This is a genomic window from Streptomyces sp. NPDC007983, assembly GCF_042958345.1.
In the GTDB taxonomy this organism is placed as follows: Bacteria; Actinomycetota; Actinomycetes; order Streptomycetales; family Streptomycetaceae; genus Streptomyces.
The window spans coordinates 363491-590540 of the sequence record NZ_JBIBJI010000006.1 but is presented as its reverse complement, the minus strand read 5'-3'; the positions used below and the strand labels follow the sequence as shown (position 1 = coordinate 590540).

General features: G+C 71.6%; 202 protein-coding genes, 7 tRNA genes, 12 pseudogenes and 1 riboswitch (1 of these 222 only partly in view). Of the genes and pseudogenes, 83 read left to right on the top strand and 138 right to left on the bottom strand.

Features of this window, described 5'->3' with window-relative positions; genetic code table 11:
* The 6 genes from desII to ACFZCY_RS22510 form a co-directional block, all read left to right on the top strand.
* Positions 1-77, top strand: partial view of a dTDP-4-amino-4,6-dideoxy-D-glucose ammonia-lyase gene (desII, locus tag ACFZCY_RS22535; protein ID WP_391175848.1) — the final stretch only. 1378 nt of this gene lie to the left of the window's left edge; only the last 77 of its 1455 coding nucleotides appear in the window; its start codon lies off the left edge, out of view; it ends in the stop codon at positions 75-77.
* Between the two features lie 46 nt (positions 78-123).
* The gene (locus ACFZCY_RS22530; RefSeq protein ID WP_391175845.1) at positions 124-1089 is read left to right on the top strand and encodes a thiamine pyrophosphate-dependent enzyme; all 966 of its coding nucleotides are present in this window, start codon (positions 124-126) and stop codon (positions 1087-1089) included.
* A 15-nt stretch (positions 1090-1104) separates the two neighbouring features.
* Complete coding sequence (locus ACFZCY_RS22525) at positions 1105-2139, top strand: transketolase C-terminal domain-containing protein (protein ID WP_391175843.1); 1035 nt, start codon at positions 1105-1107, stop codon at positions 2137-2139.
* Between the two features lie 365 nt (positions 2140-2504).
* Positions 2505-3953, top strand: a complete 1449-nt coding sequence (hflX, locus tag ACFZCY_RS22520; RefSeq protein WP_391175841.1) for a GTPase HflX — start codon at positions 2505-2507, stop codon at positions 3951-3953.
* Between the two features lie 117 nt (positions 3954-4070).
* Positions 4071-5729: an ABC-F type ribosomal protection protein Car(A) gene (gene car(A) / locus ACFZCY_RS22515; RefSeq protein WP_391175838.1), complete on the top strand. Its 1659-nt coding sequence runs from the start codon at positions 4071-4073 to the stop codon at positions 5727-5729.
* 23 nt (positions 5730-5752) lie between these two features.
* Complete coding sequence (locus tag ACFZCY_RS22510; RefSeq protein ID WP_391175836.1) at positions 5753-6115, top strand: DUF779 domain-containing protein; 363 nt, start codon at positions 5753-5755, stop codon at positions 6113-6115.
* A 54-nt stretch (positions 6116-6169) separates the two neighbouring features.
* Here ACFZCY_RS22510 and ACFZCY_RS22505 read toward each other — a convergent pair whose 3' ends face one another.
* The 3 genes from ACFZCY_RS22505 to ACFZCY_RS22495 form a co-directional block, all read right to left on the bottom strand.
* Positions 6170-8359, bottom strand: coding sequence for an EAL domain-containing protein (locus ACFZCY_RS22505; protein WP_391175833.1), 2190 nt, complete (start codon positions 8357-8359; stop codon positions 6170-6172).
* A gap of 375 nt (positions 8360-8734) precedes the next feature.
* A complete protein-coding gene (locus ACFZCY_RS22500) occupies positions 8735-9457 on the bottom strand; it encodes an Hsp20 family protein (protein WP_391175830.1) in 723 nt (240 codons plus the stop codon).
* 41 nt (positions 9458-9498) lie between these two features.
* Complete coding sequence (locus ACFZCY_RS22495) at positions 9499-9762, bottom strand: UBP-type zinc finger domain-containing protein (RefSeq protein ID WP_361475547.1); 264 nt, start codon at positions 9760-9762, stop codon at positions 9499-9501.
* 233 nt (positions 9763-9995) lie between these two features.
* Between ACFZCY_RS22495 and ACFZCY_RS22490 the strand changes: the two genes are divergently transcribed.
* Together ACFZCY_RS22490 and ACFZCY_RS22485 are read left to right on the top strand one after the other, a co-directional pair.
* Complete coding sequence (locus tag ACFZCY_RS22490) at positions 9996-11744, top strand: helix-turn-helix domain-containing protein (protein ID WP_391175827.1); 1749 nt, start codon at positions 9996-9998, stop codon at positions 11742-11744.
* Between the two features lie 57 nt (positions 11745-11801).
* Entirely contained in the window at positions 11802-12449 is a 648-nt protein-coding gene (locus ACFZCY_RS22485; RefSeq protein ID WP_391175825.1) for an endonuclease, read from the top strand.
* Positions 12450-12529: 80 nt separating this feature from the next.
* Here the strand turns inward: ACFZCY_RS22485 and ACFZCY_RS22480 are convergent, their stop codons facing one another.
* From ACFZCY_RS22480 to mtnA, 6 genes and pseudogenes are all read right to left on the bottom strand, one after another.
* The gene (locus ACFZCY_RS22480; protein WP_391175823.1) at positions 12530-13255 is read right to left on the bottom strand and encodes a type II CAAX prenyl endopeptidase Rce1 family protein; all 726 of its coding nucleotides are present in this window, start codon (positions 13253-13255) and stop codon (positions 12530-12532) included.
* Positions 13256-13309: 54 nt separating this feature from the next.
* A pseudogene (locus tag ACFZCY_RS22475) lies at positions 13310-14129 on the bottom strand (S-methyl-5'-thioadenosine phosphorylase).
* A 5-nt stretch (positions 14130-14134) separates the two neighbouring features.
* A complete protein-coding gene (gene mtnC, locus ACFZCY_RS22470) occupies positions 14135-14845 on the bottom strand; it encodes an acireductone synthase (RefSeq protein WP_391175820.1) in 711 nt (236 codons plus the stop codon).
* Positions 14842-15420, bottom strand: coding sequence for an acireductone dioxygenase (locus tag ACFZCY_RS22465; protein ID WP_391175816.1), 579 nt, complete (start codon positions 15418-15420; stop codon positions 14842-14844). The genes mtnC and ACFZCY_RS22465 overlap by 4 nt, the downstream gene beginning before the upstream one ends.
* Entirely contained in the window at positions 15417-16091 is a 675-nt protein-coding gene (gene mtnB / locus ACFZCY_RS22460) for a methylthioribulose 1-phosphate dehydratase (RefSeq protein WP_391175814.1), read from the bottom strand. The genes ACFZCY_RS22465 and mtnB overlap by 4 nt, the downstream gene beginning before the upstream one ends.
* The gene (gene mtnA, locus ACFZCY_RS22455; RefSeq protein WP_391175811.1) at positions 16088-17683 is read right to left on the bottom strand and encodes an S-methyl-5-thioribose-1-phosphate isomerase; all 1596 of its coding nucleotides are present in this window, start codon (positions 17681-17683) and stop codon (positions 16088-16090) included. The genes mtnB and mtnA overlap by 4 nt, the downstream gene beginning before the upstream one ends.
* 593 nt (positions 17684-18276) lie before the next feature.
* On the opposite strand from mtnA, the pseudogene ACFZCY_RS22450 reads away from it, so the two are divergent.
* A pseudogene (locus ACFZCY_RS22450) lies at positions 18277-18708 on the top strand (DUF993 family protein); the annotation flags it as partial.
* A gap of 1 nt (position 18709) precedes the next feature.
* Positions 18710-18842 (top strand): annotated as a pseudogene (locus ACFZCY_RS22445) (IS481 family transposase); the annotation flags it as partial.
* A gap of 98 nt (positions 18843-18940) precedes the next feature.
* Here ACFZCY_RS22445 and ACFZCY_RS22440 read toward each other — a convergent pair.
* Positions 18941-19543 carry a TetR family transcriptional regulator gene (locus ACFZCY_RS22440; protein ID WP_391175808.1) on the bottom strand — a complete coding sequence of 201 codons (603 nt, stop codon included), beginning with the start codon at positions 19541-19543 and terminating at the stop codon, positions 18941-18943.
* Between the two features lie 81 nt (positions 19544-19624).
* Here ACFZCY_RS22440 and ACFZCY_RS22435 point away from each other — a divergent pair, with 81 nt between their 5' ends.
* From ACFZCY_RS22435 to ACFZCY_RS22425, 3 genes and pseudogenes are all read left to right on the top strand, one after another.
* Positions 19625-20455, top strand: coding sequence for an SDR family NAD(P)-dependent oxidoreductase (locus tag ACFZCY_RS22435; RefSeq protein ID WP_391175805.1), 831 nt, complete (start codon positions 19625-19627; stop codon positions 20453-20455).
* Positions 20456-20473: 18 nt separating this feature from the next.
* Positions 20474-21090: pseudogene (locus tag ACFZCY_RS22430) on the top strand (transposase).
* A 146-nt stretch (positions 21091-21236) separates the two neighbouring features.
* On the top strand, positions 21237-21983 hold the full coding sequence (locus ACFZCY_RS22425) for a phosphotransferase (protein ID WP_391175802.1): 747 nt from the start codon (positions 21237-21239) through the stop codon (positions 21981-21983).
* Positions 21984-22327: 344 nt separating this feature from the next.
* Here the strand turns inward: ACFZCY_RS22425 and ACFZCY_RS22420 are convergent, their stop codons facing one another.
* Together ACFZCY_RS22420 and ACFZCY_RS22415 are read right to left on the bottom strand one after the other, a co-directional pair.
* Complete coding sequence (locus ACFZCY_RS22420; protein ID WP_391175800.1) at positions 22328-22612, bottom strand: hypothetical protein; 285 nt, start codon at positions 22610-22612, stop codon at positions 22328-22330.
* 94 nt (positions 22613-22706) lie between these two features.
* The gene (locus ACFZCY_RS22415) at positions 22707-23450 is read right to left on the bottom strand and encodes a hypothetical protein (RefSeq protein ID WP_391175796.1); all 744 of its coding nucleotides are present in this window, start codon (positions 23448-23450) and stop codon (positions 22707-22709) included.
* Positions 23451-23496: 46 nt separating this feature from the next.
* On the opposite strand from ACFZCY_RS22415, the gene ACFZCY_RS22410 reads away from it, so the two are divergent.
* From ACFZCY_RS22410 to ACFZCY_RS22400, 3 genes and pseudogenes are all read left to right on the top strand, one after another.
* Entirely contained in the window at positions 23497-24417 is a 921-nt protein-coding gene (locus tag ACFZCY_RS22410; RefSeq protein ID WP_391175793.1) for a LysR family transcriptional regulator, read from the top strand.
* A gap of 147 nt (positions 24418-24564) precedes the next feature.
* Positions 24565-24921, top strand: a pseudogene (locus ACFZCY_RS22405) (ATP-binding protein); the annotation flags it as partial.
* Between the two features lie 111 nt (positions 24922-25032).
* Positions 25033-25278 (top strand): hypothetical protein, encoded by a 246-nt coding sequence (locus ACFZCY_RS22400; protein WP_391175791.1) that lies wholly within the window; start codon positions 25033-25035, stop codon positions 25276-25278.
* Positions 25279-25293: 15 nt separating this feature from the next.
* Here ACFZCY_RS22400 and ACFZCY_RS22395 read toward each other — a convergent pair whose 3' ends face one another.
* Positions 25294-25899: a dihydrofolate reductase family protein gene (locus ACFZCY_RS22395; protein ID WP_391175788.1), complete on the bottom strand. Its 606-nt coding sequence runs from the start codon at positions 25897-25899 to the stop codon at positions 25294-25296.
* Positions 25900-26291: 392 nt separating this feature from the next.
* On the opposite strand from ACFZCY_RS22395, the pseudogene ACFZCY_RS22390 reads away from it, so the two are divergent.
* Positions 26292-26963: pseudogene (locus tag ACFZCY_RS22390) on the top strand (tyrosine-type recombinase/integrase); the annotation flags it as partial.
* Positions 26964-27057: 94 nt separating this feature from the next.
* On the opposite strand, the pseudogene ACFZCY_RS22385 reads toward ACFZCY_RS22390, so the two are convergent.
* Positions 27058-27204: pseudogene (locus ACFZCY_RS22385) on the bottom strand (peptidase C39 family protein); the annotation flags it as partial.
* A 1247-nt stretch (positions 27205-28451) separates the two neighbouring features.
* Between ACFZCY_RS22385 and ACFZCY_RS22380 the strand changes: the two are divergent.
* From ACFZCY_RS22380 to ACFZCY_RS22365, 4 genes and pseudogenes are all read left to right on the top strand, one after another.
* A complete protein-coding gene (locus tag ACFZCY_RS22380) occupies positions 28452-28694 on the top strand; it encodes a hypothetical protein (protein WP_391175785.1) in 243 nt (80 codons plus the stop codon).
* Positions 28695-29033: 339 nt separating this feature from the next.
* Positions 29034-29882 carry a DUF5134 domain-containing protein gene (locus ACFZCY_RS22375; RefSeq protein ID WP_391175781.1) on the top strand — a complete coding sequence of 283 codons (849 nt, stop codon included), beginning with the start codon at positions 29034-29036 and terminating at the stop codon, positions 29880-29882.
* Between the two features lie 487 nt (positions 29883-30369).
* Positions 30370-30666, top strand: coding sequence for a cation transporter (locus tag ACFZCY_RS22370; protein WP_391175778.1), 297 nt, complete (start codon positions 30370-30372; stop codon positions 30664-30666).
* Between the two features lie 106 nt (positions 30667-30772).
* Positions 30773-32386 (top strand): annotated as a pseudogene (locus ACFZCY_RS22365) (heavy metal translocating P-type ATPase).
* A gap of 68 nt (positions 32387-32454) precedes the next feature.
* Here the strand turns inward: ACFZCY_RS22365 and ACFZCY_RS22360 are convergent.
* Positions 32455-32676: pseudogene (locus ACFZCY_RS22360) on the bottom strand (helix-turn-helix transcriptional regulator); the annotation flags it as partial.
* On the opposite strand from ACFZCY_RS22360, the gene ACFZCY_RS22355 reads away from it, so the two are divergent.
* Positions 32663-34048 carry an MFS transporter gene (locus tag ACFZCY_RS22355; protein WP_391175775.1) on the top strand — a complete coding sequence of 462 codons (1386 nt, stop codon included), beginning with the start codon at positions 32663-32665 and terminating at the stop codon, positions 34046-34048. The pseudogene ACFZCY_RS22360 and the gene ACFZCY_RS22355 sit on opposite strands and share 14 nt — an antisense overlap.
* Before the next feature lie 29 nt (positions 34049-34077).
* Here the strand turns inward: ACFZCY_RS22355 and ACFZCY_RS22350 are convergent, their stop codons facing one another.
* Genes ACFZCY_RS22350 through ACFZCY_RS22340 form a run of 3 tightly spaced genes read right to left on the bottom strand, consistent with a single transcriptional unit; the run spans position 34078 to position 35733 of the window.
* Positions 34078-34986, bottom strand: coding sequence for a M48 family metalloprotease (locus ACFZCY_RS22350; protein ID WP_391175772.1), 909 nt, complete (start codon positions 34984-34986; stop codon positions 34078-34080).
* The gene (locus ACFZCY_RS22345) at positions 34983-35351 is read right to left on the bottom strand and encodes a BlaI/MecI/CopY family transcriptional regulator (RefSeq protein WP_361476600.1); all 369 of its coding nucleotides are present in this window, start codon (positions 35349-35351) and stop codon (positions 34983-34985) included. The genes ACFZCY_RS22350 and ACFZCY_RS22345 overlap by 4 nt, the downstream gene beginning before the upstream one ends.
* Positions 35335-35733, bottom strand: coding sequence for a hypothetical protein (locus ACFZCY_RS22340; protein ID WP_391175767.1), 399 nt, complete (start codon positions 35731-35733; stop codon positions 35335-35337). Before ACFZCY_RS22340 ends, ACFZCY_RS22345 begins: the two co-directional genes overlap by 17 nt.
* Before the next feature lie 327 nt (positions 35734-36060).
* Between ACFZCY_RS22340 and ACFZCY_RS22335 the strand changes: the two genes are divergently transcribed.
* The 3 genes from ACFZCY_RS22335 to ACFZCY_RS22325 all read left to right on the top strand — a co-directional run bounded on the left by ACFZCY_RS22335 (position 36061) and on the right by ACFZCY_RS22325 (position 38308).
* The gene (locus tag ACFZCY_RS22335; RefSeq protein ID WP_391175764.1) at positions 36061-36513 is read left to right on the top strand and encodes a DUF6153 family protein; all 453 of its coding nucleotides are present in this window, start codon (positions 36061-36063) and stop codon (positions 36511-36513) included.
* A gap of 85 nt (positions 36514-36598) precedes the next feature.
* Complete coding sequence (locus ACFZCY_RS22330; RefSeq protein WP_391175762.1) at positions 36599-37309, top strand: DUF305 domain-containing protein; 711 nt, start codon at positions 36599-36601, stop codon at positions 37307-37309.
* A gap of 129 nt (positions 37310-37438) precedes the next feature.
* Positions 37439-38308 carry a F510_1955 family glycosylhydrolase gene (locus tag ACFZCY_RS22325; RefSeq protein WP_391175759.1) on the top strand — a complete coding sequence of 290 codons (870 nt, stop codon included), beginning with the start codon at positions 37439-37441 and terminating at the stop codon, positions 38306-38308.
* Here ACFZCY_RS22325 and ACFZCY_RS22320 read toward each other — a convergent pair.
* Positions 38268-38831, bottom strand: a pseudogene (locus ACFZCY_RS22320) (sensor histidine kinase); the annotation flags it as partial. The gene ACFZCY_RS22325 and the pseudogene ACFZCY_RS22320 overlap by 41 nt on opposite strands.
* 76 nt (positions 38832-38907) lie before the next feature.
* On the opposite strand from ACFZCY_RS22320, the gene ACFZCY_RS22315 reads away from it, so the two are divergent.
* Positions 38908-39132, top strand: a complete 225-nt coding sequence (locus tag ACFZCY_RS22315; RefSeq protein ID WP_391175755.1) for an FMN-binding protein — start codon at positions 38908-38910, stop codon at positions 39130-39132.
* Between the two features lie 43 nt (positions 39133-39175).
* On the top strand, positions 39176-39970 hold the full coding sequence (locus ACFZCY_RS22310) for an FAD:protein FMN transferase (protein ID WP_391175990.1): 795 nt from the start codon (positions 39176-39178) through the stop codon (positions 39968-39970).
* On the opposite strand, the gene ACFZCY_RS22305 is transcribed toward ACFZCY_RS22310, so the two are convergent.
* From ACFZCY_RS22305 to ACFZCY_RS22295, 3 genes are read right to left on the bottom strand one after another with little or no spacing between them, the layout of a single operon-like run.
* Positions 39894-42473 (bottom strand): HAD-IC family P-type ATPase, encoded by a 2580-nt coding sequence (locus ACFZCY_RS22305; protein WP_391175753.1) that lies wholly within the window; start codon positions 42471-42473, stop codon positions 39894-39896. The genes ACFZCY_RS22310 and ACFZCY_RS22305 overlap by 77 nt on opposite strands.
* Complete coding sequence (fdhF, locus tag ACFZCY_RS22300) at positions 42470-45172, bottom strand: formate dehydrogenase subunit alpha (RefSeq protein ID WP_391175750.1); 2703 nt, start codon at positions 45170-45172, stop codon at positions 42470-42472. Before fdhF ends, ACFZCY_RS22305 begins: the two co-directional genes overlap by 4 nt.
* The gene (locus ACFZCY_RS22295) at positions 45169-46857 is read right to left on the bottom strand and encodes an NAD(P)H-dependent oxidoreductase subunit E (protein ID WP_391175747.1); all 1689 of its coding nucleotides are present in this window, start codon (positions 46855-46857) and stop codon (positions 45169-45171) included. The genes fdhF and ACFZCY_RS22295 overlap by 4 nt, the downstream gene beginning before the upstream one ends.
* Positions 46858-47027: 170 nt before the next feature.
* Here ACFZCY_RS22295 and ACFZCY_RS22290 point away from each other — a divergent pair, with 170 nt between their 5' ends.
* Positions 47028-47909: a universal stress protein gene (locus tag ACFZCY_RS22290; protein ID WP_391175987.1), complete on the top strand. Its 882-nt coding sequence runs from the start codon at positions 47028-47030 to the stop codon at positions 47907-47909.
* Between the two features lie 15 nt (positions 47910-47924).
* On the opposite strand, the gene ACFZCY_RS22285 is transcribed toward ACFZCY_RS22290, so the two are convergent.
* Both ACFZCY_RS22285 and ACFZCY_RS22280 read right to left on the bottom strand, forming a co-directional pair.
* On the bottom strand, positions 47925-50654 hold the full coding sequence (locus ACFZCY_RS22285) for a GNAT family N-acetyltransferase (RefSeq protein ID WP_391175744.1): 2730 nt from the start codon (positions 50652-50654) through the stop codon (positions 47925-47927).
* 38 nt (positions 50655-50692) lie between these two features.
* Positions 50693-51589: a universal stress protein gene (locus ACFZCY_RS22280; protein ID WP_391175741.1), complete on the bottom strand. Its 897-nt coding sequence runs from the start codon at positions 51587-51589 to the stop codon at positions 50693-50695.
* A 233-nt stretch (positions 51590-51822) separates the two neighbouring features.
* Between ACFZCY_RS22280 and ACFZCY_RS22275 the strand changes: the two genes are divergently transcribed.
* From ACFZCY_RS22275 to ACFZCY_RS22230, 10 genes are all read left to right on the top strand, one after another.
* Positions 51823-52302 carry a hypothetical protein gene (locus ACFZCY_RS22275; protein ID WP_391175738.1) on the top strand — a complete coding sequence of 160 codons (480 nt, stop codon included), beginning with the start codon at positions 51823-51825 and terminating at the stop codon, positions 52300-52302.
* Positions 52302-53228, top strand: coding sequence for a hypothetical protein (locus tag ACFZCY_RS22270; protein WP_391175735.1), 927 nt, complete (start codon positions 52302-52304; stop codon positions 53226-53228). Before ACFZCY_RS22275 ends, ACFZCY_RS22270 begins: the two co-directional genes overlap by 1 nt.
* A gap of 194 nt (positions 53229-53422) precedes the next feature.
* A complete protein-coding gene (locus tag ACFZCY_RS22265) occupies positions 53423-54667 on the top strand; it encodes a V-type ATPase 116kDa subunit family protein (protein ID WP_391175731.1) in 1245 nt (414 codons plus the stop codon).
* A complete protein-coding gene (locus tag ACFZCY_RS22260; RefSeq protein ID WP_391175728.1) occupies positions 54664-55083 on the top strand; it encodes an ATP synthase subunit C in 420 nt (139 codons plus the stop codon). Before ACFZCY_RS22265 ends, ACFZCY_RS22260 begins: the two co-directional genes overlap by 4 nt.
* A 2-nt stretch (positions 55084-55085) precedes the next feature.
* Positions 55086-55304, top strand: coding sequence for a hypothetical protein (locus ACFZCY_RS22255; protein ID WP_391175725.1), 219 nt, complete (start codon positions 55086-55088; stop codon positions 55302-55304).
* The gene (locus ACFZCY_RS22250) at positions 55304-55831 is read left to right on the top strand and encodes a hypothetical protein (RefSeq protein ID WP_391175722.1); all 528 of its coding nucleotides are present in this window, start codon (positions 55304-55306) and stop codon (positions 55829-55831) included. The genes ACFZCY_RS22255 and ACFZCY_RS22250 overlap by 1 nt, the downstream gene beginning before the upstream one ends.
* On the top strand, positions 55828-57570 hold the full coding sequence (locus ACFZCY_RS22245; RefSeq protein ID WP_391175719.1) for a V-type ATP synthase subunit A: 1743 nt from the start codon (positions 55828-55830) through the stop codon (positions 57568-57570). Before ACFZCY_RS22250 ends, ACFZCY_RS22245 begins: the two co-directional genes overlap by 4 nt.
* A 46-nt stretch (positions 57571-57616) precedes the next feature.
* Positions 57617-59032, top strand: a complete 1416-nt coding sequence (locus tag ACFZCY_RS22240; RefSeq protein ID WP_391175715.1) for a V-type ATP synthase subunit B — start codon at positions 57617-57619, stop codon at positions 59030-59032.
* Positions 59029-59646: a V-type ATP synthase subunit D gene (locus ACFZCY_RS22235; protein WP_391175712.1), complete on the top strand. Its 618-nt coding sequence runs from the start codon at positions 59029-59031 to the stop codon at positions 59644-59646. The genes ACFZCY_RS22240 and ACFZCY_RS22235 overlap by 4 nt, the downstream gene beginning before the upstream one ends.
* Before the next feature lie 110 nt (positions 59647-59756).
* Entirely contained in the window at positions 59757-60356 is a 600-nt protein-coding gene (locus tag ACFZCY_RS22230) for a hypothetical protein (protein ID WP_391175709.1), read from the top strand.
* A 64-nt stretch (positions 60357-60420) separates the two neighbouring features.
* Here ACFZCY_RS22230 and ACFZCY_RS22225 read toward each other — a convergent pair whose 3' ends face one another.
* A complete protein-coding gene (locus ACFZCY_RS22225) occupies positions 60421-61095 on the bottom strand; it encodes a CBS domain-containing protein (protein WP_391175706.1) in 675 nt (224 codons plus the stop codon).
* 185 nt (positions 61096-61280) lie between these two features.
* On the opposite strand from ACFZCY_RS22225, the gene ACFZCY_RS22220 reads away from it, so the two are divergent.
* Complete coding sequence (locus ACFZCY_RS22220) at positions 61281-61514, top strand: DUF1918 domain-containing protein (protein WP_391175703.1); 234 nt, start codon at positions 61281-61283, stop codon at positions 61512-61514.
* Positions 61511-62503 carry an Acg family FMN-binding oxidoreductase gene (locus ACFZCY_RS22215; protein ID WP_391175700.1) on the top strand — a complete coding sequence of 331 codons (993 nt, stop codon included), beginning with the start codon at positions 61511-61513 and terminating at the stop codon, positions 62501-62503. The genes ACFZCY_RS22220 and ACFZCY_RS22215 overlap by 4 nt, the downstream gene beginning before the upstream one ends.
* 30 nt (positions 62504-62533) lie before the next feature.
* On the opposite strand, the gene ACFZCY_RS22210 is transcribed toward ACFZCY_RS22215, so the two are convergent.
* Entirely contained in the window at positions 62534-63205 is a 672-nt protein-coding gene (locus ACFZCY_RS22210; RefSeq protein ID WP_391175697.1) for a CBS domain-containing protein, read from the bottom strand.
* 99 nt (positions 63206-63304) lie between these two features.
* Entirely contained in the window at positions 63305-64162 is an 858-nt protein-coding gene (locus ACFZCY_RS22205; RefSeq protein WP_391175984.1) for a universal stress protein, read from the bottom strand.
* Positions 64163-64312: 150 nt separating this feature from the next.
* Between ACFZCY_RS22205 and ACFZCY_RS22200 the strand changes: the two genes are divergently transcribed.
* Positions 64313-65515: an MFS transporter gene (locus tag ACFZCY_RS22200; RefSeq protein ID WP_391175694.1), complete on the top strand. Its 1203-nt coding sequence runs from the start codon at positions 64313-64315 to the stop codon at positions 65513-65515.
* A 56-nt stretch (positions 65516-65571) separates the two neighbouring features.
* On the opposite strand, the gene ACFZCY_RS22195 is transcribed toward ACFZCY_RS22200, so the two are convergent.
* The gene (locus ACFZCY_RS22195) at positions 65572-67971 is read right to left on the bottom strand and encodes a glycosyl hydrolase family 65 protein (protein ID WP_391175692.1); all 2400 of its coding nucleotides are present in this window, start codon (positions 67969-67971) and stop codon (positions 65572-65574) included.
* A 153-nt stretch (positions 67972-68124) separates the two neighbouring features.
* Here ACFZCY_RS22195 and ACFZCY_RS22190 point away from each other — a divergent pair, with 153 nt between their 5' ends.
* The 3 genes from ACFZCY_RS22190 to ACFZCY_RS22180 all read left to right on the top strand — a co-directional run bounded on the left by ACFZCY_RS22190 (position 68125) and on the right by ACFZCY_RS22180 (position 72216).
* Positions 68125-69540: a nicotinate phosphoribosyltransferase gene (locus ACFZCY_RS22190; protein WP_391175981.1), complete on the top strand. Its 1416-nt coding sequence runs from the start codon at positions 68125-68127 to the stop codon at positions 69538-69540.
* 131 nt (positions 69541-69671) lie between these two features.
* A complete protein-coding gene (locus ACFZCY_RS22185) occupies positions 69672-70550 on the top strand; it encodes an ion channel (protein WP_391175690.1) in 879 nt (292 codons plus the stop codon).
* Positions 70551-71460: 910 nt separating this feature from the next.
* The gene (locus ACFZCY_RS22180; RefSeq protein WP_391175687.1) at positions 71461-72216 is read left to right on the top strand and encodes a tyrosine-type recombinase/integrase; all 756 of its coding nucleotides are present in this window, start codon (positions 71461-71463) and stop codon (positions 72214-72216) included.
* Between the two features lie 133 nt (positions 72217-72349).
* On the opposite strand, the gene ACFZCY_RS22175 is transcribed toward ACFZCY_RS22180, so the two are convergent.
* Positions 72350-73720 (bottom strand): C39 family peptidase, encoded by a 1371-nt coding sequence (locus ACFZCY_RS22175; protein WP_391175684.1) that lies wholly within the window; start codon positions 73718-73720, stop codon positions 72350-72352.
* Between the two features lie 165 nt (positions 73721-73885).
* On the opposite strand from ACFZCY_RS22175, the gene ACFZCY_RS22170 reads away from it, so the two are divergent.
* Together ACFZCY_RS22170 and ACFZCY_RS22165 are read left to right on the top strand one after the other, a co-directional pair.
* Positions 73886-74518, top strand: a complete 633-nt coding sequence (locus tag ACFZCY_RS22170) for a uridine kinase (protein WP_391175682.1) — start codon at positions 73886-73888, stop codon at positions 74516-74518.
* A 409-nt stretch (positions 74519-74927) separates the two neighbouring features.
* Positions 74928-76826, top strand: a complete 1899-nt coding sequence (locus ACFZCY_RS22165) for an AAA family ATPase (protein WP_391175678.1) — start codon at positions 74928-74930, stop codon at positions 76824-76826.
* A gap of 2 nt (positions 76827-76828) precedes the next feature.
* On the opposite strand, the gene ACFZCY_RS22160 is transcribed toward ACFZCY_RS22165, so the two are convergent.
* The 11 genes from ACFZCY_RS22160 to ACFZCY_RS22110 all read right to left on the bottom strand — a co-directional run bounded on the left by ACFZCY_RS22160 (position 76829) and on the right by ACFZCY_RS22110 (position 87689).
* Positions 76829-78007 carry a CNNM domain-containing protein gene (locus ACFZCY_RS22160; RefSeq protein WP_391175675.1) on the bottom strand — a complete coding sequence of 393 codons (1179 nt, stop codon included), beginning with the start codon at positions 78005-78007 and terminating at the stop codon, positions 76829-76831.
* The gene (locus tag ACFZCY_RS22155) at positions 78004-79434 is read right to left on the bottom strand and encodes a CNNM domain-containing protein (protein ID WP_391175672.1); all 1431 of its coding nucleotides are present in this window, start codon (positions 79432-79434) and stop codon (positions 78004-78006) included. Before ACFZCY_RS22155 ends, ACFZCY_RS22160 begins: the two co-directional genes overlap by 4 nt.
* Before the next feature lie 198 nt (positions 79435-79632).
* Complete coding sequence (locus tag ACFZCY_RS22150; protein ID WP_391175669.1) at positions 79633-80088, bottom strand: PH domain-containing protein; 456 nt, start codon at positions 80086-80088, stop codon at positions 79633-79635.
* A gap of 59 nt (positions 80089-80147) precedes the next feature.
* Positions 80148-80996: an ATP phosphoribosyltransferase gene (gene hisG, locus ACFZCY_RS22145; protein ID WP_391175666.1), complete on the bottom strand. Its 849-nt coding sequence runs from the start codon at positions 80994-80996 to the stop codon at positions 80148-80150.
* Between the two features lie 47 nt (positions 80997-81043).
* Positions 81044-81328, bottom strand: a complete 285-nt coding sequence (locus tag ACFZCY_RS22140) for a phosphoribosyl-ATP diphosphatase (RefSeq protein ID WP_009713585.1) — start codon at positions 81326-81328, stop codon at positions 81044-81046.
* Between the two features lie 43 nt (positions 81329-81371).
* Entirely contained in the window at positions 81372-81851 is a 480-nt protein-coding gene (gene ribH, locus ACFZCY_RS22135; RefSeq protein ID WP_391175662.1) for a 6,7-dimethyl-8-ribityllumazine synthase, read from the bottom strand.
* A gap of 45 nt (positions 81852-81896) precedes the next feature.
* Positions 81897-83243: a bifunctional 3,4-dihydroxy-2-butanone-4-phosphate synthase/GTP cyclohydrolase II gene (locus tag ACFZCY_RS22130; RefSeq protein ID WP_391175659.1), complete on the bottom strand. Its 1347-nt coding sequence runs from the start codon at positions 83241-83243 to the stop codon at positions 81897-81899.
* Entirely contained in the window at positions 83240-83917 is a 678-nt protein-coding gene (locus ACFZCY_RS22125) for a nicotinamide mononucleotide transporter (protein ID WP_391175656.1), read from the bottom strand. Before ACFZCY_RS22125 ends, ACFZCY_RS22130 begins: the two co-directional genes overlap by 4 nt.
* Positions 83914-84552, bottom strand: coding sequence for a riboflavin synthase (locus ACFZCY_RS22120; protein WP_391175653.1), 639 nt, complete (start codon positions 84550-84552; stop codon positions 83914-83916). Before ACFZCY_RS22120 ends, ACFZCY_RS22125 begins: the two co-directional genes overlap by 4 nt.
* A gap of 1 nt (position 84553) precedes the next feature.
* Positions 84554-85660 carry a bifunctional diaminohydroxyphosphoribosylaminopyrimidine deaminase/5-amino-6-(5-phosphoribosylamino)uracil reductase RibD gene (gene ribD / locus ACFZCY_RS22115; protein WP_391175978.1) on the bottom strand — a complete coding sequence of 369 codons (1107 nt, stop codon included), beginning with the start codon at positions 85658-85660 and terminating at the stop codon, positions 84554-84556.
* Between the two features lie 203 nt (positions 85661-85863).
* A riboswitch (FMN riboswitch) is annotated at positions 85864-85994 on the bottom strand.
* A gap of 390 nt (positions 85995-86384) precedes the next feature.
* Entirely contained in the window at positions 86385-87689 is a 1305-nt protein-coding gene (locus ACFZCY_RS22110) for an alginate lyase family protein (protein WP_391175650.1), read from the bottom strand.
* A gap of 157 nt (positions 87690-87846) precedes the next feature.
* Here ACFZCY_RS22110 and ACFZCY_RS22105 point away from each other — a divergent pair, with 157 nt between their 5' ends.
* The gene (locus ACFZCY_RS22105; RefSeq protein ID WP_391175648.1) at positions 87847-89073 is read left to right on the top strand and encodes an MFS transporter; all 1227 of its coding nucleotides are present in this window, start codon (positions 87847-87849) and stop codon (positions 89071-89073) included.
* Here the strand turns inward: ACFZCY_RS22105 and ACFZCY_RS22100 are convergent.
* Entirely contained in the window at positions 89070-90545 is a 1476-nt protein-coding gene (locus ACFZCY_RS22100) for an FG-GAP repeat domain-containing protein (protein ID WP_391175645.1), read from the bottom strand. The genes ACFZCY_RS22105 and ACFZCY_RS22100 overlap by 4 nt on opposite strands.
* Positions 90546-90733: 188 nt before the next feature.
* Here ACFZCY_RS22100 and ACFZCY_RS22095 point away from each other — a divergent pair, with 188 nt between their 5' ends.
* Positions 90734-92119, top strand: a complete 1386-nt coding sequence (locus tag ACFZCY_RS22095) for a solute carrier family 23 protein (protein WP_391175641.1) — start codon at positions 90734-90736, stop codon at positions 92117-92119.
* A gap of 50 nt (positions 92120-92169) precedes the next feature.
* Here ACFZCY_RS22095 and ACFZCY_RS22090 read toward each other — a convergent pair whose 3' ends face one another.
* The gene (locus tag ACFZCY_RS22090) at positions 92170-93015 is read right to left on the bottom strand and encodes a helix-turn-helix domain-containing protein (RefSeq protein ID WP_391175638.1); all 846 of its coding nucleotides are present in this window, start codon (positions 93013-93015) and stop codon (positions 92170-92172) included.
* 134 nt (positions 93016-93149) lie between these two features.
* On the opposite strand from ACFZCY_RS22090, the gene ACFZCY_RS22085 reads away from it, so the two are divergent.
* Together ACFZCY_RS22085 and ACFZCY_RS22080 are read left to right on the top strand one after the other, a co-directional pair.
* Positions 93150-94034, top strand: a complete 885-nt coding sequence (locus ACFZCY_RS22085; protein WP_391175636.1) for an NAD-dependent epimerase/dehydratase family protein — start codon at positions 93150-93152, stop codon at positions 94032-94034.
* Positions 94035-94107: 73 nt separating this feature from the next.
* Positions 94108-94809, top strand: a complete 702-nt coding sequence (locus tag ACFZCY_RS22080; RefSeq protein ID WP_391175633.1) for a DUF5995 family protein — start codon at positions 94108-94110, stop codon at positions 94807-94809.
* A 6-nt stretch (positions 94810-94815) separates the two neighbouring features.
* On the opposite strand, the gene ACFZCY_RS22075 is transcribed toward ACFZCY_RS22080, so the two are convergent.
* From ACFZCY_RS22075 to ACFZCY_RS22060, 4 genes are all read right to left on the bottom strand, one after another.
* Entirely contained in the window at positions 94816-96525 is a 1710-nt protein-coding gene (locus ACFZCY_RS22075) for an FAD-dependent oxidoreductase (protein WP_391175629.1), read from the bottom strand.
* A gap of 66 nt (positions 96526-96591) precedes the next feature.
* Complete coding sequence (locus tag ACFZCY_RS22070) at positions 96592-97389, bottom strand: nitrilase-related carbon-nitrogen hydrolase (protein ID WP_391175625.1); 798 nt, start codon at positions 97387-97389, stop codon at positions 96592-96594.
* 231 nt (positions 97390-97620) lie between these two features.
* On the bottom strand, positions 97621-98076 hold the full coding sequence (locus ACFZCY_RS22065; RefSeq protein WP_009713600.1) for an Lrp/AsnC family transcriptional regulator: 456 nt from the start codon (positions 98074-98076) through the stop codon (positions 97621-97623).
* A 10-nt stretch (positions 98077-98086) separates the two neighbouring features.
* On the bottom strand, positions 98087-99559 hold the full coding sequence (locus tag ACFZCY_RS22060; protein ID WP_391175621.1) for an amino acid transporter: 1473 nt from the start codon (positions 99557-99559) through the stop codon (positions 98087-98089).
* 391 nt (positions 99560-99950) lie between these two features.
* On the opposite strand from ACFZCY_RS22060, the gene ACFZCY_RS22055 reads away from it, so the two are divergent.
* Together ACFZCY_RS22055 and ACFZCY_RS22050 are read left to right on the top strand one after the other, a co-directional pair.
* A complete protein-coding gene (locus ACFZCY_RS22055; RefSeq protein WP_391175618.1) occupies positions 99951-100103 on the top strand; it encodes a hypothetical protein in 153 nt (50 codons plus the stop codon).
* Positions 100100-100915: a DUF2637 domain-containing protein gene (locus tag ACFZCY_RS22050; RefSeq protein WP_391175616.1), complete on the top strand. Its 816-nt coding sequence runs from the start codon at positions 100100-100102 to the stop codon at positions 100913-100915. Before ACFZCY_RS22055 ends, ACFZCY_RS22050 begins: the two co-directional genes overlap by 4 nt.
* A gap of 68 nt (positions 100916-100983) precedes the next feature.
* On the opposite strand, the gene ACFZCY_RS22045 is transcribed toward ACFZCY_RS22050, so the two are convergent.
* The 4 genes and pseudogenes from ACFZCY_RS22045 to ACFZCY_RS22030 form a co-directional block, all read right to left on the bottom strand.
* Positions 100984-102444, bottom strand: a complete 1461-nt coding sequence (locus ACFZCY_RS22045) for a GuaB1 family IMP dehydrogenase-related protein (RefSeq protein WP_391175611.1) — start codon at positions 102442-102444, stop codon at positions 100984-100986.
* A 198-nt stretch (positions 102445-102642) separates the two neighbouring features.
* Positions 102643-103050 (bottom strand): annotated as a pseudogene (locus tag ACFZCY_RS22040) (transposase); the annotation flags it as partial.
* Positions 103051-103095: 45 nt separating this feature from the next.
* Positions 103096-104121: a tyrosine-type recombinase/integrase gene (locus tag ACFZCY_RS22035; RefSeq protein ID WP_391175609.1), complete on the bottom strand. Its 1026-nt coding sequence runs from the start codon at positions 104119-104121 to the stop codon at positions 103096-103098.
* A gap of 279 nt (positions 104122-104400) precedes the next feature.
* Complete coding sequence (locus ACFZCY_RS22030; RefSeq protein ID WP_391175606.1) at positions 104401-105138, bottom strand: TetR/AcrR family transcriptional regulator C-terminal domain-containing protein; 738 nt, start codon at positions 105136-105138, stop codon at positions 104401-104403.
* Positions 105139-105254: 116 nt separating this feature from the next.
* On the opposite strand from ACFZCY_RS22030, the gene ACFZCY_RS22025 reads away from it, so the two are divergent.
* Entirely contained in the window at positions 105255-105854 is a 600-nt protein-coding gene (locus ACFZCY_RS22025; protein ID WP_391175603.1) for an NAD(P)H-dependent oxidoreductase, read from the top strand.
* Positions 105855-105887: 33 nt separating this feature from the next.
* Positions 105888-107462: a DHA2 family efflux MFS transporter permease subunit gene (locus ACFZCY_RS22020; RefSeq protein ID WP_391175600.1), complete on the top strand. Its 1575-nt coding sequence runs from the start codon at positions 105888-105890 to the stop codon at positions 107460-107462.
* A gap of 195 nt (positions 107463-107657) precedes the next feature.
* On the opposite strand, the gene ACFZCY_RS22015 is transcribed toward ACFZCY_RS22020, so the two are convergent.
* Both ACFZCY_RS22015 and ACFZCY_RS22010 read right to left on the bottom strand, forming a co-directional pair.
* Positions 107658-107981 (bottom strand): Tn3 family transposase, encoded by a 324-nt coding sequence (locus ACFZCY_RS22015; RefSeq protein WP_391175597.1) that lies wholly within the window; start codon positions 107979-107981, stop codon positions 107658-107660.
* Positions 107978-108166 carry a Tn3 family transposase gene (locus ACFZCY_RS22010; protein ID WP_391175594.1) on the bottom strand — a complete coding sequence of 63 codons (189 nt, stop codon included), beginning with the start codon at positions 108164-108166 and terminating at the stop codon, positions 107978-107980. Before ACFZCY_RS22010 ends, ACFZCY_RS22015 begins: the two co-directional genes overlap by 4 nt.
* Before the next feature lie 14 nt (positions 108167-108180).
* Between ACFZCY_RS22010 and ACFZCY_RS22005 the strand changes: the two are divergent.
* Positions 108181-108453 (top strand): annotated as a pseudogene (locus tag ACFZCY_RS22005) (IS481 family transposase); the annotation flags it as partial.
* Positions 108454-108637: 184 nt separating this feature from the next.
* On the opposite strand, the gene ACFZCY_RS22000 reads toward ACFZCY_RS22005, so the two are convergent.
* Positions 108638-108802 (bottom strand): hypothetical protein, encoded by a 165-nt coding sequence (locus tag ACFZCY_RS22000; protein ID WP_391175591.1) that lies wholly within the window; start codon positions 108800-108802, stop codon positions 108638-108640.
* Between the two features lie 225 nt (positions 108803-109027).
* Here ACFZCY_RS22000 and ACFZCY_RS21995 point away from each other — a divergent pair, with 225 nt between their 5' ends.
* Positions 109028-109405 carry an ATP-binding protein gene (locus ACFZCY_RS21995; protein WP_391175588.1) on the top strand — a complete coding sequence of 126 codons (378 nt, stop codon included), beginning with the start codon at positions 109028-109030 and terminating at the stop codon, positions 109403-109405.
* Positions 109402-110058, top strand: a complete 657-nt coding sequence (locus tag ACFZCY_RS21990; RefSeq protein ID WP_391175585.1) for a response regulator — start codon at positions 109402-109404, stop codon at positions 110056-110058. The genes ACFZCY_RS21995 and ACFZCY_RS21990 overlap by 4 nt, the downstream gene beginning before the upstream one ends.
* Before the next feature lie 107 nt (positions 110059-110165).
* On the opposite strand, the gene ACFZCY_RS21985 is transcribed toward ACFZCY_RS21990, so the two are convergent.
* A complete protein-coding gene (locus ACFZCY_RS21985) occupies positions 110166-111155 on the bottom strand; it encodes a sugar-binding domain-containing protein (protein ID WP_391175975.1) in 990 nt (329 codons plus the stop codon).
* A gap of 112 nt (positions 111156-111267) precedes the next feature.
* On the bottom strand, positions 111268-111966 hold the full coding sequence (rpe, locus tag ACFZCY_RS21980) for a ribulose-phosphate 3-epimerase (RefSeq protein WP_391175582.1): 699 nt from the start codon (positions 111964-111966) through the stop codon (positions 111268-111270).
* Positions 111967-112161: 195 nt separating this feature from the next.
* On the opposite strand from rpe, the gene ACFZCY_RS21975 reads away from it, so the two are divergent.
* Entirely contained in the window at positions 112162-113091 is a 930-nt protein-coding gene (locus ACFZCY_RS21975; RefSeq protein WP_391175579.1) for a serine hydrolase, read from the top strand.
* 98 nt (positions 113092-113189) lie between these two features.
* Here the strand turns inward: ACFZCY_RS21975 and ACFZCY_RS21970 are convergent, their stop codons facing one another.
* Complete coding sequence (locus ACFZCY_RS21970; RefSeq protein ID WP_391175577.1) at positions 113190-115409, bottom strand: NADP-dependent isocitrate dehydrogenase; 2220 nt, start codon at positions 115407-115409, stop codon at positions 113190-113192.
* A 313-nt stretch (positions 115410-115722) separates the two neighbouring features.
* Between ACFZCY_RS21970 and ACFZCY_RS21965 the strand changes: the two genes are divergently transcribed.
* Both ACFZCY_RS21965 and ACFZCY_RS21960 read left to right on the top strand, forming a co-directional pair.
* On the top strand, positions 115723-116877 hold the full coding sequence (locus ACFZCY_RS21965; protein WP_391175574.1) for a hypothetical protein: 1155 nt from the start codon (positions 115723-115725) through the stop codon (positions 116875-116877).
* 27 nt (positions 116878-116904) lie between these two features.
* Complete coding sequence (locus ACFZCY_RS21960; RefSeq protein WP_391175571.1) at positions 116905-117672, top strand: hypothetical protein; 768 nt, start codon at positions 116905-116907, stop codon at positions 117670-117672.
* A 13-nt stretch (positions 117673-117685) separates the two neighbouring features.
* On the opposite strand, the gene ACFZCY_RS21955 is transcribed toward ACFZCY_RS21960, so the two are convergent.
* From ACFZCY_RS21955 to fmt, 3 genes are all read right to left on the bottom strand, one after another.
* Positions 117686-119134 (bottom strand): transcription antitermination factor NusB, encoded by a 1449-nt coding sequence (locus tag ACFZCY_RS21955; protein ID WP_391175568.1) that lies wholly within the window; start codon positions 119132-119134, stop codon positions 117686-117688.
* Positions 119135-119186: 52 nt separating this feature from the next.
* Complete coding sequence (locus tag ACFZCY_RS21950; RefSeq protein ID WP_391175565.1) at positions 119187-121115, bottom strand: ABC transporter transmembrane domain-containing protein; 1929 nt, start codon at positions 121113-121115, stop codon at positions 119187-119189.
* Between the two features lie 142 nt (positions 121116-121257).
* Positions 121258-122187: a methionyl-tRNA formyltransferase gene (fmt, locus tag ACFZCY_RS21945; RefSeq protein ID WP_391175561.1), complete on the bottom strand. Its 930-nt coding sequence runs from the start codon at positions 122185-122187 to the stop codon at positions 121258-121260.
* A 235-nt stretch (positions 122188-122422) separates the two neighbouring features.
* Between fmt and ACFZCY_RS21940 the strand changes: the two genes are divergently transcribed.
* On the top strand, positions 122423-122944 hold the full coding sequence (locus tag ACFZCY_RS21940) for a hypothetical protein (RefSeq protein ID WP_391175557.1): 522 nt from the start codon (positions 122423-122425) through the stop codon (positions 122942-122944).
* A 9-nt stretch (positions 122945-122953) separates the two neighbouring features.
* On the opposite strand, the gene ACFZCY_RS21935 is transcribed toward ACFZCY_RS21940, so the two are convergent.
* The 14 genes from ACFZCY_RS21935 to pyrR form a co-directional block, all read right to left on the bottom strand.
* Positions 122954-125104: a primosomal protein N' gene (locus ACFZCY_RS21935; protein WP_391175555.1), complete on the bottom strand. Its 2151-nt coding sequence runs from the start codon at positions 125102-125104 to the stop codon at positions 122954-122956.
* Between the two features lie 102 nt (positions 125105-125206).
* Positions 125207-126415, bottom strand: a complete 1209-nt coding sequence (metK, locus tag ACFZCY_RS21930; protein ID WP_361475033.1) for a methionine adenosyltransferase — start codon at positions 126413-126415, stop codon at positions 125207-125209.
* A gap of 320 nt (positions 126416-126735) precedes the next feature.
* Positions 126736-127953, bottom strand: a complete 1218-nt coding sequence (gene coaBC / locus ACFZCY_RS21925; RefSeq protein WP_391175552.1) for a bifunctional phosphopantothenoylcysteine decarboxylase/phosphopantothenate--cysteine ligase CoaBC — start codon at positions 127951-127953, stop codon at positions 126736-126738.
* Between the two features lie 101 nt (positions 127954-128054).
* The gene (gene rpoZ / locus ACFZCY_RS21920; RefSeq protein WP_020867048.1) at positions 128055-128315 is read right to left on the bottom strand and encodes a DNA-directed RNA polymerase subunit omega; all 261 of its coding nucleotides are present in this window, start codon (positions 128313-128315) and stop codon (positions 128055-128057) included.
* A 58-nt stretch (positions 128316-128373) separates the two neighbouring features.
* The gene (gmk, locus tag ACFZCY_RS21915; protein WP_391175548.1) at positions 128374-128940 is read right to left on the bottom strand and encodes a guanylate kinase; all 567 of its coding nucleotides are present in this window, start codon (positions 128938-128940) and stop codon (positions 128374-128376) included.
* Between the two features lie 39 nt (positions 128941-128979).
* Positions 128980-129303: an integration host factor gene (locus tag ACFZCY_RS21910; RefSeq protein ID WP_009713618.1), complete on the bottom strand. Its 324-nt coding sequence runs from the start codon at positions 129301-129303 to the stop codon at positions 128980-128982.
* Between the two features lie 204 nt (positions 129304-129507).
* On the bottom strand, positions 129508-130365 hold the full coding sequence (gene pyrF / locus ACFZCY_RS21905) for an orotidine-5'-phosphate decarboxylase (RefSeq protein ID WP_391175545.1): 858 nt from the start codon (positions 130363-130365) through the stop codon (positions 129508-129510).
* 203 nt (positions 130366-130568) lie between these two features.
* A complete protein-coding gene (locus tag ACFZCY_RS21900; RefSeq protein ID WP_391175542.1) occupies positions 130569-131672 on the bottom strand; it encodes a quinone-dependent dihydroorotate dehydrogenase in 1104 nt (367 codons plus the stop codon).
* Positions 131673-131755: 83 nt separating this feature from the next.
* Complete coding sequence (gene carB, locus ACFZCY_RS21895) at positions 131756-135067, bottom strand: carbamoyl-phosphate synthase large subunit (protein WP_391175539.1); 3312 nt, start codon at positions 135065-135067, stop codon at positions 131756-131758.
* A complete protein-coding gene (carA, locus tag ACFZCY_RS21890) occupies positions 135060-136199 on the bottom strand; it encodes a glutamine-hydrolyzing carbamoyl-phosphate synthase small subunit (protein ID WP_391175536.1) in 1140 nt (379 codons plus the stop codon). The genes carB and carA overlap by 8 nt, the downstream gene beginning before the upstream one ends.
* Positions 136196-136798 (bottom strand): hypothetical protein, encoded by a 603-nt coding sequence (locus ACFZCY_RS21885; protein WP_391175533.1) that lies wholly within the window; start codon positions 136796-136798, stop codon positions 136196-136198. Before ACFZCY_RS21885 ends, carA begins: the two co-directional genes overlap by 4 nt.
* A complete protein-coding gene (locus ACFZCY_RS21880; protein ID WP_391175530.1) occupies positions 136795-138090 on the bottom strand; it encodes a dihydroorotase in 1296 nt (431 codons plus the stop codon). The genes ACFZCY_RS21885 and ACFZCY_RS21880 overlap by 4 nt, the downstream gene beginning before the upstream one ends.
* A 2-nt stretch (positions 138091-138092) precedes the next feature.
* Complete coding sequence (locus ACFZCY_RS21875; RefSeq protein ID WP_391175527.1) at positions 138093-139073, bottom strand: aspartate carbamoyltransferase catalytic subunit; 981 nt, start codon at positions 139071-139073, stop codon at positions 138093-138095.
* A gap of 146 nt (positions 139074-139219) precedes the next feature.
* On the bottom strand, positions 139220-139804 hold the full coding sequence (gene pyrR / locus ACFZCY_RS21870; RefSeq protein ID WP_391175525.1) for a bifunctional pyr operon transcriptional regulator/uracil phosphoribosyltransferase PyrR: 585 nt from the start codon (positions 139802-139804) through the stop codon (positions 139220-139222).
* A 222-nt stretch (positions 139805-140026) separates the two neighbouring features.
* Between pyrR and bldD the strand changes: the two genes are divergently transcribed.
* Positions 140027-140527 (top strand): transcriptional regulator BldD, encoded by a 501-nt coding sequence (gene bldD, locus ACFZCY_RS21865; RefSeq protein ID WP_014056259.1) that lies wholly within the window; start codon positions 140027-140029, stop codon positions 140525-140527.
* A gap of 112 nt (positions 140528-140639) precedes the next feature.
* Here the strand turns inward: bldD and nusB are convergent, their stop codons facing one another.
* The 14 genes from nusB to rpsD all read right to left on the bottom strand — a co-directional run bounded on the left by nusB (position 140640) and on the right by rpsD (position 154720).
* Complete coding sequence (nusB, locus tag ACFZCY_RS21860; RefSeq protein WP_391175521.1) at positions 140640-141104, bottom strand: transcription antitermination factor NusB; 465 nt, start codon at positions 141102-141104, stop codon at positions 140640-140642.
* Between the two features lie 2 nt (positions 141105-141106).
* On the bottom strand, positions 141107-141673 hold the full coding sequence (gene efp / locus ACFZCY_RS21855) for an elongation factor P (RefSeq protein ID WP_179937780.1): 567 nt from the start codon (positions 141671-141673) through the stop codon (positions 141107-141109).
* Between the two features lie 97 nt (positions 141674-141770).
* On the bottom strand, positions 141771-142883 hold the full coding sequence (locus ACFZCY_RS21850; RefSeq protein WP_391175516.1) for a M24 family metallopeptidase: 1113 nt from the start codon (positions 142881-142883) through the stop codon (positions 141771-141773).
* A 92-nt stretch (positions 142884-142975) separates the two neighbouring features.
* Complete coding sequence (locus tag ACFZCY_RS21845) at positions 142976-143917, bottom strand: AAA family ATPase (protein WP_391175513.1); 942 nt, start codon at positions 143915-143917, stop codon at positions 142976-142978.
* A 268-nt stretch (positions 143918-144185) separates the two neighbouring features.
* A complete protein-coding gene (aroB, locus tag ACFZCY_RS21840) occupies positions 144186-145292 on the bottom strand; it encodes a 3-dehydroquinate synthase (protein ID WP_391175512.1) in 1107 nt (368 codons plus the stop codon).
* Positions 145289-145771, bottom strand: coding sequence for a shikimate kinase (locus tag ACFZCY_RS21835; RefSeq protein WP_391175969.1), 483 nt, complete (start codon positions 145769-145771; stop codon positions 145289-145291). Before ACFZCY_RS21835 ends, aroB begins: the two co-directional genes overlap by 4 nt.
* A 47-nt stretch (positions 145772-145818) precedes the next feature.
* Positions 145819-147003, bottom strand: coding sequence for a chorismate synthase (aroC, locus tag ACFZCY_RS21830; protein WP_391175508.1), 1185 nt, complete (start codon positions 147001-147003; stop codon positions 145819-145821).
* A gap of 178 nt (positions 147004-147181) precedes the next feature.
* Positions 147182-148027 carry a shikimate dehydrogenase gene (locus ACFZCY_RS21825; protein WP_391175505.1) on the bottom strand — a complete coding sequence of 282 codons (846 nt, stop codon included), beginning with the start codon at positions 148025-148027 and terminating at the stop codon, positions 147182-147184.
* A 6-nt stretch (positions 148028-148033) separates the two neighbouring features.
* Positions 148034-149839, bottom strand: coding sequence for an endolytic transglycosylase MltG (mltG, locus tag ACFZCY_RS21820; RefSeq protein WP_391175503.1), 1806 nt, complete (start codon positions 149837-149839; stop codon positions 148034-148036).
* Positions 149840-149930: 91 nt separating this feature from the next.
* Positions 149931-150395 (bottom strand): Holliday junction resolvase RuvX, encoded by a 465-nt coding sequence (gene ruvX, locus ACFZCY_RS21815; protein ID WP_055557549.1) that lies wholly within the window; start codon positions 150393-150395, stop codon positions 149931-149933.
* Positions 150396-150397: 2 nt separating this feature from the next.
* Positions 150398-153085 carry an alanine--tRNA ligase gene (gene alaS, locus ACFZCY_RS21810; protein ID WP_391175498.1) on the bottom strand — a complete coding sequence of 896 codons (2688 nt, stop codon included), beginning with the start codon at positions 153083-153085 and terminating at the stop codon, positions 150398-150400.
* Positions 153085-153414 (bottom strand): DUF6167 family protein, encoded by a 330-nt coding sequence (locus ACFZCY_RS21805; RefSeq protein WP_391175495.1) that lies wholly within the window; start codon positions 153412-153414, stop codon positions 153085-153087. Before ACFZCY_RS21805 ends, alaS begins: the two co-directional genes overlap by 1 nt.
* Positions 153415-153422: 8 nt before the next feature.
* Positions 153423-153863 (bottom strand): DUF948 domain-containing protein, encoded by a 441-nt coding sequence (locus ACFZCY_RS21800; RefSeq protein WP_361474995.1) that lies wholly within the window; start codon positions 153861-153863, stop codon positions 153423-153425.
* Between the two features lie 245 nt (positions 153864-154108).
* Positions 154109-154720 carry a 30S ribosomal protein S4 gene (gene rpsD / locus ACFZCY_RS21795; RefSeq protein ID WP_361474993.1) on the bottom strand — a complete coding sequence of 204 codons (612 nt, stop codon included), beginning with the start codon at positions 154718-154720 and terminating at the stop codon, positions 154109-154111.
* Between the two features lie 193 nt (positions 154721-154913).
* Here rpsD and ACFZCY_RS21790 point away from each other — a divergent pair, with 193 nt between their 5' ends.
* On the top strand, positions 154914-155660 hold the full coding sequence (locus ACFZCY_RS21790; protein ID WP_391175489.1) for a DUF2470 domain-containing protein: 747 nt from the start codon (positions 154914-154916) through the stop codon (positions 155658-155660).
* Between the two features lie 21 nt (positions 155661-155681).
* Here the strand turns inward: ACFZCY_RS21790 and ACFZCY_RS21785 are convergent, their stop codons facing one another.
* The 4 genes from ACFZCY_RS21785 to ACFZCY_RS21770 all read right to left on the bottom strand — a co-directional run bounded on the left by ACFZCY_RS21785 (position 155682) and on the right by ACFZCY_RS21770 (position 159992).
* Positions 155682-157049 (bottom strand): AAA family ATPase, encoded by a 1368-nt coding sequence (locus ACFZCY_RS21785; RefSeq protein ID WP_391175486.1) that lies wholly within the window; start codon positions 157047-157049, stop codon positions 155682-155684.
* A gap of 51 nt (positions 157050-157100) precedes the next feature.
* Complete coding sequence (locus tag ACFZCY_RS21780) at positions 157101-157748, bottom strand: vitamin K epoxide reductase family protein (protein ID WP_391175483.1); 648 nt, start codon at positions 157746-157748, stop codon at positions 157101-157103.
* 244 nt (positions 157749-157992) lie between these two features.
* Positions 157993-159255, bottom strand: a complete 1263-nt coding sequence (gene hisS / locus ACFZCY_RS21775; RefSeq protein WP_391175479.1) for a histidine--tRNA ligase — start codon at positions 159253-159255, stop codon at positions 157993-157995.
* 14 nt (positions 159256-159269) lie between these two features.
* Positions 159270-159992, bottom strand: coding sequence for an MBL fold metallo-hydrolase (locus ACFZCY_RS21770; RefSeq protein ID WP_391175477.1), 723 nt, complete (start codon positions 159990-159992; stop codon positions 159270-159272).
* A gap of 157 nt (positions 159993-160149) precedes the next feature.
* Between ACFZCY_RS21770 and ACFZCY_RS21765 the strand changes: the two genes are divergently transcribed.
* Both ACFZCY_RS21765 and ACFZCY_RS21760 read left to right on the top strand, forming a co-directional pair.
* Complete coding sequence (locus tag ACFZCY_RS21765; RefSeq protein WP_391175475.1) at positions 160150-161013, top strand: peptidylprolyl isomerase; 864 nt, start codon at positions 160150-160152, stop codon at positions 161011-161013.
* A gap of 214 nt (positions 161014-161227) precedes the next feature.
* On the top strand, positions 161228-162457 hold the full coding sequence (locus ACFZCY_RS21760) for a DUF349 domain-containing protein (protein WP_391175472.1): 1230 nt from the start codon (positions 161228-161230) through the stop codon (positions 162455-162457).
* Between the two features lie 76 nt (positions 162458-162533).
* Here ACFZCY_RS21760 and ACFZCY_RS21755 read toward each other — a convergent pair whose 3' ends face one another.
* From ACFZCY_RS21755 to pgsA, 15 genes are all read right to left on the bottom strand, one after another.
* A complete protein-coding gene (locus ACFZCY_RS21755; protein ID WP_391175469.1) occupies positions 162534-165062 on the bottom strand; it encodes a RelA/SpoT family protein in 2529 nt (842 codons plus the stop codon).
* 167 nt (positions 165063-165229) lie between these two features.
* Entirely contained in the window at positions 165230-165802 is a 573-nt protein-coding gene (locus tag ACFZCY_RS21750) for an adenine phosphoribosyltransferase (RefSeq protein ID WP_391175465.1), read from the bottom strand.
* Positions 165799-166926, bottom strand: a complete 1128-nt coding sequence (secF, locus tag ACFZCY_RS21745; protein WP_391175462.1) for a protein translocase subunit SecF — start codon at positions 166924-166926, stop codon at positions 165799-165801. The genes ACFZCY_RS21750 and secF overlap by 4 nt, the downstream gene beginning before the upstream one ends.
* Position 166927: 1 nt before the next feature.
* Positions 166928-168676, bottom strand: a complete 1749-nt coding sequence (gene secD / locus ACFZCY_RS21740; RefSeq protein ID WP_391175459.1) for a protein translocase subunit SecD — start codon at positions 168674-168676, stop codon at positions 166928-166930.
* A 148-nt stretch (positions 168677-168824) separates the two neighbouring features.
* The gene (gene yajC, locus ACFZCY_RS21735) at positions 168825-169349 is read right to left on the bottom strand and encodes a preprotein translocase subunit YajC (RefSeq protein ID WP_391175456.1); all 525 of its coding nucleotides are present in this window, start codon (positions 169347-169349) and stop codon (positions 168825-168827) included.
* 205 nt (positions 169350-169554) lie between these two features.
* Positions 169555-170658 (bottom strand): Holliday junction branch migration DNA helicase RuvB, encoded by a 1104-nt coding sequence (ruvB, locus tag ACFZCY_RS21730; protein ID WP_391175453.1) that lies wholly within the window; start codon positions 170656-170658, stop codon positions 169555-169557.
* A 68-nt stretch (positions 170659-170726) separates the two neighbouring features.
* Complete coding sequence (gene ruvA, locus ACFZCY_RS21725) at positions 170727-171347, bottom strand: Holliday junction branch migration protein RuvA (protein ID WP_391175450.1); 621 nt, start codon at positions 171345-171347, stop codon at positions 170727-170729.
* The gene (gene ruvC / locus ACFZCY_RS21720; protein WP_391175447.1) at positions 171344-171922 is read right to left on the bottom strand and encodes a crossover junction endodeoxyribonuclease RuvC; all 579 of its coding nucleotides are present in this window, start codon (positions 171920-171922) and stop codon (positions 171344-171346) included. Before ruvC ends, ruvA begins: the two co-directional genes overlap by 4 nt.
* A 164-nt stretch (positions 171923-172086) precedes the next feature.
* Positions 172087-172839 carry a YebC/PmpR family DNA-binding transcriptional regulator gene (locus ACFZCY_RS21715; protein WP_361488393.1) on the bottom strand — a complete coding sequence of 251 codons (753 nt, stop codon included), beginning with the start codon at positions 172837-172839 and terminating at the stop codon, positions 172087-172089.
* 116 nt (positions 172840-172955) lie between these two features.
* Positions 172956-173558 (bottom strand): pyridoxal 5'-phosphate synthase glutaminase subunit PdxT, encoded by a 603-nt coding sequence (gene pdxT, locus ACFZCY_RS21710; protein WP_391175442.1) that lies wholly within the window; start codon positions 173556-173558, stop codon positions 172956-172958.
* 105 nt (positions 173559-173663) lie between these two features.
* Positions 173664-174596 carry a pyridoxal 5'-phosphate synthase lyase subunit PdxS gene (pdxS, locus tag ACFZCY_RS21705; RefSeq protein ID WP_009713658.1) on the bottom strand — a complete coding sequence of 311 codons (933 nt, stop codon included), beginning with the start codon at positions 174594-174596 and terminating at the stop codon, positions 173664-173666.
* Positions 174597-174792: 196 nt separating this feature from the next.
* A complete protein-coding gene (locus tag ACFZCY_RS21700) occupies positions 174793-175335 on the bottom strand; it encodes a hypothetical protein (protein ID WP_391175439.1) in 543 nt (180 codons plus the stop codon).
* Between the two features lie 39 nt (positions 175336-175374).
* Positions 175375-176535 (bottom strand): glycosyltransferase, encoded by a 1161-nt coding sequence (locus ACFZCY_RS21695; protein WP_391175436.1) that lies wholly within the window; start codon positions 176533-176535, stop codon positions 175375-175377.
* A complete protein-coding gene (locus ACFZCY_RS21690) occupies positions 176532-177440 on the bottom strand; it encodes a phosphatidylinositol mannoside acyltransferase (protein ID WP_391175432.1) in 909 nt (302 codons plus the stop codon). Before ACFZCY_RS21690 ends, ACFZCY_RS21695 begins: the two co-directional genes overlap by 4 nt.
* Positions 177437-178162 (bottom strand): phosphatidylinositol phosphate synthase, encoded by a 726-nt coding sequence (gene pgsA, locus ACFZCY_RS21685; RefSeq protein WP_391175428.1) that lies wholly within the window; start codon positions 178160-178162, stop codon positions 177437-177439. Before pgsA ends, ACFZCY_RS21690 begins: the two co-directional genes overlap by 4 nt.
* A gap of 149 nt (positions 178163-178311) precedes the next feature.
* Here pgsA and ACFZCY_RS21680 point away from each other — a divergent pair, with 149 nt between their 5' ends.
* Positions 178312-180522: an elongation factor G-like protein EF-G2 gene (locus ACFZCY_RS21680; RefSeq protein ID WP_391175426.1), complete on the top strand. Its 2211-nt coding sequence runs from the start codon at positions 178312-178314 to the stop codon at positions 180520-180522.
* A gap of 171 nt (positions 180523-180693) precedes the next feature.
* On the top strand, positions 180694-182346 hold the full coding sequence (locus tag ACFZCY_RS21675) for a hypothetical protein (RefSeq protein ID WP_391175422.1): 1653 nt from the start codon (positions 180694-180696) through the stop codon (positions 182344-182346).
* Between the two features lie 88 nt (positions 182347-182434).
* Here ACFZCY_RS21675 and ACFZCY_RS21670 read toward each other — a convergent pair whose 3' ends face one another.
* The 4 genes from ACFZCY_RS21670 to ACFZCY_RS21655 all read right to left on the bottom strand — a co-directional run bounded on the left by ACFZCY_RS21670 (position 182435) and on the right by ACFZCY_RS21655 (position 186968).
* Positions 182435-182995: an HIT domain-containing protein gene (locus ACFZCY_RS21670; RefSeq protein WP_055557575.1), complete on the bottom strand. Its 561-nt coding sequence runs from the start codon at positions 182993-182995 to the stop codon at positions 182435-182437.
* Positions 182996-183080: 85 nt separating this feature from the next.
* Positions 183081-185060 (bottom strand): threonine--tRNA ligase, encoded by a 1980-nt coding sequence (gene thrS, locus ACFZCY_RS21665; protein ID WP_391175418.1) that lies wholly within the window; start codon positions 185058-185060, stop codon positions 183081-183083.
* A gap of 130 nt (positions 185061-185190) precedes the next feature.
* Entirely contained in the window at positions 185191-186390 is a 1200-nt protein-coding gene (locus tag ACFZCY_RS21660) for a hypothetical protein (RefSeq protein WP_391175415.1), read from the bottom strand.
* Positions 186390-186968, bottom strand: a complete 579-nt coding sequence (locus tag ACFZCY_RS21655; protein ID WP_391175412.1) for a DUF4365 domain-containing protein — start codon at positions 186966-186968, stop codon at positions 186390-186392. Before ACFZCY_RS21655 ends, ACFZCY_RS21660 begins: the two co-directional genes overlap by 1 nt.
* Positions 186969-187130: 162 nt before the next feature.
* Between ACFZCY_RS21655 and ACFZCY_RS21650 the strand changes: the two genes are divergently transcribed.
* Entirely contained in the window at positions 187131-187856 is a 726-nt protein-coding gene (locus ACFZCY_RS21650; RefSeq protein ID WP_391175409.1) for an exonuclease domain-containing protein, read from the top strand.
* 32 nt (positions 187857-187888) lie between these two features.
* Here ACFZCY_RS21650 and ACFZCY_RS21645 read toward each other — a convergent pair whose 3' ends face one another.
* The 10 genes from ACFZCY_RS21645 to ACFZCY_RS21600 form a co-directional block, all read right to left on the bottom strand.
* The gene (locus ACFZCY_RS21645; protein WP_391175406.1) at positions 187889-188290 is read right to left on the bottom strand and encodes a VOC family protein; all 402 of its coding nucleotides are present in this window, start codon (positions 188288-188290) and stop codon (positions 187889-187891) included.
* Positions 188291-188402: 112 nt separating this feature from the next.
* A tRNA-Val gene (locus ACFZCY_RS21640) sits at positions 188403-188474 on the bottom strand.
* Positions 188475-188540: 66 nt separating this feature from the next.
* Positions 188541-189008, bottom strand: a complete 468-nt coding sequence (locus tag ACFZCY_RS21635) for an SRPBCC family protein (RefSeq protein ID WP_391175403.1) — start codon at positions 189006-189008, stop codon at positions 188541-188543.
* A gap of 40 nt (positions 189009-189048) precedes the next feature.
* The gene (locus tag ACFZCY_RS21630; protein WP_391175400.1) at positions 189049-191805 is read right to left on the bottom strand and encodes a Tat pathway signal sequence domain protein; all 2757 of its coding nucleotides are present in this window, start codon (positions 191803-191805) and stop codon (positions 189049-189051) included.
* 94 nt (positions 191806-191899) lie between these two features.
* On the bottom strand, positions 191900-192514 hold the full coding sequence (locus ACFZCY_RS21625) for a hypothetical protein (RefSeq protein WP_391175397.1): 615 nt from the start codon (positions 192512-192514) through the stop codon (positions 191900-191902).
* A 5-nt stretch (positions 192515-192519) separates the two neighbouring features.
* Positions 192520-193386 carry an ABC transporter permease subunit gene (locus tag ACFZCY_RS21620; RefSeq protein ID WP_391175967.1) on the bottom strand — a complete coding sequence of 289 codons (867 nt, stop codon included), beginning with the start codon at positions 193384-193386 and terminating at the stop codon, positions 192520-192522.
* A gap of 17 nt (positions 193387-193403) precedes the next feature.
* Positions 193404-194417 carry a sugar ABC transporter permease gene (locus ACFZCY_RS21615; protein WP_361488440.1) on the bottom strand — a complete coding sequence of 338 codons (1014 nt, stop codon included), beginning with the start codon at positions 194415-194417 and terminating at the stop codon, positions 193404-193406.
* An 11-nt stretch (positions 194418-194428) separates the two neighbouring features.
* Positions 194429-195712: an extracellular solute-binding protein gene (locus ACFZCY_RS21610; RefSeq protein WP_391175392.1), complete on the bottom strand. Its 1284-nt coding sequence runs from the start codon at positions 195710-195712 to the stop codon at positions 194429-194431.
* A gap of 200 nt (positions 195713-195912) precedes the next feature.
* Positions 195913-195984 (bottom strand) — tRNA-Val (locus ACFZCY_RS21605).
* Between the two features lie 52 nt (positions 195985-196036).
* Positions 196037-196492 (bottom strand): TIGR02611 family protein, encoded by a 456-nt coding sequence (locus ACFZCY_RS21600; RefSeq protein ID WP_391175389.1) that lies wholly within the window; start codon positions 196490-196492, stop codon positions 196037-196039.
* 190 nt (positions 196493-196682) lie between these two features.
* Between ACFZCY_RS21600 and ACFZCY_RS21595 the strand changes: the two genes are divergently transcribed.
* Both ACFZCY_RS21595 and ACFZCY_RS21590 read left to right on the top strand, forming a co-directional pair.
* On the top strand, positions 196683-197096 hold the full coding sequence (locus tag ACFZCY_RS21595; protein ID WP_003959770.1) for an SsgA family sporulation/cell division regulator: 414 nt from the start codon (positions 196683-196685) through the stop codon (positions 197094-197096).
* 292 nt (positions 197097-197388) lie between these two features.
* Positions 197389-197952 carry a CGNR zinc finger domain-containing protein gene (locus ACFZCY_RS21590; protein WP_391175386.1) on the top strand — a complete coding sequence of 188 codons (564 nt, stop codon included), beginning with the start codon at positions 197389-197391 and terminating at the stop codon, positions 197950-197952.
* 263 nt (positions 197953-198215) lie between these two features.
* Here the strand turns inward: ACFZCY_RS21590 and ACFZCY_RS21585 are convergent, their stop codons facing one another.
* Positions 198216-198722, bottom strand: coding sequence for a hypothetical protein (locus ACFZCY_RS21585; protein WP_391175383.1), 507 nt, complete (start codon positions 198720-198722; stop codon positions 198216-198218).
* 135 nt (positions 198723-198857) lie between these two features.
* Here ACFZCY_RS21585 and ACFZCY_RS21580 point away from each other — a divergent pair, with 135 nt between their 5' ends.
* Complete coding sequence (locus ACFZCY_RS21580; protein WP_391175380.1) at positions 198858-199370, top strand: DsbA family protein; 513 nt, start codon at positions 198858-198860, stop codon at positions 199368-199370.
* Between the two features lie 54 nt (positions 199371-199424).
* Here ACFZCY_RS21580 and ACFZCY_RS21575 read toward each other — a convergent pair whose 3' ends face one another.
* The 3 genes from ACFZCY_RS21575 to ACFZCY_RS21565 all read right to left on the bottom strand — a co-directional run bounded on the left by ACFZCY_RS21575 (position 199425) and on the right by ACFZCY_RS21565 (position 202231).
* Positions 199425-200270, bottom strand: a complete 846-nt coding sequence (locus ACFZCY_RS21575) for a GNAT family N-acetyltransferase (RefSeq protein WP_391175377.1) — start codon at positions 200268-200270, stop codon at positions 199425-199427.
* Positions 200271-200354: 84 nt separating this feature from the next.
* Positions 200355-201176, bottom strand: a complete 822-nt coding sequence (locus ACFZCY_RS21570; RefSeq protein ID WP_391175374.1) for an aminotransferase class IV — start codon at positions 201174-201176, stop codon at positions 200355-200357.
* Positions 201173-202231: a chorismate-binding protein gene (locus tag ACFZCY_RS21565; RefSeq protein ID WP_391175371.1), complete on the bottom strand. Its 1059-nt coding sequence runs from the start codon at positions 202229-202231 to the stop codon at positions 201173-201175. The genes ACFZCY_RS21570 and ACFZCY_RS21565 overlap by 4 nt, the downstream gene beginning before the upstream one ends.
* Positions 202232-202389: 158 nt before the next feature.
* Between ACFZCY_RS21565 and ACFZCY_RS21560 the strand changes: the two genes are divergently transcribed.
* The 5 genes from ACFZCY_RS21560 (at position 202390) to ACFZCY_RS21540 (ending at position 202839) form a co-directional block, all read left to right on the top strand.
* A tRNA-Gly gene (locus ACFZCY_RS21560) sits at positions 202390-202462 on the top strand.
* Positions 202463-202490: 28 nt separating this feature from the next.
* Positions 202491-202561, top strand: a tRNA-Cys gene (locus tag ACFZCY_RS21555).
* A gap of 1 nt (position 202562) precedes the next feature.
* Positions 202563-202634: transfer RNA gene (locus ACFZCY_RS21550), tRNA-Val, on the top strand.
* 50 nt (positions 202635-202684) lie between these two features.
* Positions 202685-202756 (top strand) — tRNA-Val (locus tag ACFZCY_RS21545).
* A gap of 11 nt (positions 202757-202767) precedes the next feature.
* A tRNA-Val gene (locus ACFZCY_RS21540) sits at positions 202768-202839 on the top strand.
* Positions 202840-203035: 196 nt separating this feature from the next.
* On the opposite strand, the gene ACFZCY_RS21535 is transcribed toward ACFZCY_RS21540, so the two are convergent.
* The gene (locus ACFZCY_RS21535) at positions 203036-203242 is read right to left on the bottom strand and encodes a hypothetical protein (RefSeq protein ID WP_391175368.1); all 207 of its coding nucleotides are present in this window, start codon (positions 203240-203242) and stop codon (positions 203036-203038) included.
* A 274-nt stretch (positions 203243-203516) separates the two neighbouring features.
* Positions 203517-203753 (bottom strand): hypothetical protein, encoded by a 237-nt coding sequence (locus tag ACFZCY_RS21530; protein ID WP_055557600.1) that lies wholly within the window; start codon positions 203751-203753, stop codon positions 203517-203519.
* Between the two features lie 272 nt (positions 203754-204025).
* Between ACFZCY_RS21530 and ACFZCY_RS21525 the strand changes: the two genes are divergently transcribed.
* Positions 204026-205378 carry a protein kinase gene (locus ACFZCY_RS21525; protein WP_391175364.1) on the top strand — a complete coding sequence of 451 codons (1353 nt, stop codon included), beginning with the start codon at positions 204026-204028 and terminating at the stop codon, positions 205376-205378.
* A 775-nt stretch (positions 205379-206153) separates the two neighbouring features.
* Here the strand turns inward: ACFZCY_RS21525 and ACFZCY_RS21520 are convergent.
* The 9 genes from ACFZCY_RS21520 to ACFZCY_RS21480 form a co-directional block, all read right to left on the bottom strand.
* A complete protein-coding gene (locus tag ACFZCY_RS21520) occupies positions 206154-206972 on the bottom strand; it encodes an RNA methyltransferase (RefSeq protein WP_055557886.1) in 819 nt (272 codons plus the stop codon).
* A gap of 64 nt (positions 206973-207036) precedes the next feature.
* A complete protein-coding gene (gene cobA / locus ACFZCY_RS21515; protein WP_391175359.1) occupies positions 207037-208254 on the bottom strand; it encodes a uroporphyrinogen-III C-methyltransferase in 1218 nt (405 codons plus the stop codon).
* A gap of 108 nt (positions 208255-208362) precedes the next feature.
* A complete protein-coding gene (cobT, locus tag ACFZCY_RS21510) occupies positions 208363-213051 on the bottom strand; it encodes a nicotinate-nucleotide--dimethylbenzimidazole phosphoribosyltransferase (protein WP_391175356.1) in 4689 nt (1562 codons plus the stop codon).
* 278 nt (positions 213052-213329) lie between these two features.
* The gene (cbiE, locus tag ACFZCY_RS21505) at positions 213330-214583 is read right to left on the bottom strand and encodes a precorrin-6y C5,15-methyltransferase (decarboxylating) subunit CbiE (protein ID WP_391175352.1); all 1254 of its coding nucleotides are present in this window, start codon (positions 214581-214583) and stop codon (positions 213330-213332) included.
* Between the two features lie 315 nt (positions 214584-214898).
* On the bottom strand, positions 214899-215564 hold the full coding sequence (locus ACFZCY_RS21500; protein WP_361479323.1) for a GNAT family N-acetyltransferase: 666 nt from the start codon (positions 215562-215564) through the stop codon (positions 214899-214901).
* Positions 215565-215733: 169 nt separating this feature from the next.
* Positions 215734-216561, bottom strand: coding sequence for a MetQ/NlpA family ABC transporter substrate-binding protein (locus ACFZCY_RS21495; protein WP_391175349.1), 828 nt, complete (start codon positions 216559-216561; stop codon positions 215734-215736).
* 27 nt (positions 216562-216588) lie between these two features.
* On the bottom strand, positions 216589-217389 hold the full coding sequence (locus ACFZCY_RS21490) for a methionine ABC transporter permease MetI (RefSeq protein WP_391175345.1): 801 nt from the start codon (positions 217387-217389) through the stop codon (positions 216589-216591).
* Complete coding sequence (locus ACFZCY_RS21485; protein WP_391175342.1) at positions 217386-218489, bottom strand: ATP-binding cassette domain-containing protein; 1104 nt, start codon at positions 218487-218489, stop codon at positions 217386-217388. The genes ACFZCY_RS21490 and ACFZCY_RS21485 overlap by 4 nt, the downstream gene beginning before the upstream one ends.
* A gap of 461 nt (positions 218490-218950) precedes the next feature.
* A complete protein-coding gene (locus ACFZCY_RS21480) occupies positions 218951-219595 on the bottom strand; it encodes an HAD-IA family hydrolase (RefSeq protein WP_391175339.1) in 645 nt (214 codons plus the stop codon).
* A 130-nt stretch (positions 219596-219725) separates the two neighbouring features.
* Here ACFZCY_RS21480 and ACFZCY_RS21475 point away from each other — a divergent pair, with 130 nt between their 5' ends.
* Together ACFZCY_RS21475 and ACFZCY_RS21470 are read left to right on the top strand one after the other, a co-directional pair.
* Positions 219726-220094 carry a hypothetical protein gene (locus tag ACFZCY_RS21475; protein ID WP_391175335.1) on the top strand — a complete coding sequence of 123 codons (369 nt, stop codon included), beginning with the start codon at positions 219726-219728 and terminating at the stop codon, positions 220092-220094.
* A 46-nt stretch (positions 220095-220140) separates the two neighbouring features.
* Positions 220141-220494: a hypothetical protein gene (locus tag ACFZCY_RS21470; protein WP_391175963.1), complete on the top strand. Its 354-nt coding sequence runs from the start codon at positions 220141-220143 to the stop codon at positions 220492-220494.
* A 228-nt stretch (positions 220495-220722) separates the two neighbouring features.
* Here the strand turns inward: ACFZCY_RS21470 and ACFZCY_RS21465 are convergent, their stop codons facing one another.
* The 3 genes from ACFZCY_RS21465 to ACFZCY_RS21455 all read right to left on the bottom strand — a co-directional run bounded on the left by ACFZCY_RS21465 (position 220723) and on the right by ACFZCY_RS21455 (position 223148).
* The gene (locus ACFZCY_RS21465; protein ID WP_055557875.1) at positions 220723-221226 is read right to left on the bottom strand and encodes a GNAT family N-acetyltransferase; all 504 of its coding nucleotides are present in this window, start codon (positions 221224-221226) and stop codon (positions 220723-220725) included.
* 118 nt (positions 221227-221344) lie between these two features.
* Complete coding sequence (locus ACFZCY_RS21460) at positions 221345-221875, bottom strand: sigma-70 family RNA polymerase sigma factor (RefSeq protein ID WP_391175331.1); 531 nt, start codon at positions 221873-221875, stop codon at positions 221345-221347.
* A 112-nt stretch (positions 221876-221987) separates the two neighbouring features.
* Positions 221988-223148, bottom strand: coding sequence for a glycerophosphodiester phosphodiesterase family protein (locus tag ACFZCY_RS21455; protein ID WP_391175328.1), 1161 nt, complete (start codon positions 223146-223148; stop codon positions 221988-221990).
* Positions 223149-223408: 260 nt separating this feature from the next.
* Here ACFZCY_RS21455 and ACFZCY_RS21450 point away from each other — a divergent pair, with 260 nt between their 5' ends.
* The 4 genes from ACFZCY_RS21450 (at position 223409) to ACFZCY_RS21435 (ending at position 226811) form a co-directional block, all read left to right on the top strand.
* Positions 223409-224098, top strand: a complete 690-nt coding sequence (locus tag ACFZCY_RS21450) for a 1-acyl-sn-glycerol-3-phosphate acyltransferase (RefSeq protein ID WP_391175325.1) — start codon at positions 223409-223411, stop codon at positions 224096-224098.
* Between the two features lie 181 nt (positions 224099-224279).
* Positions 224280-225098: an alpha/beta fold hydrolase gene (locus ACFZCY_RS21445; protein WP_391175960.1), complete on the top strand. Its 819-nt coding sequence runs from the start codon at positions 224280-224282 to the stop codon at positions 225096-225098.
* 151 nt (positions 225099-225249) lie between these two features.
* Entirely contained in the window at positions 225250-225657 is a 408-nt protein-coding gene (locus tag ACFZCY_RS21440; RefSeq protein WP_391175322.1) for a YciI family protein, read from the top strand.
* An 8-nt stretch (positions 225658-225665) separates the two neighbouring features.
* A complete protein-coding gene (locus ACFZCY_RS21435; RefSeq protein ID WP_391175956.1) occupies positions 225666-226811 on the top strand; it encodes a DUF6596 domain-containing protein in 1146 nt (381 codons plus the stop codon).
* Positions 226812-227050: the final 239 nt, after the last annotated feature.

Below are 227050 nucleotides of genomic sequence, written 5' to 3'. Positions count from 1 at the left end.
TGGTCACCGCGCGGCTGAACCAACTCGAAACCGATACGGCCGACGGGTGGGCGGACCGCCGCGGCTTTCTTCGCTAGCCGTGCCTCGGCAATCCTTTGTCCCTTCTGGTTGCTCGGAGGAGAAATGACGCAACGGCGCCTGCTGCTGCGCGACATGGTGCGCATTCGGTGTGTGGAGGAGGAACTGGCCGACGTCTACCGCGACGAACAGGAAATGCGGACGCCCGTCCACTTCTCCATCGGCCAGGAGGCGACGGCGGTCGGCGTGTGCGCCGCCCTGCGACGCGTGGACGTGGTCTACGGCGGACACCGGTGCCACGCCCAGTACCTCGCGAAGGGCGGTGACCTCACCGCCATGGTCGCGGAGCTCTACGGGAAGCAGAGCGGCAGCGCGGCCGGCCGTGGCGGATCCGTCCACCTCACCGACCGGGCCGCCGGATTCGGCGCCTCGTCCGCCATCCTCGGAGAGATGATCTCCGTCGCCGTCGGGGCGGCCTGGTCTTTCGCCCTGCGCGGTGAATCACGGGTCGCCGCCACCTTCTTCGGCGACGGCGCCTCCGAGGAGGGCGTCTTCCACGAGTCGCTGAACTTCGCCGCTCTGCACCGCCTCCCCGTCGTCTTCGTATGCGAGAACAACCAGTACTCCCTGTCCTCGCCGCTGCCCGCGCGCCAGCCGCCGGGCACCAGCATCAGCGGGCGCGCCCGCGCCTACGGGATACCCGCGCGACGCGTCGACGGCAACGACGTGTTCGCCGTCTCCGAGGCCGCACAGGACGCCGTGCGGCGATGCCGCCGGGGAGACGGGCCCGCTTTCCTGGAACTCGACACCTACCGCTGGCGCGAGCATGTGGGCCCTCATTGGGACTACGACGTCAGCGGCCGCCCGAAGTCCGACGTCGACTCCTGGGTCGCGCGCTGTCCCATCCGCCGGGCGGCGGAGACCCTCAGCGCGTCCGATCCCGGCATCACGGACGAACTCGCCGCCTGGACACGGGAGTTCCGCGCCGAGGTGCACGAGGCCGTGGCCGCGGCCAAGGCGAGTCCGTTCCCCGCCGTGGCGGACCTGCTCGCGGGCACATACGAGAGCTGACGGGAGAGACCGGCGATGCGGAAGATCACATACTGCCAGGCGATCAGTGAAGCCACGGTGCAGCGCATGGAGGCCGACCCCGAGATCATCCTCGTGGGGCAGGGCGTCGACGACTACAAGGGCGTGTACGGGACCACCAAAGACGCCTTCCAGAAGTTCGGTCCCTCGCGCGTCATGGATATTCCCAACGGTGAGAACGCGTTCGCGGGCATAGCCGTCGGCGCCGCTTCCATGGGCATACGGCCGATCGTCGTCCACACCCGGGACGACTTCATGTTCCTGGCCATGGACGCGATCTTCAACCTGGCTGCCAAGTGGCGTTACATGTACGGCGGCCAGGGCGGTGTACCGGTCGTCATGCGCGGCATCGTGGGCCGCGGCTGGGGGCAGGGCGCCACCCACTCGCAGAGCCTCCAGTCACTGTTCGGGCACTTCCCCGGGCTCCACGTCGCGACCCCGGCCTCGCCCGCCGACGCGAAGGGCCTCCTCGTCAGCGCCCTACAGGCTGAAACGCCCGTTGTGCTGTTGGAGAACCGGGGCCTGTACGGCGTCGAAGGAGAGGTTCCCGAGCAGCCTCTCGCGGTCCCGTTCGGCGTCGGCAGGATCGCGCGCACCGGCGACGACGTCACCGTCGTCGCCGCTTCCCTCATGGTCCACGAGGCGGAGCGCGCCGCCGACGCCCTGCGAGAACAGCACATCGGCGTCGAGGTGATCGACGTACGGAGCATCCGCCCCTTGGACGACGCCCTGATCTGCGCATCGGTGGCGAAGACCGGGCGCCTGGTCGTCGCCGACACGAGCTGGGCCCGTTACGGATTCGCGGCGGAGGTCGCCGCCGTGGTGGCCGAGAACATCCACGACGCGCTCCGGGCACCGGTCCGCAGAGTCACCCCGCCCGACTGCCCGGCCCCCGTGTCATGGCCACTGGAGGAGGCGTTCAACCCGAAGGCGGAGACGATCGCCCGGGCCTGCCTGGAGACCCTGCGCAGCGATCGTCGTTCCGTACCGAAGCTACGGGACGTCATGTCGGGGTTCACCGGACCGTACTGAGGGCGCGATCCGGGAAGTCGAGTGTGCTCCGCCGGAGAATCGTCTATGGTGGGAAGCGTGTGAGATTCGACAGTGACCTCTGCGACGCGGCGCTGGGCGTAACGCCCCTAGCGGCCTCTTGTTGGGCTGCCCGGCGGGATGACTCCCCGGGAAGGGCTCGGCAGCGCTGTTCGTGTGCCCCTCAGTCGTCGCGGACGAGAATCCCCGGCCTTGGCTCTGTCCTTGCCCTCGGTCTTTCCCCCCGTTGCGCCGCATTCGTCTCTTCGGCGGGTTTCCCGTGGCGTCGGCCGTGTTCCTTACCGCCCGTGTGCGCCCGGGCCCCCTGTCGGCGCCCCGCCCACGGCCCCTCCCGTGAAAGGATCCACATGACTCATTCCGAAGGTTCCACCGCCCAGCAGCAGCGCGCCCAGGCCCTGATGGACGAACGCCTCGCGCCGGTGGGCACCGACGGTTTCGACGGCGAGCAGTACGACCGTGAGGAGCGGGCCGCGCTGCGCCGGGTCGCCGGTCTCTCCACCGAGCTCTCCGACGTCACCGAGGTGGAATACCGGAAACTCCGCCTGGAGCGGGCCGTGCTCGTCGGGGTCTGGACATCGGGCACCGCGGACGAGGCCGAGAGTTCGCTCGCCGAGCTGGCCGCGCTGGCGGAGACGGCCGGCGCCATGGTGTGCGACGGGGTCATCCAGCGGCGGCAGAAGCCCGACCCGGCGACCTACATCGGATCGGGCAAGGCCGTCGAGCTGCGGGAGATCGTGACGGAGGCCGGCGCCGACACCGTGGTCTGCGACGGGGAACTCAGCCCCGGCCAGCTGGTCCACCTGGAGGACGTCGTGGGCGTCAAGGTGGTGGACCGTACGGCGCTGATCCTGGACATCTTCGCCCAGCACGCCAAGTCCCGTGAGGGCAAGTCCCAAGTGGCGCTGGCCCAGATGCAGTACATGCTCCCGAGGCTGCGCGGCTGGGGCCAGTCGTTGTCCCGGCAGATGGGCGGCGGGGGCGGGGGCGGCATGGCGACCCGCGGCCCCGGCGAGACGAAGATCGAAACCGACCGGCGGCAGATTCACGAGCGGATGGCCAAACTGCGGCGGGAGATCGCCCAGTTGAAGACGGGACGTGAGATCAAGCGCGAGGAGCGGCGGCGCAACCGGGTGCTGTCGCTTGCCCTCGCGGGCTACACCAACGCCGGTAAGTCCTCCCTGCTGAACCGGCTCACAGGGGCCGGAGTGCTGGTGGAGAACGCGCTGTTCGCGACCCTGGACACGACCGTGCGCCGGGCGGAGACACCGACCGGCCGCACGTACACCATCGCCGACACCGTGGGGTTCGTACGGCACCTTCCGCACCACCTCGTGGAGGCGTTCCGCTCCACCATCGACGAGGTCGCGGACGCGCACCTGGTGCTCCACGTGGTGGATGCGTCGCATCCCGAGCCGGAGGCACAACTCGCCTCCGTCCGGGAGGTCCTGCGCGAGGTCGGCGCGGGCGAGATCAAGGAGGTCGTGGTCCTCAACAAGGCGGACGCCGCCGACCCCGACGTCGTGACCCGCCTGCTGGAGGCGGAACCGGGCTCGATCGCCGTCTCCGCGCGCTCCGGACAGGGCATCGAGGAACTGCGGGACCTCATCGACGCCCTGCTGCCGCACCCCGAGGTGGAGGTCGAGGTCCTGCTCCCCTATACCTCGGGCGATCTGCTCTCGCGAGCCCACGAGGAAGGCGAAGTGCTGTCCGCCGAGCACACCGAGCGGGGCACCCTGCTCAAGGCGCGGGTGAGCCCCGAGCTGGCGTCCGCGCTACGGGCGTACCCGCAGCCGTGAGCCGGGGACGGGAGGGCCGGTCCACCGCCGGGCCCTCCCGCTCGCTTCCGCCGCTCCCGCACAGTGACGGTGCGGGGCAGACCTCACTCAACCCGCGACGATCAGAAGGACTCCTGAGTGCCGACAGCGCAACTCTCTCTGCAGGACATCACCAAGCGTTATCAGGACCAGGTCGTACTCGACCGGGTCGGTTTCACGATCAAGCCAGGCGAGAAGGTCGGTGTCATCGGGGACAACGGATCCGGCAAATCCACCTTGATCAAGATCCTCGCCGGGGTCGAGCAGCCCGACAACGGCCTGCGGAACGTGTTCGCGCCCGGAGGCGTCGGCTATCTCGCCCAGACGCTGGAACTACCGCTGGACGCCACGGTGCAGGACGCCGTCGATATGGCCCTGGCCGACCTGCGGGAACTGGAAGAGGGGATGCGGCGGACCGAGGCAGAGCTGGCCGAGCGGCCCGCTCAGGCAGGACACGATGCCGAACTGACCGCCCTGTTGGAGCGCTACGCGGCCCTGGTCGACCGGTACCAGGCCCGTGGCGGCTACGAGGCCGACTCCCGCGTGGAGATCGCGTTGCACGGGCTCGGGCTGCCGGGGCTGGCACGCGACCGGCAACTGGGCACCCTGTCCGGCGGTATGCGCTCACGTCTGGCCCTCGCCGCGACACTGGCCTCGGAGCCCGAACTGCTGCTGTTGGACGAGCCGACCAACGACCTCGACGACCGGGGCGTGGGCTGGCTGGAGGAGCACCTCCGCAAGCACCGGGGCACCGTCGTCGCGGTCACCCATGACCGGTTGTTCCTCGACCGGCTGACCACCACGATCCTGGAGGTCGACGCCGGCAAAGTGGCGCGCTACGGCAACGGCTACGAGGGCTATCTCACGGCGAAGGCCGCGGAACGGCAGCGCCGGCTGCAGGAGTACGAGGAGTGGCGCGCCGAGCTCGACCGCAACCGGGAGCTGATCGAGTCGAACGTGGCGCGGCTGGACAACATTCCCCGCAAGCTGCCGTTCGCCATCTTCGGCCATGGCGCCTTCCGGTCGCGGGGCCGTGGGCACGGCGCGATGGTCCGCATCCGCAACGCCAAGGAACGCGTCACCCGGCTGACCGAGAACCCCGTCGCGCCTCCCCCCGAGCCGCTGACATTCTCCGCCGACATCACCACCGAGGCCACGCAGCCGCAGGAGACGGTGGCCGAACTGACCGACGTGCGGGTGGGCGGCAGGCTGAGCGTCGACTCCCTGCGCCTCGCACCCGGAGAAAGACTGCTGATCACCGGCCCCAACGGAGCCGGCAAGACGACACTGCTGCGCGTGCTGTCGGGGGAGCTGACACCGGACTCCGGAACCGTGCGGGTGACGGGCAGGGTGGGGCACCTGCGGCAGGAGCAGACGCCCTGGGCACCCGGCCTGACGGTCATCGAGGCATTCAGCAGCGGGCGGGTCGGCACCCGCGACGAGCACAGCGAGGCGCTGTTGTCGCTCGGCCTGTTCAGCCCCGACGATCTGCGGCAGCGGGTGGAGGAGCTGTCGTACGGCCAGCGGCGCCGCGTCGAGCTCGCCCGCCTGGTGACCGAGCCGGTGGACCTGCTGCTGCTGGACGAGCCCACCAACCATCTGTCGCCTGCCCTTGTCGAAGAACTGGAAGAGGCCTTGACGGACTACCAGGGCGCTGTGGTCATCGTCACCCACGACCGCCGCATGCGATCCCGCTTCGACGGCTCCCACCTGACGCTCGACGGCGGGCGCGTCACCGAGTTCATCACCTCAGGATAGAAACCACGCGAGGTGCTTTTCACATGACGGAGATCTCACGCATCGCCCTGACGGAGTCGGCGGCCGACCTGATCCGCCGGCTGCGGGCGGAACACGGGCCGTTGATGTTCCATCAGTCGGGCGGCTGCTGCGACGGCAGCGCGCCCATGTGCTATCCGCTGGGCGAGTTCCGTACGGGCGCGTCCGATGTGCTGCTCGGCGAGCTGGAGGTGGACGGGGTCCAGGAGCCGGTGGGCTTCTGGATGTCCGCCTCGCAGTTCGAGCGGTGGCGGCATACGCATCTGACGGTGGACGTGGTGCCGGGGCGCGGCAGCGGATTCTCGCTGGAGGCGCCGGAGGGCGTCCGCTTCCTGATCCGCTCCCGGCTGCTGGACGCGCCGGAGTAGGGCACGCGGGCGGGCCGGTCGACCGGCCCGCCCGTACCTCCGTACGTACGGGGCTCAGCTGGCGTCGGCCAGCGCCAGGGTGTGCAGCCGCTCCGGGGGGCCGGGGCGGGCGTAGTACCAGCCCTGGGCGGTGTCGCAGCCCAGCATCCGCAGGTGCTCGGCCTGCACCGCCGTCTCGACGCCCTCCACCGTGACCGCCAGGTCGAGCGTGTGGGCCAGCGAGATGATGCCCTCCACGATCTTGACGTCGACGGGGTCGGCCGGGGCGCGCTGCATGCCGCGGGTGAAGGAGCGGTCCAGCTTGAGGGTGCTGACCGGGAGGCGGCGCAGATACGAGAGGTTGGAGTAGCCGGTGCCGAAGTCGTCCAGGGCGATGTCCACGCCCAGGTCGGCGAGTTGCCGCAGCGGCCGCAGGGCGTCCTCGTCGGCGCCGATGAGGTCGTTCTCGGTGACCTCCAGGCACAGGGCGCTCGGGCTCAGTCCGGCGTTCTCCAGGACCGCCACCGTGTCGGACACCAGCGTGGGGTGACCGAGCTGGCAGGGCGACAGGTTGACGTTGACCCGCAGTCGCTCGGCGTCGCACTCGGCGGCGTCCTGCCAGGCGCGGGCCTGCCGGGCGGCCTGCTCCAGCACCCAGCGGCCGAGCGGCACGATGAGGCCGGTGTCCTCGGCGAGCGGGATGAACTGGTCGGGGCCGAGCACCCCGTGCACCGGGTGGAGCCAGCGCACCAGCGCCTCCGCGCCGCGTACGGTGCCGTCGGCGAGCCGTACCAGCGGCTGGTACTCGATGAAGAACTCGCCGTTCTCCAGGGCCGACGGCAGCCCGTTGCTGAGGCTGTGACGGGCGATCACCCGGGCGCTCTCGTCGGCGTCGGCGAGTTCGTAGCGGTTGCCGCCCGCGGCCTTGGCCCGGTACATGGTGATGTCGGCGCTGCGCAGCACCTCGGCCCGGCAGATCTCACCGGCCCGCCCGTCGACGACGCCGATGCTGGCCCGTACCCGCAGCTCCCGTCCCTCGACCTGGACGGGGTCGGCGAGCGCGGCGAGCATCCGGCGGGCCATCGCGGTGCCGTCCGCCTGCGCGGCGGGCCCGGTGACCAGGGCCAGGAACTCGTCGCCGCCGACCCGGGCGATCAGCTCGTGCGGGGAGGTCACGCACCCCTGGAGCCGTTCGGCGACGGCCCGCAGCATCCGGTCCCCCGCCACGTGCCCGAGGCTGTCGTTGACGGCCTTGAAGCCGTCGAGGTCCAGGTAGCACACGCCGAAGCGCTGGGCGTCGGCCGCGGCGGCGAGCACCTGGTCGAGGCGTTCCAGGAGCAGCGTGCGGTTGGGCAGCCCGGTCAGCTCGTCATGGGTGGCCTCGTAGCGCAGCCGTTCGCGCAGCAGCCGGTGCTCGGTGATGTCCTCGGCGAGCGCCAGCTGGTACTGGGGAGCGCCATTGGAGTCGCGGAGCAGGGTGACGGTGAGATTGGTCCACAGCACGCTGCCGTCGTCGCGGTAGTGCGGCTTCTCGATGCGGAAGTGGTCGCGTTCGCCCGTGACCAGCTCGCGGTACAGCTCGTGGACGCCCGGCGCGTCGTCGGGGTGGACGAACTCGGTGACGTTGCGGCCGGGCCGGAAGAAGGAGGCTCCGCCGAACATCCTGGCCATCGCGTCGTTGACGACGAGGACTTCGCCGTCGAGCCCGGCGATCCCCACACCGATCGCCGCGCCCTCGAACACGGCCTGGAACTTGGCCTCGCTCGCGTGCAGCGCCTTCTCGGCCTCGATACGGGCGGTCAGCGCGGCGTGGGAGAGGGCCTTCCGCTCGTCGCGCTCGCGCTCGCGCAGCTCCCGCACGAAGCCGGCGGCGAGCGCGTGTTGCAGCCGGGCGCAGCGGGCCCGTACGTCCTCGTCGCCGGTCGTCCGGTCCGGCGAGGAGTAGAGCACCAGATAGGCGTCGATGACGCCCAGGATCGCGGGCAGTGCCTCGGGTTCGGCGCACTGGGCGTCCACCAGCGCGGCGCCCACCTCGTAGGCGTCGGCCGTGTCGAAGGGGGCGGTGCGCAGGGCCTCGCTCAGCCGGCGGGCCAGCGGCAGCAGATAGTCCTCGAACTCGTCAAGGGTCATGGCGGTGGCCGCCATCGGGTGGACGGCCCGGCTCCAGATCGCCGCGAACCGCCGCAGCCTGCCGTTGTCCGCCTCGGCGTCCTCGACGTCCTCGGCGCCGTCCCGACGTCTCGGCCCGCCCGGCGTCGAGGTCATATCGCACGCCTCGCCGGAGGGACGCCACCTGGGGCAGGTTCGTTTTCGCCTGTGGCGTCGATGTCCGCGCCTGTGGCGTAGATGCCCGCCGGCCGCCAGGTGGCTTTCAAGTCCCGCACTTCCTTCGCCCTCTTCCGGCTTTCGGGGCCGCCCTCGGGGTCGTCCGCGTCCTCGGGGCAGTGGAGCACGACGAAGAGCGGCAGGGCAACCCGCTGCTGAGGCGAGATTACTGATCAACCGTTGGCTGAGGAAAGGAAAAATGGACATTGGCCATCCGGATGTACGCGCGAAGAGGGGAGAAGCCGGGAGAAGCCGGGCATCGGTCGGCGGCGCCCGGGTGGGGCGCCGCCGTGGGGAGGGTGGGTTCGGTGGGGTTCAGCGGTTGCGGCTGCGGAACCCCCAGCCGGATGTGCGGGTCTCACCGGTCTCTTGGGACTCTTCGGCCCCTTGGGACTCTCGCATCTCCTGGGACTCCTGAATCCCTCGGGTATCTTGCTCCCCTTGTGCCCCTTGGGGCTCCTGGGCCTCTTGGTAGCCCCGGGTTTCCTGGGCTGCCTGGGCTCCCTGGGCCTCGGTGCCCCTGGCGGTGGGCTCGCCGGTCATGCGCGTCCCCGCGTTCTCGATCTCCCCTCTCTCGGTGATCTCCACATGACGGGGTTTCACGGCCTCCGCCTTCGGGACGGTGATGGTGAGCACACCATCGGCCATCCCGGCCCTGACGGCCTCGGTGTTGACCTCGGCGGGCAGCAGCATCCGGTACTCGAAGCGCCCGGTGCGGCGGGTGCTCCGGCGCAGCACGCCCTCGCGCTCGCGTTCCCCGATCTCGCCGGAGACGGTCAGCTCCTGGCCGCTCACCTCCACGTCCACGTCCTCGCGCCGGACGCCGGGGAGGTCCACCTCGACCCGGTAGGCGTCGTCGGCCTCGCTGACGTCGGCGGCGGGCGCCCAGGCGGTGAGGGCTGGCGGGGTGGCGCCGACGGTGGATTCGAGGAGTCCGCCCATCTGGCTGAGCAGTTCGTCGAATTCCGCCAGGGGGTTGCGGCTCCAGCCCCGGGGGCGTTCGAGGGGGCCTGCGCCCCGGTGTCGTCGGACGGGCATGCTCATCGTCCTTCACCTCCGTGGTGATGGTTCTCGGCAGGTCAGACCAGGGCCTCGTGGACGTAGCACCACCGCCATTCCTCGCCCGCCTCCAGGGGCTCGACGATGGGATGGCTCGCCGCGGCGGCATGGGCGCGGGCGTGCTTGAGCGGGGAGGAGTCGCAGCAGCCGACATGTCCGCAGGTCAGGCAGAGCCGCAGATGCACCCAGGGCGATCCCAGGCGCAGGCACTCCTCGCACCCCTGCGGGGTGTTCGGGGCGACCGGGCGCACCATGGACAGATGCGGGTCGGACTCGATGGCCATGGCGTCGCCCTCCTCGCCGTAGCGGATGCTCGCGTCGCCGCCAGTGGCCGGACCATTGACCGGACCACGTGCGGGACGGAGGCCCACGCCGTCAGGGTGACAAGGCGGGACGAGGGTGTGCCTGCGCCCCCGAGGTCGAAAATACGACCCTGAATTCACCCTCTTGTGGTGATTCGCCGGGATATGGGTATTCCGGTAGGGAGGGACGCGCCGAGGACGCCCGGAGTGACCGCATGGCCCCATCAGGTGTCGCCGATGAGCTGATGCTGCGCTGTCTGACGATGTTCGACAGCCAGGACGAGACGGAGATCTTGCGCCGGGCGATGGCCCAGGTCAGCACGGTCGGCCCGGGCCGCGCCGAGGCGGGCTATCTGCTGCTCGGCGGCGGCTTGGTGCGCTGCCCGGACGACGGCCACGGCCACCGGGCGACCTCGGCCCTGGACGCGCGGGTCAGGGAGCTGGCGGGCCGGGACGGGCCGGTGCGCTTCCCCCGGCGGGCCTGGGGGTGGGCGTTCGCCCTGCGCGAGCCGGACGGACTGCGTGAACCGGAGAGGCCGCGCGAGCCGGACGGCCTCCCGGCACCGGACAGGCCTGTACCGGGCGGGCCCGCACCGGGCGGGCTCCGGGGCGCGCTGGTGGTCAGCTCCCGGGACCGCCCCGGCGAGGAGGAGCGGTTCCTGCTCTCCCTCCTGGTGCACCAGACCTCCGCGGCGCTGTCCATCGCCGCCGCCCACCGCCGGGAGCGGGCCCAGGCCGCCGAGCTGCGCCGGGCCCGGGGCGAGCGGGAGGCGATGCGGCGGCGGCTGGACCGCGCCCTCTCCGACCTGGGACATCTGCGCGAGGTGCACGACGCCCTCGCCCGGGCCGCCGCCCGTGGCGACGGCGAGGCGGGGATCGCCCGGGCGCTGCACCGCGTCACCGGGCTGCCCGCCGCGGTCGAGGACCGGTTCGGCAACCTACGGGCCTGGGCGGGCCCCGGGCGCCCCGATCCGTATCCCAAGCCCGATCCGGCGCAGCGCGAGGAGCTGCTGCGCGACGCCGCCCGCCGGTCCCTCCCGGCCCGGCTGCGGGACCGGCTGGTCGCGGTCGCCGCGCCGCGGGGCGAGCTGCTGGGCGCGCTGTGCCTGGTGGATCCCGAGGCCCGGGCCGACGAGCGGGCCGTACGCGCCCTGGACCACGCCACGGCCGCGCTCGCCCTGGAGCTGGCGCACCGGCGTCAGCTGGCCGAGCTGGAGCTGCGGCTGCGCCGGGAGCTGGTGGACGATCTGCTCACGGGCGCGGACGACACCAGCGCATACGCCCGCGCCGAGGCGGTCGGCCACGATCTGCACGGTCCGCACCATGTGGTCGCGGCGCGCTGGGCGGACGGACCGGCGGACGACGGGTTCCTGCGGGCCGTCGGCCGGGCGGCCTCGGGGCTGGGGCTGCGGGTGCTGCCGACCCGCCGCTCCGGGACGGCGGTGCTGGTGGTGCGGGGCGGTCCGGCCGAGCGCGCGCTGCACACGGCGCTCAGCCGGGAGCTGGGCTCCCCGGCCGGGGCGGTCGGGGTCGGCGGCCGCTGCGACACCCCGCAGGAGGTGCCCCGTTCGTACCAGGAGGCGCTGCGCGCGCTGGAGGTACGGCAGGGCTCGCACAGCGCGTACGGCATCACCTTCTTCGACGATCTGGGCCTGTACCGCATCCTGCGCACCGGAAAGGATCAGCGGGAGGTCGAGCAGTTCGTACGGGAGTGGCTGGGCCCGCTGCTCGACTACGACGCGAAGCACCACACGGCCCTGGTGGAGACCCTGACCGCGTACTTCGACCGCGGCGGCAAGTACAGCGAGACGGCCGCCGCCCTGGTCGTCCACCGCTCCACGCTGCGCTACCGGCTGCAGCGGATCCGCGAGATCAGCGGCAGCGATCTGACGGACGTGGACAGCAGGCTCAACCTCCAGGTGGCCACCCGCGTCTGGAAGATCATGCGGAGCGGGCCCGAGTGAACCGCTCCTCGGCGGGCACTCGCACGGACGGTCCTCAGCGAGGAGGTGGGCTCCGAGATGAGCGAGAAGCACACGAGCGACAAGAACACGAGCGTGGTGCGCAGCCTGCTGGACCGGCAGGGCACGACGTACGCGGCCGAGGCCGGTATCACCCTGCGGAACACCCCCGGCTCCCTCTACCAGCTGCTGGTGCTGGCCCATCTGCTGTCCGCCCGGATCAAGGCGGACATCGCGGTGGCCTCCGCCCGCGCCCTCTTCGACGCCGGAATGCGCGATCCGCGGAAGATGGCCGACGCCACCTGGCAGCAGCGCGTCGACGCGCTGGGCGAGGGCGGCTACCGCCGTTACGACGAGCGGACCGCGACCCAGCTCGGCGAGGCGGCCGAGCTGGTGCTGCGCGAGTACGACGGGGATCTGCGGCGGATGCGCGAGGCCGGGGACCCGAAAAAGCTGCTGCGGGAGATCACCGGCATCGGTCCTTCCGGGGTCGACATCTTCCTGCGGGAGGCGCAGGGCGTCTGGCCGGAGTTCGCGCCGTACTTCGACCGCAAGGCGCAGGAGGGCGCCGAGCGCGTCGGCCTGCCGAAGAGCGCCGCGTCCCTGGAGAAGCTGGTGTCCGCCAAGGACCTCCCCCGGCTCGCCGCTGCCCTGGTCCGGGTGGCGCTCCACGCCGACGCCGCCCAGGAGGTGCGCGCCGCCGCGTAACCCGCCGGTCAGTAGCCGACCCGCCACTGCGGCGCCGGCCCCGGGGACTTCCGCCGCGGCCAGCGGACGGGCGGCGGACGTCAGCCGAGCGTGCCGTAGCGCCGCAGCAGCCACACCCCGAACGCGATGGAGAAGACGTACACGATCGCGTCCCACCAGTCCGAGGCCGAGCCCGGCGAGCGGATCTGGAAGAAGTCGTCCAGGGTGTGGACGACGACCAGGGGCCAGATCGAGCCGATCGCGTGACGCAGCCCGGCGCAGGCGAAGCCGAAGAGCCCGGCGGACAGCATCTGCCACAGCGTGTCGTCCAACGCGGCGCCGAAGAACAGGTAGTTCTGGACATGGCCCACGCCGAACAGGACACCGACGACGACCGCCGCCCGCATCGCCCCCAGCGGACCGAGCACCTGCTGCACCAGACCCCGGCTGTACGCCTCCTCGTTGACGGCCACCCACAGCAACGACACCAGCGAGCTGACGATCACGCGCGCGCCGCCGTCAAGGCCCGCGACGGCGTAGGAACACGCGACGACGAGCATGGGCACGCCCAGCCACCAGCGCCGCACCCGGCCGGGCGTCGCGACCCCGGACGCCCGCAGCCACCCCCACCGCCACAGCACGCACCAGACGCCCGCGAAGCAGACCGCGTTGACCACGACAGCGCCGAGGTCGGGAAACCAGGACGGAGCCAGCGGAGGCAGAATCACCTTGGCGAACAACACCAGCACCACGTGCCACGCGAGCGTCAACGCGACGGCGCCCCACAGCGGATGGCACGTGACATGGCCTTTCCACCGGCTCCCCACGGTCCGAGGATAGCGGCAGCCCGCTTGTGTGCGGCGCCTACGACCGCTGGGGCCTCAGGGAAGGTCGATCGGCAAGCTCATGCCGTCCAGTACACGGGCACACGGGCAGTCCCGCCGCTCCGGAAGCAGCTTCACGGCCTCCAGGATCACTCCGCGCAGCCGCTCGGTGTTCTCGGCGAAGACCTTGAAGACTTCCTCCTGGGAGACGCTGTCGTCGGCGTCGATGCCCGCGTCGAAGTCGGTCACCAGGGCGATGGAGGTGTAACAGAGCCCCAGCTCCCGGGCGAGTACGGCCTCCGGGTGCCCGGTCATGTTCACCAGGCTCCACCCGGCCGCTGCGAACCACTGCGATTCGGCGCGGGTGGAGAATCGCGGTCCTTCGACCACGACCATCGTGCCGCCGTCATGGGCCTCGACCCCCGCTCCCGCGGCGGCCTTCAGCACGGCCGTACGCCCGTGTCCGCAGTACGGGTCGGCGAACGACACGTGGACGGCGCCCCGGTCGTAGAAGGTCTGCACCCGGCCGCTGGTCCGGTCGACGAGCTGGTCGGGGACGGCGAGCTGTCCCGGGGCCCAGGTCCCGTCGCAGCGAGCCCACGGCGCAAGGGGCGAGGATCCTGCGTACGCCCAGGGAGCGCAGGGCCCATATGTTCGCCCGGTAGTTGATGGTGTGCGGCGCGAACGTGTGCCGTCTGCCGTGCCGCGGCAGGAAGGCCACGCGCCGGCCGCCGACATCGCCGGTGGAGATCGCGTCGGAGGGGGCACCGTACGGTGTCTGGACCGTCACCTCCTCCGCGTTCCGCAGCAGCTCGTAGAAGCCGCTGCCGCCGATGACGCCGATCTCCGCGACGTGTCGGTTCTCTGCCTCGGTCACGCTCGTTACGTTCCCTTCATCAGGTCGTCCAGGTCCCGTTCGTCCAGCGAACGGATCGTTGTGTGCCCCGGGACAGCCCGGGGGCGCGGATCGTCCGCCCGCCGTACGCCGGCCGTGCGCCAGCCGGCGCCGGCCGCGGCATCGAGCTCCTCGGCGGAATCGCTGAGGAACAGCGTCGTGCCGGCCGGCACACCGATCGTTTCCGTGATGTGCCGGTAGGAGTCGGTGGACTTCTTGCTCCCGGCCGTGTCCAGGTCGAAGTAGCCGTGCAGCAGCGGGGTGAGATCGCCGTACGGGGTGTGCGCGAACCAGTTCACCTGCGCCGCGACGGAACCGGAGGAGTAGATGTAGAGCGCCGCGCCCGACTTCTTCCAGCGGCGCAGTGCGTCGGGGACCTCGGCGTACACATGCCCGGAGAGGGAACCGTCGGCGTAACCCGCCGCCCAGATCCAGCCCTGGATCGTCTTCAGCGGAGGCGCCTTGACGTCCTGGTCGGTCCAGGCCGTGAGCGCCGCGACGGCCCCGGCTTCGTCCAGTGTCCCGGTCCGCAGGTGGTCCCGGATCTCCGCGAGGAGCTCCGCCGCCCGAGTCGTGCCGCGGTGCTCGGCGAACCACTGGGGAAGCCGCTCCCGCGCGTACGGGAAGAGCACGTCGTGGACGTGCGCCGCGGAGCCGACCGTGCCCTCGATGTCGAGGACGACCGCGGGTCCGGTCATCGGTCCCCCGCCAGCAGCTCGTCGAGGCGGGGGAAGTCCTGGGCGATCGGATCGCGGGTGAAGTCGCCCACCCAGCCTTCCTCTTCCTTGAAGAAGCGGATGGCGGCGAACTCCGGCCGCGGGCCCATGTCGAACCAGTGACGCGTGCCGGCCGGTACGGACAACAGGTCGCCCGCCTCGCACACGACCGCGTACACCGATCCCTCGATATGAAGGTAGAAGCAGCCGGTGCCGTGGGCGAAGAACCGTACCTCGTCCTCGGCGTGCCGGTGCTCCTCCAGGAAGGCGGAGCGGGCCTTGGCGGCGCGCTCCGCCCACTCCGGTCCGGAGGCGGGATGGAGCTGCGCCACGTCGACCAGGACGAGGCCGTCGCGGGCGCAGAGCGCGTCGACCTCGGTCCGGTAGGAGGCCAGCAGCTCTTCCTGAGTGGTGTTCGCGGTCACCGTGGCGCGCAGCTCCCAGTGGCCGTACTCCACGCCGAACTCTTTCAGTACGGCGCCGATCCGGGCCTCATCCCGTGTGCGCAGCACCACCTCGTCGGGCGCGTCCTGCGGCATTACCTGGAGCAGGGTCATCGGTTCACGGACTCCTTCACATCGGTGCGTTCGTCCCGGGCGCCGAGGACCAGCAGCTGGCAGATGGCTTCCAGGCACTCCAGCCGATTGCGGGCCTGGGCGAGGTCCTTGCCCCAGGTGGTGATGCCGTGGTCGGCGATCAGCAGGCCCGGGGGCGCATCGGGGTGGGCGGCGAGGTATTCCGCCGCCTCGTCCGCGATCCTCCGTACATCGGGCCAGTTGCGGAAGACCGGGAGCTCGGTCCGGGCGGGGTCGTCGAGGCCCAGGCCTTTGAGCAGTTCGAACCGGTCGAGCGGGAGTACGGCCGTACGGTCCCGCTCGCCGGTGCGGCACGCCACCACCGTGGCATAGGGCGAGTGCACATGGATGACCGCGCGGGCGTCGGTCGCACCGTAGACCGCCGCGTGGATCGAGGTCTCCGCCGAGGCCTTGAGCCGCCCCGGGACCAGTACGTCGCCGGTCGTGGCGTGCACGGCGACCATGTCTTCCGCGGTCAGGTCGCCCTTGTCGCGACCGCTGGCCGTGATCAGTGCCGTGGGTCCGCCGTCGTCCGGGAGGCGCACGGAGAGGTTGCCCGACGTGCCGGGCATCCAGCCGCGTGCGTACAGGTCGCGGGAGTACTCGGCGATCGATGTGCCGAAGGCGGTGTGCCGATCCTCGAGCGCCGTCATGCCGCCACCTCGCACAGGGACAGAAGTTCATAGGGCTTCAGCCGCTGGGCTCCGGGCAGGCCGGTGAGTTCGACGAGGACCACCGCTCCGGCGACCTTGGCCTGCGAGGCCTCGATGAGTTCGGCCGCCGCGAGGAGAGTGCCGCCGGTGGCGAGCACATCGTCCACGCACAGCACCCGCTCGCCCGGCGCGACGGCGCCCTGCCGGACCTCGAGGCGGTCCTCCCCGTACTCCAGCGCGTACCCGACGGAGTGCACCTGGCCGGGCAGCTTGCCGGGTTTCCGGACGAGGGTCAGCGGGACCCCGGAGCGCGCCGCCAGGACGGCTCCCAGGAGGAAGCCGCGGGACTCCACGGCGACGACACGGTCGAACTCGCCCGAGAAGTGCTCGCGCACATGGTCGGCGGCGTCCCGCAGCAGGCCGGGTTCGGCGTAGAGCGCGGAGAGGTCCTGATAGACCACGCCGGGCCTGGGGTGGCCGGGGAACGCTTCCAGGAGTCCGGCGATACGGGTACGGAGGCTCCCGGCGCGCTGTTCGCGGTGAGCGTGGCGTGGCCGGGCGACACGGTCCTCGGTGACGATCGCGGTGATCAGCTCTCCGGCGGTCACGTCGAACGCGGGGTTGAAGACCCGGGCATCCGCCGGAGCCACGGCCGCCCCCGCGGAACCCGTGACCTCTGCCGGATCACGTTCTTCGACCACGATCCCGCTGCCGTCGGGCAGACCGTGGTCCCACGTCGACTCCGGCGCCACGACGATGAAGGGGATGCCGTGCCGGGCGGCCGCGACCGCGAGCCCGTACGTGCCGATCTTGTTGGCCGTGTCGCCATTGGCGGCGATCCGGTCCGCACCGACCAGGACGCAGTCGACCAGCCCCCGCGCCATCGCGGCGGCGGCTGCCGAGTCCACGCAGATCCGGTACGGCACCCCGGCCTCGCTGAGCTCCCAGGCGGTGAGCCGAGAGCCTTGGAGGAGCGGTCTCGTCTCGTCGACCAGGACCTCCGCCACCCTTCCACGACGAGCGAGTTCCAGGATGCCGCCGAGGGCCGTCCCTACGGCGGCCGTGGCCAGCCGGCCCGTGTTGCAGTGGGTCAGGAGCCGCAGCGGACGGTCCGGTATGAGTGACTCGACCAGCTCGGCGGCGCGGGCTGCCGCTGCGGAGTTGGTCGCCGCGTCCTCGGCGACCATCTTCATGGCTTCGTCGAGCACTGCCCGGGGACCGTGCGGCAGCCGCGCGAGAGCGCGGCGTACGCCCCAGGCGAGATTGACGGCCGTGGGCCGGGCGGCGGCGATGCGCTCGGCGTCGGCTCTTACCGCGTCCTCGGCCACCACGCCCGTGTGCTCGTCCTGGTGTGCCCGAGCGGAGAGAGCGACACCGAAGGCGCCCGCGAGGCCGATGGCAGGGGCGCCCCGAACGGCCAGGGACTGCACGGCGGCGATCAGCGCGTCGACGTCCGCCAGGCGCAACAGCTCGTACGTGTGCGGGAGGGCGCGTTGATCCACGGCTATGACGGCGTTGTCCTCCCAGTACAGGGATAAGTCCGAGTGATCTGCGGAGGTCTCGTCGGGGCTGCCGCGCTTCGCTACGCCCATGGCGCGTCCTCACCTTCTTCGCGTTGTTTCGGCGCCCGCCGGAGCGGCGGGCACAGCAGAGCGGTCAACGGCCGTTCAGAAGCGCTCACGGAGCCAGCATCGAAGGATCTTACCGATGGGATGGCGTCGCGCCTGGTCAGCGAAGTCTCAACTGGTGGAGACCCTAGAGTTCGCCAGCTGGTCGCGAAGACGGGCAGGGAAGGGCCCGGTCACAGGACTCCCAGCTCCCGCAGAACACGGTACTGAGTCGGCGCCGGCTTGGCCGGGAAGTAGAGGTAACACACGCCGCCGGTGCCGGAGACCACCTTGCCCTGGGCGTTGAACCGGTCAACGGTTTGGGCTCACTCACTCCGAGTGAGCCCAAACCGAGCCGCGCTGACTTCGTGCTGAGTCCCGCTGCCGCCCGTTCCGGACGCTTCGGGTCCGTCGAGCTGGATCCGTGCTGATCCGGGGGCTGCCGGTGCGCCCACCCACCAGGCCGGACATACGCGTCACTCATAGTTACAGCAGTACCTGCTTCCCTCCCCTTGGAGGTCATCGCCCGGCAGGAAGAATACTCGTCATGGCATGCGGACTCGTTTGGTCCCGCCGCCATTCATCCATACCTTGTGTCGCGCTCCGAAACCTACGGACCGCACTCCCCCTTGACCAGCCGCATCGCGTACGCCGCGGCCCACGGCGTCGCCGACGCGCATGTGGACCAATCTCCCGGCTCACCCGCCGCACTGGACTGGGACCGCACCCTGGCCTTCCGGCACGAGCTGTGGCGGTGGGGTTTCGGTGTCGCCGAGGCCATGGACACCTCCCAGCGCGGCATGGGCCTGGACTGGTCCACCGCCGCCGAGCTGATCCGCCGCTCCGCCGCCGAAGCTCGCTCGGTCGGCGGCCGGATCGTGGCCGGTGCGAGCACCGACCAGCTCACCGTTCCGCGACCGTCCCTCGACGACATCACCACGGCCTACCTCGAACAGCTCGCCGTCGCCGAGGAGGCCGGAGCCACCGCGGTGGTGATGGCCAGCCGCGCACGACCGCTCCAGCCGCCCCCACCACTCACCCCACCGGACACCCGCCGACGTGGGGGAACAGGTGCTGCGAATGCGCCGTGAACACCACATCGGCCCGCTGCGGCCGGGCCGCCCGCACCGGCATCGCCACCTCTCACGGCGAAGCCTGGCTGAATGCTCTGTGCCGTAGCCGGGCACGGATCTTGTGGTTGCTGTACGCCTTGCCGACTCCGACGCTGTCCGGCGCGAGGTCTTATCCGCGTACCGCGGCAACCGCCTCGTCGAAGACCTGATCCATGTCGACCGTGCCGTTGCTGCGAACCCAGGTTTCCGTCGCGACCTCGGAGCAGGCCAGGGCGCAGGCGACGAGTGCGCGGGCCCGCACCTCAGCCATGGGGTCCGTCGAGGCGCCCAAGCGTTTGGCGATGTCCGGCACCAGCAGTTCCGTCCACTGCTGCCGCTTCTCCAACTGGCGCGCCCTGAGGGATGGGGACGCGTGGAGCATGCTCGTGATCCTGAGGAAGTCCTGTGGTGAGTACGGGAGGGATTCGACGAGTGCCTTGAGGGCCGCCCGGAGTGCTTGCCACGGGGGTTCGCTTGCCGGACGGGCTTCCAGCGCGGCCCGCAGGACCGTGCCGTGTGCCGCGTGGTCGCCCAGCACGATGTCTTCCTTGGTGCCGAAGTAGCGAAACAGCGAGCGCCGCGAGATGCCGATCTCACCCGCGATCTGCTCCATGGTGGTGGCCTCGAATCCGCGCTCGAGGAACAGCCGCATCGCGGTGGCGACGATCTCGGCCTGCACTGCTCGCCGGGTGCGCTCTCGCAGCCCCGCTGGGCCGCCCTCGCGATCGTTCATGGGCCTTAGCCTACTGCGTCCCGCACTCTGTACCTCATTGGCACTGAGTGACAACTTAGGCGTACAGTGCCAATGTTGATCGTGTCCACCGTCTCCTGGGAGCAGCCCATGCGCGCCGTCGACTACCGCGGCCAGACCACCCTGATCACCGGTGCCAGCGCGGGTATCGGCGCTGAGTTCGCCCGCCAGCTCGCTGAGCGCGGCTCGCACCTCATCCTCGTCGCCCGGCGCCAGGAACGACTTGAGCAATTAGCCGCCGAACTGACCGCGGCCCACGGCGTCCGGGCCACGGCCATCCCGCTCGACCTGAGCCTGCCCGCCGCGGGGCAGACACTCGCCGAGCAGGTGGCACAGCGGGGCCTGACCGTGACAAGCATCGTGAACAACGCCGGGTTCGGCACCTTCGGCCCGTTCCACACCGAGGACCCTCGACGGCTGCGGGAGGAGATCTACGTCGACATCACGAACGTCGTCGACATCACCCGGGCGTTCATCGAGCCGCTGCGTACCGCCGGCACCGGAGTACTGATCAACGTCGCGAGCATGGCCGCGTACTTTCCCGTCCCGAACATGGCCGTGTACGCGGCGGCCAAGGCGTTCGTGCTGAGCTTCACCGAGGCCCTGTGGCAGGAATCCCTCGGCACCGGGCTGCGCGTGCTCGCGCTGTCTCCTGGCGCGACCAGCACCGAGTTTTTCGACGTCATCGGCACCGATGCTGCGGACGGCGGCACCAAACGCCAGTCCCCGCAGGAGGTCGTGGCGACGGCACTGCGGACCCTGGACCGCCGCACACCAACACCGAGTGTCATCTCCGGCCGCCTCAATCGTGTGATGGCAAGCCTGGGCAGGGGGTTGAGCAGACGGCGCGCGGTGCTGCTCATGGGATCCACGACCACCGCCCACCAGGGTTAAGTCTGACTGGCCGACCAGATAGCTCGCCGATCTGACCATGCTCAGCAGGGGGAACTGACCGATGATGAGTGGGCGGTGCTGGAGCCACTGCTGCCGGTGAGCAACAACCGGTGCGGCCGGTGGCGGGACCACCGACAGGTGATAAACGGGATCATTCACCGGCTCAGCACCGGGGTGCAGTGGCGTGAGCTCCCCGAACGCTTCGGTCCGTGGAAAACCGTCCACAAGCGGCACCTTGCTGTGGTCGGCCGACGGCACCTGGAAGATGCTGCTTCAGCACGTCCAGGCCCTCGCCGACGCCGCAGCGGACGCGGCCGTCCACGCCGCACCCCGGACAGCGTCGGCGCGGACAAGGCGTACACAGCAAACAGCAATACCTGCGCAGACGCGGCATCCGGCGTGTGATCCCGGAAAAGAAGGGTCACAAGGCCGCCCGACTGCACCGGGGTTCCCGCGGCGGATGGCCCCCGGACTTTGACAAAGACCGGTACAAGCAGCGCAACACCGTCGAACGGGCGATCAACAAGTTACCGCGGCCTCACTCCTCATCTGGCTCCGGTCGTGATCGAAGAGACAGAACCCAGAGCGCTCCGACCCCGCCAGGTGAACTGCTCGCTCGCCAGATGAAGCGCTGAGGACTCCTGACAAAAGTGGTGGGCTCGACCTGGTCAGAGATCGGTGTCGTGCACGAGGCCGCCGGGTAGCGGGGCGCGGTCAGCCGCGTCATCGCACGTGAGAAACCCGGCGACGTCGGCGATCATCCTCGGGATACTGGTCGGCCATGGATGAGGTCAAAGTCGTCGTCGCCCATTCCGAGCGCGCGACCCTGCGCGTCGGCGATGTGTTTCTGAAGGTGGACGCCGATCAGGCACGCATCGACGTCGAGGTAGAGGCGATGTCCCTCGCGCCGGTCCCGACCCCGGAGGTCCTGTGGCGCAAGCCGCCCGTGCTCGCGATCGCCGCGCTCCCGGGGACGACGCTTGGGCGCCTCGGCGAGCCGTCGACCGGGTCGCCGACGGCTTGGGCCGCGGCGGGCGCCGCCATCCGGAAGCTGCACAATGCGCCCCTGCCGCCCCGGCCCGGCCGGGCCGGGCGAAGCATCATCGCACTGGCGGCGGAACTCGACGACGAGTGCGAGTGGCTCGTGACGAACGGCGTCCTGCCCGCGGACCTGGTCACCCGCAACCGCCAGGTCGCCGAGGCCGCGCTCCGGCCGTGGACTCCGGCGTTCACGCACGGCGACCTGCAGATCGCGCACGTCTTCGTCGACGGCGACGAGGTCACGGGCATCATCGACTGGTCCGAGGCGGGCCAGGGTGATGCCCTGTACGACCTCGCCACCTTCACGCTCGGCCACGAGGAGCACCTCGACGACGTCATCGCCGGCTACGGCACCGACATCGACCTCGACGTGATCCACGCGTGGTGGTCATTGCGAAGCCTGCTGGCGGTTCGCTGGCTGGTCGAGCACGGTTTCGACCCGTTCGCGCCGGGTTGCGAGGTCGACGTGCTGAGATCCCGCATGTGAGGGCTGCGCAAGCCCGGTACTGCTACGAATGCGTTCTGACGCATCGAGCAGGCCATCCCCTTGGCGACCGCCTGCCCATACTCTCAACAGAGTGCGGTGCGCAGATGTCGCCGGCAGATGACGGCGCAACCGAGCGGCCGGGGGCGCCGGGCGGCGCTGCCGCCGACGGACTGCCGCAAGGCGCCGGTGCTGGACGCGGACGGCCTGGTCATCCGCCCGGTCAGCGGCGCCGGGAAGCCGCTGGGCGTGTGGGATTTCCGGGACAGCCCCGCCCCCGTCGACTTCCGGCGGGCGCTGGTGACCGCGCTGGCCGCGCAGGGCCGGGGCTGGGGCAGCCAGGACACCTACCAGACGAACGCCGGCACGCTGAAGCTGCTGTTCAGGGACGCCGCCGCGACCCGCCGCGGCAAGGCCAAGATCAGCACCCCCGACGACGTCCCCTGGCTGTTCCCAGGAAGAGCCCCGAGCATCCCCTCGGCGACGATCGGATCGGCCAGCCCCTCCACAAGATCGGGATCCGGCCCAAGCAAGACCGCTCCACCGCGCTGTTCACCCTCGCCACCGAAGTGCCCGCCGCGATCCTCGCCCGGATGCTCGGGGTCCACATCAAAGTGGCCGTCCAGTGGCAACAGGCATCAGGCGGGGACTGGGCCGCCTACGCCGCAGACGTCAGTCGGCGCAGAGACGGCACCATGTCCACGCACGAGCCGTAACCGGCTCGGCTCAGGTGAGCGACGGCGCAGAGCCCTTGGCGGCATGGCCGACCGCTGCTGCGGCCAGCGCCCGGATGATTGGATGGGGCCGGGTGCCGTCTCCCGCAAGCTCCGGCTGGAACAAGGTGGCGAGGAAGAACGGGTGGCCCGGCAGCTCGGCAATACGCACGTCACCCGTCTCGTCAACGCCGCTGAAGCGCAGTCCGTGCGCACGCAGCACATCCAGATAGACCGGCCTGAGGCCATACGAGCAGTGGTACCGCTCGAGGGTCCTCTCAGCTCCCAGGACACGCTCAGCCAGCGATCCTGCCTCTACCTTGACCGCGCCTTCGTGACCGACCAGGGAACACGCCAGCGGGACGATCAGCAGATCATCCGCCTCCGGCTGGTTCTCCGCATGGTCAACGCCGGAGAGCCCGCACACGTCGCGCGCGAACTCCAGGACCGCATGCTGGAAGCCACCGCAGGTGCCCAGAAACGGGATCCCCTGCTCACGCGCGGTGCGGGCCGCCGCGATCGCCCCGACTTCGCTGCGATACGGGCTGCCGGGCACCAACCAGATGGCATCGAACCCGGTAAGGGCGCCGGCGGATTCTGCGTCCTGGGTCGGGACCCAGTACGCGTCCAGAACCAGCTGGTCGCGCTGGGCGAGTGCCTCGAGAAGACCGGGGATACGGGCATGGGCCCGCACGCTGGGCGAGCGGTCACCCACCAGCGCGACACGCGCTGTCGAAGTGTTCAAAGGCTCAGGCATGCGGACATCCTGACCCAGCAACCGAGTCCAGCACCAACGATGATCCATGACCCTTCCATTAGCGATGCCGATGGATATGGATTCGCACCTTCTCCGCACGTTCGTGGCCGTGGCGCGCTGCGGTTCTTTTTCCGAGGCGGCCCGCGAACTGGGCTACACCCAGTCGGCGGTGTCCCAGCACATCGCCGCGCTTGAGAGTGACCTCGGAGCAGTCCTGCTGCAGCGGCGTCCGGTCTCTCCCACGGGCATCGGCGTCCGGCTGCTGGAGCACGCCGGGCCGCTGTTGTTGCGACTGGACGCCGCCCGCGCGGACATCGCGCGCCTGACCGCGGCACCCGCCACCCGCATCGTCATCGGCGTCTCACCGCTGGCCATGACGTCGCAGCTCACCAAGACGCTTGCCGACATGCGCCAGACGCAGCCCCTTTGGGAGGTGACGGTGCGTGTCCTTGGTCGCGAGGCCATCACTCGCGACGTCGCGACCGCAGCCCTGGACCTCGGCCTGGTCGACGGCATGGCCGCTCCCAACGACCCACTCCACCTCCCCGACGTCGGCCCACTCACTGCGATGGCCGTCACCGAGCAACCGCTGGCCGTCGCGCTGCCCGCTCAGCACCCGCTGGCCGGCCGGACCAGCCTCCGCTTGGTCGACCTCGCCGACGCCCGATGGATCGACGCACCCGATATCGCCATCCCACTCGCACAGTTGAGCACCGCCAGCGGAACCGACGGCTACCGCGCATCCTTGCGCTACGAAGGAACCGACGTGCGCGGACTCCTCGCCCTCACCGCTGCAGGACACGGACTCGCTCTGCTGCCCCAGTCAACGATCGACGGCATACCCGGCATCAACGCGGTCCTCATCTCCGCACCACGACTGGTACACCGCACCGGGGTCCTGCACGGCAACGCGGTGGATGGCCCTCCTGCGCTCCTCGCATCAGCCCTCATGGCGGCCACCGAATGACCGAGACGAAGTCCCTTACCACGGCCGGACCGCTCTCGCGGTCAGGCATTCGGACAGTTCCAATACCCGACTCCACCATGAGCTATCTACCCGCACGATGCGATCGAAGCCCATCGAGCCTTCATCGCCCGCCGTCGGGCCCGCCGGCCTGCGGAGGAATACCGGGCGCCCACCGCCGAAGAGTGGGACCAGTTCCTCGGGCACTTCGAGAAGCGGAAGCTCTCGATCGGCATCTGCGGACGCGAACTGATCACCAACGCGATCCGCTACGCCACCGGCCCGATCCGGGTGCGGCTGCTGTGCGACCGCAGCCTGATCTGCGAGGTGTCCGACACCAGCAGCACCTCACCGCATCTGCGGTACGCGGCGACGACGGACGAGGGCGGCCGCGGGCTGTTCCTGGTCTCGCAGTTCGCCGACCGCTGGGGAACCCGCTACACGACGGAGGGCAAAGTCATCTGGACCGAGCAGGGCCTACCCAGTGAAAGAGGCACGCCCCGCTGACGGACCAGGCTCCAAAGCATGGCCGACCGGTTACCGCCTGCTCGTTCAGCCCTGCGGCTCTGCCGCCAGATGCGCTCGCGTAGCTCGACCACTCATTCGCCAACAGGGGATATGGTCAGCGGCCTGGCGGCAAGTCCGGTCGCGGCCGACCAGCGGGGCCGCCGGCTGCGTCGAGGCAGCCGGAGCGGCAGACCACTGGCTTCTGACCGCGAGACGTACAAGCAGCGCAACACCGTCGAGCGGTGCATCAACCGCTTGAAGCAGTGGTGCGGCATCGCCACCCGCTACGAGACGACCGCGACCACCTGCCTGGCCGGACTCCACGTAGCGGGCATCTTCCTGAGGTCTGCCCGGTGATCCAAACGATGCCGCCTAATAGCTGTCGTAGCTCGGCTTACCGTTCGGCCGGTACACGCCGACGATGGTGCCGCCCTTCGTCGTCGAGACGCTGACCGGCTCCAGCGCAGTGGGGATCGCTCCGTCGGCGAACAGCCGCTTGCCGGTGCCGATGATCACCGGATGGATGGTCAGCCGGTACTCGTCGACGAGGCCGTGCTGCATGAGAGTCTGGGCAAGGTCGCCACTGCCCACGACGTTGATGTTGCCGCCGTCGGACGCTTGCAGCTTGCGTACGGCATCGACGATGCCGCCCTCCAGCAGCGTGGAGTTCTGCCACTCGACGGATGTCAGGGTCCGAGACGCCACATACTTGTGCATGCTGTTCATCCGATGGGTGAACGGATTGTCGGGATCGGCGGTCGGCCAGTACGACGCGAAGATCTCGTACGTCTTACGGCCGAGCAGCATCGCGTCGGAGTGCTCGTACCAACCGGCGATGGCCGTGCCGACCTCATCGTCGGCCACCGGCTTCTGCCAGCCGCCGTGCTCGAAGCCGCTCTCAGCGTCCTCGTCCGGACCGCCCGGCGCCTGCATGACGCCGTCCAGCGTCAGGAACGTGCAAACGATGATCTTGCGCATGGTGCGCTCCCTTCGTCGACGGGTAGACCGCACAACCGCCGGAAACTCATCGGCGGAACTTCCGCGGCGCAGCACCAGGGCCGTCGTCTGGATCACCCCGGCTGTGAAGTGCGGTACCTCGTGGCCGACCCGAGGGGGTCTGGTCCGCAGATGTGCGCACCAGAGACCCCGCGCCGCCGGAAAATCGAGCTACAACATCACTCCCGGCGGGCAAAGCCGTTCGGGATGCACGAGTGAGGCGTCGTTGGAACTTGGCGCAGATCATCGACAAGGGTGCTGCCGCAGCTGGCAAGCGGTGGCTCGTTCGGTATCGGGAACCGGGCGGGCGTGGCGCCCGGCAGAGGGAGAAGTCCTTCGACCGCAAGAGGGATGCGGTGGACTTCGCCACCAAGATGGAGAACGACAAGAGGGAGAACACTTATATCGACCCGGCCGCCGGCAAGGTCTCGCTTCGCCGGTACGTAGACGACTGGCTCACCGGATCGGTAGTGGGGGCCATCTCCCAGGTCACGGCGGCCGACGTGGATGCGCTGTACTCCCGCTGGACGAGGGATGGCGCCAAGCCGAACACCGTCGAGTCACGCAGCATCGTGTTGTCGGCGCTGTTCTCTCACGCCGTACGGCACAAGCGCATATCCAGCAATCCCGTCAAGGAAGCGGAGAAGCCGGACAACAAGGTCATCCCCGTTGATGAACGAAACCCTCCCAGCCTTGAGGAGATCCAAGCGATCGCCAGTTCGATCGGGCCTCGATTGGAACCGGCCGTATGGCTCACGGCTTGCTGCGGGCTTCGTATTGGCGTCACTTGGCGTCTTCCCGGAGGACTTCGGAGAAGGCGTTTTACTGCGCGGCTTCCCATCCTCAATCATGTCGGTGGGACGACGTATCCGGGGCTTGTGCGCAATTCATGGGACCGTGCGATCAAGCGGCTCGGGCTCCCCGCTTACACGCCGCACGATCTTCGGCATGAATGGGCGACCGTGACCTTGACGAAGGGGGTGTCCATCCACGAGGTGTCCCGATGGCTCGGACACCGGTCGATCAAGGTCACAGTCGGCCGTTACGGTCACCTCACCACGGACGGGCGGGAACGCTGCCGTCAGGCGGTGGAGTCGGCCTTCGGCGGCTACCTGCCGCCGGAGCGGGTGGCGGGCCCGGTCACAGGACTCCCAGCTCCCGCAGAACACGGTACTGAGTCGGCGCCGGCTTGGCCGGGAAGTAGAGGTAACACACGCCGCCGGTGCCGGAGACCACCTTGCCCTGGGCGTTGAACCGCTTGGTGCGCAGCCAGATGTTCTCCCACTGTGCTGCGCACCCCCAGCAGACGTCGAACTCGATGACAAACGTCAACGGCTTGGGCTCACTCACTCCGAGTGAGCCCAAGCCGAGCCGTGCTGACGTCGTGCTGAGTTCCACTGCCGCCCGTTCCGGACCGTTCGGGTTCGTCGTGCTGGATCCGTACTGACCCGCGGGCTGCTGGTGCGCGCCCACCCACCAGGTCGGACATACGCATCACTCATAGTTACAGGAGTACCTGCTCCTTCTCCCCTTGGAGGTCATCGCCCGGCAGGAAGAATACTCGGCATGGCATGCGGACTCGTTTGGTCCCGCCGCCATCCATCCATACCTTGTATCGCGCTCCGAAACCTACGGAAGTGGACTCCGATGAACCAACCGATGTGGACGGTCTCAGCCCTCGCTGATTATCTCGGATAGCCGGTCTCGTGGGTCTATGACAACCACGCGAAGGAGGCCATACCCAGCTTCCCCGTGGGCCAACAGCTGCGCTTCTCTCCCACTGAGATCGAGACTTGACTGGAAAGCAAATGCCGCGAGAGTGCGACCGCGTGAAGAGGCACGACCCCCTTTACCAAGAGGCCACTCCCCCGAAGGCGATACAGGGCCGTTCCCGGCGATAACCGACCAGGCCTCTCACCATCCAGGACCTTCCCGCTGGACCCAAGCACAAACCTGCACAACGCCGAGGAGTTGCCCCTCGAACCCACGGCCCCTGGCCTGAGGAAAAACAGCAAGGGGAGCCAGAGGAAGCCACCACGCCGCTTTCGCCGGACGATGCAGCCCACCCGTGGTGTGAGCCCGCACTCGCCGCCTGGTGCCTCTGGGCAGGACCTGCGGGACTCTTTATATATTCGAGGATGCGCTTGGCACACTATTTTTTGTACGGTCACCCCCTCAAGGGGTCCGGCGAGGCGAGCCCAAATGGAGCAGTGGGATCTTGGAGGCGTATGAGCTGGGTCCCTGGACACCGGTACAGCCGTTGACACTGAGACCGATCATGCTCCAAAGGGGTGTGCTTACGGTTCCTTAGATCGAGGAGCCCCGGTTGCGGTTGGCGACGAAGCGACGGGAGGGTTCAGCGGCCCTGGCCCGCAGGATAACCTCCCCCTCCAACTCGGCCCCGTTCGGAGGGCGACCAGCAATCCTGGCGGCCATTGAAGCCGCCGGTTGGCTGGGCACGGTGGTGGCCCTGCGGCTGGGGCGGCGGACGAGGGACCCTCAGGGTGATGTGGCCAGTGCGCCCGGACCCTGGTGTGCTCGCCCGCACGGTGAAGGCGATGCGCACGGTCGGCCGTTTCACTTCGCACGAGCAGGTGGCCAGCGACACTGCCCGCACCACCATCGCTCCTACCCAACTCGACATAACCGGCAAGCGATTCCTCGCCTCCGAGCCTTACGGCAAGGGACTGGCGCCACTCCACTCCCGTTACACCGACGCCGAGGGCACACCGTGTTCGCCCTCGGATACCCCGGCGAGCGTCTCACTCTCGAACTGACCCTGGACAAGCGGGATCGCATCACGCGGGAGACGTTGGCCGCCCCCAACTACATGATCCGCCGCACCTTCACCTACCCCGGAGCCCAGCGGCCGGTAAGGGGAATCACCGCCCGGACAGCGCCCGCCACCAAGTACGGGTGGCGAGTCTGCTCTGCTGTCGCCGCCTCGTGCCGTGAACGCCCTCCCCCATCGAAACGTACTAAGGGCCATAGCAGTTGACGGCGCAAAAAGCACGTCGATAGCACGCTGTGCGGAGAGCCGGTGTACGACCACACCGTCCCGTCGCACTCGGACGATCGGGAAGGTGAACATGGGAATTCTTACTCTCAGTTGGTCCGTGGCAGTGGTATCCGCCCTCGTAGCCGCCGTCAGCGCGGTCCGGGTAGCGACCAGCAGTGGTGAAACCCGGTTCGCGGCGGTGGGTGATGGGCTCATGGGCCTGTGTATGGCCGTCATGGCGTTGCCCGCTACCGTCGCCTGGTACGCGAGCTACGGCATGTGGTGGGCAACGGTGTTCGCCCTGCTCGGACTCGGCGGCGTCGCCATGGCGGTCAAGCACACACGCGAGGGCGGCTGGAAACACGGCCGCCACTGGGTACACCTCATCGTTGGCAGCGTCGGCATGATGATCATGACGCTCGCCATGACGAGCACGTCGTCCGGTCCGGTGCTCGCGCTGGGCGGCTCCTCAATGGCACACATGCCGGGAATGGAGAATATGGACGATACAGCCAGTATGGGCCACATGGAAGGTATGGACGGTATGGGGTCCATGCCGGGCATGGAGTCCATGCCCGGCATGGGCACCGCCGCAGTCGGCGGCGAGGCGTCCACGGGGTCGACTTCCGCGTGGCGCCTCGCAGTCGCAGCACTAGCCATCTACTTCCTGCTGTCAATCGGTGCATCCGTGTGGGCGCGGGTTCGGGGCACCGGCAAGGGCGACTTGGCCACGAGCCCGGAAGGCGGCCGAGGCCGGAGCTGGGGTCGCTGGTTGCTCTCCATGCCGGACACGGTGGTTGTCTTCCTGGCGTCCTTGACGATCTCCGTGTGGGACAGGGCCCGGGCCGGGGAGCGGGCAGGCCAGGGCCGCCGCCGCAAGCTCGGCGCCGCACCGGACGCGGCGCTGGCAGCCCACATCGGCATGGGTGCAGCAATGTCCACGATGCTTCTGATGATGGTCGCCTGACGACGTCCCCCCGCGCGAGAGCCAGCACTGAAGCCCAGCGCCAACGCCATACGTGCGCACTCATCTCGACCGTCCCCGGGCAGTCGGTCCGGGGGCGCGGGCAGCAGACGAGCGGCAGTGGCCCGGAGCCGCCTGCGCCCCCCTTCAGGGAGCGCCGCCCGATTCCGGCAGCCGCAGCGACGGAGGTCGCCGCCTTGCCATTGACCGCCCTATTCCGCACCCCGGACCACGCCGATTTCGCGGCCAGGGATCCGAATCTCCTGCCGACGAGACCGAGCTTCGCCTGCGAGGGCTGAGTCCCGAGTCACCCCCGTCATGGCGGCGGCGCCCTGGACCCTCAGCGGGCAGACTCTCGGTTGAACAGATTCGCGTGGGCAGCACCACGGTTCATGAATACCCCCTAGGGGTATATAGTCGCAGTCGTCGAGGGATGGGAACACGCCCTCCGACAGACGACCGCATGCAACGACACCCCGAGGAAGAAACCATGACCTCACAGACGAACTCCGGCTCCTGCTGCAGCTCAGACGGTTCATGCGGCTCCGCCGCCGCGGCTGATGGCCAGGGCGTCGGCGTCACCACGGTGTACAAGGTCTCCGGGATGACCTGCGGCCACTGCGAGGGCGCGGTGTCCAAGGAGATATCCGCGCTGGACGGCGTCACGGCGGTCAAGGCCGTCGCCGCCTCCGGCGAGGTAACCGTCACCTCCGGCGCACCACTCGACGAGGCGGCCGTTCGTGCCGCCGTCGACGAGGCCGGTTACGAGCTCGTCGGCACGGTCTGACTCCCTCTGCGCCGCTCCTTTCAGGAGCGCGAATTGCTCCCCGCCGGGACGTACCGCTCCGCTGATACGGACCGCCGTGCGTCCCGGCCCTCCCTAGGAGATTTCCATGACCAGCACGGCTCTCGAAGAGACGTTGACACCCGGCGCCGAAGTCGAGCTTTCCATCGGCGGTATGACCTGTGCCTCGTGCGCGGCCCGCATCGAGAAGAAGCTCAACCGCATGGATGGTGTTACGGCGACCGTCAACTTCGCCACGGAGAAGGCGAAGGTCTCGTATGCGGACGGCATGGCGGTCGCCGACCTCATCGCCACCGTCGAGAAGACTGGCTACACCGCCGAGGAGCCGCCGCCTCCAGCGCCCCCGAACGGCGAAGAAGCGGAATCCATGCCGGCCGCGGCCGAAGGTGAGCCGGCGTCGCTGCGACAGCGCCTGCTCGTGTCACTGGGGCTCTCCGTGCCCGTCGTCCTGATGGCGATGGTTCCTGCCCTGCAGTTCGACAACTGGCAGTGGCTCTCGTTGCCGAGGTGCAACGCCTCGCCGACCGGATCTCCGGCGTGTTCGTCCCCGTGGTGCTCCTCATCGCCTTGGGTACCCTGCTGACCTGGCTGTTCGTCACTGGCGATGCCGCGGCCGCTTTCACCGCAGCCGTCGCGGTGCTCATCATCGCCTGCCCCTGCGCACTCGGGCTCGCGACACCGACGGCCCTCATGGTCGGCACCGGACGTGGCGCACAGCTCGGCATCCTGATCAAGGGGCCTGAGGTGCTTGAGTCCACCCGCCGCGTGGACACCGTCGTCCTCGACAAGACCGGGACCGTGACCACGGGCCGGATGCAGCTTCAGGAAGTCTTCCCTGCCCCGGACGTGAACGAGGAGGAACTGCTGCGGCTGGCAGGCTCGCTGGAGCACGCTTCCGAGCACCCGATCGCCCAGGCGATCGCGGCCGGAGCCATCGAGCGAGCCGGGGGCCCTCCCCGTGCCGGAGAATTTCGAGAACGTCGCGGGTCTCGGCGTCCAGGGCGTCGTCGACGGGCACGCGGTGCTCGTCGGCCGCGAAAAGCTCCTGCGGGAGTGGGCGATCGAACTCCCCCAGGAGCTGGCCAAGGCCAAGGCTGCCGCGGAGGCCGAGGGGCGTACGGCGGTCGCCGTCGCCTGGGACGGGGAGGCGCGCGGTGTGCTCACCGTCGCCGACGCGGTCAAGGAGACCAGCGCCGAAGCGGTGGCCGAGCTGCGGAGGCTGGGCCTGAGGCCCGTCCTTCTGACCGGTGACAACCAGGCCGTCGCCGAATCCGTCGCCAAGGCTGTCGGCATCGACGAGGTGATCGCCGAGGCCCTGCCGCAGGACAAGGTGGACGTGATCAAGCGCCTGCGGGACGAAGGCCGTACGGTCGCGATGGTGGGCGACGGTGTCAACGACGCGGCCGCCCTCGCCACCGCGGATCTGGGCCTGGCCATGGGAACGGGCACGGACGCGGCGATCGAAGCGGGCGACCTCACCCTCGTACGCGGTGACCTCCGGGTGGCAGCCGACGCGATCCGGCTCTCCCGGAAAGCCCTGGGCACCATCAAGGGAAACCTCTTCTGGGCCTTCGGCTACAACGTCGCCGCCCTGCCGCTGGCCGCCGCCGGCATGCTCAATCCGATGATCGCGGGTGCCGCGATGGCGTTCTCGTCGGTCTTCGTGGTGACCAACAGCATGCGGCTGCGGTCCTTCAAGTGATGCGCGGACACAGCACATAACGAAAGGTGCCCGGCCGGTCGGCCGGCGTCGGACGCCCCGAGTGCGGCGTCGCCGTCAAGGTAGCGCCTGGGGGAGGTGCCGACGGTTCGGCGGAAGGCCGCGAGGAACGCGCTCGGTGTCGCGCATCCCACGGTATGTGCGACTTGGGACACGGGTCGGCCTTCGGCGAGAAGTGGCAGGGCGGCCCGCAGCCGCACATGGGTGCGCCAGCGGTCGAAGCTCATTCCCGTGTCGTGAACGAACAGCCGGGTAAGGGTGCGTCGGCTGGACGACAACGTGGTGAGCGTCGCTCTCCCCAGCATTCGAGACGATCTCGGCTTCAGTACCGCGGGCCTCGCCTGGGTCGTCAACGCCTACTTCCTCGCCTTCGGCGGGCTGCTGTTGCTGTCCGGCCGCGCGGCCGACCTGCTGGGCCGCCGACGCGTTTTCCTCAGCGGCGTGGCACTGTTCGGTACTGCGAGCCTCGCCTGCGGCCTTGCCCAGCAACCCTGGCAACTCGTGACCGGGCGGTTCGTCCAGGGGGCGGGCGCGGCCATGGCCAGCCCGGCCTCGTTGTCACTGATCACACTTCTGTTCCCCGGTACCGAGGAGCGCGCCAAGGCATTCAGCGTCTGGGGCGGCATTGCTGGTCTGGGCGGCACGATGGGTCTGGTGATCTCCGGTGCACTGACCGGCCTCAACTTGTGGCGCTGGATCTTCCTGATCAACCTGCCCGTGGTCGTTGCGGCCCTCGCGCTGCTTCCGCGTCTGGTCGACGAGAGCCGGGCCACAGACCAGGCGCGCCTGGACGTACCTGGTGCGGTGGTGGGCACCGGTGCGGTCTCGTCTCTGGTTTACGGTCTGCTCCAGGCCGGGGAGTCGGGTTGGGGTGATGTGTCCTGTGTCGGGCCTCTGTTCCTCGCCGTCGTCTTGGCCGTCTCGTTCGTCGCGATCGAGTCACGCACGGCCGAGCCACTGGTGCCGCCCGCGTTCCTGGCCTTCCGGACCCGCGCCGTCGCCAACGTCACGACCCTGCTGTTCTCCGCCGCTTTCTACGCCATGGCCTTCCTGCTGATGATCCATGTGCAAACCGTGCTCGGCTACGGCCCGCTCAAGGCAGGCGTTGCCTACCTGCCCTACTGCGCCGGAATGCTCGCAGGTATGTGGCTCTCCTCCCGCGCGGTGATCAGGCTCGGACTGCGCCGGGCCCTCGTCATGTCATTCCTGATCAGCTCAGCCGGGCTCCTCCTCCTGTCCGGCGTGGAGCCGAGCGACGGCTACGCGTCCGGTGTGCTTCCCGGCATGCTCGTCACCAGCCTGGGATGTGGCCTGAGCTTGCCTGCCCTGACGGTCGCCGCGCTCACGGGCACCACCGAGGCGAACGCCGGCCTCGGCTCAGCCGTCCTCAGCTCCGTTCAACAGGTGGGCGGCGCCGTGGGAGTGGCCGTACTGGTCACCCTGGCCGCACGTCGCAGCGACGCCTTGGCCGGCTCGACCGGACAGCTGCACGCCGCGACGGAAGGCTTCTCGCTCGCGCTCACCGTGACTGCCGCCCTCATCGCGGTAGGCGCCGTCCTCATCGCCACGCTGCTCGGGAGCCGCAGCTCACGGTCCGCCGTCTACACCCGCGAAGCTCGGCAACGGTGTAGCGAGCGCAGGTAACGGCTGGCTATGGGCGGCGGCTGGTGTGATCAGGGCCCGCAGGCCAGGAGCAGCGGCAGCAGCGGAGCTGCGGCGCTGACCGCCACGACACCCAGCCACGTCACACGATGCGGCCGGGGCTGCGGCGTGAGGACGCGGCGCAGCCGGATGAGGGCCCCCGGCCCACCGGCGCCTAGGGTCCCCTGCGGCGCCCGCCCCGCGGCCACCTCACACATAGCGGTCGCCAGCGCGTCCCTGGAGTGGTGACGCAGGGCCCTGTCATCCGCGATCATCTCCACCAGCAGCGCTATCTGCTCCTGGGCGTACCGGGCGAGCGGCAGGCGGGGGAAGGCACGGGAGAACGCGTCCACGAGTAGGTGGAGAAGGTGGTGCCTGCCCTCGATGTGAGCACGTTCATGCTCCAGTACGGCCCGCGTCTGCGCGTCGGACAGGACGTCGAGTGCGGCCTGGGTGATGACGACACGATGGCGACGCCCAGGAAGGCAGTACACGGCGGGTGCGCCATAGTCCACGACCGTGGCGTCGTGCCCAGGGGCCGGCTCACCGATCAGGGCGAGCATGTTGAGGTGACGCTGCCGCGCTCGGCGGGCCCTCCAGGTGCAGAGCACGAACCAGCCGAAAGGCAGCAGCACGATCACGGCGGGAGTGCTGAGCGCCAGGGCGTGCCCGGGGGTGGGCGCGGACGCGCTTACCGGGGCGTCGGCGGCCAGACCGCAGATGCTGAGTAGACCGACGAAACCCTCATGTACATGCTGCTCACTGAGGACCAAGTGGTGCACCGTGAGCGCCGTGGCAACGACGAACGTCACCATGAGCGCCTGCCATGCGAGGATCGCTGTCACCGGAGCTCGGTGGGGCCACCGTGCTCGGGAAAGCAGAGGTGGCACCGCGGCACCCACCAGGGCCGCGTATCCGGCCAGCGCCACAGATGTGATCACGCATCGCTCCGTTTTTTGGCCGCTCGGAGCGCCGAACGTAGGGCGTCTGCCTCTTCCGGCGTGATCTGTTCGATGAAACTGACCAGGGTTCCGACCGGATCCGGGTTACCGCCGAGCGCCTCCTGCATCTGCGACGCCGTGTACTGCTGCCGGGTACACGTGGGCTCGTACACCCAGGCCCGCCCCTCCTTATGCCGTTTCAGCATGCCCTTACTGTGCAGAATGTCGGCCACGGTCTTCACCGTGCTGTAGGCGATGGGCCGCTTCTTGCTGAGGTCCACCAGCACGTCGCGCGCGGTCGCCGGTCGCCCCCAGGCCCACAGACGGTGCATGATTTCCGCCTCGAGCTCACCCAGCCGACGCACGATCGCTCCCTTCGCCCCCGGAATGCGAAGCCTCCGGCACCAGTGACCGTTCATCGTAGTGGGCAGAGCCCTGGGGCTCTGCGGAGCCTCGGCGAGAGGGGGCGGTCGGCACGGGGCAAGCGGCGGCCGTGCGCAGACGCCGCACCAGGGCGTGCACGAGCAGCGCCAGCGAGGCCACGGCCAGGACCGGCTGTGCGGGGGCCCAGTACGAGAGGGCACCGCTCACCCCGAGGGCCAGCACCACCAGCTTGTTGCAGATCGGGCAGCCGACGGCGAACGCGGACAGCACGCCCGCGAGCAGCGCCCGGCGTCCTCGCGGCCGGTCGGCCCGCGCGGCCGGTCGGCCCGCGCGGCCGGTCGGCCCGCGCGGCCGGAGGCCCATCCACGTACGTCGCCACAAGCAGGCCCATGAGCAGCGATGACGCCACCCAAACCGGATAGTTCCACCACAGCACCGGGGTCATCCGGGCGTAAAAGCGCGTGGGCACCACTCCGGTCGGCACGCCGATCGCGACTCCGGCGACAAGTGCCACGACTACCGCCGCCACCCACTGACGTGGCGTCCACGCACGCATGTGCCCGCCTCTCTGCACGGTACGATTACTGCCAAACAGCTTAGTAGGTCACCCCCACGCCCCACCCGCTCAGCATGATCCGATCCGCTTCGGTACTGTCGGTAAGCGGACCGACCACAGATGGAGATCACGACGTGCATGCGAGCCGATACGCACGAACAGGAGGCGCCCTCGGGCACCTGCTGCTCGTCGTCGTGCTCGCGATGGGCGTCTTCGTGATGCACTCGATGGGCCATCCCGACAGCGCCTCCAACACGAGCATGGGAGCGGCTCACACATCGGCCACGACCGGCCACACCGGAGACGGAATGTCCTCGCCGCAGGACGTCGTCGTCTCCTCGCACTCTTCGGATCCCCATCAGGACAGCAAGGCCTCCTCCCACTCCCCGGCCATGGGGATGGACATGGCCTCCCTGTGCGTGGCCGTGCTCGGCACATGGATTCTCACCGGTCTTCTCCGCGCGGTTCTGAGCCGCGGGACGGAGTGGCTGGCACGGCTTCGCGATGGTGCCGTGGCGGCTCTGCGTCCCAATCCTCCTCCGCCCAGACCGCCCGACCTCGCTCAACTGTCAGTCCTGCGGATCTAGGCCGAACGCCACCGTGGGCGGCTCGCGCTGCCCGCGCCCCCGTTCGTCCGCCTTTCCGCAGAACAGACACCATGAGGTTTGCGACATGACCGCCATCAAGCGCAGCACGCGCCGTCCGCACGTCCGCCGTATCGCTCTCGTCAGCACCGTCGCCGCCGCAGGCTTGGTCCTCGCCGCCTGTGGCAACGACGACGACATGAGCGGCATGGACCACGGGAGCAAGAGCAAGAGCTCCGCCTCGGCGAGCGCGACCACCGGAGAGAATCCCGCACCGGGCGCGTTCAACGACGCGGATGTGAAGTTCGCGCAGATGATGATTCCCCACCACGAGCAGGCCGTCGAGATGTCCAAGCTGGCCGACGACCGCGCCGAGGACGCCAAGATCAAGACCCTCGCCGGGGACATCGAGAAGGCTCAGGACCCCGAGATCAAGAAGATGAAGTCCTGGCTCAAGGCCTGGGGCAAGCCCGAGTCCGGCAGCAGCATGCCCGGCATGGATCACGGTTCCGACAGCAGCATGCCCGGCATGGATCACGGCTCCGGCAGCTCTGACAACTCGGGTATGGCCGGGATGATGTCCGACAAGGACATGAAGGAGCTGACGGCCGCCAAGGGCACGGACTTCGACAAGAAGTTCGCGCAGATGATGATCGACCACCACAACGGGGCGATCGACATGGCCAAGGACGAGCAGAAGAACGGCAAGAACGCCACCGCGAAGAAGCTCGCCGACGATGTCGTCAAGAGCCAGACCACCGAGGTCAAGCAGCTCCAGGGCATCCTCGACAAGCTCTGATCCGATCACACGCCGACCGCTCCGGGCTCAGCCGGTCACTCCGGGGAGCCCGGAGCGGTCTCCGCCCCCACTCCTTACTGGGCCGCGCCCGGTCATGCCCTGGCCCGCCCTCAGATTTCCCGAGGACTCATGAAAACGCACCGCGCCGTCCAGGTGGCCACGACCGCCGTCGCCCTCGGCCTCACACTGGCGGCCTGCTCCGGCGATGACGGTGACACGGACTCGTCCGCTGCTGTCACGACTGTCAGCCACATCCACGGACTCGGGCTGGACCCGTCCGACCAGCGCCTGTACGTCGCGACCCACGAAGGCATCTACACCCCCGACACCAAGGGCAATCCCAAGCTGGTGGGCGACAGCAAGGACGACTTCATGGGCTTCACCGTGGCCCGGAGCAAGACCTTTTACGCCAGTGGCCACCCCGCCTCCGGGGCGGACGGCCCCGGCAACAAGGGACTGGTCAAGAGCACCGACGCGGGACGCACCTGGAAGTCGCTCTCCCTCTCAGGGGAGTCCGACTTCCATGCGTTGGACTACGCACACGGCACCGTCTACGGCTACGACTCCACCAACGGCCTGCTCCGCACCAGTAAGGACGGCGCCACCTGGAAGGACGGAGCGACATTCCAGGCCCTCGACATCGCGGTCAACCCTGACGACGCCGACCTCGTCCTCGCCACCACCGCGGGAGGAGTGGCCCGCAGTACCGACGGTGGCAAGACCTTCACCAAGGGCAAGCAACAGGTGATGGCCTTTCTCTCCTGGAAGGTGAAGAGCGCCCTCTACGGCATCGACATCTCCGGCAGGTTGAGCCGCAGCACCGATGGTGGTGCCACGTGGAAGAAGCTCGCCACCGTCCCCGGCGGGCAGCCGCAGGCTCTCACCGCCGTTGACGCCGAGCACATCCTGGCCGCAACGCAGAAGGGTGTGTACGAGTCGAAGGACGGCGGCAGGACCTTTACCAAGCGCCTCGCCGTCGAGTCGAGCGGCGGCCACTGACCCGCCGCGTGACGGCATGCCGGCCGCACCGGCAATGCCGCCGTGGCGGCAGCCCCAGACCCGTACCGCCGCCCGCCCGCGACCGGCCGGGATCGGCGCGGGCGAACCGCTCGAACACCTCGCCCTGGAGCGTGGCCGGGACGCCCGGACCGTCGTCCGCCACCGTCAGCTCGGCATGGCCGTCCGCCACCGCGAGCCGCACCGTGACCCGGGTTCCGGCCGGGGTGTGGGTCCGGGCGTTGGCCAGCAGATTGCCGATCACCTGCTGGAGCCGGTGCTCGTCGCCGAGCACGGTCACCGGCTCTTCGGCCAGCTCCAGCGTCCAGTGGTGGCCGGGCCCGGCGGCCCGCGCGTCGCCCGTCGCGTCCAGCACCACCCGGGTCAGATCCACCGGGCGGCGGGCCAGCGGCCGCCCCGCGTCCAGCCGGGCGAGCAGCAGCAGATCGTCGACGAGTGTGGACATCCGCTCCGACTCGGCCTGGATCCGCTCCAGCGCGTGCCGCACCTCCTCCGGTACCGGCCCCGGGCACCATTCCTCGAGCGGCGGCTCCTCCGGCACGTACACCGGCAGCGTGATCAATACCTCGTACGGGCTCCAGGTGTCCGTCACGCTCTCGCGCGGCAGGATCACCGAGGTCAAGGCGCTCCGGACACCGTCCGACCGGCCCCGGTCCCAGGAGATCGCCGCAACTGCCGTGCCACAGCTCACCCGTGAGGCGCTGAGCGCCCAGAGCGCGCACATCGACGCGGTCTCCGGCGCCACCTACACCAGCGAGGGGTACACCCGCTCCCTGCAGAGCGCACTGGACAAGGCCGGTGTCTGAGGCGTCCGCCCCCGCGCGGGGACTGCGCCACGTCGAGCACGCCATGGGCACGGTGTTCTCCTTCGACCTCCGCGACCCGGTCACCCCGCCGGTCCACCAGGCCCTGAAGGAGGCCGTGGCCTGGCTGCACCATGTGGACGAGGTGTTCTCCACCTACCGGCCCGACAGCGCGATCAGCCGCCTCGGCCGCGGCGAGCCGGTCCCGGAGCGGTACCGGCCCGAGGTGGCCGAGGTGTTCGCGCTGTGCGAGGAGGCGGCGGGCGCCACCGGCGGCTGGTTCAGCCACACCCCGGCCGGCCGGCTCGACCCGTCCGGGATGGTCAAGGGCTGGGCGATCGAACGGGCCTCGCAGATGCTGTACGAGGCGGGCGCGCACAACACGTGCGTCAACGGCGGCGGCGACATCCAGGCGCGCGGCGAGGCCGCCCCCGGCACACCCTGGCGGATCGGCATCGCCCACCCCACCCGCCCCGGCGAGCTGGCCGCCGTGGTCACCGGCCGCGATCTGGCCGTCGCCACCTCGGGAACGGCCGAACGCGGCACCCACGTCACGGACCCGCACACCGGCGAGCCCGCCACCGCCCTGGCCTCCCTCACCCTGACCGGCCCCGGCCTCACCCGGACCGACGCCTACGCCACGGCTGCCTTCGCCATGGGCGCAGGGGCCCGCGCCTGGACCGAGGCGCTGGACGGGTACGAGGCGCTGGGGGTCACCACGACGGGTGAGGTCTGGCACACCCTCGGCTTTCCCGGGGCCTCCGTCAGCCAGGGGCCGGCGCAGACGCCGAGCGGGCGTGAGGCGGGCGCTCCGGGAAGAGCCGCCTCTGTGCGCGCATGACGACGTGCCCGAGGCCGGAGAGCACGCAGGCGATCGCGAGGTCGACGGGTCGCAGCGGTTCGGTGCCCAACAGGGCGCGCAGGGGTGGCAGATAAACGCCGGCCGCCTGCAGGGCCAGGGCCGTGCCCACGGCGGCCAGCAGGAAGGGGTTGGTGAGGCTGCCCGGGCGGGCGCGGGAGCCCAGTGCGATGCCGAGCTGGGTGGCGCCGAGGACCAGGAACATCATGGACTGCCAGGGACGGCCGGTATCCCGCGCCCACACCCCGGCGACCAGGGTGACGCAGGCGACGAAGGCTCCCATGGCCAGGATGCGGGGCCACAGCCCGGCGCCAAGGACGCTCTCCTCGGGCGGGCGCGGTGGGTGGCGCATCACCCCCGGCTCCACGGGTTCGGCCCCCAGCGCCACACCGGGGAGGCCGTGGGTGAGCAGGTTGATCCACAGGATCTGGGCGGGGAGCAGGGGCAGGGGCATTCCCAGGAACGGGCCGAGGAGCATGACCAGGATCTCCGCAGTGCCTCCGGCGAGGGCGTAGAGCAGGAAGCGGCGCACGTTGGCGTAGACACGGCGGCCTTCCTCGACGGCGGCGACGACTGTGGCCAGGTTGTCGTCGGCGAGCACGAGGTCGGCCGCCTGGCGGGCCACTTCGGTGCCACGCCGTCCCATGGCCACGCCGATGTCCGCCCGGCGCAGGGCAGGGCCGTCGTTGACTCCGTCGCCGGTCATGGCCACCACATGGCCCGCCGCTCGCCACGCCTGGACGATGTCCAGCTTCTGGTCCGGCGTGGTCCGGGCGTAGACGCGCAAGGCGGTCAGCTCGCCTGCGGTGCCCGTGCGGATCCGGTCGCCCGTGGTGACCTCGTTCGCCCGGGCCACGATGCCCGAACGCGCCGCCACCGCCCGTGCGGTGAGGGGGTGATCGCCGGTAATGAGGACGGGGGCGATGCCGGCGTCTTCGCAGGCGGCGATGGTGGTGTGGGAGCTGTCGCGGGGCGGATCGAGGATGCCCACGAGTCCGAGCAGCGACAGGCCCGACTCCCAGGTGCCGTGGCTCGCGGGCGGCACCCCGTCGCGGTCGGCCGAGGCGATGGCGAGGACCCGGTAGCCGCCGCGGGCCAGTTCCTCAGCCTGGACGGCGGCCCGGGAGAGCATGTCCGGTGGATCGACGAGGACCGGGGGGCGGAGCATGGCCTCGGGCGCGCCCTTGCAGACGACCCGCAACCCGCCGCCGTCCCCGCGGTGCACGGTCGTCATGCGCTTGCGTGCGCTGTCGAAGGGAATCTCGTCAATTCGTGGCAACTGACGTTCCAGGGCCGACCGGTCCAGTCCCAGCCTGGCCCCGGCCGTGAGCAGGGCGGCCTCGGTGGGGTCGCCCATCGGGCGCCACCATGTCTCACCGTCCGGCGGAGGTTCCAGCGCGGCGTCGTTGCACAGCATCGCGGCGCTCAGCAGCGCGGCCAGGTCGGGGGCATCGCTCGCGGTGACGGTGTGGCCGTCGCGCGCCACGCGGCCCTCGGGGCCGTAGCCGATACCGCTGACGGTGGCCGCGCCCCAGGGCGTCCACAGCTTTTCGGCGGCCATCCGGCCCTCGGTCAGGGTGCCGGTCTTGTCGGTGGCGAGCACCGTGACCGAGCCCAACGTCTCCACCGCGGGAAGCCGGCGGACGATGGCGTGCCGGTCGGCCATCCGCCGTGCCCCCAGGGCCAGGGCGAGGGTGACCACGGCGGGCAGGGACTCGGGGACGGCCGCGACGGCGAGGCTGATCGCGGCCACGATCATCAGCTCGACCGGCTGTCCGCGGACCAGCCCCAAGGCGAGTACCACCGCGCACAGCGCGACGGTGACGGCCGCCAGCACCCGGCCGAACCGGGCCAGCCGTCGCTGCAGCGGGGTCAGGCCGGGTGCAGTTCCCATCAGCGCGGCGATCCGGCCGAGCGCGCTGTCCGGCCCGGTTCCGGTGACCTGCACCCGTCCGCGCCCGCGGACGACCACCGTGCCGGCCGACACCATGCCGAACGACCGGTCCGCGGCAACGGCCTTCTCCACCGGGACGGACTCGCCCGTCAGCGCCGACTCGTCGACCAGGAGCAGCGCCGCGTCGAGGACCTCACCGTCCGCAGGCACGATGTCCCCCTCGCCGAGCAGGACCAGGTCTCCCGGCACCACGTCGGCGGCCGGCACGGAACTCTCCGCGCCGTCGCGTACCACCCGGGCGGTGGGGGCGCTCAGGGCGGTCAGTGCGGCCACGGCCCGTTCCGCCCGTACCTCCTGGGCGACACCGGCCACGGTGTTCACCGTGATGACGAGCAGGATGACCGCGGTGTCCGGGAGGTCGTTGGTGGCGAGGGTCAGGGCGGCGGCCACGAGGAGCACCACGATCAGCGGGTCGCGCAGTTGCTGCGCCACGCGGCGCCATACGGGCGTGGGTCTTTCCTGGGCGACGGCGTTGGCTCCGTACTCCCCCAGCCGCCGCGCCGCCTCCTGCCGCGACAGCCCCGCCGTCACGCGGGGCCGTCCCCCGCGGTCAGCCGTACCGCCGTGACCTTGTACTCGGGGCAGGAGGTGACCGTGTCGGCGTGGTCGGAGGTGAGGCGGTTCACGCCGCTGGCGGGGAAGTGGAAGGCGCAGAAGACCTGGCCGGGGGCGGTTTCGACGCCGATGCGGGTGAGCAGACGTGCCCGGCCGTGTCTGCTGGTCACCGTGACGGGCTCGCCGTCGAACAGGCCGTACCGGGCGGCGTCGTCGGGGTGGACGTCGAGGTGGTCGGCGGGGTCGATGGTGAGGTTGCCGCCGCGCCGGGTCATGGAGCCGGAGTTGTAGTGCGCCCAGCGCCGCCCGGTGACCAGGATCAGCGGGTACTGGTCGTCGGGCTGCTCCCCCGGCGGCAGATACGGGGTGGCCGCCAGGTGGGCCCGTCCGTCGGGGGTGGCGAACCGTTCCCGGTACAGGGTGGCTTGTCCGGGCCGGCCGGGGTCGGGGCAGGGCCAGGGGACGGCGCCCTCCCGGTCCAGCCGCTGATGGGAGAGCCCGGCGAAGAGTGGGGTGAGCCGGGTGCATTCGGCCAGGGCGGCCGCCGGGTCCGGACACCCCAGGTCGGCGTCCATGGCGGCGGCTACGGCGTGGACGATCTCGAAGTCGGAACGGGCCTCGCCCGGTGGGGGCACGGCCGGGCGGACCCGCTGGAACCTGCGGTCGAAGTTGACGAAGGTACCGTCCTTCTCCAGCCAGGAGGCGGCCGGCAGGACGACGTCCGCGTGGCGGGCGGTCTCGGACAGGAACAGCTCGTTGCACACGACCAGCGGACAGGCAGCCAGGGCCTGGGCCACCCGGTTGGCGTCGGGGTCGGTGGCGCAGACGTCCTCCCCGACGACCCACAGCGCCCGCAGCCGCCCGGCCCGTGCCGCCGCGAACATCTCGGGAATCCGCAGTCCGGGTCGGTCGGGCACGGGGACGCCCCACACCTCCTCGGCGCGCGCGCGGACAGCCCGGTCGGTCACCTTCCCGTAGCCGGGGAGGACATCGGGCAGGGCGCCCATGTCAGAGGCACCTTGCACGTTGTTCTGGCCACGCAGCGGGTTGACCCCGAAACCGCGGCCGGTGCCCACGGCGCCGCGCAGGACAGCGAGGTTGGCCAGCGCCCGTACGCCGTCGGTGCCGTGGAGGTGTTCGGTGACGCCGAGGCCGTAGACGATGGCGGGCCGCGCGGCCCGCCCGTAGAGCCGGGCGGCCGCCACCAGGTCCGCCGCGGGCACGCCGGTGAGGGCGGCCACCCGGTCCGGCGGGTAGTCGGCCAGCAGCTCGGCCAGCTCCGGCAGACCGGCGGCCCGGTCCCGCAGGAACGCGTGGTCGACGAGACCTTCGGCGAGCAGCACATGGGCGAGGCCGTGGAAGAGCGCGACGTTGGTGCCGGGCCGGGGCCGCAGATGCACATCGGCATGCGTCGCCAGCCCCACGGCCCGTGGGTCGGCGACGACGAGACGCGCCCCTTGGAGCACGCGCTGCAACAGTCGTGCGCCGACCACCGGGTGCGCCTCGGCCGGGTTGGCGCCCACCACCAGCAGACAGTCCGAGCGCTCGACGTCGTCGAAGGTGTCCGTGCCACCCGGGAGCCCGAAAGTGGCCATGAGCCCGGCGGCGGACGGGGAGTGGCACAGTCGTGAGCAGTTGTCGACGCTGTTGGTGCCGATCACGACCCGCATGAACTTCTGGAGGAGGTAGTTCTCCTCGTTGGTGGCGCGGGCGGAGGAGATGGCCGCCGCGGCGTCGGGGCCGCCTTCCTGGACGGCGGCGCGCAGCCCGTGGGCGATGTGGTGCAGCGCTTCGTCCCATCCGACCGGCTCAAGACGGCCGCCGCGGCGCAGCAGGGGCCGGGTGAGTCGTTCGGGCGAGGTGCGGTAGCCGCGCGCGAAGCGGCCCTTGACGCATGCGTGTCCCCGGTTGACCGGTCCGTCGCGGGCCGGCAGGACGGCCGCGATCGCGCCGTCTTCCGTGACCACGTCCAAGGTGCAGCCCACGCCGCAGTAGCCACAGGTCGTACGGGTCCTGGTCGAGGTCGCGGGGTCGTCCGGGCTTGCGCTGGTGAGTCCGGGCACGGGTCCCGGCTCGAAGATGGCGCCGGTGGGACAGCTGTCGACGCAGCCGCCGCAGGCGACGCAGTCGGACTGGGCCCACGGCCCGCCGGTGCCCGGAGCGACGACGGTGTCGGCACCCCGGCCGACCAGGGTCAAGGCGAAGGTGCCCTGCACGTCCGCGCACATGCGCACGCACCGGCCGCACGCGATGCACAGGTCCCGGTCGAGGTGGACGTACGGATGGGAGTCGTCGCCACCGCGGTCTCCGGGGCCGGTGGCCGTTTCGGGTCCGATGCCCAGAGACCGGCACACCCGGGCGAGTTCGGTGCGGTTGCCGGGGGCCAGGGCCCGGGGCGGCAGGGCGGAGACGATGACTTCGACCGCCTCACGGCGCAGCGCCCGCAGATCGTCGGCGGTGGCTTCGACCGTGGCGCCGGGGGCCGCCGGAGTGACGCAGGACGCCACGATCCGCCCGTCGGCCCGTACCAGGCAGGTCCGGCAGGAACCGGCCGGTGCGAAGCGGTCGTCGTGGCAGAGCGCGGGCAGCTCGACCCCGGCCCCGCGCACGGCGGCGAGAAGCGAGACGCCCTCGGATACGTCGACGGCGGTGCCGTCGAGCTGGATCCCGGTCATTGGTCCCACCCCGCCAGGGGGTGTCCGTACGCCCGCGCGAGACTGCGGACGGCGGGCGGGATCCGCCGCCCGAAGGCGCACAGGCTCGCCTCGGCCAGGACGCGCGACAGCCTGCCGTACTCCGCACCGGGTGGTACACCCTCGGCCGCCAGCTCCAGGCCGCGGCGGGAGCCGACCCGGCACGGTGAGCAAGCCCCGCAGCTTTCGGCGGCGGCGAACTCCCAGACGTGCCGCAAGACATCCTGCGGGGCCACACGCCGGTCGAAGGCGACGAGACCGGCGTGGCCGAGGGCCGCGCCCCGGGCCGCCAGACCCCCCTCGCTCAAGGGCACGTCCAGCGCGTCGGGCGCGAGGAAGCCGCCCAGGGGGCCGCCCACCTGGAGGGCGGCGAGCTCGGCACCGTCCTTCAGCCCACCGCCCAGCTCGGTGACGATCCGCCGCACCGGGGTGCCCAGCTCGACCTCGTAGACGCCCGGCCGGGCGAACCGCTCGGACAGGCACACCAGCTTGGTGCCGGACTCCTCGGGTGTCCCGCGCCGGGCGTACGCCGCGCCGCCCCGGGAGACGATCCAGGGGACGGCCGCCAGCGTCTCGACGTTGTTCACCACGGTCGGCGCGTCCCACAACCCGCGCTGCGTGGGATACGGCGGCCGGGGCCGGGCGCAGCCCCGGTCACCTTCCAGCCCGGCGATCAGGGCGGTCTCCTCACCGGCCACATACGACCCCGCGCCCCGGACCACCTCGATGTCCACCGTGGTACCGGTCCCGTGCACCAGCGGACCGAGATGACCGGCGGCATAAGCGCTGGTGACCGCCTCCCTCATCCGGGCCAGCGCCCGCGGATACTCCGAGCGCACCAGCACCACGCCACGGGCGGCCCCGCAGGCGAAACATGCCAGAGCCAGTCCCTCCAGCACCCGGTCCGGGTCGGCTTCCATCAACAGCCGGTCGGCGTAGGAACCGGGGTCGCCCTCGTCCCCGTTGGCCACCACCACAGTGTCCCGAGCACCGCCCGCGGCGGCCCATTTGGCGGCCACGCGAAATCCCGCGCCACCACGCCCTCGCAGCCCGGATTCCGCCACCTCCCGATGGACGTCCTCGGGCCGACGCGCGGCCACCACATGCGGCCACACCTGCCACGGACGCTCCCCCGACACCACGCCACCCAGCAGAACAGGGTCACCGGTCGCGTCGGCAGCGGGAATCTCGGGCGCCGCTCGTGGTGGCACCCGGCCGGTGAGCTGGTCAGCCAGATCGGGGCCGGCACGCGGCGTGTCACCGTCGACGGCGGCGGGCCCCGCGTAGCAGTAGCCGAGGCAGCGAACGGCCTGCAGCGATGTCTCCCCGTCCGGTGTGACGCTCCCCGTGGTGACACCCAGCCCGGCCTCCACCTCACCGGCATGACACCCGGCCGATGCCGCGAAGCACGCCGTCGCGGCGCACACCCGCACGTGGCGACGGCCGTGCGGGGCGGCGAGGTCCGCATAGTACGAGGCCGGGCCGAGCGCGGCTGCGGCCGGCAGGCCGAACCGAGCGCCCTCCTCGGACGCCCAGTCCTCGGGGCCGTCCGCCGTCCGGACGCGGGTACGCGCCAGGGCTTCCAGCAACCGGCCGCCCGGCCGCCCTCTCCGGGCGGCCAGGGCACGGAAGGCGTCGAAGCGCTCTGCGGAGTGGGGGGCCGACATGGCTTCATCGTGCGACCCGTCTCCCCGGGCCGCATCCGGTGGCCGCTGTCATGGCGGGCCGTTCCCGCCATCAGGGTGTGCTTCGCCTCCGATGGAACCGCGGCGGTGCGGGCTTGGCCACGTGGGTACCCAAGGGCGGACGAGTCGACCGTAGGAAGGCGGTGGGGATGATGGCACTCCCGCTGGTCGTGGGTGTTGACGGATCGGATTCCAGTCTCCAGGCGGTGGACTGGGCCGTGGATGAGGCGGCCCGCCACGAGCTGCCCCTGCGCCTGGTCCACGCCTCCCGATGGGAGCGGTACGAGGAGCGCCTCCCCTCGCTCAGCACCAGCCGCTCCTCCGGGGAGATCGTGGCCGAGAACATCGCCGCCTCCTGCCTGCAACGCGCGACCTTGCGCAACCCGGAGGTGACGGTGTCCGCCGAGGCCCTGGCCGAGGACACCGTGTCGGCGCTACTGCACGAGGGCCGCGAGGCATTCGCCGTGGTCACGGGATCCCACGGCAGAAGTGAGCTGGCGGACACGCTTCTGGGCTCGGTCAGTCTGGCGGTCGCGGCACGTTCCGTCTCCCCCGTCATCGTGGTCCGCGGCCCGGAGCGCAACCGTCAAGGGGCCTTCGGACGCGTGGTCCTCGCGGTCGGCGACGTCGCGGAGGGCTCGGCCGCCATCCGATTCGCCTTCCGCGAGGCGCGGGCGCGGGACGCCGAACTGCACGCCGTACGCACATGGCGGCGCCCGGCGCACCCCCACGGGAGCCAGTCGCTGCTCATTCACGAGGCGAGCACCCTGATCTACGAGGAGCAGGCGGCGACCATCCTCAATGAGGTGCTGGACGAGGTCGAGCGCGAAGAGGGCGACAAGACCGTGTGCCACCGCGATGTGATCGAGGGTCCCGCACACCGGGTCCTACAGGATGTGTCGGAGCAGGCCGATCTGCTGGTCGTCGGCTCCCTGCACCGTCGCGACCGCTCCGGGCTGCAGCTCGGCCGGGTCAGCCACGCCGTGCTGCACCGCGCGGCGTGCCCGGTGGCCGTCGTGCCGCAGCGGGTGTGATCGGCACGGGTGCGCTCAGGCCCGCCACCGTCGTGCGGCACGCAGCTGTCGCAGGTAGGGGTCGTACGCGTGGCGGGGCAGGATGCGCAGCCGGACGTCCAGGGCCACGACGCCGTCGGGCCGGGCCACCACCGGGTTGAGGTCGGCCTCGGCGAGTTGAGGGAGGTCACAGGCCATCCGGGACAGCCGCTGCAAGAGCTGCTCCAGCCCTTCCAGGTCGACGGCCCCGCCACCGCGGTAGCCGAACAGCAGTGGGGCACATCGCGGTGCGGTGAGGAGGCCGTGGACGTCACGATCGGTGAGCGGGGCGAGTTTGGCGGCGTGGTCGGCGAGGAGTTCGGTGGCGGTGCCGCCGAGGCCGAAGAGCACCAGGGGGCCGAACACCTCGTCCTGGACGACGCCCGCGAACAGCTCGATGCCCTGGCGCGCCATGGGCTGGAGGAGGACGCCGGTCATCCGGTCCCCGAAGCGGGCCCGCAGCTCCCGATAGGCGTGGCGCACCTGGTCCGGCCCTTCGAGGTCGAGGCGCAGCGCTCCCTGGTCGCTCTTGTGCACCAGACCGGGCCAATAGGCCTTGACGGCCACCCGGTCGCGATCGTCCTCGGCCAGGTGCCGTGCGGCGGCCACGGCGGTGTCCTCGTCCTCGGCCCAGGCCCAGGGCAACTGGGGGATGCGGTAGCGGTCGAGCAGGGCCGCGCAGTCACGCGGGTCGAGCCAGCCACCACCGGGGTGGGCGGCGAGGAACGTCTCCACGATGGCCGCCGCGCCGGCGCGGTCGATCCCCGACAGCGGGGGGATACTGCCCGGCGGTTCGGCCCGCCATTGGGCGTAGCGGACGGCGTGGGCGAGGGCGCGCGCCGCCGACTGGGGTTCGGTGTAGGCCGGCACCGGGCTGTCGTCGGCTGTCGGGAGGAGCCGTACGGGAGCTTCCTGGTCGAGGAGCACCGCGGCCACCGGGCGGGACCGGCGCCCCGGCATGCCGGTGAGGGCGAGCAGCGGGTCGTCCCGGGTCCCGGTGGCGAGCGCGGTCGGCACGAGCACCACCAGCACGGCGTCCACCGCCCCGCACGCCGCCAGCCGGTCCAGGCAGGAGCGCATCCGGTCGGCGGTGACCGCGGCCGTGGTGTCCACGGGGTTGGTGGTGGCGGCACCGGGCGGCAGGACCGCCCGCAGTTCACCGGCCAGGCCGGGATCCAGGGCGGGGACGGTCAGCCCCGCGTCGACGCAGGCGTCGGCGGCGAGCACACCGGCTCCCCCGGCGTTGCTCACGACCGCGACACGGCCGTCGGCGGGCAGTGGCTGGGCGTGCAACAGGGCTGTGGTGTCTACCAGTTCGGCGACGCTCTGGGTGGCGATGATGCCCGCCTGGGCGAACAGCGCGCGGCGGGTCATGGTGGGAGTGGCCGCGGCGGCGGTGTGCGAGGCGGCGGCGCGCCGTCCGGCTTCCGAGCGGCCCGCGTCCACGGTGAGGACGGGCATGGTCCGGGCGACGCGGCGGGCGGTGCGGGAGAAGGCCCGCGGGTTGCCGAAGGATTCCAGGTGGAGCACGGCGAGCCGGGTGCCGGGGTCCGACTCCCACCACTGGAGCATGTCGTTGCTGCTGACGTCGTACTTGTCGCCGAGTGAGACGAAGCTGGACACGCCGACGCCGAGGCGCCCGTACCGCTCCAGCAGCGCGATGCCGACGCCGCCGGACTGCACGGCGACTCCTACGCACCCTGGCAGGGGAGGATGCGCGGCGAACGTGGCGTTGAGACGCACCTCGTCGAACGTATCGGCGATCCCCAGGCAGTTGGGGCCCACCAGTCGCATCCCGTGGCGGCGGCAGCAGGTGAACAGCGCCTCCGCCTGGTCGGCGTCGAGTCCCGCCGTCAGGACGACCAGCGCCCGCACCCCCACCGCGCCGCACTCCTCCGCCACGCCCGGGACCGCGGGCGCCGGTACGGCGAGCACGGCGAGTTCGGGTACGAGGGGGAGGGCGGCCACGGACGGGAACGCCGGTGTTCCCTGGATGACGGGGGCCTGGGGGTTGACCGCGTACAGCGCACCGGTGAAGCCCCCGGACCGCAGGTTTCCCAGCACGGCGCGCCCCACCGATCCGGGCCGTCGGCCCGCGCCGACGACGGCCACCGAACGCGGCCGCAGCAGGGGCCGCAGGCTGGCCACATCGGCGATCCGGCCCCGCCGGTCCACCGCCGCCAGGTAGTGCTCGTCCTGCTCCAGGTGGACGGTGCAGCGGACATCGGTGCCGTCGAAGTGGCGGGAGGTGCGCAGGCCCAGATCGCCGAAGACCTTCAGGACCTCATGGTTCTCGGCGAGCGCTTCGGCGGTGAAGGCGGACACGCCCGCCTCCCGGGCCGCGTGGACGAGGTGTTCGAGCAGCAGGGTGCCGATCCCCTGACCGTGGCGGCCCTCGGCGACGGCCAGGGCGATGTCCGCGGACACCGGTTCGCCAGGGACCGTGGGCAGCGTGTCGTACTCGGCCACCCCGACCACCCGGCCCTCCGCCACCGCGACGAGTGCCTGATACCCGCGGTGCGCGGGTGCGCAGATGCGCTCCGCCGCCACCCGTGCGTAGCGCGGATTGACGGCGAAGAAACGCAGCCGCAGGGCCTCGGGGGACATCTCACGGTGCATCCGCAGGACCTCGTCCAGGTCCTGTGCCCGTGCGGGACGTATCTCGACGGTGCTGCCGTCCGCGAGCAGCGCGTGGACCGTCTCGGGACGGTGGGTCGTCTCCGTCACTCCGCGCCCCTTCCGTCGACCGTGCGGACCGCGTGTCGTCAGTCGTGGGGCACGACGGCGACGGGACACGCGGCGTGGTGGAGGAGCGCCTGGGTGACGTGGCCGAGGCGGGGCGCGACGGGAGACCGGTGGGAGTGGCGTCCGACGACCACCAGCCCGGCCCGGGAGGCGGCTGCCAGCAAGGCATCCGCGGGGCGGCCGTGCTCGATCTGCTCGGTCACCGGGACGTCGGGGTACTTCTCCCGCCACAGCTCCACTGCTTCCGCCAGCAGCCTCCGCTCTTCGTCCCTGGCGTCCTCGTCCCCGGCGCTCGCGGCCTGGCCGGGACGCGTCCGGGGTTGCGGACCGTGGGTGAACACCGGCGGCGCCAGTGCGCGTACGGCACGCACCCCCGTTCCGCGTGCCGCTGCGGTGGCGAAGGCGAATTCGATGGGTGCTGCCGACTCCGGCGGGTCCTGTACGCCCACGACCACCTCACCTCCCTCGGGCCCGGTCCGTTCTCCGCTGCCCCCGCGCACCATCACCACCGGGCTCGTCGAGCATCCCAGCACCTGCAGCCCCACGGATCCGAGCAGGTAGCCGGCCACGGCGCCCCGCCCGTGCGACCCGAGCACCAGCATCTGGGAGGACGCACCGTGGCCGACCAGGCCCTCGACGGCCGTCCGCGGGACGAGTTCGGCGGATACCGGCACCTTCGGGTAGCGGTCCGCGAGTCGCGCCTTCGCCGCGTCCAGGGCCTCCTGCGCCCAGAGTTTGCGCATCTCGGGAGCCTGGGCGGTGCGCGCCGTCGGCGCCGGCAGCATCCAGGCGTGGACCAGCCGCAGCGGCGCATGTCGGCACTGCGCTTCCCGCGCCGCCCACTCGGCGGCAGCCACGCTCTCGGGCGAGCCGTCGAGGCCGACGGTGATGGGACGCGCCGTGGGGGTCTGCGTCATCGGGGCTCGGCCTCCTCGCGGATTCCGGTGCCGTCGCGGACTGGCGATCGCGGTGGCCCGCGCGTCACGACACCGGGGGCACGGGGTGCGGCCGGTCGCCCATGCGGCCAGTGTGGCACCGATCGGGCGGCCACGCCGCCGAGCGGTATCGCCCATGGACGGCCCAGTCCGGCGCGACAGGTCCGCACCCGGTGCGGACACTGAGAGCGAAGGCCGAACCATGAGGAGAGGTCGTGGCCGGACTCCGGGACTTTCTGCTGCGGTTCCGCCCGGTCGGGTCGCCGGGCCGGGCGGCGCCCGGCGGCGTGCCCGCGGACCGTACGGCGGAGCTCACCGCGGAGTTGGATCCGCCGCTGGCGCTCCTGGAAGAAGCCGAGGAGGAAGCCCGGCACATCCGCGACGGCGCGGCTCGCGAGGCGGCGGAGAGGCGGCGCGCGGCTGAGCGCCAGGCCCAGGAGATCGTGGAGAGCTCCCAGGACCGGGCTCGGGAGGTGCGGGCGACGAGCGCGGCCCGAGTCCGCCGGAATGCCGAGGCCGAGGCGGCGGAACTGCTCGCCACAGCGCAGCGGGAGACAGCCGCGGTACGCCGCAGAGCCGAGGAACGCATGCCCCGTCTTCTGGACCGGGTGGCGGACATGGTGGCCGAGGACATCGAGACCCCGCATGCCCCTGCCAAGGGACGGCCCGGGGACGCTGGGCGGAGGAATCCGTGATGGGCGCCGGATGGGTGGCCGGGGTGACACGCGCCAGGGCCATGCTCTCGCGCGCCCTCGGCAGGGAGGAGACGGAGGAGGTGGCTTCGGCACCGGGCCTCGAAGCCGCCGTTCGCCATCTGAGTGCCTCGCCCTACGGTCGGGGGCTGCTCCCCGGGACATCGCTCGGTGATGCCCAGCAGGCGGTGGCGGCCGCCTTTCTGTGGCATCTGCGCGTGCTCGCCGGCTGGCAGCCGCTCAGCGGCGCGCACACCATCCGTCTGCTCGCCTCCGGGTTCGAGATCGCCAACGTGGAGGACCATCTGCGCACGCTGACGGGAGTCGGCCGGTCCCGGGCGCCGTACCGGCTGGGCGCGCTGGCGACGGCCTGGCCCCGACTGGCCGGTACCGGCTCGCCACGCGAGCTGCGGGCCGCGCTGGCCGCCTCCGGCTGGGGCGACCCCGGGGAGGCCACTCCCGCGGCGGTGGCCGTCGGGATGCGGGTGTCCGCCGCGGTGCGTACGGCGACGGCCGTACCGGAGGCCGCGCGCTGGGCGGCGGGGCGGCTCGCCCTGCTGGTCGGGCGGGAGGTGTTCGTCGCCCGCCGCTCCTTGCCTCGGCTGTCCGCGGAACGGGCCGAGCGGCTGCTCGGCGCGAAGGCCATGGCCGCCACGTCGTTCACCGACTACCGGCGTGAACTGCCGCCCGCCGCCCAATGGGCCGTGGCCGGGGTCGACGACGGGGCCGGTCTGTGGCGGGCGGAGGGCCGGTGGTGGGACCGGCTGGACGAAGGCGGGTGGGCGCTGCTGCGCGGCTCCCGCCCCGGCTCGGCACCGGTCGTCGGCGCGGTCGCCGTGCTCTCCGCGGACGCCTGGCGGGTGCGCGGCGCGCTGGAGGGCGCCGCGCGGGGCGGTCGACGCCTGGAGGCGTTCGATGCACCGGCCTGAGGCAATGATCCCGGTCCGCATGCGACGGGTGGCGATCGTCGCCCCACGGGACGCACTGCGCGAGACGCTGGTGCGCGTCGCCGAAGCCGGCTGCGTCGACATCGACCACACCGAGGGGGGGCGGTCCGGGCGCTCCCGGGCAGGGCTCCGCGGCCCATCGGCTACGACGTTCGCAGGTGGAACCGGCGCACGCCGTGCTCAGTGTCCGACCCCCCGACCTCGACGCGCTGGAGCGTGCGGGCCGCACCGATCTGCTGGCCGGTGAGGCGCAGCTCGAGGAACGCCAGGCAAGTGCGGTGCGGCGCGGAGACGTCGCGGCACTCGCCGGGTGGTGCCCGGCCGACGACGTTCCAGCGACCGCGCGGCGTCTGGCAGCGTCGGGAGGGGCGCTGGTGCCGCTGCGCGCACCGCGCGGAGTGGAGCCGCCGACGCTGCTCCGCGAAGCCGGTGCGGTACGGCGCTCGTTCGTGCCCTTGGTGCGGACGTACGGGACGGTGCCGTACCCGGATCTCGACCCCACGATGCCCGCGGGCATCGCCTACGTGGTGATGTTCGGGGTGATGTTCGGTGACGCCGGGCATGGGGCCCTGCTGCTGCTCGCGGGGATCGCGCTGCGCCTGGGCCACCCCCGCCGTGCCGCGTCCCTGCGCCCGCTGTGGCCGTTCGTCGCCGGGGCCGGACTCACCAGCTGTCTGGCGGGTGCCGCGTACGGCGAGTTCTTCGGGCCGACCGGCGTTCTCCCGGTGCTCTGGCTGAACCCGTTGCAGGATCCGCTGCGGCTGATCGTCACCGCCATCGGCTTCGGCGCGCTGCTGCTGGCCCTGGCATACGCGGCGGGCATCGCGAACCGCTGGCGGGAAGGCGGGCCGGGAAACGCCCTGTTCGCGCTCTCCGGGATCGCCGGGGCCATGCTCTACCTGGGCCTCGCCGTCATGGGCGGTGGCGTCTGGCTGGGCCGCCCCGCCGTCCTGGCGGGCGCCGTGATCGCGGGTACCGGCCTCCTCCTGGCCGGATCCGGGCTGTCCGCCGTGGCCGGCGGTGGCGCGGGGGGCGCCGTTCAGGTGGGGATCCGGCTCTTCGACGGGGTGCTGCGCATCGGGTCCAATGTCATCTCTTTCGCACGGCTGGCGGCCTTCGGGCTCACGCATGCCGCACTCGGCTCGATCGTGTGGCGCGGCACCACGGCACTGGCGGACCGGGGCAGTGCGGCAGTGATCGCGGCCGCGGTGCTCTTCGTCGTCGGCAACACGCTCGCCTTCGCTCTGGAGGCGCTGGTGGCCGGGGTGCAGGCACTGCGGCTGGAGTTCTACGAGCTGTTCTCCCGGGTGTTCGAGGACCAGGGGCGTCCGTTCCGTCCCTGGAGCCTGCCCGTGCTGGACGGTCAGGGCCACGCGGCGAATGCGCCGCGAGGTGGGGCGACGTACGAGGAGGCCATGTGATCGCCTGGTTCATCGCTCTCCCGGTCGTCGGCGCGGTCCTGGCGCTGGGGCGGCTGCTGCTGCGACGGTCCCGGCACAGGGCCCTGCGGTGGGTGTTCGCCGCCAACGCCCTGCTGTTCACGGGAGCGGCGGCCCTCCTCGTGGTGGCCATGGGCAACGAGTCCGCGCAGGCGGCGGCACCGGCCGCGGCACAGGGCTCCGGCGCCGCCTCGGCCGCCCTGATCGGCGCCGCCATCTCCGTGGCCGGGGCCTCCATCGGCGCGGCGATCGCCGTGGCCTACACCGGCGCCGCCGCGGTGGCGGCGCTCAGCGAGCGCCCGGAACTCTTCGGCCGGGCGATGGTGATCGTCGGACTGGCCGAGGGCATCGCCATCTACGGCCTGGTCGTCGCCATCATCCTGATCGGAAAGGCCTGACCATGGGACGGGTGGCGGCCCTCGGGGAGCGGACGCGCGTGGCGGGGCTCGCCCTGGCGGGCGTCACCGTCGTCGCCGCCGAGGAACCGGACGCGGTCCGTGAAGCCTGGCGTGCTCTTCCGCCCGGGACCGAGTTGGTCATCCTCACTCCCGCCGCGGCGGACGCGCTCGGCCCGGGGCCACTGGAAGGCGTCCGGCCGCTCACCGTGGTGATGCCGTGATGAGGAAGCCGGTGTCCGACGAGGCGGTGCCCGCGCTCGCGCCGGTACGCGCAGAGTTGCTGCGTACGGCGCGGGCCGAAGCGCGGGAGGTCCTGGACCGGGCCGACCGGGACGCCGCGGCACTGATCGGCGAGGCCCGGACCAAGGCGCGCGGCATCGTCGAGGAAGCCCACCGGCAGGGCGAGCGGGAGGGCGCTGCCGCCGCCCGCGGCACCAGGGCGGGCGCCCGCCGGGGCGCCCGGGATCGTGAGCTGGCAGCCCGCGAAGCGGCGTACGAGGAACTGCGCCGCCGGGCCTTCGCGCACGTCCGTCGGAGATGGGCCCCGGCAGCCCATCCGGCCGTCGTCGGCCGACTGCGAGAACGCGCCCGAGGACTGCTGGGGCCGGACGCCGAGATCACCGAAGTCCCAGGCGTGGGCGTGGTGGCCCGTATGCCGGGTCGGCGGGCCGACTGCACACTGGACGGCCTCACGGCACGCGCGCTGGACCGGCTCGGCGCCGAGGTCGAAGCGCTGTGGTCGCCGTGAACGGAGCCGATGGAACGGCGCGGCGCCACAGCCGCGTTCTGCGCGTCGCCGGACCACTGGTCGAGATGGAATACGCGGGTGACACCGCGATGTACGACGTGGTCTCCCTCGGCGCGTCCAGGATCCCCGGCGAGGTGGTGTCGATCAGCGGCGGTGTGGTGACCGCCCAGTCCTACGAGTACACGGGCGGTCTGGCCCCCGGCGACGAAGCGCAATCCCAGGGGGCGCCACTGTCCGCGGCGCTCGGTCCCGGCCTGCTCGGAGGCGTGTTCGACGGCTTGTTGCGGCCACTGTCCGGCAGCGGGGACTGGCTGCTGCCCGGAACCGCCCAGGACCCGGCCACGGAGCGCAGCTGGTCCTTCGTCCCAACGGTGGGCGAAGGAGAACAGGTCGCCGAGGGCGGCGTGCTGGGGGAGGTCCGCGACCGGGGGCCGGTACGGCTCCGCGTACTCGTACCGCCTGGGGTCAGCGGGGTGGTGGAGCACATCGCGCCGCAGGGAAGCTACGGCCAGGACGCGGTGGTGGCCGTCGTGGGCGGCACGGAGGTCCGGCTCGCCACGTCGTGGCCGGTCCGCCGTCCGCGCCCGGTGCGGACGCGTGGGGGCGAGCCCGAGGCGCTGCACACCGGCCAGCGGGTGATCGACCTGCTGTTCCCCGTCGCCCGGGGTGGCACGGTGGCCGTCCCCGGCGGCTTCGGCACCGGGAAGACCATGCTGCTCCAGCAGATCGCCAAGTGGTGCGACGCCGATGTGATCGTGTACGTCGGCTGCGGGGAGCGCGGCAACGAGATGGCCGATGTCATCGCCGAACTGTCCGCGCTGGAGGACCCGCGCACCGGTGGCCGGCTCGCCGACCGGACGGTGACCATCGCCAACACCTCCAACATGCCGCTGATGGCCCGCGAGGCCGGCATCCACACGGGGGCCACCGTCGCCGAGTACTTCCGCGACATGGGGCTGGACACGGTGCTGATCGCCGATTCCACCTCACGCTGGGCCGAGGCCCTGCGCGAATTCGCCTCCCGCACCGGCGCGCTGCCCGCCGAGGAGGGCTACCCGGCCGGGCTCGCCTCCGCGATCGCGGCCTTCTACGAACGCGCGGGAGCCGTGACGACGCTGGGCGGTGAGCGGGGCTCGGTGACCGTGATCGGGGCGGTTTCCCCACCCGGTGGCGACATGACCGAACCGGTCACGGCTCACACCGAACGGTTCGTGCGCTGTGTGTGGTCGCTCGACCGCGACCTCGCCTACGCCCGCCACTACCCGGCCGTGTCCTGGGCGGGGTCCTTCTCCCGGGACGCGGCACCGCTCGCTGCCCGTCGGGCGGCCGCCGGCGACCCCGCCTGGTCCACCCGGCGCGACCGGCTCGCCGCGGTGCTGGCGGAGGCCGACCGGCTGGCGGACCTCGTCGACCTGGTCGGCATCACGGCCCTGCCCGGCCCGGAACGCGTCAGCGTCCTGGCCGGACGGCTGGTGCGCGAAGGAGTGCTCCAACAGAGCGCGCTGTCCGCCAACGACGCGTACTGCGGCCCGGACAAGGCCGCGGCGCTGGCCGACGCCGTCCTCGCGGTCATCGACCGCTGCCGGGAACGCGTCGCTTCCGGCGTCCCGGCGGCAGCCGTGGAGGCCGCGGACTTCGGACCGGTGCTGCGGGCACGCGAGGAAGTGGGCCCGTATGACACGGCGGGAGTGGCGGCGCGCCGGGAGACCATGCTCGCCCGGCTCGGGGAGCTGCGGTGAACGGCCGGACCCGACCCTTCCCCGGCGGGCCCGGAGGCGAGGCGCCGTGACCACGTGGAGCGAGGTCGAGTACACGGCCGTACGGGAACTGCGCGGCCCACTCGCCATCGTGCAAGGAGTCTCGGGGGTGGGGTGGGACGAGTTCGTACGGATCACCCTGGACTCGGGCGAGCGGCGATACGGCCTCGTCCTGGAGGTCGACCGCGAACTCGCCGTGGTGCAGGTGCTGGAGGACACCACCGGAATGGACCCGTCACACCTGCGGGTGTCCTTCGCCGGGGAACCGCTGCACGTCCCCGTAGGCCCGGGGTGGCTGGGCCGGGTGTGCAACGGCCGCGGCGAGCCCATCGACGGAGGCCCGCCGGTCTTCGGCGATACCAGCGCCGCGGTGAGCGGTACCCCGATCAACCCGGTCCGGCGGGAGCCACCCTCCGAGCCCATCCTCACCGGCGTCGGCGCCGTCGACGCCCTGACGACACTGGTCCGCGGACAGAAGCTGCCGGTATTCTCCGCGGCCGGGCTGCCGCACCTGGAACTGGCGGCCCAGATCGCCGCGCAGGCCACCGCCGGTGGCGAGGCGTTCAGCGTCGTCTTCGCCGGCATGGGCCTGACCCATCCGGACGCCGCTTTCGTCCGGGACGCGCTGGAGGAGCGTTCGGCCGCGGGGGAACTGGTGCTGCTGCTCAACACCGCCGACGATCCCGTGATCGAACGGACCCTGACCCCGCGCGTCGCGCTCACCGTGGCCGAACACCTCGCCTTCTCCCTGGGCCGCCACGTGCTGGTGGTGATGACCGACATGACCGCCTACGCCGAGGCGCTGCGCGAAGTCTCCGCCGCCCGGGGCGAGGTCCCGGCCCGCCGCGCCTATCCCGGGTACCTCTACAGCGACCTGGCCTCGCTCTACGAACGCTGCGGCCGGATCAGCGGCCGCGCGGGCTCGGTCACGGTGCTGCCCGTCCTCACCATGCCCGCGGGCGACATCACCCATCCGGTCCCCGACCTGACCGGATACATCACCGAGGGCCAGATCGTGCTCTCCCACCAGGTGCACGCCCGAGGGGTGTATCCGCCGGTGGACGCCCTGTCGTCGCTGTCCCGCCTGATGCGCAAGGGAGCCGGGCCCGGGCGCACCCGGCCCGACCACCTGGACCTCGCGGCCCAGACCCTGGCCGCGCTCGCCCGGGCCCGGCAGGTGAGGGAGCTGTCGGACCTGGTGGGCGAGGCGGCCCTGAGCCCGACCGACCGCCGCTACCTCGACTTCGACGAGGCGTTCCTGCACCAATTCCTGCACCAGCGGCCCGACGAAGCGCGTCCCTTGGACCGGACGCTGGACGCCGCCTGGCAGGCGCTGCTCACCCTCCCCCGCGGTGAGCTCACCATGCTGCCCGCCGCACTGCTGGACGCGCACGGCGCGCGGGCGGAACCGGACGGCGGCGAGCGGGAAGGACCGGAGCCGTGACGACCGCGTCTGGCCCTCCGCCCTTACGCGCCGGGCGGCTGCGCCTTCGGCACAGCCTGCACGTCGCGTTGCGCGGTGCGGAGCTCCTGGAGCGGAAACTGCGCATCCTGCGGACACGGCACGAAGCCCTGCTGCGGGCCGAGGAGGCCGGTGCGCAGGCATGGCGACAGGCAGTCCGGGACGCCGAAACATGGCTGCTGAGAGGGGTCCTCCTGGGCGGCGAACACGCCTTGGAGGCGGCGGCTGAGGGGATCGGTGCCGCGGACTTCACCTGGCGTGAGGAATCCACGGTGGGGGTGCGCCACCCCGCGCTCGCCTCATGTCGGACCCCGGACCGCTCCCCTGACGCGGCCACCCCCGGCAACACCGCCCTCGTGCATGCCGAGGGCGCCTACCGTCAGGTGCTGCTGGCCGGCGCCGAGTACGCCGTCGCCCGGCAGGCCGCCCGGGTCGTCGGGGCGGAGGTGGCACACACCCGCCAGCGGGTCCGCGCCCTGCGGCGCCATTGGATCCCCAGGCTGGAGGAGACGCTCGCCCGGATCGACCTCGCTCTCGAGGAGAGCGAACACGAGGACGCCATACGCCGTCGCTGGGCCGCGGCCAGGCGAGGATGAGCGGCTCCGACACCATCGTGGGACGTACGGCTCCAGTGGCGGACCGCCCTCCCGACGGTGGACCATGGCCATGTGAGGGGTTCGGTGAAGCGAGTTCCGAGGACCGGACCATGGACCGAGAGCAACGCCGCGGCGCGCACGGGCTCGGCATCCGCACGTATATGCGGCAATCCGCGTCCGGAAACCCCTTGCTGCGCCGCTCCGACCGTGTCCAGTTCTGGGTGTCCGTCCTGCTGACGGCCCTTCTGGCCGTCGGCCTTCCCGCCGCGTCCCTGATCGCCGGATGGGCCGCCTACGAGTCCCAGATGCACACGGCGCAGGTCCAGGCGGCACAACGCCACCAGGTCACCGCACGTCTGACGAGCGGGCCCATGGACATGGGGACCGGCGGGCAGTTTGGTCGGGTTCGCTGGACCGACGAGGACGGCACGGAACGGACAGTTGTCACCCGCGTGGAACGCGGCACGCCTCGGGGCGCGAACGTGAAGGTCTGGGTGGACCGCCAGGGAGACCTCGTCGAAGCACCGTTGCGGCCGGCTGTCGCGCGGACCACCGGATGGATCGCGGGCAGCGTCTCGGCGGGAGCCGTGGCCCTCGTCGTCCTCAACGTCCACAGGGGCATCGTCCGTGCGATGGACCGTCGCAAGCACGCCCGGTGGGCCGCCGAATGGGACCGGCTGGAAACCCGGTGGTCCCGAAGACTTCCCTGAAGGTGCGACAGAGGGATCACACCCACACAAACATCGCCCGCCTTCGCCGACCGCATCCGACGCTTCACACCACCGCGGAAGGGCCCTGCGTGTCATCGGTGCGGAAGGAAACGCGCTCGCTGACCGAGACCACCCCGTCCACGCCCTGGCACAGCCGGACGATGATCGGAATCATGCTCCGTATCTCCACCGATCCACTCAGCGTGACCTCGCCTTCCCTCACATCGACCGTCACGGACGAGGGAGCCAGCCGGAGAGTCCGGCTCAGCACATCACGGCAGATCTCGTCGTGGATCGCGTCGTCGTGGCGCAGGAAGATCCGCAGCAGATCACCGCGGCTGACGATGCCCAGCAACGTGTCGGTCTCGTCCACGACGGGAAGCCTTTTGATGTCGTGGATGGCCATCAGGCGAGCGGCCTCGGCGGCCGTCCACTCGGGACGTACGCACACGGCGGGGGCCGACATCAGCTCCTCCGCCCTCGCCCCCTCGGCCTTCGCCCGCTCCCATGCCTCCGGATGCGGGAGCAGTACCCGGCCGGACGTATCGGCCTGGCCTGACACCTTGCGCAGCAGGTCCGCCTCGGACACCACGCCCATCGGACGGCCGGAAGCATCCACGACCGGAACCGCCGTGACGTCGTTCTCCGCGAGGAGCATGACGAGTTCCTTGAACGGCATGTCGCGCGGCGCCCGGACCACCCCTCGGGTCATGAGTTCTCCGACTGTTCTGTGGTGCATCTGCCGCCTCCTTCCGGGCTCCTGGAGCCCCGTCGGCTTCCCGGCTGCCGAGCGTGGCAACTCATGGTGGCCTCCAAAGGGGCTTCACGGCCCATCCGGTCGGCCATTCGGCCCAGGACAGCACTCACCCGCCGTGCCATGGTGGAGAAGGACGGAGAAGGGAACCGGAAAGGCGGGGACCACTGATGCGTGCTCATGTCGGTGACCAACTGATCATCGAAAGCCCGACCACCGGCGTTGCCAGGCGGGACGGTGAGATCGTCGGACTCCACCATGACGACGGAACGCCTCCCTATGACGTGCGATGGTCGGACTCGGATCGAGTCAGCCTCGTGTTCCCGGGTCCGGACGCACACATTCACCACATCGAGCACGTGTCGGAAAGACCCCGGGGCCCCGCGGCCCCCGGACATCGGTGAGTGTTCAACCGCCACCCGACGAGGTCGTCACGGCTCTGGTGCGGGACGCCACAGCGGCCCCGTCGATGCACAATGCCCAGCCGTGGCGGTTCCAGTACTTTCGGGGCAGGCGCGTCTTCCACCTCCGGGGAGACCTCCGTGGTTCCCTGCCGCATTCCGACCCGGAACAGCGCGCCCTGCACGTCGGATGCGGCGCGGCCCTGATGAATCTGCGGGTCGCGGTCGCGCACGAGGGCTGGCAGGCGACGACCCGGTTGCTTCCCGCTCCGGCAGATCCGATGTTGCTGGCCTCCGTGGCACTGACCGGCCCGCTCGACGGCGGTGACGACGATCCGGCTGCCCTGTACCCCGCCGTGAGCACCCGGCACACCAGCCGTTATCCCTTCGCGGAGACGCCCCTACCCGATTCCGTGCGGACCGCCCTCACGGACGCCGCACGCCGGGAGCACGTCTCGCTGTCCTTCGCGTCGGGATGGCACCTGCAGGCCGTCCTGGACCTGGCGCTGGAGGCTGAAGCCCGCAATCTCACCGATTCCGGCGTCGCGGCGGACCTGGCCCGCTTCACCCGCAGGGCGGACGATACCCGGCCTGCCACTGAAGGAGTTCCGGAGCACGCCTTCGGGCCCCGCCGGCGCATCGGCAAGGCTCCCATGCGGGACTTCGCGGGCGGCGAACCGGTCCCCGGCCGCCCGGCCGCCGACTTCGAGACCACCCCCCATCTGGCCCTGCTGAGCACCGGACGCGACCGGCCGGAGGACTGGCTGCGCACCGGCCAGGCGATGGAACGGGTGCTGCTCCAGGCCACGCTCGAAGGACTTGCCACCTCGTTCGTCACCCAGGCCCTGGAATGGCACGACCTGCGCTGGCCGCTGCGCGACCCGATGTCGGGATCGGCCTACGTGCAGATGGTGCTGCGACTGGGTTACGGCCGGCCTGGCACGCAGACCCCTCGTCGGCCGGTCCCTGACGTCCTGGACATCGAGCCGTAGCCCGCTTACGCGGTCGCGAAAGCTGTGCCTTCAGGACGGACTCTCCGCCCCGGCGTGTCCGGGGGCCCTGAAGTGGCATTCGACATCCACGACGCCCTCCACAGCCCGGGCAAGGCGCGCGGCCACCGGAATCAGAGCGGTGTCGTGCAACTCTCCGCTGAGCGTGACCACGCCCTCGTCCACCCGCACGTGGACGGCATGCCCGAGCCCGGGGAAGAGACAGGACACCACCGTGCGGCGGACCTCCTCCTCGATGTCCTCGTCCGCCCGGAGGAAGACCTTCAGCAGATCGCCCCGGCTGACGATCCCCCGCAACATCCCCTCGGCGTCGACCACGGGAAGCCGCTTGACCCGCCTGACGGCCATGACCCGGGCCGCCTCGGCCAAAGTGGCGTCCGTGTGCACGGTCACCGCCGGGGTGCTCATCAGCTCCTCCGCCGTCACCGCCCGCGCCTTCGCGAGGTCGGGCAGGCGCCGCATCTGCTCGAAACGATCCGGCTCGCTGTCCCGGAGCTCTTCCTTGGGCAGTAGATCCGCCTCTGAGACGACTCCGACCACACGCCCCTCGCCCTCCAGCACCGGCATGGCGCTCACACGCCACTGGCCCAGGGTCTGCACGATTTCCTTGAACGGCGCGTCCCGCCCGACAGCGACGACCGTTCGCGTCATCACATCGCTCACGATGTGCGGAGTCTCAGGCACAGGACCTCTCCTCCTCTCGTCGGTTCCACCCGTCGTCTCAGATCGCGCGTCGCCGACACGGCGCAGCGCGGCGCCGCGGACGAGGGGGTTGCCCCACCGTCATTCATGAGGAACCACGGCGACCGGACAGGCGGCGTGGTGCACGGCGGCCTGCACCACGGGGCCAAGGCGGGGGCCGAGGGTGGGTGGGTGTTTTCGCCGTCCCACCATCAGCAGATCACTGTCGGCCGCGGCCCGTACCACCGCCTGGGCGGGGCTCTCCAGCCGGATTTCGTCGATGACCCGCACCCCGGGAAACTTCTCGCGCCACGGCCGCAGCACCTCGTCCAGTTCCTGTCGCGACTGCTCCGCGAGGTCCCGGGCCACGTCGGCCTCCGCGCCGCGAGCGGCGGTGTACGCCGGGCCAGGTTTTCTTCCGTGGACGGCGTGCAGCGGGACACCACGGGTGAAGGCGGTGACGTAGGCGAACTCCAGGAGGTTGTCCTGGGGACCGTGCAGGCTCAGGCCCACGACCACATACCGCTGGCGTTCCTCCGCCGCCCGATCCCCGCGGACCAGCACCACGGCCCGCTCCGCCCGGCCGACGACCTGCAGTCCGATGTCCCCCAGGAAGAAGCTCGCCACCCGGTCCAGCCCCCGGGAACCGAGTACCAGCATCCGCGACCGCGCGGCCGCGTGGAGCAGGGCCGTCTCGGCCTCTTCCGCGACCAGATCCTCCATGATGGTCAGTCGCGGATGGAGGCCGGACAGTTCCGTGTGTGCTTCGTGCACGATCCGCTGCGCCCAGTAGTTCTGCTCGTCCGCCGCCGGACTGTCGGGAGTGGGCGGTGACAGCAGGATCCACGCGTGCGTCAGACGCAACGCCAGTTCACGCCGCTCCGCCTCCTGTGCGGCCCAGCGAGCGGCGGCCAGGCTCTCGGCCGAACCGTCGAGGCCCACGGTGACCACTTGTTCCATGGCGGTTGCCTCGTCTCCCAAGGAACACCTCTCCACACACGGAGTACCCCCAGGCGTTCAAACCACCGCCCCGGTCGATGGGTGTAGCAACCCGTTCGGACGCGCGGCCACGCCGCTGGGACGGGAAACGTCTTGTACGGGAGGAGGAACATGAACAGCCACGTACCGCGGACGGACCACGCGACGCCACCTCCCCGGCTGTCCTGGATGCTCGCCCTTGCCACGCTCGGGTTCTTGGTCGCGTTCTGGGCGTGGTCCCTGCTCGCCCCGCTCGCACCGGCCCTCCGGCAGGAACTCGACCTCACGCCCTTCCAGCAGTCCTTGGTGGTGGCCACACCCGTGCTCGTCGGTTCGCTCGGCCGGATCCCCATCGGGGCGCTCACCGACCGTGTCGGCGCCCGGGTGATGTTCCCACTCGTCACCGCCGCGACCATCCTGCCCGTGCTCTATCTCGGGCACGCGGCCGACTCTCTGGCCGAGGTGCTCGCGGGCGGGTTTCTCCTCGGGCTGGGCGGCACGACGTTCGCGATCGGCGTCCCCTTCGTCAACTCGTGGTATCCGCCAGGGCGGCGGGGGCTGGCCCTCGGGGTCTTCGGCATCGGCACAGGCGGAACGGCCATCTCCGCCTTCACCACCGTGCAGCTCACCGATGCCGTTGGCCGGAGCTTCCCGTTCGACCTGGTCGCGGTCCTCCTGGCGGTGTACGCCCTCACGGCCTGCCTCTTCCTTCGCGACAACCCCGGACGTGCCGTCACGACGGAATCACTGCCGGCCCGCACGGCGGCCACGCTGCGGATGGCCGTCGCCTGGCAGACGGCCTTCCTCTACGCCGTGTCCTTCGGCGGCTTCGTCGCCTTCAGCGTGTATCTGCCCACGTATCTCACCACCGCCTTCGGGCTCGAACGCTCGGACGCAGCCACACGCACGGCCGGCTTCGTCCTGCTGGCCGTCGCCATGCGCCCGGCGGGCGGGTGGCTGGCCGACCGGGTGCGCCCGGTTCCCGTTCTGGTGACGGCTTACGCCGTGGTGGCCGCCCTCGCGCTCGTCGCCGCCGCAGAGGCCCCCTTGGTCCCCATCGGCACGATTTCCTTCCTGGGCATGGCCGCCGCGCTGGGCGCCGGTGCCGGCGCCGTCTTCGCCCTCGTCGCCCGCTTGGTGCCCCCGGAGCGTGTCGGCTCCGTCACCGGCGTGGTCGGCGCCGCGGGCGGGCTCGGCGGTTTCTTCCCCCCGCTGGTGATGGGGGTGGTGAACAGTGTCACGCGCGACTACACCTGGGGATACGTCCTGCTGGCCGCCACCGCGGCCGTCGCCGGAGTGTTCACCGCCACCGTCGTACGCCGCCGCACCCGATGACCCGGAAGCCGCCGGAACGGCATCCACGGCCCCGGCGAGTCGCGGGCTCGACTGCGTCAGCGGTGGGGCAACCGCAGGGCGTGGCTCTGGCCGGGGGCGAGGGTCACCGTCCGGTCGGGGAGTACCAGCCGGATCGGCTCGTGATCGGAGTCCGGAACGGCGATGCGCAGCCGGCCGCGGTCCAGGCGGAGGCTCACTCCCCAATGGCCGCGGTAGCGGAGGGAGAAGCGGAAGGCAGGCATTTCGGGCAGCGGGGCCGGGTCCAGATGAAGTGCCCCGTCGTGAGTGCGCAGTCCGGTCAGTCCGCGCTGGATCAGGTCCAGGGTGCCGGCCATGGCGCCGAGGTGGATGCCTTCAGGGGTGGTTCCGCCCTGGATGTCGGCGACATCGGATTCCAGCGCCTGGAGGCAGTACTCCCAGGCCGCCGAGCGCTTGGTCCGGGCGAGCACCCAGCCGTGCACCAGGCTGCTGAGGGTGGAGCCGTGGCTGGTGCGGTTCAGGTAGTAGTCCACGGTGCGGCGCCAGACCGTGTCATCCACGGTGTATCCGAGTGCCCGGAAGAGCGCGGCCAGTTCCTCCGGTGCGAAGAGGTATCCGAGCATGAGGACATCGGCCTGCTTCGATGCCTGGTAGCGGTTGACCGAGTCGCCCTCGGCCTCGAGGATGCGGTCGAGGCGGCGGATGTCCCGGTACGTGGCGCGGTAGGCGCCCCAGTCCAGCTCGACCAGCTCCCCGTAGCGGTCGAACTGGCTGATGACCCCGGCGTGGAAGGGCACGTACAGCCGCCGCGAGATCTCCTCCCAGCGGGTGAGTTCGGCGTCGTCCAGGGCCAGCCGCTCCAGCAGCTCCTGCCGCCGCCACACCGGCAGGCCGCGGGCGAGTTCGAGTGCCCGGCCGAGCACCCAGGCGGCGGTGACGTTGGTGTACGCGTTGTCGTCCAGCCCCGGCCGGGGGCTGTCCGGGTATGCGTCGTGGTATTCGTCCGGGCCGACCACTCCGCGGATCCGGTAGCGGCCGAGCGCGGTGTCCAGGTCAGCCAGGCTGCCCCAGAAGCGGGCGATCTGCAGGATCATCTCGGCGCCCTTGGTGTGCAGGAACTCGGTGTCCCCGCTGGCCTCGCAGTACTGCCACACGTCGTACGCCACCGCGGAGTTCACATGGTGCTGTAGCCGGGAGTGGTCCGGCAGCCAGTGGCCCGACAGGGGGTTGAGGTGCAGTCGCGGTGTCTCCTCACGGCCGTCGCTGCCGCTCTGCCAGGGGTACATCGCTCCTCGGTGTCCCGCCTCCCGGGCGGCGCGGCACGCCTGCGGCAGACGCCGGTGACGGTAGGTGAGCAGGCCTCGGGAGACTTCGGGGAAGTGCAGGTTCAGGTAAGGCAGGACGAACAGCTCGTCCCAGAAGACATGCCCCCGGTACGCCTCGCCGTGCAGACCGCGCGCCGGGACGCCCACGTCCAGGTCGGCCGTGTGTGGCGAGAGGGTCTGGAGCACGTGGAAGAGATGGAGCCGCAGGATGCGGCCGGGCTCTCCCGGCACGTCGAGTTCGGCGCGCCGCCACAGCCGGGCCCAGGCCGCTTCGTGTGAGGCGCGCAGCTCGGGGAAGTCGCCAGCCGTCGTCGCCCGTTCCACCGCCGCCTGGAGCGGATCGCCGATCGCCAGGTCGCGGGAGGTGTGCAGTGCCACGATCTTGTCGATCACGACTGGGCGGCCGGGTTCGACGGAGATCGTCAGCGTGTGTACCGCCCGCCGCCGACCGGGCCTGAGGTGGTATGACAGCGGTTCCGCCCCCGTGACCCGGGTCTGTGCAGCCAGCGCGATACGGATGTCCGACGTTCGGGTCCGGCAACGCAGCCACGCAGTGCCGGACCCGGACGTACCCGTGCGCAGCCCGGTCAGGTGACGCTCCCCGAGACCCTCGTAGCGGCGCACGTTGGTGTTACGCACATCCCCATCCAGGGCCGACTCGACCTCGACCCGTACCGCCCGGTCCTCCGCCGTGAGGACGGTCCGCAGCGCGGCGAGGTGGGGGTCACCCATGTGGACCAGCCGGTGCTGCTCCACCCCCAGCCGGTGCCCGCCAGGGCCGCGATAGGCGACGGTCCGGGTAAGGGTTCCCGCTCGCATGTCCAGGACCTGCCGGTAGTCGAGCGGCACGCGGGTGTCCGGGGACAGCCACGCTCCGACGGTGCCGTCATCGGACAGTGTCCGGAAGCGCAGCGGCAGCCAGTTCGGCAGATTGACCAGGTCCTCGTTCTCGACCACGCGTCCCGCAACGGCGGAGCGCAACCAGTTGTAACATCCGGCCACGTAGGTGCCGGGGTAGTGCACCGGCCCGGCGCGGCTCTCGGGCGCCGCGCCGCGGGTCGCCGTATAGCCGTTGCCGAGGGTGCACAGCACCTCCCGCAGCCGTTCGGCGGCCGGGTCATAGCCGCGGTACTCCCAGGTCCACTCCGGCATGGGGCGCTCATCTCCTCGTCCCATGATGGGAACGCCGCCCCGACGGCGCATGCCGACCGACCGGGGCGGCGGGGTCCTTCGGCCCATGGCCGATCCGATCCCGCCGGTCCGATGCTGGACACCGGGCGGCCGGGAGACGAGGCGGTGAACGAGATGTCCGACGCGACCACCACCGACCTGTACCAGGTCACGATGGCGATGGCGTACCTGGAGGAGGGAATGACGGCCCCGGCCACGTTCAGTCTCTTCGTACGGGACATGCCGCCCGGACGCGGTTTCCTTGTCAGCGCGGGCCTGGAGTCGGCACTGGACTTCCTCTCCGCCTTCCGTGTCGGCCCCGAGGACACGCGTACCTTCGCGGAGGTACTGCACCGTCCGCCCAGCGGCCTGGCAGCCCTGACCGGCCTGGAGTTCACCGGCGAGGTCCGGGCGGTGCCCGAGGGCCGGGTCGTGCTGGCTGGGGAACCGCTGCTGGAGATCACCGCGCCACTCCCCCAGGCCCAGCTGGTGGAGACGTACGTGCTCAATCAGCTCAGCCACCAGACCGCGATCGCCTCGAAGGCCGCGCGCTGTGTCCTCGCGGCGTCGGGCCACCCTGTCGTGGACTTCTCCCTGCGGCGGACACACGGGCCGCAGGCCGGATTCCAGTGCGCCAGGCTGGGCGCGATGACGGGATTCGCCGGGACCAGCAACGTGGCCGCGGCAGCGACCTGCGGTCTGCCGGCCATCGGCACGATGGCCCACTCGTTCGTGGAGGCGTTCGCCTCGGAGGAGGAGGCGTTCCGCGCCTTCGCCCGCACCCACCCCGGGCCGGTGACGCTGCTGGTGGACACGTACGACACCCGGCAGGGCGTCCGCACGGCGGCACGCGTGCTGAACGACCTGGGACGCGGCCCCGGTTCGGCGGTTCGGCTCGACAGCGGCGACCTCGGCGCGCTGGCGAGCGAGGCCCGCACGATCCTGGATACCGCCGGGCTGCGGGAGGTGCGCATCGTCGCCAGTGGCAGCCTGGATGAGTACGCGGTGGACCGGCTGGTCCGCTCGCGGGCCCCGATCGACGTCTACGCGGTGGGAACTCGGGTCGGCGTCTCCGCCGACGCCCCCTTCCTGGACTCCGCGTACAAGATGGTCCAGTACGACGGGCGGCCGGTGATGAAGCTCTCCGCAGCCAAGGTGACCGCTCCGGGACCGAAACAGGTCTACCGCCGCCCGGGATACCCCGATCTGATCGCCCTCAGCGACGAACCGCCGCCACCCGACAGCCACCCCGTGCTGGAAACGGTGATGCACCACGGACGGCGCACCGCCCCCCGCCCCACGCTCGCGGAGAGCCGTGAGCGCCTGAACACCGATCTGGCCGAGCTACCCCTCGCCGCCCGGCTCATCGACCATCCGATCGCGCCGAAAGCCGTCCCGTCCCCATCACTCACCGCGCTCACCCGGCGAGTACGCGACGCATGTCGCGGTCCGCGCGAGATCGCGGACAGCGGTGACATTGGTATACGTGATGTCGCCCCGGCCGGGAGGCGTCGAGACGATCCGTCGCGGCGAGCCTGCGTCCCCCGGTAGATCACAGACGCATAGGCTCATGTGGCGAGGGGCTCCGCCCGCAAAGCAGTCCAGAAGCCCAGCAGCAACGACCGAGGGCTCTCAGGCCGACCCTCGGTCCACCACACCGAACAGCGCCGTGGGAGACGGGCATGGATTGGTTGGTCTCCTTCATCGGGGCCGCGTTGGTCATGGCCGCACTGCGAGACCTGTTCCACACGCTCTGGCACCCGACTCGCCGGGGAGGCTTGAGCCGCCTGGTCATGTCGGCATTGTGGAAAGCGTCCCAGCGTGTCCCCGCCCGCAAACGGGTCGCAGGGCTCGTCGGACCGCTGGCCATGGTCACCGTGGTCGTGATGTGGGCCTGCACCATCATCCTGGGGTGGGCCATCATCTACTGGCCCCACATGCCGGAGGCGTTCTCCTTCGGAAGCGGCCTGAAAGCTGCCCAGCACGCGGACCTGCTGGACGCCCTCTACGTCTCACTCGTCACCATCGCCACCCTCGGGCTCGGGGACATCGTGCCGACCGAGGACTGGCTGCGCATCGTAGCGCCGCTGGAAGCTCTCATCGGCTTCGCGCTGCTGACTGCCACGGTCACCTGGGTGCTCGAGATCTACCCGGCGCTCGCCCGCAGGAGGGTCCTGGCGATCCGCTTGGTGCTGCTGCGCCAAGCGGCCTCTTCGGCTCACCAACTGGACTGCGCTCTCGGAGCCTCGTTGTTGGAGAGTCTGGCCACCGAAGTGGTGCGCATCCGTGTCGACTTCACCCAATACGCCGAGGCCTACTACTTCCACGACGGTGAGAACCACGCGTCGCTGGCGGCCAGTGTCGGCTACGCCGCCGACCTGGCCCAACGCGGGCAAGCGGCACATGGTTCCGATGTGCGTCTGGCAGCGTCCATGCTCGCCGGGGCTCTGCAGTCCCTCGCCGCGGTCCTCGACGAGCACTTCCTTCATACAGGCGGAACATCGGCAGAGATCTTTGCCGCTTACGCGAGGGATCACGGCCTCAGCCCTTCCGAGCCCTGACGGGTAACGTCCGGCTCACCGACACCGCTTTCAGAACTTCGCAGGCGCGGACTTCGCGATAGTGGCCGTCGTCGCAGCGGCCGCATCCCATACCTTCCGCGGCACAGGGCAGGTGGGTGCCGACGGCTGGCGCGCAGGCAGGTTCCCGGAGCCCGACCAGGAAGTGTGGCGGCGAAGCCCAGTGCCGCCGTCCGAGATGGAAGAGTCGTCCAAGCGGGCAACGGAGGTGTCGAAGTAGAGCAGCACGTTCGTGCAGTGCCAGGGCGTGAGGGCCCCGGGTTCCTCGCCGAAGGGTTCCAGTAGCGCGGCCGGATTCAAGAGATCAACGCAGGTGGGTCTGCAGTTGCGGCGAGTTCGCGCGGGCTGACGTTGAGGTCCGAGCGGATCGCGACAGCCGCGGGCGTGGTGGAGCCGTCCAGGCTTCGTCAGGATGAACGCGATGACGTTGACCACCGGGTCAACGCTGCCGCCCGGGGCTTGCCGGATGACGGCGACGCCCCCGCGGCGTACAGATGACTGTTGCCATGGCCTCCCGAGGCGGCGACCCCGTGGGGGCGGGAACTCGCCTGCTGTCATGGTTTCTGGTCCCTGGTGGCCGACCTGGGCCAAGCCGGAGGCGGTGCATCGTCTGGGGACGCCCCGTCTGCGAACTGCCAATCCGGCACCTCACACCGCCCAGCATTAGCGGCACCCGACAGCACATTTGGCGCTGCCGGAAAATCGAGCTTCAACATCACCCCCGACGGCAAAAGCCGTTCGGGATGTACGAGTGAGTTGGTGTTGGAACTTGGCGCAGGTTATCGACAAGGGTGCTGCCGCAGCTGGCAAGCGGTGGCTCGTTCGGTATCGGGAACCGGGCGGGCGTAGTGCTCGGCAGAGGGAGAAGTCCTTCGACCGCAAGAGGGATGCGGTGGACTTCGCCACCAAGATGGAGAACGACAAGAGGGAGAACACCTATATCGACCCAGCTGCCGGGAAGGTCTCGCTTCGCCGGTACGTGGACGACTGGCTCACAGGATCGGTGGTGTCGGCCGGCACCTGGGAGTCCTATGAGCGCATCATGCGGCTGCACATCGTCCCACACCTGGGGAGGAAGACGATCTCCCAGGTCACGGCAGCCGACGTGGAAGCGCTGTACTCGCGCTGGACGAAGGACGGCGCCAAGCCGAACACCGTCGAGTCACGCAGCATCACGCTGTCGGCACTCTTCTCGCACGCCGTACGACACAAACGCATATCCAGCAGCCCCGTCAAGGAAGCGGAAAAGCTGGAGAACAAGGTCATCCCTGTCGATGAACGGAACCTTCCCAGCCTTGAGGAAATTCAAGCGATCGCCAGCTCGATGGGGCCTCGATTGGAGCCTGCCGTATGGCTCATGGCTTGCTGCGGTCTGCGCATCGGCGAGTCCCTCGGGGTCTTCCCTGAGGATTTCGGGGAAGGAGTTTTGCGAGTACGACGTCAGATCGTCCGGTACCAAGGTTCGGACCGTCGGCTCCCCATCCGCAATCATGCCGGTGGGATGACGCACCCGGGGCTTGTGCGCAATTCATGGGACCGTGCGATCAAGCGGCTCGGGCTCTCTGCGTACACGCCGCACGATCTCCGGCATAAATGGGCGACCGTGACCTTGACGAACGGGGTGTCCATCCACGAGGTGTCCCGATGACTCGGACACCGGTCGATCAAGGTCACAGTCGACCGTTACGGTCACCTCACCACGGACGGGCGGGAACGCTGCCGTCAGGCGGCGGAGACGACCTTTGGCGGCTATCTGCCGCCGGAGCCAGAGGCGGGCCGGGTCACACGATGCCCAGCTCCCGCAGAACCCGGTGCTGAGTTGGTGCTGGCTTAGCCGGGAAGTACAGGTAGCAGACGCCGCCTGAACCACTCTTGACCTGGCCATTTGCGTCGTAGCGCTTGGTGCGCAACCAGATGTTCTCCCACTGCCTGCGCTTGTAGACCCGGCGGACGGACGGGTTGTCCGGTGAGGCCGGGTCGTTCGCGATGACGTCGCCGGTGGGGGTGAAGCCGATGACGGTCATGAGGTGGCCCGCGGTGCCGTAGCCCGCCCCGTCCAGCTCCTCCTTGAGGAAGGACTGCGAGGTGATCACCGGGATCCCGGCGGCGATCAGCTTCTCCACGTCGGTCAGCGAGCCGAGCCGGGTGACCACGCCCTGCATGTCGCGGTAGGTGGCGGCGTAGGCGGCGTTGAACGGCCAGTTGCCGCAGCCGTCGTACTGGTAGTCGAAGGTGGCGCGGGCCGCATGGCAGATCTGCGGGTCGGCGTAGTCGGGGTTGACCCAGGCCAGGTCCTCGGGCGTGGGCTTGCGGCCCCAGAACTCGATGATCATCTGCGAGGAGGTGGGGCTGCACCAGGCCTCGCCGCCGTTGTCGTACTCCGGGTACTGGCCCTTGTGGATCTCCTGCGAGTAGCGCGGTACGGAGAGTTCGTGGCCCTTGGGCAGGCCGGGCTCGGAGGCGGGCGCCTCGAAGCGGTCGGGGACGTCCGAGCCCATCGCGCCGACCCGCCACACGGTGGGGGTGCGGGTGGTGCCGGGCTTGCGGTAGAGGGTCAGGCGCAGCTGGTACGCCGTCAGCCGGAGCCCGCTCGCCGGGTCGTCGACGGCGAGGGTGTCGGTCCACACCGAGCTCTTGTCATCGCTCTGGTCGTCGACCGAGGTGCGCCGGATGGAGTCGGCGCCGTCGCCGGAGGTCCAGCGGCCCATCACGTACCAGGGGGTCGCCGTGCCGTCGGAGTAGGTGCCCTTCAGCTCGGCCTGGATCCAGGTGCCCGCCGGGGTGCGGGCGTTCCAGGAGACGATGGCCTCGGTCGCGGGGACGGAGAGTTTGCGCACCGGGGAGGTCCAGGTGGCGTACTCCCAGGTGGCCTTGGTGCCGGTGTGCGGGTCGGTGTAGTCGACGGTGCCGGCCGGGCGGGAGATCACGATGCCGGGGCGGGCGCCGGCCTCGGCGCGGACGCCCTTGGCGGAGCCGGCCAGCCAGTCGGTGTGGCTGGTCCAGCCGTGGTACTCGGCGGTCGCCTTCTTCGCGGCCGCACCGGCCGCACCGGCCGAGCGCGCCGAAGCCACTGTCTGTACGGCGGCCGCGCCCGCGACGCCGAGGGCGGCAGCGAGCACGGAGCGGCGGGGCGTGAATCCGGAACTGGTCATACGGGGCTCCCCCAGTCGTCGTCCAGCGGCGGCGGATGCGCGACAGTCGCACAACTATGGCCGCTGCGAGTGGTGTCAGGCCAGTGCTTCCCGTCCTGCCCGCGTACCAATATTGGTGTGGACCAATGGAGTGAATACCGCCGGGTAGTCGTAGAGTGGCCCTCCATGGAGACCGCCGACCGCCCCGCCGAGACGCTGCGCGCGTTCGCCCGGTGGCTGCGCGCCCTGCCGCCGTCCTGCGGGCCGGTCCGGCTCGTCGCCGTCGACGGACACGCCGGTTCCGGGAAGACCACGTTCGCCGGGCGGCTGGCGGAGGCACTGGGCGGCGCGCCCGTCGTCCATACGGACGATCTCGCCACGCACGAGGAGCCATTCGGGTGGGCCGGGCGGTTGCAGGAGCACATCCTGACCCCGCTGGGCCGCGGCGAAGCCGCCCGGTACGCCCCGTACGACTGGGTCGAGCGCCGCTTCGCTGCCACCCGGCGGCGGCTGGACCCGGCGCCGGTCGTCCTCCTCGAAGGCGTCGGCGCCGGGCGCCGCGCGGTGCGGCCGCGGCTGGCCCATCTGGCCTGGATGGAGCTGCCCGACCGGGACGCCTGGCGGCGCGGGAGGCTGCGCGACGGCCCCGGACTGTCCACATTCTGGGACGGCTGGCAACCTGCCGAGCGTGCGCATTTCGCCGCCGACCCCTCCCGCCCCCATGCGGAAACCCTGATAGCGCAGCGAAGAGAGGGGTATACGTTGCTCACGGGACCCGCGGCGACCACCCGATTCACCCCCGGAAGTCACTCAGCGTGAGCAGCCGGGGCGGACCGGGCGGGCCCCGCACCCGGCCCGCCGGGCACACCCCAACTCGGCTTGACCTGGGGCCCATACAGGTCTTACGTTCTCAATGTGCGACTCGTACGAGTCGCCCCAGTACGCGAAGCCCCCGGTTGTTCCCCCGTGATCGGGGGCTTCGTCCTGTCCGCACCCGGTTCGGCACCGTTTTCCGGCTGCGGTACGGCACCATATCGTCACCCTCCGTCACTCACCCCCTCCGGTCGCGTGCGCCCCTTACACGCCCCCCGCGCACGCCCGCCGAGCCTTGTGCGATTGCGACGAACAACAGTGCGGCACCCTCGGCCGGTGCGGCCTGCGCAGGTACGATGCGAAAAGGGCAGCCGCCCCGGCGGCATCCACGGGGGCAGGGGTTGTGGGGGACGTGATGGATTTCGGCACGCAGGGTTCGCAGACCCCGGCCGATCTCGCCTGGCTGCGTGCCGTGGACGCCTACACGATGGGCGCCTACGCACAGGCCGAGGAGGAGTTCCGGGCGGCGGTGCGGCACGATCCGGGCATGGCCGACGCGTGGCTGGGCCTGCACGCGCTGCGCGCCGACACGGCGACCGCGCTGTTACGGATGTACCGGCACCGCGATCGCTTCGGCGAACAGCGCACCCGGCACCGCCGTACCCTCAACTCCTGGTACTGGCTGGGCTGGTGGGTCCAGCCCGTGCTGGAGACCAGCCGGGACCTGCTGCTGGCGCACGCCTCGCACTGGCTCGACGGCCGCCACGTCCCCGAGCTGGACCGGGCGCTGGCCGGCTGCCCGCCCGTGGAGGCCGATCCGCAGGCCCGCTTCCTGCACGCCTGCCGCGCGTATCTGGTCAAGGACTGGGAGCAGCTGGTCCGCCACACCGAACCGCTGGTGGACGACGCCTTCCTCGGCATCGAGGCCGGGCTCTTCGGCGGCATGGCCCGGGTCCGGCTGGAGATGTACGGCCAGGCGGAACCGCTGCTCGCCGCCGCCCTGATGCGCTGCCGCAGCGAACAGCCCCAGCGCAAGGAGCTGCGCTACTGGCTGGCGCGCGCCCATGAGGGCACCGGGCGCAGCGCCGCGGCCCTCCCCCTCTACCGCGCGGTGCACCGTATCGATCCCACGTTCATGGACACCTCGGCGCGGCTGGCCGCCATAGCGGAGTCCGACGGCCTGGACGAGCCCGCCGACCTGGCGACCGTGCCGCTGTCCGGGGTCAGCAGCCAGGACGCCACCGACGGCACCGTCGGGGATCCCGCCGACACCCTGTCGGCCGCCGCCGACCCGGCCGACGGCCGGGATCTGCGCACCGGCGGCGACGGCGCCGAGGGCCCGCCGCTCATGACCGGCCCCGAGACCGGCACCGGCACCACCCGCGACCGGGGCGGACTGCCCGCCCAGCCCGGGCCCTCCGACCCCGCCCTGCTGGAGAGCGCGCTGCAGGAGCTGGAGCGCATGGTCGGCCTGGAGCCGGTCAAGCGGCAGGTGCGGGCACTCTCCGCGCAGCTCCACATGGCCCGGTTGCGCGCCGGGCAGGGCCTGCCGGTCCAGCCGCCGAAGCGGCACTTCGTCTTCTCCGGCCCCTCCGGCACCGGCAAGACCACCGTCGCCCGCATCCTCGGCCGGGTCTTCTACGCGCTCGGGCTGCTCGGCGGCGACCATCTGGTCGAGGCCGGGCGGGCCGATCTGGTCGGCGAATACCTCGGGCAGACCGCGGTCAAGGCCAACGAGCTGATCGACTCGGCGCTCGGCGGGGTCCTCTTCGTCGACGAGGCCTACAGCCTGTCCAACTCCGGCTACAGCAAGGGCGACGCGTACGGCGACGAGGCGCTTCAGGTGCTGCTCAAGCGCGCGGAGGACAACCGCGACCGGCTGGTGGTCATACTCGCGGGCTATCCCGAGGGCATGGACCGCCTCCTGGCCGCCAACCCGGGCCTCGGCTCCCGCTTCACGACGCGCGTCGACTTCCCCAGCTACCGGCCGCTCGAACTCACCCGCATCGGTGAGGTGCTGGCCGCGGAGAACGGCGATGTGTGGGACGAGGAGTCCCTGGAGGAGCTGCGCAGCATCAGCGGGCACGTCGTCGACCAGGGGTGGATCGACGAGCTGGGGAACGGGCGCTTCCTGCGCACCCTGTACGAGAAGAGCTGCGCGTACCGGGATCTGCGGCTGTCGGGGTGGACCGGCATCCCGACCCGGGACGACCTGGCGACGCTGCGGCTGCCGGATCTGATGCAGGCGTACGGGGAGGTCCTGTCGGGCCGCGGTCCCATGTACCGCGACCCGGAGGACCCCCCGCTGCCCTAGCTCTAGCGGGAGACCATCGCGGGCTCCTCCGAGGCCGAAGCCGGGGCCGGGGCCGGGGCTGGAGCCGAAGCCGGGGCCGGGGAAGAGGCCGGGGCCGGGCTCTGGACCCGTGTCCCGCCGTGCGCCGCGGCCGCCGGCCGGCCGTGGCCGCTGTCCCGGTGGGACGGGTCGCGGACCTCGCCCACCAGCATCTCCAGCACGTCCTCCAGCGCGACCAGCCCCAGCACCTTGCCGGACGCGTCGGCCACGGCCGCCAGGTGGGAGGCCGCCCGCCGCATCGCGGTGAGCGCGTCGTCCAGCGGCAGCTCGGCGCGCAGGGTCTCGATCGGATGCCAGACCCGCTGGGGGACCGCCCCCTCGGGGGCCTCCAGGTCCAGGACGTCCTTCACGTGGATGTAGCCCATGAAGGCGCCACCGGCGCCGCTCACCGGGAAGCGCGAGAAGCCGGTCCGTACCGTCAGCTCCTCGATCTGCCGGGGCGTGACCGAGGGATCGACGGTGACCAGGCCCGCCGGGTCGAGGAGGACGTCGGTGACCGGGCGGCTGCCCAGCTCCAGGGCGTCCGCGAGCCGTTCGTGCTCCCCGTCGCCGAGGAGCCCGGCCTGCCGGGAGTCCTCGACCAGATGGGTCAGCTGCTCGCTCGTGAAGACGGCCTCCACCTCGTCCTTGGGCTCGACCCGGAAGAGCCGCAGCACCAGCCGGGAGCAGGCGCCCAGCAGCGCGGTGACCGGACGGCACAGCCGGGCGAAGCCGACCAGGCCGGGGGCCAGCCACAGCGCGGTCTTCTCGGGCGCCGCCATGGCCAGGTTCTTCGGCACCATCTCGCCGATCACCAGGTGCAGGCAGACGACGACGGCGAGCGCGATGGCGTAGCCGAGCGGATGGACCAGCCCCGCGGGCAGATGCACGACGTGGAAGACCGGCTCCAGCAGCTTGGCGACGGTCGGCTCGGCGACCGCGCCGAGGGTCAGCGAGCAGATGGTGATGCCGAACTGCGCGGCGGCCATCATCTGCGGCAGGCTCTCCAGCCCGGTGAGCACGGTACGGGCCCGCGCGGAACCCTCGGCCGCCCGCGGCTCGATCTGGCTGCGCCGTACGGAGACCAGGGCGAACTCGGCGCCGACGAAGAATCCGTTGGCGAGGACCAGAAGAGCGGCGAAGAGGAGTTGGACGAGGCTCATCGCTCAGCTTCCTTCTCGGCTACGGCTACGGCTACTTCGGCTTCGGCGGCGACAGCGGACCCGGCACCGGTCGCGGCACCGGCACCGGCACCGGCACCGGCACTCGTACCCGCTCCGGTCCGGACGATCCGTACCCGCTCCGCCCGGTGGTGGCCGACCTGCCGGACGGCCAGCTTCCAGCCGGGCAGCTCGGCGATGTCCCCGGGGGCGGGGATCCGGGCGAGGAGATCGGCGATCAGTCCGGCCACCGTCTCGTACGGCCCGTCGGGCACCTCGAGACCGATCCGGCGCAGGGTGTCGACGCGGCAGGCGCCGTCGGCGTCCCACGCGGGCCGGCCGTCCTCGGCGACGGTCTGGGCCAGGTCGGGCGTGTCGGCGGCCTCGTCGTCGTGCTCGTCGCGGACCTCGCCGACCAGTTCCTCGACGATGTCCTCCAGGGTGACGACACCGGCCGTGCCGCCGTATTCGTCGACGACCACGGCTATCGGCTGCTCGCTGCGCAGCCGCTCCAGCAGCGGTTGGACGGGCAGCGTCTCGGGGACCAGCAGCGGGGGCTGGGCGATGGACCCGGCGGGGGTGCGCAGCCGCTCGCCTGCGGGCACCGCGAGGGCGTCCTTGAGGTGGACCATGCCGATGACCTCGTCCAGGCGGTCGCGGTAGACGGGGAACCGGGAGAGTCCGGTGGCCCGGGTGAGGTTGAGCACATCCACGGCGGTGGCCGTGGACTGCAGCGCGCTGACCCGCACCCGCGGGGTCATCACGTGCTGCGCGGTGAGATCGCCGAGCGAGAGGGTGCGGACGAACAGATCCGCGGTGTCCTGCTCGATCGCCCCGGCCCGCGCCGAGTGGCGGGCCAGCGAGACCAGCTCACCGGGGGTACGGGCGGACGCCAGCTCCTCGGTGGGCTCGACGCCCAGCGCCCGCACCAGCCGGTTGGCGACCGTATTGAGCAGGGCGATGACGGGCCGGAAGAAATGGGCGAAGGCGGACTGCGGGCCCGCGACGAAGCGGGCGACCTGCAGCGGCCGGGAGACCGCCCAGTTCTTGGGCACGAGCTCACCGATCACCATCTGCACGGCGGATGCCACCAGCATGCCGATGACGACGGCGACGCCGGAGACGGCGCCGTGCGGCAGCCCCACCGCGGACAGCGGCACGGTCAGCAGATGGCCGAGCGCGGGCTCGGCGAGCATGCCGACCACCAGGGAGGTGATGGTGATGCCCAGCTGGGTGCCGGAGAGCTGGAAGGACAGCTCGCGCAGCGACTGGACGACGGTACGGGCGCGCCGGTCGCCTTCTTCGGCGGCCCGCTCGGCGTCCGGCCGCTCGACCGTGACCAGGCCGAATTCGGCGGCCACGAAGAAGCCGTTGGCGAGGATGAGGACGAGTGCCGCGGAGAGCAGCAGGAGAGACAGGGTGACGCTCATGCCGCCGCCTCGAGGTCAGCGGCGGCGCAGGTACTACAGGACGATCCGTCCATCTCTGGAGGGAGTCACTCCTCGGGTCGCAGGGGAGGCCCGCCGGCTGCGCGCGCGGCGCGCGGGCAGGTCGAGGCGGGGCGGGGCATCGTTCGGCCCCGGCAACAGAGTAAACAAGGTTGGGCGGTTACGGGCAGGCCCCCACCGTCAGGACGTGCCGCCGCCCGTGCCGTGGTGTGTCGCGAGGGCGCGCAGGGCACGGGCGTCGTCGATCGCCTGTGCCTTGGCCATGCCCACCTGGATGCCCATCGCGGGCAGGCTGGTGCCGTCGGCAAGGTCCAGGTAGACCCAGGCGTCGCCGGGCCGCAGATTGACCCGGAGCACCTCGGCCCACTCCAGCCGGCGGGTGGTGATGAGGTTGACCACGGTCACCCCGGCCTCGTCGGCCACCACCTTGGGGCGGCTGAACAGCGCGAGACCCGCGAAGAACAGCAGCCCGGTGACGACGAAGCTGAGCTGCTCGCCCGGGGACAGGTTCTCCAGGAGCAGCCCGATCGCCGTGAGGGCGACGACGAGGGCGGCGCCGATGGTCAGCAGGATGACCCGGGTGCGGGTCGGCCGGAAGGTGACCGGGAGGTCGGGCGGCTGGGCGGCGGCGGACACGTGTGATGGGTCTCTCGTGAGAGGCGGAGTGGAGAGGGGACCGAAGGATGAGCCGGGGCTCAGAGGCGGCAGGCGTGGATGCCCGTGGTGAGGATCGCCCGCGCCCCCAGCTCGTACAGCTCGTCCATGATCCGCTGGGCGTCCTTGGAGGGGACCATCGAGCGGACCGCGACCCAGCCCTCGTGGTGCAGCGGGGAGACGGTGGGCGACTCCAGGCCGGGGGTGAGCGCCACGGCCCGCTCGACCTGCTCGACCCGGATGTCGTAGTCCATCATCACGTAGCGCCGGGCCACCAGGACGCCCTGCATCCGGCGGAGGAACTGGCGCACCTTGGGGTCGTCGGTGGGGGCGCCGGTGCGGCGGATCACGACCGCCTCGGACTCCAGGATCGGCTCGCCGATGATGTCCAGACCGGCGTTGCGCAGGGTGGTGCCGGTCTCCACGACATCCGCGATGATCTCGGCGACGCCGAGCTGGATGGCGGTCTCCACGGCGCCGTCCAGGTGGACGACGGCGGCGTCCACCCCGTGGTCGGCGAGGTGCTTGGTGACCAGGCCGGAGAAGGAGGTGGCGACGGTCATCCCGCCGAACTCGCTCACATCGGTGGCCGTGCCGGGCCGGGTGGCGTAGCGGAAGGTCGACCCGGCGAAGCCGAGCTGCAGGATCTCCTCGGCCTGGGAGCCGGAGTCGAGCAGCAGGTCACGGCCGGTGATGCCGATGTCGAGGCGGCCGGAGCCGACGTACACGGCGATGTCGCGGGGGCGCAGGAAGAAGAACTCGACGTCGTTGTCGGAGTCGACCAGGACGAGTTCCCTGCGGTCCTTGCGCTGCCGGTAGCCCGCCTCATGGAGCATCGCCGACGCAGGCTCGGACAGTGAACCCTTGTTGGGGACGGCGATGCGCAGCATGAGGGGCGTTTCCTTCGTACGGGGGATGGGTGGTGAGCCGGGGTGGTTCAGAGGTGGGCGTAGACGTCGTCGAGGGTGAGTCCCTTGGCGACCATCATCACCTGGAGGTGGTAGAGGAGCTGCGAGATCTCCTCGGCGGCCGCCGCGTCGCTCTCGTACTCGGCGGCCATCCACACCTCGGCGGCCTCCTCGACGACCTTCTTGCCGATCGCGTGCACACCGGACTGCAGCAGCTCGGCGGTACGGGAGGTGGCGGGGTCGGCCGTGGCGGCCTTCTGCTGGAGCTCGGCGAAGAGCTCCTCGAACGTCTTCTTGGACATGGTGTGCGCCATCCTACTTGTGCGGGACGGCACAACTTCGCGCAGGGCACCGACCTCAGGGTGACGTGACCGACCTCAGGGTGACGGCGGTGGCGACGGCGGCGGTGACCGCCTCATGGCCCTTGTCCTCGCTGGAACCGGCGATTCCGGCGCGGTCCAGGGCCTGTTCCTCGGTGTCGCAGGTCAGCACGCCGAAGCCGATGGGGACGCCGGTGTCCACGCTGACCTGGGTGAGGCCCTGGGTGACGCCCTGGCACACATAGTCGAAGTGGGGCGTGCCGCCGCGGATCACGACGCCCAGCGCCACGACCGCGTCGTAGCCGCGGTCGGCGAGGACCTTGGCGACGACCGGCAGCTCGAAGCTGCCGGGCACCCGCAGCACGGTCTGCTGGGCGATGCCCAGCTCGCCGAGGGCCCGCCGGGCGCCGTCGACCAGGCCGTCCATCACCTTCTCGTGCCACTGCGCGGCGATGACGGCCACGCGCAGGTCCCCGCAGTTCTCCACGGACAGTTCGGGGGCACCCTTACCGCTCACGTCACTCCTCAAGGTCTTGCCGGTCTTGTCTGTGTACGGGTGGTTCTACTGGTTGCCGCAGGCGGACACGGGCTCCGGGCTCTCCGCCCGGAGGTCGCCCTCCAGCCAGGGCAGGTCGTGCCCCATCCGGTCCCGCTTGGTCCGCAGATAGCGCAGATTGTGCTCCCCGGCCTGGACCGGCATCGGCTCCCGGCCGGTGACCCGCAGCCCGTGGCGGACCAGGGCGGTGGTCTTCTCGGGGTTGTTGGTCATCAGCCGCAGGGAGCGCACGCCCAGGTCGGCCAGGATCTCGGCGCCCGCCGCGTAGTCGCGCGCGTCGGCGGGCAGGCCCAGCTCCAGGTTGGCGTCCAGGGTGTCCCGGCCCAGCTCCTGGAGCTGGTACGCGCGCAGCTTGGACAGCAGCCCGATGCCGCGCCCCTCGTGGCCGCGCAGATACAGCACCACGCCACGGCCCTCGTCGGTCACCCGCTCCAGGGAGGCGTGCAGCTGGGGTCCGCAGTCGCAGCGCAGCGAGTGGAAGATGTCGCCGGTCAGGCATTCGGAGTGGACCCGGACCAGCACGTCCTCGCCGTCGCCGATGTCGCCCTGGACGAGCGCGATGTGCTCGACGCCGTCGGCGGTCGCGCGGTAGCCGTACGCCTGGAAGTCGCCGAAGGCGGTGGGCAGCCGGGTGGTGGCCTCGCGCCGCACGGCGGGCTCGGCGGCCCTGCGGTACGCGATCAGGTCGGCGATGGAGATGATCGCGAGGTCGTGCTTGTGGGCGAAGGCGACCAGGTCGGGCAGGCGCAGCATCACCCCGTCCTCCCCCGCGATCTCGCAGATCACGGCCGCCGGGCGCAGTCCGGCCAGCCGGGCGAGGTCGACCCCGGCCTCGGTGTGGCCGTCGCGGGCGAGCACGCCGCCGGGGCGGGCGCGCAGCGGGAAGATGTGGCCGGGGCGCACGAGGTCGCCGGGGGTGGTGTCCGGGCCGGCCAGCAGGCGCAGGGTGGCGGCCCGGTCGGCGGCGGAGATGCCGGTGCTGACGCCGTGTTCGGCGGTGGCGTCGACGCTCACGGTGAAGGCGGTCCGCATGGACTCGGTGTTCTCCTCGACCATCTGCGGGAGCCGCAGCCGGTCGAGGTCGTCGGCCTCCATGGGCGCGCAGATCAGTCCGCGGCACTCGTTCATCATGAAGGCGACGATCTCGGGGCTGATCGTCTCGGCGGCGGCGATGAGGTCGCCCTCGTTCTCCCGGTCCTCGTCGTCCACCACCACGACGGGGCGGCCCGCCGCGATGTCGGCGATCGCCCGCTCGACGGAGTCCAGTGCCAGTTCGTCGGGCGGCCAGCTGCCCGCGGGGTCCTCGTCCTCGGCCACCGCTCGCGGCCGCGTCGTCGCGTAGGCGTCGCTCATGACACTGACACTCCTTCCATGGCGGGTGTGGGCGCGCTCGGGGACGTCCGGGTGTTCCCGGTACGGGAGCGCAGCCACCAGTCGCGCGCGCCCCACAGGACGAGTGCGAAGTAGATGACGTAGACGAGGCCGGAGAAGGCCAGTCCGCTGCTGAAGGCGAGCGGGACGCCGACCACGTCGACCAGCATCCACGCGAACCAGAACTCGATCAGGCCGCGGGCCTGGGCGACCATCGCGGCGAGGGTGCCGACGAAGATGTAGGCGTCGGGCCAGGGGTTCCAGGACAGTTCGGGGACCGTGGTGAACAGGGCGCCGACGGCGAGCGTGCCGGCCGCGAGGCCGGTGAGGAGCGCCGCGCGCTCACGGCCGGTGGCGAAGCGGACGGCGACCGCGCCGCCCTCGTCGCGGCGGCCGCGCCGCCACTGCCGCCAGCCCCAGGCGGCGACGCCGATGACCAGGAGCTGCTTGCCGACGCCGCCGCTGAGGTGTGCGGTGGCGTAGGCGGCGACCAGGACGACGCCGGAGGCGAGCTGGGCGGGCCAGGTCCACAGGGAGCGGCGGCTGCCGAGGGCGAGGGCGATCAGGCCGATGGTGTTGCCGATCGCGTCCGACCACAGGATGTGCTGGCCGAATATCTCCCCGGCCTCGGCGCCCAGCCAGTCGAGGGACATCATTCGATCGCTTCCTTGTCCGTGCTCCGAACGGCGCTCTGGTCCGTGCCGCCGTGGGCGAGCAGGCGCTCGACGTATTTGGCGAGGACGTCCACCTCGAGGTTGACCGGGTCGCCGGGCTGCTTGACGCCGAGGGTGGTGAGGGCGAGCGTCGTCGGGATGAGGCTGACGGTGAAGTAGTCGGGGCCCGCGTCCACGACGGTCAGGCTGATGCCGTCGACCGTGATGGAGCCCTTCTCGACCACATAGCGGCCGAGTCCGGACGGCAGTGAGATCTTCACGATCTCCCAGTGCTCGGACGGCTTGCGCTCGATGAGGGTGCCGGTGCCGTCCACATGGCCCTGGACGAGATGGCCGCCGAGCCGCCCGCCGAGCGCCATGGGGCGCTCCAGGTTGACGCGGGAGCCGACGGTGAGCGCGCCGAGACTGGAGCGGTCGAGCGTCTCGGCCATCACATCGGCGCTGAACCGGCCGTCCCCGGTGTCGACGACGGTGAGACAGACGCCGTTGACGGCGATCGAGTCGCCGTGCCGCGCACCCTCGGTGACGACGGGCCCGCGCACCTGGAAGCGGGACGCGTCGCCCAGGTTCTCGACGGCGACGATCTCACCCAGTTCTTCGACAATTCCGGTGAACACTTCAGTTCTCCTCGGCGAGGGTGGTGGTGGGTGCGGTGGGGACGGCTGGGACTGCTGGGACGGCGGTGATGCGCAGATCGGGGCCGAGCCGGGTGACGTCGGCCGTCTCGAGGCGCAACGCCCGCGCGATCGTGGTGATTCCGGCGTCGGCGAGGGCGGCGGGGCCCGCGCCGAGCAGTACGGGGGCCAGATAGCCGACGACCTTGTCGACGGCGCCCGCGGCGAGGAACGCCCCGGCGAGGGTGGGCCCGCCCTCCAGCAGGACGGAGCGGACGCCGCGGTCGTGGAGGGCGGCGAGGAGCACGGCGATGTCGAGCCCGCGCCCCGCTTCCGCGCGGGGCAGCCGCAGGATTTCCGTCCCGGGCGGCAGCTGCCCGGTGTCGGCGTCGTCGGCCACGGCGATGAGCGTGGGCGCGGCGTCGTCCAGGATGCGGGCGTCCGGCTTCAGGGCGGTCGCGTCGGTGTCGACGGCGACCCGCAGCGGCTGGGTGACGCCGTCCCGGTCGCGTACGGCGAGGTGGGGATCGTCGGCGCGCAGGGTGCCGGAGCCGACGAGCACGGCGTCCGCCTCGGCGCGCAGCCGGTGCACATCGGCGCGGGCGGGGGCGGAGGTGATCCAGCGGCTGGTGCCGTCGGCCGCCGCGCTGCGGCCGTCCAGGGTGGCGGCGTACTTCCACAGCACGAAGGGGCGGCCGCGGCGCATCGCGGTCAGCCAGGCCTCGTTGACGGCCGCCGCCTCGTCGGCCAGCGGCCCGGGCGCGACGTCGACCCCGGCCGCGGCGAGGGTCGCGGCGCCGCCGCGCGCCTGGGCTGTGGGGTCGGCGACCGCGTAGCGGACGCGGGCGATCCCGGCGTCGATGAGCGCCTGGGCGCAGGGTCCGGTGCGGCCGGTGTGGTTGCAGGGTTCGAGGGTGACCAGTGCGGTGCCGCCGCGGGCCCGCTCCCCTGCCGCGCGCAAGGCGTGCACCTCGGCGTGAGGGCCGCCGGCCCGCTGGTGCCAGCCCTCGCCGGCCTGCTGTCCTTCGGCGTCGAGGATGACGCAGCCGACGACCGGGTTGGGGCTGGTGTGGCCGAGACCTCGGGCGGCGAGCTCCACGGCGCGGCGCATCGCGCGGGCTTCGGCCGCTGCGGTTGCCGCTGCTCCGGCTGCGGGGGCCACCGGGTCCTCCTGCCTCTTCGGGCACGGACTCCGGGGCTGTCGGAACGACTCTGGAGCGGGAACGCCGCCGCCGGGGCGCCGGGATCGCCGCGTACGGCCCGCGCGGGGAGCGCGGCCGCCACGGTGACGGCGCACCGGTGATGTCGCTACCGCCGCGCACTGCCTCCCATCCGGACTTTCACCGTCGGTCCAGGAATTTCACCTGGTCAACCGGCCGCTGGCGGCGGACGGGTCGCGGACTGTAACCGCCGGTTCGGATTTTCACCGACCCCGGAGTGCGCTGACGTCACTGGTACGAGGCCAGTGTGCCACGGCGATCAGCGCAGGTGGAGGCGGGGCCGGTGTGGGCTGGCTCACCCGGCCCGGTCCAGCCCGGTCCCCGGGTGCTCATCCCCCGCCCCGCCCCTTCCCGAACGGGGGGCCCGGCCGCCTGGGCCCCCGGCGAACACCACGCCGGCCGCCCAGGCGGCGCCGCACGGGCCCGGTCCAGCGGGGACCGGCCCGGCCGGCGTCCCGCCCCATGCCGAGCCGATGCGCGCCCGGGAGCCCCGGGTGAGGGCTCGCCGCCCGATACCCCCGGCCCGGCGGACGCGATCGGTCCGGTGGGACTTCCCGGGCCGGGGGGCCGGGGGCTTGCCCCCGGTTCGGGGAGGGGCGGGGTGGGGGAAACCCCCTACCCCTGCGCGATGCTGTCGAGCTGTTCCACCGCGGGGCGCAGCGACCACAGGTCGCCGCCGGGCGGGGTCTGGAGCTTGCCGAGGGCCGCGCGGGCCCGGCGGTCGCCCGCGTCGGCCGCCGCGTGCACCAGGTCGCTCGCGGCGTACGCCTTGAACTCCAGGTCGGGGTACGGCCAGGGCTTCGCCCCGGTGGCGGCGGGCAGCAGGAAGTCGACGGCCTTGAACAGGTTCGACCCGGTGGGGCCGGTGTAGTGCCACAGGTCGACGCCGACGTGCCGCCCCACGGCCGCCATCCGGGTGTAGGCGACGAGGTTGAACGTGGAGTAGTGGAAGCTGCGGGTGCGGGCCAGTTCCTGGGGCTGGCTGCCGTCGGCAGCGATCTGGGTGTCGATGCGCTTGGTCCGGGCCTCGCGCAGCACCGTGCGGGCGAGGTCCCGGTCGCCCACGGCGGCGGCGATGGCGGCGACCTGCATGTCGGAGAAGGTGCCGTGGTTGTTCTCGGCGGCGCTCTCCTCCTTGCCGAAGTCGCTGTTCACCAGCCAGTCCAGGAACTGCTTGTTCCAGGTGCGGAAGCCCGCGTGGTCGCCCTTGGTCCAGCCCGGGGCGCCGGTGTCGAGGATGGCGGCGGCGTCCAGGAGGCTGGTGAAGCCCTGGGAGAAGTCGATGATGCCGATGGAGCGGCCGTCGTACTTGCAGGGGATGAACTGGGCGTGGTTCAGGCTGGGGTTCATCCGGGTCGCCGGGGTGACGAACCAGGTGCGCAGGATGTCGGCGGCGTGCTCGGCGTAGCCGCGCTTGCCGGTGTAGTACCAGGCGAGGGACAGCTCGTAGGCCGATTCGAAGACCTTCCCGACCTCGGGACGGTCCGTCATCTTGTCCACATCGGGGTTCCGTTGGCCATCCTTCTGAACGTAGGGGCAGCCATACGGATTGTCGTCGGTCTTGGGCTCGCTCGGCCACCAGTAGGGGGCCTGGCTGAAGTAGTCGTGCTTGTCACCGCTGGGCGGTACCTGGTCCTTGTCGGTGACGGTCCACGGCCCCTGGGTCATCCACTGGTCGGCCTGGGTGGTCAGATCGCGCAGGGTCCGCTTCAGTCCACGGTCTCCGAGCTGGAGTTTCAGCTTGGTCAGGGCCAGTCGGGAGCCGTCGAGCACCACGGTGTCCGGCACCCGGCCTGCCCATCGGCCGCGGTCGGCGCCATGGGCGGACGGCGCCGCCAGGGCGGCCAGGAGGGCTAACAGGGCGGCGAGGACGACGAGCGCGCGGGCGGGTATCCCGCGCTCCGCTGGAGTCGCAACCATCGGGCACTCCAATCAGATATCTGAACCGAATTCAGAATCGAGATTGGACGCCAGGGTAGGGATGGATCATGACCACGACAAGAGATCGCGCGGAAATAGCCTTGAGCCGGCCCGCGGAGCATGCGCAGAGTACGGACATGAGCAGCGATGGGCAGCGATGAACGGCGGCACGGAACCGCCCCTGCGTGACGTACGGCGCGCCCGCATGGCCGTCGCCACGGTGTTCGCGGTCCACGGCGCGGTCACCGGCAACTTCGCCACCCGTATCCCCTGGGTGCAGGAGCAGTTGGGCATCAGCGCCGGTCAGCTCGGGATCGCCCTCGCCTTCCCCGCCATCGGCGCTTCCTGCGCGATGCCGCTGGCTGGGGCGATCAGCCACCGCTTCGGGCCCCGCGCGGCGCTGCGCGGGCTGATCGCCCTGTGGTGCCTGTCCCTGGTGCTGCCCCCGCTCTCCCCCGGTCTGGTGTGGCTGTGCGGGGCGCTCTTCGTGTACGGGGCGACCGCCGGGATGGCCGATGTCGCCATGAACGCCCTCGGCGTGGAGATCGAGGAACGGCTCGGCCGGTCGATCATGTCCGGGCTGCACGGCATGTGGAGCGCGGGCGCGCTGCTCGGCTCGGCGGCGGGCACGGTGGCGGCCCACGCGGACACCGACGCCCGGGCGCACCTCGGGATCGCCGCCGCGGTGCTCACGCTGCTGGGCACCGGCGCGTGCCGGTGGGTCCTCGACCTGCGCGGCGCCCCCGACGAGCATCCGCCGCCCCGCTTCGCCCTGCCGCCCCGCTCCGCGCTGGTCATCGGCGCGGTGGGGTTCTGCGCGGTCTTCGCCGAGGGCGCGAGCCTGGACTGGTCGGCGGTCTATCTGCGGGAGGTGCTGGACTCCTCCCCCGGCGTCGCCGCCGCCTGCACCACGGCCTTCTCCTGCACGATGGCCGCGGCCCGGTTCGCCGGTGACGCGGTGGTGGGCCGGTTCGGTCCGGTGCGGACGGTACGGGCGGGTGGTGTGCTGGCCACGCTCGGCGGGGTGCTGGTGGTCACGGCCGCGGGCCCGGTGTCCGCGATCGCCGGTTTCGGCCTCATCGGCCTGGGCATCGCGGTCGTCGTGCCCCTCGCCTTCGCCGCCGCCGGGCGCAGCGGCCCGGCCCCGAGCCAGGCGATCGCGGGCGTCGCGACGATCACGTACACCTCGGGTCTGGTCGCCCCGGCGGCGATCGGCTCGATCGCCGACATGACCTCGCTGACCGCCTCGTTCGGCCTGGTCACGGCGCTGGCGCTGGGGCTGGTGGCCGGGGCCGGGGTGCTGCGCGGATCCGCCGCGGCGGCCCCGGGCGGCGCCCCCGAGCCCGGCCGGGCGGACCGCGCCCCGCATACGACGTCGTCCTAGCGGGACACGAACTCCGTGGTCGTGAAGGAGGTCTTGTCCCGGGAGCCGGTGCCGTCGGTGATCCACCAGTGGGTGGGCTGCTCGCCGCAGAGGCCGAACAGGGTGCCGGATCCCCAGTTCAGGATCAGCTCGTCCTTGCCGTCGCCGTCGAAGTCGGCGGCCCCCGCGGGCCGGGCGTGCCGCCACTTCTTGGGCGTCTTCTTGCCGTCGGCCTTCGCGGGCCCCTGCCGCGTGACCGGGGTGCGCTGGTCGCCGTCGATGAGCGTGGCCCCCTCGTACGTGGCGACCAGGATGCCGTCGCGGCCGTCGCCGTCCGGGTCGGCGGCGGAGAAACCGCCGGGTCCGTAGTCCGTGCGCGCGCCCTTGGGCGCCTCGGGCAGCTCGTGCGCGACCGGTGCGCCGCTGTTGCCCGGGTACACGGTCAGCTTTCCGTCGACGTCCTCCGGCTCCGTCCCCTCGCCGGGCTCGTCGTTGCGGCCGCCGTCGTCCCCGACGGCCACATCGCGCTGTCCGTCGCCGTCGAAGTCGCCGAAGGCGTGGGCGTTCCCGCCGCGCAGCGTCCTGCCCCCGGCGGACAGGCCGGTGCCGCGGCGGGCCGGGTGGAGGGTGTTGCCGGACTGCTCGCCGTCGCTGACGGCGTGGACCAGCAGGGAGGTCGCGCGGGCCTTGCCGGACGGGTCGATGTCGTCCGCGGCCAGGTCCCCGTCCGTGTACGGCAGGCCGGTGTCGGTGCGCTTCGGCTCGCCGGAGCGGGTGAACGGACCGTACAGCACCACCGTGGAGGACTGGTTCTGGGCGAGCCCCGCGAGGTCGTGGTGGCCGTCGCCGTCGAAGTCGCCGCGCACCACCGAGGTCACGCCCAGCTTCGACGCGCTCTCCGGCAGCCGTAGCCGGGTCACCTCGGCGCCCTTCCGCGGGCCGTCGGGGCCGCCCCACATGACGTACGGGGTGGACGGCGGCGCGCTGATGTTCCCGTCCCCCACGCGCTCCCCTGACGGCGCGGTCGTGACGACGTCCGCGAAGCCGTCGCCGTCCAGATCGGCGGTGACCACGTCCTCGGCGGAGACGGAGTCGCGTCCGACGGCGCCGACCGGGGGGTTCGCCGGCGGTCCTGGCAGGCCCAGGTCGCGGCGGCCCAGGACGGTGCGGGTCGCGGGGTCGATCCCCTTCGCCGAGCCGTAGACCACGCCGACCCGTTCGTCGGTGCCCTCGGCCGGGTCCTGGCCGGGCTTGGTGAAGACGGGCAGTACGAGGTCGCGGTGGCCGTCCCCGTTGAGGTCGTCCGGGTCCTTCGAACCCTTCCCCCGGGAGGGCGCCCGGCTCTCGGTGGGCGCACTGGGCTGCCCGGCGGCCGAGGTTCCGTCCTTCGAGGAGGACGGTTCGCCGCTGCCCGAACCGCATCCGGTGAGCGGGGCGAGCGCGAGGCAGACGGCGCCGACGGCGAGGGCGTGGGAGGTGGATCGAAATGCCATGCGCGCCACCCTCACACCCCGTACGGTGCGGACTCCAGTGCGGTGAAGGTCTGTTGCCCAGTTGTCGATCAACCGTCGGGTTGCGGACCGGAGCGAGAGCGAAGTGGCGCGATTTCGGCCAACTAACATTGCTCCGATCCCCCTGTCATGCGGATCTCCCCTGTATGCGGAAACGAAGTGGAGCAGTCATGGGCCTCGGCATGCGCTGGACCCTGCACGGTGACGGGCGCACCCCGGCCCCGGGAGCCGTCGTCCGGCCGGATGAGCGGCTGTCGTGGCCGAGGACGGCGGGCCTCGGCGCGCAGCATGTCGTGGCGATGTTCGGGGCCAGCTTCGTCGCGCCCGTGCTGATGGGTCTGGACCCCAATCTCGCGATCATGATGTCCGGGGTCGCGACCATGCTGTTCCTGCTGGCGACGCGGGGCCGGGTGCCCAGCTATCTGGGGTGCAGCCTGTCGTTCGTCGGCGTGGCCGCGGTGATCCGGGCGCAGGGCGGCGGCAGCGCCGCCATCACCGGGGCGATCCTGGTGGTGGGCACCGCGCTGCTGCTGAGCGGGCTCGCGGTACGGCGGTTCGGGGCGCGCATCATCCACACGGCGATGCCGCCCGTGGTGACCGGCGCGGTGGTCATGCTGATCGGCTTCAACCTGGCGCCGGTGACCGCCACCACGTACTGGCCCGCCGACCAGTGGACCGCGCTGCTGACCATGCTGGTCACCGGCGCGGCCGTGGTCTGTCTGCGCGGCTTCTGGTCACGGATCGCGATCTTCCTCGGGCTGCTCTTCGGCTACGCGGTCTCCTGGATCTTCGACCGCGCCTTCGGCAAGATCCACTCCATCGGGGGCAGCGGACGGGTCACCGACCACTGGCGGCTGGATCTGTCCGGCGTCGCCAAGGCCGACTGGGTCGGGCTGCCGTCCCTGCACGCGCCCGAGTTCCGCTGGTCGGCGATATTGGTCGCGCTGCCGGTCGTCATCGCGCTGATCGCGGAGAACGCCGGGCATGTGAAGGCCGTCGGCGAGATGATCGGCGACCCGCTCGACGACCAGCTCGGGACGGCGATCGCGGCGGACGGCGCCGCGACCGTGCTGTCGACCGCGGTCGGCGGCCCGGCCACCACCACGTACTCCGAGAACATCGGCGTCATGGCCGCCACCCGCGTCTACTCCACCGCCGCCTACTGGGCCGCGGCCGGATTCGCCCTTCTCTTCGGCCTGTGCCCGAAGTTCGGCGCGGTCGTGGCGGCGGTGCCGGGCGGGGTGCTGGGCGGCATCACGGTGATCCTGTACGGCATGATCGGGCTGCTCGGCGCGCAGATCTGGGTGCACAACGACGTGGACCTGCGGAACCCGCTGAACCTGGTGCCGGTGGCGGCGGGCGTGGTCATCGGCGTCGGCGGCGTGAACCTGAAGATCAGCGACAACTTCGAGCTGAGCGGGATCGCGCTCGGGACGATCGTGGTGATCGTCGGCTATCACGTGCTGCGGGCGCTGGCGCCGGAGCATCTGAAGCCGTCGCGTGAGCCGTTGCTGGACGCGGGGACCAGCACGTACGACGACGACCGCCAGCCGTAGAGCCCCTCCCCGAACCGGGCCCACGACACCACCCCCGCCCAGGCGGGGGCTCAGGTGGTGGGGGACAGGGACTGCAGGCCCACCACTCGCAGGAGCTCCAGCCGGTCGGCGGACTCGCTGCCCGGGGCCGCCGTGTGGACGATCAGGCTCTGGGCGTGTTCCGCGCTCAGCAGGACCTCGCACTCCAGCTCCAGCAGTCCCACCACCGGATGGACGAAGCGCTTGACGACCGAGCGGCGCACCGCGACCTCGTGGGTCTCCCACAGGGCCGCGAATTCCGCACTGGTCGCGCGGAGTTCGGCGACGAGGGCCGCCGGGACCGGGTCGTCGGGGCGGGCGGCGACCACGGCGCGGAGGTTGGCGACATGGACCCGGGCGTGCTCGTCGAGGTCCTCGGGTGGGAAGGCCCAGGAGTCATACCGCCTGCTGAAGAAGGACCGCACGATGTTGCGGTCATCGGGCGGACGGGCGGTGATGTCACCGACCAGGGCGGCCGCCATCGCGTTCTGCGCCAGCACATCCCCCCAGTCGGTGATCACCTGGGCCGGGGTGTCGTACAGCCGGTCCAGGACCCGCAGCAGGCCGGGGCGCACATGCCCGGACGTGCTCCGGTCGCGCGGCGGTTCCTCACCGACCAGGTGGAAGAGGTGGTCGCGTTCGTCGTCGGTGAGCCGGAGCGCACGCGCGAGCGCGGTCAGCATCTGGCGGGACGGGCGCGGGCCACGGGCCTGTTCCAGCCGGGTGTAGTAGTCCGGGGACATCCCGGTGAGCTGGGCGACCTCCTCCCGGCGCAGCCCGGGCGTACGCCGCCGCGGGCCGGGGGTCAGCCCCACGTCGGCGGGGCCGAGGCGGGCGCGGCAGCGGCGCAGGAAGTCCGCGAGTTCCGTACGGTGCACGGCTCCATCGTCGCTCCGCGGCCGTTCCGTATCCAGGGTCTGCCGATCCCTGGATACGCGGGTCTCTCCCGTCGTCGCACCACCCGGCCCAGGCTTACGGCCAACCGGTCAAGAGCGAAGGATGGATGATCGAAATGCCGTTGATTCTGGTGACGGGTGTGACAGGACGCGTGGGGCAGCGGTTCACGAAGCGGCTGCTGGACGGGGCCCGGGCCGGTACCGAGGTACGGGTGCTGGTCCGCGACGAGGAGCGGGGCGCGCCGTTCGCAGCGCTCGGCGTGCAGGTCGCGGTGGGTGATCTGCGCGAGGAGAAGGACCTGCGGAAGGCGATGGACGGCGCGAACGCCGTGGTCAACATCGCGGCGGCGTTCCGCGGAGTACCGGACGAGGAGGCGTGGGCGGTCAACCGGGACGCCGCGGTCGCGCTGGGAAGGGCCGCGGTCGAGGCGGGCACGAGCCGGTTCGTCCAGGTCAGCACCAATCTCGTGTACGGCGCCTCGCGCGGGCGGCCGCTGGTGGAGGACGATGAGAGCGTGCCCGGCGGCGTGTTGTGGGGCGCGTACCCCGCCTCGAAGGCGGAGGCCGAGCGGGAGCTGCTGGCGCTGCACCGCGACCACGGTCTGGACCTGCGGATCGGCAGCCTGTCCTTCGTCTACGGGGACGGCGACCCGCATCTGGCCGAGGCGCTCCAGCTGGCCCGGGGCTGGGCCGGGAACCAGCGGCTGGCCATGGTCCACCACGCGGACGTGACCCAGGCGCTGCTGCGGCTGCTGCGCGCGCCCGGCGGTACGGCGGGCGGCTCGGTGTCGGGGCGGAAGTACAACATCGTGGACGACGCCCCGGCGACCGCCGTCGAACTGCATCAGATCCTCGGGGCGCCGCTCCCCGACGGTATGACCGAGCGGACGGACGGCGACACCTGGTGGGGGTGCACCTCCAACCTGCGGCTGCGCGAGGAACTGGGCTGGCGTCCGCTGTACCCGACGATGTGGACGGCCCGGGACGCGGGCGCGCTCTGAAACCTTGGTCCGTCCGGGGGATGTGACGGCGCACCAGCCCCCGGGCCCGGGGCACGCTGCCACGCTGTTCCCCATGACGATGCCCGCCCAGCGGATCGAGACGCCGCGTACCGTGCAGAGCGTCGTGGCGCGCATGAGCGCGCTCGGCGCGGCGCTGCCGCCCGAGGACGGGGTGGCGGTCTTCAACCGGGTGTATCTGTCGGTCACCGAGGAGGTCGGCCGCCGTCTCGGCACCGGCTACTTCCAGGACGCGGCCGCCACCGAGGAGCTGGACGTACGGTTCGCCGCCCGCTATCTGGCGGCGGTCGACGCGGGGGCGGCGGGGCGGCGGCCGCCCGCCTGCTGGCGGCCGCTGTTCGAGCTGCGGGCCCACCCTGCCGTCCGGCCGGTGCAGTTCGCGATGGCCGGGATCAACGCGCACATCGGGCACGACCTGGCGCTCGCGCTGGTGGACACCTGCCGGGCCCGGGGCGCCGAACCGGCCGCCCTGGAGGGCGACTTCGAACGGGTCGGGGCGCTGCTGGCCGGAATGGAGGAGCGGATCCGGGAGGAGCTGATGCCCGGCCCGGACCTGCTGGAGGCGGCCGATCCGCTCACCCATCTCGTCGGCTCCTGGAGCCTGGACAAGGCGCGGGACGCCGCGTGGGCGGCGTTCCGCGCCCTGTGGGGGCTGCGGGCCCTGCCGGAGGTGGTGGAGGAGTTCGCGGAGCGGATCGACAAGAGCGTGGGGCTCGTCGGGCGCTGTCTGCTCACTCCCCTGCCGTCCGCCGGATGAGAGCCCTCAGTCCTCGGGGAGTTCGACGGGCGCGATCTCGTCGTACACGTCGCCCGGCCCCGGGTTGTGCGGGTCGGTGGCGCCGCCGAAGCGGTGCATCACGCCCCACACGGCGTTGAGCGCGGTCTGTACGGCGCCCTCGGCCCAGCCCGCGGTCCAGGAGATGTCGTCCCCCGCGAGGAAGATGCCGCGCTGTCCGGCCGGCAGCCGGTCCTGCATGAAGTGGGTGAACAGCCGCCGCTGGTAGCGGTAGTGGCCGGGCAGGTTGGCCTTGAACGCGCCCATGAAGTACGGCTCGTTCTCCCAGGACACCGTGACCGGGCTGCCGATGATGTGCTTGCGGATGTCGACCTTGGGATAGATCTCCGACAGCGACTTCAGCATGACCTCCATCCGCTCGTTGGCGGACAGCGGCAGCCACTTGAGGCTGTCGTCGCACCAGGTGTACGAGAGGCAGATGACGGCGGGCCGGTCCGGGCCGTTGTCCAGGAGGTACGTACCCCGGGTCATCCGGTCGGTGAGGGTCATGCTCATCGTGTCCCGGCCCGTCTCCTCGTCGCGATCGAGCCAGAAGGGCCGGTCCACGGGGACGAAGAGCTTGCTGGACTCCATGTAGTGGGTGCGCTCGATCGCCGTCCAGTGGTCGATCGGGAAGAGCGAGTCATCGCAGTCGATCTTGGAGAGCAGCATCCAGGACTGCGCGGTGAAGACGACCGCCTGGTACGAGCGGATGTCGCCGTGGGCGTCCGTCACCACGATCCGGTCGCCCGCGGCGCGGTGCAGCCGCGTCACGGCGGGGCGCGGCGCGCCGTCGTGCAGGGAGGACAGCGAGGTGCCCTGCGGCCAGTGGACGATCTTCTGCGGCTCGCGCTCCCACAGCCGCAGCGGAAGCTGCTGGCTGCCGCCGACGATGCCGCGGTGGTGGTCGTCGGCCTCGGTGTAGACGACGCGGAGGATCTCCAGGATGGAGTTGGGGAAGTCGGTGTCCCAGCCGCCGGTGCCGAACCCGACCTGGCCGAAGATCTCCCGGTGGCGGAAGGACCTGAAGGCCGAGGAGTCGCAGAGGAAGCCGTAGAACGTCTGGTTGTCGAGCTTCTCCACGAGCCGCGCCCAGATCTCGCGGATGCGCGGGACGTCGCGCTCGCGGATGGCGCGGTTCATGTCGGAGAAGTCGGCGCCCTCCTCCAGGCAGGCGTTCCAGGCGTCCGCGACCTCGCGGTACACCTGCGGCAGGTCGTCGATGGTGCGGGCGTAGTGGGACTCGCCCTTGAGGTCGACGACGGTGGAGGGGGTGTCCGGGGCCAGCGGGTTGGGGAACGGCCGGGTCTTCAGCCCCACCAGGTCGATGTAGTGCTGGAGCGCGGTGGAGGACGGCGGGAAGCGCATCGCGCCCATCTCGGCGGTCAGTTCCCCGTCGCAGCCCTCGAACCCGACGGTGCGCAGCCGCCCGCCGATCCGGTCGGCCTCGTAGACGACGGGCCGCAGGCCCATCTTCATCAGCTCGTACGCGGTCACGATGCCGGACAGTCCGCCGCCGATGACCGCGACCTCGCTGCCGTGCTCGGTCGCCGGTATCTGGCCGATCCCCGCGGGGTGGGCGAGGAAGTCGTCGTAGGCGTACGGGAAGTCCGGGCCGAACATGGTGACGGGCGGGAGGGTGTCGGCGTGCTCGGACTCGTGCTCGTCGTGGACGGCGGTGGGCACCGTGGACGTCATCGGGTACGGACTCCTTGCGGATCGAGCGGGGGTGAGGGTGAGGGAGGAGGGCGAACGGGGACCGGGTCAGCCGAGGGAGCCGTACAGCCCGGGGCGGCGGTCGCGCAGGTAGGGGTTGATCCGGCGCGAGGTGGCCAGCAGCCTGGGGTCGGCGTCGCCGAGGACCAGTTCCTCGGAGCGCCCGGCCCGGGCGCGCATGGTGCCGTCGGGCCCGGCCAGGCAGCTCAGCCCGATGAAGTCGAACTCGCCCTCGGGGCCGCTGCGGTTGACGTACGCGATGTACATCTGGCTCTCGAAGGCCCGTACCGGGACGAGGGATTCGGCGACGAACTGGAAGGGGTGCATCTGCGCGGTCGGCACCAGCAGCAGATCGGTCCCGGCCAGGGCGTGGGCCCGGACGTTCTCCGGGAACTCCACGTCGTAGCAGATCATGATGCCGATCGTCAGCCCGCCCAGCTCGGCCTGGACGACCGCGGTGTCGCCGGGGGTGAACCAGTCGTTCTCGAAGCAGCCGAAGAGGTGGGTCTTGCGGTAGTTGGCGAGCGGGGTGCCGTCGGGGCCGACCAGGCGGGCGGAGTTGTGGACGGCCTCTCCGGCGCGCTCCGGGTAGCCGTAGAGGACGGCGATGCCGTGGTCGGCGGCGATCTCGGCCACGGCCGCTCCGGCGGGCCCGTCGGCGGGCTCGGCCATCCGGTGCACTCCGTCGCCGATGGCGTAGCCCGTGAGGAACATCTCGGACGTGACCAGCAGCCCGGCCCCGTCCGCGGCGGCGCGCCCGGCGGCGGCGTCGAGGGCCTTGAGGTTACGGGCGGGGTCGCCGGGGTGACCGGAGCTCTGGAGCAGGGCGGTGCGCAGCGGCGGCATGGAGACCTCTGGGGAGACGGGACGTACGCAGAAAACGGTACGTTGCGCCGAGAACGGCCGACAAGCCGCGATCGTTGCGCGCTCCCCGTGGATCCGTTACGCGTTTTCGGCGCGCTGCGGCGATTCGTTGCGCGAAGGCCCCGGGGCGGCGAGGTGCCGTCCCGGGGCCGGGGGGCTCAGGGGGTGTCTTGTGGATCAGGCGGGAGCCCGGCATGATCCACAAGACACCCCCTACGTCGGGGCGCCCGAGGTATAGCGCCGCAGCAGCGGCGACAGCACCAGCACCGACTTGGTGCGCTCCACGAACGGTTCGCCCGCTATCCGCTCCAGCACCCGCTCGAAGTGGCGCATGTCGGCGGCGAAGACCTGCACGACGGCGTCCGCGTCGCCGGTGACGGTCGACGCGGACGCCACCTCGGGGTAGCGCGACAGGCCCCGGCGGATGTCGTCGGGCGAGGTGTTGTGACGGCAGTACAGCTCGACGAACCCCTCGGTCTCCCAGCCCAGCGCCGCCGGGTCCACCCGTACGGTGAAGCCGGTGATGGCGCCGTCGGCCCGCAGCCGGTCCACCCGCCGTTTGACGGCGGGGGCGGACAGGCCGACCAGTTCGCCGATGTCGGCGTAGGAGCGGCGGGCGTCTTCGGCGAGGGCGTGGACGATGCGTTCGTCGAGGTCGTTCAGTCGCACTGCGGGGGAGTCACTTCTCTGCTGTGGCCAGTCGGGATCGGCGCATGCCGTATGCGAAGTACAGCACAAGCCCGACGGCCATCCAGACGCCGAAGACCACCCAGGTCACCAGCTCCAGACTGTTCATCATCCACAGGCACAGCGCGAAGCCGATGAGCGGGAAGAGCGGCGACAGCGGCACCCGGAAGGTCCGCGTCATCTCGGGCCGGGTCCGGCGCAGCACGATCACGGCGATGTTGACCAGCGCGAACGCGAAGAGCGTGCCGATGCTGGTGGCGTCGGCGAGCTGGCCGAGCGGGATCGCGGCGGCGAGGACGCCGCAGAAGAGGGAGACCAGGACGGTGTTGGCGCGCGGCACCCCGGTCCCGGCGTGGACCTTGGAGAAGACCGGGGGCACCAGCCCGTCGCGGGACATCGCGAAGAGGATGCGGGTCTGGCCGTAGAGCACGGTCAGCACCACGGAGGCGATCGCGATGACCGCGCCGGCCGCCAGCACGACGGCCCAGAAGCCCTGGCCGGTGACGTCCTGCATGATCCCGGCGAGCGCGGCCTCGGTGCCCGCGAACTTCTTCCACGGCAGTGCACCCACCGCGACCGCCGCGACCAGGCAGTACAGCGCGGTCACGATGACGAGGGAGAGCATGATCGCGCGGGGCAGGTCGCGCTGCGGGTTCTTGGCCTCCTCGCCGGCCGTGGAGGCGGCGTCGAAGCCGATGTACGAGAAGAAGAGGGTGGCACCGGCGGCGCTGACGCCCGCCATGCCCAGCGGCATGAACGGCGTGTAGTTCCCGGCCCGGATGCCGGTGAAGGCGACGGCGCAGAACAGGATCAGCGCGGCGATCTTCACCGCGACCATGATCGCGTTGGCCCGGGCACTTTCCTTGGCGCCGCCCAGCAGGAAGGCCATGGCCAGCAGCACCACGAGCAGCGCGGGCAGGTTGAAGACGCCGCCGTCGCCGGGCGGGGCGGCCAGCGCGTCGGGGATGGTGACGCCGAGCGTGCCGTCCAGCAGCTCGTTGAGGTACTGGCCCCAGCCGACGGCGACGGCCGCGACCGAGACGCCGTACTCCAGGATCAGGCACCAGCCGCACACCCAGGCGACCAGCTCGCCCATGGTGGCGTAGGCGTACGAGTACGAGGACCCGGAGACCGGGATGGTGCCCGCCAGCTCCGCGTACGACAGCGCGGAGAACAGCGCGGTGAGCCCGGCTATGACGAAGGACACGATGACCGCGGGGCCCGCGTCCGGCACGGCCTCGCCGAGGACGACGAAGATGCCGGTGCCCAGCGTCGCACCGATGCTGATCATGGTCAGCTGCCACATGCCCATGGAGCGCCGCAGGCTTCCGCCCTCGCCCTGTCCGCCCTCGGCGACCAGCCGCTCCACCGGTTTGCGCCGCATCAGGCGGGCGCCGAGCCCGCCGGCCGGAGGCTTGTCCTCCGGTCGCTGGGCGGTGGGAGGGGCTGCGCCGTGCTCCAACACGTGGGTGGCTCCTTAATCGCTGCCATCGGCTTGGGTATCTGGGTGGTGGCGACCGAACGCGGGCATAGGGATGCCCGGTGACAAATCCGCAGGTGGGAATCGCCAAGCAGTCGGTCTTCGCCACTCAGCGTCAGCGCAAGACCCTACGAGCCGTCCGGCCACGGCCGTAATGCACCATCCTTGCGCATACGTGTCCGAACGTTGCGCGCGGGGGCGCTCGCCAGGGAATCATTGCGACACCCGTGCGCGCGTCACCCCCCGGTTCACCCGAATGCCGCGATACGGCACCAATTTGGCGGTCGTTGGTGGGGACGTGACGACTGACAGGCTGCAGCCCCCTGACCACGCTCCGCTTACGGCCGAACCCGTGTTCCGGGCCCGGGACCACGGGATGGAGGAGGAGCGAGCCCCGCACGACCACCCCCTCGAATACTGTTCGAGGGTCTGGGAGGAATTCCTCACCACCCTCGGCAGGATCGAGGACGACTTCCTCCAGCGCTCCGGTGCGGCGGAGCCGGGCGTCGAGGCGGGCGTCCAGGCATGACGTACACCGAGCCGAGGCCGGGCGGCTACGGGCCCCCTCCCACCGGCCACTACCCGCCGCCCAACCCTTCCGAGCGGTTCGACATGGGCGTCGGCTACGAGATGAATCCTTTCCCCCTGCCGGATCCGGATTCCCTGGAGGGCCGCTGGGACCTGGAAGGAGACCTGGCGCGGCTGCTCCAGACCAGCTCCGCCATCCCCACCGTCCCCCCTCCCGTCGCCGCCCCCGTCCCCCCTTCCGCCCCCGTCTCCGCTCCCGCCGAGGACCCGGTGCACGCCACCGGTCCCATCCCCGTCCGGTCCCCCTCCCCCGCCCATGTGCGCGGGCGCGGCAAGCGCCGCCGGGTCCGCTTCCGGCTTCCGACCATGCCGTGGCTCCAGCTGATCAGCCTGATCTTCGCGGCGATGACCACCGTGATCGTCGCCATGCTGAGCGTGCTGGGCGGGATGATCTCCTACCGCCCGCTGCGCTACCTGGCCTCCCCCAGCACCTCGGAGTCCATGGCGGCGTGGTGGCCCCTGCTGGTCTACGGGCCCTGGCTGGTCGCCTCGCTGTCCGTGCTGCGGGCCGCGCTGCACCGCCGGGGGGCCGCGCACTCATGGGCGGTGGTGGTGCTCTTCTCCACGATCGCGGTGTTCCTGTGCGTCGCGCACGCCCCCAAGAACGCGCCCAGCATGGCCGTCGCCGGTCTCCCCCCGGTCGCCGCGCTGGTCTCGTTCCACCAGCTGGTACGCCAGATCACCCTCACCAGCCCGCCCCGGCACGCCCTGCCCCGGCGGGGCGGTGACCCCCGCGGCGGCGTCATGCGGTGACGCACGACGACGCCGGCGCACGACCGTGGCCCCACTCACCCGAGCAGAGTGGGGCCACGTGCGTTTTCCTATTCCCAACTGGCGTGCAGCGGCTTGCCCTCGGCGTAGCCCGCGGCGCTCTGTACGCCGACCACCGCGCGCTCGTGGAACTCCTCCAGCGAGCCCGCGCCCGCGTAGGTGCAGGAGCTGCGCACCCCCGCGATGATCGAGTCGATCAGGTCCTCGACGCCCGGCCGGGTCGGGTCCAGGAACATCCGCGAGGTCGAGATGCCCTCCTCGAACAGCCCCTTGCGGGCCCGCTCATAGGGCGACTCCTCGCTGGTGCGGTTGCGCACGGCGCGCGCGGACGCCATGCCGAAGCTCTCCTTGTACGGCCGCCCGTCGGCGGCGTGCTGGAGGTCGCCCGGGGACTCGTACGTACCGGCGAACCACGAGCCGACCATGACGTTGGACGCCCCGGCCGCGAGCGCCATCGCCACGTCGCGCGGATGCCGGATCCCGCCGTCCGCCCAGACGTGCTTGCCCAACCTCCGTGCCTCGGCGGCGCATTCGAGCACCGCGGAGAACTGGGGGCGGCCCACGCCGGTCATCATGCGGGTGGTGCACATGGCGCCCGGTCCGACGCCGACCTTCACGATGTCGGCGCCCGCCTCGATCAGATCGCGCACCCCGGCGGCGGCGACCACGTTGCCCGCCACGACGGGGACACGCGGGCCGAGCGCGCGGACCGCCTTGAGCGCGGTGATCATCGACTCCTGGTGGCCGTGCGCGGTGTCCACGACCAGGGTGTCCACCCCGGCGTCGAGCAGCGCCTTGGCGTGCCCCTCCACATCGCCGTTGACGCCCACGGCGGCGGCGATCCGCAGCCGCCCCTCGCCGTCCACGGCGGGCTGGTAGAGCGTGGCGCGCAGCGCGCCCTTGCGGGTCAGGATCCCGGCCAGCTTGCCGTCGGCGTCGACGGCCGGGGCGAACTTGCGGTGCGCCGCGTCGAGGCGGCCGAAGGCGTCCTGGGGGTCGATGTCGGCGTCGAGCAGCAGCAGCTCCCGGGACATCACCTCGGACAGCTGCGTGAACCGGTCCACCCCGGCCAGGTCGGATTCGGTCACCACGCCCACCGGGCGGCCGTCCTGCACCACGACGCCCGCGCCGTGCGCCCGCTTGGGCAGCAGCGACAGGGCGTCGGCGACGGTGCCGGAGGGGGCCAGCACGATCGGGGTGTCCAGGACCAGGTGGCGGCTCTTGACCCAGCGGACGACGTCGGCGACGACGTCGATGGGGATGTCCTGCGGAATGACGACGAGGCCACCGCGCCGGGCGACCGTCTCGGCCATCCGGCGACCCGCGATCGCGGTCATGTTGGCGACGACGAGCGGGATGGTGGTGCCGGTGCCGTCGGGTGAGGCCAGGTCGACGCCCTGGCGGGAGCCGACCGCGGAGCGGCTCGGCACCATGAACACGTCGTCGTACGTCAGGTTGTAGGGAACGGATGGACGTATATCCATCGACCCGTCGGCATGAAGGAAGCGCATGTCTCCAAAGTACCTGTGTGGATCCATCCAAACGGGCTCCGACACCGTCATAGGATGATCCAAGCAATGGCCCTGACCAGCACAAACGAGAAAGCCCCGCCCGGCGCCACGGGGAGAGCGCGCGGACGGGGCTACGGTCCGGGTGGAGCCGGCCAGAGCATTCCCGGACCGGATCCGTCCGTCCCCAGGTCATGTCTCTCAACTCCGTAACCAGGCGATGACCGCCGCCAGCACGGCTGCGGAGCAGTAGACGATCGCGAGTTTGTCGTAACGGGTGGCCAGGCCCCGCCACTGCTTGAGCAGGCTGGATGACCGTTCCACGATGTTCCTGCGCTTGTAGGTCTCGGTGTCCAGGGTTCGGGACCGTCCTCCGCTGCGGCCCTTCCTCTTACGGTTGGCTTGTTGATCGGCGCGCTCAGGGATCACCGTGCGGATGCCACGAACCGTGAGGTCTGTGCGGACCTGCTTGGAAGAGCACGCCTTGTCTGCGAGCAGCGCGTCCGGTGTGGTGCGCGGTCTGCCGCGGACCAGTCGCGGGACTCGGATGTCGCTCAGCAAGAGGGAGAGGACCTGCGCGTCGTGGACCTGGCCGGGGGTGACTACGAGGAGACCAACCGGAATACACCGGAAACGTGCCGTAGCCCGCTGTGATCAGTCCCGGCGGCGGGCGGCCGGGTCGGATGCGGCGACGTGGGCTGCAACCGAGTCGACGCCGGGGCGGGCGTACCGCTCCAAGGAGCGGACGGAGGCGTGGCGGGAACGGGCCAGCAGCATCGGGGTGGAGGTGCCCCGCTCGGCGTCGTGCGTCAGCGCGGAGTGCCGTAGCCGGTGCAGCGTGAAGCCCTCCAACTCCTCGATGTCTTCCTCGCGGGCGAGGGGGTTGGCCAGCAGCCGGGTGTTCTCCTCGAAGATCTCCTCCGCCCGGCGAGAGGACAGGCGGGCCCGGTCTGTCTCCTCGCATACGTCCAGCGTCGGCGTCCCGGCCGGAGCCTTGCGGTCGGTGAGGAACAGCGGGCCGCGGGTGCGGCGGGCGATCAGCCGGGGCAGCAGCTGGTCGGTGCCGGATTGCCGGTGAATCCACTCCGTCGCCCCGCCCTTCGATGTGACCTTGCCGTGCTTGTCCTGCGGGTAGAGGTCCTCCACGTTCAGGCACAGCACCTCATCGGCCCGTGCGGCACTTTCGTAGAGGAGCTTCCAGAACGTCTTCTCCCTGAGCCCGACGTCCAGGCGCCACAGGGCAGCGATCTGGTTCTCGGAGAGTGCCTTGGTGCGGTCCGGCGGTGCCCGCCGCCGCTCGATGCCGATCGTCGGGTCGCCGACGATCCAGCCCTGGCGCTGCCACCAGCCGATTGCCTTGCGGACGATGGACAGTTCCCGGTTGACGGTGTCGGCGTCCATCTCGTCCGCCCGAGCTGCCGCCAGTTCGGCCAGGGCCTCCGCCAGGGCTGGGTCGTCGATCGCGGTGACGGGGAAGATAGGTGGCTTCGCGCCCCGGCGGGCGGGTCCGGTCGGCGCCGGTTCGCCGGCGAGCATCCACCCCCACGTCGTCAGCGAGATCCGGTAGATCCGCGCGGAGGACTTCGCGATGCCCGCGCCGGTGAAGTACCGCTCGACCGCCGCGGCGTACGACGGCGGGGCGGACAGGGGCACCACCCGGGCGCGCGGCACACGCAACACGCCCCCGGCCCCGGTTCGGTCACTGGTTCGATCGCCACGCCCGCCCCGCCCCTACGCGCTACCGCAGTAAATGCGTACACCTCGCCCCGGCGACCGGAATCGTCCGCCGCAGGTCGCGGTGATCACCGCAGAGGCCCTGCCGCAGTAAATCCGGTATTTACCGCGGCAGCGCTCCAGAAGAGTCAGCGTCACGGATTGAAGTGACAGTTATCGACAGCTGTACACGGCCTACGGGCGGTCTCGCCGCTTTGAGTTCATGGCCATCCCTCGCCGGAGAGATCAGATGCCCATGTGGGCGGCGATCCCGTCGAGGACGCAGTCCAGCCCGACTTCGAACTGCCACTGCGGGTCGTCCTTACGAGTGGCCTCGAGAGTGTAGCGCTGGTAGGTGGGGTACCGGCCGGTGTTCATGAGCCAGGTCATCCGTGGTGCCAGTCCGGACCTCGTTTCGTGCCCGCTGGACCATCCCCGTTCCTGCATCAGCCGGAGCAAGCCGATTTCGGCGTCGACAGCACCGTGCACATACGCGGTGACGGTGCGGGAGACGGCCATCATCGTGTCGGCGTCCAGACCGAGGGCATCGAGTGTGGCCAGCACGCACTCCGGCACAGCCAGCTGGTTCGGAGTCAGCGCCAGTACCGATGTCCGAGCCATCCAGGGGTGCTTCAGCAGCACGGCTCGGGTGCGCATGGCGAGGGTCCGCATGGTCTCCCGCCAGCCGGCGGTGTCGTCGGGGAGGGTGAGCTCGCCGTAGACGAAGTCGACCATCAGCTCAAGGAGATCGTCCTTCCCGGATACATAGCGGTAGGCGGCCATGGGGGCGACGCCCAGCTCGGTGGCCAGACGTCGCATGGTGACGGCGTCGAGTCCTTCCGCGTCGGCGATCTCAACCGCGACCGCAGCAATCCGGTGGGGGGACAGAGTCGAACGGGGGGCGGGCGCCGGGCGTTCGAGTCGCTCCCACAGGGAGACCTGAGACTTGTTCTCGCTCTTTTCCTGGCTCTCCTGAGCGGGCATGGTTGCGGGCTCCTTCCGGCTTGACGTGTGTACATCGTATCGACAGTAGACGGCGTACATCTAGTTGTGTACGTTGTATCTGCAACGATACGACGTACACACCGAGGGGGCTATTCATGGCTGGAAAGAAAGACACCCGTCTGCAGGTCGCGGTCATCGTCGGCAGCACCAGGGACGGACGCTTCGGCCCGGTCGTGGCCGACTGGCTGCTCGGCCACACCGCTCAGCGCGAGGACATGGACGTCGACCTCATCGACCTGGCCCAGACCCCGCTGCCCACTGTCTTCCCGGCCTTCGGCCAGCCTCCGGCCGAAGGCACCACAGATCTGCTCGCCGCAGTGTCGCCGAGGCTGGAGGCGGCTGACGCCTTCGTGATCGTCACGCCGGAGTACAACCACAGCTTCCCGGCGCCACTGAAGAACGCCATCGACTGGCACAACAAGCAGTGGCACGCCAAGCCGGTCGGCTTCGTCTCCTACGGCGGCCTTTCCGGCGGCCTGCGCGCGGTCGAACAGCTCCGGGTCGTACTTGCCGAGCTGCACGCCGTCACCATCCGCAACACCGTCAGCTTCCACAACTACGGCGACAAGTTCGATTCGGAGGGCAAGGCCGTTGACCCGGCCAGCGACGGCGCGGCCAAGTCCATGCTCGACCAGCTGGCCTGGTGGGCCCACGCCCTGCGCGATGCCAAGAGCGTCCGCCCCTACGCCGTCTGACGCCACCACCACACCAGACTTGAGGCGGAAGCAATGAACAACCACGCAGAGGAAGCACCCGAACCCGCACAGCAGCGTCTTCCCTACCTGGGCATCTTCGGGCTCATGCTCGGCATCTTCCTTGCGACGCTCGACGGACAGATCGTCAGCACTGCACTTCCCACGGTCGTGGGCGACCTCGGCGGCCTCGACCACCTGTCGTGGGTGGTGACGGCCTACCTGCTCACTGCCGCCGCGGCCACCCCGATATGGGGCAAGCTCGGCGACCTGTACGGCCGCAAGGGCGCGTACCTGTCCGCGGTGGTGCTCTTCCTCGCCGGCTCAGCTCTCTCCGGCCTGGCGCAGGACATGGGGCAGCTCATCGCCTTCCGCGCCCTGCAGGGACTGGGAGCGGGCGGGCTGATGGTCGGCGCGCTCTCAGTCATCGGCGTGCTGGTACCCGCAAGGGACAGGGGCCGTACCCAGTCGATGATCGGCGTGATGCTGCCGGTCGCCTTCGTCGGCGGGCCCCTACTCGGCGGATTCCTCACCGATCACCTGAGCTGGCGCTGGGCGTTCTATGTGAACCTGCCCGTCGGCGTGGTCGCACTGCTGGCCGCAAGCACGGGAGTCCGGCTGCGGACAGAACGGATCAGGGTCCGGATCGACTACCTCGGCGCTGCCCTGCTTACCACCAGCATTCTGACACTCACGCTGCTCGGCAGCTGGGGCGGTACCAGCTACGCCTGGTCCTCGCCGCAGATCGTCACCCTTGGCGCGGTCGCCGCCGCGTCCCTCGCCTGGTTTGTCCGCGTGGAACAGCGCGTGGCCGAGCCGATCACCCCGCCCCGGCTGTTCCGCACCCGCAACTTCACCCTGGCCCAGATCCTCAGTTTCCTCGTCGGTGCGGTCATGCTCTCCGTAGTGAACTACCTGCCGCAGTACATGCAGTTCGTCCAGGGTGCCTCCTCGACAGCCAGTGGCATGCTGCTCTTGCCCCTGATGGCCGGCATGCTCGCAGCGCAACTGACCACCGGCCGACTCATGGGCCAAGGCGGACGGGACCGCCTCTACCCGATCCTCGGAGGTGCCGTCACGATCACCGGCACACTCCTGCTGCTCCTGCTCAATACGGACACCACAGCAGTCGTCGCCTCGGCACTCACCCTGATCATCGGAGTGGGCATCGGCCTCCTCATGCAGAGCACCCTGCTCGCCACGATGAACAGCGCCGACCCCCGCGACATGGGCGCCGCCACAGGGACCGTCACCCTCGTGCGCACCATCGGCGGCTCATTGGGCGTCGCGGTGCTGGGCGCCGTATACACGAGCCGTATGGGCAGCGTCCTGGCCGAGCGGCTCGGCCAGCATGCCGCAGACCAGCTGACCACCGGGGGTGCACTGACTCCGGCCCTGCTGAGCCACCTGTCCGCCCCCGTCCGTGACACCGTTCGGGAAGCCGTCACCAGTGGCCTGCACGGCGTCCTCGCCGGTGTCGCCCTTCTCTCGGCGATCGCGTTCGGCGCCGCCTGGCTCGTGCGCGAAACGCCACCGCGCCCCAAGCCGTCAACGCAGGACACCCAACCGCCGACGACATCGGCCACCGCCCAGTCCACACAGCTTCGTTGAAGGCGGGCCGAAAACCCTCACCTCAGTACCGCCGGGAACGAAACTGCGGGCGCGGTGGCACTGACCTGGCCGACCGGAAAAGAAGGGGCGTCCGAAGCCATAAAGGGGCGTCCGAAGCCATAGGAGATGGCTTCGGACGCCCCTTCCGACTGTGTCGATGCGGTCGCCTTCGGTTCATCGCGTAGACCGCACTGGTCACGCGGCCATCCGCAGCCGCCTCATCGCCTCGTTCTCGGGCGGCTCCATGTCCAAGTGCCAAGTGCCGAAGCGGCGGGTCTTGCTGGTGATGTACGGGGTGACGGTGGCCAGGTCCACCGGGTCCACCTCCCATCCCTCGTCGATGAGGTCGCTGGCCACCTTCGTGATGTCCACAGCGGTATAAAAATTGAGGCAGTTCGCCAGCAGCTCGTTGAACTTGATGGTCTTCTCCTGATGGTCCGGGTCGTTGTCCTGGAGCACGTCGGAGGCGAACATCAGCCAGTTGCTGAACTTGTGGAACGCCTCGACCTTGTTCGTCATCGCCTGGATCGACTCGCGCAGCTCGGGTTCCGAGAGGGGAACCTGAGGAGCACGATCGTCCTCATGACCCGGCCGAGCTCGCGGTATGCCTGGTAGATGCGGTTGCGCTTGGACTCGTTGCCCAGCCTGCGCAGCAGCGCGGCCGAGGACAGCCGCCCCTCGCGGATCGACAGCACCACGCGCATGAGGTCCTGCCAGTGACGAGAAGGCGGCTGCCTGCGCGGCCTTCCTGCGACGGGCTGCCGCCTGGTTCGCCGCACGCGGCGTGACCGTCGAGCGCGTGCTGACCGACAACGCCTGGTCCTACAGCAAGAACACCTGGCGGCAGACCTGCCGTGATCTGGGCATCAGCCCGCGGCCAGGCAGCGTTTCCCGACTGGCTGGACTGGTACAACTACCACCGACCCCACACCGGAATCAGCGGCCACACCCGGACAGTCGCGTCACCAACCTCCCCGGACAACACACCTAGTATGCCTACGTCGGGACGGACGGACATCTAGTTGTCGTCGGGGTGGTCCTTCTCGGCCTCTCCATCCTGTGGTCGAACGCAAGCACATCGACATGACAGATGTCCTGGAGGACACCGATGCGTCCCGTCGCTGTGTCATAGGCTTCCTGCCCACGCTTCGGGCCGTTGTACGGCGTCGGTCGGCTCATGCGGGCAGCCCCCATCGAACGGCGGTGCCGGGGTCCTCGTGGGACGGGTGTCGTCGGCGCAAAAGTTCGTAGTCGGCCGCCGCTCGGTATTTCCCGTTCTGCTTCGCCTGCTCCCGCAACGCGGTGTACTTCTGGCATCCCTCGCACGTCTCGTCCGTCATGCGCGCCGCCCCCGCTCAAGGGGCTTATTGATCTTCTTCTGCAGTTCCTCGGCGCGTGCGTCAAGATCCGTCGGAGTAGGACCCTTCGGGGGCTGCTGCGCCCCTCGTCGAGGGCGTCTCTCGGTTTCGACCACTGACGTGTGGTCGGGCCGAGCGCGCCCCTTTTGCTTGGCCCGACCACATTACGGAAGGGGTTCAAGGGGTCCGGAGCGGCTCACCGAGCTCGTGCGGCGCTTCGAGGTCCTCGGGCACGGTCCCGCCATCCGGCTCACCCTGCCCGAGGACAAGGCGCCGTGGCCCCCGGAGGTCACCACCACCGTCTACCGGATGGTGCAGGAGGCCCTCACCAACATCGCCCGGCACGCGCCGAACGCCCGGCTGACCACGATCGAGGTACACCGGACACCCGAGACCATCACGGTCGAGATCACCGACGACGCCCCACCCGGCGGCCCCCGCTATCCGCACCGCAGCGGCTTCGGCCTGATCGGGATGCGCGAGCGCGTCGAGGCCCTCGGCGGAACGCTGCGCGTCGGCCCGCGTTCCGAGGCGGGCTGGTCCGTCCACGCCACGCTGCCCATCGCCGCGGGAGGAGACCGGTGACCATCAGGATCCTGATCGCCGACGACCAGGCGATCATCCGCAGCGGCCTGCGCCTCATCCTCGAGGACCAGCCCGACATCACCGTGGTCGGCGAGGCGTCCGACGGCACCGAGGCGATCGAGATGGCCCGCCGCCTGCGCCCCGACGTCTGCCTGGTCGACATCCGGATGCCCCGCCTCGACGGCATCGAGGTCACCCGCGCCCTCGCCGGCCCCGGCGTCGCCGCCCCCCTGCGGGTGGTCATCGTGACCACCTTCGACTTGGACGAGTACGTCTACGGCGCGCTGCGCTCGGGCGCGGTCGGCTTCATCCTCAAGGACGCGGGACCCGCCCTGCTCGTCGAGGCCGTCCGCGCCGCGAGCACCGGGGAGGCCCTGATCTCCCCCTCGATCACGGTACGGCTCCTGCAACACCTCGCCCCGGCCAAGATCTCCAAGGCATCCCGCCCCGCCAAACGGCTCTCCGAACGGGAGATCGAGGTCATCAAGGCGATCGCCCGGGGGCGCACCAACCAAGAGATCGCCGCAGAGCTGTTCATCTCGCTGAGCACGGTCAAGAGCCACGTGGCCGGCGCCCAGTCCAAACTCGGCTTACGCAACCGGGTGGAGATAGCGGTCTGGGCCTGGGAGAACCAGCTGCCGCGGTCCGGGTAGCCCTGGAGATGAGGGTGCCGGGTCACCGGGAAAGGTGGGTCCGGCCCGCGGATGCTGCTGACAGGGCGTGCTGCGCCCGGCGCCCGAGGGCGCCGGGAGGGCACCGCCTACACGCCGTCGGGATCGGCCCGGTCGAGGGCGGGGCGGGGGCCCGGGTCCGCCTCCAGCAGCAGATGGTCGGCCGCCGTCGTGTCCGTCACCAGGCTGGTGACCAGCCCCGACCGCAGCACCGCGCCGATCGCCGCGGCCTTGCGGCGGCCGCCCGCGATCGCCACCACCTCGGGGATCCGGCGCAGCCGGTCGGCCTCCACGGTGATGCACCGCTCGCCCAGGTCGCGGCCGATGCGGCGGCCCTCGGCGTCGAAGAGGTGGGCCGACATCTCGGCGGCGGCGCCCAGGCTCTCGTAGTGGGCCCGCTCCTCCTCGGTGAGCATGTCGTGCACGGTGGAGATCCCGGCTTCCCAGGAGCCGATGGACACGCACGCCACGGTGACCTTGTCGAAGTACTCGAAGGCCCGGGCGATCCCGGTCTGTCCGCGCAGCGCGTCGGCCGTGGCGGTGTCCGGCAGCAGCATCGGCGCGTAGATCGGGTGGGCCTCGCCGCCGGAGACGGCGGCGGCGCGCCGGACCGCCTCGACCGAGCCGCGCTCGGCCGTGCCCGCGTCGTACACGCCGGTGAGCTGGACGACGGTGCACGGGGGCAGCCGGTGCAGCGCCGCGGCCATGTGGATGGTGGAACGGCCCCAGGCCAGCCCGAGCACATCGCCCTCGTTCACCAGCTCGCCGAGCAGGTCGGCGGCGACCTCGCCCAGGTTCTCCGGGTCCGGGGTGTCGGCCTCGGCGTCGGCCGGGGACTCCACGACGACCGCGTGGCGCAGCCCGTAGCGGGCGCGCAGCGCGTCGGAGCGCTCCGCGTCGAGTTCGGCGGGAACCCGGATCTCGATCCGCACCAAGTCGCGTTCGAGCGCGGTCTCCAGCACCCGCGCGACCTTGAAGCGGCTGACCCCGAACTCCTCGGCAATCTGGATCTTGGACTTGCCCTCGAGGTAGAAGCGGCGCGCCATGGCCGCCGCCTGCACCAGTTCGGCGGGTCCCATCCGCGTGGCTGAACGGCCCGTCGACACCGCGGTCTCCTCACTTGTCAATGTTCCGGCCTCACCGTTCATCCTGTCAGAAACGGCTGAGTTGGTTCGCGCTTTACTGTGACGTTCACCGACCAGTAGCTTCGTGGCCGCACAGCCCGCCGGCGCCCGCCGCGTTCTCGGCCAGGGCGCGCAGCTCGCGTACGGCCTTGTCCGGGTCCTGCGCACCGTAGACCGCGGAACCCGCCACGAACACATCGGCGCCCGCCTCCGCGCACCGCTCGATGGTCGAGGCGGACACCCCGCCGTCCACCTGGAGCCACATCTCCAGTCCGTGCCGGGAGATCAGCTCACGGGTGCGGCGGATCTTGGGCAGCATGATGTCGAGGAACGCCTGCCCGCCGAAGCCGGGCTCCACGGTCATCACCAGCAGCATGTCCAGCTCGGGCAGCAGATCCTCGTACGGCTCGATGGGGGTCGCGGGCTTGAGCGCCATCGCCGCCCGCGCACCCTTGGCCCGGATCTCGCGCGCCAGCCGTACGGGCGCGGCCGCGGCCTCCACGTGGAAGGTGACCGAGCCCGCCCCCGCCTCCACGTAGCTCGGGGCCCAGCGGTCCGGGTCCTCGATCATGAGATGGCAGTCCATCGGTGTGTCCGTCGCCTTGCCCAGCGCCTCCACCACCGGCACTCCGAGGGTCAGGTTGGGCACGAAGTGGTTGTCCATGACGTCGACATGGAGCCAGTCGGCACCCTCGACGGCCTTGGCTTCGTCCGCGAGGCGGGAGAAGTCCGCGGACAGGATGCTGGGATTGATCTGCACGGCCATGGGACCAGCCTGCCACGCCCGCCGCCGGGCCATGGACCCGGGATGATCACGAACCGGTCGCCGTCCGGTTGGCCCGCCCCGGTCGCCGCCCGGGTCACCCCCCGGTTGCCTCGTCCCGCTTGCCGCCCCGCGGGTGGCGCGATGTCGTGATCAAGGATCTTGGAAAAGGGAGAAAAGGCGAAGGCGAAGGCGACGATGCGACCGATCACGACAGGGCAGCCCCTCCACGCGCGCTCCCGCGCCGCCCTCTCCCTCGCGCTGGCCGCGGGAATCCTCACCGCTCCGGTGACCAGGGCCGGAGCCGCCACGGCGAGCCCGGCGGTGGCCTGCGCCTCGGCCAGGCCCGGCCTCGCCACCAGGCTGTCCCGGGATGTCACCGCCGCGCTGCGCGGCAGGTCCGTCACCGCGGCGGTCGCCCTGCGCGACCACACCACCGGCACCGGCTGCACGCTGCGCGGCGACCAGTGGTTCGACTCGGCGAGCGTGGTGAAGGTGACCGTTCTGGCCACCCTGCTGCGGGACGCGCGGACTCACCACCGGCGTCTGACGCGCCACGAGGGCACCCTGGCCACCGCCATGATCACCAGGTCGGACAACGCCGCCACGACCGCCCTGTGGCGTCGGCTCGGGGTGCGGAGGGTCAAGGCGTTCCTGCGGCTCGCCGGGATGACGAGGACCGTGCCCGGCGACGGCGGCCACTGGGGGCTGACCCGGATCACCGCGAAGGACGAGCAGAGACTGCTGGAACTGCTGACCCACCACAACCCGGTACTCGGCAACAGGTCCCGGGCGTACGCCCTCGGGCTGATGCGCGGCGTCGTCCGGTCGCAGCGCTGGGGCACCCCGGCGGGCGCGCCGCGCGGCGCCACGATCCAGGTGAAGAACGGCTGGCTGTCCCGCGCCACGCACGGCTGGCGGGTGCACAGCATCGGCGCGTTCACCGGGCACGGCCATGACTACACGCTCACGGTGCTCACCCAGGACAACGCCCGCATGAACGACGGGGTCGCCACCATCCAGGCCGTGGCCCGCGCGGTCCACAGGGACCTCCATCCGGCGGTGGCCGCGGCGAAGCCGTACACCCTGACCCCCGCCCCGCGGGAAGTGATACCCGCGGGGCCGTAGCCGTCCGTGCCCCGACACGGAACCGCCCCGGCAGGGCGCGAGCACCTGCCGGGGCGGTTCCGTACGGTACGCGGACCGTGCGGAAGCGGCGAGAACCGTCAGCGCAGGGCGGACAGCGCCTGGTTGAGGGTCTTCGACGGACGCATCACGGCCGACGCCTTGGCCGGGTCGGGCTGGTAGTAGCCGCCGATGTCGGACGGCGAGCCCTGGACGGCGAGCAGCTCGTCCACGATGGTCTGCTCCTGCTCGGTCAGCGTCGCGGCGAGCGCCTTGAAGGACTCCGCGAGCTGGGCGTCCTCGGTCTGCTTGGCCAGCTCCTGGGCCCAGTAGAGCGCCAGGTAGAAGTGGCTGCCGCGGTTGTCGATGCCACCGACCCGGCGGCTGGGCGACTTGTTCTCCTGGAGGAACGTGGCGGTCGCCCGGTCCAGGGTGTCGGCGAGCACCTGGGCCCGCGCGTTGTTCGTGGTCTGCGCCAGGTGCTCGAAGCTGACCGCGAGCGCCAGGAACTCACCCAGGCTGTCCCAGCGCAGGTAGTTCTCCTTGACCAGCTGCTGCACGTGCTTGGGCGCGGAGCCGCCGGCGCCGGTCTCGAACAGCCCGCCGCCGTTCATCAGCGGCACGACCGACAGCATCTTGGCGCTGGTGCCCAGCTCCAGGATCGGGAACAGGTCGGTCAGGTAGTCACGCAGCACGTTGCCGGTGACCGAGATGGTGTTCTCGCCGCGGCGGATGCGCTCCAGGGAGAACGCGATCGCCTCCACCGGCGACATGATCTCGATGCGCAGCCCCTCGGTGTCGTGCTCCGGGAGGTACTGCTCGACCTTGGCGATGAGGTTGGCGTCGTGGGCGCGGCCCTCGTCCAGCCAGAACACCGCCGGGTCGCCGGTCGCGCGGGCGCGGGTGACGGCGAGCTTGACCCAGTCCCGGATCGGGGCGTCCTTGGTCTGGCACATCCGGAAGATGTCGCCCTCGCTGACCGTCTGCTCCAGCACCAGGTTGCCCTGGCCGTCGGTCACCCGCACGGTGCCGGTGGCCGGGATCTCGAAGGTCTTGTCGTGGCTGCCGTACTCCTCGGCCTTCTGCGCCATCAGACCGACGTTGGGCACCGAGCCCATGGTGGACGGGTCGAAGGCGCCGTTGGCGCGGCAGTCGTCGATGACGACCTGGTAGATGCCCGCGTAGCTGCTGTCCGGGATGACCGCGAGGGTGTCGGCCTCCTCGCCCTTGGTGTCCCACATGTGGCCCGAGGTGCGGATCATGGCCGGCATGGAGGCGTCGACGATGACGTCGCTCGGGACGTGCAGGTTGGTGATGCCGCGGTCGGAGTCGACCATGGCCAGCTCCGGGCCCTCGGCCAGCTCCGCCTCGAAGGACTCCTTGATCTTCGCGCCCTCGGGCAGCGACTCCAGGCCCTTGAGGATGCCGCCGAGCCCGTCGTTCGGGGTGAGCCCGGCCGCGGCCAGCGCCTGGCCGTACGCGGCGAACGTCTTCGGGAAGAAGGCCCGTACGACATGGCCGAAGATGATCGGGTCGGAGACCTTCATCATCGTGGCCTTCAGGTGCACAGAGAACAGCACGCCCTCGGCCTTGGCCCGGGCGACCTGCTCCTTCAGGAACTCGCGCAGCACCGCGACCCGCATCACGGACGCGTCCACGACCTCGCCCGCGAGCACCGGCACCGACTCGCGCAGCACGGTGGTGGAGCCGTCGTCACCGGTCAGCTCGATGCGCAGCGTGCCGTCCTCGGCGATCACCGCGGACTTCTCGGTGGAGCGGAAGTCGTCGCCGGTCATGTGGGCGACGTTGGTCTTCGAATCGGCCGACCAGGCGCCCATGCGGTGCGGGTTGGCCTTGACGTAGTTCTTGACCGACGCCGGGGCGCGGCGGTCGGAGTTGCCCTCGCGCAGCACCGGGTTGACGGCGCTGCCCTTGACCTTGTCGTAGCGGGCGCGGATGTCCCGCTCCTCGTCGGTCTTCGGGTCGTCCGGGTAGTCCGGCAGCGCGTAGCCCTGCTCCTGCAGCTCGGCGACGGCCGCCTTCAGCTGCGGGATGGAGGCCGAGATGTTCGGCAGCTTGATGATGTTGGCCTCGGGCGTCTTGGCCAGCTCGCCCAGCTCGGCGAGGGCGTCCTCGATGCGCTGGCTCTCCTGAAGACGCTCGGGGAACTGAGCGATGATGCGCCCGGCCAGGGAGATGTCCCGCCGCTCCACGGAGACCCCGGCCGTCGAGGCGTAGGCCTCGACCACGGGCAGGAACGAATACGTCGCCAAGGCCGGGGCCTCGTCGGTGTGCGTATAGATGATGGTCGAGTCAGTCACCGGGTGCTCCGCTCCACGTCTGCAACATTGCTCGACATCAAGATATCCCGTTACCGGCTCACGTTCGAAAGCCCCCCGCCCGCTGGACCCGGCTCGGGAGGAGAGAACGGCCGGGCGCCGTCTTCACCCCCCTTTCGCGCCGATGTCTCCCCAGGGCCACGGGACCGGGGCATGCTATGGGACGTACGCGCTGTGTCTGGGGGGACCTGTGGACGATACGGCATACACCGCGAGCTCCGGGAGAGCGGAACCCGGTCTGCGCATCATGCGCCCGCCCCGCCCTCCCCTCCTCCACCGCCTCCGCGCACTGGCCTTGCCTCTGGCGTTCGCCCTTGTGGTGGCCGGGACGGTCCGGCTGGCGTCGGCCGGCCATCTGTTCCTGCCGTTCCAGCCGGTGACGACCCTGGAGGGACGGCTCGGTTCCAAGGCCGCGCTCTTCGAGGACCCGGAAGTCACCCGGATCCTGCTCAGGCACGGCATCCGGGTGCACACCCTCAGCGCGGGGTCCCGCGAAGTGGCGGTGGGAAGCCTGGACGGCTACGACTTCGCCTTCCCCTCCGGCCCGGCCGCCGGGCGGCTGATCACCGATGCGCGGGAGGCGCGTGGCAAGTACAGCGATTCGAAGTGGCCGCTGGAGACACCGCTGGTCCTCGCCACCTACCGCCCGTATGCCGAGACCCTGCGCAAGGCGGGTGTGGCCACCCCGCAGTCCCCCTCAGGCGGGGGCAAGCCGCTCTACTACTCGCTCGACATGGACAAGTTCCTCGACCTGACCGAGCGTGGCGAGACCTGGAACGACCTGGGCATCGGCGAACAGGACATCCGGAACGGCAACGTCGTCCTCGCCCGGACCTCGGACATCTGCCAGTCCAATTCGTCGGACACCTATCTGAGCCTGGTCGCCTATACCCGCAACGGCGGCAGAGTGCCCGCCGGGGCCGCGGAGGCCGAGAGAGTCGCGTGGAAGATCAAACCGCTGCTGACCGCGCAGGGCAGCGCCGGCGCCGACCTGTTCCAGCAGTACTCCGCCCACAAGGACCCGACCCGCGACCCGATCGTGGTGGTCTACGAGCACCAGTACCTCGCCTACCAGGCCCGGTACAGCGCCGCGCGGCACACGTTCGACTCCGACCGCGTGCTGCTCTATCCCAGGGTTCCGATCATGACCCGGCCGCAGTTCATCATGCTCAGTCACAGGGCCGACCGGCTCGCCGGACTTCTCGTCGGCGACCCCGCGCTGCGCCGCCGCGCGACGGAGCTCGGCTTCCGCGTCCTCGGATCCCGGAGCGACGGCAGCCGCAGCCTCGGCACCGACGCGCTGAGGACCTACCTGCGGCGACAAGGCGTACCGCCACCGCCCGCCGAACCCGCCGGCCACGACGAGACCAAGGCGGGAACGCCGAAGCCCGCGGTCCTGGAACGGATGCTCCGCATCGTGGACGACTGCCCGGCCGCACCTACGGACTGACCGGCCCGGACACATCGAGGTGAAACCGTGCCCCTCTTCCATGACAGCCTGTGGTGGGACATCTGGTGGCCGTGGATGCTCCTCTGGCTGGCGACCGCCGCGAGTCTCGTGGCGGCCGTGGCCCTTCTGATCGGCGCCCGGCGGCGGCGCAGACGCCCCTCGGAGCGTCTGATGGTCGACTGGACGTGCATCTACCTCGACAACACGACGATCATGGACAACTTCCAGCTGAACCGGTACTCCGTGTCGCTCAGGAAGGAGGTCCAGCTGCGGACCACCAGAAGCAGGGCCCTCGGCCTCACGCTCCAGTTCATCCCCTTCCTCGGGCCGGACGCCTCCATCGAGACCAGCCGTGATGTCGTCGTCAAGTACATCGAGAAGGCCGAGCCGATCTCCGCGATCGGCGTCATCGTGGACGGTCTGGAGCGCAGTGATGCCATCGTCCACGCCGATCTGCGGCAGGGCACCGTACGGCGGAACGCGGCGCTGAAGAAGGCCCTGGCGGGACGGCCACGGAGCGAGACCGCCCCACTCAGCCGCACGGAGCGGATGTTCGTGCTGCTCACCGGGAGTTTCCGGAAGGACTCCGGGGACCGGACGGACGGCCGGACCGTCTTCGTCGCCGACTACGCGTCCGCCCCGGGCGTCCGGGTCCGGATGTCGTGCCTGTCCACCGGGCTGCGCGGGGACAAGGAGGCTCCCGGTTCCTTCCCCGGACTCTGCCTGGGCAAGGTGCAGAGCTGGGAGGAGGCGGAGGGCGTACTGGAGGTGCGCCCCCTGGCGATCTTCAGTTGACGGTCCGGCCGCGTCAGGCGGTGCGGCGCAGCAGGGCCAGGTACATGGCGTCGGTGCCGTGCAGATGCGGCCACAGCTGGACGTCGGGGCCCTCACCGAGCGCGGGGACGTCCGGCATCAGGGGGCGGGCGTCGATCCACTCGGCCGTCGCGCCCTGGCCCTTGCCGGCCTCTCCCAGCACGTCCTCGACCACGGCGCGGGTCTCGGCCGGGTGCGGGGAGCAGGTCGCGTAGCCGACGACGCCGCCGATGCGTACGGCGGCCAGCGCCTCGCGCAGCAGGCCGCGCTGGAGCGGGGCGAACCCGGCCAGGTCCTCGGGGCGGCGGCGCCAGCGCGCCTCGGGGCGGCGGCGCAGCGCGCCGAGGCCGGTGCACGGCACGTCGACCAGCACCCGGTCGAAGCTCTCCGGCCGCCACGGCGGGCGGGTCCCGTCGGCGGCGATCACCTGGTACGGGCCGGGGTTCCCGGCCAGGGCGCGCTCCACCAGCCGGGCCCGGTGCGGCTGCTTCTCGGCGGCCAGCAGGGCCGCGCCGCGCCCCGCGGCGAGCGCGCCGAGCAGCGCGGCCTTGCCGCCGGGGCCCGCGCAGCCGTCCAGCCAGCGCCGGTCGGGGCCGTCCAGCGGGGCGTTCGCGAGCGCGAGGGCGACGAGCTGGCTGCCCTCGTCCTGCACCCCGGCGCGCCCCTCCCGGACCGCGTCCAGCGCCCCGGGTTCGCCGCCCTCGGTGAGCCGCACGGCGTACGGGGACCAGCGGCCCGGCAGCGCAGACTCCTCGCCGACGGCGGCGACCAGTTCGCCGGGGTCGGACCGGCCGGGGCGGGCGACGAGGGTGACCTCGGGCCGTTCGTTGTCGGCCTCCAGCAGGTCCTCGATCCCGGCCCGGCCGCCGCCGAGCGCGTCCCACAGCGCCGAGACGATCCAGCGCGGATGCGCGTGGACGACGCCGAGATGGTCCTCGGGGTCCTCGTCGTACGGCGGGGCGACCCGTTCCAGCCAGGTGTCGAGGTCGGCGGCGGCGATCTTGCGCAGCACGGCGTTGACGAACTTGGCGCGCCCGTCGCCGAGCACCACCCGGGCCAGTTCGACGCTCGCGGAGACCGCGGCGTGGGTGGGGATGCGGGTGCCCAGCAGCTGGTGGGCACCGAGGGTCAGCACGTCGAGGACGGGCGGGTCCACCTCGCGCAGCGGGCGGTCCACGCATTCGGCGATGATCGCGTCGTACGTGCCCTGGTGGCGCAGGGTGCCGTAGACCAGCTCGGTGGCGAGCGCCGCGTCCCGGGCGTCGAAGCCGCCGTCCTCCCGCGCCTTGCGGAGCAGGGGCGGGAGGACGAGGTTGGCGTACGCGTCCCGTTCGTCGACGGCCCGCAGCGCCTCGAAGGCGAGGATCCGTACGGGGTCCTTCTTCGGTCGGCGGTAGGGCTTGCCGGGGCGGCTGCGACGGGGAGGGCCGGACTGGGGGCTCACGGGAAATGTGCTCCGGAAGGTATCGAGTGATCAGCCCCCCAGCGTACGCGGCTCAGCCGAGCGCCCCCGCCGTCTCCCTCGGCTCCTCGGGATCTCCGGGCTCTCCGGGCACCCCGGGGTCCTGGGTTTCGAACTGGGTGCGGTACAGCTCCGCGTAGCGCCCCTCGGCGGCGAGCAGCGCGTGGTGGGTGCCGCGCTCCACGATCCGGCCGTCCTCCACGACGAGGATGAGGTCCGCGGCCCGCACGGTGGACAGCCGGTGGGCGATCACCACCGCGGTCCGCCCGTCCAGCGCCTCGGCCAGCGCCTCCTGCACGGCGGCCTCGGAGGTGGAGTCCAGATGGGCGGTGGCCTCGTCGAGGATCACCACCCGGGGGCGGGCCAGCAGCAGCCGGGCGATGGTCAGCCGCTGGCGCTCACCGCCGGAGAGGCGGTAGCCGCGTTCGCCGACGACGGTGTCGAGACCTTCCGCCAGCGACGCGATCAGCCCCTCCAGCCGGGCCCGGCGCAGCACCTCCCACAGCTCGTCCTCGGTCGCCTCGGGGCGGGCCAGCAGCAGGTTGGCGCGGATGGTGTCGTGGAAGAGGTGGCCGTCCTGGGTGACCATGCCGAGGGTTTCGCGCAGCGAGGCGGCGGTCAGGTCGCGGACGTCCACGCCGGACATCCGGACGGCGCCCGCGTCGGTGTCGTACAGGCGCGGCAGCAGCTGCGCGATGGTCGACTTGCCCGCGCCGGAGGAGCCCACCAGGGCGACCATCTGGCCGGGTTCGGCGCGGAAGGACACCTGGTGCAGCACCTGGACGCCGCCGCGGGTGTCCAGCTGGGCGACCTCCTCCAGGGAGGCCAGCGACACCTTGTCGGCGGACGGGTAGCCGAAGTCGACGTGGTCGAACTCCACCGACACCGGCCCGTCCGGGACCCGCCGGGCGTCCGGCTTCTCGGTGATCAGCGGCTTCAGGTCCAGCACCTCGAAGACCCGCTCGAAGCTGACGAGCGCGCTCATCACCTCCACCCGCGCCCCGGCCAGCGCGGTCAGCGGCGCGTACAGCCGGGTGAGCAGCAGCGCGAGGGAGACGACGGCGCCGGGGTCGAGGCTGCCGCGCAGCGCGTAGTAGCCGCCGAGGCCGTAGACGAGGGCGAGGGCCAGGGCGGAGACGAGGGTCAGCGCGGTGACGAACGAGACCTGGACCATCGCCGTACGGACGCCGATGTCCCGCACCCGGCGGGCCCGCGCGGCGAATTCGGCGGACTCCTCGGCCGGGCGGCCGAAGAGCTTCACCAGCGTCGCGCCGGGCGCGGAGAACCGCTCGGTCATCTGGGTGCCCATCGCGGCGTTGTGCGCCGCCGCCTCGCGCCGCAGCCTGGCGAGCCGGCGGCCGACCCGGCGGGCGGGCAGCAGGAAGACCGGCAGGATCACCAGCGCGAGCAGCGTGATCTGCCAGGAGATGCCGACCATCACGACGAAGGTGAGCAGCAGCGTCACCGCGTTGCTCACCACCCCCGAGAGGGTGTCGCTGAACGCCCGCTGCGCGCCGATCACATCGTTGTTCAGGCGGCTGACCAGCGCACCGGTGCGGGTGCGGGTGAAGAAGGCGACCGGCATCCGCTGCACATGGTCGAAGACGGCGGTGCGCAGATCGAGGATCAGCCCCTCCCCGATGTTCGCGGACAGCCGCCGGGTCAGCAGCCCCAGCGCCGCCTCGGCCACGGCGATGGCGGCGATCAGCCCGGCCAGCCCGAGCACCGTGGACTGGTGCGCGTGCCGGTCGATCGCGTTCACCACCCGGCCCGCGAGCAGCGGGGTGGCGACCGCGGTCACCGCCACCACCGTGCTCAGGGCGACGAACAGCAGCAGCGGGCGGCGATGCGGGCGGGCGAAGGCCCCGATGCGGCGCAGGGTCGCCCGGGAGAAGGGCCGCCGGTCGTCGCTGGCGTGTGTGGCCTGGTACAGGGAATGCCACGCGGTGACTTCCATGCTCATCGCGCACCTCCGAAGGGTTCGGGGTGCCGCCACGGTGATTACGCCGGTGGGTCCGGACCGGCGGCACGTACTGAGGACGGTAGGACTTGAACCAAGGTTCAGGTCAACGCCCGCCCTCCCGGCGCGCCCGCGTCCCGGCTTGTCACCCCAGCCGCTCGCCCTCGGCGATCCGCACCCCACGGGCCCAGTCCGCCGCGCGCATCGGCTTCTTGCCCTGCGGCCGGACCCAGGTCAGCTCCACGGCATGGCTGCCCGTGCCCACGTAGACCGCCTTCTTGGTCGCGGCGAGCGCGCCGGGGGCCAGATCCGTACGGTCCGCCACCGGCGCCGCCGAGACCACCTTCAGCCGCTCCCCGCGGAACGTCGTCCACGCGCCCGGCGCCGGGGCGCACCCGCGCACCAGCCGGTCGACCCGCAGGGCGGGCGCCGACCAGTCGATCTCCGCGTCCTCGACGTTGATCTTCGGGGCGAGCGAGACGCCCTCGGCGGACTGCGGCACCGCCCGCAGCGAACCGTCCTCGATGCCGTCCATCGTCGCCGCCAGCAGCCCGGCCCCGGCGAAGGCCAGCCGGTTCAGCAGATCGCCGCTGGTGTCGGTGGGCCGTACGTCCTCGGTCACCACCCCGTACACCGGCCCGGAGTCCAGCCCCTCCTCGATCTGGAACGTCGACGCCCCGGTCACCTCGTCACCCGCGAGCACCGCGTGCTGCACCGGCGCCGCACCGCGCCACGCGGGCAGCAGCGAGAAGTGCAGATTGACCCAGCCGTGCGCCGGGATCTCCAGCGCCGCCTTGGGCAGCAGCGCGCCGTAGGCCACCACCGGGCAGCAGTCCGGGGCGATCTCGGTGAGCCGGGCGAGGAAGTCGGCGTCCCGCGGCTTGGCCGGTTTCAGCACCTCGATGCCCGCCTCCTCGGCCCGCTCCGCGACCGGGCTGGCCACCAGCCGGCGGCCGCGCCCGGCGGGCGCGTCGGGACGGGTCACGACGGCCACCACCTCATGCCGGTCGGACGCGATCAGTGCGTCCAGCGCGGGCAGGGCGACCTCGGGGGTACCGGCGAAGACGAGCCTCATGGGTGGCGAACTACCTCTCATTCAAGGCGTACAGGGCGGAGAACGGCGGAAACGCCGCCTCAGTCTATGGTCCGGCGATCCCGGGGGGCGTACGGGCCGACTCCCGCACGCCCCGGACCGTGACCGACGGGCGGGTGCCGCGTTGGTCAAGAGAGATTGACCTCGCCGGGCCGCGACCGCGGCCCGGTCCCCGTCCCGCCCACCCCCTTTCACCGCCGGTTCGAGAGGCTTGTTCATGGCCGACCACGCAACTCACGACGCCCAGGCACGGGCCAGCCTGCACCTCCTGGTCCGGGACATCGAGCGGGTCCGCCGGCAGGTGGACGCGCTGCGCACCCTCACCGCCCAGCTCGGCAACGTCTACCGGCCGCGGCGCACCGGACCGTCCGCGGGCTTCGTCGTCTACGGCCGCGCCCCGGCGCCCACCGTGCGGCTCGCCCAGGAGCTGCGGGACAGCGTCGAGACCCTGGTCACGGCCGCGGTCGACTTCGACCGGTCGCTCGGCTTCTCGTGGGACGCGGTGGGGTCCGCGCTCGGCGTCACCAAGCAGGCTGTGCACCGCCGCTACGGCTCCCGCCGCGCCGCCGCGGCGAGCACCGCGGAGGGCGGCGAGCCCCCGGCGGCGCACAGCCCCGAGCCCGCCGCGGTGCCGCCGGTCCCGTCCGTACCGGCCGCCCGCTCCGTCCCCCCGCAGTCCGCCCCGCCGCTGCGCGAGGACCCCCGCCCCACCGCCTTCCCCGGCCCCCGCAACGGCTGACGGGCCCCGTCAGCCGATGTCCAGGGGGTCGACGCGGACCGTCGGGTCCTTGTCGCCGCGGGCCAGCCGCAGGGCCTTGGCCTCCTTGACGGCCGCGGCCAGGGCGCGGCCCTGGCCCGGGGGCACCCGCAGCAGGGCGCGCTCCCACTGCTCGCCGGGCGGCGGGTCGCCGGGGCGGCGCGGACGGCCCGGCGGGGTGGGGGGCAGCGGGACGGGGCCCAGGGTCTCGGTCCCCTCCGGCAGCGACGCCGAGGCGATCAGCTCGGCCACCGCCTCCCCCGGTCCGGCCACCGCCGCCATCCGGGAGACCGGCGGGAAGCCCAGCTGGGACCGCTCGGCGAGTTCGCGCGTCGCGAAACCGGCCGGGTCCCAGCGCACCAGCGCCTGGACGGGCCGCTGCGTCGGTTCCGCGGTCACCACGACCAGGCCACCGTCCTCATGCCCCCGCACCAGCGCGGCCGCTTCCAGCCAGCGGCGCAGCGCGTCCTCGCCCGCGCGCAGGTCGGGGCGGCCGAGCAGGGCCCAGCCATCGAGCAGCAGGGCGGCCGCGTAGCCGCCCTCGGCGACCGGTTCGGCGCCCGGGGTGCTGACGACGAGCGACGGGCGGTCCGGCACGGTGTCCAGGACGTGATCGCGGCCCGAGGTGCGGACCGGAACGGCGGGAAAGGCGCGGCCCAGCTCCTCCGCGGTGCGCCGGGCGCCGACGACGCTCGCCCGCAGCCGTACGCCCCCGCACTCCGCGCAGTGCCAGGCGGTCTCGGCCCGCCCGCACCAGCCGCACGCCAGCCGGTCCGCGTCGCGCGCCTCCAGCGGGCCCGAGCAGTGCCGGCAGCGGGCGGGCTCGCGGCAGCGCTCACAGGCCAGCCGGGGTACGTAGCCCCGGCGCGGCACCTGCACCAGCACCGGGCCGCGGGTCAGCGCCTCGCGCACGGTCTGCCAGGCGAGCGTGGGCAGCCGGGCGGCGCGGGCCTCGGCGTCCCGGGCCACCTCGCCCTCGTCCACGGTACGGATCAGCGGGGCCGCCGCGCGGACCTGCTCGCGGTCGGCCTCCAGGGGCCGGGCCCAGCCGTTCTCCACCAGCTGGGCGGCCTCCACGGTGCGGCCGAGGTCGCCCAGCAGGAAGCCCGTCTTCTCGTGCACGGCGCGCAGCAGCAGGACGTCGCGGGCATGCGGCTGCGGGGCGTGGTCGTCGCTGTGGCTCTGGTCGCCGTCGTCCCAGATGCCCACCAGGCCGAGGTCGCGGACCGGCGCGAACATGGCCGCCCGGGTGCCGACCACGGCCCGCACCGAGCCGCGGCTGACCGCCAGCCACCGCCGGTACCGCTCCTCGGGGCCGAGGTCCGCGGTGAGCAGCACATGCCGCCCCGGGCCGCCGAGCGCCCGGGTGAGCGCCGCGTCGACCCGGGCGGCGGTGCGTCCGTCGGGGACGACGACGAGCGCGCCGCGCCCGGAGGCGAGGGTGGCGGCGACCGCGGCGGCCCACTCGTCCGGCCAGTGCGGTCCGGGGAGGGCGGTCCATACGGCCCGGGGCGTGCCGCCGCCCGCGAGCGCGTCCAGGAACCCGGGCCCGGCCGGATAGCGGGCCCAGCTGCCGGGCGCGGGCGGCCCGGGCGGGGGCAGTGGCCGCGGGGACGTCTCGGACTCGGCGCGGACGTTGCGCTTGGGCATGGCCAGCTGCAGGACGTCGGCGAGCGATCCGGCGTACCGGTCGGCGACGGCCCGGCACAGCGCGAGCAGCCCCGGACCGAGCACCGGCTCGGGCGAGACGACCTGGGCGATGGCCGCCAGCGGACCGCGGTAGTCGGACTCGGCGACCCGCTCGACGATGTACCCGTCGAGCAGCCCGCCGCCCTCGCGCCGCCCCTCGCGCACCTTGCCGGTCCCGGCCCCGAACCGCACCCGCACCCGCACCCCGGGCCGGGCCTCGGCGTCCATCTCGGCCGGGACCGCGTAGTCCCACAGCTTGTCGAGGTGCACCGGGCCCTTGTCCACGAGCACCTTGGCCACCGGCCGCTCCTTGGCCAGCGCGGCCCCCCGCCAGGTCCGCGGCTTGGCCCGCGGCACCTTGGCCTTGCGCACGCTGTCCCGGATGAGCGCGAGCTGCTCACCCCCCTGCGGCTCCCCCTCCGGGGCCTTGCGCCGCTCGTCGTCGCTGCTCACAGATCAAGTCTTAGCAGAGGACTCGGACACACGACGGCCCGGACGCCGCGAGGGGCGTCCGGGCCGTCGCTTCAGGCCGTGGCGGCCGTACGAGGAGTGTGCCTACAGACCGGCCGCCGCGCGGAGGGCGTCGACGCGGTCGGTGCGCTCCCAGGTGAAGTCGGACTCCTCACGGCCGAAGTGGCCGTAGGCCGCCGTCTGGGCGTAGATCGGGCGGAGCAGGTCCAGGTCGCGGATGATCGCGGCCGGACGCAGGTCGAAGACCTCGGAGATGGCCTTCTCGATCTTCTCGGCGTCGATCGTGGCGGTGCCGAAGGTCTCGACGAAGAGACCGACCGGCTCGGCCTTGCCGATGGCGTAGGCGACCTGGACCTCGCACCGCTGGGCGAGGCCCGCGGCGACGACGTTCTTGGCGACCCAGCGCATCGCGTACGCGGCGGAGCGGTCGACCTTGGACGGGTCCTTGCCGGAGAAGGCGCCGCCACCGTGGCGGGACATGCCGCCGTAGGTGTCGATGATGATCTTGCGGCCGGTGAGGCCCGCGTCACCCATCGGGCCGCCGATCTCGAAGCGGCCGGTCGGGTTGACCAGCAGCCGGTAGCCCTCGGTGTCCAGCTTGATGCCGTCCTCGACCAGCTGGTTCAGCACGTGCTCGACCACGAACTCCCGGATGTCCGGAGCCAGCAGCGAGTCCAGGTCGATGTCGGAGGCGTGCTGCGAGGAGACGACGACGGTGTCCAGGCGGACCGCCTTGTGGCCGTCGTACTCGATGGTGACCTGGGTCTTGCCGTCCGGGCGCAGGTACGGGATGGTCCCGTTCTTCCGGACCTCGGACAGCCGGCGGGAGAGCCGGTGCGCCAGGTTGATCGGCAGCGGCATCAGCTCGGGCGTCTCGTCGCACGCGTAGCCGAACATCAGGCCCTGGTCGCCCGCGCCCTGCTTGTCCAGCTCGTCCTCGTCGCCCTCGACCCGCAGCTCGTAGGCGGAGTCGACGCCCTGGGCGATGTCGGGGGACTGCGAGCCGATCGACACCGAGACGCCGCAGGAGGCGCCGTCGAAGCCCTTCTTCGACGAGTCGTAGCCGATGTCGAGGACCTTGTTGCGGACGAGCGTCGCGATATCGGCGTACGCCTTGGTGGTCACCTCACCGGCGACATGGACCAGGCCGGTGGTGATCAGGGTCTCGACGGCGACCCGGGAGGTCGGGTCCTCCTTCAGGAGGGCGTCGAGGATGGAGTCGCTGATCTGGTCAGCGATCTTGTCGGGGTGACCCTCGGTCACGGATTCCGAGGTGAACAGGCGGCGGGACACATCGCTCCCTGGGGTTGCAGCGGCTGCTGGCTGATCATGGGCGGGACCGCCCGGGGGCTGCGCCCGATGCGGTTCCTGGGCCAGTTTATCCGGCGTTTCCGCCGGTCGAGCATTCCCGTCCCACAGGACGGGCAGGCCATGACCTGGAACATACCTCGCCTCGAGCCGAAATACAGCAAGGCCCCCATGACAGAAAGCTGTCATGGCCCGAACGGGCGCTCCCTGCCCTGGATCAACCCACGGTGGCGGCAATGCCTACCCACGTACGGCCGAAGGTCACGCGAATGTCTTGTGAAGATCACGCGAAGACGGTCGCGGGCTCACCGGAAACGGGCCGCCACCAGGTCCCACACGGTCTCGGCCAGGGCTTCCTTCGGGCCGTACGGGACGGGCGTCTCGGTGCCGTCCGCGCCGAGCACCACCGCCTCGTTCTCCTCCGAGCCGAAGGTCTTGTGCTCCCCCACCTCGTTCACCACGAGCAGATCGCAGCCCTTGCGGGCGAGCTTCGCCCGGCCGTTGACGAGGACGTCGTCGGTCTCGGCGGCGAACCCGACGACGACCTGGCCGGGGCGGGCGCGCTCGGCGGAGATTTCCGCGAGAACGTCCGGGTTGCGCACCAGAGCGACCGGTTCGGGCTCCTGCCCGTCCCGCTTCTTGATCTTTCCCGGGGCGTAGTGGGCGGGCCGGAAGTCGGCGACCGCGGCGGCCATCACCACGGCGTCGGCGTCCGCGGCGGCCTTCAGGACCGCCTCCCGCAGCTGGACCGCGGTCCCCACCCGCACCACATCGGCACCGGCCGGGGCGGGCAGCTCGCTGTTGGCCGAGACAAGAGTCACCCGGGCGCCCCGGGCCACGGCGGCGCGGGCCAGGGCGTACCCCTGCTTGCCGGTGGAACGGTTGCCCAGGTAGCGCACCGGGTCCAGCGGCTCGCGGGTGCCTCCGGCGCTGATCACCACATGGCGTCCGGCCAGGTCGGCGCGGATCGCCTCGGGGCCGCGGGCCAGCACCCGGCGGCAGACCTCGAAGATCTCCTGGGGGTCCGGCAGCCGTCCCTTGCCGGTGTCCACCCCGGTCAGCCGCCCGACGGCGGGCTCGATGACCACAGCGCCGCGGCGGCGCAGGGTCGCCACGTTCTCCCGGGTCGCGGGGTGCTCCCACATCTCGGTGTGCATGGCGGGGGCGAAGACGACCGGACATCGGGCGGTCAGCAGCGTATTGGTGAGCAGGTCGTCCGCGAGGCCGTGGGCGGCCTTGGCGAGCAGATCGGCGGTGGCGGGGGCGACCACGACCAGGTCCGCGGACTGGCCGATGCGCACGTGCGGCACCTCGTGGACGGACTCCCACACCTCGGTGCCCGCCGGATTCCCGGAGAGCGCCGACCAGGTCGCCTCGCCGACGAAGTGCAGCGCCGAGGCGGTCGGCACGACCCGTACGTCATGCCCGGACTCCGTCAGCCGCCGCAGCAGCTCGCACGCCTTGTAGGCGGCGATCCCGCCGCTGACCCCCAGTACGACCCGGGGCCTGTCCGCCATGGCCATCGCTCGCCTCTTCCCCGCCGTTTACGAACCGATACGTACCCATGACACACCACAAGCCCGGCAGCGAGGCCGCCGGGCCGGTGATGAGCGATGTGCCGGACCTACTGAGCCGGGCCCTCGATGGCCTCGGAGGTCAGCAGACCCGCGTTGATCTCGCGGAGCGCGATCGACAGCGGCTTCTCGTGGACGTGGGTGTCCACCAGGGGGCCGACGTACTCGAGCAGACCCTCACCGAGCTGCGAGTAGTACGCGTTGATCTGACGGGCACGCTTGGCCGCGTAGATCACGAGGCTGTACTTCGAGTCGGTCGCCTCGAGCAGCTCATCAATCGGAGGGTTGATGATGCCCTCGGGCGCGGTCATGGGAGAGGACACTCTCTAGCCTTCCTTATTACGCCTCATGGCAAGAATGAATTGAAGATCAAGCCACTCGCATCAAGGCTAGCAGCTCACTCGCCACGTCCTCGACGGAGGTGTTGACCAGGGTCGTATCGAACTCGGATTCGGCGGCCAGCTCGACGCGGGCCGCTTCCAGCCGCCGCTCGATGACCTCGGGCGCCTCGGTCCCCCGGCCGGTGAGCCGGCGGACCAGCTCCTCCCAGCTGGGCGGGGCGAGGAAGACCAGCTGGGCCTCCGGCATGGACTCGCGGATCTGCCGCGCGCCCTGCAGGTCGATCTCCAGCAGCACCGGCTCGCCCTCGTCGAGCCGGTCGATGACCGCCTCACGGGGGGTGCCGTAGCGGTTGCCGGCGAACTCGGCCCACTCCAGCAGCTCACCGTTGGCGATGAGCTTGTCGAACTCACCGTCGTCCACGAAGAAGTACTGAACACCGTGCCGCTCACCGGGGCGGGGCCTGCGGGTCGTGGCGGAGACCGAGAGCCAGACCTGGGGGTGTGCCTTGCGCATATGCGCGACGACCGTGCTCTTACCGACCCCGGAGGGGCCGGAGAGCACGGTCAGCCGCGGGCGTACTGGATGTGCTGCCATGCAGCAGATTATCCAGGTTCCCGAGCGTGCCGGGAAACGTCAGCCGGCTGCGCCGCCGAACTCACGCTCGAGGGATGCGATCTGGTTGGAGCCGAGCCCGCGCACACGACGGCTTTCGGAGATGCCGAGCCGCTCCATGATCTGCTTGGCGCGGACCTTGCCGACGCCCGGCAGGGACTCCAGGAGGGCGGAGACCTTCATCTTGCCGATGACATCGTTCTCCTGGCCCTGCTTGATGACCTCGTGCAGAGACGCGCCGGAGTGCTTGAGCCGATTCTTGACCTCGGCGCGCTCCCGGCGAGCCGCGGCGGCCTTTTCGAGCGCGGCTGCGCGCTGTTCAGGGGTAAGGGGCGGAAGAGCCACGCCTACGTCACCTCGGATGTCGAACTGTCGGATATGGACCGGTGAGGAACCTAGTCGGCCCTCACCTGCGGAGCAACGCGCAACGCAACAGCGCGTTCGCTCTCGTCGGAGACTAGCGGCCGATCCCGCTCCAGTCAGCGAGAACAGACGAAAAGTCCTGGTCAGACTCTCTCGACTGGGACATTTAGGGACAAAATAGCTCGGTTATTCGGCCACGGCACGCACGTCATCAGCCATTCGGGCCGCTGCCTCGACCAGCGCGGCGGCATCCGGACCGTGCTTGAGGACCCCGCGACTGACGCTCGGAACAACGTTCCGGACCGCCGCGCCGAAGACCTCCGGAAGGTCCGCGGGGGTCGCGCCCTGGGCGCCGATGCCGGGAGCCAGCAGCGGCCCGTCGATCGTCAGCTCCGCGCCGATCCGGTCCGCGGTGCCGCCGAGGGTCGCCCCGACGACCGCGCCGTACGAGCCGAGCGCGCCCCGCTCGGCCTCATCCGCGTTCTCGGCCTTGAGGTGGGCCAGCACCGAGGCGGCGACGGCCGTCCCGTCGGGCCCCGCCGCGTGCTGCACCTCGGCGCCCTCCGGGTTGGACGTCAGCGCCAGCACGAAGACCCCCGCGCCGCTCACCCGCGCGGCGTCCAGCGCGGGGCGCAGCGAGCCGAAGCCGAGGTAGGGGCTGACGGTGACCGCGTCCGAGAACAGCGGGCTGCCGGGGTCGAGGTAGGCGGCGGCGTACGCGGCCATCGTGGACCCGATGTCGCCGCGCTTGGCGTCCATCAGGACCAGCGCCCCGGCGTCCCGGGCGTCCGCCACGGCCCGCTCCAGCACGGCGATGCCGCGCGAGCCGAAGCGCTCGAAGAAGGCCGACTGCGGCTTGAGGACGGCGACGCGCCCGGCGAGCGCGTCCACGACGGTCCGCGTGAACCGCTCGAGCCCCGCGACATCGTCGCCGAGGCCCCAGTCGGCGAGCAGGGAGGCGTGCGGGTCGATGCCGACGCAGAGCGGACCGCGCTCGTCCATGGCCCGTCGCAGGCGCGTACCGAAGGGGGTGGGCGTGGTCATGGTTCTCTCCTCGTAAAGGTGCGGCTACCAGCAGCGGTCCAGGACCAAGATGCCCCGCTCCGCGCCTGCTGAGCTGGGTCCGGGGCGGAGATGCCCCACCCCCCAGCCCCTCGGGGGCACCTCCCAGCGGTAGCTGGGGGAGATTGAGGAGCGGGGTCCGGGGCGGAGCCCCGGCGGGGGTGTGGGGGCGGAGCCCCCACCCACTACGCGGCGGGGGCCTCGGCGCCTACGGCGTCGGCCAGGGTGTCGTACGGGGACGCGGCGAGCCGGGCGGCCAGGCCGCGATGGATCTCGCGGGCCCAGAACGGCCCGCGGTAGATGAACGCGCTGTAGCCCTGCACCAGCGTCGCCCCCGCGAGGATCCGCTCCCACGCGTCGTCGGCCGTCTCGATCCCGCCCACGCCCACGAGCGTGAGCCGGTCCCCCACCCGGGCGTACAGGCGGCGCAGGACCTCCAGCGAGCGCGCCTTGAGCGGGGCGCCGGACAGGCCGCCGGTCTCGGCGGTGACCTGGGCCGGGGACGTCAGGCCCAGCCCCTCCCGCGCGATCGTCGTGTTCGTGGCGATGATGCCGTCCAGGCCCAGTTCGACGGCGAGGTCGGCGACCGCGTCCACGTCCGCGTCGGCCAGATCTGGCGCGATCTTGACCAGCAGCGGCACCCGGCGCCCGGTGACCGTGCGGTCGGCGGCCTCGCGGACCGCGGTCAGCAGCGGGCGCAGCTGGTCGACGGCCTGGAGGTTCCGCAGTCCGGGGGTGTTGGGCGAGGAGACGTTGACGACGAGGTAATCCGCGTGGGCGGCCAGTCGCTCGGTCGAGGTCACATAGTCGGCGACCGCTTCCGCCTCCGGGACGACCTTGGTCTTGCCGATGTTGACGCCGACCGTCGTACGGAAAGCGGCGCGGCGGGCCGCGAGCCGGTCGGCGACGGCGGCCGAGCCGTCGTTGTTGAAGCCCATGCGGTTGATCAGCGCGCGGTCGCCGACCAGCCGGAAGAGCCGCTTCTTGGGGTTGCCGGGCTGCGGCCGGCCGGTGACGGTGCCGATCTCGACATGGTCGAAGCCGAGCATGGCCATGCCGTCGATCCCGGCGGCGTTCTTGTCGAACCCGGCGGCGAGCCCGAACGGCCCGTGCATCCGCAGGCCCAGCGCCTCGGTGCGCAGCGCCTTGTCGCGGGGGGCGAGGACGGCCGCGAGATACGTGCGCAGGACGGGGACGCGGGCGGCCAGCCGGATCCAGCCGAAGGCCAGGTGGTGGGCCGCTTCCGGGTCCATGCGCCGGAAGATCAGGTTGAAGAGCAGCGAGTACATGAGGGGCTTTCTGCGGGGCGCGGGGAGCGGGAAAGGGGGGCTCGCGAAGAGGGGGACACCGGCCGGTGTCCCCCTCTCTCGCCTCACTCCTCGCGGGCGGCGGTCAGATGTTCCGCGTGTTCCTGGAGCGACCGGACGCCGACCGTGCCCCGGCCGAGCGACTCGATGCCCTGGACCGCGGCGGCGAGGGCCTGGACGGTGGTCAGGCACGGGACGCCGCGGGCGACGGCCGCCGTACGGATGTCGTAGCCGTCGAGCCGCCCGCCGGTGCCGTACGGGGTGTTGACGATCAGGTCGACCTCGCCGTCGTGGATGAGCTGGACGATGGTCTTCGTACCGTCCGGCCCCTCCCCCTCGCTGTGCTTGCGGACGACGGTGGCGTTGATGCCGTTGCGCTTGAGCACCTCCGCCGTGCCCGAGGTGGCCAGCAGCTCGAAGCCGAGGCCGACCAGCTCCCGGGCCGGGAAGATCATCGAGCGCTTGTCGCGGTTGGCGACGGAGACGAAGGCGCGCCCCTTGGTGGGCAGCGCGCCGTACGCCCCGGCCTGCGACTTGGCGTACGCCGCGCCGAAGACCGAGTCGATGCCCATGACCTCGCCGGTCGAGCGCATCTCCGGGCCGAGGATGGTGTCCACCCCGCGCCCCGAGGCGTCGCGGAACCGCGACCAGGGCATCACGGCCTCCTTGACGGAGATCGGCGCGTCCAGCGGCAGGGTGCCGCCGTCGCCGGTCGCGGGCAGCAGGCCCTCGGCGCGCAGCTCGGCGATGGTCGCGCCCAGCGAGATCCGGGCGGCGGCCTTGGCCAGCGGTACGGCGGTGGCCTTGGAGGTGAAGGGGACCGTACGCGAGGCGCGCGGGTTCGCCTCCAGGACGTACAGGATGTCCCCGGCCATCGCGAACTGGATGTTGATCAGTCCGCGGACGCCGACGCCGCGCGCGATGGCCTCGGTGGAGGCGCGCAGCCGCTTGATGTCGAAGCCGCCGAGGGTGATCGGGGGCAGTGCGCACGCCGAGTCGCCGGAGTGGATGCCGGCCTCCTCGATGTGCTCCATGACGCCGCCGAGGTACAGCTCCTGGCCGTCGTAGAGCGCGTCGACGTCGATCTCGATCGCGTCGTCGAGGAAGCGGTCGATCAGCACCGGGTGCTCGGAGATGAGGCCCGCGTGGCGCTCCAGGTACTCGGCGAGCGAGGGCTCGTCGTAGACGATCTCCATGCCGCGGCCGCCCAGGACGTACGAGGGGCGGACCATGACCGGGTAGCCGATCTCGGCGGCGATGCCCTTGGCCTGCTCGAAGGAGAAGGCGGTGCCGTACTTGGGGGCGGGCAGCCCGGCCTCGGTCAGCACCCGGCCGAAGGCGCCGCGCTCCTCGGCGAGGTTGATCGCCTCGGGCGAGGTGCCGACGATGGGCACGCCGTTGTCCTTGAGGGCCTGGGCGAGGCCGAGCGGGGTCTGGCCGCCGAGCTGGACGACGACGCCCGCGACCGGGCCCGCCTGCTGTTCGGCGTGGACGATCTCCAGGACGTCCTCCAGGGTGAGCGGCTCGAAGTAGAGCCGGTCGGAGGTGTCGTAGTCGGTGGAGACGGTCTCCGGGTTGCAGTTGACCATGACGGTCTCGTAGCCCGCGTCGTGCAGCGCGAAGGAGGCGTGGACACACGAGTAGTCGAACTCGATGCCCTGGCCGATGCGGTTGGGCCCGGAGCCGAGGATGATCACGGCCGGGGTCTCGCGCGGCGCGACCTCGCTCTCCTCGTCGTAGGAGGAGTAGAAGTACGGGGTCCTGGCGGCGAACTCGGCGGCGCAGGTGTCGACCGTCTTGTAGACGGGCCGGATGCCGAGCGCGTGCCGCACCTCGCGGACCACGTCCTCGCGCAGCGAGCGGATCCCGGCGATCTGGGCGTCGGAGAAGCCGTGCCGCTTGGCCTCGGCGAGCAGCTCGGGGCCGAGCTTGTCGGCGGCCGCCAGCTCGTCCGCGACCTCCTTGATCAGGAACAGCTGGTCCACGAACCAGGGGTCGATCTTCGTGGCGTCGAAGACCTCCTGCGGGGTGGCCCCGGCGCGGATGGCCGCCATGACGGTGTTGATCCGGCCGTCGGTGGGGATAACGGCCCGCTCCAGCAGGGCGGACTTCTCTCCGGGGTCGCCGGTGAAGTCGAACTGGCTGCCCTTCTTCTCCATCGAGCGCAGCGCCTTCTGCAGCGCCTCGGTGAAGTTGCGGCCGATGGCCATGGCCTCGCCGACCGACTTCATGGTGGTGGTGAGACGGGCGTCGGCCGCCGGGAACTTCTCGAACGCGAACCGCGGCACCTTGACGACGACGTAGTCGAGCGTGGGCTCGAAGGACGCCGGGGTCTTCTCGGTGATGTCGTTGGGGATCTCGTCCAGCGTGTAGCCGACGGCCAGCCGGGCGGCGATCTTCGCGATCGGGAAGCCGGTGGCCTTGGAGGCCAGCGCGGAGGAGCGGGAGACGCGCGGGTTCATCTCGATGACGATGACCCGGCCGTCCTCGGGGTTGACCGCGAACTGGATGTTGCAGCCGCCGGTGTCCACGCCGACCTCGCGGATGACGGCGATGCCGATGTCCCGCAGCACCTGGTACTCGCGGTCGGTCAGCGTCATCGCCGGGGCGACGGTGATCGAGTCGCCGGTGTGGACGCCCATGGGGTCGAAGTTCTCGATGGAGCAGACGACCACGACGTTGTCGTGCTTGTCGCGCATCAGCTCCAGCTCGTACTCCTTCCAGCCCAGGATCGACTCCTCCAGCAGCACCTCCGTGGTGGGCGAGAGGTTCAGGCCCTGGCCGGCAATGCGGCGCAGCTCGTCCTCGTCGTGCGCGAAGCCGGAGCCGGCGCCGCCCATGGTGAAGGAGGGGCGGACGACGACGGGGTAGCCGCCGAGGTGCTCGACACCCGCGAGGACGTCGTCCATGGAGTGGCAGATGTACGAGCGGGCGGACTCGCCGTGGCCGATCTTGGCGTTGACGGCCTCGACGACCTCCTTGAACTGGTCGCGGTCCTCGCCCTTGTGGATCGCCTCGACGTTGGCGCCGATCAGCTCGACGCCGTACTCGTCGAGGGTGCCCGCCTCGTGCAGGGAGATGGCGGTGTTCAGGGCGGTCTGGCCGCCGAGGGTCGGCAGCAGCGCGTCGGGGCGCTCCTTGGCGATGATCTTCTCGACGTACTCCGGGGTGATCGGCTCGACGTACGTGGCGTCGGCGATCTCCGGGTCGGTCATGATCGTGGCCGGGTTGGAGTTGACCAGGATGACCCGCAGGCCCTCGGCCTTCAGCACCCGGCAGGCCTGGGTGCCGGAGTAGTCGAACTCGGCGGCCTGGCCGATGACGATCGGGCCGGAGCCGATGACCAGGACGGACTGGATGTCGGTGCGCTTAGGCACGCTGGCCCTCCATCAGGGTGACGAAGCGGTCGAACAGGTACCCGGCGTCGTGCGGGCCCGCGGCGGCTTCGGGGTGGTACTGGACGCTGAATGCGGGGCGGTCGAGCAGGCGCAGCCCCTCGACCACGTTGTCGTTGAGGCAGACGTGGGAGACCTCGGCCCGCCCGTAGGGGGTGTCGCTGGGCGCGTCGAGCGGGGCGTCCACGGCGAAGCCGTGGTTGTGCGCGGTGACCTCCACCTTGCCGGTGGTGCGGTCCTGCACCGGCTGGTTGATGCCGCGGTGGCCGTACTTCAGCTTGAAGGTGCCGAAGCCGAGCGCGCGGCCCAGGATCTGGTTGCCGAAGCAGATGCCGAACAGCGGGGTGGACCGCTCCAGGACGGCGCGCATGAGGGAGACGGGGTGCTCGGCGGTGGCCGGGTCGCCCGGGCCGTTGGAGAAGAACACACCGTCGGGGTTGACCGCGTAGATGTCGTCCACGGTGGCGGTGGCGGGCAGGACGTGCACCTCGATGCCGCGCTCGGCCATCCGGTGCGGGGTCATGCCCTTGATGCCGAGGTCGACGGCGGCGACGGTGAACCGCTTGGTGCCGATCGCGGGGACGACGTACGTCTCCCGCGTCGCCACCTCGCCGCTCAGGTCGGCGCCCTTCATCTGCGGGGCGGCCTGTACCCGGGCGAGCAGCGCGGCCTCATCGGCGATCGCCTCTCCGGAGAAGATGCCCACGCGCATGGCGCCGCGCTCGCGCAGATGGCGGGTGAGGGCGCGGGTGTCGACGCCGCTGATGCCGACGACGCCCTGGGCGGTCAGCTCCTCGTCCAGCGAGCGGCGGGAGCGCCAGTTGGACGGCGTACGGGCCGGGTCGCGCACCACATAGCCGGAGACCCAGATGCGGCCGGACTCGGGGTCCTCGTCGTTGACGCCCGTGTTGCCGATGTGCGGGGCGGTCATGACGACGACCTGGCGGTGGTAGGACGGGTCGGTCAGGGTCTCCTGGTAGCCGGTCATCCCGGTGGAGAACACGGCCTCGCCGAAGGTCTCCCCCACGGCCCCGTAGGCGCGGCCACGGAAGCTGCGGCCGTCCTCCAGGACGAGAACGGCTGGGGTCTGGGCCCCCCTGGTGGAGGTCGTCATCGTGCGCCTTCCTGGTAGTGCTCGGTGTGCTTGACGTCGTCGGTGACATCGGGGGCGTCGACGTCCCGGACGTCGAGGGCTTCGACCCAGGCCGCGTGCTCGGCGGCGTGGTCGGAGCGGAAACCGGAGTCGATCCGCCGGTCGCCGTGCTGCCAGGTGATGATCAGCAGCCCGCCCTCGGCGAGGACCTTGCCCGCGATGCCCTTGTCGAGCCGGGCGCCGCGGAGGCTTGCCGCCGGGATGAAGAAGTCCTGGGCGCCGGGCCGTACGACGCTCACGCCCTCCTCGGTGAGGGTCAGCTCGACGCGGCTGCGGGTGCCGAGGCCATGGGCCACGATGCGGTCGAGCCACTGTCCGGCGGTGGTGGAGCCGTGGTAGCGGCCGGTGAGCGCCAGCTTCGCGGGGCCCGGTTCGGCCGGAGCCTCGGGCAGCTCGGGCAGGTCGCCCTGGAGGGTGCCGCGCCACTTCCAGCCCTCGCGCATCAGCCAGTAGACCAGCGCGATGACGAGCAGCAGGCCGACGACCCAGCCGATGCGGGCGGCCCAGTCGGTGACGTCCTGGGACCGCTGCTCAGCTGCCAGATGGGTCAGAGATATCACGCCAGTTTCCCGTCCACGACCGTCGCCCGGCCCCGCAGGAAGGTGTGCGTCACCCGGCCCGGCAGTTCCCGGCCCTCGTAGGGGGTGTTGCGGCTGCGGGAGGCGAAGCCCGCGGGGTTCACCTCACCACGGTATGCGGAGTCCAGCAGGGTGAGGTTGGCGGGCTCCCCGGCGGCGATGGGGCGGCCCTGGCCGGTGAGGCGGCCGATGGCGGAGGGGCGGGTGGACATCCGGTCGGCGACGCCCGCCCAGTCGAGCAGCCCGGTGTCGACCATGGTGTGCTGGACGACGGACAGCGCGGTCTCCAGGCCGACCATGCCCATGGCCGCCGCGCCCCACTCGCAGTCCTTGTCCTCGTGCGGATGGGGGGCGTGGTCGGTGGCGACGCAGTCGATGGTGCCGTCGGCCAGCGCCTCGCGCAGCGCCATGACGTCGGCCTCGGTGCGCAGCGGCGGGTTCACCTTGTAGACGGGGTTGTAGGAGCGGACCAGCTCGTCGGTGAGCAGCAGGTGGTGCGGGGTGACCTCGGCGGTGACGTTCCAGCCCTTGGACTTGGCCCAGCGGACGATCTCGACCGAGCCCGCGGTGGACAGATGGCAGATGTGCACGCGGGAGCCGACGTGCGCGGCGAGCAGCACGTCGCGGGCGATGATCGACTCCTCGGCGACGGCCGGCCAGCCGCCCAGGCCCAGTTCGGCGGAGACGACGCCCTCGTTCATCTGGGCGCCCTCGGTGAGCCGCGGCTCCTGGGCGTGCTGGGCGATGACGCCGTCGAACGCCTTCACGTACTCCAGGGCGCGGCGCATGATCACGGCGTCGTCGACGCACTTGCCGTCGTCGGAGAAGACCCGGACCCCGGCGGCGGACTCGTACATGGCGCCCAGCTCGGCGAGCTTCTTGCCCTCCAGGCCGACGGTGACGGCGCCGACGGGCTGCACATCGCAGTAGCCGGACTCCTTGCCGAGCCGCCAGACCTGTTCCACGACGCCCGCGGTGTCGGCGACCGGGAAGGTGTTGGCCATGGCGTGGACGGCGGTGAAGCCGCCGACCGCGGCGGCCTTGGTGCCGGTGAGGACGGTCTCGGAGTCCTCGCGGCCGGGCTCGCGCAGATGGGTGTGGAGGTCGACCAGGCCCGGCAGCAGGATCTGCCCGGCGGCGTCGATCACGGTGGCGCCGTCCGCGTCGAGGCCGGTGCCGACGGCGGCGATGCGCTCGCCCTCGATCAGCACGTCCCGCGGCTCGCCGCCGAGCACCTGCGCGCCGCGCAGCAGCGTCTTGTTCGTGTCGCTCATGGTTACTGGTTCTCCTCGGTGCGGGCGGCGGTGACGGCGGGCTCGTTGCCGCCGAGCAGCAGGTACAGGACGGCCATGCGGATCGAGACGCCGTTGGCGACCTGCTCGACGGCGGTGCAGCGGTCGGAGTCGGCGACCTCGGCGGTGATCTCCATGCCGCGGTTCATCGGGCCGGGGTGCATCACGATGGCGTGCTCGGGCATCCGGGCCATGCGGTCGGCGTCCAGGCCGTAGCGGCGCGCGTACTCGCGCTCGGTGGGGAAGAAGGCGGCGTTCATCCGCTCGCGCTGGACCCGCAGCATCATCACGGCGTCGGACTTGCCCACCACCGCGTCCAGGTCGTACGAGACGTCACAGGGCCAGCTCTCGACGCCGAAGGGGACGAGCGTGGGCGGGGCGACCAGGGTGACGTCGGCGCCGAGGGTGGACAGCAGGTGGACGTTGGAGCGGGCGACCCGGCTGTGCAGTACGTCGCCGACGATGGTGATCCGGCGGCCGGACAGGTCCTGGCCCACGCCGGAGGCCCCGGAGGCCAGCCGGCGGCGCATGGTGAACGCGTCGAGCAGCGCCTGGGTGGGGTGCTCATGGGTGCCGTCGCCCGCGTTGACGACGGAGCCCTTGATCCAGCCGGAGGTGGCGAGCCGGTGCGGGGCGCCGGAGGAGTGGTGCCGGATGACGACGGCGTCGGCGCCCATCGCCTCCAGAGTGAGCGCGGTGTCCTTCAGGGACTCGCCTTTGGAGACCGAGGAGCCCTTGGCGGAGAAGTTGATGACGTCGGCGGACAGCCGCTTGGCGGCCGCCTCGAAGGAGATGCGGGTGCGGGTCGAGTCCTCGAAGAAGAGGTTCACGACGGTGCGGCCGCGCAGGGTCGGCAGCTTCTTGATCGGCCGGTCGGCGAGCCGGGCCAGTTCCTCGGCGGTGTCGAGGATCAGGACGGCGTCGTCGCGCGAGAGGTCGGCGGCCGAGATGAGGTGACGCTTCATCCGGTTGCTCCGTGGGTGAGGAGGTGTGCGGGCGTGCGGGCGGGCAGGCGCCTGGTCCGGTGCCGGGCCGTGGAGCCCTCGCACCGGTCGTCCGACAGGCCGGGTACCCGGGATCGCCGGGAGCCGTCGCCGTCGGTGCCGGGGCGCTACTTTCCGTCCGCGGGGGTGGTCTCGCGCAGGCCGAGGAGCACGCTGTCGCGCCCGTCCTCCTCGGTGAGCTGGACCTTGACCGTCTCCCGCAGCGACGTGGGGAGGTTCTTGCCGACGTAGTCGGCCCGGATCGGCAGTTCCCGGTGGCCGCGGTCGACGAGGACCGCGAGCTGGACGGCGCGCGGCCGGCCGATGTCACCGAGGGCGTCGAGCGCGGCGCGGATGGTGCGGCCGGAGAAGAGCACGTCGTCGACGAGGACGACCAGACGGCCGTCGACGCCGTCGCCGGGGATGTCGGTGCGGGCCAGCGCGCGGGCGGGCCGCAGGCGCAGGTCGTCGCGGTACATCGTGATGTCGAGCGAGCCGACCGGCAGCTCACCGGGCGACCTGCCGGTGATCTCCTCCAGCCGGGCGGCCAGCCGCCGGGCGAGGAAGACACCGCGGGTGGGGATGCCGAGCAGCACCACGTCGTCGGCGCCCTTGGCGCGCTCGACGATCTCGTGGGCGATGCGGGTGAGGACGCGCGCGATGTCCGGTGCTTCCAGCACCGAGCGCGCGGCGTCCGAGGTACGAGCGTCCATTCGGAACGGACCTCCTTCTCCGCCTCACGGGACGGACCTTAAAGGACGTCGGATTTGCGCCATTCACAGTAGCAGGGGCGCATGGGGCGCTCGTCAACACCCCTGGCGAGAGCCCCTCCGCTCCGTTCGGCTTGACGAATGGAGATTACGCTACGTAACCTTCACAGTGAGTTACCAGCCGCGCGGCGGAGCCGCACGTCGATTCAGTGTCCGGGGAGCTTTATGTCCAGCGAATACGCCAAACAGCTCGGGGCCAAGCTCCGCGCCATCCGCACCCAGCAGGGCCTCTCCCTTCACGGCGTCGAGGAGAAGTCCCAGGGCCGGTGGAAGGCCGTGGTGGTGGGATCGTACGAGCGCGGGGACCGCGCCGTGACCGTCCAGCGTCTCGCCGAACTGGCCGACTTCTACGGCGTCCCGGTGCAGGAGCTGCTGCCGGGCACCAGCCCGGCCGGGGCGGCCGAGCCGCCGCCGAAGCTGGTGCTGGACCTGGAGCGGCTGGCCCATGTGCCGGTCGAGAAGGCGGGCCCGCTCCAGCGGTACGCCGCCACGATCCAGAGCCAGCGCGGTGACTACAACGGCAAGGTGCTCTCGATCCGCCAGGACGATCTGCGCACCCTCGCCGTGATCTACGACCAGTCGCCGTCCGTGCTGACCGAACAGTTGATCAGCTGGGGAGTGCTGGGCGCCGACGCGCGCCGCGCGGTCCAGCACGAGGATGTGTGACGCGCGCCCTTCGCGCTCTCGCACCCTCTCACCAGCAGAAACGTGCCGCCGGGGGCGGTGGAAGTGCCGTACGGCCTCCACCGCCCCCGGCGGCTTTGTACGTCCTGCTGCCTTACCCCTGGGTCTCTCCCGACGCCTGGTGGGTCTCCGAGTCGCGGCGCAGTCCCGGCTTCAGCTCCTTGAGCCGGCCCAGCAGGCCGTTGACGAACGACGGCGAGTCGTCGGTGGAGAACTCCTTGGCGAGCTGCACCGCCTCGTCGATCACCACCGCGTCCGGAGTCGCGTCCTCCCACACCAGCTCATAGGCGCCGAGCCGCAGGATGTTCCGGTCGACGACCGGCATCCGGTCCAGCGTCCAGCCCACCGCGTAGGTGGCGAGCAGCTCGTCGATCCGGGCGGTGTGCTCCGCGTACCCCTCGACGAGCTGCATCGTGTATTCGCTGACCGGCGGCTGCCGGTCGTCGGTCCGGGCGTGCCGTATCCAGTCCGCGAGGACGGTCTGCACGGAGCTGCCACGCTGGTCGGCCTCGAAAAGGATCTGAAAGGCACGCTTACGGGCCTTGTTGCGGGCAGCCACGGTTAGTTGTTCACCCGACCGAGGTACTCACCGGAACGGGTGTCGACCTTGATCTTCTCACCGGTGGTGATGAAGAGCGGGACGCCGATCTCGTAGCCGGTCTCGAGCTTGGCGGGCTTGGAACCACCGGTCGAGCGGTCACCCTGGACGCCGGGCTCGGTGTACTCGATCACCAGCTCGACGGCGGCGGGCAGCTCGACATACAGAGGGTTGCCCTCGTACATCGCCACGACCGCCTCGAAACCCTCGAGCAGATACCGGGCGTTGTCGCCGACGACCTCGGGGGTGACATAGATCTGGTCGAACGTGTCCATGTCCATGAACACGAAGCTCTCGCCGTCCTTGTACGAGAACTGCATGCCGCGCTTGTCGACATTGGCCGTCTCGACCTTCACGCCGGCGTTGAAGGTCTTGTCGACCACCTTGCCGGACAGCACGTTCTTGAGCTTGGTGCGCACGAAAGCAGGGCCCTTGCCGGGCTTGACGTGCTGGAACTCGACGACGGACCAGAGCTGGCCGCCTTCGAGCTTGAGCACCATGCCGTTCTTGAGGTCGTTCGTGGATGCCACGGTTGCGGGATCTCCTGGACTGCAGCTGGTGGAGACCAAAAGGCCGCGACGCGCCGTTATCAGCCAGGGCCGCCAGCGGAAAAACTGTCAGCCAGAACTACAGCGCGAGCAGCTCTTTGGTCGTGATGGTGAGTAGCTCGGGTCCGCCGTCCGCCTCGGGGCGGACGACGAGCGTGTCGTCGATCCGGACGCCGCCCCGTCCCGGGAGGTGGACCCCCGGTTCGACGGTGACCGGCACACAAGCGTCCAGTTTACCCATGGCCGACGGCGACAGCCGAGGGTCCTCGTCGATTTCCAGGCCCACACCGTGTCCGGTGCGCGCCTCGAGCCCCTCCCCGTACCCCGCGGCGTCCAGCACCTGGCGGGTCACCCGGTCCACGTCCCGGTACGCCATGCCCGGCAGCAGCGCCTCCCGTCCGGCCCGCTGAGCGGCGAAGACGATGTCGTACAGCTCGACCTGCCAGTCCGCGGGCGAGGGGCCGATGACGAACGTACGGCCCACCTGGCAGCGGTACCCCCGGTAGTCGGCGCCCAGGCAGATGGTGAGGAAATCGCCCTCCTCCACCCGGCGGTCGGTGGGCAGATGCCCGGCCCGGCCCGCGTGCGGCCCCGCGGCGACCACGGTGGGGAACGCGGGTCCGTCCGCGCCGTGATCCACCAGCCGCCGCTCCAGCTCCAGCGCGAGATGGCGCTCGGTGCGGCCCACCAGGATCGACTCCAGCAGTTCGCCGAGGGCCTGGTCGGCCAGCTCCCCGGCGATCCGCATGCACGAGATCTCCTCGTCGTCCTTGACGATCCGCAGCTGCTCGACGGCCCGTCCCAGGTCGGCGAGGCGCAGCCGCGGCACGGCGGAGCCGACCGCACGGTGGCGGGCCACGGTCAGATCGTGCTCCTCGACGGCCAGCGACTCGGCGCCGTCCGCCGCCGCCAGGTCGGCCGCGGCCACGGCCGGGTCGCCGTCCGCCCCGGGCCCGGACAGCACGAGGACCCGCAGATCCTCCGGATGCGGCCCCGGCACCGGCCCCCACGAGGACGCCTCGGGCGCCACCAGAACGTCCTGGACGGGCCCGAGGAGCAGCGTGGCGCCCGGGGGCGCGTCGCCGCACAGATAGCGCACGTTGGCGGGCCGGGAGACCAGAGCGGCCTCGCTCCCGGCCGCCGCGTACTGGTCGTGCAGGCGGGCACGTCGGGCCGCGTACACCTGGGACATGCCCCGAGCGTACGCACTCCGCCCCACCCCGGCCGTCCGGAAGGGTCCGGATGGGGTCCCGGCCCGGTACCCGGGACAAACCCCGGCTGTCGTCAGAAGGCGGGCGGGCTGGCGATGGAGCGGGCCACCACCTTGTCCAGCATGCGGGCGGTGGTCTCCACGTCGTACGTCGAGTTGTCGATGATCGGCAGGCCCGAGCCGTACCAGCCCGCCATCCGGCCGTGGATGCGGGCGACCTCCTCGTCGCTGAGGCGGCGGTTGCCGCTGCGGGCCGCGTTCCGCTCCAGGACGATTTCGAGGCCGGGCAGCACCACCACGGGGAGCAGGCCGGGGCCGACGTGCCGCTTCCAGCCGCCGAGGCCGACGACGGGGCGGTCGGGGAAGACGGCGTCGTCGAGGATGCAGGAGATGCCGTTGGCGAGGAAGTTACGGGCGGCGAAGCCGCAGGTGCGGCGAGCGAGACGGTACTGCGCCTCGGAGTTCTCGTTCCAGCCCGACTGGGGGTTGGCGAAGCCCGACCTGACCCATTCGCGGACGTCGTCGAGGCTGATGTGGGCGGTGGGCACCCGGCGGCGGTCGGCCCAGTAGCGGGCGACGGTGGTCTTGCCCGCCCCGGCCGGTCCGATGAGCAGCACGGCGACGGCGGCCTGCGAGGCGTCGGCCATCGCCGGGTCGGCGGGCGGGTGGGGCAGCGGGACGGGTCCGCCGGGCGGGAGCTGGATGTGGCCGGTGGCGCCGGGGTGGTCGACGGGCGGCCCGGGGGGCGGCTGCGGGGTGGGGTGCCCGGCGGTCTGCGGATGGCCCGCCACCGGGGGTGCGGGCACCGGGGGCACGAACCCCGGCGGCATGGGCGCCGCGGGGTGCGCGGGCGGGACCGGTGGAGCGGGCGCCGGGGGTACGGGCGGGGCCGGGGGGTGCTGCTGGGAACCGGGGGGCTGACTCGCGCTCTGGGCCCAGCCTGCGCCCTGCGGCCCGGGCCCCTGCCCCGCCGGCCGGTGGGACGGTGGCAGCGGAGCTCCCACTGCGTGCTGCATCCGGTGGCACTCCGTCTCGTACAGGCGGCAGTCGTGGCGGACAACTGTCGCGTGGTGACGCGGCGCTGAGGCCGCTCCTACCGAACGGTACCTGCCCCGCCCGCCGCTGTGTGAACGCCTTGGAAACCCGATGAGTGCCCGTCTCGACGCGTCAGCCAGGCAATTCGTCCGCAGGGGCCCGCAACTGCGGGCAAACTCCGCGGTGTTCGAAAGCCCGCGGCGGGGCCGCGGGCTTCGATGGTGATGACACAGTTGTGACGGAATCCGGTCAGCTCCGGGAGGTCTCCCCTGAGACCTCGCCGTACGCGGCGAGCAGCACCGCCGGGTCCGGCCCTTCCAGCACGGTCGGCTTGGCGATGCCGTCCAGCACGATGAAGCGCAGCAGGTCGCCGCGGGACTTCTTGTCGACCTTCATGGTCTCCAGCAGCTTGGGCCACTGGTCGCCGCGGTAGGTGAGCGGCAGGCCGACGGACTCCAGGACGGCGCGGTGCCGGTCGGCGGTGGCGTCGTCCAGACGGCCCGCGAGGCGGCCCAGTTCGGCGGCGAAGACCATGCCGACGGAGACGGCGGCGCCGTGCCGCCAGTTGTAGCGCTCGTTCTTCTCGATGGCGTGCGCGAGGGTGTGCCCGTAGTTGAGGATCTCGCGCAGCCCGGATTCCCTGAGGTCGCTGGAGACGACCTCGGCCTTGACCCGGATGGACCGTTCGATCAGCTCGGCGGTGTACGCGCCGCCGGGGGTGCGGGCCGCGGCCGGGTCCTGCTCGATCAGCTCCAGGATGGCCGGGTCGGCGATGAATCCGGCCTTGATGATCTCGGCGAGGCCGCTGATGTAGTCGTTGACGGGCAACGAGTCCAGCGCGGCCAGGTCGCACAGCACCCCGGCCGGGGGGTGGAAGGCGCCGACGAGGTTCTTGCCCTCGGCGGTGTTGATGCCGGTCTTGCCGCCGACCGCCGCGTCGACCATGCCGAGCACGGTCGTCGGGACGGCGATCCAGCGCACGCCGCGCAGCCAGGTCGCGGCGACGAAGCCCGCGAGGTCGGTGGTCGCGCCGCCGCCGACGCCGACGATGACGTCGCTGCGGGTGAAACCGGTCTGGCCGAGCGCCTTCCAGCAGTACGCGGCGACCTCGGCGGTCTTGGCCTCTTCCGCGTTCGGCAGCTGGATCGCGATGGCCTCGTACCCCTGGTCGGCGAGGTCCTGGCGGATCGCCTCACCGGTCTCGGCCAGCGCCTCGGGGTGCAGGACGGCGACACGCTTGGCGTCCCCGATCAGCCCGGGCAGCTCACCGAGGAGCTGCCGGCCGACCAGGACCTCGTACGGCGCGGTGCCGGCGGTGCCGCCGACCTGGATGCGCGTGGGGGTGTCGGTGCTCATGCCTTCTTCAGCTCCAGTGCGTCCATGACGGCGTCGGCGACCTCGTCGGGGGTGCGGCCCTCGGTCGTCACGACGGCTCGGGCGACTTCGGTGTACAGCGGGCGGCGCTGTTCCATCAGCTCGCGCCAGCGCTGGCGCGGGTTGACGGCGAGCAGCGGACGGGGGGCGTCCAGGCCGGTGCGCTTGACGGCCTCGGCGACGCCCATCTCCAGGAAGACCACCGGCAGGCCGGTGAGCAGGGCGCGGGTGTCCGCGTCGAGGATCGCGCCGCCGCCGAGCGCCAGCACGCCCGGGTGCCCGGTGACGGCCGCCCGTACGGCCTGCCGCTCCAGCTCGCGGAAGTGGGGCTCGCCCTCGTCGATGAAGATCTCGGAGATCTCCTTGCCCGCGGTCGCCACGATGTCGGTGTCGGTGTCGCGGAACGTGGTGTCCAGCCGCTCGGCGAGCACTCGTCCGACGGTGCTCTTGCCGACGCCCATGGGCCCGACCAGCACCACGGCGGGCCCCTCCGGTGCGCTGGGCGCGGTCACCGGATGGCCAGGCTGTCGAGGAAGCCCCGGACGTTGCGGCGGGTCTCGGCGACCGAGTCGCCGCCGAACTTCTCGGCGACCGCGTCGGCCAGGACCAGGGCGACCATGGCCTCGGCGACGATACCGGCGGCCGGTACCGCGCACACGTCCGAGCGCTGGTGGTGGGCCTTGGTGGCCTCGCCGGTGGTGACGTCGACGGTGGCCAGCGCCCGGGGCACGGTCGCGATCGGCTTCATCGCGGCCCGTACCCGCAGCAGCTCGCCCGTGGTCAGCCCGCCCTCGGTGCCGCCGGAGCGGCCGGAGGAGCGCCTGATGCCCTCGTCGGTCGACACGATCTCGTCGTGCGCCTGGGATCCGGGCACCCGGGCGAGGTCGAAGCCGTCGCCGACCTCGACGCCCTTGATGGCCTGGATGCCCATCAGCGCGGCGGCCAGCCGCGCGTCCAGCCGGCGGTCCCAGTGCACGTGCGAGCCGAGGCCCACCGGCACGCCGTACGCCAGCACCTCGACGACGCCGCCGAGGGTGTCGCCGTCCTTGTGGGCCTGGTCGATCTCGGCCACCATCGCCTTGCTCGCGTCGGCGTCCAGGCAGCGCACCGGGTCGGCGTCGAGCCGCTCGACGTCGGACGGCTCGGGGTAGACGCCGTACGGGGCCTTGGCCGAGGCCAGCTCGGTCACATGGGAGACGATCTCGATCCCGGCCGTCTCCTTGAGGTAGGAGCGGGCGACGGTGCCGAGGGCGACGCGGGCGGCGGTCTCGCGGGCGCTGGCGCGCTCCAGGATGGGCCGGGCCTCGTCGAACCCGTACTTCTGCATCCCGGCGAGATCGGCGTGGCCGGGGCGGGGGCGGGTCAGCGGCGCGTTACGGGCCAGCCCGTCCAGGATCTCGGGGTCGACCGGGTCAGCGGCCATGACCTGTTCCCACTTGGGCCACTCGGTGTTGCCGACCATGATCGCGACCGGGGAGCCGAGGGTCAGACCGTGCCGGACGCCGCCGATGAAGGTGACCTCGTCGCGCTCGAACTTCATCCGCGCCCCGCGGCCGTAACCGAGCCGGCGCCGCGCGAGGGCGTCCGCCACCATGTCGGTGGTGATCGGCACCCCTGCGGGCAGTCCTTCCAGCGTCGCCACAAGCGCGGGGCCGTGCGACTCCCCCGCGGTCAGCCAGCGCAACCTGCTCAACGGTGCTCCCTCATGCTCGCCCCTCGACGTCTCGTGGCGGGACCTGATGCGGCCCTGGCCCGCCTCCTCCGATCCTCCCACGTCCGCCGGAGCGCCCGGGGCGGTGGTCCATCAGGCGGACCTGGGCATGAGACGTCCCCGGCGCGTCAGGGGCGGCGGCGAAGGGGCCGGACGGTGGTCACAGGGAGCGGGCGGCGAGGGCCGCCTCGCCCGCCTCGCGCATCGCGGCGAGCGGCGCCGGGGCGCGCCCGGTGATCTGCTCGACCTGCGGCACGGCCTGGTGGACCAGCAGGTCAAGACCGCTGACCACGGCGCCGCCGCGCGCCGACCAGGCGGCGGCCAGCGCGGTCGGCCAGGGGTCGTAGAGGACGTCGAAGAGCGTGCCGGGGCGCTGGGGAACGGACGCCGCGAGCGCGTCGGTCGTCCCGGCGGGGGTGGTGGCGATCACCAGCGGGGCGTCGAACGCCTCGGCCGCGGCGCCCCAGTCCGCCGTGCGCACCGTCACGCCCAGCCGCTCGCCCCACTGCCGCATCTCGGCCGCCCGGGCGTCGCTGCGCACGTACGCGGTGACCTCGCCGTCGCAGACGCGGGCGAGCGCGGCCAGGGCGGAGGAGGCGGTGGCCCCGGCGCCCAGGACGGCGGCCCGCTCCACCCGCTGGACGCCGCGCTCGGCGAGCGCCGCCACCATGCCGGGGATGTCGGAGTTGTCGCCGAGCCGTCGGCCGTCATCGGTCAGGACGACCGTGTTGACCGCCTCCACCGAGGCCGCCGTGTCGCTGACGCGGTCCAGCAGCGGGATGACCGCGCGCTTGAGCGGCATGGTCACGGAGAACCCCGCCCAGCCCGGGTCGCCCGGCCCGCCCAGCCGCTCGAAGAAGCCCGGCAGCGCGGCCTCGTCCAGTTCGACGGTGCCGTAGTGCCAGCCGTCGAGCCCCAGCTTCCGGTACGCGGCGTTGTGCAGCGCCGGGGAGAGGGAGTGGGAGACCGGCGAGCCGAGCACGGCTGCCTTGCGGTTGTGCGACATCTTTCCTCAGCCGTTGTTCTCGCGCTGCTGCTTGTTGAACTTGTCGACCCACTTCTGGTGTTCCGCGTAGGTCTTGGAGAACTGGCTCTTGTTGCCGATCGCCACGAAGTAGTACCAGCCGTCGCTGGTCGGGTTCATCGACGCCTTGAGCGCGTCCGCACCGGGGTTCCCGATCGGGCCCGGCGGCAGACCTTTGTAGAAGTAGGTGTTGTACGGGTTGTCGTAGCCCTTGATCTCGCTGATCGAGATGTCGAGCTTGCTCTGGTTCTTGATGTAGTTGTACGTCGAGTCGAATTCCAGCTTGCCATTGGTCTGGCTGTTGCCGGGCTCGAGCCGGTTGTAGACCACTTCGGCCATCTTGCGGAAGTCGTCGTGGGTCACGCCCTCCGCTTGGACCAGGCTCGCCACGGTGATGAGTTGCAGCGGGCTCTTGAGGCCCAGCTCCTTGGCCTGGCCCTCCAGGTCCTGCTTCGCGTAGTTCCGCTTGGCCTCGGCGACCATCTTGCGCAGGACGTCCGCGGGCTTGGCCTTCTTGGCCACGCTGTAGCGGGACGGGTAGAGGAATCCTTCCAGCGGATCCTTGATCCTGGAATTGTCATTCGCCCAGGAAGGCAGCCCGAGGTTCTTGGCCTCCTTCCTGGCGACGCCCGCCGTGGTGCCCGCCTTGACGCCGGTCTTCTTGTCGATCGCCGCGTAGACGGCGGCGTCGCGCATGCCCTCGGTGACGATCAGGGCATTGTTGCCCGCGGGGCTGAGCATCAGCTTCACCGCGGCCGCGCCGGACATTTCCTTGCGGAGGCTGTAGCTGCCCGGCTGGACGAACTTGCCGCTGTCCTCGACGGCTTCCACGAAGGCGCCGCTGCTCTTGACCACGCCCTTTTCAGCGAGGATGCTGCCGATTTCGGCATTGCCCGAACCGTCGGGCACCTCCACCTCGACCTGACCGCTGCCCTGGCCCTCGTAGTCCGGCGCCGGTCCGAAGCGGGTCTGCCAGAAGTCATAGGCGAAGTAGCCGCCTCCGCCGACCGCGCCCACCAGGACGACGGTGACGAAGAGGCAGGCGACGCCGCTGCGGCGCTTGGCCCCGGACTTCCCCTTCGCCTTCTTGGACTTCTTGCCCTTCTGTGCGCGGCCCTCGGTGTCATCGTCCGCGGCGTCGGCGTCCGAGGCGAAGAACGGATGGTCGTCCTTCGGGGGGTCCTGCCGGGATACCTGGGGCTCGGGCTCCTGTGCCTCCTGCGGCACCTGGGGCATCTGCTGGGTCTCCCCCGGCGTCTGCGCGTCCTGCTGCCGCTGCGGCTCGTGCTGCTGCGGCGGCTCGTGCTGCTGCGGCGGCTCGTGCGCCGCCTGCTGCGGGAAGCCCTCCTGGGCGCCGCCCTGGGCCGCGTAGGCGTAGGGGTCGTTCGGGTCCATCCCGCCGCCGTACGAGCCGTCCCAGCCGCCGTTGCCGCTGGTGTCGTATCCCTGCTGCCCCTGCTGGTCCCACGGCGACTGCTGTTGCTGCTGCGGGAACGGCTGGGCGTCCTGCGGGTATCCGTGCGGGTACTGCTGGTGTCCGTAGGGGTCCTGCCCGTAGACGTCCTGGCCGTGGGCGCCCTGGGCGTAGCCGTCGTGCGCGTAGGCGTCCTGGGCGTAGCCGTCGTGCGGGTAACCGTCCTGCGCGTAGGGGCCCTGTCCGTAGGGGTCGTTCGGGTCCTGCGGGTACGGCTCCTGCCCGGTCACCGCCTGATGCCCGCCCCATCCCTGGTCCCCGTACAACGGGTCCTCGGGATGCCACGGTTGGGAGCCGGGTCCCCGGCCGTACTCAGTCATCGAACCCCTAGCGATGGCGGTGGCAGCCACCGAGTGCGCTCGCGGCACAAGTGACGGCTGCCATGTCGCGCGGAACGTTACCGTATCGCGATCAGATGACCACTTCGACGGCCTCGCCCGGCGCCCGGCCGGAGGCCCGCTCGGTCTCCAGCGCGCTCTGCAGAATGACCACCGCGGCTGCCTGGTCAACGACCGAACGGCCCTTCTTGGACGACACCCCGGAAGCCCGGAGGCCATGCGCCGCTGTGACGGTCGTCATACGCTCGTCGACCAGCCGTACGGACACCGGCTGGACCCGCCGCGCCAGCTCCCGGGCGAAGGTGCGCACCTTGGCCGCGGCCGGCCCCTCGCGCCCGTTGAGCGAGCGCGGGAGGCCGATCACCACCTCGATGGGCTCGTACTCCTCGACGAGGGCCGCCAGCCGCTTGTGGGCGGCCGGGATGTCACGTCCCGGCACGGTCTCCACGGGGGTGGCGAGGATCCCGTCGGGGTCGCACGAGGCGACCCCGATCCGGGCGTCCCCGACGTCGATGGCGATGCGCCGGCCGCGTCGCACGGCTACTGGCCCGCTTCCGCGACGAGCCGCTCGACGGCCTCGATGGCGTCGCCGACGGCGTCCGGGTTCTGGCCGCCGCCCTGAGCGACGTCCGGCTTGCCGCCGCCTCCGCCGCCGAGCGTCTTGGCGGCGGTACGGACCAGGTCACCGGCCTTGAGACCGCGCTCGCGTGCCGTCTCGTTGGTGGCGATGACGGTCAGCGGGCGGCCGTTCGCCACGGTGAACAGGGCGACGACGGCGGGCCGGTCGAGGGCCCCCGCCTTCTGGTCCAGCCGTCCGCGCACGTCCAGCACCAGCTTGCGCAGGTCGTCGGCGGTCGTGCCGTCCGGCACCCGGCCGGTGGCCAGGGTGACGCCCCGGACGTCCTTGGCGCCCTCGGCGAGCCCGGCGGCGGCCTGCAGCACCTTCTCGGCGCGGAACCGCTCGATCTCCTTCTCCGCGTCCCGGAGCTTGCCGATCATTCCGGAGATCTTCTCCGGAAGCTCCTCGGGGCGCCCCTTGACCAGGTCGGTGAGCTGGGAGACGACCGTGTGCTCACGGGCCAGGAAGTTGTACGCGTCCACGCCCACCAGAGCCTCCACGCGGCGCACGCCGGAGCCGATGGAGGACTCGCCGAGCAGCTTCACCAGGCCCAGCTGGGCGGTGTTGTGGACGTGCGTACCGCCGCACAGCTCCTTGGAGAAGTCGCCGATGGTCACCACGCGCACCCGGTCGCCGTACTTCTCGCCGAACTCGGCGATGGCGCCCTGCTTCTTGGCGTCGTCCATGCTCATCACCTCGGCGGTGACGTCGAGTTCGCGGGAGAGCACCTCGTTGATCTTCTGCTCGACGTCGGTGAGCACCGTGCCGGGGACGGCGGTCGGCGAGCCGAAGTCGAAGCGGAAGCGGCCGGGCGAGTTCTCGGAACCGGCCTGGGCGGCGGTCGGGCCGAGCGCGTCGCGCAGCGCCTGGTGGGTGAGGTGGGTGGCGCTGTGGGCGCGGGCGATGGCCCGGCGGCGCCTGATGTCGATCTCGGCGTACGCGGCGGAGCCGACCGTCACCTCGCCGACCTGGACGACGCCCTTGTGCACGCTGACGCCGGGCACCGGCTGCTGGACGTCCCGCACCTCGACGACGGCGCCGGAGGCCAGCTTGATCTTGCCGGTGTCGGCGAGCTGGCCGCCGCCCTCGGCGTAGAACGGGGTGCGGTCCAGGACGACCTCGACGTCGTCGCCCTCGGAGGCGGCGGGCGAGGAGACCCCGTCGACCAGCAGGCCGACGACGGTGGACTCACCGGAGGTGTCGCTGTAGCCGGTGAAGACGGTCGAGCCGGAGGTGTCGGCGACCTCGCGGTAGGCGGACAGGTCGGCGTGGCCGGTCTTCTTGGCCTTGGCGTCGGCCTTGGCGCGCTCCCGCTGCTCCCGCATCAGGCGGCGGAAGCCGTCCTCGTCCACCGAGAGGCCCTGTTCGGCGGCCATCTCCAGGGTGAGGTCGATCGGGAAGCCCCAGGTGTCGTGGAGCAGGAACGCCTTGTCGCCGGGGAGGACGGTGCCGCCGGCGGCCTTGGTGTCGGTGACGGCGGTGTCGAGGATGTTGGTGCCGGCCTTGAGGGTCTTCAGGAAGGCCGACTCCTCGGCGAGCGCGACGGTCTCGATGCGCTTGCGGTCGGTCAGCAGCTCCGGGTACTGCTCGCCCATGGTCGTGAGGACGGTGTCCACCAGCTCGGCGACGACCGGCTCGGCGGCGCCGAGGATGCGCATGTTGCGGATGGCGCGGCGCATGATACGGCGCAGCACATAGCCGCGGCCCTCGTTGCCGGGGGTGACGCCGTCACCGATGAGCATGACGGAGGTGCGCATGTGGTCGGCGACCACGCGCAGCGATACGTCGGAGTCATGGGCGGCGCCGTAGGCGACCCCGGTCAGCTCGGTGGCCTTGTCGATCACGACGCGCAGGGTGTCGGTCTCGTACATGTTCTGCACGCCCTGCAGGATCATCGCGAGGCGTTCGAGACCGAGGCCGGTGTCGATGTTCTTGCTGGGCAGCTCGCCGAGGATGGGGAAGTTCTCCTTGCCCTCGCCCGGGCCGCGCTCGTACTGCATGAAGACCAGGTTCCAGATCTCCACGTAGCGCTCGTCGTTGACGGCCGGGCCGCCCTCCACGCCGAACTCCGGACCACGGTCGTAGTTGATCTCGGAGCAGGGGCCGCAGGGGCCGGGGACGCCCATGGACCAGTAGTTGGGGCCCATGCCCAGGCGCTGGATGCGCTCGGCGGGGACGCCGACGACATCGCGCCAGATGCGCTCGGCCTCGTCGTCCTGCTCGTAGACGGTGATCCAGAGCCGGTCGGGGTCCAGGCCGTAGCCACCGTCCGCCACGGAGCCGGTCAGCAGCTCCCAGGCGTAGGTGATGGCGCCTTCCTTGAAGTAGTCGCCGAACGAGAAGTTGCCGCACATCTGGAAGAACGTGCCGTGCCGGGTGGTCTTGCCGACCTCTTCGATGTCCGGCGTACGGACGCACTTCTGCACGCTCACGGCGCGCTTGTAGGGCGGCTGGACCTCACCCAGGAAGAACGGCTTGAAGGGGACCATGCCCGCGTTGACGAGCAGCAGGGTCGGGTCGTCCGCGATGAGCGACGCCGACGGCACGACGGTGTGCCCGCGCTCCTCGAAGAAGCGCAGCCAGCGGCGGCGGATTTCAGCCGACTCCATCAGTGGTCCTCATTTCGGGCGTTCGGGTAGGGGCGGGTAGGCGTGTGGGTGAGCTGGGCCCGGCCGCGCTGGGCCGGCAGCTGGGTGAGGTCGTTCGCGGGCGCCGAGGTCAGGCCCAGGGCGTCCTTGAGGGCCGCCTCGCGGTCGGCCATGCCGTCGCGCACATCGAGCGCGAAGACCTTGATCCGCCGTCCGGCGAGCACCGCCCGGTCGGCGGCCTGCGCCGCCAGGCTCTCGGGGGTGAGCTGGTTGAGCTTGCGCTGGACCTTGGTGGTGGCCCACACACCGGCTGCGACGCCGGTGGTGAACCAGAAAGTGCGGCGGAACATCCGGTCTCTCAGCCCTTCGATCCACGGTTGCGGCGGCCGCCCCGGCGGGCGGACGGCAGGGTCTTGCCGATGACGACGGTGGGCGCGGGCTCGCTCTCGGGCCGGCCCTTGCGGCCGATCGCGCGCCGGACGCCGTAGCCGAACGCCGCCACCTTGACCAGCGGTCCGCCGAAGGCGGAGGAGACGGTCGAGGACAGCGCGGAGGCGTTCGAGGTGACCTCCTGGACGTCGGAGGCGATCGAGTCCACGCGCGCGAGCTGGGTGTTTGCCTCGCGCACGGTCGCCGATGCCTCACTGAGCAGCGGCACCGCCTGCTCGGTGACCTCGGCCACCAGCCGGGTGGCCGCCTTGAGCGTCTGGGCGAGTCTCACCAGGGCGAGGGCGAGGAAGGACACCAGGATCGCCCAGAAGACGGCCACGAGGATCCCGGCCACCTCTCCACCGGACACGTTGCACCGCTCCCTGCTGCCGATCACGTCGGTCGTCGTCGTTCAGGTCGTCCGTCGTTCGAGTCGTCCGTCGCCCGCCGGTCTCGAGCGGGTCGTCCGGGCGGGGGCGGCAGGTAACGACCCTATCGCGCCGGGCAGGCCCGGCTGAAACGCATTCCGCTCGGCCAAACAGCCCGCGGGTTCCCCCCGACACACACCGGTCGATGGGGAACCCGCGGGCTGATGAGCGCGTACGGTCCGCTGGGTCAGCGGGCGTAGTACTCGACGACGAGCTGCTCGTCGCAGATCACCGGGACCTCCTTGCGGTTCGGGTCCCGGTCGAGGCGGAAGGCGAGCGCCTTCAGGTTGACCTGCAGGTAACGCGGGGTCTCGCCGTCGGGGGCGTAGCCACCCTCGCGGGCCACCTGGAAGGGGTGCTTCTCGCGGCTGCGCTCGCGGACCATCACCACGTCGTCCGGGCTGACCCGGAAGGAGGGCTTGTCGACCTTGCGGCCGTTGACCTCGATGTGACCGTGGACCACCATCTGGCGGGCCTGGTAGATCGTGCGGGCGATTCCCGACCGCAGGACGAGCGCGTCCAGACGGCGCTCAAGCTCGATGATCAGGGCTTCGCCTGTCTTGCCTTCGACCTTCCGAGCGCGGTCGTAGGCACGGGCCATCTGACGCTCGCTGATGTCGTACTGAGCGCGCAGACGCTGCTTCTCCAGCAGCCGGACCTTGTAGTCACTGGTCTGCTTGCGGCCGCGGCCGTGCTCGCCGGGCGGGTAGGGACGGGCCTCGAAGTACTTGACGGCCTTCGGCGTCAGCGCGATGCCGAGCGCCCTCGACTTCTTGACCTTGGGACGCGACTGGTTCACGTGGAACGAACCTCCATGTAAGTTAGGTGAGCCTTACCTTAGTCGAGGAGAACGCATGTTTCGACCTGGGATCCCCCTGCCCAGCACTGCTCAGAGTCTTGAGGAGGGTCAGCCGCGTCCCAAGGAAGACGCCCTGCGGCCGACGGCGGCAGAGCGTGTACGGACTCTCGTGGAAAACAAGGCTACGGCGTCGTTGACGATTCCCGGAATCGAGGTCCCCGACGATCTCGGGATGGACGGACCGGCCGCTCGCACCGTCACCCCGGACGGGGATGTGCTGTTGCTGCTCCCCGGCGGCTCACCCGCGGCCCGCGCGGCGGCCTACGCGCAGGACGACGATCTGACCTGCGTGATGGAGATCACGGACGTCGCCCCGGTCTCGGTGCCCCAGCGGATCCGCGGCCGCGCCCGGGTGGCCGGCTGGCTCACCCCCGTACGCGGCGGCGACCGCGCCGCGAGCGCGGCACTGCTCGCGCAGCACCATCCGGTCGGAGAGCTGCTGGGCCTCGGCGAGGCCCTTCAGCCCGGCCCGGCCACCGGGCCGCGCGGCCGGGCCGCCGCCTGGACGCTGCTGCGGCTGGAGGTCGCCGAGGCGTGCGTGGACGACCTGTGGGGCGCGGACGGCGTCGAGCCGGACGACTTCGCGCAGGCCACCCCCGACCCGCTGGCCCCGCACGAGGCCGAGCTGCTGCAGCATCTGCACGCCGCCCACAGCGACCAGGTGCGCGGACTGTGCGCCCTGCTGGGCGAGCGCTCGTCCATGGTGTGCACCCGCGGCCCCGCGATCCCCGTGGCCCTGGACCGCTTCGGCCTGCGCGTCCGCTTCACGGACGACGCCGACCGGCCGTTCGACGCGCGCTTCGACTTCCCGGAGCCGGTGCGGAGCGTCTCCGAACTGCGCCGCGCGATGCACACCCTGTTCGAGGCGGCCGCCGACTAGGCCGGGGACGGGAGGCGTCGTTTACGAGGACTCCGGCGGCGGGTCGCCGCGCAGCCGCGCCCGGACCCGCTCGACCACATCCGCATAGCGGGCCTCCGCCCCGTACCGCGTCGGCTCGTAGTAGCGCTTTCCCTGGATCTTGTCCGGCGCGTACTGCTGCGCCGCGATGCCGCCCGGCAGATCGTGCGGATACAGATACCCCTGGGCGTGGCCGAGCTTTTCGGCGCCCTTGTAGTGCCCGTCCCGCAGATGCGGCGGCACCGGGCCCGCGAGCCCCGCCCGGACGTCCGCCAGCGCCGCCCCGATCGCCGTCGTGGCCGCGTTGGACTTGGGCGCGAGCGCCAGCGCGATCGTGGCGTGGCTCAGCGTCAGGGCGGCCTCGGGGAAGCCGATCAGCGCGACCGCCTGCGCCGCCGCCACGGCGGTGGGCAGGGCGGTCGGATCGGCCAGCCCGATGTCCTCACTCGCCGAGATCATCAGCCGCCGCGCGATGAACCGCGGGTCCTCCCCCGCCTCGATCATCCGCGCCAGATAGTGCAGCGCGGCATCCACATCCGAGCCGCGGATCGACTTGATGAGAGCGCTTGCCACGTCGTAGTGCTGATCACCGGCCCGGTCGTAGGTGACCGCGGCCCGGTCGACCGCCTCCTCCAGCGTGGTCAGCGTGATCTCCGCCTCGCCCTTGGCCATCGCCGACCCGGCCCCCGCCTCCAGGGCGGTGAGCGCCCGCCGGGCGTCGCCGCCCGCGATCCGCAGCAGATGCCCCTCGGACTCCTCGGGGAGGGTGACCGCGCCGCCGAGCCCCCGCTCGTCGGTCAGCGCGCGGCGCACCAGCCCGCGCAGATCGTCGTCGGTGAGCGGCTCCAGGGTGAGCAGCAGCGAGCGGGACAGCAGCGGGGAGATCACCGAGAAGTACGGGTTCTCCGTGGTGGCCGCGATCAGGGTGACCCAGCGGTTCTCCACGGCGGGCAGCAGCGAATCCTGCTGCGCCTTGCTGAAGCGGTGGATCTCGTCCAGGAAGAGCACGGTCTCCCGGCCGTACGCCCCCGAGGAGCGGCGCGCCCCGTCGATGACGGCCCGCACCTCCTTGACCCCCGCGGTGATCGCCGACAGCTCCACGAACCGCTTCTGGGTGGCCTGGCTGACCACGTACGCGAGCGTGGTCTTCCCGATCCCGGGCGGGCCCCACAGCAGGACCGAGGAGGGCCCGGCCGGGCCTCCGCTGCCCTCGCCGACCAGTCTCCGCAACGGCGATCCCGGGCGCAGCAGATGCTGCTGGCCCACGACCTCGTCCAGCGTGCGCGGGCGCATGCGCACGGCCAGCGGGCTGCTGGAAGGGTCCTTCTCCTGGCGTTCCTCGGCGGCGGCGGTGAACAGGTCTGGCTCCACCCCGAAAGCCTATGACACGTCACCGACAGCACCGGTTTCCAGGGGTTCGGCCTAGCTGGTCCAGAAGTCCCACCAGCGGGTCAGGATGAGCATCCCGATCACGCCGATCCACATCACCGGCACCACCCAGTGGAACTCCAGCAGCCCGCGCCGCAGCCCGTCCGGCGCCGGGAGGTATCCGTGCTTGAGGTTGTGGCCGGTGACGTAGCAGAACATCACGATGGTGGCGACCCAGGCGAGGCAGCACCACAGGCACAGCGAGCCGATGACGTACAGCGACTCGTACTGGAGCCAGGTCACGAAGCCGACGCCGAAGAGGGTGCCCGCGTTGAACGTCAGCCAGTACCAGCGCGGGAAGCGCGCCCCGGCCAGCAGGGACACGCCCACGCAGATGACGATGCCGTAGGCGACCAGGCCGAGCATCGGGTTCGGGAAGCCGAACGCCGCGGCCTGCTTGCTCTCCATGATGTTTCCGCAGGAGACCACGGGGTTGAGGCTGCAGCCGGGGGTGAAGACCTTGCCGTCGGCCTTGTACTCGAGGATCTTGTTCTTGTCGAGCGTGATGACCCAGGCCGCCAGCAGCCCCAGCGCGCCGGTGATCACGAGCAGGAGCGCGAAGGCGCGGCCGCCTCCCGTTCCGGTCCGCGCGCCGCCCCGCGCCTCGTCGGACTCCACGTCGTCCATCAGTGTCGTCGCCATATCGCCGTCCGTCGCTCTCCACACTGTCCGGCCCCGTCGGGCACGGCCATTGTGCCCCAACCCATGGCCCCGCCATGCCCTGTTGTCAGGGCCCGACCATCTTCGCGGGTCCCCCGTTCGGCGGGGATAAGCGCGGGCCGAGGCGGCCGGGGCCCCGCCCCGGGAGGGGCGGGACCGGCGGGCGGAGGGCGGTCCCGATTGGCAGGATGAACCGGGCCCCGCGGCGTTGACGCCGCCGAGGCGGTCAGCCCAGCTTCGCCTGGACGGTGGTCACGATCTTGGACAGCGGAACGGCCTCCTGCTCGCCCGATTCCATGTCCTTCAGCTGGACGACGCCCTCGGCGAAGTCCCGCTCACCCGCCACGATCGCGTACCGCGCGCCGCTGCGGTTCGCGGCCTTCATCGCGGCCTTGAGCCCCTTGCCGCCGTACGCGAAGTCCGTCGCCACGCCTTCCTTGCGCAGCTCGCCGACCACGCCGAAGAGGACCTTGCGGGCCTCCTCCCCCAGCGGCACGGCGAAGACGCTCGTCGCGTCGGGCAGGTCCAGCCGGACGCCCTCGGCCTCCAGCGCGAGCACCGTACGGTCGACGCCGAGCGCCCAGCCCACCGACGGCAGGGCCGGGCCGCCGATCATCTCGGACAGGCCGTCGTACCGGCCGCCGCCGCCGACCGCGGACTGCGAGCCGAGGCCGTCGTGGACGAACTCGAACGTGGTGCGGGTGTAGTAGTCGAGGCCGCGGACCAGCTTGGCGTCGTCCTCGAACTCCACGCCCTGCGCGGTGATCAGCTCACGCACCCGCGCGTGGTACTCCCGGCAGGCGTCGCACAGGTAGTCGCGCAGCAGCGGCGCGCCGGCCAGCTGCTTCTGGACGGCGTCACGCTTGTCGTCGAGCACCCGCAGCGGGTTGATGTCGATGCGCCGCCGGGTGTCCTCGTCCAGGTCCAGCCCGCGCAGGAAGTCCTGGAGTGCGGCCCGGTAGACGGGGCGGCACTCGGCGTCGCCGAGCGAGTTCAGCAGGATCCGGAAGTTACGCAGCCCCAGCGACCGGTAGGCGGCGTGCGCGAGGATGATCAGCTCGGCGTCCAGGGCCGGGTCCTCGGCACCGATCGCCTCGGCACCGACCTGCGAGAAGTGGCGGTAGCGGCCCTTCTGGGGGCGCTCGTAGCGGTAGTACGAACCGGAGTACCAGAGCTTGACCGGCAGGCTGCCGGCCTTGTGCAGGTTGGCCTCCAGTGCGGCGCGCAGCACCGAGGCGGTCCCCTCGGGGCGCAGCGCCAGCTCGTCGCCACCCTTGGTGGTGAGGGTGTACATCTCCTTGGTGACGATGTCGGTGGACTCGCCGACGCCGCGCGCGAAGAGTTCGACGTTCTCGAAGCCGGGTGTCTCGATGTAGCCGTAGCCGGACCGCCGCAGCGGGGTGGCGATGGCGTCCCGCACCGCGAGGTAGGTCGCGGAGACCGGCGGGATCAGGTCGTAGGTGCCCTTGGGGGCCTTGAAGGTGCTCAACGTGGGTTCTCTCGTCACATTCCTCGTCGCGGAGCCGCTGCCGCGTCCGTGGCGGCGTCTCCGGGGCCGGCGGCCACCTGCCGCAGGAAGGGGTTGGTGGCGCGCTCGCGGCCGATGCTGGTCTGGGGGCCGTGGCCGGACAGCACCACGGTCGAATCGTCGAGCGGCAGGCACACGCGGGCCAGGGACTCGAGGATCTCGGCGTGGTCGCCGCCGGGCAGATCGGTGCGTCCGATGGAGCCGGCGAAGAGCAGGTCGCCCGAGAAGAACACCGGGGGGATGTCCGCCTGTTCGGGCAGCCTGAAGGTCACCGACCCCTTGGTATGGCCCGGCGCGTGCGCGACGGTGAACTCCATTCCGGCCAGCTTCAGTTCGGAGCCGTCGGCCAGCTCCTTGACGTCGTCCGGCTCGCCGACGGTCAGCTCGCCCATCAGCTGCGTGCCGATGGACCGTCCGAGCGCCTTGGCCGGATCGCTCATCATGTAGCGGTCGGCGGGGTGGATCCAGGCCGGTACGTCATGGGCGCCGCAGACCGGGACGACCGAGGCGACGTGGTCGATGTGGCCGTGGGTCAGGATGACGGCGACGGGCTTGAGCCGGTGTTTGGCGACGGCCTCCTCGACGCCTTGGGCCGCCTGGTGGCCCGGGTCGATGATCACGCACTCCTCGCCGGCGGCGGGGGCGACCAGGTAGCAGTTGGTCCCCCAGGCCCCGGCGGGGAACCCGGCAATGAGCACGATCGTCCTTAAATGTCGTCCGGAAGAGTCGGCCGGCGGAAGAATGTCGGCAGCTCCAGAGCCTACCGGCGGCGGGCCCGGCACAGCGAACCCGTATACGGTACGGCCGAGCCCTCCGGCAGGACACCGATGACATACGGCGTGAGGAGACGACCCGGTGGTCAGTAGCGAGCAGCGGCGGCGGCAGCTAGCCCGGGAGAAGTACCTGCGGCAGCAGCAGCGGCGCGAGACGGCACGGCGCAAGGCCCGCCAGCGCAATGTGGTGATCGCCTCCGTACTGGCCGTGGTGCTGGCCGGCGGCGGGGCCGTGGCGGCCGCGGGCGCGTTCTCCGGCGACGGCAAGGACAAGAAGAAGGACGACGCCGCCGCGTCCACTCCTTCGGCCCCCGCCACCAGCAAGGCGCCGGACCCGTGCGCCAAGGAGGCGAAGGCGGTCCAGGGCGAGAAGCCCAAGAAGATGTCGTTCAAGAAGGAGCCGGCGGTCTCCATCGACAAGTCGGCCTCGTACACCATGAAGCTGGAGACCACCTGCGGGGACATCTCCTTCGACATGGACGCCGCCAAGGCGCCGCACACGGTCAACTCGTTCGACTTCCTGGCCGGCAAGGGGTACTTCGACCACACCAAGTGCCACCGGCTGGTGAACCAGGGGATCTACGTGCTGCAGTGCGGTGACCCGCAGGGCACCGGCGCGGGCGGCCCCGGCTACACCCTGCCGGACGAGAACCTGAAGGACCCCTCGCTGAAGGGGAACACGTACCCGGCGGGCACGGTCGCGATGGCGAACCAGTACAACGCGCAGACCAAGAAGGGCCGGAACAGCGGCGGCAGCCAGTTCTTCCTGGTCTACAAGGACAGCCCGCTGCCGCCGGACTACACCCCCTTCGGGAAGGTCTCCGAGGACGGCATGAAGGTCCTGCAGAAGATCGCCAAGGCCGGAGCGGCTCCCCCGGACCAGATGCAGAACACCGCTCCGAACGCCAGCGTGGTGATCAACAAGGCGACGGTCGGCAAGTCCTGAGGTCGCCGGGTGTGCGTACCGCGAAATTTCGGTCGCGCAGGATACGGACAGCCGGGGCACCGTTCGCCTATGTTGGCGTTGTGCAGGGTGCCTGCCGTGATGGCCGCATCACCCTGCTGGGAGACCGGCCCGGGCGTCGCTGCCCGGCCGGAAGAAACTGTGGACGATGCCCGCGGGCCGCACGCCCGCCCCGGCATCATGTGGAGGAGGCGCTGTGAGCAGCGAGCCTTGGGGCCGCGTCGACGAGGCGGGGACCGTGTACGTGCGTACGGCCGACGGTGAGCAGGTCGTCGGGTCGTGGCAGGCGGGATCGCCGGACGAGGCCCTCGCCTACTTCGAGCGCAAGTACGACGGTCTGGTCGTCGAGATCGACCTTCTCGAGCGCCGGGTCAAGACCACCGACCTGTCGGCCAAGGACGCGACGGCGGCCATCGAGCACATCCGGCACCAGGTCGACGAGCACCATGTGGTCGGCGATCTGGAAGCGCTGCGCAAGCGGCTCGACCAGCTCGCCAAGGTCGTCGAGACGCGCCGTGAGGAGCGCCGGGCGGCCAAGGCGGTGCAGGCCGACGAGGCCCGCCAGGCCAAGGAGGCGCTGGTCGCCGAGGCCGAGGAGCTGGCGGCCAGTGAGCAGTGGCGGGCGGCCGGGGAGCGGCTGCGCGCCCTGGTCGACACCTGGAAGGGCCTGCCGCGGCTGGACCGCAAGACGGACGACCAGCTGTGGCACCGCTTCTCGCACGCCCGCTCGGCGTTCTCCAAGCGGCGCAAGGCGCACTTCGCGGCGCTGGACGCGCAGCGCGAGGAGGCCCGGCAGACCAAGGAGAAGCTGGTCGCCGAGGCGGAGGCGCTGTCCGGCTCCACCGACTGGGGGCCGACCGCGGCCCGCTACCGCGAGCTGATGGCCGACTGGAAGGCCGCGGGCCGCGCGCAGCGCGAGCACGAGGACGACCTGTGGAACCGGTTCCGCGGCGCCCAGGACGTCTTCTTCCAGGCCCGCGGCGAGGTCTTCGCGGAGCGGGACGCCGAGCAGCGGGAGAACCTGACCCGCAAGGAGGAGCTGGTCGTCGAGGCCGAGAAGCTGCTGCCGATCTCGGACCTGAAGGCGTCCCGCGCGGCGTTCCGGTCGATCAACGAGCGGTGGGAGGCCGTCGGCCATGTGCCGCGGGACGCCCGCGCCCGCATCGAGGGCCGGCTGCACGCGGTCGAGCGCGCCTTCCAGGAGGCCGAGGAGGCCGAGTGGCGGCGTACGAACCCCGAGGCGCGGGCGCGCGCCCAGGGGCTGACCGGCCAGCTCCAGGACGCCGTGGACAAGCTGCGTTCCCAGATCGACGCGGCCCGCGCGGCGGGGAACAACGCGAAGGCCGACAAGCTCTCCAAGGAGCTCGAGGGCCGGCAGGCGCTGCTGGACCAGGCGCTCAAGGGCCTGGAGGAGTTCGGCGGCTGAGCTCGTCGCGCTGAAACGGCACGCGCATGGCGGCCCCGGGAGACCGGGGCCGCCATTCGCGTTCTGCGGCGCTTTCTCAGCGTGCCCGGGCCGAGGTGACCCGGTACACGTCGTAGACGCCCTCGACGCCGCGCACGGCCTTCAGGACGTGTCCCAGATGCTTGGGGTCGCCCATCTCGAACGTGAAGCGCGAGGTGGCCACCCGGTCGCGGGAGGTCTGGACGGCCGCGGAGAGGATGTTGACGTGCTGGTCGGACAGGACGCGGGTGACGTCCGACAGCAGCCGGGACCGGTCCAGCGCCTCGACCTGGATGGCGACCAGGAAGACCGACGACTGGGTGGGCGCCCATTCGACGTCGAGGATGCGCTCGGGCTGCTGGGACAGCGAGTCCACGTTGACGCAGTCGGCGCGGTGGACGGAGACACCGCTGCCGCGGGTCACGAAGCCGATGATGGGGTCGCCCGGCACCGGCGTACAGCAGCGGGCCAGCTTGACCCACACGTCCTCGACGCCCTTGACCACCACGCCCGGGTCGGCGCTGGAGCGGCGCTTGGAGCGCCGGATGGGCGGGGCGGTCTCGGCGATGTCCTCGTTGGCGGCCTCCTCGCCGCCGAGGGCCGAGACGAGCTTGCCGACCACGTTCTGCGCGGAGACATGGCCCTCGCCGATGGCCGCGTAGAGCGAGGAGATGTCCGGGTAGCGCATCTCGTGGGCGAGGGTGACCAGCGAGTCGCCGGTCAGGATCCGCTGGATCGGCAGGTTCTGCTTGCGCATCGCCCGGACGATCGCGTCCTTGCCCTGCTCGATGGCCTCGTCGCGGCGCTCCTTGGAGAACCAGCCACGGATCTTGTTACGGGCCCGCGGTGACTTGACGAAGCCCAGCCAGTCGCGCGACGGCCCGGCCCCGGCCGCCTTGGAGGTGAAGACCTCCACCAGGTCACCGTTGTCGAGGGTCGACTCCAGCGGCACCAGCCGCCCGTTGACCCGGGCCCCGATGGTGCGGTGGCCGACCTCGGTGTGGACGGCGTACGCGAAGTCCACCGGGGTGGCCCCGGCGGGCAGCGCTATGACGTCGCCCTTGGGCGTGAAGACGAAGACCTCGTTGCGGGACAGGTCGAAGCGCAGGGACTCCAGGAACTCGCCCGGGTCCTCGGTCTCCTTCTGCCAGTCCAGGAGCTGCCGCAGCCACGCCATGTCGTTGACGGCGTCGTCCTTGCCGGCCTTGCCCCGGGGCACGTCGGTGCGGACCTTGGAGGTGCCGGCGACCGCCTCCTGCTTGTACTTCCAGTGCGCGGCGATGCCGTACTCAGCGCGGCGGTGCATGTCGAAGGTGCGGATCTGCAGCTCGACCGGCTTGCCGCTGGGCCCGATGACCGTCGTGTGCAGCGACTGGTACATGTTGAACTTGGGCATCGCGATGTAGTCCTTGAACCGCCCGGGCACCGGGTTCCACCGCGCGTGGATGGTCCCCAGCGCCGCGTAGCAGTCGCGGACGGTGTCGACGAGCACCCTGATGCCCACCAGGTCGTAGATCTCGGCGAAGTCCCGGCCCCGCACGATCATCTTCTGGTAGACGGAGTAGTAGTGCTTGGGGCGGCCGGTGACGGTCGCCTTGATCCGGGCCGCCCGCAGATCGCCCTGCACCTGGTCGGTGACGACGGCCAGGTACTCGTCGCGCTTGGGCGCCCGCTCGGCGACCAGCCGGACGATCTCGTCGTACATCTTGGGGTAGAGGATCGCGAAGGCGAGGTCCTCCAGCTCCCACTTGATGGTGTTCATGCCCAGCCGATGGGCGAGCGGGGCGTAGATCTCCAGCGTCTCGCGGGCCTTCTTCTCCTGCTTCTCCCGCTTCAGGTAGCGCATGGTGCGCATGTTGTGCAGCCGGTCGGCGAGCTTGATCACCAGGACCCGGGGGTCCTTGGCCATCGCGACGACCATCTTGCGCACGGTCTCGGCCTGGGCCGCCTCGCCGAACTTGACCTTGTCCAGCTTGGTGACGCCGTCGACGAGCAGGGCGACCTGATCGCCGAAGTCGCGGCGCAGGGTGTCCAGGCCGTATTCGGTGTCCTCGACGGTGTCGTGCAGCAGCCCGGCCATCAGCGTGGCCGGATCCATACCCAGCTCGGCGAGGATCGTGGTCACCGCGAGCGGGTGGGTGATGTACGGATCGCCGCTCTTGCGCTTCTGCCCGCGGTGCCAGCGCTCGGCCACCTGGTACGCGCGCTCGATCTGCCGCAGCGTGGCGCCGTCCGCCTTGGGGTCGTTGCCGCGCACGATGCGCAGCAGGGGCTCCAGGACCGGGTTGTACGGGCTGGAGCGCTGCACGCCGAGGCGGGCGAGGCGGGCGCGCACGCGGTTGGAGGAGCCGGAGCGCGGGGCCGGGCTCTGGGTGGTGCGGGGCGTGGCCGGGGCGGGCCGCAGCTCGCCCGCGCGGCCCGCCGCGGCGGGCCCCGGCCGGGTCTGCTCGGGGGTGCCGGCTGCCGGTGCCGGACGGTCCGCGCCGTTTCCGGGCGTGGCTGAGGCCGCCGTCGTCTGCTCGGCGGCGGCGGTCGCGTCCGGAGCGGGACGGACTCCGGGGGAGAGCGGCTGGGCCTCGTCTGGCAAGAGAGCACTCCTCAAGCGGTCCGGACCCCGGGGGGTCGGGGTGCCAATGGTATCGATCCCGCCACTCCGCTTGCCTCTCGGCCGCGAGAGCCGGGCAACGACGGAGGGCGGGGACCTGTTCCTTGCGCAGGTCCCCGCCCTCCGGCGGTGGTGTCGGCGGATTCCGGTCAGACCGTGATCAGGGCCTCCAGCGGGGCGCTGTCCAGCGCGCTCACCAGACGTCTGCGGCCCTCCAGGAAGCCCAGCTCCATGAGCACGGCGACCCCGGCGACCTGGGCGCCGGCCCGCCGGATGAGCTGGAGCGACGCCTCGGCGGTGCCGCCGGTGGCGAGCACGTCGTCGATGACCAGGACCCGGTCGCCGGGCTCCAGCGCGTCGGCGTGTATCTCGATCTCCGCGGTGCCGTACTCCAGCTCGTACGCCTGCCCCAGGGTCGCCCCGGGGAGCTTGCCCGCCTTGCGGACCGGTACGAAGCCGATCCCGGCGCGCACGGCGGCCGGGGCGGCGAGGATGAAGCCGCGCGCCTCAAGGCCGACGACCTTGTCCGCCCGGTGCCGCACGCACAGCTCGGCGAGCGCGTCGGTCAGCGCGGAGAAGGCCGCGGCGTCGGCGAGCAGCGGGGTGATGTCCTTGAACATCACGCCCGGCTGCGGGTAGTCCGGCACGTCCTGGATGCGGCTGAGCAGCAGCCCGCGCAGCTCTTCGGTGCCCGGCTCCCCGGACACGCTCGTCCCGCTCATCGGCGCTTCCCCGACGGTCGGCCGCGGCCCCGGTTGCGGGACGCGGGCTGGCTGCGCTGGCCGACGACTCCGGCCGGGGCCGCGTCCTCCAGGTCCGGTTCGTCGCCCTCGGCCGACTCGCCGTCCTTCGGCTCGCGCTCGGCCTCGGCCTTGGCGGCCGCGGCGCGCTTGGCGCGCACCCGCTTGGCCAGCGCCTTCATCTGCGGGTCGCGGCTCTTGAGGTCGGCGACCAGCGGGGTGGCGATGAAGATCGAGGAGTACGCACCGGCGGCGAGGCCGACGAACAGGGCCAGCGAGATGTCGTTGAGCATGCCCGCGCCGAGCAGACCGCCGCCGATGAACAGCAGCGCCCCGACCGGCAGCAGCGCCACGACCGTGGTGTTGATGGACCGCACCAGGGTCGAGTTGAGGCTGCGGTTGGCGATCTCCGGGTAGGTGAAGCGGGTCTGCTTGGTGATGTCCCTGGCGCCTTCCTTGAGACCGTCGAAGACCACGACGGTGTCGTAGAGGGAGTAACCGAGGATCGTCAGCAGACCGATCACGGTGCCCGGGGTGACCTCGAAGCCGACCAGCGCGTAGACACCGACGGTGATGGTGAGGTCGTGGACCAGGGCGACCAGGGCGGCCAGCGCCATCCGCCATTCGAAGGCGATGGCGAGGTAGATCACCACCAGGACCATGAAGATCGCCAGGCCTTGCCAGGCCTTGGAGGCGATCTGCTCGCCCCAGCTCGGGCCGACCAGCTGGGTGTCGATCTTGTTGGCCTTGACGTCCAGTTTCTGGGCGAGCTTCTCCTGGACCGGGACGGCCTCCTTGGTGCCCAGCTCGCTGATCTGGATCCGCAGGCCACCGCGGCCCAGCTCCTGGACGACCGCGGTGTGGCCGCCGGACGCCTTCTCCGCCACCTCCTGGGCCTGGGAGGCCGAGACCGTGGTGTTGGGAGTGGTGAAGACCGCGCCGCCGGAGAACTCGATGCCCATGTTGAGGCCGCGCACCGCCAGGCCCGCGATGGCCGTGATGGTGATCAGGATCGAGATGGCGTACCAGATCTTCCGCTTGGCGACGAAGTCGTAGCCGACCTCGCCTCGGTAGAGCCTGGCGCCGAGACTGCCGAGTCGCGACATCTCACGCCTCCTTCGTGTCGGCGGGGCCGGGGGTGGCGGGACGACGGCGGCGCAGCGGCGGTTTGGCCCCGAGGCGCTTGGGGTCCAGACCGGACCACGGGTGGCCGTTCCCGAAGAACGGGCGGCGGGCGAGGATCGTCATCAGCGGCTTGGTGAACAGGAACACCACGACGACGTCGAGCAGGGTGGTCAGCCCCAGGGTGAAGGCAAAGCCCTGCACCTTGCCGACGGTGACGATGAAGAGCACGGCGGCGGCGAGGAACGACACGAAGTCGGAGACCAGGATGGTGCGCCGGGCCCTCGGCCAGCCGCGCTCGACGGCCGGGCGCAGCGAGCGGCCCTCACGGATCTCGTCACGGATCCGCTCGAAGTAGACGATGAACGAGTCGGCGGTGATACCGATCGCCACGATCGCACCGCAGACCGCCGGAAGGTTCAGTGCGAAGCCGATACCCGGGCCCAGCAGCACCATGATCGTGTACGTCAGTATGGCGGAGGCCGCGAGGGACGCCATGGCCACCAGGGACAGACCGCGGTAGTAGACGACCAGGTAGATCACCACGAGCGCGAGACCGATGGCGCCGGCGATCAGACCGGCCTGCAGCTGCTCGCCGCCGAGGGCCGCGGAGACGGTGGTCTCGTCCGCGATGTCGAAGGACAGCGGCAGCGCACCGAAGGACAGCACGTTGGCCAGGTCCGCGGAGCTCTGCTGGGTGAAGCCGCCGGAGATGGTGGCCCGGCCGCCGGTGATGGCGCCCTGGGTGACCTCGGGGTCGGAGACGACCTCGCCGTCCAGGACGATCGCGAAGCGGTTCTGCGGGGACTGCTGCTTGGTCAGCTCGCCGGTCACCTTGGCGAACTTCTTGGCGCCCTTGTTGTTGAAGTCGAGCTGCACGATCCAGCCCGAGGCGTTCTGGCTCTCGAAGACGGACGAGGCATCGTCGACGTCGGTGCCCTCGACCTCGGAGGGGCCGAGGACGAACTTGGAGTCACCCTTCTGGCTGCACGCCAGGACGGGATCGCTCGGCTTGGTGTTGGCCGCCTTCTCGGCGACCGCGGCACGCCCCGCCCGGGTGGTGCAGTCCAGCGCCGCGAAGTCCTTGGCCAGCTTCTCCTGGCCGGAGGTGTCCGAGGGCTTGCCCGTCTCGCCGCCCTTGGGGGTCTTGGACGGGGTGGGCGTCGGCGTCTTGTCGGCCTTCAGCGCCTCGGGGACGGCACGGCCCTGGGTGGTGGCGGTGGGGCTGGGCTTGCCGCTGCTGCCCTGGTCGCCCTTGTCCGGCTTGCCCTGGGAGGCGCTGGAGGAGGGGCTGGGGGTGCTGCTGGGCGCCTTGGTCTTACCACCGGAGGTGGTGGTCATCACCGGCCGGAAGTACAGCTGGGCGGTGGTGCCCACCTGCTGCCGGGCCTGCTTCGCGTTCGTCCCCTTGGGGATGTTCACGATGATGTGCTTGGGGCCCTGCGTCTGGACCTCGGCCTCGGACACACCCAGGCCGTTGACCCGCCGCTCGATGATGCCGACGGCGGTGTTCATGTTGGCCGTGTTGATCGCGTTGGGCTTGCCCGGCTGGTTCTTGGCCTCCAGCGTGAAGCTGGTGCCGCCCGCGAGATCGATTCCCAGCCGCGGTGTGGTGTGACCGGAGATGAACATCCCCCCGATGAGCGCCACCATGGCGATCACGATCACGGCCAGCGCGCGCCCGGGCCTGCCCTGTGACCCGGGGGACCTGCGGCCCTTCTTCGGTGCTGCCACCTTGTCGTATCTCCCTGTCCAACCGCCCCGCAGCGGGTGTGCGCGGGGCGGCCACGAAGTCTTGTGGGGGTGTGCCCCCGCCGGAGCCTAGACCGTCCATGAACCACGGCGCGCCGAGCGGGGGCACGCCGTGGTTCACAGTGCAGGACTACTTCGCGTCGGCGCCGCCGTCCCGCTTTTCGCCCTCGGGCGCGTCGGCCGCGTCGGCGTCGCCCTTGCCGAGGTCGATCTTCTTGGCGTCGGCCTTCCCGGCCTCCGGCTCGGAGGCCGGCGCCTTCTCGGCGGAGGAGTCGTCGGCGCCGCCCGCGGGGGTGGTCAGCGAGGAGGCGTCGTCGGGGACGACAGGGGTGTCGGCGCTGTCGACGCCGTCGGCACCGTCCTCATCGGGGTCGATGCCGTGGACGATGTGGTTGTACTCGGCGTCGGAGAGGACGGCTCCGATCGCGTTCTTCGCGTAGATCGCGTGAACGGCGGGGGCCACCTCGAGGAGGACCGTGTCGTCGTGGACCTCCTTGACCGTCGCGTACATGCCGCCGATGGTCCGCACGCCGGTGCCCGGCTGCATGGTGTCCCGCATCTGTGCGGCCTGGCGCTGCTTGTTCTTGGCCGACCGAGTCATCAGGAACATGGCCCCGATGAGCACGATGAACGGCAGGAGAGTCACGATATTCACGGGACGGAGATCCTTCACACGACCGCTGGGGCGCGGCCTGGTCTACGGGGGTGGGTATGCCATACGGAAGAACGGACGGCATACGGACGGCATCGGCGGAGTCTAAGCGAGCCCGCGCCTATGGAACAACGCCCGGCGTGGCACCGGGGTTCCTGACCCCACCATTATTCGCTCTTCACGCCATGATGCCGGACAGTACGCGCCTTCACGCCTCGAACAGGCCGCTCTGGCCGCCCCCGGCACCGCGCTGCGGCGGGGTGAGGCCCAGATGCTCCCAGGCCGCGGGGGTCCCGATCCGGCCCCGGGGCGTACGGGCCAGCAGGCCCTCGCGCACCAGGAACGGCTCGGCGACCTCTTCCACCGTCTCACGCTCCTCCCCCACCGCGACCGCCAGGGTCGACAGGCCCACCGGGCCGCCGCCGAACAGCTTGAGCAGGGCGCTGAGCACCGCCCGGTCCAGGCGGTCAAGACCCCGGCCGTCCACGTCGTAGACCGCCAGGGCGCTCGCGGCGATCTCCCTGGTGATGAGTCCGTCCGCCTTGACCTGGGCGTAGTCGCGCACCCGGCGCAGCAGCCGGTTGGCGATACGGGGCGTGCCGCGGGAGCGCCCGGCGATCTCGGCCGCGCCCTCGGCCTCTATGGTCACCTCCAGGAGCCGGGCGGAGCGGTCGATCACGCGCTCCAGCTCGGCGGGGGCGTAGAACTCCATGTGGCCGGTGAAGCCGAAGCGGTCGCGCAGCGGGGGCGGCAGCAGTCCGGCCCGGGTGGTCGCGCCGACCAGGGTGAACGGCGGCAGCTCCAGCGGGATGGCGGTGGCCCCGGGCCCCTTGCCGACGATGACGTCGACCCGGAAGTCCTCCATCGCCATGTACAGCATCTCCTCGGCGGGCCGGGACATGCGGTGGATCTCGTCCAGGAACAGCACCTCGCCCTCGGTGAGCGAGGAGAGGATCGCGGCGAGATCGCCCGCGTGCTGGATGGCCGGGCCGGAGGTGATGCGGATGGGGGCGCCCATCTCGGCCGCGATGATCATCGAGAGGGTGGTCTTGCCGAGCCCGGGCGCGCCGGAGAGCAGCACGTGGTCGGCGGTGCCGCCGCGCTGCCGGGCCGCCTTGAGGACCAGGTCCAGCTGCTCCCGGACCCGCTCCTGGCCGACGAACTCCCCCAGGTCCTTGGGGCGGAGGGCGGCCTCGACCGCCTGGTCGTCCCCGTCGGCGTCGGCGCCCACCAGCCGGCTGCCCGCGCCGCCGGGCAGGTCGCCGGACAGGGCGTCGTCGGCGTCGGCCGGTGCGGTCTCGTCCCAGTTCACTGCGTTTCGCCTCGCGAGATCGTGTCGAGCGGTCCGGCCGGTCGCGGCATTCGCGCGCCGGCGGCCGGTCAGCGGGTGCGGTTCAGGGTCTGCAGGGCGGCCCGCAGCAGCTGCGCCACCTGCGGCGCACCGCCCTCGGCCAGGGCCGCCTCGGCCTGCGGGGTGACGGCGGCGACCGCCTCGTCGGCCTCCCGGGTGGCGTAGCCGAGGCCGACCAGGGCGGTGTGCAGCTGATCGCTCCAGCCCGCGGCCGCGGGCGGGCGGGCGGCGGGCACGGTCCTGCCGACCGGCTCGCCGAGCCGGTCCTTCAGCTCCAGCAGCAGCTTCTGCGCCCCCTTCTTGCCGATGCCGGGGACGGCGGTGAGCGCCTTCTCGTCGCCGGTGGAGACGGCGAGCCGCAGGGTGTCCGGGGCGTGCACCGCCAGCATGGCCTGGGCGAGCCGGGGGCCGACCCCGCTGGCGGTCTGGAGCAGCTCGAAGACCTGGCGCTCGTCGTCGTCCGCGAAGCCGTAGAGCGTCAGGGAGTCCTCGCGGACCACGAGCGAGGTGGCGAGCCGGGCGGGCTCGCCGACCCGCAGCCCGGACAGGGTGCCCGGGGTGCAGTGGACCGCCATCCCGACGCCGCCGATCTCGATGACGGCGGTGTCCGGGGCGAGGGCCGCGACCGGACCGGAGACGAACGCGATCATGTAATACGGCCTTCCGTGGAACGAGGGGAACGCAGGGCTCGCGGAGTGCGTGGGGCGTGCGGGGTGCTATGGGCGGCGACGGCCTGCTGCAGCCGGTTGGTCGCGGGGGCGCGCCAGATGTGGCAGATGGCGAGCGCCAGGGCGTCGGCGGCGTCGGCCGGTTTGGGCGGGGCGTCCAGCCGCAGCAGCCGGGTGACCATCGCGCCGACCTGCGCCTTCTCGGCGCGCCCGGAGCCGGTGACGGCCGCCTTGACCTCGCTGGGGGTGTGCAGCGCGACCGGCAGCCCGCGGCGCGCGGCGCAGAGCATGGCGACCGCGCTGGCCTGGGCGGTGCCCATGACGGTCCGCACATTGTGCTGGCTGAACACCCGCTCCACCGCGACGCATTCGGGCCGGTGCGCGTCCAGCCACTCCTCGATGCCGCGCTCGACGATGACGAGGCGGTCGCCGATCCCGGCGTCCGCCGGGGTCCGTATGACGCCGACGCCCAGCATCCGCAGCGGGCGGCCCGCGACCCCGTCGACCACGCCGATGCCACACCGGGTAAGCCCCGGGTCCACGCCCAGCACCCGCACCGCGCCCCTCCCCTCGTCGCCCTGATCACGCTTCGGTCATCTGTTCCTGCAGGCTAGCGGCTACCACCGACAGCACCGGCCGACAACGCCGACGGGCCGGTGGGGTGTGTCCCCGCCGACCCGCCCGCCACGCGTGTGCTGATGTGCCCTCAGGCGATCTGCCGTCAGGCGTCGACCTTGGCCATGACCTCGTCGGAGACGTCGAAGTTGGCGAAGACGTTCTGCACGTCGTCGCTGTCCTCCAGCGCGTCGATCAGCTTGAAGATCTTGCGCGCGCCGTCCTCCTCAAGCTCCACCTGCATGGTGGGCACGAAGTTGGTGTCGGCCGAGTCGTAGTCGATGCCCTCCTTCTGGAGCGCGGTGCGGACCGCGACCAGATCGGTGGCCTCGCTGAGGACCTCGAAGGACTCGCCGAGGTCGTTGACCTCCTCGGCGCCCGCGTCGAGGACCGCGGCCAGCACGTCGTCCTCGGACAGCTCGCCCTTGGGGACGATCACGACGCCCTTGCGGTTGAACAGGTACGACACCGAGCCCGGGTCGGCCATCGAGCCGCCGTTGCGGGTCATGGCCACGCGGACGTCGGAGGCGGCGCGGTTGCGGTTGTCGGTGAGGCACTCGATGAGCACCGCGACACCGTTGGGGCCGTAGCCCTCGTACATGATCGTCTCGTACTGGGCGCCGCCCGCCTCAAGACCGGCGCCGCGCTTGACCGCGCTGTCGATGTTCTTGTTCGGCACCGACTGCTTCTTGGCCTTCTGGATGGCGTCGTAGAGCGTCGGGTTGCCGTCCACGTCGGCCCCGCCCATCCGGGCCGCGACCTCGATGTTCTTGATCAGCTTCGCGAAGAGCTTGCCGCGCTTGGCATCGATCACGGCCTTCTTGTGCTTCGTCGTAGCCCATTTAGAGTGGCCGGACATCCGCCTGTCTCCTTCGCGTTACCCAATGCTGTACGAACGCCTGAGATCCTACCGGGATCGCCGCTCAGCGCGCGGCCCCCGCCCTCCCGTCGCCCACCGCCACCCTCAACGGAGCGCTACGCGCGCTGAGCCATCTCCACGAACAGGGCGTGCACCCGGTGGTCACCGGTCAGCTCCGGGTGGAACGACGTCGCGAGGACGTTGCCCTGCCGGACGGCGACCGTATGGCCCTCGTACGTCGCCAGCACCTCGGCACCGGCGCCCACCGACTCGACCCACGGCGCACGGATGAAGACGCCCTCCACCGGGCCGCCCTCGATGCCCTCGATGTCGACCGCGGCCTCGAAGGACTCGTTCTGGCGGCCGAAGGCGTTACGGCGCACGATCATGTCGATGCCGCCCAGGGTCTCCTGGTCCTCCCGGCCGTCGAGGATCTTGTCCGCGACCATGATCATACCGGCGCAGGTTCCGTACACCGGCAGGCCCGCCCGGATGCGCTCGCGCAGCGGCTCCAGCAGCCCGAAGACGACCGCGAGCTTGGACATGGTGGTGGACTCGCCGCCGGGGATCACCAGCCCGGCGACCTCGGCCAGCTCCTCGGGCCGGCGCACCGGCCGGGCCTGCGCGCCGGCCGCGGTGAGCGCGGCCAGATGCTCGCGGACGTCGCCCTGGAGGGCGAGCACGCCGATGAGGGGAGTCTCGGACGTCGTCTCGGACACGGTGCGGGGACCTCTCGGATGTCAGGGTGAACGCGTCCGGTGGACGGCCCGCGGGCGGCGCGGACCGTCCACCGGACGCGTGATGCGGGGCCTGCCGGCCCGTGATTACCAGCCGCGGTTGGCGTACCGCTCGGCCTCGGGGAGGGTGTCGCAGTTGATGCCGACCATGGCCTCGCCCAGGTCGCGGGACGCGTCCGCGATGACCTTCGGGTCGTCGTAGAAGGTGGTCGCCTTCACGATCGCCGCGGCGCGCTTCGCCGGGTCACCGGACTTGAAGATGCCCGAGCCCACGAAGACGCCCTCGGCGCCGAGCTGACGCATCAGCGCGGCGTCGGCCGGGGTGGCGACACCACCGGCGGAGAACAGCACGACCGGCAGCTTGCCGGTCTGCGCGATCTCCGCGACCAGCTCGTACGGGGCGCGCAGCTCCTTGGCCGCGGCGTACAGCTCGTGGTTGTCCAGGCCGCGCAGCCGGGCGATCTCGCCCTTGATCTGGCGCAGGTGACGGACCGCCTCGACGACGTTGCCGGTGCCGGCCTCGCCCTTGGAACGGATCATCGCCGCGCCCTCGGCGATCCGGCGCAGCGCCTCGCCCAGGTTGGTGGCACCGCACACGAACGGGGTGGTGAAGGACCACTTGTCGCTGTGGTTGACCTCGTCGGCCGGGGTCAGCACCTCGGACTCGTCGATGTAGTCGACGCCCAGGGACTGCAGCACCTGCGCCTCGACGAAGTGGCCGATCCGGGACTTGGCCATGACCGGGATGGAGACCGCGCTGATGATGCCGTCGATCATGTCCGGGTCGGACATCCGGGCCACGCCGCCGTCCTTGCGGATGTCGGCCGGAACCCGCTCCAGCGCCATGACCGCGACGGCACCGGCGTCCTCGGCGATCTTGGCTTCCTCCGGCGTGACGACGTCCATGATCACGCCGCCCTTGAGCTGCTCGGCCATGCCGCGCTTGACGCGGGCGGTGCCGGTCGCGGGAGCCGCCGGATTCTCTGCGGACGGGGACGTGCTGGCGGACGTGGTGGACACGGTTTGACCTCACTCGATAGTGAAAAGTGCGATGAACCCATCGTAGGGCCGTTCGATACCTGTTCATGACCCGGCCATCCGGCCCGGGTCATGGACGTGTGTGGTACAGGCATGAACGAAACCCGGTCCGGACGGCCCTCGGCAAGGGCCAATCGAAGGCCGGTGGCTCCGACGCCCTCAGGACATGTCCACGCCCTCAGTGGTCCGCGCGCGCCACCAGGGCCGCCGGAGGCTCGTCGTCCATCTCGAACGCCAGCGGAAACGGGGCATGGCCCGCCAGCCGGAACCAGCGCACCTTACGGTGACGGCGCAGCGCCCGCGCCGCCCGCACCGCGTCGTTGTGGAACCGCCGCGCCATCGGCACCCGGCGCACCGCCTCCGCCAGCTCTCCCAGCGCCGCCTCACCACCCGGCGCCTCCCGCACCGCCTCGACCTGCGCGGGCTCCTCGAAAACGGCCCGCAGCGCCTGGCTCAGCTCGCTCTCGGCGACCTCACGGTGCTCCTCCTCGGCCTGCCGGGCGGCGTGCGCGGCCTGATAGAGCACCATCGACGAGGCGGGGTCGAGCACTCCGGCGGTACCCAGCTCCTGGGTGACCGAGGCGCGGCGCAGCAACTGCGCGTCCAGCGCCGCCCGCGCCGCGTCCAGACGGCTGTGCAGCCGGTCCAGACGCCCCGCGGTCCAGCTCAGATAGACGGCGACGGCCACCAGCGCGATCGCGACCCAGATCAGTGTGCTCACGCCGCGCCACGCTACCGCTTACGGCCCCCTGGGCCCGACCTAGTCACGGGTCAGGCCCAGGCGGCCGAGGAGGCCCACGCGGTCGTCGGCGTCGACGGAGGACGTACCGTCCGTCACCGTCTCGTAGACCGCCAGGATGTCCGCGCCCACGGTCGACCAGTCGAAGCGCCGCACATGGCGGCTGCCCCGCTCGCGCAGCTCGGCGAGCCGGTCCGGGTCGCCGAGCAGCCGTAGCGCGGCGGCCGCCAGCGCGTCCGCGTCCTCGTTCGCGAACAGCTCACCGGCCGCTCCCCCGGCCAGGACCTGGGCGAAGGCGTCCAGGTCGCTGGCGAGGACCGGGGCGCCCGCGGACATGGCCTCGACCAGGATGATGCCGAAGCTCTCGCCGCCCGTGTTGGGCGCGATGTACGCGTCCACGCTGCGCAGGAACCGCGCCTTGTCCTCGTCGCTGACCATCCCCAGGAACTCGACCCGGTCCCGCAGATGCTCCGGGAGCCCGGCCACCGCCTCCTTCTCGTCGCCGCGCCCGGCGACCAGCAGCCGGGTCCCGGGGCGCTCGGCGAGGATCTTCGGCAGGGCGCGCATCAGCACCGGAAGCCCCTTGCGGGGCTCGTCGATGCGGCCGATGAACCCGATCGTGTCGCCCTGCCACTCCTGCTTCGGCTCGGCGTCGGCGAAGAAGCCCACGTCGACGCCGTTGGGGATGACGACGGCGTCGCCGCCCAGATGCTCGACCAGGGTCCGCCGCGCGTACTCGCTCACCGCGATCCGCGCGCTGATCTTCTCCAGGGCCGGCTGCAGGATCGGATACGCGGCGATCATGGCCCGCGAGCGGGGATTGGAGGTGTGGAAGGTGGCGACGATCGGCCCCTGCGCCGCCCAGCAGGCCAGCAGCCCGAGGGAGGGCGAGGTCGGCTCATGGATGTGGATGACCTCGAAGGCGCCGTCGTGCAGCCAGCGCCGCACCCGGGCGGCCGACAGGAAGCCGAAGTTCAGGCGCGCGACGGAGCCGTTGTACGGCACCGGGACCGCGCGCCCCGCGGAGACGACGTAGGGCGGCAGCGGCGTCTCGTCGTCCGCGGGGGCGAGGACGGAGACCTGGTGGCCGCGCCGGATGAGGTGCTCCGCCAGGTCGCGGATGTGGAACTGCACACCGCCCGGGACGTCCCAGGAGTAGGGACAGACGATCCCGATCCTCACGGCGTCTCCCTTCCGGGACCGTGGTCCAGATCGGCGAGCCACAGCCGCTGCAGCATGTGCCAGTCCTCCGGGTGTTCGGCGATCCCCGAGGCGAAGGCGTCGGCGACCTGCTGGGCCATGACGGCGGTCTGCTCCGCGCGGGTGCCGCCCTCCGGCACCTCGACGGGCGGATGGACGCGGCCCTGCATGACCGGGGACGCGTCGTACCAGAGGGTGACCGGCAGCAGCAGCGCGCCGGTCTGCGCCGCGAGCCGGGCCGGGCCCGCGGGCATCTTCGCGGACTCGCCGAAGAACGACACCTCCACCCCGGAGGCGGACAGGTCCCGGTCGGCCACCAGACAGACCAGACCGCCCGCCCGCAGCCGCCGCGCCAGCGTGCCGAACGCGGCTCCGCCCTGGTGCGGCAGCACCTCCATGCCAAGACCCTCGCGGTAGGCGACGAACCGGTCGTACAGCGACTCCGGCTTCAGCCGCTCCGCGACCGTGGTGAACGGCACCCCCAGCCTGGTGGTGACCCAGGCCCCGGCGAGGTCGTAGTTGCCCATGTGGGGCAGGGCGAGGACCACGCCGCGGCCACTGGCCAGCCCGTCGACCAGATAGTGCGCGTCCTTGATCTCGACGCCGCTCCGGATGCGCTCCGCGCTCCACGTCGGAAGCCGGAAGGACTCCATCCAGTAGCGCATGTACGAGCGCATGCCCGCCCGGGACAGCTCGGCCAGCCGCCGCGGTGAGGCTTCCGGGACGACGCGCGCGAGATTGGCCTCCAGGCGCAGCACGCCCTTGCCGCGCCGCTTCCACGCCTGATCGGCGATGCGCTGCCCGAGCGCCACGGCGACCGGCTCCGGGAGCTTCTTGACCGTGCTCCAGCCGAGCCCGTACAGCGCGTCGGTCAGGCTGTCCTTCACCGTGTCTCGCCCCCCTGGGGCACCGCGCGCTCCGCGGCGTCCGCCTCGGCGGCCTCCCGTCGCACGGTGACCACGCGCTGTACGAGCGTCACGGCACTGCCGACGGCGACGATCCACAGCGCGATCGGCAGCAGGACCTGGATGTGCGGCACACCGAACATGTGCAGGCCCGAGAGCCCGCAGGCGACCAGCGAGATCACCAGCCGCTCGGCACGCTCCACCAGCCCGTTGACGTTCACCGGCAGCCCGATGCTCTCGCCGCGCGCCTTGGTGTACGAGACCACCTGGCCGCTGGCGAGACAGAAGATCGTCACCGCACACAACACATTGTCGTCGCCCCCGCCCGCGTACCACAACGCCAGACCGCCGAAAATCGCCCCGTCGGCGACCCGGTCCAGCGTCGAGTCGAGGAACGCGCCCCAGCGGCTGGAGCGGCCCAGCTGCCGCGCCATATTGCCGTCGACCAGGTCCGAGAAGACGAAGAGCGTGATGACGACGGTGCCCCAGAAGAACTCCCCCCGGGGGTAGAAGACCAGCGCTCCCGCGATCACACCACCGGTTCCGGTGAGGGTCACCGCGTCCGGGCTGACGCCGAGACGGATGAGCAGGGCGGCGAATGGTGTGAGAACACGCGTGAAGAAAGCACGCGCGTACTTGTTCAGCATGGCCTTCCCGGTGGGTCGATGCGGGCCGGATGGCCAAGAGGCCACCGGCGGGCCCATCGTAGCCAGGCGCTACCAGGCCGCCGCGCACCTGCCGGACCGCTCCCCCGCCCCTCCCGTGTGATGCCCGGATGTGCGACGTATGGACGCACCGTGACCTCGGTGGAAAGCTCGAAGTATCGCAAGGTGTCGACCGGGAGGCGAGACACATGGGCGAGAAGACGAACACACACCCCGGGGCCGCCGGAAGGGCAGCGACGGCCGACCGGCCCAGCTCCCTGCGGAATGTGGTGCTGGTCGGCCACAGCGGGTCCGGGAAGACGACACTCGTGGAGGCCCTCGCGCTGGCCACCGGCGCGATCAACCGGGCCGGCCGGGTCGAGGACGGCGGCTGTCTCTCCGACCACGACGAGATCGAGCACCGGCAGCAGCGCTCGGTACAGCTGTCCCTGGTCCCCGTCGAATGGGGCGGGGTGAAGATCAATCTCCTCGATACCCCGGGCTACGCCGACTTCGTCGGGGAGCTGAGGGCCGGTCTGCGGGCAGCGGACGCGGCCCTCTTCGTCGTCTCGGCGGCCCAGGACGCGGTGGGCATCGCGGGCGCCACCCGCATGGTGTGGGAGGAGTGCGCGGCGGTCGGGATGCCGCGCGCCATCGTGATCACCCACCTGGAGGCGGCCCGCGCCAGCTTCGAGGAAATGACCGAGATCTGCCGCCGTACCTTCGGCGGCGACGACCCCGACGCCGTCCTGCCGCTGTACCTGCCGCTGCGCGGCGAACCGGCCCCGGACGGGCACGCCCCGGTGACCGGGCTGATCGGCCTGCTCTCCCAGCAGGTGTACGACTACTCCTCGGGGTCGCGGACCAAGACCCCGCCCACCGACGGCCAGGCCCCCCTGGTCTCGGAGGCCCGCGACCGGCTCATCGAGGGGATCATCGCCGAGAGCGAGGACGAGACCCTCATGGACCGCTATCTGGGCGGCGAGGAGATCGACGTCAAGACGCTGATCGACGACCTGGAGAAGGCAGTCGCCCGCGGCAGCTTCCACCCCGTGCTGGCCGCCGCGCCCGCCGCCGACGGCTCCCGGCAGGGCCTGGGCACCACCGAGCTGCTGGAGCTGATCACCCGCGGCTTCCCGACCCCGCTGGAGCGCGAGGCCCCCGCGGTCACCACCCCGCAGGGCGCCGCGTGCCCGGCACTGGTCTGCGACCCGGACGGCCCGCTGGCCGCCGAGGTCGTCAAGACCTCCTCCGACCCCTACGTCGGCCGGATCTCGCTGGTCCGGGTCTTCTCCGGGACGCTGCGCCCGGACGAGACGGTGCACGTCTCGGGGCACGGCCTGGAGGACCGCGGCCATGAGGACCACGACGTGGACGAGCGGGTCGGTGCCCTGTCCACGCCGTTCGGCAAACAGCAGCGCACGCTGTCCCAGGCCATCGCGGGCGATCTGGCGTGCGTCGCCAAGCTGACCCGCGCCGAGACCGGGGACACGCTTTCGGCCAAGGACCGGCCGCTGCTCATGGAGCCGTGGCAGATGCCCGACCCGCTGCTGCCCGTCGCCATCGAGGCGCACAGCAAGGCGGACGAGGACAAGCTGTCGCTGGGCCTGTCGCGGCTGGTCGCCGAGGACCCGACGATGCGGCTGGAGCAGAACCCGGACACCCACCAGGTGGTGCTGTGGTGCCTGGGCGAGGCCCATGTGGACGTCGCCCTGGAACGGCTGCGCGCCCGGTACGGCGTACAGGTGGACGCGGTGCCGTACAAGGTGGCGCTGCGCGAGACGTTCGGAAGCAAATCCAACGGGCGCGGGCGGCACGTCAAGCAGTCCGGCGGGCACGGCCAGTACGCGATCTGCGAGATCGAGGTGGAGCCGCTGCCCGGCGGCTCGGGCATCGAGTTCGTGGACAAGGTCGTCGGCGGCGCGGTGCCCCGGCAGTTCATCCCGTCCGTCGAGAAGGGGGTACGGGCCCAGGCGGCGCGTGGCGTCTCCACCGGGAACCCGCTGGTCGACGTGCGGATCACACTGCTGGACGGCAAGGCGCACTCGGTGGACTCCTCCGATGCCGCGTTCCAGACGGCGGGCGCGCTCGCGCTGCGCGAGGCGGCCGCCGACAGCTGGATCGAGTTGCTGGAGCCGGTGGTCAAGGTCGGCGTCCTGATCGCCGACGACTACGTCGGCGCCGTCATGAGCGATCTGTCCGGGCGGCGCGGCCGGGTCGTCGGCACCGAGCAGTCCGGCGGCGGCCAGACCCTGATCCAGGCGGAGGTCCCGGAGATCGAGATCGGCCGGTACGCGGTCGACCTGCGGTCGCTGTCGCACGGCACCGGGCGGTTCAGCCGCTCGTACGCCCGGCACGAGCCGATGCCCCCGCAGGTGGCCGAGCGGGTGCGCGGCGAACGGGCCGGGGCCGGGGCGTAGTTCACCGGCCGTCATGGCACCGCCCGCCCCAACTAGCGCGGGGCGGGCGGTCGTCGACGGGCACGTAGGCGGGGAAGTTATCCACAGGCTCCCACGCCCTGGCGACAGGCGGTACGCACCCCGGATACGCTGAGGTCGCAGCGCAATCGGCGTGCGGTATTGGGGGCGTTGGTGACGGACGGATTCGATTTCAGTCCCGGGGCACAGGTGCCCCTGTCCGGGTCGGCGGGCGAGACGGCGGCGACGCAGGCACTCGCCTCGGCCGCCTATCGCGACGACCCGGTGGCGAAGCTGCTGGACGCCAACTCCGAGTGGACGGTCTCGGAGGTGAAGCCGCCCAAGATCTCGCTGTTCGAGCCGAACCTCGGCGAGGCGTTCTCGCGCGCCGTGCAGCTGCGCATGCTCGGCGGTGGCCGCAACCAGGTGATCCAGTCCTTCGGCACCGAGCCACAGACGATCGTCGAGCACTGCCTGGCCGCCAACCGGATACGCAAGGTCCGCGACGCCCGCCTCACCGTCGTCATGGTGATCTTCGGGCTGCTGTTCCTCCCCGGCGCGCTGCTCTGGCTCGGCGCCTTCCAGCTGCGCCGCTCGGTGGCCGGCGCCCAGGACAAGCGGATGGGAGCGCTGGGCACCGCCCTGATGGCGGCGCTCGGCATCTTCGTCGTCATCTTCCTGATCAAGCTGCCGTTCAGCGGCTTCTGGGGCATATACCTGCGGGGCGTGGTCGTCGCCCCGGTGATCGGCTGGTACATCGCCAAGCAGATCTGCGAGCGCACCGCCAAGGAGCTGCGGGACTACTGGGGCGGGCTGGTCTCGGGCACCGGTGTGGGCGCCAAGGTCCCCGAGACGGTGCCCAACCACCCGGGCCAGACCTCCGCCGAGGTGCTCCGTAAGTCGCTGCACAAGCTCACCGCCGAGCAGTACAGCAACGTGGTCTTCTACGCCGGCCCCAAGGGCATACTCGGCATGGGCACCCGCTGGGGCAGCTGGCAGCTCGCCGAGGACCTGGTGTCGGCCGACCCCGACAAGGAGATCGATCCCTTCCGCAGCTGGGACGTCATACGGGCGATCCACGACCAGCTGCGCATGCTGGAGCGCACCCCGCTGCACACGGGCGGCTTCCCTCCGCCCCAGGTGCGCCACTGGGTGGTCTCCCCCATCGGCGAGGGCGCCAAGTCGGTCGAGCGCGGCGGCACCTCGGAGGAGGAAGGCTTCCAGATAAAGGGCGTCGATCTGCAGAAGATCTGCGACGAGCAGCAGTTCGGCTCCGGTGACCGGCACTATCTGGGCGTGCAGTTCGTGCTGTGGGACGGCCAGCTGGTGATCACATTCATGATCACGGTGACCCTGCTGCACAAGACGCTGCGGATCGAGGTCACCGGACATGCGCTGGGCCCGGTGCACCCGCTGTTCTTCGGCAAGCCCTCGGCGCCCTCGAAGACGGTCGCCAAGACCTTCCGGTTCTGGGAGACCAAGTCGGTCCCACTGCCGCTCGTGAAGCCCGCGGAGGTCGTGCGGCTCGCCGCGCGCGCCCCCTTCACCTGGTACCCGCCCGTCCTGGACCACCTCGGCGGCAAGCTCGTGCTGCCGGAGCCGTTCGGGCTGCGCCACGCCTGGGCCGACAAGCCCTGGCGGCACCGCTTCATGTCGGACGACGCACTGCGGACGGCGACCCCCGTGCTGCGGGTGGTCCACGAGGCGGCGATCGGCGTGCTCAAGCACCACGGTGTGGACACCGAGCGCTTCGGCAACCGCTCGCTGGCCCTCAGCGGCCAGGTCCAGGACGTCACCCCGAAGAAGGTCGACCTGTACGACGCGTAGGGCCCGGCGCACGACAGGGGCGTGGCCCCCGGCGGTCTGCCGGGGGCCACGCCCCTGTCGTACCCGGTGCTGCGGGAGGCGCCGCCGCTCAGCCCTTCGGCCAGGCGTCGGCGAGCAACCGGCGGGTGTCGGCCAGGAGTTGCGGCAGCACCTTGGTGCGGCCGATGACCGGCATGAAGTTGCTGTCGCCGCCCCAGCGCGGCACCACATGCTGGTGCAGATGGGCGGCGATCCCGGCCCCGGCGACGGTGCCCTGGTTGAGCCCGATGTTGAAGCCGTGCGCGCCCGAGGCGGTGCGCAGCGTGGTCATGGCGGTCTTGGTGAACTCCGCCAGCTCGATCGTTTCCTCGGCGTCCAGCTCGGTGTAGTCGGCGAGGTGCCGGAACGGGACGATCATGAGGTGGCCGCCGGTGTACGGGTACAGGTTGAGCACGGCGTAGACGCGCTCCCCCCGGGCGATGATCAAGCCGTCCTCGTCGGACTTGTCCGGGATGGAGCAGAACGGACAGCCATCGCCCGCCCCCGGGCCGGTGGGCTTGTTCTCGCCCTGGATGTACGCCATCCGGTGGGGCGTCCACAGGCGCTGGAACGCGTCCGGCGTTCCCACTCCGATCTGCTGCTCCGGCTCACTCGTCATGCGGGCCAGCATATTCGTCCCGGGCGGCGGAGTATGCGGCGAGGGGCGGCCCGGATGGACCGCCCCTCGTTACCTCCCCGCCCGAGCGGGGACCACATCACACCTGGATCCGGCGCTCCACGGCGTCGACGATCTCGGCGATCGCCTCGTCGACCGGGATTCCGTTCTTCTGCGAGCCGTCGCGGTAGCGGAAGCTGACCGCCCCGGCCGCCACGTCCTCGTCACCGGCGATGACCATGAACGGCACCTTGGACTTCTGGGCGTTCCTGATCTTCTTCTGCATCCGGTCCGAGGACGAGTCGACCTCCACTCGCAGGCCCTTCGCCCGCGCCTGGGCGGCGAACTCCTCCAGGTACGGCACATGGCCGTCGCCGATCGGGATGCCCACCGCCTGGACGGGGGCGAGCCACGCCGGGAAGGCGCCCGCGTAGTGCTCCAGCAGGACCGCGAAGAACCGCTCGATCGAGCCGAACAGCGCCCGGTGGATCATGACCGGCTGCTGGCGCGAGCCGTCCGCGGCGGTGTACTCCAGGTTGAAGCGCTCCGGCTGGTTGAAGTCGACCTGGATGGTCGACATCTGCCAGGTACGGCCGATGGCGTCCCGCGCCTGGACCGAGATCTTCGGGCCGTAGAAGGCCGCGCCGCCCGGGTCCATGACCAGCTCCAGGCCCTGCTTCTCAGCGGCCTTGCGCAGCTCCTCGGTGGCCTCCTCCCACTGCTCCGGCCCACCGATGAACTTGTCCGAGTCGTCCCGGGTGGACAGCTCCAGGTAGAAGTCGCTCAGACCGTAGTCGCGGAGCAGGTCCAGCACGAAGGTGAGCAGGTTGTCCAGCTCATCCGGCATCTGCTCCTTGGTGCAGTAGATGTGCGAGTCATCCTGGGTGAAGCCCCGGGCCCGGGTCAGGCCGTGGACGACGCCGGACTTCTCGTACCGGTAGACCGTGCCGAACTCGAACAGCCGCAGCGGCAGCTCACGGTAGGACCGCCCGCGCGCCCTGAAGATCAGGTTGTGCATCGGGCAGTTCATGGCCTTGAGGTAGTAGTCCTGGCCCTCGAACTCCATGGGCGGGAACATGCCGTCCATGTAGTGCGGGAGGTGGCCCGAGGTCTCGAAGAGCTTGGCCTTGGTGATGTGCGGGGTGTTGACGAACTCGTACCCCGACTCCTCGTGCCGCTTCCGCGAGTACTCCTCCATCTCCTTGCGGATCACGCCACCGCGCGGGTGGAAGACCGCGAGGCCCGAGCCCAGCTCGTCCGGGAAGGAGAACAGGTCCAGCTCGGCGCCCAGCTTGCGGTGGTCGCGCTTCTCGGCCTCCGCCAGGAAGTCCAGGTACGCCTTCAGCTCGTCCTTGGTCGGCCAGGCCGTGCCGTAGATCCGCTGGAGCTGCGGGTTCTTCTCGCTCCCCCGCCAGTACGCGGCGGCGCTGCGCATCAGCTTGAAGGCCGGGATGGTGCGGGTGGTCGGCAGGTGCGGACCACGGCACAGGTCCTTCCAGCACAGCTCGCCGGACTTGGCGTCGAGGTTGTCGTAGATGGTCAGCTCGCCCGCGCCGACCTCGGCGGAGGCTCCCTCGGCCGCGTCCGCGGCCGACCCCTTGAGCCCGATCAGCTCCAGCTTGTACGGCTCGGCGGCCAGCTCCTCGCGGGCGGCCTCATCGGTGACCGCACGGCGCGAGAACTTCTGGCCCCTCTTCTGGATCTCCTGCATCTTCTTCTCGATGCGCTTGAGATCGTCCGGCTGGAACGGGGTCTCGACGTCGAAGTCGTAGTAGAAGCCGTCCTTGATCGGCGGGCCGATGCCGAGCTTGGCCTCCGGGAACAGCTCCTGCACGGCCTGCGCCATCACATGCGCGGTCGAGTGCCGCAGGATGTCCAGACCGTCCTGGCTGGTGATCTCCACCGGCTCGATCTCTTCGCCGTCGGCGGGCTCGTACGCCAGGTCCTTCAGCTGCCCGCCCACGCGCGCGGCGACGATCGAGCGGTCGCCGGCGAAGAGGTCCGCCGCCGTAGTGCCCGTCGTCACCACGCGCTCTTCCCGCTCGGAATCGCGTTGGATGATCACACGGACGTCTGACACCGGTCTCTCCTGACTGAAGGATCGCTACCCGCGGCGAATGCCGCGCAGCGAGAATCGTACCGAGCCGACCGGCCCGACCGCGAAACGGTTATCCGCACCAGCCCAGCAACAGGGCTCCGCCCCGGCGCGCTCAGTCCTCGCCGCACGCCTCCTCGAAGAAGTCGAGGTTCTCGTGGAGCGACTTGAGCAGCCGGTCCCGCTCCGCGTCGTCCACCCGCACCGGGGCGACGCCACCGGCGCCGCTCAGCCGCCGGAAGCCGCCACGGCTCTCCAGCCGCCCGCTCACCCGGATCGGCAGCCCGACCAGATGGGCATGGCCCGCGATCCGGTAGTCGTCCTCGTCCAGCACGACCCGCAGCCGGGCCACATCCGCCCCCGCCAGGACCCGCAGCCGCACCGTCCCGGGGCCGCCCGGTCCGGCGCGGCCCAGGCGCACCACGGCGCCGGTGACCCGCACCGGCACGGACGGCTCGTCCCGTACGTAGCGGGCCCCGGCCTCGCGCAGCCCCGGCAGGTCGCCGGGCGTGAACTCGACGGGTTCGGGCCGGGTGGAGAACCCCGGCGGCGGACCGGCGGCCGGTGACCACTCCAGCGCCATACGAGCGCCCTCGGTGCCCTGGACGAGCGCGACGACGGCCTCGGTCAGCTCGCGGCTCACCCCCGCCGCCATGGCCGCGTCGAACGCCTCCATGCCGCCGGTGGCCCGCTGGTAGTCGACGGCGTCGCGCAGCGCGTACAGGGCGCGCAGCAGGGTGGCGGTGGTGGCCCGGCCGTCCTCGACGGGGACGAAGACGGTCAGCTGGTGGCCGCCGGCCGCGGCGCCCGCGGGGCCGGTCAGCACGCGCTCCAGGGACGCCTCGGCCGCCCGGCGGTGCCGCGCCCCGTAGTACCCGGCCCTGCCCCGGGCGGCGAGCGCCCCGGCCAGCAGGGTGGCCCGGGCGGCGGTGCGCAGCCGCTCCTGCGCGGGCCAGGCGGCGGTGCCGCCCTGCGACCCGGGCACCTCGCGCCACCAGCGGATCTCATCGCTGGGCACGGCGAGGCCGGTGAGCACCTCGCGGGCGGAGGGCGCGGCGCTGCGGGCCAGGGCGAGCAGCGCCTCGCCGAGGAGGTCGACGCTGTCGGGGAAGTCGCGGCTCTCGGGTACGAGCAGGCTGGTGCCCGGCAGCTCGCCCGGGGGCGTCCAGCGGGCGTACCGACCCCGGGCGCCGCCGCGGCGGTGCCAGCCGTGCCGCGCGAGGAGCGCGCCGAGGACGGCGGGGTCCACCTCGCCGGGGCGGGGCACGGATTCGTCGGGGCGGAGCGCAGGGCTGCGGTCGCGGTCGCGGTGCATCAGGGTCTCCCTCCCGCCCCGACCCGGGTCATGATCTCGCAGAGCGCGCGGTCGTCGAAGATCCGCGAGGTCGGGATCCGCACGGTGGTCCGGCGGCGGCCCGTCACCGGGTGGCCCGCCAGGTTGATCCAGTAGCAGCAGTGCCGCAGTGCCAGACGGTCGTGGCCGGCCCGTATCCAGTCGTCCCGTTCACGCGGCACGATCATCACCACCAGGATCTTGTGCACCGAGACCGGGCTGCGGGCGAGCTTGACCAGATGGTCGTTGTCGAGGGTGAAGCCGAAGGTCGGGCCGGGCGGATCCGGTGCCAGCTGGTACGTCGCCTTGAGCTGCACCTTGATCGTCACCTCGTCGTCCACGGCGTGGCCGGGCGCGCTGTGGCTGACGTGCCAGTCGATGCCGTGGTCCGGGAAGGGCTGCGCGAGTGAGCAGCCCGCGGCGGCCGCGACCGCGTGCAGATAGCCGACCTGCAGCGTCTCCATGCAGGCGGTGGTGGCGATGTGGCCGCGCGGGGGCGCGGTCCGCTCGGACAGCAGACCGCTCGCCGACGGGGCCGGTTCGGGCTGCGCGAGCGCCATGTGCGTGACGCCTTCCGGTCGTCGCCGGTGTCCGTACACCTGTGTTGTCTCCCCGTCAGATGCCGTGCAAACAGTGGTGGTTCGGGCACCTCCCTCCGGGTATCACCAGGTCGGGGCGGGATCCGGAGGCCATGGGGTACGTATGCACGAGGAGTTGAGGCCATGTCGTCCTGGTTCGAGGGGCCGCTCGCCGCGTTCGACACGGAGACGACCGGGATCGACGTCGAGCACGACCGGATCGTGTCGGCCGCTCTCGTCGTCCAGCGCGGCGCAGGAGTGCTGCCGGAGGTGCGGCGCTGGCTGGTGAGCCCGGGCATACCGGTGCCGCGGGCCGCGACCGAGATACACGGGCTGACCGACACACATCTGCAGCAGCACGGGCGGTGGCCCGCGCCGGTGATGGACGAGGTGGCGCGGGCGCTCGCCGAGCAGACGGCGCGGGGCACACCGGTGGTGGTGATGAACGCGCCGTTCGATCTGACGCTGCTGGACCGCGAGTTGAAGCGGCATCGCAATGCCACCCTGGCGACCTATCTGTCGCTGCGTTCGCTGTGCGTCCTCGATCCCCGGGTGCTGGACAAGCATCTGGACCGCTACCGCAAGGGGCGCCGCACGCTCACCGATCTGTGCGCGCACTACGGCGTCGAGCTGACGGGCGCGCATGACGCGGCGGCGGACGCGATGGCTTCCCTGGAGGTCGTCCGGGCGGTGGGCCGCCGCTTCTCGGCACGTCTGGAGAAGCTGACGCCCAGTGAGCTGCACGCCCGCCAGACGGTCTGGTACGCGGCGCAGGCGCGCGGCCTCCAGGCCTGGTTCGCGCTCAACGGCTCGGACGAGGTCTGCGACCCGGCCTGGCCGCTGCGGCCGGACCTTCCGGCGGCGGCGTAGCCCCGACGTGGCCCCGACGTGGCCCCGAGTGCCTATTGCCCCCGGACAACCTCTTCCGGAGGCGTAGCGAGCCTCAGCCGGAACGGGTGCCCGGCGGGGTCGGAGTAGAGGCGGACGTCGTTCGGGCCGCCGTTGTCCTTGGTGTCCAGCGGTCGCGCCCCCAGGTCGACGACCTGGCGTTCGGCGGCGTCCATGTCGTCGACCAGGAGTTCCAGGTGGGCCTGCTGGGAGTCGTCCGGCCGGGGCCAGCTCGGCGGGGCGTACCCGTGGTCGCGGAGGAAGGACATGCGCGTCCCGCCGGGGGCGACGATGTCGATCCGGTCGAGGCTGGTCACCGGCGTGATCTCGGCACCGAACACGGTGGCGTAGAACTCGGCCAGCTCTTCGGGCTCGGCGCAGTCCAGGGACAGGACGGCTGTGGTGGCGACGGCCATGGGCTCCCCTCCGATTCATCCGCGATGTGGACGCGGGTACCCATGTCCGGCGGTGACACGCCCGGAAAACGCCGGGGCCGGACCGCCTGCTGGCGGCCCGGCCCCGGAAGGGTGGGCGATACTGGGTTCGAACCAGTGACCTCTTCGGTGTGAACGAAGCGCTCTCCCGCTGAGCTAATCGCCCGGGTTGTTCTTCCGGGGTCTGCCCCGGTGGAACGACCTGAACAATACAGGCCGGGCGATGTGTGGTTCAAACCGGATTCCGGCCGGGCCGCCGGGTGAGCAGCCGGGTCCGCAGTCCCCGGCGCCCGGCGCGCATCATCAGGGCGTGGTTGGCGCGGAACAGCGGCCGCCCGAGCACCGCGAAGCGCCGCAGCAGCGGTTTACGCGCCACCACGTCCTGCTCGAACAGGGCGCGGGTGCCCGCGCCGCGCGCGGTGACCGTCCAGCGGGCCCAGCCCTCCAGGTCGCCGGAGAAGAGGATCCGCAGCGTGCCGCGGGCCGGGTCCCGGTCCGCCTCGGTGACGGTGAGGTACAGGTCGTACGGGACGAGGGAGCGGAAGCGGGCCGTGCCGGTGCGGTCGTCGACGCGCCGCACCTCACGGACCTGGCGCCACCACCGCGGGTAGCCGTCGCCGTCCGCCAGCGCCGCGAAGACGGCGGCGGGCGGCGCGTCGAGGTCCCAGTGGCTGTGGAAGCGGTAGTGGCACCAGTCCATGTCCTTCAGTGTGCGGCAGCAGGACGGAAGACGGCGGCGGCTACCCGGTCAGCTTGTCGCCGAGCAGCGCCAGGTTCTGGATGGCGGCGAGGCCGTACTGCGCGGTGGCGTTGGTGCTCACCCAGGGCGCCTCGACGCCGGGCACCAGCGCGTCCGGACCTTCGACCTTGGTCGTCTTCCAGCTGACGGAGGCGTCCGGGTAGCCGTCGCCCTCGTGGAACTCGGTGAACTTCTGCCAGGCGCGGGCGGCCAGCTTCTCGTCCTTCAGCTGTACGGCTGCGTAGGCGTCGAGCCGTGAGTGGCCCTGGATCAGGATCAGCGAGCCGAAGTCGGTACCGTAGCGGGCCTTCTGCTCGGCCTTGGTGGCGTTGAAGTAGCGGCAGTAGTCCAGCCAGGCCTCCTTGAACTTCGGCATGTCGATCAGGTCGATGACCTCGGCGCACACCTCGACCAGGCCGAAGACGGCGGACAGGTGGGAGACGCTGACCTTGGGCTTGTCGTCGATGGCGTACTTGCCGGTGTCGAGGTCGTACAGCGCGGCGCCCTGGACGAAGCCGTTGGTCTGGGCGGCGATGGTCTCCATGGTGCTGCGCAGCCGGGCCTCGGCCTTCTCGGCCTGCGGGCCGCGCCGCTCCCATTCGGTGAGCCAGGCCCCGGCCAGTCCGCTCCAGTCGGTGCCGAAGCCGATGGACAGGGCGTGCCGGTCGGGCTTGTAGTCGGGGTCGGGGCGGACCTTGCGCTGTGGGTCGAGGACGAGGAAGGACTCGTCGGAGTCGACGAGGGCGTGCATGATGTCGCCGATCCGCTCGTCGGCGGTGAGGAAGTAGAGGTAGCGGCGGTAGAGGGCGGTGGAGATGCGCTGCTGCTTGGCGCTGTCGGCGAAGTGCTGGACGCCGTGGCGGGTGCCCAGGCCGGTCCATTTGCCCAGGTGGTAGGCGTCGACCTCGCCGGTGTGCCGGGTCATGGCCTCCGCGAAGCGGTAGATGTCGGCGCGTCCGGAGCGCAGATACGCGAGCCAGAGCCACAGGTCGGGCGAGAGTTCGGAGTTGTCCCAGGCGTAGCCGCCGACGTCGTACCGCCACTGATGCCGGTCCTCGTCGTACGTGTGCATGATGTCGCCGTAGTCCCAGAACCCGTACCAGCGGCGCTGTTCGACCTGGCCCTTGTGGTAGGTGAAAAGGAAGTCGAGACGGTCCTCGATCTTCGCCTTGGCGGTGGTGGAGCGGTCGACGGGCGCGAAGAGGCCGCCGAAGACCTTGGCGCGGACCAGGTCGGCGGGTCCGGCGACGAGTTGCGGCGGGGTGCGCAGGGCGGCCGCCTGCTGGACGAGGGTGTCGGCGCCGGGGGTGGCGGCGTTGGCCCAGAAGGTCAGCTCGCTGGTGCGGGCGATGCCGTACGGGGTGCCGAACTTCGGCTCGTAGTCCTCGTACGTGATGTTGAGGCCCTCCAGCTGCTCGGCGTAGGTGTCCTGGCCCAGGCCGTCGTGGTAGAAGCGCAGGTCCATGGGCTGGGCCTCGGGCGACCAGAGCCACAGGGTGACCTCGGCCTCGTCGCCCGCCGCGCCGCGGATGTCGAGCTGGGCGGGGAACTTCTCCCAGAAGTCGCGCAGCCCGAAGGAGAGCCCGCCGCTGACCCCGCCGACATAGCCGAAGCCGGACGCCCGGCCGCCGCCGCCCGCGGCGATCCAGCCGTGGCCCGGCTTGGTGCGCTTGCGCAGGGTGAAGCCGTCGGCGGAGAGCTGGGAGAGGGTGTAGTCGCCCCAGGTGGGGATGAGGTGCAGCCGGCTGGTGACCCGCTGGTCCCAGGTGGCGGGGTCGGCCAGCTTCTCGCCCTTGAACTGGGCCTTGCGGACGCTCGCGCCGGGGTCGCGGCGCAGTCCGGTGATGCCCTTGACGGCCTCGGTGAGGAATCCCTTGTCCTCGCCCGCGATACGGATGTGGCGGTCGTACGCCTCGTCGCGCATGGGGACGGAGAAGCGGACGCCGAGGCCGCGGATGAAGTCCTTGTTCTGGTCGCCGTCGAAGGTGATGGTGTGCACCATGCGGAACGAGTCGGCGCCCGCGTAGAAGTAGAGTCGGACGCTGAAGGGGAGCCAGCTGCGGCCGCCCTTGCGGTGCTTGCCGTCGATGCGGACGACGGCGCGGACGGGGCCCTTCTGCTCGACCTTGGCGGCGCTGATCTCGCCGTCGAACCGGTCCCACTTGGCGCTGCCGTGGTCGCCGTCGTCGATGTCGCCCTGACGGAGCAGGACGAGGCGGCCGTCGCGGGCGATCTCGGTGGCGCCGCGGGTGACGGAGCGTACGAGCTTCTCGCCGTCCTTGCCGATCACGGCCTTGATCACGCCGGTGTCGACGGTGATCCTGCCGCCCTTCTCGGTGACGGTGACCTTCTTGGCGGGCGCGGCGGGCTCACCGGGGCTAAGCCGGTATGCGGTGCCGTCGCCCAGCCCCTCCCCCGCCGCGTGGGCGGTCCACTTGAGCGAGCCGTCGGGCCAGTAGGCGGTGGCCCAGGTCTGCAGGGGGACGTCCTTGCCATCGGCCGTGGTGAGCGCGAACGTCCGGTCGGCGGGGTGGGCGCCCTTGGGCCAGGGGACGCCGAAGGTGCTGCCCGCGGCGGCGCCGAGACCGCCCTCCTCCAGCCAGGTGATCTTCACGGGTTCGTCGGCGGCTTTCTCGTCGGCGGCCCGGTCGGCGGCGGCCGCCTGCGGGGCGTTCTGCGCGAGCATCCAGGAGAACGGAACGGCGGCGCCGGTGGCGGCCGCGGCCTTGAGGAGGTTGCGCCGGGGGATCGGGGGCATGTCGCTCTCACCTTTCGTACGGGGGGGCTACGGGGGCAGGTGCATGACATGGATGCCGCGTACGGGGACGGCACGCGGACCGGGCGCCGCCGGGTCAGACGCGGGCGCGGCGCTCGACCGCGACCGCGCAGGCCGCGAGGGCGCCCACCGCCGGGGCGGCCAGCGGCAGCAGCTGCCAGGCGGCGACGGTGACCACCGCCAGGCCGCCCGCCAGCAGCAGCGATCCGCCGGGGTCGGCGGCCAGGCCACGGCGTACGGCGGTGCGGGCCACCGCGGCCCAGCCGTCGCCCGGCCGCCACGCGGCGGCCGTTCGCAGCCCCAGGACGATCACCGCGAGCGTGCCCGCCACGCTCACGGCGATCAGGGCGGGCCCGCCCGGCAGGGCTCCGGTGCGGGCCACGCGCAGATCGAAGGCGAGCAGCGCGAGCGCCGCCCACCACAGCAGGGAGAACCGCCAGCCGCTGCGGGTGGCCTCCCGCACGCCGGAGACGAAGTCCCGCAGCGTGGAGCGCTCGCCGTCCAGATGGCGGCGCAGATGCGCGCATCCGGCGGCGAACGACGGGAGCAGGGTGAGGAGCGGCAGCGCGGCGAGCACCACCCAGACCCCGGTCAGCAAGCACTCGGCGAACAGCGAGAAGCGCACCAGCCGCCGCGAGGGCCGCTCGGGGGTGCGTACGGCGGTGTTCCGTACGGCGGTGTTCCGCGCCATGGCCCTCAGCCCTTCAGCCCGGAGGTCGAGGCGCCCTCGACCAGATAGCGCTGGAAGGCGAGGAAGAACAGCAGCACCGGCAGCAGGGCCACCAGCGACATGGCGACCATGCCTCCGTAGTCGGCGACGCTGTCCTGGTCGATGAAGAGCTTGAGCCCCATCGAGACCGTGTACTTGTCGGGCTCGTTGAGATACAGCAGCGGGCCGATGAAGTCGTTCCAGGACCAGATGAAGGTGAAGATCGCGCTGGTGATCAGGGCCGGGCGGCACAGCGGCAGCACGATGCTCCAGTAGATACGGAAGTGACCGCAGCCGTCCAGCCGCGCCGCCTCGTCCAGCTCGCGGGGCAGGCCCCGCATGAACTGCACCATCAGGAAGATGAAGAAGGCGTCCGCCGCCAGGTACTTGCCGAGCAGCAGCGGGACATAGGTGTTGATCAGCTCCATCTTCTGGAACAGGATGTACTGCGGAATGATCAGCACCTGGAAGGGCAGCAGCAGGGTGGAGATCATGAGCGTGAACAGCACGTTCCGCCCGGCGAACCGGATCCTGGCGAAGGCGTACGCCGCCAGCGAGCAGGAGAACAGCACCCCGATCACCGAACCGACCGCCAGGAACAGCGAATTGGTGAAGAAGCTGGAGACGGGGACGTCCGCGATGCCGTCGCCGAGCCTCCGGTAGTTCTCGGTGATCGGATCGGTGGGCAGCAGCTGAAGACTGCCGATGATCTTGTCGCCGGGCTTGAACGAACCGCCGATCACCCACACCACGGGGTAGAGGATCACGGCCAGCACGGCGAGCGCGCCCACATGCCAGGCCACCGAGCGGATCCGCGCCCGCCCCGTGCCGGTCAGGGAGTTCGAGCCCGTCAGGGAGGTCGAGGGAGTGGTCACCGGGCGTCCTCCTCGTAGTGCACCCAGCCGCGCTGGGTCTTGAACAGCACCGCGGTCACCAGGCCGATGCCGAGCATCAGCATCCAGGCCATGGCGGCGGCGTAGCCCATGCGCAGGTTCCGGAAGCCCTGCTCGTACAGGTACCAGCCGTAGACCAGCAGCGAGTCGCCCGGGCCGCCGGTGTTGGTGCCGGAGCCCGCGAGCACGACGGCCGAGGTGAAGACCTGGAAGGAGTGGATGAGTTCCAGCAGCAGGTTGAAGAAGAGCACCGGGGAGATCATCGGCAGGGTGATGGAGCGGAACCGCCGCCACGCCCCCGCGCCGTCCATCTCGGCCGCCTCGTACAGCTCGCGCGGCACCTGCTTCAGCCCGGCCAGGAAGATCACCATCGGGGCGCCGAACTGCCAGACGGTCAGGGTGATCAGCGTGGGCAGGGCCCAGTCCGGGTCCCCGATCCAGCCACCGACGTCCCAGCCGAACAGACTCATCGACTTGTCGACGATCGCGTCGTCGTTGAAGATCGCCCGCCAGACGATGCCGATGCTCACGCTCGCGCCGATGAGCGAGGGCGCGTAGAACGCCGAGCGGTAGAAGCCCTGCCCCTTGCGCGGCTTGACCAGCAGCAGCGCCACGCCGAGCGCGGCCAGCAGCTTCAGCGGGGTGCCGATGAGGACGTACTTCAGCGTCACCTCGACCGACGTCCACCACCGGTCGTCTTCGAACATCTCCTGGAAGTTCTTGAACCCGACCCACCGGGGCGAGTCGAAGAGGTTGTAGTCGGTGAACGCCAGGTAGAGCGAGACCAGCATCGGGCCGAGGGTGAGCAGCAGCATCCCGATGCACCAGGGCGTCAGGAAGAGATAGCCCGCCAGGGTCTCCCGGCGGCCGGACCGCCGCCCGGCCGCCGCGCCCGCGGCATCCGGGGCGGGGCCCTTGGCGGCCCCGGGCCGGGGCGGGGCGGCCGGGCGCTCCGCCCCCTCGGCCGCCGCGCGCGTCGTGGTTCGTGTCACGGAAGCTCTCCTCACGAGCCGAGCGCGGATTCCGCCTCGTCGAAGAACTGGTCCACGGCCTTGTCCACCGAGCTCTGGCCCACCGCGACATCGGCGTAGGTGCGCAGGAAGGCGGCCTCGGCGACATCGGTGCCGGCCGGGTGCGGAGTGATCGGCTCCAACTTGTCGGCCACGCTCTTCTCATAGGCGGCGATCTTGGCGTCGACGCCGGTGGGCTTGTACGCCTCGTTCTGGGCGGTGGTCGCCGGGATGCCGCGGTTGTAGCCCATGATCTTGCCGACCTCAGGGTCGTGCGTCATGAAGTCGATGAGCTGGGCGACTTCCTTGGGGTGCTGGGTCCGGGCGGAGCCGCTGAGCATCAGCGAGGAGAGGTACTGCGCGGTCCGCTTGCCGTCCGTGGTCGGCAGCGGCCCGAGTTCGAGCGGGGTGTCGGTCTCGTCCGCGAAGCGGACCATGAAGTTGTCCCAGGTGAACTCGGCGGCCGACAGGTTGGCGCTGATCGTCGCCTTGGGCTTGGCCTGTTCGGTCTTCTTGCCGGGCACCAGCTCACCGGCCTTGGCGTGCTGCTGCCAGGTGTTCCACCACTGCTTGAGGTCGTCCTTGGTGAAGCCGAGCTTCTTGTCCTCGGTGAAGAACGCCTTGCCGTGCTGACGCAGATACAGGTCGTACAGGTACATCACACCGGCGTTGTCGCTGGCACCGTAGAGCGTGCCGTCGGACTTGCGCACCTTCTTGGCGGCGGCGAAGAAATCGTCCCAGGTCCATCCGTCCTTGACGGTGATTCCCGCCTTCTTGAAGGCGGCCGGGTTGTAGAAGAAGCCGAAGGTATTGGCGCCGACCGGCACGCCATAGAGCTTTCCGTCGATGTCCCCGGATTTCTCCAGGCCGTTCCGGAAACCCTTCAGGTTGAGATTGCCCTCCTTGACCTGCTTGTTGAGATCGAGGAGAAGATTCTTCTCACCGTACTTGCGCAGAAAGGCGTACGAGTTCTGGAAGACGTCCGGTGCGTTGCCGCCGGCGGCCTGGGTGTTGAACTTGCTCCAGAAGTCCGCGTATTCGGCGAAGTCCGTCTTCACGATGATGTTCGGGTGCTCCTTCTCGAAGAGCCGCACCGTCTTCTTGATCATGACGGACCGGTCCTTGGCACCCCACCAGGCGTAACGGATGGTCACCTTCCCGCCGGACGAGCTGCCGCCGTCGCCGCCACAGCCGGTGGCCAGCAGCCCCAGCGCGACCACCCCCGCCGCGGCCCCCCGAAGCCCTCTCGCCCTGGCCGTCCATCCTCGAGCACTCATGACACCGCCCCTCCCGGGCAGGTCTGTCCGACTGCCCCAGAACCAAGCTTGAAACGTTTTAGGTAAGCGCTTGCCGGGCCAAGTTAGGGATCGGCGTCGCGTACGTCAACGGTTCGGACAGGATCGATGCGGAAGCGATCGCGAGCGGCGAAAACACCGAGGGCCCGGAGGCATGAAGCCTCCGGGCCCTCGGTCCGGGGTGGGCGATACTGGGTTCGAACCAGTGACCTCTTCGGTGTGAACGAAGCGCTCTCCCGCTGAGCTAATCGCCCGGGCGCACGGCCAACATTAGCGCATGCCGGACCGTGCTCATGACCATCACGGTCACTCCTTGATCTTCCAGGGCATGACCAGGCCGAACTTCCACACGTACACCGTCACGGCCACAGCGCAGATCACCACGCCGATCGAGGTCAGGATGATGTTCCGCTTGCGCACCTTCGGATCCAGGGCGCGATGGGCCGCCTCGGTGACCTTGCGCTTGGTCCAGCGCAGCACCAGCTGCGCCCAGACGAACTCGGTCGCCCAGATCGCCATCCCGCCGAAGATCACCAGCCATCCGGGGCCGGGCAGCGGCAGCATGATGACGCCCCCGACCACGACCGCGAGCCCCACGATGAAGACCCCGGCCTGCCAGCTCAGGTGCAGCGTGCGCGACCGCTTGATGAACTGCGGCGCCCGGGACCCGAAAACCGGCTCCTCCGACGCACCGTCCCCCGTCGCGACCTCGGGCGCCGGCGGCACGGCACCCGCGGGTCGCTCGTCACTCTCCGCATTCATGTGACCCAACCTACCCGATCGGCCGAAGTCACTGTAATGGCGGCACCGGCGGGCCCGTGGCTCGGCCGCTTGAGCTATCGGAAGACCCGCAAAACGGTCAGAGGGGTTTACAACGGCACCGTAGGTGGCATGTCGATTTCGCCGACGTGCGAATCCCCGAGCGCACACTGAGCGAAAGGCCCTGGCGCTTATGAACACCACGGTCAGCTGCGAGCTGCACCTGCGCCTCGTTGTGTCGAGCGAGTCCTCACTGCCTGTACCCGCGGGACTGCGGTATGACACGGCCGACCCTTACGCCGTGCACGCCACCTTCCACACCGGAGCCGAAGAGACGGTCGAATGGGTTTTCGCCCGCGACCTTCTCGCCGAGGGCCTGCACCGGCCCACCGGCACCGGCGACGTCAGAGTGTGGCCATCCCGTAGCCACGGCCAGGGCGTCGTCTGCATCGCCCTGAGCTCCCCGGAGGGGGAGGCTCTGCTCGAGGCCCCGGCGCGGGCCCTGGAGTCGTTCCTGAAGCGGACCGACGCCGCTGTGCCACCCGGCACCGAACACCGCCATTTCGACCTCGACACAGAGCTCTCCCACATCCTGGCGGAGAGCTGAGACCCGACGAGAGCTGAGCGCGACCGTCCGACTCGGGGAGACGGCGCGAGCCGGGACACGAGATTCCGGTAGTGAACATCCCGGCAGTGACATCCCGGCAGTGACATCCCGAAAATTGCAGAGGCAGGCGGCGGTGCCGCCGCCGCGGCACCGTCCGCGGCGGCGGCACCGCCGTGTCACGCTCCGGAGCGGGCGGCGCCGTGTCACGCTCCGCGTCCGGCGCCGCTAGAGTCGAGCGCATTCGAGGGGCAGTCGAGGAGCACCGCCGACCCAGCGGGCCAGGGAGCCAATCGTGCTGATCAACCACGACACCCGCTGCGCGCTCGACGCGGTCGTCGACCTGGTGAACACCGCGCCCGGGGACGGGGGCGAGGACCGCCTCCCGGACGTCGCCGCGCTGCGCCGGTTCGTCGAGCGCAACGCCGTCAGCGACATCGGCACGCTCGGCGAGCGCGACCTGGCCGCCGTACGGTCCGTACGGGCCCGGTTCGCCGAGGTCTTCGCCACGGCCGGCAGCCGCACCCGGCACACCGCCGAACTGCTCAACACCATGATCGCGGCCGCCGGGACCACTCCCCGGCTGACCGACCACGACGGCTACGACTGGCATGTGCACTACTTCGCCCCGGGAGCCTCCCTGGCCGACCATCTCGCGGCCGACGGCGGCATGGCCCTGGCGTTCCTCGTGGTGGCGGGCGAACACGAGCGGCTGCGGCGCTGTGAGGCCCCGGACTGCCGGTTCGCCTTCGTGGACCTCTCGCGCAACCGCTCCCGGCGCTACTGCGACAGCCGCACCTGCGGCAACCGCCTGCATGTCGCCGCGTATCGCGCGCGGCGCAAGGAAGCCGCGAGCTGACGTCGCACGGGCGGCAGGTCGCGTCACCATCGGTAGAGGTCATGGAGCGCGGTCCCGAAGAGCAGCATGCCTATGAAGGCGAGGAAAAGCATCAGCGGCGGCTGGGACAGGGCGAACAGGCAGCCGCGCGGCTCATCGCTCGGTGGAACAGGGGGTCTTTCGATAGGGGATTGCTCCCCGGGTGATTGCAGCATCTCGCGGGAGATCATGGCGCAGCCAGAACAGCCGCTGCGACCAGCGAGCGTTTTTTGATCGGGAGCTTGTCAGATCCCGTGCTTTTTGAGAATGGCCTCGATGTCTGAGAAATCTTCTGGACCAGAGCTGCCAGAGCTACCAGAGCTGCCGGATGCGCCAGGGCCGCTCGCGGCGCTTCCGGCCGTGGGCTTCCGCTTGCCCGCCGCCTTCGCTCCGGTGGCCCCGCGACCGGACCCCAGGGCGAGATCCGAGGACCCGGCAACCGGCGCCCCGCCCCGCTCCGCGGCGGCCGCCGCGCGCCGCTCCTCGCGGGTGCCGCCGGACCGGCGCTCGGCCGCCCGGCTCACCAGGAACAGCAGCCAGGAGAGCCCCAGCACGCCGAAGCCCGCCCATACGGTCGGGTTGAAGACCAGGCCGGCCAGCCAGTCCAGGATCCCGGTCATGGCCAGGCCCACCGGCAGCAGCGCGTAGGCCGCTATCCGGACCGCGGCCCGGAAACGCTTGCGGTACGCGGTCAGACCGGCGATGCCCAGACCGGCCGCGGACAGCGCCGCGCAGATCGTGTCGGTCAGCATCGGTTCCTCCCGCCGATGGGTTGCGCAATATGTCCATCGTGCACCCCGCCGGCCGGCAAGGGCCACAGCCGGGGCCCGGAATCAGGGTCATCTCCGGGTTCGGAGGAGCCCGTGGGGGCTGGAAGACTGGCCCCCATGAGCGACACCGATCCCGCCCGACCCGTACTCGACGTGTGGTGCGAACTCCAGTGCCCCGACTGCCGTACCGCGCTGACGGATGTGCGCGCCCTGCGCGAGCGCTTCGGCGACGCCCTGGAGATCCGGCTGCGGCACTTCCCGCTGGAGCGCCACCGGCACGCCCACGCGGCGGCGCAGGCCGCCGAGGAGGCCGTCGCGCAGGGGCGGGGCTGGCCGTACGTCGAAGCCGTGCTGGAGCGCACCGACGAGCTGGGCGCCCGGGGTGAGCTGCTGCTCGTCGACGTGGCGCGCGAACTCGGCCTGGACGCCGAGGAGATGGACACCGCGCTGATCGACGGGCGGCACATCCTGATCGTCGACGCGGACCAGGCCGAGGGCAAGGCGATGGGGGTGACCGGCACCCCGACGTATGTGATCGGCGGCGAGCGGCTGGACGGCGGGAAGAGCCAGGAGGGGCTGCGGGAGCGGATCGAGGAGATCGCGGCCCGGCTGCTGGCCGACCGCGCCTAGAGCGGCGGCCGAGCACGCCTGGAGCGATGGCTTGGAGCGCGGCCGGAGCGGCGGCTAGAGCAGCTGCTTGATGAGGTTGTACTCCACCACCGCGTAGCCCAGCGACTCGTACAGCCGCAGCGCGGGGGTGTTGCCGCCGAAGACGTGCAGGCCGAGGCTGCGTGCCCCGGCGGCCAGGCTGTCGCGCTCGGCGGCCAGCATCAGGGTGCGGCCGTGGCCGCGCCCGCGGTGCTCCTCGGCGACCTCGACGGAGTAGACGTACGCCTCACCCCGCTCCTCCGCGTCCGGCTCCCCGGCGCGCAGCGCGACCCAGAGGGTGCCCACGTCCGTGCCGCCGTGGGCGAGGACCCGCAGCACGGTGCCGGGGGTGGCGGGGCCGTGCGGCAGCAGCGTCGCGTAGTCGGTGTCCGCCTTGGCCTCGGCCTGTTCCCGGGCGAGCCCGCTGTCCAGCACGTTGCGGGCGTACCGGGCGCGCGCGTGGGCGTGCCAGGCCGGGTAGTCGGCCTCCGCCATGGCCCGTAGCGCGGCGCCCGGGGGCAACTCGGGCGGCTCGGTCAGCGGTTTGATCATTCTGCGTCCGCGCTCGCGGTAGCCGAGCGCGGCCGCCAGCCCCAGGGCGGTCGCCGCCTGGGCGGGGACGCTCACCACCAGCCGGGAGCAGTTCCAGCGGCGCAGCACCTCCTCGGCGGCGAGCGCGGCGACCGTGCCGCGGCCTCGGTGGCGGTCGGCGACATCGATGTGGAGGTGCTCGATCCGCCCGACGGACGGGCCCAGCCGGGCGTCCGTGGTGAGCCGGACGCCGCCGACGGGACGGCCGTTGACGCACACCTCGTACGAGCGCGCGCGCCCGCCGTCGTCGGTGCGCCGCTCGGGCGTGGTGGGCCGCAGGGTGGTGGTCACGATGGTGTTGTACCGGGCGCCGGGGCGCACGTCACCAGGTTTACGGCGGAAGGTTCCCGTTCCGCTTGCCCGCGTCGGTGCCCGTCACGGGTCGATGTCGGCGGCCGCCCGCTCGGTGAAGATCCGCATGGCCTTGGCGGTGACCGGTCCGGGCGTGCCGGGCACGATCCGGTCGTCGACCTGTCCTACGGCCTGTACGTCCCGGGTGGTGGAGGTCAGGAAGACCTCGTCGGCCCGCTCCAGGACATCGAACGGCAGCTCGGTCTCCCGGGCCCCCACCCACTCCAGGACGAGGGCGCGGGTGATGCCCGCGAGGCAGCCGGAGGCGAGCGGCGGGGTGTGGAGTTCGCCGTCGAGGACGACGAAGACGTTGGAGCCGGTGCCCTCGCAGAGCCCGCCGACGGTGTTCGCGAACAGGGCCTCGGTGGCGTCGCGTTCCCGGGCGCGGGCGAGCGCGACCACGTTCTCGCCGTACGAGGTGGTCTTGAGGCCGGTCAGCGCGCCGCGCTCGTTGCGGGTCCAGGGGACGGTGACCACGGAGGTGGTGTCCGCCCGGCGGTGGGTCTCGACGAGCGCGACGACGAGTGTCGGGCCCGCCGTGCCCCGGTCGGAGCCCAGCGGCGAGACCCCTCCGGTGTACGTGATCCGCAGCCGCCCCAGCGGCATGGGGTTGTCGGCGAGGACCGCCTCGCAGGCCCGCCGCACCTCGTCGAGGTCGGGTTCCGGCAGGCCCAGGCCGTGCGCGGAGCGGGCCAGCCGGTGGAGATGGCGGGTGAGCGCGAAGGCGCGGCCGTCCACCGCCTTGACCGTCTCGAAGACGCCGTCGCCGACCGTCAGCCCATGGTCGAAGACCGACACCTGAGCGCTGTCGGCTTCGCGCAGGGATCCGTCGAGCCAGATCGTCACCGCATGGTCCTTCCCGTCGGCTGTTGTATCTCCGACGCTACCGCGAGCAGTCGCGCCGCTTTGAGTTCGGTTTCGTCCCACTCGCGGTCCGGGTCGGAACCCCAGGTGATCCCGGCTCCGGTGCCGAACCGCAGCACGGCGGCGCCGGGGGACGGCCGGTCGATCCAGAAGGTCCGTATCCCCACGGCCAGCTCGCCGGTGCCGCGGTCCGCGTCCACCCAGCCGATGCCGCCGCAGTACGGGCCCCGGGGCGCGGTCTCCAGCTCCCCGATGACGCGCAGGGCGCTGGACTTGGGCGCCCCCGTCACCGACCCGGGCGGAAAGGCCGCCGCGAACAGCTCCGCCCAGCCCGCCCCCGGCGCCAGCTCGCCGCGCACCGTGGAGACGAGGTGCACCAGGCCCGGATGGGGCTCGACCACGCAGAGGCCGGGGACGGTCACCGAGCCGGTGGCACAGACCCGCCCCAGGTCGTTGCGGACCAGGTCCACGATCATCACGTTCTCGGCGTGGTCCTTCTCCAGCAGGTCCTCCGCCCGGCGGCCGGTGCCCTTGATCGGCCCGGACTCCACGGTCCGGCCGGAGCGGCGCAGAAACAGCTCGGGCGAGGCCGTGGCGACCTCCACCCCGTGTCCGGGAAGCCGCACGGTGCCCGCGTACGGGGCCGGGTTGCCGCGGGCCAGCAGGGCGGTCAGCGCGTCCACGTCCGCCGCGTACGGGTCGGGCAGCGGCGCGGAGAGCACGCGGCACAGATTGGCCTGGTAGACCTCGCCCGCCGCGATGCGGTCGCGGACGCGGCGGACACCCTCGGTGTACCCGGCCCGGTCCAGCGAGGAGGTCCAGTCGGTGGGCCGGGGCCCGCGCCAGGCGCCGGGCGCCGCTTCGGGGGCGGGTTCGGGGCGTACGTCACCGAAGCGGGCACAGACCACACGCCCCTCGAAGTCCGCGACAACAGCCCAGAAACCCTCGGTGTCGAGAGCCGAGGGATCGCTGGTCACATCGCGGAGATCGGTGGCGAGCAGGCCACCGAAGCGGGCGAGAGGGGGCGGGTCGTGCACGCTTGCGAGTCTATGGCGCCTGGTCACGGGGGTCGCGGGAGGGACCGCGGCGGGCGAGCAGGGCAGCACGCTGCGGAAACGGAATTTGAGCTGGCTCCGGAATCCGCTAGAGTTCAACACGTCGCCGGGACGCGGAAGCGCCCCGGGAAACGACACCTGCGGACGTGGCTCAGTTGGTAGAGCATCACCTTGCCAAGGTGAGGGTCGCGAGTTCGAATCTCGTCGTCCGCTCGGAGTGGGGGTTCACGCCCCCGCGTCTGGTGGAGTGGCCGAGAGGCGAGGCAACGGCCTGCAAAGCCGTCTACACGGGTTCAAATCCCGTCTCCACCTCGGACGATTAGCTCAGCGGGAGAGCGCTTCCCTGACACGGAAGAGGTCACTGGTTCAATCCCAGTATCGTCCACTCGGGGCCCTTGTGGTCCCACCCCCTGGGGCCCTCGCGGCCCCACACCCGCGCGATTAGCTCAGCGGGAGAGCGCTTCCCTGACACGGAAGAGGTCACTGGTTCAATCCCAGTATCGCGCACGCAATCCCCGGGACGATTAGCTCAGCGGGAGAGCGCTTCCCTGACACGGAAGAGGTCACTGGTTCAATCCCAGTATCGTCCACACCGATCGGCGAAGGGCCGGAGCGAGAAGCTCCGGCCCTTCGCCGTGTGTCCTGTTCGGCGTTCGGCGCGCCAACGGCGCGAGCCCGGACAGCTCCCCAGCTGTCCGGGCCTCGTGCCGTCCGCCGCACCCCCGTCCCCACGGGGCTGATGGCCGGAAGTCCCCGGCCCGGGCCGCTCTCCCGGACCTGGGGCGCTCAGCGCCCCAGCATTCCCGCCACGGACGACGCCTGTGTGACGACGGCTTCCCAGCCGCCGAACGCGATGCTCAGCAGGACGGCCAACGGCAGCACCATGGCCGCCGCGACCAGGGGATGGCGAGTGCCGGCCTGCGGGCTGCCGAACGCGTCAAGGGCGCGACGCCTGCGTGCCCTGACGACCGTACGTCCCACCGTGTCCGCCATCGTCCTTCCTCCGTCGCATCTGCAGCGGCGAGCGTCTGACCTCGGGGGACGAGTGCTGCGCCCGCCGCTTGACCTCAACATTAGGCGCGCGGCCCGGTCCGCGGCGTCATGCCCTCGTACCGCTTGCCGGGCCTCCCGGAGGATGACGCCGGGCCGGGCCCCGTACTCCCCTGGGTGGAGAAATCGGTCCGGGACTTGGGGTCTTCCCCGAGGGGTCCGCCGGAGCGGATCCTTCCGGGGTCCCTCCAGGGGTGGACCGGCCGGTGGGCGGCCGCTACTCACGATCCCCGTCCGCGCCCCGCGGCACCGGCTGCTCCACCAGCGCCAGGACCCGGTTCGCCATGAAGCGGGCCGTCCGCACCACGGACCCGTTTCGGGTGACTTCGCTCACTTCCACCACCCCGCGCCGCACCGCCGTCTCGACCCGCCGCCCCGCCCTCCCGGCCACCACTTCGTACGTCCGCGTCGTGTCGCCCGCGTCCACCACTATCTCCACACGATCACCCTTCACGGCCTCAATCCCCCTTCTGAGACGGTCTTTTGAGATCACGCACGCGCAGACCGGAGCACGGATTGCCACGATTCCGGCCCACTTCTCCAGGATCCCAGGCACCACTGACAATCCATAGGCCGACGCATGCGCGGCCTCTCAGCGCGCGGGGCCGTCAATCCGTAAGCTGTGCACGTCAGACGGACGGCAGTGGACCGGCAGCAGACGGCAGCGGATGGGGCTCCCCACCAAGGGGTAAGGGAAGGGCTCCCCACCGGAGGTAGGGGACGGACATGGCGATGATGCGGCTCCGGCGCGAGGACCCGCGTGTCGTCGGCTCCTTCCGGCTTCACCGGCGGCTCGGCGCGGGCGGTATGGGGGTCGTCTACCTCGGGTCCGACCGGCGCGGGCAGCGGGTGGCGCTGAAGGTCATCCGGCCGGATCTGGCGGAGGACCGGGAGTTCCGGTCGCGATTCGCCCGCGAGGTGTCCGCCGCGCGGCGGATCCGCGGCGGCTGTACGGCGCGGCTGGTGGCCGCGGACCTGGAGGCCGACCGGCCCTGGTTCGCCACCCAGTACGTGCCCGGCCCCTCCCTGCACGACAAGGTCAACGAGGAGGGCCCGCTGCCGGCCGCGCACGTCGCGTCCATCGGGTCCGCGCTGGCCGAGGGGCTGTTGGCGGTGCACGAGGCGGGGGTCGTCCACCGCGACCTCAAGCCGTCCAACATCCTGCTCTCCCCCAAGGGCCCCCGCATCATCGACTTCGGCATCGCCTGGGCCACCGGCGCCAGCACGCTGACCCACGTCGGTACGGCCGTCGGCTCCCCCGGCTTCCTCGCGCCCGAGCAGGTGCGCGGCGCGGCCGTCACCCCGGCGACCGACGTCTTCGCGCTCGGCGCCACGCTCGCGTACGCCTCCACGGCGGATTCGCCGTTCGGGCACGGGAGTTCCGAGGTGATGCTGTACCGCGTCGTGCACGAGGAGCCACAGCTGCTCGGGGTGCCGGACGCGCTGGCCCCCCTGCTGCACGCGTGCCTCGCGAAGGACCCGGAGGACCGGCCGACGACGCTGCAGCTGTCGCTGCGGCTCAAGGAGATCGCGGCGCGGGAGGCCCATGGGCACGGGGCGCCCCCTGGGCACGGACCGTCCCATGGACACGGGCCGTCCCATGGACATGCCCCGGACGGGCGTCCTGTGGGGCGGCGGGCCGACGCGTACGCGGACCAGCACACGGAGCGCCGGCCGGGACCGGGGACGCCGCCCCGGGGCACGCCCTCTCGGGGTACGCCCTCCCGGGGTACGCCGCCCCGGGGCGCGGCGGCGCCGCGGGCGTCGTCGCCGCGGTCCGCGCCGCCCGGTGCGGGGGCGGCGCGTACGACGGGGCGCAACACCCCGGCGCGGCCGCCCGCGCCGCGCCGCGGCACCACCCAGCGCCCTGCGGCCCGTACGAACGGCCGCCGGCCCGGCGGCCCGGATCGGGTCCGGCTGCTGCGACAGCGGCTGACGGTCTTCGTGGTGGTGACGCTGCTGGTTGCGCTGGGCATCGCGGCGGCCCAGGGCTGCCAGGGTCCGCCGCACGGCCTGGGCATCCCGACGGCGCCGACGGCGCCGGGGGCACCGGAGGCAGGCCCGGAGGCCGGGCTCTGACCTGGGTTGGGTTGGGTTGGGTTGATGGTGCGGGTGCGTGGTGGGTGCGCGGTCGCTGGGGTGATGGGTGCCGGGTGCGGCGCCTCCGGGGCAGGGCCCTGGACCGTATATTTACGGCGCCGCTGACGCAGAGCGTGGGGTGAACGTCGAGCGATCGGCGCCACAAATACACGTCAGCGTCCAGGACCCCACCCCTGCGACCCCGCCCCCTCCCGCCTCGTCGGCGACCACCAGCCCGGTGGCCCCGGGCCCGCCACCGGCTCCGGTACTACCCGGCGACGGGCGCCGGGCGGGGGTGGGAGCGACCCCGCCCCCTCCCGCCTCGTCGGCGACCACCGCCCCGGTGGCCCCGGACCCGCGTCCGGCTCCGGTACTGCCCGGCGGCGGGCCCCGGGCAGGGTGGGAGCGACCCCGCCCCCTCCCGCCTCGTCGGCGACCACCGCCCCGGTGGCCCCGGACCCGCGTCCGGCTCCGGTACTGCCCGGCGGCGGGCCCCGGGCAGGGTGGGAGCGACCCCGCCCCCTCCCGCCTCGTCGGCGACCACCGCCCCGGTGACCCGGGGGCCCGCGTCCGGCTCCGGTACGCCCGACGACGGGCGCCGGCCAGGGGGTGGGAGCGACCCCACCCCCGCGGCGAGCGACGGCCACCGGCCCGGTGGCCCCGGCTCCGGTACCGCCCGAGGGCGGGGGTGGGGGCGGTCCCGCCCCTCCTGCCGGGCGATACCCGGGGACCGGGCGGAGTCCCGGCGGGGGTGTGAGGGCGGGCCCCCGCTGTCCTAGAGGGTGGGGCGGCCCGTTGTCACGGCGTAGAAGGCCACCGCCGCCGCCGCGCCCACGTTGAGGGAGTCGACGCCGTGGGCCATGGGGATGCGGACCCATTCGTCGGCGGCCATGAGGGCCTGGGTGGAGAGGCCGTCGCCTTCGGCGCCCAGCATGAGGGCGACGCGGTCGAGGCGGTGGGGAGCGGCGTCGTCGAGGGAGGTCGCCTTCGCGTCGGGGGTGAGGGCGAGGATCTTGAAGCCCGCGTGCCGGACCGCCTCCAGCCCGCGCGGCCAGGTGTCCAGGCGGGCGTACGGGACGGAGAAGACGGCGCCCATGGAGACCTTCACGGAGCGTCGGTAGAGGGGGTCGGCGCAGTCCGGGGAGAGGAGGACGGCGTCCATGCCGAGGGCGGCGGCGCTGCGGAAGATGGCGCCGATGTTGGTGTGGTCGTTGACGGATTCCATGATCACGACGCGTCGGGCGCCGGCGAGGAGTTCGTCGGCCTCTGGCAGCGGTTTGCGCTGCATGGAGGCGAGGGCGCCGCGGTGGACGTGGTAGCCCGTTACGCGTTCGGCCAGTTCGGGGCTGACGGCGTAGACGGGGGCGGGAACGTCCTCGATGACGTCGCGCATGACGTCGACCCACTTGGACGACAGCAGCATCGAGCGCATCTCGTATCCGGCGAGGCGGGCCCGCCGGATCACCTTCTCGCCCTCGGCGATGAACAAACCTTCGGCGGGCTCGCGCTTGCGCCGTAGCTCCACATCGGTCAGACCCGTGTAGTCGCGCAGCCGCGGGTCGTCGGGATCATCGACGGTGATGAGATCAGCCACTTGAGTGATACTGCCTTGTCCTGGATGCCGTGCCAATGCGGCGACGTGAGGAAGTTACCGGTGGTTACGCCCGGCGTGAGCCGACGGAGACGACGTCGCCGATGACCACGACGGCCGGAGGCCGTATGCCCTCGGCGGCGACCGTGTCCGCCACGGTGGCCAGGGTGGCGTCCACGCGGCGCTGGGCGGCGGTGGTGCCTTCCTGGATGACGGCTACGGGGGTGTCCGCGTCCCGGCCGTGGCTGATGAGGGCGGCGGCGATGGCGCCGATCTTCTCGACGGCCATGAGGAGGACGAGCGTGCCGCGCAGGCTGGCGAGCGCGGACCAGTCGACGAGGGAGCTGGGGTCGTCGGGGGCGACATGGCCGCTGACCACGGTGAACTCGTGGGCGACCCCGCGGTGGGTGACCGGGATTCCGGCGGCGGCGGGGACGCTGATGGAGCTGGAGATGCCGGGGACGACGGTGCAGGGGATCCCGGCCTCGGCGAGCGCCTCGGCCTCCTCCATGCCGCGGCCGAAGACGAACGGGTCGCCGCCCTTGAGCCGGACGACGGACTTGCCCGCCTTGGCGTGTTCGATCAGCGCGTTGTTGATCGCTTCCTGGGCCATGAAGCGGCCGTACGGGATCTTCGCGGCGTCGATGACCTCGACGTGCGGCGGGAGTTCGTCGAGGAGGTCGCGGGGGCCGAGCCGGTCGGCCACCACGACGTCGGCCTCGGCGAGGAGACGGCGGCCGCGGACGGTGATCAGGTCCGGGTCGCCTGGGCCGCCGCCGACCAGGGCGACGTGCGGGCCGCGGGTGCGGTGGCGGGGGGCGGCGAGGGTGCCGTCGCGCAGGCCCTCGACCACGGCGTCGCGTACGGCGGCGGAGCGGCGCGGGTCCTGCCCGGTGAGCACGGCGACGGTGACGCCCTCGCTGCGCCCGGTGGCCGGGGTCCAGGCGGAGGCGGCCTCGGCGTCGTCGCTGCGTACGCACCACACCCGGCGCGCTTCGGCCTCGGCGGAGGCGGCGGCGTTGGCGTCCGGGTCGTCGGTGGTGATCAGCGCGTACCAGGCGCCCTCGAAGTCGCCGTCCTGGTAGCGGCGGCGCTCCCAGCGCACCTCCCCCGCCTCGGCCATGGCCTCGACGGAGGGCGTCGCGGAGGGCGAGATCAGCAGGATGTCCGCGCCCGCGGCGATCAGCGCGGGCAGCCGTCGCTGGGCGACCTGGCCCGCCCCGAGGACGACGACGCGCCGCCCCGTGAGGCGCAGTCCGACGGGGTATGCGAAGTTCTCGGACATGGCGGTGCGGCTCTCCTCGTGCAGAATGCCTGCCGCTGCGGCGCTGGAGCGGCTGATCAACAGGTGGGGCGTGGCCCCCGCCGACACCTTACGTGGCGGGGGCGCACGTCAGTTCTTCTCCGTGACTCCCGCGGAGTCGAACGTGGCCACCTCGTGCATCGCCCGCGCGGCGCTCTGCACCACGGGGAGGGCGAGCAGGGCGCCCGTACCCTCGCCGAGGCGCAGGTCCAGGTCGACCAGGGGGCGCAGGCCCAGCTTGTTGAGGGCCGCCACATGGCCCGGCTCGGCGCTGCGGTGGCCCGCGATGCACGCCGCCAGCACCTCGGGGGCGATGGCGCGGGCGACCAGGGCGGCGGCGCCCGCGCTGACCCCGTCCAGGATGACGGGGGTACGCAGGGAGGCGCCGCCCAGCAGCAGCCCGGCCATGGCGGCGTGCTCCAGGCCGCCGAAGGCGCAGAGGACGCCGATGGGGTCGGCGGGATCGGGCTGGTGCAGCTCCAGACCGCGCCGTACGACGTCGATCTTGCGCGCGTGCATCTCGTCGTTGATGCCGGTGCCGCGGCCGGTCACCTCGGCCGGGTCGGCGCCGGTGTAGACGGAGACCAGGGCGGCCGAGGTGGTGGTGTTGGCGATGCCCATCTCGCCGGTGAGCAGGGCCTTGTTCCCGGCGGCGACCAGGTCGCGGGCGGTCTCGATGCCCACTTCGAGGGCGCGCAGCACCTCTTCGCGGGTGAGGGCGGGACCGGTGGTGAAGTCGCCGGTCCCGGCGCGGACCTTGCGCGGCAGCAGCCCGGGGGTGGACGGCAGTTCGCTCGTCACGCCCACGTCCACGACGCACACCTCGGCGCCGACCTGGCTCGCGAAGGCGTTGCAGACCGCGCCGCCGCCCAGGAAGTTGGCGACCATCTGCGCGGTGACCTCCTGCGGCCACGCGGTGACGCCCTGGGCGTGCACCCCGTGGTCACCCGCGAAGATCGCGACCGCGGCGGGCTCCGGAATCGGCGGCGGGCACTGCCGGGACAGTCCGCTGAGCTGCGCGGAGATGATCTCCAGCATGCCGAGCGCCCCGGACGGCTTGGTCATCCGCTTCTGCCGCTCCCACGCCTCGCCGAGCGCCTTGGCGTCCAGCGGGCGGATGCCCTGGAGGGTTTCGGTCAGCAGGCTGTGCGGGTCCTCGCCGGGCAGCGCGCGCCGCCCGTACGACTCCTCGTGGACGACCCACGACAGCGGGCGGCGCTTGGACCACCCGGCCCGCAGCAGCTCCGGCTCCTCCGGGAACTCGTCCACGTACCCGAGGCACAGGTACGCCACGGCCTCCAGGTGATCCGGCAGCCCGAGCGTACGGACCATCTCGCGCTCGTCGAAGAAGCTGACCCAGCCGACGCCGAGCCCTTCGGCGCGGGCGGCGAGCCACAGGTTCTCCACGGCGAGCGCCGACGAGTACGGCGCCATCTGCGGCTGGGTGTGCCGCCCGAGGGTGTGGCGGCCGCCGCGGGTCGGGTCGGCGGTGACGACGATGTTGATCGGCGTCTCGAGGATCGCCTCGATCTTCATTTTCTTGAACTGCTTGGCCCGGCCCTTGGGGAGGGACTTGGCGTACGCGTCGCGCTGGCGCACCGCCAACTCGTGCATGGTGCGCCGGGTCTCCTCGGAACGGATGACGACGAAGTCCCACGGCTGGGACTGCCCCACGCTGGGCGCGGTGTGCGCGGCCTCCAGCACGCGCAGCAGCACCTCGTGCGGGATGGGGTCGGGCCGGAAGCCGTTACGGATGTCCCGGCGCTCGCGCATCACGCGGTGGACGGCGGCGCGCTCGGCGTCGTCGTATCCCGCGTCGGCGCGGGGGCCGAAGGAGATGGCGGCGGGTTCGAGGTCCTCGGACTCCGGGTCGTCGGAGTTCTGGTCGGTGGCGTCGGCCTGTTCGGCCTCTTCGTCGGCCTTCGGCTGAGCGGCTTCGTCGTCGGGGGCCGATTCGGTGGCTTCGTCCTGAGCCTCCGCCGCGTCGTCGGACGGTTCGTCCTCGCGCGCGGTGGCCTCGGCGTCGGGGATCTCCCCGGCGGCGGCCGCCGCGTCATCCGCCTCGGGCGCCTGCGCCTCGGCGGCGGCCTCATGGTCAGGGGCCGCCTCGGCAGGTGTCTCGCCCTCGGGGGCTCCCGCAGCCTCAGCTCCGGCAGCGTCAGGGGCGGTGGGCTCACCCTCCGGCCCGACGCCACCGGCGGCCACCGCAGCCTCGGCCTCGGGGGCGCCCTCTTCGGCGGGGGCTTCTGCCGCAGGGGCCTCAGCGGGGTCGGACTCGGCAGGCGCGGCCTGCGCGTCGGCCTCTGCCGCAGGAACCTCGCCGGCGGCAGCCGGGTCCGCCGGGGCCTGCGCCTCGGCGTCAGTCTCCGGCCCCGAAGCCTCACCGGGGACAGCGTCCTCGGCCGGGCTCTCTGCCACGGATGCCTCGGCAGGGGCAGCTTCGGCGGGCGCCTGCGCATCGGCATCCGGCACCGGAGCCTCACCCGGGGCAGCCGCGTCGGCCGGGGCCTGTGCGTCAGCCTCCGGCGCCGGGGCCTGGCCCTCGGCGGCAGCCGGTTCGGCGGCGTCCGGAGCTTCCGCCACGGACGGCTCGACGGGGGCCGGCTCGCCAGACGCCTGAGCGTCGGCCTCCGCCGCAGGAACCTCACCGGCGGCAGCCGGATCGGCCGAAGCCTGCGCCTCGGCAGGCGCCATCTCGGCGTCAGCCTCACCGGGGACAGCGACCTCGGCCGGGGCCTCCCCCGCGGATGGCTCGGCGGGGGTCGGTTCGGCGGGCGCCTGCGCATCGGCATCCGGCACCGGAGCCTCACCCGGGGCAGCCGCGTCGGCCGGGGCCTGTACGTCAGCCTCCGGCGCCGGGGCCTGACCCTCGGCGGCAGCCGGATCGACGGCGTCCGGAGCCTCCGCCACGGACGGCTCGACAGGGGCGGGCCCGCCAGGCGCCTGAGCGTCGGCCTCCGCCGCCGGGGCCTCGTCCGGGGCAGCCGGGTCAGCCGGAGCCTGCGCCTCGGCGTCAGCCTCCGGCCCCGAAGCCTCACCGAGGACAGCGGCCTCGGCCGGGCTCTCTGCCACGGATGCCTCGGCAGGGGCAGCTTCGGCGGGTGCCTGCGCATCGGCATCCGACACCGGAGCCTGGTCCTCGGCGGCAGCCGGTTCGGCGGCGTCCGGAGCCTCCGCCACGGACGGCTCCACGGGGGCGGGCTCGGCGGGCGACTGCGCGTCGGCCTCCGGGGCAGACGCGTCGGCCGGAGCCTGCGCATCGGCGGGCGCCGCCTGAGCGTCAGCCTCCGGAACCGCAGCCTCACCGGCGACAGCCGGATCGGCCGGGGCCTGCGCATCAGCGTCGGCCTCCGGCGCCGGAGCCTCGCCCGGGACGGCGGCTTCGGCCGCAGACGGCTCGGCGGGCACCTGCGCGTCGCCCTCAGGAACTGGAGCGTTACCGGGGGCAGTCGCATCGGCCGGGGCGTGCGCCTCGGCGGGGACAGCTTGGTCAGCCGGAGCTTCCGTCACGGGCGCCTCGGCGGGGGCCTGTGTGGGCGCGGCCTGCGCGTCAGCCTCCGGCGCCGGAGCCTCGCCCGGGGCGGACGGGTCGGCGGTCGTGGGGTACTCCTCCGCGTCGGCGACTATCGCGTGGCCCGGGTCGACCGCGACCGGTTCGGCGTCCTCGTGGGGGATCTGGGCCGGGATGACGGCATGGGGGCCCGCGTGGAGCTGGTCCGGGGTGATACCCGGCTGGATCTGGGCCGGGATGTCGACGACCGGGTGCCCGGGCTCCATGGTGGGCGCCCCGCCCTGGGGCGGGATGGTCGCGGCCGGGTCGGCATAGCCGGGGTCGGCGTACCCCAGGTCCATCGCCGTCGGCTGCGCACCCTCAGGCGGCATCGGCGCCTCCGGCGCCTCCGGCTGGTCGCCCAGACCGACCGTTTCTGCTGGTGCGGGCATGGGCGGGGGCGGCTGGGGGTCCCAGGCGTCGCCGGGCGGCGGGGCGTCGCCGATCTGCGGGATGTCGGCGAACTGCGGGCCCGGGAGCGGGCCGGGGCCCTCGGGCTGGGGCTGGGTGGTGAAGTACTGCGGCCCGGCGGCGTACTCGGGGGCGCTGGCGTAGTCGACGCCACCGGTGTACTCGGGCTCGGGCGGGGGCGCCGCCTGGGGCTGCTGGACGGGCGGGGCGGTGCTCCGGCCGGCGGCCGGGCCGCGGTCGGCGAGGGAGCGGACCACGCCGCCGGAGGTGTCGGGCACGGGCGGGCCCATGTGCAGGGGGCGGCGGGGAGGCGTGGCGGGGGCCGCGGGCGCGGCGGGGGCTTGGGGCGGCTGCGGTGCGGGCTGTTCCGGCGCCGGGTGGGCGACCGGACCGGCCGGGGGTTCGGCCACCGGCTGCGGCTCGGGCATCTGGGCGTCGGCGTAGGCGGCCATGCCGGGGTCCAGCACTCCGCCCTCGTACAGCCCTTGGCCCTGCTGCTGCGGGTACGGCGGCTGCATCGCGGCCTGCATCTGCTGCTCGTACTGCAGCTGCTGGTCGTACTGCGCCTGCTGGTCGTACTGCAGTTGCTGCTCGTACTGGGCCTGCTGGTCGTACTGCGCCTGCTGCTCGCTCCAGGCGCCCTGAGCGCCCGGCATCAGCAGCAGGTCGTCCTCCTCGCCGCCGGTTTCGGGGCCGTCGAGGAAGGTGTAACCGGCGTCGGCAGGCGGGGCGTGGACATCCGCCGGGTGCGGTTGTCCGAGTCGTCCGCCTGCGTTCTCCGGCAGTCCCTCTCCCGGGACCTGGCCGGTGTCGGTCATGCGTACCCCTCGCCCATCGCTAGTGCTCCTTCCAACCGCCTACCGCCGGGAGCAAGCCCCGTGAGCAAGAACGAGCGTGCGCCGTGCGCGGCACGTAGCACGCCCGAGGCTTGCCCACCGCGGCCCGGTAAGAAAGAGTCACATTCCGGCCTTTGGCCGATAAAGCGCCTAACACCGGGCAGCGGTACAGGCAGTACAACGATCCGCCAGCCTACCCCGCGCGACGCTTCCGGAAGGTCACCGGGGCGAAGCTCGGGGCGAACGTCACAGGGACAAAATCACTGGTGCGGGCGGTGTCCGCAGAGGAGAAAGGCCACCGCGCGTTCGCGTTCGGCCCACACCCGGGTGTCCAACTCGACTGATTGCAGCAGGAGACACTCGACCCCGTAGCCGCCGTCCTCCAGGGCGGCGCCGATGGCCTCCGCCTCGTCACGGGTGGCGGCGTGGGTGACGATGCGCTCGGGGCGGCGCGCGGCGCACGCGGCGACGACGGGTGCGCCCCCGCCGCCGATGCGGACGACGTCCGGCTCGGGCAGGTCCTCGAGAACGTCGGGCGCGGTGCCGTGGACGACCTGGAGCTGGACGCCGAAGCGGCGGGCGAGGGTGTCGACGCGTTCGCAGGCGTCCGGGTCGCGGTCGACGGCGATGACGGCGGCGCCGAACCCGGCGGTCTCGACGGCGGCGGCGCCGCTGCCCGCGCCGATGTCCCAGACCAGGTCGCCGACGCGGGGACCGAGGCGGGCGAGTTGGAAGGAGCGCAGCTGCTGCGACTCGTTCTCGCCGAGCACGGTCGCGTACGCGGGGGCGGGCAGCGCCCAGCCGCGTACGGAGCCGGGGTAGCCCGGGTCGCGGCCGGCGATCCAGCCGCCGCTCTGCAGTGCGCCGCGGGCGGCGCCGGTGGGTGCGCCGCTGCGGACGGCGGCGGCGCCGGAGCCGCCGATGACGATGACGACGTTGGGGTCGCGCCAGGTGTGGTCGGCGGCCTTGTCGGAGGTCAGCACGGTGACCTGCTCGCGTTCGGTGCCCAGGGCCTCGCAGATGACGAAGGTGCGGTGCACCGGGCCGAGGAGCAGGGCGAGTTCGGCGGGACCGGCGCCCGGTGAGGTGAGGACGGCGACCTTGGTGTGGGCGCGGCAGACGTTGACGGCGCGCCGCAGGTCGCGGCTGTGGGCGACGACGACCTGGGCGTCGTCCCAGGGCATCCCGGCCCGGGCGAAGGCGGCGGCGACGGAGGAGACGGCGGGCACGACCTCGACCTCCAGGCCGTGCTCGGGGGCGCGCAGGGCGCGTACGACGCCGAAGAAGCCGGGGTCGCCGTCGGCCAGGACCACGGCCGAGCCGCGGTGCTGGGCGATGCGGCGGGCGGCGAGGTCCACGCTGCCGAGCCGGATGCGTTCGGCGCCGGGCGGGACTTCGGGCAGCGCCAGGTGGTGGGCGGCCCCGGCCACGAGGGTGGCCGCGCCGAGGGCGGACCGGGCCACGTCCATGAGCGGGGAGCCGTCCCAACCGATCACCGTGACGCGGTCGGCCATCGTCGTCTGTCTCCCCAATGTGTCGCAGGTCGGTCGCGGGTTGGTGCGCGCGGTCGCGGTGCGTGGTGCACGCGGGCGGTGCCACGGATCGCCTGCCCCCGGGGGGCGTGCCGCGGCGGCCGTGGCGGGTGCGCCGCGGTGCGCGTGCCGTGGACGCGCGTATCGCGGCTGTGGACGGGCCGGCCCGCAGGTGCTCAGCCCGGAGAGATTACCCCGCCTGGTCCGGACCGCCGGACCGGGGGCTGGGGCGGAGGTGGCGCGCCGGGGGCGCTCGGGAGGCGCGGCGCGCCGGGGTTCAGCACGAATAAGCGCCGGTCAGCGCCGGTCGACTCCGGCGGTGTACTCGGAGTACGTGGGGAAGATGTTGAAGGCGTCGTTCCCGGCCGTACGGTCGGGCGCGCCCTCCAGATCCTCGGGGAGCAGGCTCCAGACGATGAGGTCGGTGCGCAGATCGGTCCAGCCGCCGTCCTCCATCTGGGTGCGGGCTATGCAGGCGTTGCGGAGCACTCCCTCGCTGATGCAGCCGACCTTCTGGGCGACCTGCTGACCGGCGGTGTTGCCCGCGGCGGTCCGCAGCTCCAGCCGTTCGAACCTCTGGTCGTGGAACAGCCAGCGGGCGACGGCCAGCACCGACTCCACGGCGTAGCCCTCGCCGCGCGCCCAGGGGGCGGTGATATAGCTGATCTCGGTGCCCAGGACCTTCCAGTCGGTGTTGCGCAGATGGATGATTCCGACGAGCCGCTGGGTGAGGAATTCGGCGACCGCGAAGACGATTCCGCGGCCCGTGGTGCGTTCGGCGGGGGCGAGCCGCATCGCCTGGTCGCGTGCGTCGCGGTGGGTGTACGGGTGGGGAGCCCGGCTCCAGGTGATGACGAGTTCGTCGTTCATCATGTCCGTGAGCGCGGGCAGGTCCGCTTCCTCGAACGGGCGCAGCACCAGCCGTTCCGTGCTGATGGAGATGTCCGGGAAAGTGGATGTCATGCGCCGCTCCGTAACCGGGTCGTTTCAAAGTCGTGGCGAAGAGCCCAGCATGCAGCATCGCTGCGGCGAAATGCAGCACGGGGTGCGGAAACGGAAGGCCCCGCATCCGATTGTCGCCCGGATGCGGAGCCTTGCGTGTTCGGTCGGTCGTTTTTCGGAATGGCAGGTGTCAGAACGACGCGAGTACGGATCCGTCGTACTTGTCCTTGATGAACTTCTTCACCTGCGGAGAGGTGAGGAGCTTGGCGAGCTTCTTGACCCGCGGGTCGTCCTCGTTGCCCTTCTTCACGGCGAGGAAGTTGCCGTAGGGGCTGTTGTCCGGGGACTCCAGGATCAGCGCCTCCTTGGCGGGCTTGAGGTGGGCCTGGATGGCGTAATTGCCGTTGATGACGGCGGCGTCCACGTCGTCCAGGGACCTCGGCAGCTGCGGCGCCTCCAGCTCCTTGAACTTCAGGTCCTTGGGATTGTCGGCGATGTCCTTGGGGGTGGCCTCGGTGCCGGCGCCCTTCTTGAGCTTGATGACGCCGTGGGCGTCCAGCAGCTGGAGCGCCCGGGCCTCGTTCACCGCGTCGTTGGGAACGGCGACGGTGGCGCCCTTCTTGAGGTCGTCGGCCTTCTTCACCTTGTGTGAGTAGAGGCCGAGCGGCTCCAGGTGCACGGTGACGACGGGCACGATGTCGGTGCCGCGCTTCTTGTTGTAGTCGTCGAGGAACGGCTTGTTCTGGAAGTAGTTGGCGTCCACCGAGCCGTCCTGGGTGGCGGGGTTCAGCGAGTTGTAGTCGGTGAACTCCTTGATCTCCAGCTTGAGCCCCGCCTTCTTGGCCAGGTGGCCCTTGACGTAGTTGAGTATCTCGGCGTGCGGGACGGGGTTCGCGCCGACGAGCAGCGGGCCGTCCTTGTCGGCCTTCCCCGAGCTGGGCGGGGCGCAGGCGGACGCACCGGCGGCGAGCGCGGCGGCGGCGAGCAGGGTGGTGGCGGTCTTGAGGACGTTACGCACGAAAAGTGCCTTTCCGGTGTCGAGGTGTCAGGAAGTCTTGGTCAGCTGGGCGGGTTCGCCCGGCTCGGCGGTTCCGGCCGTGTCGGCCGCATCGGCCGTGTCGGCGGCCTGGGTACCGGCGCTCCGGGTACGGGAGCGCAGCAGCACCAGCCGGGGCGCGGCCGAGCCGGGGCTGCGGTGCGAGAGCGCGCGGGCCGCGATGTCACCGGCGAACTGGATGACGGAGATCACCACCGCGAGGATGGCCACGGTGACCCACATCAGCTGGGTCTCGAACCGCTGGTAGCCGTAGCGGACGGCGAGGTCGCCCAGGCCGCCCGCGCCGACCGTGCCGGCCATCGCCGAGTAGCCGATGAGCGCGACGATCGTGGTGGTGGCGCTGGAGATCAGCGACGGAAGCGACTCGGGCAGCAGGACCTTGCGTACGACGGTCCAGGTGGAGCCGCCCATCGCCTGCACGGCCTCCACCAGCCCGCCGTCGACCTCGCGCACCGAGGTCTCCACGAGCCGGGCGTAGAAGGGGATGGCGCCGATCGCCAGCGGCACGATCGCGGCGGCGGGGCCGATGGTGGTGCCCACGATCGCGCGGGTGAAGGAGATCAGCGCGACCATGAGGATGATGAACGGCATCGAGCGCGCGATGTTGACCACCTGGCCGACGACCTTGTTCACGACCACGTTCGGCAGCACGCCGCCCCGGTCGGTGAGGACCAGCAGCACGCCGAGCGGCAGCCCGCCGACGATCGCGATGGCCGCCGACCAGCCGACCATCCAGAGCGTCTCCAGACATGCCTGCTGCAACAGGGGCTGCATCTCGGACCAGGTCACTTGGCGCCCTCCTTGAGCACGGCGGTCTTCTTGGCGTCCGTGGCGTCCGTGGTGCCAGCGGCGGTGGCGGCGGCCTGCGTCCCGGCCGCCTCGTACGCCACGTCCGCCACGTCGACCTGGAGGCCCTGCTCCCGCAGGAAGCCGATCGGCACGACGTTCTCCTCGAAGGGGCCGGGCAGCTCGATGCGCATCCGGCCGACCTGGTTGCCGCCGACGGTGTCCATCGCGGCGCCGAGGATCGAGATGTCGATGTTGTACGTACGGGACAGCTGGGAGATCACCGGCTTGGCCGCGGCCTCCCCCTGGAACGTCACGTCCACGACCGTGCGGTCCGCGCCCGAGGGCACCCCGCCGACCGGGAACAGCTCCTGGGCCAGCTGCGAGCCGGGGGTGGCCAGCAGCTCGCCGACGCTGCCGGACTCCACGATCCGCCCGCCGCTCATCAGCGCGGCCGAGTCGCAGATCGTCTTGACGACGTCCATCTCGTGCGTGATCAGCAGCACCGTCAGGCCCAGCTGCCGGTTGAGGTCGCGCAGCAGCTGGAGGATCGAGCGGGTGGTCTCGGGGTCGAGCGCGGAGGTCGCCTCGTCGGACAGCAGCACCTTCGGGTCGCCCGCGAGCGCGCGGGCGATGCCGACGCGCTGCTTCTGGCCGCCGGAGAGCTGCGCGGGGTACGCCTTGGCCTTGTCGGCGAGGCCGACCAGGTCCAGCAGCTCCAGGGCCTTGCGGGTGCGCTCCTTGCCGGAGACGCCGAGGATCTCCAGCGGCAGCTCGACGTTGTCGCGCACCGTGCGCGAGGAGAGCAGGTTGAAGTGCTGGAAGACCATGCCGATCCGGCTGCGCGCCTGGCGCAGCGCGGAGCCCGCGCGCTGTCCCCGTCCGGCGAGCGCGGTGAGGTCCTGACCGGCCACGGTGACCGTGCCGGAGGTGGGGCGCTCCAGGAGGTTGACGCAGCGGATGAGGGTGGACTTCCCGGCGCCGCTCTGGCCGACGACGCCGTACACCTCACCCTCGCGGACATGCAGATCGACGCCGTCGAGGGCGGTGACCTCGCGGCCTCGTGAGCGGTAGACCTTCGTCAGGTCCGTAGTGGTGATCACAGGGTTTCCGTCACTGTTGAGTGCAGGCGGTTGTGCCGCCGGGCACGGTTCCATTCCTTACGGAAGCGGCGTGGGCGGGCCGAGGGCGTGCGCGCGCGGGTGTGGGCGCGGGCGCGGCTCGGGGCCGGTGACGCGGGGCGGGCCGGGTCCGCGCGCGGGCGGCGCGGGCATGGCTCAGCGGGTCTCGCTTCGGGGCGCGAGGCTCAGGCGGGGGCCCTCAGCGGTCACACATTCGACACCGACAACGAGCACCGGGCGTCGTCATCGCCTCGGTCGCAGGGGTGCGGCAGCTCGTCGTGGTCATGGCCGCCAGTAAACCAGAGACCCTGACGGGCCCATCAAGCGTGTCCGCATGGCGGACGTCGATGACCAGTCCGTGGACAGTGGGCTCGTCCGGGGTCCGGCGGCCTCCTCTTACTCTCCCCCTGCTCCCCTCTACTCCCCCGCTCTACTCCCCCGCTCTACTCCCCCGCGACGATCTCCACTCCCCCGTCGACGACCCACGCCGACACGGCCGACAGGTCCTCCACCACGATGTCGGCCTCCAGCTCCGCCCGGCTGGTCGTCGTGGTCAACGCCACGGTCCGCATCCCGGCGGCCCGGGCGGCGGCGAGCCCGGCCGGGGCGTCCTCGAAGACCACACAGCGGGCCGGGTCGGCGCCCAGCTTCCCGGCGGCCAGCAGGAAGGGTTCGGGGTCCGGCTTGCCCCGGGTGATGTCGTCCGCGGTGATCAGCAGCCCAGGGCGTATCCCGGCCTCGGCGAGGCGGGCCTCGGCCAGCGTGCGGCCCGCGGAGGTCACCACCGCCCAGCGCTCCGCGGGCAGCCCGGCCAGCAGGTCGAGGGTGCCGGGCAGCAGCCGTACCCCGCCGGGGACGTCCTCGACCTCCAGCTCGTCGATGCGGCGGCGGGCCTCCGCGACGCGGTCGGCGGGGAGCAGATCGCCGATGATGTCGGCCGCCGGGCGGCCGTGCAGCTCGACCCGGGCGAACTCCTCCGTCACGCCGTACTCCGCGGCCCAGCGGGTCCAGCAGCGGACCACGGACTCCATGGAGGAGACGAGGGTTCCGTCGTTGTCGAACAGCAGCGCGTCAGCGGTGATCTTCATGGGGCGCAGCGTACGGGGCCGATCGCAACGCGGTCATTCGGGCCGATTACAGTCGTCCCATGCTTGTCACCCCCTGTGTGCGGGACCGCACCGCGCGGAGGCTCCGTTTGCTCCGTTGGCGGAGGTTCCGTTGATCGACCCGCTGACCGCCGTGCTCGGTGCGACCGCCCTCGCGCTCGCCGCGTGGTGCGGTTTCGCCGCCTACCGCGACCAGCCCACCAAGGACTGGCACTTCATCGGCATGGCCGTGGTGTCCCTGCTGGCGATCGTCCAGCTGGTCATCGGGATCGTGCGGCTGGCGCGGGGCGAAGACCCCGAGCAGGGCGTGGCGATCTTCATCGCGTATCTGGTCGGTTCGGCGCTCGCCGTGCCGATCGCGGCGTTCATGTCGCTGGCGGAGCGGACCCGCTGGGGTTCGGCCACGGTCGCCGCGGCGGCCGTGGTGCTGGCGGTGCTGGAGGTACGGCTGTACGACATCTGGGGAGGCGTGGGTGGCTGAGTCGGCACGTACGGGGATTGGGCAGGGGCCCGGGCGGCTGCTGGTGATGCTCTACGGGGTGTTCACGGTGGCCGCGGCGTCGCGCTCGCTCTACCAGCTGATCGCCCAGTTCGACGAGGCGCCGCTCGCGTACGTCCTCTCGGCGGTCTCCGCCGTGGTGTACGCCTTCATCACGGTCTCGCTGGTGCGGGGTGGGGAGGGGGCGCGCAAGGCGGCGCTGGTGTGCTGCGGGGCGGAGCTGGCCGGTGTGCTGACGGTGGGCACCTGGACCTTGGCCGACCCCTCGGCCTTTCCCGACCAGACGGTGTGGTCGGACTACGGGATGGGGTACCTGTTCATCCCGATCTTCCTGCCGGTGACGGGTCTGCTGTGGCTGCGGCGTGCGCGCCGGGGCGCCTAGTCCCCACCCCGCCCCTTCCCGAACCGGGGCTCCGCCCCGGACCTCCTTGGTGGTGGGGGCTCCGCCTCCACACCCCCGCCGGGGCTCCGCCCCTGGACCCCGCTCCTCAAACGCCGGAGAGGCTGGGTTTTCGCCCGGAGGGGCTGGATTGGACCGGTTGTGGGCCAACGAAACGCCACGGGCGGAGCCCCACCCCGCACAGGGTGGGGCTCCGCCGCGCCGCAGGCGTTACGCGCTGGCCGCGAAGGCCGACATGGAGGCGTCCTTCTCCAGGGTGACCAGGCTCAGGCGGCGGTTGACCTCTTCGGTGCCGACCTGCGCGTAGCCGTACTTCCGGTACAGACGGAGGTTGCCGTCGCTGCGGTGACCGGTGAGCAGCCGGTACCGCTTGGCGGCCCGCTCCTCCGTCAGCCGGGCCTCGATCGCCGCGAGCAGGCGCCCGCCGAGCCCGTGCCGCTGCATCCGCGGATGGACGATGAGCTTGCCGATGGCGGCCGTGCCCTTGTCGTCGACGGCGCCCCGGACCGAGCCGACGACCTCCTCGCCGAGCCGGGCCACCAGCACACAGCCCTCGCCCAGTTCGGCGCGCAGGTCGTCGAGCGTCTGCGTCAGCGGCTCGATGGAGTAGTCCCCGTAGAGCTCGGCCTCACCCTGATAACACAGGTACTGCAGCTTGAGGATCTGCTCGGCGTCGTCCGCGGTCGCCGCGGAGATGGTCACGCTCATGCCCATGTGCGCATGCCTCCCCTTTTCTTCGGTCCACCGGCCGCCTGAGGGTAGGAGCGACCGGGGTTCATTGCCTGGAAAGGAGACGTCACATGGTTGTGGCCGCCTCCCGGGCGCCGATTGTCTAACGCTCCTTTCCCCACGGTTCAGGAGCCGCAACCTCCGCCGTGAGCATTCTGCGCAGGCAACCCAGACATCGGGAACGTACCGGGCCGAGACTGCCTTGTGAGATACCCAACTCGACCGCGATCTCGCGATATGTCAGGTCCGACCGGGACAGCATCGCCCCGAGCAGCCTCGGGCAGCGGCCGGGCAGCCGGCGCACCGCGGCGCGCAGCACCCGCCCGGTCTCGGCGGTGAGCACGGCGTGCTCGGCGGGGCGGGGCTCGGGGCCGCTCGGCGGACCGTCGCCGACCGGGTCGTACGGGACCTCGCGGCGCGCCCGGCGCCGGGCGCCGCGCACCTCGGCCCGGACCGCGTGGCGCAGCCAGCGCGCGGGCTGGGGCGGCGGGCCGCTGTCCCGGGTGCGCTCCAGCAGCCGCAGCCAGACGGCCTGCTCCAGCTCGGCGGGCTCGACGCCCGCTCCGTACGCTCCGTACGCCTCGGCCGCCGCCTCGGCGGCGAGCAGCGGACGCAGTTGCTCCACAAGCTCCATGCCGGGCGGGACGTGACGCGCTCGGCGGGTGGTTGCCGGGCCGCGGGTCTCTCACCCGTCCGGGGAAACGGCGGGCCGCGCCTTGACGCCCAAGGCGCGGCCCACCACGTCCCTACTGCTTGCGGAAGTCCGCCGCGGCGAGGAGGGCGGTGTCCGGGTTGTCGGAGAAGATCCCGTCGATGCCGGTGCCGAAGTACGCCTTGAAGGCGCCGAAGGCGTCCCCGTACGCGTTGGGGTCGCTGCCCCGGCGGAAGTCGGCGGGCAGGAAGGTGTTCTCGTTGCGCATGGTGTACGGGTGCAGGACGAGCCCGGCCGCGTGCGCGTCCTTGACCACGCTGGTCGGGGTGCCGAGCTTGCCGTCGGCCGTGCGCGGGATGATCACCGACAGGTCGGGGCCGATGCCCTGGGCGTAGCTCGCGATCCACTTCAGGCCCTCGGGCTTGACGAGGTCCGCGACCGTCCGCGGGTCGTTCGCCTCGACGAAGTCCCAGGGGCGGCTGTTGATGGTGGACAGCAGCACGACCGCCGGGGTGGCGACCAGCTTGCGCAGCCGCTGGATGCTGCTCGGCTCGAAGGACTGGAGGAAGAGCGCCGCGTCCTTCTTGTGGCGTCCGTACTTACGGAGCAGCTTCGCGACCCGCTCCTCCAGGCCGAGGCCGATCCCCCGGAAGTAGGTGGGGTGCTTGGTCTCGACGTACAGCCAGACCCGGCGGCCCCGCTTGCGGCCCTCGCGCTCGGCCCACTGCAGCACCTCCTCGAAGGTGGGCACCTCCCAGCGGCCGTCGTAGAGCGTGTTGCGCTGGCGGTTGCCCGGGATGCGCTCCTTGGCGCGCAGCGTCTTCAGCTCGGCCAGCGTGAAGTCCTCGGTGAACCAGCCGGTCAGCTTGGTGCCGTCGACCGTCTTGGTGGTCTTGCGGTCGGCGAACTCCGGGTGGGCGGAGACATCGGTGGTGGCCGTGATGTCGTTCTCGTGACGGCACACCAGATGCCCGTCCTTGGTGGGGACGAGGTCCTGCTCGACGATGTCCGCGCCCATGTCCAGCGCGAGCTGGTACGAGCCGAGCGTGTGCTCGGGGCGGTAGCCGGAGGCGCCGCGGTGGCCGATGACCGTCGGCACCGGCAGCCCGCGCACGGGCCCGCTCGCCGTCGCGGTGCCCGTCTCGGCGGCGGTGGCCGTCCCCGCGCCGCCCAGGGCCACCGCTCCCGCACCGAGGGCCGCGGCCCCCAGAAGGGCGCGCCGCCCGGGCTGTTGCTCGCGCTGTTCGCGCTCCATGAGCACTCCTCGCTCTGGTGTCCAGCACCGTCAATTCCTGTCAGAGAACGGGCTGATGGTAGGGGGGTGTGCCTTATCGGCGGGAGACCTGCGGCGAAACGCGTGGGAAACGGGTGTCAACACTGCGTATCAGGTGGGTGAACCCGGTGTGCGCCGTGACATGACCGGCGAGTATCGTCCTCATCGGCGCTTCTGTGCGGTACCGGGTTGACGGACCGTAGGCGAGGCGCCCCCGACCTTGACCCCGACCGGAGGGCCCGTTGTCCCGTTTCGTGTTCCTGAAGGCAGTACTCGGTCCGCTGATGCGCCTGATGTTCCGTCCACGGGTCGAGGGCGCGGAGCGCATTCCCGGCTCCGGTCCGGTGATCCTCGCCGGGAACCACCTCACCTTCATCGACTCGGTGATCCTGCCGCTCGTCTGCGACCGCCAGGTCTTCTTCATCGGCAAGGACGAGTACGTGACCGGCAAGGGCCTCAAGGGCCGGCTCATGGCCTGGTTCTTCACCGGCGTCGGCATGATCCCGGTCGACCGGGACGGCGGGCACGGCGGCGTCGCCGCGCTGATGACCGGCCGCCGGGTGCTGGAGGAGGGCAAGGTCTTCGGCATCTACCCCGAGGGCACCCGCTCCCCCGACGGCCGCCTCTACCGCGGCCGCACCGGCATCGCCCGGCTCGCCCTGATGACCGGCGCGCAGGTGGTGCCGTTCGCGATGATCGGCACCGACCGGCTCCAGCCAGGCGGCAAGGGCCTGCCGCGGCCGGGCCGGGTGGCGGTGCGGTTCGGCGAGCCGCTGGAGTTCACCCGCTACGAGGGCATGGACCGCGACCGGTATGTGCTGCGGGCGGTGACCGACGAGGTCATGAGCGAGGTCATGCGGCTGTCCGGCCAGGAGTACGTGGACATCTACGCCACGAAGGCGAAGGCCGCGGAGACGAAGACCGCGGCCTGATGCTTCCCGCCGCCGCTGACGGGCCCGCGACCGGGCCGATACGGGCGGACGCCGACACCGAAGTGTCAGCATCCGCCCTTCTTCGTACGGTTCCGGTCACTGTCCTGTCACCGTCGGTAGGACGCCCCGCCGCACTGGTCTCGCGCCCGGGACGGCCACTACCGTGCCGCGGGTGACGACATTGACCGTGCCTTCCCCCGACTTCGTATCCCTCCGGGGTCGTCGGTTCGCCCTCACCGACTTCGGCGGCCCGGGAACCCCGGTCCTCGCCCTGCACGGGCACTTCGGCCGCGGCCGGATGTACGCGCCGCTGGCCGCCGCCCTGGCCCCCGCGTACCGGGTGATCGCCCTGGACCAGCGGGGACACGGGCTGACCGGGGGCGGCGGGCCGTTCACCCTGGACGAGTACGTCGCCGACGCCGCCGCCCTGCTGGACGAGCTGCGCCCCGGCCCGGTGCCGGTCGTCGCCCACTCCACGGGCGCGGTCGCCGCGTACGCCCTCGCCGCGCGCCACCCCGATCTGGTGAGCGCCCTCGTCATCGAGGACATCGGCGCCGTGACGGACCGTCCGGTGGTCGCCCACCCCGTACTCGACGTCACCGGCTGGCCGACCTGGGCCGCCGACCGGGATACCCTGCGCGACCAGATCGAGTCCCGCGGCATCCCGGACGCCTCGTACTTCCTCGACAGCGCCGAGCGGGACCGGGCGACGGGTGGATGGCGACTGCTGTTCGAACCGGCCCACATGATGGCCTCCCAGGAGGCGATGCGGGGCGACTTCTGGTCCGAGTGGCTCGGATCGGCCTGCCCGGCCCTGCTGATGCACGGCGAGCACAGCCCCCTGCTGCCGCCCGGCCACGCCCGCGAGATGGCGCGGCGGCGGCCGCGCACCACGCTGCGGGAGTTCGCGGGCTGCGGGCACTGGATCCACGACGACGCGCCGAAGGAGTACGCGTGGGCGGTGGGGCGGTTTCTGGGGTCGGTGGGCGCGGACGCGTAGCGCGCGTACGTAGCCGGTGCGCTGGGCTTTTCCCCCGGCCCCGCCCCTTCCCGAAAAAAACTTTGGCGGCGATGTCGAGAACCCGAGATCGGCTCCGTCCCCGGGGTGAACGCGACCACAATGGGTCGCATCAGCACCGAGGAGAGACACCATGGCCAAGTACCTGCTGCTCAAGCACTACCGTGGCGCTCCGGCTCCGGCCAACAACGTGCCCATGGACCAGTGGAAGCCGGAGGAGATCTCCGCCCACATGAAGTACATGCAGGACTTCGCGGCCCGGCTGGAAGGGACCGGCGAGTTCGTCGACGGTCAGGCGCTCGCCCCCGAGGGGACGTGGGTCCGGTACGACGGTGAGGGGCGCCCGCCGGTCACCGACGGTCCGTTCGCCGAGACCAAGGACCTCATCGCGGGCTGGATGGTGATCGACGTCGACAGCTACGAGCGCGCCGTCGAGCTGGCCGGGGAGCTGTCGGCCGCCCCCGGGGCGGGCGGGGAGCCGATCCACGAATGGCTCGAACTGCGCCCGTTCCTGACCGCGCCGCCCACCATCACGGAGTGACCTCATCGATGGACGAGACCCTGCTGAGGAGCCTCACGCCGAGCGTGCTCGGAATCCTCGGCCGCCGCGGAGCCGACTTCGCGGCGGCCGAGGACGCCGTCCAGGACGCACTCATCGAGGCGGTCCGCGTCTGGCCCACCGAGCCCCCGCGCGACCCGAAGGGGTGGCTGGTCACCGTGGCCTGGCGCCGGTTCCTCGACGCGACCCGGGCGGACGCCGCCCGCCGCCGGCGCGAGGACCTGCACGACGAGGAACCGGCCCCCGGCCCCACCCCCACCGCCGACGACACCCTCCAGCTCTACTTCCTGTGCGCCCACCCGTCGCTGACGCCGTCGTCGGCGGTCGCGCTCACCCTGCGCGCCGTCGGCGGGCTCACCACCCGCCAGATCGCCCAGGCCTACCTGGTGCCCGAGGCGACCATGGCGCAGCGCATCAGCCGCGCCAAGCGCACCGTGTCCCGCGTACGGTTCGACCAGCCCGGCGATGTCGCCACCGTGCTGCGCGTCCTCTACCTGGTCTTCAACGAGGGCTACTCCGGCGACGTCGACCTCGCCGCCGAGGCCATCCGCCTCACCCGGCAGCTGGCGGCCGCGTACGACCACCCCGAGGTGGCGGGGCTGCTCGCCCTCATGCTGCTCCACCACGCCCGCCGCGCCTCCCGGACCGCGCCCGACGGCAGCCTGATCCCCCTCGCCGAGCAGGACCGTGCCCGCTGGGACACCAAGTCGATCGCCGAGGGCGTCGCCGTCCTCCAGAGGGCCCTCGCCCGCGACCGGCTGGGCGAATTCCAGGCCCAGGCCGCCATCGCGGCCCTCCACGCCGACGCGCCGACCGCCGAGGAGACCGACTGGGTGCAGATCGTCGAGTGGTACGACGAGCTGGCGCGCCTGACCGACAGCCCGGTCGTCCGGCTCAACCGCGCGGTGGCCGTCGGCGAGGCCGACGGCCCGCGCGCCGGACTGGCGGCGCTGGCCGCCCTGGACGACTCCCTGCCCCGCCACACCGCCGCGTCCGCGTACCTCCACGAACGCGACGGCGACCTGCCGACAGCGGCCCGCCTCTACGCCGAGGCCGCCCAAAAGGCCCCCAACGCCGCCGAACGCGACTACCTCACCCGCCAGGCCGCCCGCCTCAACACCCGCCGGAACGAATAGGCGGGGGGCTGCACCTTCCATGCCTCCGGCGTTTGAGGAGCGGTGGGGGTGGGGGCGGAGCCCCGGCGGGGGTATGGGGGCGGAGCCCCCGCACCGGGGCCTGGGGCGGAGCCCCGGCTGGGGTCCGGGGGCGGAGCCCCGGCTGGGGTCCGAGGGCGGAGCCCCGGCTGGGGTCCGAGGGCGGAGCCCCAACGTGGGCGTGGCGACGGAGCCCCGACGGATCTGGGACGGAGCCCCAG

Bases quoted from the DNA above. Each gene is read 5' to 3' on its own strand.
- ACFZCY_RS22105 (WP_391175648.1), top strand. From the start codon at position 87,847: ATGAACGGCGGCACGGAACCGCCCCTGCGTGACGTACGGCGCGCCCGC.
- ACFZCY_RS21880 (WP_391175530.1), bottom strand. From the start codon at position 138,090: ATGAGCGACACGAACAAGACGCTGCTGCGCGGCGCGCAGGTGCTCGGC.
- hisG (WP_391175666.1), bottom strand. From the start codon at position 80,996: ATGCTGCGCATCGCCGTCCCCAACAAGGGTTCACTGTCCGAGCCTGCG.
- ACFZCY_RS22330 (WP_391175762.1), top strand. From the start codon at position 36,599: ATGACCGCCATCAAGCGCAGCACGCGCCGTCCGCACGTCCGCCGTATC.
- ACFZCY_RS22205 (WP_391175984.1), bottom strand. From the start codon at position 64,162: ATGGAACAAGTGGTCACCGTGGGCCTCGACGGTTCGGCCGAGAGCCTG.
- ACFZCY_RS22325 (WP_391175759.1), top strand. From the start codon at position 37,439: ATGAAAACGCACCGCGCCGTCCAGGTGGCCACGACCGCCGTCGCCCTC.
- ACFZCY_RS22070 (WP_391175625.1), bottom strand. From the start codon at position 97,389: ATGCCGCCGCTGCGCACCGCCCTGCTCCAGAGCTCCGGTCACCCCGGC.
- mltG (WP_391175503.1), bottom strand. From the start codon at position 149,839: ATGACTGAGTACGGCCGGGGACCCGGCTCCCAACCGTGGCATCCCGAG.
- ACFZCY_RS22050 (WP_391175616.1), top strand. From the start codon at position 100,100: ATGACGTACACCGAGCCGAGGCCGGGCGGCTACGGGCCCCCTCCCACC.
- ACFZCY_RS22010 (WP_391175594.1), bottom strand. From the start codon at position 108,166: ATGCGCGTGGTGCTGTCGATCCGCGAGGGGCGGCTGTCCTCGGCCGCG.
- ACFZCY_RS22045 (WP_391175611.1), bottom strand. From the start codon at position 102,444: ATGCGCTTCCTTCATGCCGACGGGTCGATGGATATACGTCCATCCGTT.
- ACFZCY_RS22465 (WP_391175816.1), bottom strand. From the start codon at position 15,420: ATGACCCTGCTCCAGGTAATGCCGCAGGACGCGCCCGACGAGGTGGTG.
- carA (WP_391175536.1), bottom strand. From the start codon at position 136,199: ATGACGACCTCCACCAGGGGGGCCCAGACCCCAGCCGTTCTCGTCCTG.
- ACFZCY_RS21435 (WP_391175956.1), top strand. From the start codon at position 225,666: ATGGACGAGACCCTGCTGAGGAGCCTCACGCCGAGCGTGCTCGGAATC.
- ACFZCY_RS21875 (WP_391175527.1), bottom strand. From the start codon at position 139,073: ATGAAGCGTCACCTCATCTCGGCCGCCGACCTCTCGCGCGACGACGCC.
- ACFZCY_RS21975 (WP_391175579.1), top strand. From the start codon at position 112,162: ATGCGACCGATCACGACAGGGCAGCCCCTCCACGCGCGCTCCCGCGCC.
- ACFZCY_RS21580 (WP_391175380.1), top strand. From the start codon at position 198,858: ATGAGCGACACCGATCCCGCCCGACCCGTACTCGACGTGTGGTGCGAA.
- secF (WP_391175462.1), bottom strand. From the start codon at position 166,926: ATGTCGCGACTCGGCAGTCTCGGCGCCAGGCTCTACCGAGGCGAGGTC.
- ACFZCY_RS22495 (WP_361475547.1), bottom strand. From the start codon at position 9,762: ATGGCCATCGAGTCCGACCCGCATCTGTCCATGGTGCGCCCGGTCGCC.
- ACFZCY_RS22370 (WP_391175778.1), top strand. From the start codon at position 30,370: ATGACCTCACAGACGAACTCCGGCTCCTGCTGCAGCTCAGACGGTTCA.
- ACFZCY_RS22340 (WP_391175767.1), bottom strand. From the start codon at position 35,733: ATGGGCCTCCGGCCGCGCGGGCCGACCGGCCGCGCGGGCCGACCGGCC.
- ACFZCY_RS22310 (WP_391175990.1), top strand. From the start codon at position 39,176: ATGGGCACGGTGTTCTCCTTCGACCTCCGCGACCCGGTCACCCCGCCG.
- rpe (WP_391175582.1), bottom strand. From the start codon at position 111,966: ATGGCCGTGCAGATCAATCCCAGCATCCTGTCCGCGGACTTCTCCCGC.
- ACFZCY_RS22400 (WP_391175791.1), top strand. From the start codon at position 25,033: ATGGTCAGCGGCCTGGCGGCAAGTCCGGTCGCGGCCGACCAGCGGGGC.
- ACFZCY_RS21845 (WP_391175513.1), bottom strand. From the start codon at position 143,917: ATGCAGCACGCAGTGGGAGCTCCGCTGCCACCGTCCCACCGGCCGGCG.
- ACFZCY_RS21825 (WP_391175505.1), bottom strand. From the start codon at position 148,027: ATGTCGCACAACCGCAAGGCAGCCGTGCTCGGCTCGCCGGTCTCCCAC.
- ruvA (WP_391175450.1), bottom strand. From the start codon at position 171,347: ATGATCGCGTTCGTCTCCGGTCCGGTCGCGGCCCTCGCCCCGGACACC.
- ACFZCY_RS22100 (WP_391175645.1), bottom strand. From the start codon at position 90,545: ATGGCATTTCGATCCACCTCCCACGCCCTCGCCGTCGGCGCCGTCTGC.
- ACFZCY_RS22085 (WP_391175636.1), top strand. From the start codon at position 93,150: ATGCCGTTGATTCTGGTGACGGGTGTGACAGGACGCGTGGGGCAGCGG.
- ACFZCY_RS21440 (WP_391175322.1), top strand. From the start codon at position 225,250: ATGGCCAAGTACCTGCTGCTCAAGCACTACCGTGGCGCTCCGGCTCCG.
- ACFZCY_RS22080 (WP_391175633.1), top strand. From the start codon at position 94,108: ATGACGATGCCCGCCCAGCGGATCGAGACGCCGCGTACCGTGCAGAGC.
- ACFZCY_RS22290 (WP_391175987.1), top strand. From the start codon at position 47,028: ATGGCACTCCCGCTGGTCGTGGGTGTTGACGGATCGGATTCCAGTCTC.
- ACFZCY_RS22155 (WP_391175672.1), bottom strand. From the start codon at position 79,434: ATGAGCGTCACCCTGTCTCTCCTGCTGCTCTCCGCGGCACTCGTCCTC.
- ACFZCY_RS22500 (WP_391175830.1), bottom strand. From the start codon at position 9,457: ATGCCCGTCCGACGACACCGGGGCGCAGGCCCCCTCGAACGCCCCCGG.
- ACFZCY_RS21650 (WP_391175409.1), top strand. From the start codon at position 187,131: ATGTCGTCCTGGTTCGAGGGGCCGCTCGCCGCGTTCGACACGGAGACG.
- ACFZCY_RS21480 (WP_391175339.1), bottom strand. From the start codon at position 219,595: ATGAAGATCACCGCTGACGCGCTGCTGTTCGACAACGACGGAACCCTC.
- ACFZCY_RS22530 (WP_391175845.1), top strand. From the start codon at position 124: ATGACGCAACGGCGCCTGCTGCTGCGCGACATGGTGCGCATTCGGTGT.
- ACFZCY_RS22025 (WP_391175603.1), top strand. From the start codon at position 105,255: ATGGCTGGAAAGAAAGACACCCGTCTGCAGGTCGCGGTCATCGTCGGC.
- ribD (WP_391175978.1), bottom strand. From the start codon at position 85,660: ATGCGCCGCGCCGTGGAGCTCGCCGCCCGAGGTCTCGGCCACACCAGC.
- ACFZCY_RS22295 (WP_391175747.1), bottom strand. From the start codon at position 46,857: ATGTCGGCCCCCCACTCCGCAGAGCGCTTCGACGCCTTCCGTGCCCTG.
- ACFZCY_RS22395 (WP_391175788.1), bottom strand. From the start codon at position 25,899: ATGCGCAAGATCATCGTTTGCACGTTCCTGACGCTGGACGGCGTCATG.
- ACFZCY_RS21660 (WP_391175415.1), bottom strand. From the start codon at position 186,390: ATGCACCGCGACCGCGACCGCAGCCCTGCGCTCCGCCCCGACGAATCC.
- ACFZCY_RS21835 (WP_391175969.1), bottom strand. From the start codon at position 145,771: ATGGGCGTCGGCAAGAGCACCGTCGGACGAGTGCTCGCCGAGCGGCTG.
- mtnA (WP_391175811.1), bottom strand. From the start codon at position 17,683: ATGGGCGTAGCGAAGCGCGGCAGCCCCGACGAGACCTCCGCAGATCAC.
- ACFZCY_RS21900 (WP_391175542.1), bottom strand. From the start codon at position 131,672: ATGTACTCGCTGCTCTTCAACCTGATCTTCCGGCGCATGGACCCGGAA.
- ACFZCY_RS22160 (WP_391175675.1), bottom strand. From the start codon at position 78,007: ATGAGCCTCGTCCAACTCCTCTTCGCCGCTCTTCTGGTCCTCGCCAAC.
- ACFZCY_RS22095 (WP_391175641.1), top strand. From the start codon at position 90,734: ATGGGCCTCGGCATGCGCTGGACCCTGCACGGTGACGGGCGCACCCCG.
- coaBC (WP_391175552.1), bottom strand. From the start codon at position 127,953: ATGGCCATGGCGGACAGGCCCCGGGTCGTACTGGGGGTCAGCGGCGGG.
- ACFZCY_RS21850 (WP_391175516.1), bottom strand. From the start codon at position 142,883: ATGTCCCAGGTGTACGCGGCCCGACGTGCCCGCCTGCACGACCAGTAC.
- ACFZCY_RS22425 (WP_391175802.1), top strand. From the start codon at position 21,237: ATGGATGAGGTCAAAGTCGTCGTCGCCCATTCCGAGCGCGCGACCCTG.
- ACFZCY_RS22075 (WP_391175629.1), bottom strand. From the start codon at position 96,525: ATGACGTCCACGGTGCCCACCGCCGTCCACGACGAGCACGAGTCCGAG.
- cobT (WP_391175356.1), bottom strand. From the start codon at position 213,051: ATGACCGACACCGGCCAGGTCCCGGGAGAGGGACTGCCGGAGAACGCA.
- ACFZCY_RS21600 (WP_391175389.1), bottom strand. From the start codon at position 196,492: ATGAATGCGGAGAGTGACGAGCGACCCGCGGGTGCCGTGCCGCCGGCG.
- ACFZCY_RS21630 (WP_391175400.1), bottom strand. From the start codon at position 191,805: ATGCCCCCGATCCCCCGGCGCAACCTCCTCAAGGCCGCGGCCGCCACC.
- ACFZCY_RS21585 (WP_391175383.1), bottom strand. From the start codon at position 198,722: ATGCTGACCGACACGATCTGCGCGGCGCTGTCCGCGGCCGGTCTGGGC.
- mtnC (WP_391175820.1), bottom strand. From the start codon at position 14,845: ATGACCGGACCCGCGGTCGTCCTCGACATCGAGGGCACGGTCGGCTCC.
- ACFZCY_RS21465 (WP_055557875.1), bottom strand. From the start codon at position 221,226: ATGGGCATGAGCGTGACCATCTCCGCGGCGACCGCGGACGACGCCGAG.
- ACFZCY_RS22110 (WP_391175650.1), bottom strand. From the start codon at position 87,689: ATGGTTGCGACTCCAGCGGAGCGCGGGATACCCGCCCGCGCGCTCGTC.
- ACFZCY_RS22175 (WP_391175684.1), bottom strand. From the start codon at position 73,720: ATGACCAGTTCCGGATTCACGCCCCGCCGCTCCGTGCTCGCTGCCGCC.
- ACFZCY_RS21750 (WP_391175465.1), bottom strand. From the start codon at position 165,802: ATGAGCGGGACGAGCGTGTCCGGGGAGCCGGGCACCGAAGAGCTGCGC.
- ACFZCY_RS21985 (WP_391175975.1), bottom strand. From the start codon at position 111,155: ATGGGACCCGCCGAACTGGTGCAGGCGGCGGCCATGGCGCGCCGCTTC.
- gmk (WP_391175548.1), bottom strand. From the start codon at position 128,940: ATGGCAGCACATCCAGTACGCCCGCGGCTGACCGTGCTCTCCGGCCCC.
- ACFZCY_RS22510 (WP_391175836.1), top strand. From the start codon at position 5,753: ATGACGGAGATCTCACGCATCGCCCTGACGGAGTCGGCGGCCGACCTG.
- ACFZCY_RS21500 (WP_361479323.1), bottom strand. From the start codon at position 215,564: ATGACATCCACTTTCCCGGACATCTCCATCAGCACGGAACGGCTGGTG.
- ACFZCY_RS22415 (WP_391175796.1), bottom strand. From the start codon at position 23,450: ATGCCTGAGCCTTTGAACACTTCGACAGCGCGTGTCGCGCTGGTGGGT.
- pyrF (WP_391175545.1), bottom strand. From the start codon at position 130,365: ATGACCACGCCCACCCCCTTCGGTACGCGCCTGCGACGGGCCATGGAC.
- ACFZCY_RS22250 (WP_391175722.1), top strand. From the start codon at position 55,304: ATGAGGAAGCCGGTGTCCGACGAGGCGGTGCCCGCGCTCGCGCCGGTA.
- alaS (WP_391175498.1), bottom strand. From the start codon at position 153,085: ATGGAGTCGGCTGAAATCCGCCGCCGCTGGCTGCGCTTCTTCGAGGAG.
- ACFZCY_RS21525 (WP_391175364.1), top strand. From the start codon at position 204,026: ATGGCGATGATGCGGCTCCGGCGCGAGGACCCGCGTGTCGTCGGCTCC.
- ACFZCY_RS21655 (WP_391175412.1), bottom strand. From the start codon at position 186,968: ATGGCGCTCGCGCAGCCCGAACCGGCCCCGTCGGCGAGCGGTCTGCTG.
- ACFZCY_RS22200 (WP_391175694.1), top strand. From the start codon at position 64,313: ATGAACAGCCACGTACCGCGGACGGACCACGCGACGCCACCTCCCCGG.
- ACFZCY_RS22130 (WP_391175659.1), bottom strand. From the start codon at position 83,243: ATGAGCGACGCCTACGCGACGACGCGGCCGCGAGCGGTGGCCGAGGAC.
- ACFZCY_RS21670 (WP_055557575.1), bottom strand. From the start codon at position 182,995: ATGCTGGCCCGCATGACGAGTGAGCCGGAGCAGCAGATCGGAGTGGGA.
- ACFZCY_RS22220 (WP_391175703.1), top strand. From the start codon at position 61,281: ATGCGTGCTCATGTCGGTGACCAACTGATCATCGAAAGCCCGACCACC.
- ACFZCY_RS22020 (WP_391175600.1), top strand. From the start codon at position 105,888: ATGAACAACCACGCAGAGGAAGCACCCGAACCCGCACAGCAGCGTCTT.
- rpoZ (WP_020867048.1), bottom strand. From the start codon at position 128,315: ATGACCGCGCCCGAGGGCATCATCAACCCTCCGATTGATGAGCTGCTC.
- ACFZCY_RS22015 (WP_391175597.1), bottom strand. From the start codon at position 107,981: ATGACGAACAAGGTCGAGGCGTTCCACAAGTTCAGCAACTGGCTGATG.
- ACFZCY_RS22030 (WP_391175606.1), bottom strand. From the start codon at position 105,138: ATGCCCGCTCAGGAGAGCCAGGAAAAGAGCGAGAACAAGTCTCAGGTC.
- ACFZCY_RS22525 (WP_391175843.1), top strand. From the start codon at position 1,105: ATGCGGAAGATCACATACTGCCAGGCGATCAGTGAAGCCACGGTGCAG.
- pyrR (WP_391175525.1), bottom strand. From the start codon at position 139,804: ATGGACGCTCGTACCTCGGACGCCGCGCGCTCGGTGCTGGAAGCACCG.
- ACFZCY_RS22280 (WP_391175741.1), bottom strand. From the start codon at position 51,589: ATGACGCAGACCCCCACGGCGCGTCCCATCACCGTCGGCCTCGACGGC.
- ACFZCY_RS22230 (WP_391175709.1), top strand. From the start codon at position 59,757: ATGGACCGAGAGCAACGCCGCGGCGCGCACGGGCTCGGCATCCGCACG.
- ACFZCY_RS22270 (WP_391175735.1), top strand. From the start codon at position 52,302: ATGGGCGCCGGATGGGTGGCCGGGGTGACACGCGCCAGGGCCATGCTC.
- ACFZCY_RS22165 (WP_391175678.1), top strand. From the start codon at position 74,928: ATGGATTTCGGCACGCAGGGTTCGCAGACCCCGGCCGATCTCGCCTGG.
- ACFZCY_RS21455 (WP_391175328.1), bottom strand. From the start codon at position 223,148: ATGGAGCGCGAACAGCGCGAGCAACAGCCCGGGCGGCGCGCCCTTCTG.
- ACFZCY_RS22440 (WP_391175808.1), bottom strand. From the start codon at position 19,543: ATGAACGATCGCGAGGGCGGCCCAGCGGGGCTGCGAGAGCGCACCCGG.
- fmt (WP_391175561.1), bottom strand. From the start codon at position 122,187: ATGAGGCTCGTCTTCGCCGGTACCCCCGAGGTCGCCCTGCCCGCGCTG.
- ACFZCY_RS21460 (WP_391175331.1), bottom strand. From the start codon at position 221,875: ATGGAGCTTGTGGAGCAACTGCGTCCGCTGCTCGCCGCCGAGGCGGCG.
- bldD (WP_014056259.1), top strand. From the start codon at position 140,027: ATGTCCAGCGAATACGCCAAACAGCTCGGGGCCAAGCTCCGCGCCATC.
- ACFZCY_RS22225 (WP_391175706.1), bottom strand. From the start codon at position 61,095: ATGCACCACAGAACAGTCGGAGAACTCATGACCCGAGGGGTGGTCCGG.
- ACFZCY_RS21940 (WP_391175557.1), top strand. From the start codon at position 122,423: ATGGCCGACCACGCAACTCACGACGCCCAGGCACGGGCCAGCCTGCAC.
- ACFZCY_RS22140 (WP_009713585.1), bottom strand. From the start codon at position 81,328: ATGGCGCACACCATGTCCAAGAAGACGTTCGAGGAGCTCTTCGCCGAG.
- mtnB (WP_391175814.1), bottom strand. From the start codon at position 16,091: ATGACGGCGCTCGAGGATCGGCACACCGCCTTCGGCACATCGATCGCC.
- cobA (WP_391175359.1), bottom strand. From the start codon at position 208,254: ATGTCCGAGAACTTCGCATACCCCGTCGGACTGCGCCTCACGGGGCGG.
- ACFZCY_RS22505 (WP_391175833.1), bottom strand. From the start codon at position 8,359: ATGACCTCGACGCCGGGCGGGCCGAGACGTCGGGACGGCGCCGAGGAC.
- ACFZCY_RS21780 (WP_391175483.1), bottom strand. From the start codon at position 157,748: ATGGCGACGACACTGATGGACGACGTGGAGTCCGACGAGGCGCGGGGC.
- ACFZCY_RS21470 (WP_391175963.1), top strand. From the start codon at position 220,141: ATGCTCTACGGGGTGTTCACGGTGGCCGCGGCGTCGCGCTCGCTCTAC.
- ACFZCY_RS22485 (WP_391175825.1), top strand. From the start codon at position 11,802: ATGAGCGAGAAGCACACGAGCGACAAGAACACGAGCGTGGTGCGCAGC.
- ACFZCY_RS21625 (WP_391175397.1), bottom strand. From the start codon at position 192,514: ATGGCGCGGAACACCGCCGTACGGAACACCGCCGTACGCACCCCCGAG.
- ACFZCY_RS22055 (WP_391175618.1), top strand. From the start codon at position 99,951: ATGGAGGAGGAGCGAGCCCCGCACGACCACCCCCTCGAATACTGTTCG.
- ACFZCY_RS21645 (WP_391175406.1), bottom strand. From the start codon at position 188,290: ATGGCCGTCGCCACCACAGCCGTCCTGTCCCTGGACTGCGCCGAGCCC.
- ACFZCY_RS21610 (WP_391175392.1), bottom strand. From the start codon at position 195,712: ATGAGTGCTCGAGGATGGACGGCCAGGGCGAGAGGGCTTCGGGGGGCC.
- fdhF (WP_391175750.1), bottom strand. From the start codon at position 45,172: ATGACCGGGATCCAGCTCGACGGCACCGCCGTCGACGTATCCGAGGGC.
- ACFZCY_RS22185 (WP_391175690.1), top strand. From the start codon at position 69,672: ATGGATTGGTTGGTCTCCTTCATCGGGGCCGCGTTGGTCATGGCCGCA.
- ACFZCY_RS21535 (WP_391175368.1), bottom strand. From the start codon at position 203,242: ATGGCGGACACGGTGGGACGTACGGTCGTCAGGGCACGCAGGCGTCGC.
- ACFZCY_RS22255 (WP_391175725.1), top strand. From the start codon at position 55,086: ATGGGACGGGTGGCGGCCCTCGGGGAGCGGACGCGCGTGGCGGGGCTC.
- hflX (WP_391175841.1), top strand. From the start codon at position 2,505: ATGACTCATTCCGAAGGTTCCACCGCCCAGCAGCAGCGCGCCCAGGCC.
- ACFZCY_RS22190 (WP_391175981.1), top strand. From the start codon at position 68,125: ATGTCCGACGCGACCACCACCGACCTGTACCAGGTCACGATGGCGATG.
- ACFZCY_RS21635 (WP_391175403.1), bottom strand. From the start codon at position 189,008: ATGGACTGGTGCCACTACCGCTTCCACAGCCACTGGGACCTCGACGCG.
- ACFZCY_RS21805 (WP_391175495.1), bottom strand. From the start codon at position 153,414: ATGTTCCGCCGCACTTTCTGGTTCACCACCGGCGTCGCAGCCGGTGTG.
- ACFZCY_RS21595 (WP_003959770.1), top strand. From the start codon at position 196,683: ATGAACACCACGGTCAGCTGCGAGCTGCACCTGCGCCTCGTTGTGTCG.
- ACFZCY_RS21680 (WP_391175426.1), top strand. From the start codon at position 178,312: ATGGGCGAGAAGACGAACACACACCCCGGGGCCGCCGGAAGGGCAGCG.
- cbiE (WP_391175352.1), bottom strand. From the start codon at position 214,583: ATGGCCGACCGCGTCACGGTGATCGGTTGGGACGGCTCCCCGCTCATG.
- ACFZCY_RS21715 (WP_361488393.1), bottom strand. From the start codon at position 172,839: ATGTCCGGCCACTCTAAATGGGCTACGACGAAGCACAAGAAGGCCGTG.
- ACFZCY_RS22490 (WP_391175827.1), top strand. From the start codon at position 9,996: ATGGCCCCATCAGGTGTCGCCGATGAGCTGATGCTGCGCTGTCTGACG.
- ACFZCY_RS22000 (WP_391175591.1), bottom strand. From the start codon at position 108,802: ATGACGGACGAGACGTGCGAGGGATGCCAGAAGTACACCGCGTTGCGG.
- pgsA (WP_391175428.1), bottom strand. From the start codon at position 178,162: ATGGGCCCGCCGGTGGCCTCTTGGCCATCCGGCCCGCATCGACCCACC.
- ACFZCY_RS22410 (WP_391175793.1), top strand. From the start codon at position 23,497: ATGACCCTTCCATTAGCGATGCCGATGGATATGGATTCGCACCTTCTC.
- ACFZCY_RS21950 (WP_391175565.1), bottom strand. From the start codon at position 121,115: ATGAGCATGGAAGTCACCGCGTGGCATTCCCTGTACCAGGCCACACAC.
- ACFZCY_RS22170 (WP_391175682.1), top strand. From the start codon at position 73,886: ATGGAGACCGCCGACCGCCCCGCCGAGACGCTGCGCGCGTTCGCCCGG.
- ACFZCY_RS22195 (WP_391175692.1), bottom strand. From the start codon at position 67,971: ATGCCGGAGTGGACCTGGGAGTACCGCGGCTATGACCCGGCCGCCGAA.
- ACFZCY_RS22125 (WP_391175656.1), bottom strand. From the start codon at position 83,917: ATGATGTCCCTCGACTGGCTGGGCGCCGAGGCCGGGGAGATATTCGGC.
- aroB (WP_391175512.1), bottom strand. From the start codon at position 145,292: ATGAGCACCGACACCCCCACGCGCATCCAGGTCGGCGGCACCGCCGGC.